Source organism: Bradyrhizobium stylosanthis, from assembly GCF_001641335.1.
Lineage (GTDB): Bacteria > Pseudomonadota > Alphaproteobacteria > Rhizobiales > Xanthobacteraceae > Bradyrhizobium > Bradyrhizobium stylosanthis.
Map to the genome: position 1 here is coordinate 57,163 of NZ_LVEM01000005.1, position 226,948 is coordinate 284,110.

Here is a 226,948-nt window from a genome sequence, read left to right on the forward strand (position 1 = left end):
ACAGTTCGTTCAGGCTTTCGGCGTCGCCGGACGGTGAGACCTTCACGCTCTTCGGCAAGGTCTTCATCACCGGCAGGTCGTAGATCTTCTTGGTGGCGTCGCCGAGCGCGGCGGAGCCGACGAGGTCGGCTGCGACGGTGGCCTGCCGTTCGCGGTCGTAGCGGTTGATGCTGGTCGGACCCTGGTCGAGCTTGACGTCGGCGATGACCGAGAGCGGCACGCCGCCCTTCTCGCCGCGCTCGCCGAGCGGCACCCGCAACTGCTCCAGCGTCTTCAGGTTGGCGCGCGCGGCGTCCTCGAGCTGCACGCGGATCGGCACCAGGCGGTCGCCGACGTCGAACTTGGCGAGCGCGGGCCCGACGTCGCCGATGGTGGCGACGCGAATGGTCTGCGACAGGCTTTCGGTCGAGACGCCGAGACGTGCGGCGAGATCGGCGCGCGGCTCGATGCGCAGCTCCGGCCGCTCCAGCGTGGTTTCCGAGATCACGTTGGAGATGGTCGGAATCCGCTTCATCTGCGTCGCGAGCTCGCTGGCGACGTTGTTGACGATGTTGGCGTCGACACCGGTCACGACCAGCGAGATGGCGCGCAGGCCGTTCTCGTCGAGGAACCAGAAGCGGATGTCCGGAATGTTCTCCAGCTCCTGGCTGATCGAGAATTCCAACTCGCGCTGGGTGATGTCGCGATCGGCCTTGGGCGTGTAGTTGATGATCAGGGCGGCGCGGCGGACTTCCTGGGTGCCCGGCGGGACGCGGCCGCCATCGACGAAGATGCTCTTCACCTCGGGCCGCTTGCGCAGCCGGGCGACGATGTCCTCGGTGACCTTCTCGGTGTAGGCGAGCTGGGTGCCCGGCGGCAGCTCGAGCGCCAGCAGCGAGCGCGCGCTGTCCTGCGCGGGCAGGAAGCCCTGCGGCAGCAGCGTGATGCTCCAGATCGAGGCGGCGAAGATACCGAAGCCGATCAGCACCGTGATGAAATAATGCTTCACCGACCAGGCCACGATCCCGTGGTAGGACCGCAGGATGCGGCCGGGCGGCGGTTCTTCGTGATTGCCGTGCTTGAGAAAATAGGCGGCCAGCACCGGTGTCACGAAGCGCGCTGCGAGCAGCGAGAAGAACACCTGCACCGAGACGGTGATGCCGAACTGCTTGAAGAACTGTCCGGCAATGCCGGACATGAAGCTCGCCGGCGCGAAGATCGCGATGATGGTGAGCGAGATCGCGATCACCGCGAGGCCGATTTCGTCGGCGGCCTCCAGCGCGGCACGGTAGGGCGACTTGCCCATGTTCATGTGCCGGACGATGTTCTCGATCTCGACGATGGCATCGTCGACGAGGATACCCGTCGACAGCGTGATGGCGAGGAAGCTGACGAGGTTCAGCGAGAAGCCGAGCAGGTCCATCGCCCAGAACGCCGGGAAGATCGATAGCGGCAGCGAGATCGCGGCGATGATGGTGGCGCGCAGGTCGCGCAGGAACAAGAGCACGATGACCACGGCGAGGATGGCGCCCTCGAACAGGGTGGAGATCGCCGCTTCGTAATTGCCGTTGGTGTATTCGACCGAGCTGTCGATCAGCTTGAGGTCGACGTCGGGATAGGCGGCCTTGAGTGCGTCGATGCGCTTCTGCACGGCGGCGGCGACCTTCACGTCGCTGGCGCCCTTGGAGCGCTTGATGCCGAGCGCGACCACCGGCTCACCGTTGAAGCGGGCGAAGGTGCGGCGGTCGGCGATGGTGTCGGTGACGGTGCCGAGATCGTCGAGCCTGACCTCGCCGCCGCCGAACAGCGGGACCATGGTGCCGGCAAGATCGCCCAGCGTCTTGGCGCCGGCCAGCGTGCGGATCGCCTGGTCGTTCTTGCCGATCTCGGCGCGGCCGCCGGCGACGTCGACATTGGTGCCGCGCAGGCTCTGGCTGACATTGACGGCGGTGAGCCCCATCGCCTGCAGGCGGTCGGGATCAAGCGACACCAGAATCTCGCGCTCGACACCGCCGATGCGCTCGACCTGGGCGACGCCGCGCACGCCCTGCAGCGCGCGCTTGACCACGTCGTCGACGAAATAGGAGAGCTGCTCCGGCGTCTTGCCGGGCGAGATCGCGGCATAGGTGACGATCGGCAGGCCGATCACGTCGACGCGCTGGATCAGCGGCTCGGTGACGTTCTGCGGCAGGTTCGAGCGCACGCGCGTCACCGCGTCCTTGACGTCGTTGAGCGCGCGGTCGGTGTTGGTCTCCAGCGCGAACTGGATCGTGGTCAGCGACAGGCCGTCGGTGATCTGCGAGGTGATGTGCCTGACGCCCTCGACGCCGGACACCGCGTCTTCAATGGTCTTGGTGACCTGGGATTCGAGCTCGGCGGGCGCAGCTCCAAACTGCGACACTGCGACCGAGATCACGGGGATGTCCGCCGAAGGCAGCCGCGTCACCGCGAGCTTCACGAAGGAGGTCCAGCCGAGCACCAGCAGGATGATCGAAAAGACGACCGACGGCAGCGGATGACGAATAGACCATGCCGAAATATTGAGAGCCATCAGCGTACCCGCGTGCGATCGAGTTCATCGGCGAACATGGTCTTGATCTGGTCGCCGTCATGCAGCGAAGAGCCGGCGTCGGCCACGACGATTTCGCCGACGTCGAGGCCCTCCAGGATTTCCGTCGCGGTGTCGGACGACAGTCCGACCCGCACCTTGCGCGTCTCGACAATGTTGCCTTTGACGACCTGCACGGTGAGGTGGTCGATGGCGGTCTTGGGGACCGCCACGCCGCAGCTTCGCTTGGCGTCGATCGAGGCGCGCGCGAACACGCCGACCTTCAGCGAGGGATTGTTGGTGACGCTGATGCGGACGCGGCCGAGCTGCGTGGTTCGGTCGATCTCGGGCGAGACCAGCCGCACGCGTCCGATCAGATCGGGCGCGTCGTCGCGGCTGATGCGCACGGTCGCGCCGGCACTGAGCTTGGGCATGTGGACCGCCGGAACCTGGGCGTCGAGTTCGATCTCGTTGTTGACGGCGATGCGGAACATCGGGCCGGCCTGCGGCGAAGCGGGCGCGCCGACGATGGTGCGGACCTCGGTGACGAGACCCGGCGCGGGCGCCTTCAGCGAGATCGGGCCTTGCGGTCCGGGCCGCTGCGGCTGGCCGGGGATCTGCGGCGGCGGGGTCAGTCGCGCCAGCTCCTGATTGTCGGTGACCATGGTGCCTTCGGTGACGAAGAGGTCGGTGACCCTTGAGCCTTCCTGGTCGGCGACGACCACGGCCTCGCGGCGCGGTACGAAGAAGCCGGTCACGCGCACGAGGTCGGAGAAGCAGGCATTGGTCGACTTCGTCACGATGACGAGCGCCTCGCTCGGCGTCTCCTTCACCTCGGGACGGCGCCGGTGCTCGAACAGATAATAGCCGAGGCCGAGCGCAACGACGAAGGCCACGGTTCCGGCCGGCTTGAGATATTCGGAAAGGTTCATCGCCGGATCATCCTGGCCTGGCTCACGGCCGTCCGTACGAGGCCCATGCAGAGCGTTTCCCTGAAATAAAGCGGCGTCCCGCAAGGCTGCGGGACGCGCTTCGCAAGCGAGACTTTACACCACATCACGACGGGTCACTGCAAAGGATTGCGTCGTGCTTACTTCGATGCGGTGGTCTTGTTTTCCATGTTGACGACCTGCACCCGGCGATTGACCTCGGCCATGGGCTGGCCCGGGTCCTTCAGCTTGCTCTTGCCGTAGCCGACGGTGACGAGATCGGTCGCGGAAATGCTGTACTTCTCCACGAGGTAGCGCTTGATCGAATCCGCGCGGCGCTCCGACAGGTCCTGGTTGTAGGACTCGCCGCCGGCGGCGTCGGTGTGGCCGGCGACCACGAAGGTCGAGCCTTTCAGATCGGGGCTGGTCAGCGCGCGGCCGAGCGCCTGCACGGAAGCCATCGACTTGGCGCTGATATTGGCCGAGTTGTAGTCGAAGGTGATCTCGAGATCGATATTCGGCTTGTCCTTCGCGACCGAGGCGATCTCCTCGCGCTCGGTCGAGGACAGCGAGCGGGTCGAGCGGCCACGCACGGACTGGATCAGCTTGGTCTCGGCCGCGTTCGGCGCGGGGTCGGCCTGCGGAGCGCCGATCGAGAGGCCGCGGGTCAGCGGCTTCTTCGCCGGCGGCGCCAGCGCGCGGACGATCTCGTCTTCGGTGACGTTCTTGCTGTTGCCGTCATCGCCGGCGAACGCGGGGGCGGCTTGCAACGACAGCGCGGCGCCGATGGCCATGACCGAGAGGATGGCGGTAAGTCCCTTTGCAGCCAATTTCATAGCTCGTCCCTCCTGCGCGCCGAAGCTCGCGTGGTTCCAAATTCCTGCCATTGGCCCCCCCGGGAAAGGCCGCCTGCGGCATCCGACGGTTAGTCTTCCGAGGGCCGTCCAGGGTTCGAGGCGTCGATCGCCTCAGCTCAAAAAAATACTAGCGTACTCCGTAGCTTGCGAATTCCTGAACGATGTTCGGATCCATCGCTTTGGCGTTCGCAATATCCAGCGCCCCTTCCTGGGCGGAGCCGTTCCGCTGCTTGGCGATGCCCCGTCCGTAGAGCGAGGAGGTCAGGCGCGGGTTGATCCGCAGGGCCGCGTCGAAATCGGCGATCGCGTTCTTGACCGCTCCGGACTTCAGATTGACGAGCCCGCGGCTGTCCAGCGCATCGACGAAGTTCGGCCGCAGCCGCAGCGCCTCGTTGCAATCCTTCAGCGCGCCCTGGAGATCACCGACCACGGTGCGGGTCCAGCAGCGGTTGTTCAGCGCCTCGACGTCCTTCGAATTGATCCGGAGCGTGTCGTCGAAATCCTTGATGGCGAGGCTGTAGGCGCCCTTGCTGGCATAGACCTGGCCGCGCCGGTACAGCGCATTCACGTCGTCAGGATTGGCCGCGATCTTGGCCGTCAGGCCCTTGATGGTGGGGTCTTCGGCCAGCGCCGCCGCGCTCGGCCCGCTATCCATGCTCGGTGCGGGCGCGGGATCGGCGGGTTTCGCAGCCGGTGGCGGCGGCGGCAAGGCGGCCTCGACCTGCGGCTTCGGCGCTGGCGCCGGGGCCGGTGCGGGCGGAGGGGGAGGCGCTGGAGCGGCGGCCGTGTCGGCCGGCTTCGGCGGTGGAGGTGGTGAGGGCGGCGCAGGCGGTGCCGGCGGCGGATTGTTCGCGACCACCGGCGGCGCGGGTGGTGGTGGGGTCGTCGTCGTCGCGGTCGGACGCGACCCGGCGGCCCCCGGAATGAAGGAGAAATCCTCGGCGAGCGACGAGGAGATCCACGGCACCTGCTCGCCGCGCGAGGCGCGGGTGACGCCCATCTTGGTGCGGTTCAACGTCTCCTCGGCCATCAGGTCGGGGACGCGAATTTCCTTGAGCAGTTCCTGGACGAACAGGCTGTGGTCGCCGCCGGCATCGGAGACCACCGAGGCCAGCGCCGCCGAATACATCACCAGCGTGCCGTTCGGAGCGATGACGGGCGTAAGCCCGGCCGAGAAGCTGCGGAACCGGCGTTCGAACGGGTTGCGCCGGGAGGCATCGATCAATGCGATCTTGACGCCGGCACCGCGGGTGTTGAGCTCGCCGAGCACGGTCTCGAGGCTGAAACCGTCGCGACGCACGTCGGATTCGGTCCAGATCTGCGCATCGACCGGTAGCATGTAGCTCTGGCGCGCCGACTGGATGCCGAAGCCGCTGTAGAACACCAGCGCCACCGAGCCCGGCTTGATCTTGCCATAGAGCTTGTCGAAGGCGCGGCGCATGCCGTCGCCGGTCAGGTTCTCGCCGATCTCGACCGAGAAGCCGTCACGCTTGAGCTCGTCGGCGATGTCGCGCGCATCGTTGATCGGTTCCTTCAGTGGGGCATCGGCATCCGGATATTTGGCGTTGCCGATGACCAGCGCGTAGCGGTCGCCGGCCGCCAGCGATGGGGCCGTCGGTACGAGCGAAACGAGCAACGGGAGAAGGAGAAGAAAGCGAATTTTCATAATGAGCGCGGTCCAGCCAAAAAGGCGCCGTTCCAGCTTGCGCCGCGGCGACCTTAACTTACGCAATGTGCATTATCAAACCGGGGGAGGGGGGCGTCAACCGCTTGGAGATTCGGCATTATCGCGACGATTGATCGCAACGGAGCGGCGTACCGGCGAGGGGCTGGTGACGAAGATGAACCGGCCGTCATGATCGAGCTCGACGCGACGTGGTGGGGCATTGCGGCGGCCATGCTAGGGGATTCATGGCGACAAAAATGTGATTGGTCTCACATTGCAGCCTTGCGGTCGCAGCAGCCCCGGCTGTTTGACCTTTGCGGCGGACGATGGCTTGCTGCGTCCGGTCGTTCAGCTCCCCTTACAAAAAAGCAAGAGTAGAAAAGCAAGAGCCATGGGAAACGTCTACGAAATCTACGCTTTGCGCTATGCGACGATGTCGCCGCGTACCCCCAGCATGAACTTCCTGGCGCCCGATCCGCATGACAGCGCGGCGCAGGATCTCGACTACTTCGTTTGGCTGATCCGCGGTGGTGGCCGCGAGATTCTGGTCGACACCGGCTTCAATGCCGAGGAGGCGAGCGCGCGGGCGCGCAAGCTGACGCTCAATCCGGTCGATGCGCTGGAGCGCTTTGGCGTTGCGGCTTCGAGCATTCGCGACGTCATCGTGACGCATCTGCATTACGACCATGCCGGCAATCTCGACCGCTTCCCGAGCGCGCGCTTCCATCTGCAGGAGCGCGAGATGGCTTACGCGACGGGGCGCTGCATGTGCAACGGACTGCTGCGACATCCGTTCTCGGTCGAGCACGTCACGCAGATGGTGCGTCATGTCTATGGCGAGCGCGTCACGTTCTATTCGGGCGACGGCGAGGTCGCCCCCGGCGTCACCGTGCACCGCGTCGGCGGCCACTCCGATGGCTTGCAGGTGGTCAAGGTCGAGACCGCGCGCGGATCGGTGGTGCTCGCATCCGATGCCGCGCATTACTACGCCAATCTGCAGCGCCGCAGTCCGTTCCCGATCGTCTACAATGTCGGCGACATGGCCGTAGGCTGGGAGACGATCGAGCGCCTTGCCGGCCACCCCGATCGATTCATCCCCGGCCACGATCCGATCGTGACCGAGATCTATCCGCGTGCCAGCGACAAGGTCGATGCCTGGGCGCTGCACCTGCCGCCGTCGCGGTCGTTTGCGAAGTAGCGCGATGCCGCCCCTCATTCCGAGGAGCGCGCTCTTGTGCGCGTTTCGTGCACGCGGCCCCACGCCGTGGGCGTTGCTTCGTGACCCCGAGCAGACGTACACCTTGCGCTTCAGGCGGCTCGGACGTCCGACATCGCCCGCCGATCCCGGAAAATGATCACTGGTACGGCGATGCAGCCACTTACGAGGAGCAGCCAGTCTTGCGGCACCTTGAGAAGAATGGCGGCACTGCCGCCGATCAGTGACCAAACGAACGGGACAACCAAGAGCCAGCGAGGAACGGGGCGCACAGTCAACAGAAGCAGCCCGAACGTAAATATGGTCACCGGGCATGGCGTGACACCAAACATTGGTGTCTCGGGATATTGATGGCCGGTGGCCATGCCGATCAGTGGATAGATGATTGCCGCGTAAATGACGAGCGCCACGCCAATCCAAGCCGGCGTGGCGAATTCAAGGCCGAAACACAGGCGATTCTGATACGTGCCGGAATACATCAGACAAGCGCCTTGAAGAATGAACAACGTGCCGAAGAGGTACGCTGCCTTGTTGATCGGTGAGAAGAAAATACCGTGATAGGCGAACCCGGTCCAAAGCCACATGGCAGCCAAGACGCCCGCGATCACGCGATCGGCGTGTGATACTTTCCAAAAGAGAAGGGAGATGGCCAAGCCCCCCAGTAAGTAGGCGACAACCTGCACCGGCCAGATCGCGGTGTTGTAGTTCACGAATACGGACAGGAATTGCTCGGGACTAAACGGAAGCATGGCCTGCCCCTCAATCCCGACATGAAGTAGCCAAATGAGTGTCGGGCTTCTTGACCCTGATCAATCTCTCAAACGGCAATGCCACCTTTTGGCTCTCGGCGGTCCTTTGGCGTATGCTTCGGCGATGTCCGCCCCGTAGATGCGCGCCCTAATACGCCTGCTTCGCGTCCGCCTCTGCGCTGGTCTGGATCAGGTCGAGGCTCTCCTCGATCTTGCCGAGCAGCGCTGACAATTGCTTGCGTTCCTGCGCGGAGAGGCAGGCGAGGATCTCGTCCTCACGCCGCAGCAATTGCGGGAACAGCTCTTCATAGAGCGCGCGGCCCTTTCTGGTCAGTTGCAGGCGGAATTCGCGGCGGTCGGCTTCGTTCTCGACGCGCTCGATCAATCCTTCATTCAGCAGCGTGGTCACCGCGCGGCTGATGGTGGATTTGTGGGTGCGGGTGCATTGGGAGATGTACTGCGCGCTGCAGGCATCGTTGCGGAAGCCGAGCGTGGCGATCACGCGCCAGGCCGGAATGTCGAGGCCGTGGCGTTCCTGATATTCGACCGACAGCGCGGCGCTGACCTCCGCAGCCAGCCGGTTGAGGCGGAAAGGAACGAACTTGAACAGATCGAGCCGCGCCTTTGGCCGCGGCGAGGCCTCGCCGCCCTCCCGTGTCTTCAGCGCGATGTCGCTGGATGTCCTTGCCAAGGCAGCGCTCCGAATTCCAGTTGACGGCCGGCCGGCTCCGGTCCAAAATAGTTGCACGTGAGACTATCTAGCAGATCAGTCCCCTCCTGACCAGAGCCGAGGTTAGTGTATGGCGCCGGCCAATACGCATCAGGCCAAAACCCAGTTCGGCTATCGCCGCCACCCCGATCAGGATCGCCCCGGCCCAAGCCCGGCGGAGCATCCGGTCGTGATCGTCGGCGCCGGCCCGGTCGGCCTGTCGCTGGCGATCGATCTTGCCCAGCGCGGCCAGCGCGTCGTCCTCCTGGACGACGCCGACCGCATCGGCGAGGGCTCGCGCGCGATCTGCTTCTCGAAGCGGTCGCTGGAATATTGGGACCGCCTCGGCGTCGGCGACCGCATGGTCGACAAGGGCGTGGTGTGGAGCGTCGGCCGCATTTTCCACGGCGAACAGCAGCTCTACCAGTTCAACCTGTTGCCGGAAGACGGGCACAAGCGGCCGGCCTTCATCAACCTCCAGCAATATTACGCCGAGGCCTATCTGGTCGATCGCATCGGCGATCTGCCCGGGATCGACCTGCGCTGGCGCAACAAGGTGACGGCGCTCGAGCAGCGCAACGATTCCGCCCTGCTGACGATCGAGACGCCGGAGGGCGCCTATCGCCTGCAGGCGCAATATGTCGTCGCCTGCGACGGTGCGCGCTCCTCGCTGCGGCAGATGGTCGGCGCCGAGTTCGCGGGACAGGTGTTCGAGGACCAGTTCCTGATCGCCGACGTCAAGATGACCGCGGAATTCCCGACCGAGCGCTGGTTCTGGTTCGATCCGCCGTTCCATGCCGGACGCTCGGCGCTGCTGCACCGGCAGCCCGACGACGTCTGGCGCATCGACCTCCAGCTCAACCGCTATGCCGATCCCGTCGTCGAGAAGAAGCCGGAAAACGTGCGTCCGCGCATCGCGCGCATGCTCGGCCACGACAAGTTCGAGTTCGAGTGGATCTCTCTCTACAAATTCCAGTGCCGCCGGATGGATCGCTTCATCCACGGCCGCGTGATCTTTGCCGGCGATTCCGCGCATCAGGTCTCGCCCTTCGGCGCGCGCGGCGCCAATTCCGGACTCGAGGACGCGGAGAACCTGTCCTGGAAGATCGATCGCGTGCTGCGCGGCACCTCGCCCGCGAGCCTGCTCGAAAGCTATCATGTCGAGCGCAGCATGGCGGCGGACGAGAATATCCGCGAATCCACCCGCTCGACCGATTTCATGGCGCCGAACTCGCATCAGGAGGCGCGGCTGCGCAAGGCGGTGCTGTCGCTTGCGAAGGAAACCGAATTCGGCAAGCGCATGGTCAATGGCGGCAGGCTCTCGGTGCCGTGCAGCTACGATACGCCGCTGTCGTCACGCGACACGGACGCCTGGCGCGGCGGGCCGTCGCCCGGCTGTTCCATGCTCGATGCGCCCGTCGCCGGGCAGGGCTATCTGACGGATGCCTTCAGCAAGGGTGGAACGGACTTCACCTTGCTGTCGTTCAGCAATGGCGCGGTCTTTGAGGCGCCCGACGGCGTCAGGGATATCCGCATCGGCGGCGAGGGCGGGCTCGCCGATCCCTCCGGCCTTGTCGCCAAACGCTACGACGCAGAGCCGGGTGCAGCCTATTTGCTCAGGCCCGACGGCTATGTCGCGGCGCGCTTCCGTCATCCGACGCGCGAGGCGATCGCCTCGGCCCTGTCGCGGGCCGCAGGCCTGAATTGAGGTTTGGCAATGGCGCTTTCCACCAGCTCCAACTTCGCACGTCCCGACGATGCCTTCCGCGCCATCGTCGAGGCGCATCGTGGTCTCACCGAGGAGCAGAGTGCCGATTTCGACGCGGCGCTGGTGCTGATCCTCGCCAACCATATCGGCGACATCGGCGTGCTGCGCGAGGCGATTGGGCTCGCGAAACGCCGCATGATCGACGGCCAGCAGCAACAACAGCAACAACAGTAACCCCGTAAGGATGAATTGATGGCGAAGAACTTCGCGTCCACCGGCGATCTCTCCGAGAAGAAGATCACCTTCTCCGAGATCGGCACCGATCTCTATGCCTTCACCGCCGAGGGCGATCCGAACACGGCCGTGATCGTCGGCGACGACGGCTGCCTCGTGTTCGACGCGCAGGCGACACCGGCGATGGCGAACAAGGTGATCGAGCGCGTCAAGGCCGTGACCGACAAGCCGATCAAATACGTCGTGCTGTCGCATTATCACGCCGTGCGCGTGCTGGGCGCCTCCGCCTACAAGGCGCAAGGCATCGTCGCCTCGCAGGAGACCTATCGTCTCATCGAGGAGCGCGGCAAGCAGGATTGGGATTCCGAATACGGCCGCTTCCCGCGCCTGTTCCAGGACGCGCAGAGCATTCCCGGCCTGACCTGGCCGACGCTGACCTTCGAAGGCGAGATGTCGGTCTATCTCGGCAAGCGCGAGGTGCGGCTGATGCAGCTCGGCGCGGGCCACACCTCCGGCGACATCGTCGCCTGGGTGCCGGATGCGGAGGTGATGTTCTCCGGCGATCTCATCGAATATCACTCGGCCTGCTATTGCGGCGATGCGCATTTGCGCGAATGGCCGATGACCCTGAACGAGATCCGCAACTTCAATCCCAAGGCGATCGCGCCAGGTCGCGGCGATGCGCTCAAGGGCACCGCCACGGTGCGCGAGGCCATCGCCATGACGCGCGACTTTGTCACCTCGCTTTATGGCGCCGCCGAAATCTCGGTCGCGAAGGGCCGCACGCTGAAGGAATCCATGGCGGCGACGCGCGAGGTGATGGATCCGAAATTCCACAGCTTCGCCATCTACGAGCACTGCCTGCCGTTCAACGTGTCGCGCGCCTATGACGAAGCGTCGGGGATCGACGATCCCGTGATCTGGACCGACAAGCGCGACCAGGAAATGTGGGCCGCCCTGCAAGGAGGAGGATAGTCATGAACATCAACACCTCGCCTGATCAGATCATCCGCAGCTCGGCGCAGGTGACGCCGGGCTACATGTCCGGCTTCGGCAACAGTTTCGAGACCGAGGCGCTGCCGGGCGCACTGCCGATCGGGCGCAACTCGCCGCAGCGCTGCGCTTACGGGCTCTATGCCGAGCAGCTCTCGGGTTCGCCCTTCACCGCGCCGCGCGGCACCAATGAGCGCTCCTGGCTCTACCGCATCCGCCCCTCCGTGAAGCATTCCGGCCGCTTCGAGAAGGTCGATGCCGGGCTCTGGCGCTCGGCGCCATGCCATGAATACGATCTGCCGATCGCGCAGCTGCGCTGGGATCCGACGCCGCTGCCGAAGGGGGACGTGACCTTCGTCGAGGGCGTGCAGACCATGACGACGGCCGGTGACGTGAACACGCAGGCCGGCATGGCCGCGCATGTCTACCTCATCACCAAGTCGATGGTGGACCAGCACTTCTACAATGCCGACGGCGAGCTGATGTTCGTGCTGCAGCAGGGCAATCTTCGCCTCGTCACCGAATTCGGCCGCATCGATGCCGAGCCGGGCGAGATCGTGGTGATCCCGCGCGGCGTCAAGTTCCGCGTCGAGATTCCGAACGGGCCGGCGCGCGGCTATCTCTGCGAGAATTACGGCGGCGCCTTCACGCTGCCGGAGCGCGGCCCGATCGGGGCCAATTGCCTCGCCAATGCGCGCGACTTCCTGACCCCGGTCGCGAATTACGAGGACAAGGACACGCCGACCGAGCTGTTCGTGAAGTGGGGCGGCTCGCTGTTCAAGACGACCTTGCCGCATTCGCCGATCGACGTGGTCGCCTGGCACGGCAATTACGCGCCGTACAAGTACGACTTGCGCACGTTCTCGCCGGTCGGCGCGATTGGCTTCGACCATCCCGATCCCTCGATCTTCACGGTGCTGACCTCGCCGTCGGAGACCGCGGGCACCGCGAATATCGACTTCGTCATCTTCCCCGAGCGGTGGATGGTTGCCGACAACACCTTCCGTCCGCCCTGGTACCACATGAACATCATGAGCGAGTTCATGGGCCTGATCTACGGCGTCTACGATGCGAAGCCGCAGGGCTTCGTGCCCGGCGGCATCTCGCTGCACAATTGCATGCTGCCGCACGGCCCCGACCGCGACGCCTTCGAGCACGCCAGCAATGGCGAGCTGAAGCCGGTGAAGCTCACGGGCACGATGGCCTTCATGTTCGAGACCCGCTACCCGCAACGCGTCACCGCGCATGCCGCGAATGCGTCGACGCTGCAGGACGATTACGCGGATTGCTGGAAGGGCCTCGAGAAGCGGTTCGATCCGAGCAAGCCGTAGCTTTCTTCCCCTCTCCCCTTGTGGGAGAGGGTGGCTCGCCGCGCAGCGGCGGGACGGGTGAGGGGTCTCTCTCCGCGGCCTCTCTTCAATTGAGTTCGCCGATAGAGACCCCTCATCCGGCGCTTCGCGCCACCTTCTCCCACAAGGGGAGAAGGAATAAGGAATCGAGCCAGAAGTGACAATCCACCCCAACGACCCCAGCCTCCGCTCCTTCATCGAGGTCGACGCCGCCTCCGACTTCCCGATCCAGAACCTGCCCTATGGCGTGTTCTCGACCACGGCCAACCCGACGCCGCGGGTCGGTGTCGCCATCGGCAGTTACGTGCTCGATCTCTGGGAGCTCGAACAGGACTCGCGTCTCGATGTCGGTCCGCTCGGCGTATTGTCGGGACCTTCGCTCAATCCCTTCATGGCGCTGGGGCCGAAAGTCTGGACGAAGACGCGGGCGCGCATCAGCGAGCTGCTGCGGCACGACCATCCGGAGCTCCGCGACAACGAGGAGCTGCGCAAGCAGGCGCTGGTGCCGATGCGGGATGCGCGGCTGCATCTGCCCTTCGCGGTCTCCGGCTACACCGATTTCTACTCGTCGAAAGAGCACGCCACCAATGTCGGCGCGATGTTCCGCGGCAAGGACAACGCGCTGCAGCCGAACTGGCTGCATATGCCGATCGCCTATAACGGCCGCGCCTCCACCGTCGTGGTGTCAGGCGCCAGGGTGAAGCGCCCGCGCGGACAGCTCAAGCCGCCGAATGTCGAGGTGCCGAGTTTTGGTCCCTGCAAGCGGCTCGATTTCGAGCTGGAGATGGGCGTCGTGATCGGCCAGCCGTCGCCGATGGGCGGCATGCTGAGCGAGCAACAGGCGGAGGAGATGATCTTCGGCTTCGTCCTGCTCAACGACTGGAGCGCGCGCGACATCCAGCAATGGGAGTATGTGCCGCTCGGCCCGTTCCTCGCAAAAGCGTTCGCGACCTCGATCAGCCCGTGGGTGGTGACGCGCGAGGCGCTGGAGCCGTTCCGCCTGAAAGGACCCGAGCAGGAGCCGGTGCCGTTGGATTATCTCAGGCAGGGCAAGCCGCAGAACTACGATGTCGAGCTCGACGTCTCCTTGCGAGCCGCCGGCGCCAACGCGCCCGCCGGCATCAGCCGCACCAATTTCAAATACATGTACTGGTCCTCGGTGCAGCAGCTGATGCACCACGCTTCCTCGGGCTGCGCCATGAATGTCGGCGATCTCCTTGGAAGCGGCACGATCTCCGGCCCCGAGAAGAACCAGCGCGGCAGCCTGCTCGAGATCAGCTGGAACGGCGCCGAGCCGGTCGAGCTTCCCGGCGGCGTCAAGCGCTCGTTCCTGGAGGACGGCGACAGCCTCGTGATGCGCGGCTGGTGCCAGGGCAAGGGCTATCGCGTCGGGTTCGGCGAGGTCGAGGGGACGATTTTGGCGGCGGAGTAGCCGCACGCTCGGGTGCCGTAGGGTGGGCAACGCGAAGCGTGCCCACCATTCGTTGCGAGAAAGGACGTGGGCACGGCGCTAACGCGCCTTTGCCCACCCTACAAAACTACGAAACCTATCGCTTCTCCGGCGGCACATCGCGCACCCGCGCGCAATGCGCCGCGACATCCTCCACGCTGTACTTCAAATGCACCCGCTTGTCCGACGGCGCCTGCTTCGTCGTGCACACGCCGGCCCGCCATTCCTGTGTCGGCCTGATCGGGCGCGGGGCAAAGCCGCCGCCGCAGTTCGGGCAGACGTTGGAGAGTTTGGTCTCGACGCAATCCGCACAGAACGTGCACTCGTAGGAGCAGATCCGCGCATCCGTCGCGTCGGGCGGCAGGTCGCGGTCGCAATATTCGCAGTTCGGTCGAAGCTGGAGGGCCATGGCGGTATCTCCGAAGACTGCCTGGATCATCGCAGATCGCGGGGCGAGCGCGAATGCCGTAGTTCCCTCGATTTCAGCCGGGCTTGATCTCCTTGAGCGGCAGCCGCGAGCTTTCCTTCAGCCGGTCCAGCACGATGGAGGAGCGCACATGCGCCACGCTCTGATGCGGCATCAGCACGTCGTTGACGAGGTTCGACAGGCCCTTGAGATCGCGCAGCACGGCCTTGAGCACATAGTCGGCGTCGCCCGTCAGCGAATAGGCCTCCTGGATTTCGTCGATCCGGTTCACCAGCGCGCGGAAGCGCTTCGAATTGTCCGGCGAGTGGGTCGCCAGGCCCACCTGGATGAAGGCGATCACCCCGAAGCCGAGCGCTTCGCTGGAGAGATCGGCGTGATAGCCCGCGATCACCTTCTCCTCTTCCAGCCGCATCCGCCGGCGCGAGCATTGCGAGGCCGACAGGCCCGCGAGGTCGGCCAGCTCCTGGTTGGTGAGGCGGCCGTCGTCCTGCAGCGCGCCGAGGATCTTGAGGTCGAAGGCATCCACCGAAATCATGCGTGATTTGTCCATCTCATGCACATATCGTGTATATCGTAGCCAAAACGCGGCCCGTTTGCACGCTCTTTGCGCGTCCTATGAAGGATAGTTCCTTCCAGCAGCAAACTGGGAGAACACCATGGGTCCGTTTCCGCACGATGCACCGCCGGCCACCATCACCGCCGACAATCCGATGGGCACCGACGGGTTCGAGTTCGTCGAATACGCCCATCCCAATCCGCAAGAACTGCACGCGCTGTTCAAGCTGATGGGCTATGCGCCCGTCGCGCGCCACAAGAGCAAGAAGATCACGGTCTACCGGCAGGGCGACATCAACTATCTCGTCAACGAGGAGCCCGGCACCCACGGCTACGAGTTCGTCGCCGCCCACGGTCCCTGCGCGCCGTCGATGGCGTTCCGCGTCGTCGATGCCAAAGCGGCCTACGACCGCGCAATCGCGCTCGGTGCTGAGCCTGCGGATGCATCATCGGCGCAGAAGACGCTCGATGTGCCCGCGATCAAGGGCATCGGCGGCAGCCTGCTCTATTTCGTCGATCGCTACGGCGCCAAGGGCTCGGCCTACGATGCCGAGTTCGAATGGCTGGGCGCACGCGATCCGCGGCCGGTCGGCGCCGGCCTGTTCTATCTCGACCATCTCACCCACAACGTCCATCGCGGCCGCATGGATGTCTGGACAGGCTTCTACGAAAAGCTGTTCAACTTCCGCCAGATCCGTTTCTTCGACATCGAGGGCCGCGCCTCCGGCCTGTTCTCGCGCGCGCTGACGAGCCCCGACGGCAAGATCCGGATTCCGATCAACGAGGACGCCGGCGATTCCGGTCAGATCGAGGAGTATCTGAAGGTCTATCGCGGCGAGGGCATCCAGCACATCGCCTGCGGCTGCCGCGAGATCCACGGCACCATCGAAGGCCTGCGCGAGGCCGGTCTGCCGTTCATGCCGCCGCCGCCCGACACCTATTTCGAGAAGGTCGATTCGCGGCTGCCCAAGCACGGCGAGGACGTCGCGCGCCTGCAACGGAACGGCATCCTGATCGACGGCGAGGGCGTGGTCGACGGCGGCCAGACCAAGGTGCTGCTGCAGATCTTCTCGGCCAACGCGATCGGCCCGATCTTCTTCGAGTTCATCCAGCGCAAGGGCGACGACGGCTTTGGCGAGGGCAATTTCAAGGCCCTGTTCGAATCGATCGAGGAAGACCAGATCCGGCGCGGGGTGCTGAAGGTGGATACGGCGGCGTAAGCCGCCAGGCACACTGCCGTAGGGTGGGCAAAGCGAAGCGTGCCCACCACCTTCATCGAATCGCGGGGAGAACGTGGGCACGGCGCTATGCGCCTTTGCCCACCCTACGCGATCTCCATCCCCGTCGTCGTCCCGGCGAAGGCCGGGACCCATACCGCGTGATCTATCGGTCGTGATAGGCGGGAGTACCGAATGCCGAGTCTTAGCCAAACCACTCCCTGTGGTTATGGGTCCCGGCCTTCGCCGGGACGACAGCGGAGTTTGGAGTGTCTACCTCTTCCACGCGGCGGTCACGGCGCCGATCTCGGCGCCTTCGGGCTCGCGCACCGCTGATGGTGTCCGCGAAAAACGCGGCGCCGGCGCGGGCTGCTTGACGCCGTGGCGCTCGAGGAAGACGTTGCGGGCGACCATGTGCGGATGTTGCGTGGCCTCCGACATGGTCAGCACCGGCGCGAAGCAGATGTCGGTGCCTTCCATGATCTTGCACCAGTCCTCGCGCGTCTTGCTCTTGAACACGGCCTTCAGCTTCTCCTTCAGTGCCGGCCAGGCCTTGGGATTCATCTGCGCGTCGAAATCGGCGTCGGTCAGCCCTGCGTGCTCGCGCAGCAGCTTGTAGAACTGCGGCTCGATCGAGCCGATCGAGACGAAATGGCCGCAGGCGCATTCATAGACGCCGTAGAAATGCGCGCCGCCGTCGAGGAAATTGCGGTCGCGGCCTTCGGTCCAGCGGCCGAGCGTGGTCATGTCGAAGAAGAACGACATCAGCGACGCGGCGCCGTCGCACATCGCGGCATCGACAACCTGTCCCTTGCCGGACTTCTGCGCCTCAAGCAGCGCTGCGAGCACGCCGACCACGAGATAGAGCGCGCCGCCGCCGAAATCGCCGACCAGATTGAGCGGCGGCACCGGCGCTTCCTTCGTGCCGATCGCGGCGAGCGCACCGGTGATGGAGATGTAGTTGATGTCGTGGCCGGCGGCGTTGGCGAGCGGGCCTTCCTGGCCCCAGCCGGTCATGCGGCCGTAGACGAGCTTCGGGTTGCGCGCGAGCACGACGTCAGGGCCGAGCCCGAGCCGCTCCATCACGCCGGGACGAAAGCCTTCGACCAGCGCGTCGGCGTTGGCGAGCAGGTCGAGCACCTCCGCGATCGCCGCCTTGTCCTTGAGATCCAGCTCGATGACCTTGCGGCCGCGGCCCGCCACCGACTTCATGCTCTTCTTCGCGCCGACACGGTCGAGCGTGACGACGTCGGCGCCCATGTCGGCCAGCATCATGCAGGCGAACGGGCCAGGCCCGATGCCGGCGAATTCGACGATGCGGAAGCCCGAGAGCGGACCGGAGGTGCGAACGGACGAGGTGGGGGCTGATTTGTCGAGCACGTTGTTGTTTCCTCTGGTCGCGGGCAAGTGCCGGTGATCCGGCAAACGCCTCTGACCTTGCTCTTGGGGGCGAGTTAATTGGCTGATTAACTTTTCTCGCCTTCCCGCCAACGAGGCAAGCGGTTTTCATGCCGCATGGGCAAAATAAAACGGCGCGCACCGAGGTGCGCGCCGCGGAAAATTTGTGTCGAGGCGCTGGAGCGGAAGAGTCAGCCCGCTGCAGCCACCGCGCGCTGCGCCATCACCTTGACGAGGTTCGCGCGATAGTCCGCCGTGCCGTGAATGTCGGCCAGCAGCCCGCTCGCGGGAATGTTGACGCTGTCGATCGCCGACGGCGACCAGTTCGCCTTCAGTGCGGCTTCGATGGCGCCGACCCGCATCACGCCGCTCTGCGACGCCCCGGTTGCAGCGACGCGGATCTCGCCGGACTTCGTCTGCGCGACGAACACGGCGGTGAGCGCGAAGCGCGAGGCGGGGTGCCGCATCTTGGCATAGCCCGCCTTTGCCGGAACCGGGAACGAGACGGCGGTGATGATCTCACCGTCTTCCAGCGCCGTCGTGAACAGGCCTTTGAAGAAATCGCCGGCCGCGATCGATCGCTTGTTGGTCTTCACGGTGGCGTCGAGCGCGAGCAGCGCGGCGGGATAGTCCGCGGCGGGATCGTTGTTGGCGATCGAGCCGCCGATCGTGCCGCGATAGCGCACGGCAGGATCGCCGATCAGCGACGCCAGATAGGCGAGCGCGGGAATCGCCTTCTTGGCGGCGTCACTGGTTGCGACGTCGTAGTGAGTCGTCGCAGCCTTGATCGTCAGCGTGTCGCCGGAAGCCTCGACGCCGATCATGTCCTTGATCTTGGCGAGGTCGATGACATCGGAGGGACTGGCGAGCCGCTGCTTCATCACCGGAAGCAGCGTCTGGCCGCCGGCGAGGAACTTTGCTTCGCTGCTCTTGCCGAACAGGCTGGCGGCCTCGTCGACCGAGGAGGCGCGATGATAGGTGGTCTGGTACATCTTCGTTCCTCCCTCTTAAGCCGCGTTGATCGTGCGCCACACCCGGTCCGGGGTTGCGGGCATTTCCAGATTGTTCTTGCCGATCGCATCCGTGATCGCGTTGATCACGGCCGCGGAGGCGCCGATCGCGCCGGCCTCACCGCAACCCTTGATGCCCAGGGGATTTCCCGGGCACAGCGTCGTGGTGTGGGAGAGGTTGAAGGAGGGCACATCGTCGGCGCGCGGCATGGCGTAGTCCATGAACGAGGCCGTGACCGGCTGGCCGTTGGCATCGTAGATCGCATGCTCGAGCAGTGCCTGCCCGATGCCTTGAACGAGGCCGCCATGGACCTGGCCCTCGACGATCATCGGGTTGATCAGCCGGCCGAAATCGTCAGCCGCGACGAAGTTGACGAAGGAGGTCTTGCCCGTGCCGGGATCGACCTCGAGCTCGCAGATATAGGTGCCGGCCGGGAAGGTGAAGTTGGTGGGGTCGTAGAAGGCGCTTTCCTTCAGGCCCGGCTCCATCCCGTCAGGCAGATTGTGCGCGGTGTAGGCCGCGAGCGCGACCATCGGGAAGGCGATCGCCTTGTCGGTGCCCGTCACCTTGAACTCGCCGTTCTCGATGACGATGTCGGCCTCCGAGGCTTCCAGCGCATGCGCGGCGATCTTCTTGGCCTTGGATTCCATCTTCTCCATGGCCTTCAGGATCGCAGTGAGACCAACGGCCGCGGAGCGCGAGCCGTAGGTGCCCATGCCGAACTGCACCTTGTCGGTGTCGCCATGGACGATCGAGACCTGGCTGATGGGAACGCCCAGGCGATCGGCGACGAGCTGGCAGAACGTCGTCTCGTGACCCTGGCCGTGGCTGTGCGAGCCCGTCAGGATCTCGATGGTGCCGACCGGGTTGACGCGTACCTCTGCCGACTCCCACAAGCCGACGCCGGCGCCGAGGCTGCCGACCGCCTTCGACGGCGCGATGCCGCAGGCCTCAATGTAGCAGGAGACGCCGATGCCGCGCAGCTTGCCTTGCGATTTCGCCTGCGCCTTGCGGTTCGCAAAGCCGGCATAGTCGATCGCCTTCATCGCGGCGTCGAGCGAGGCGTTAAAGTCGCCGGTGTCATAGGCCATGATCACCGGCGTCTGGTGCGGGAACTGGGTGATGAAGTTGGTCCGGCGCAGCGCGGCCGGATCGACCTTGAGCTGGCGCGCCGCCGTCTCCATCAGCCGCTCGATCAGATAGCTCGCCTCGGGGCGGCCCGCGCCGCGATAGGCGTCGACCGGCGTCGTGTTGGTGTAGACGCCGATCACCTCGGCATGGATCGCCGGGATGTTGTACTGGCCCGACAGCAGCGTCGCGTAGAGATAGGTCGGCACCGATGACGAGAACAGCGACATGTAGGCGCCGAAATTGGCGTAGGTCTTCACCTTCAGGCCGATGATCTTGTTGTTGGCGTCGAACGCCATCTCGGCATGGGTGACATGGTCGCGGCCATGCGCGTCGGTGAGGAAGGCCTCGGTGCGGTCGCCGGTCCATTTCACGGGACGACCGACCTTCTTGGAAGCCCACAGCGCCACCATCTCCTCGGGATAGATGAAGATCTTGGAGCCGAAGCCGCCGCCGACGTCGGGGGCGATCACGCGCAGCTTGTGCTCGGGCGCGATGTTGTAGAACGCCGACAGCACCAGGCGAGCGACGTGCGGGTTCTGTGACGTCGTATAAAGAGTGAAATGCTCTTCGGCTGCGTCATAGTCGGCGATCGCCGCGCGCGGCTCCATCGCGTTGGGGGCGAGGCGGTTGTTGGTGACGTCGAGCTTCACCACGTTGGCGGCCTTCGAGAAGGCGGCGCTCACCGCGCCGTCGTCGCCGATCACCCAGTCATAGACCTGGTTGCCGGGAGCCTCGGGGTGGAGCTGCGGCGCGCCGGCCTTGATGGCCGATTGCATGTCGGCGACGGCCGGAAGCTCTTCATAGTCCACGACCACGGCTTCGGCCGCGTCACGCGCCAGATTCTTGCTGTCGGCGATCACGACCGCGACGGCCTGGCCGACGAAGCGCACCGTTTCCGGCGCCATTGCCGGCCATGCGCCCATCTTCATCGGACTGCCGTCCTTGGAGGTGATGGCCCAGCCGCAGATGAGATTGCCGACCTTGTCGTCGACCAGCTGCTGTCCCGTGAGCACCGCGACCACGCCCGGCATCTTCAGCGCGGCGGACGAATCGATCTTCTTGACCTTGGCGTGCGCGTGCGGGCTGCGGATGAAATGAGCATGGGTCATGCCCGTCAATTTGATATCGTCGACGTAGCGGCCCTTGCCGGTAATGAAACGCTTGTCTTCCTTGCGCACGACGCGCGCGCCGATGCCTTCAACACCCATGTCTGGTCCTCCCGACCGGAAATTTCTTTGACCGCGCTGTCCATCGACGGCTGCGGCGGTGGTTGTTCTTTCGAGGCGAGCCGCTTACTCGGCCGCCTGCGAGACCTTCATGCGTCCGGCTGCATCCAGCACGGCCTTGACGATGTTGTGGTAGCCGGTGCAGCGGCAGATATTGCCTTCGAGCTCATGACGGACCGTGGTCTCGTCGAGCTGGCCACCATGTCGCTGCACGATGTCGATCGCCGACATGATCATGCCCGGGGTGCAATAGCCGCACTGCAGGCCGTGATTGTCGCGGAAGGCGGCCTGCATCGGGTGCAGCTCGTCGCCCTTGGCAATGCCCTCGATGGTGGTGACGTTGGCGCCGTCGGCCTGGCCGGCCAGCATGGTGCAGGATTTCACCGCCTTGCCGTCCATGTGGACGACGCAGGCGCCGCACTGGCTGGTGTCGCAGCCGACATGGGTTCCGGTGAGGTTGAGGTGATCGCGCAGCAGATGGACCAGCAGAGTGCGGTCCTCGACGTCGACAGCAACGGCCTTGCCGTTCACTGTCAGTTTGACTGTAGACACGGTGTCGTCCTCCCGGGATGATTTTGATTGTTTCTAATTAGAGACAGCGACCCGGAACTTTGCAACTAGGATTTTGGACGCCCGCGTCATGGAAAAGTCATTGATTCAGATGGCCTGCGGTTGATTTGCCGCTGCGGCGGCCGAGCCGGACGGGGAGCGGTCGGGCCGCCGTGGGATGCCAGCCATCATCGGTCTTGCGGATCGGCCGTTGGCCGAGCCCACCCCAGCATGGTCGGCCGTGCCAAATTTACCGCCCCTTATCGAATCTGCCTTAGTTTTGCGCATCCAGATCAGGGGGCGGGGCGCCTCCGGATCGCGGCTGAAGAGAATAAATGGGGGTTGGGAATGTCCGGGCGTGTCACGTCGCCGTCGAAGCGTAATCTGATTCCGACCCTCCGGTTCCGTGCAAAGATCATCCTGGGCTTCGCCGCGGTGCTGGTGATCTCCGCCGGCAGCATGGCTTTCGCCTATTTCGGCTTCGAGCGGGTCTCGGCAGGGGTCGGGTCCTACCGCACCAGCGTCACCGAGGCCGACCTCGCGCGCAACATCGACCGCGAGCTGCTCGCCTACCGTTCGGCCGTCAAATATTTCGTCACCACCGGCAAGGAAGATGACGCCAAGGCGGCGCTCGACGCCGAGGCCAGCCTGAAGAGCGCCATCGACCAGGCCGTCAAGAGCGCCAAGAAGCCGGCGCGGCAGGAGGGCCTTAACAAGCTCGCCAAGGAGTTCTCCAACTTCTCCGCGACCTTCGCAAAGGTTCTCCAGGCCAAGCGTGACAGCGCCCTGCTGGTGCAGAACCAGCTGACGCGCCAGGCCAATCTGCTGAAATACAAGCTCGACGACATCGGCAACAACGCCTCCGATTCCGAGGCGCAGTCGATCGAGTTCGGTACCAAGCAGGTCAACGCCCAGTTCCAGACGGCGAGCGCCGCGGCCACCAATTTCGTACTGACGTCCGACCAGTCGATCGCCACCAGCGCGCTGGCGCGGCTGAAATTCGTCGAGAACTCGCTCGGCGCGGTCTATTCCATGGACGAAAAGATCGTCGCCGGCCTGAAGGACGCCAAGACCATTCTGACCGCCTATCGCGAAGCGCTGGAGAAGCTGATCGCCAACGCCAAGCTGGTGGATGAGCTCGTCACGGAGATGAGCGGTTCGGCAGGAGCCATCCTCCAGGGCGCGACCACCATGAAGGCGGATCTCGTCGCCGAGCAGCAGCGGCTGGATTTGGAATCCGAAGCGACCATCGGCAAGACCGAGCAATTGGTGCTGATGCTGGCCGTCGGCGGCACGCTGCTGGGTGCGGTTCTCGCCTTCCTGCTCGGCACCGGCATCTCGCGTCCGATGATCGCGATGTGCAAGGCGATGCGCGAGCTGGCTTCGGGCAATTTCGACGTCGTGCTGCCCGGCCTCGGCCGCAAGGACGAGATCGGCGAGATGGCCGGCGCCGTCGAGGAGTTCAAGGTTCAGGCGGTGGCCAAGGCCGAGCGCGATGCCGCCGCGAGCGAGGCCCAGAACCGGGAGCAGGCCGCAGGCCGCCGCGCCGAGCTGATCCGCTTTGCCGACGATTTCGAGAGCGCGGTCGGCGCCATCGTCTCCAACGTCTCATCCTCCGCCGTGCAGCTCGAATCGGCGGCGTCCACGCTGACCCGTACCGCCGAGACCACGCAGAGCCTGTCGAGCCAGGTTGCCGGCGTCTCCGAGCAGGCGTCCTCCAACATGCAGTCGGTCGCGACCGCCACCGAAGAGCTCTCGGCCTCGGTCGAGGAGATCGGCCGCCAGGTGCGCGATTCCAGCCGCATCGCCGAAGCCGCCGTGGGACAGGCCAAGGAGACCGACGGCCGCATCGGAAAACTCTCGCATGCCGCCCAGCAGATCGGCGAGGTGGTCAAGCTGATCACGGCGATCGCCGAGCAGACCAATTTGCTGGCGCTCAACGCCACCATCGAGGCGGCCCGCGCCGGCGAAGCCGGCCGCGGCTTTGCGGTGGTTGCGAGCGAAGTGAAGTCGCTGGCGAGCCAGACCGCGAAGGCGACGGACGAGATTTCCTCGCACATCGCGGGCATGCAGGGCGCCACCGCCGAATCGGTTGCCGCGATCAAGGAGATCGGCGCGACCATCGGCCAGATCTCGTCGATCTCGACCTCGATCGCGAGCGCTGTCGAGCAGCAGGGCGCGGCAACCCAGGAGATCGCGCGCAGCGTCCAGACCGTGGCGCAGGGTACCCAGACCGCGGCCACCGACATCGGCCAGGTCAACCGCGGCGCCGCCGAGACCGGCTCGGCCTCGGAAGAGGTGCTGAATTCGGCGAAGTCGCTGTCGTCCGAAAGCACCCGCCTGCGCGCCGAGCTCGATCGCTTCATGGCGAACATCCGCGCGGCGTAGCAGACTGGCTCTTGCTCCAATCTCCGCCGTCGTCCCGGCCTTCGCCGGGACGACGGCGGAGATTGATGCTCGCGCTCTGCCCTTGATCCGCCGCGCCTCTGCCTGCGTCACCTAACCGCCAGTTGCGGCGCCACAAATTTACCACAGCTTATCCTTTGCGCCGTACCGTGCCAGGGAGTCGGGGAGCGGGCTGCTCTCGGGCTGCGCCTGGTTTTCCGCGAATGGAATGGGGTGGGGAATGCCCGTCAAGTCGAAGCCGAACACATCGAAGCTGCTCACCTTGCGTTTTCGCGCAAAAATCATCCTCGGCTTCGTGGCGGTGCTGGCCATCCTCGCCGTCAGCATGGCTTTCGCCTATTTCGGCTTCGAGCGGATCCAGGGCGCCGTGACTGCCTACCGCACCAGCGTGGCGGAAGCCGACCTCGCCCGGACCGTCGATCGCGACCTGATCGCCTATCAGGGGCTGGCGCGGGCCTATACCCTGACCGGCGCGGCCGATGACGAGACCGCGGCCAAGGCGGCGGAAGAGAATTTGCGGAGTGCGATCGGGAAGTCCATGGCCGCCACGACCGGCGCCGCCCGCCGCGAGCAGGTCGGCAAGCTCGAGGCCGAGTTTCAGCGCTTCACCAAGGTGTTCGGTGAGATCATCACCCTGACCCGCGAGAACAACAAGATCGCGGCCGACGAGCTCAACAGCGTCGGCAACAAGATCCGCTTCAAGTTCGACGACCTCGCCGACACCGCGGCGCTCGCCGGCCTCTCCTCGGTCCAGACCACGGCCAAGGACGTCACCTCGCAATATCTCGCGGTCTCCACCTCGGTCAGCGCCTTCGTCGCCAAGCCCGAGCCGAAGACCGCCGACGGCGTGATCGCGCGCATCAAGTTCCTGGAGACCCTGCTGGTCTCGATCTATGCCAACGACCAGAAAATCACCGATCGCGTCACCGAGATCGGCAATCTCCTGAAGCAGTACCGCACCTCGTTCTCGAAGCTGACCGAGAACGTGAAGATCATCGTCAAGTCGAACGGCGACATGACCAAATCGGCCGCCTCGATCCTCAAGCTCTCGGCCGATCTGCGCTCGGACCTGACGGCCGATCAGCAGCGCATCGAGGCGAGCGCGAACGCCACGATCGGCGAGACCGAGCAGCTGATGCTGATGATGGCGCTGGGCGGCCTTGCCGTCGGCGCCGCGCTGGCGCTGATGCTCGGCAACGGCATCTCGCGGCCGATGATCGCGATGTGCAAGGCGATGCGCGAGCTCGCTTCGGGCAATTTCGACGTCGTGCTGCCCGGCCTCGGCCGCAAGGACGAGATCGGCGAGATGGCCGGCGCCGTCGAGGAGTTCAAGGTTCAGGCGGTGGCCAAGGCCGAGCGCGACGCCGCGGCGAGCGAAGTGCAGAACCGGGAGCAGGCGGCCAGCCGCCGCGCCGAGCTGATTCGTTTTGCCGACGATTTCGAGAGCGCGGTTGGCGCCATCGTCTCCAACGTCTCTTCTTCGGCCGTGCAGCTCGAATCGGCGGCGTCCACGCTGACCCGGACCGCCGAGACCACGCAGAGCCTGTCGAGCCAGGTTGCCGGCGTCTCCGAGCAGGCGTCCTCCAACATGCAGTCGGTCGCAACCGCGACCGAAGAGCTCTCGGCCTCGGTCGAGGAGATCGGCCGCCAGGTGCGCGATTCCAGCCGCATCGCCGAAGCCGCCGTGGGACAGGCCAAGGAGACCGACGGCCGGATCGGAAAACTCTCGCACGCCGCCCAGCAGATTGGCGAGGTCGTCAAGCTGATCACGGCAATCGCCGAGCAGACCAATTTGCTGGCGCTCAACGCCACCATCGAAGCGGCGCGCGCCGGTGAAGCCGGCCGCGGCTTTGCGGTGGTCGCGAGCGAGGTGAAATCGCTGGCGAGCCAGACCGCGAAGGCGACGGATGAGATTTCCTCGCACATCGCGGGCATGCAGGGCGCGACCGCCGAATCGGTTGCCGCGATCAAGGAGATCGGCGCGACCATCGGCCAGATCTCGTCGATCTCGACCTCGATCGCGAGCGCCGTCGAGCAGCAGGGCGCGGCAACCCAGGAGATTGCCCGCAGCGTCCAGACCGTGGCGCAGGGCACCCAGACCGCGGCTACCGACATCGGCCAGGTCAACCGGGGCGCCGCGGAGACCGGCTCGGCTTCGGAGGAGGTGCTGAATTCGGCGAAGTCGCTGTCGTCCGAAAGCACCCGCCTCCGCGCCGAGCTCGACCGCTTCATGGCGAACATCCGCGCGGCGTAGAGGTCGCTGCGCCTGAAGTCCTTGCTATAGCTCCGCCATCCACCGTCGTCCCGGCCTAGTGCGCAATTGCGCACGGGGGCCGGGACCCATACCCACAGGATTGGGTTTGGCGAAGACTCGGAGTTGTCAGCTCGCGCTATAACCTCTCCCCGGGGTTATGGGTCCCGGCCTTCGCCGGGACGACAGCGGAATGCGGATCGGCTTCTGAACTTCACTCCCTTCCGAACGCCCGCTTCAGCTCGACCTTCGCGCGCTCCAGCCGGGTGCGCTGCGTCTTCGGCAGCGTCTTGCCGGCGCGGTTGATGTAGAAAGTCAGCATCGACAGCGCCGAGCGGTAGGCGCCGGTCTTGCGGCGCGCGCTGTGCTCGGCCGAGCGCTTCAGCGACGCCGCGATCTTCTTCGCGCTGGTCAGCTTGAACACGCCTTGCTTGAGATCGAGCGCATCGCTCTCTTTGGTCACGCGCTGTGACCAGCGCCTCGGTGCGGCGCGCTTCGTGCTCTTGCGCGCGGTGCTGCGCCTCGCGCTGGTCTTCCTGCCTGCGGCAGTCTTCCGCGAATGTGTCGTCTTTCTGACATGAGCCATGCGTCAACTCCTTGCGGCTCCATCGGAAACGGGCCGCATTCGGCGCCGTTCCAAAGGGAACCTGCCTCTGCCGCAGACGTTGTCGCAGGTGGCAGGCGGAATGCCGCACCCCCATGATCGGATCGCCCCAGTCCACATGATATGAACCGGGGCTGCTTCCATTGATCAAACGCAACAACGCGATGGAATTGCAGCAAAGCCCAGCGCTGAATTATGGACCTGCGGTCTCGGCGGCCGCGACCGACCGTATCGTCGAAACCAGCATCCCCTCGCGTCTCGATGCGCTGCCGTGGAGCGGGTTTCACACCCGCGTCGTGGCGGCGCTCGGCATCACCTGGATTCTCGACGGGCTCGAGGTCACGCTGGCCGGCGCGCTCTCCGGCGCGCTGAAGCAGAGTCCGACGCTGCATTTCTCCAACCTCGATCTCGGCATCGCCAATTCCGCCTATCTCGCCGGCGCCGTACTCGGCGCGCTCGGCTTCGGCTGGCTCACCGACCGCATCGGCCGCAAGAAGCTGTTCTTCATCACGCTCGCACTCTATCTGTCGGCGACTGCCGCAACCGCTTTGTCCTGGAACATCGCGAGCTACGCGCTGTTCCGCTTCCTCACCGGCGCCGGCATCGGCGGTGAATACACCGCGATCAATTCGACCATCCAGGAACTGGTGCCGGCGCGCTATCGCGGATGGACCGACCTCGTCATCAACGGCAGCTTCTGGATCGGCGCCGCCATGGGCGCGGTCGCGGCCATCGTGCTGCTCGATCCCGCATTCATCGGCCCCGACCTCGGCTGGCGCGTTGCCTATCTCATTGGCGCGACCATCGGCCTCGTCGTGCTGTTCATGCGGATGTGGATACCGGAAAGCCCGCGCTGGCTGATGATCCACGGCCGGCCGGATCAGGCGCACGCGATCGTCGACGACATCGAGCGCTCGGTGATCGGCCACGACCAGGATGCGAGCGAAGGACGCTTCACCAAGATCCGGCTGAAGATGCGCGACCACACGCCGATCCGCGAGGTCGTGCACACGCTGTTCACGGCCTATCGCCAGCGCGCGGTGGTCGGCCTCGTGCTGATGAGCGCGCAGGCGTTCTTCTACAACGCCATCTTCTTCACCTTCGCGCTGGTGCTGACCGATTTCTACGGCATCAGCGCCGATCACGTCGGCTGGTACTTGCTGCCGTTCGCCGCCGGCAATTTCCTCGGCCCGCTTCTGCTCGGCCGCCTGTTCGACACGCTCGGGCGGCGCACCATGATCATGTTCACCTATGGCATCTCCGGCCTGCTGCTGGCGCTGTCGGGTTATCTGTTCACGATCGGCGCGCTCAGCGCGCAGGGGCAGACCATCGCCTGGATGGTAATATTCTTCTTTGCATCGCCCGCCGCCAGCGCGGCCTATCTCACCGTCAGCGAGACGTTCCCGCTCGAAGTGCGGGCCCTCGCGATCGCAGTGTTCTACGCGGTCGGAACCGGCATCGGCGGGGTGATCGGGCCCGCGCTGTTCGGCGTGCTGATCGACACGGGGTCACGCACCAGCGTGTTCGCGGGCTATCTGCTGGGGGCATTCCTGATGATCGCGGCCGCGATCGTGGCGTGGCGCTATGCCATCTCCGCGGAACGGAAACCGCTCGAACAAATCGCGCGGCCGCTCGCCTATATGGAGTAGACTGATGAAATCGGAACTGGCTGATATGCCGATGGTCGACGAACGCGTTGCGCTTAACGACGACGAGAAGCCGGATGCGGTGCCGGTGCCGCACGCCCTCGTTCCGCATCTCGGCGAAACCGCGATTCTGCTCGACATCGACGGCACGCTGCTCGACCTGATGCCGACGCCACGCGAGGTGTGGGTGCCGCCGGGCCTCTCGGAGACGCTGAACCGGCTGACGGAACGTACGTCGGGTGCGCTCGCGATGGTCAGCGGACGCTCGCTCAACGACATCGACCTGATCTTCGCGCCCGACGTGTTTCGCGCGGTCGCGGGTCACGGCGCGGAAATGCGCCTGTCGCTCGGCAACGAAGCCGACGACGTGCATGCGCCGCCGATGGACAAGGAGCTGAAGCGGCGCCTGGCGGCGATCGCAAAGCTCAGCCCCGGCATTCTGCTCGAGGACAAGGGCTATTCGCTGGCGCTGCATTATCGCCTCGCGCCGCACGCCGAGAAGGCGATCTACGAATCCGTCTCGCTGATCCGCGCCGATCTGCCCAATGCGCCGATCGAGGTGCTGCCCGGAAAGTTCGTCTGCGAGATCAAGCATTCCGGCTTCACCAAGGCGACCGGCGTTCGCGAATTGATGAAGCACGAGCCGTTCAGGGGACGTCGGCCGATCTTCATCGGCGACGACGTCACGGACGAAACCGTGTTCGCGATCATGCCCGACATGAACGGTCTCTCCTTCTCGGTCGGCCGCCGCGCCATCGGCGTCGATGGCCATTTCGACACGCCGACCGACGTGCGCGCGTTCCTGGCGCGGCTGCTCGACGACACAAGGTTGGAATAAGGCACCGACACGCCCGGGCCACATTATCGCTGACGCAACTGCCCGGGGCGCATCACGCTCCAAGGCGTCGGCGCGCGGCAGAAACCATCTTTGTTGAACGATATCGGCGGGTTCCCTTGAGGGAAACCAGTTCCAACGCGCACGCCCGATTTTGGTTTCAATCCGAAGAAATGATGACAGGAACCATATTGATGAACGGCAGTTAAACGGGGTGGAATGAACAGGAGGGGACGACCTGTGAACTTGGTTGTCGTTTCAAATCGTGTTGCCCGCGGCAAGCCCAACGAGCCCATGACGGGCGGTCTCGCTGCCGCATTGCTTCCCGTCGTCGAGCATTCCGGTGCCATCTGGGTGGGTTCCTCGGGCCGTGTTCGTGGCGGTCATCAGAAGGAACCGTTTGCCGAGATCGAGGCGCTGGGTTCCGGCGCGATCGCGACGCTGGATCTGCCGGCGGCGCATTATGGCGGCTATTACGAAGGCTTTGCCAATTCGGCGTTGTGGCCGGCGCTGCATTCGCGCAGCGATCTGATCCGCGTCTCGCGCGAAGACTATGTCAGCTATCGCGAGGTCAACGCCTTCATGGCGCGCGCCCTGATGCGCTTCCGCAAGGCGCGGACCGCGTTCTGGGTGCAGGATTATCATTTCCTCGCGCTCGGTGCGGAGCTGCGCGACCTCGGCGTCGATGATCCGATCGGCTTCTTCCTGCATACGCCGTGGCCGGTGGCCGCGGTGATGCAGGGCGTGCCCAATCATCGCGAGCTGATCACGGCGATGCTCGCCTACGATCTGCTCGGCTTCCAGACCGAGGAAGATCGCCAGAATTTCCTGTCCTATGTCGGCGGCGAGCTCGGGCTCACCATCGAGGACGGCGTTGCGATCTCGCAGCATGGCCGCACGCGCTGTGAAGTCTTCCCCATCGGGATCGATGCGGAGAAATTCGCAGCCTATGCCGCGAAGTCCGCTTCGCATCCGGACGTCTCCCGGCTGCGCCGCAGCCTCAACGGCGAACGGCTTGCGATCGGCGTCGACCGGCTCGACTATTCCAAGGGTCTCGTCAACCGCATCAGCGCGTTCGACCGGCTCTGGACCGAGCAGCCGCAGTTTTCGCGCAGCATCTCGCTGCTTCAGATCGCCAATCCCTCGCGCGGCGCGATCGAGGCCTATGGCAATCTCCAGAACGAGGTCGCGCGCCTGGTCACCGACGTCAACGGCCGCCACGGCGAGGTGGACTGGACGCCGATCCGCTATCTCAACAAGGGCTTTAGCCAGGCCGTGCTCGCGGGCCTCTATCGTACTGCGCAGATCGGCGTGGTGACGCCGCTGCATGACGGCATGAACCTCGTCGCCAAGGAATATGTCGCCGCGCAGAATCCGGCCGATCCCGGCGTGCTGGTGCTGTCGAAATTCGCCGGCGCCGCGAACGAGCTCGAGGCCGCGCTGCTGGTCAATCCGCACGACATCGATGGCATGGCCCGCGCCATCGCTGTTGCAGCCGCGATGCCGCTCACCGAGCGCAAGATGCGCTGGGATGCGATGATGAAGAAGCTGCGCGGCCACACCATCCAGCAATGGTCGGCGGATTTCGTCGCCGAGCTTGAGAAGTGCCGGCCGGAGAAGGCCGCGGTCACGCCGCTCGCAGCCCAGCCCCCGCAGGCCCTGCGTTGGCTGAAGTCGGCGATCTCGGGCGTGCGGTTGATTTGAGAGCTGGCGTCATGGCCGGGCTTGTCCCGGCCATCCACGTCTTATCTATCGGCGCCAAGAACGTGGATGCCCGGGACAAGCCCGGGCATGACGGCGTTGGGTTGAGTGAGCGCCCTCAATAGCAATACGACACGCCCTCGAGAATCGCGCATTGCCGCTTGTTCGGCGCGTTGGGATCGTCCATCGGCACCATGCCCTTGCCCTGGCCGACGAACACGCCGGGCCCGACATGGATCGAGCTCTTGTTGCCGATGATCACGCTCTGGTGCGGCGTTGAGCTGGAGCGCGTCCCGTCAGGCCAGAGGATGGCATCGCCCGACAGCACCCCGCGTCGTCCGTCGTCGCAGCTGACGTCGACGCCCTGCCGGGTGCAGACTTGAGCCATGGCCGGTGCGGCAAGTGCGGAGCCGAGGGCCGAAATCAGGCTCAGCAAGGCGATGGTGTTACGGATGGTCATGGCAGCCCCGGACGTGTTTGCGGTTCTCATGTGAATCGTCGCGCCAAAGCCACCTCCGGTTCAGCCCAACGGCGGTTCCGTAGCGCCTCTTGTCGCCTGATATTCTTGTTTAAATACAATATCTTACGGAAAATTCACCGGATTTCCCCGCGATCCCTTGCAAAATCACCGCCGCCCCTTCAAGAGAGGGCGCTCCGGAGAGATGGCCGAGTGGCTTAAGGCGCACGCTTGGAAAGCGTGTGTGCGGGAAACCGTACCGTGGGTTCGAATCCCACTCTCTCCGCCATTGGCTCGCGTAAGTAGCTGAAGCTCCGCGTTTACCTACAAAATGAGGCTTTCCGAAAAATCCCGGTGGTACACAGGAGTGGTACACCGTGAGTTTTCGCATGATTCAGCCGTGGGAAAATCCCCGCTCGAAATTCTATTGGTTCAGGCGCCGCGTTCCCAAGCAGTTTCGGCATTTTGGAATGCCGGCCGAGATCAAGTTCTCGCTCGAGACGACCGATTGGGAGGAGGCCGTCCTCCGCTGTCAGGACGAGAATCTCCGGCTCGAGCGCGAATGGCGCAGCAACCTTTCGGCACGCCCCCCACCGAGCTTTCCCATCTCCAGATCACCGCTCTCGCGGGCGAGTTCTACAAGGAAACGGTGGCTGCCCGCCGCGACGAGCCTGGTCCTCCGGCCGAGGTTGAACGGTCGTTGAGGGAGCACGCCAAGCGCAGACGGCCTCCGATCGGTGGGCTCGAACCGCATCTACCGTGACGTTCGGACCGGAAGCGAAGGCCTTCCTGTAGCGGAAGGGTATCCATCTCGTCGGCGACAGGCTTCATTCCTTCCTGCGCTCCTATGTCGAGGCCAAAGAGCTCGCCGGGCAGGAGCTGTTGCAGAACGCGAGGAAGGACTACACGCCCGACGACAAGGTCGCCGCGCGCTTCCCGGAATACAAGCCGCCGAAGCCCGCCAAGAGGTTCGACGTGCTCTGGGCCGAGTTCGTCGACGCGAAGGAGCTCGCGGCGTCGCCCAAGAAGAAGTGGGAGCCGTATTTCCGCCAACTGATCAAACGCATCGGCACCGACGACATGAGCCGCGTGACCGAACAGCATCTGCTCGATTGGCGCGACGCGCTGCTGGCATCGAAAGCGTCGCGGCGGAACGTCCAGTTCGGCTACCTCGCCGCGGTCCGAGCCTTCTTCCGATGGGCCAAGCGCGAGAAGAAGCTTCCGACCAATCCCGGCGCCGAAGTCACGAACTCAGCGATTATGCGTGGTCCGCACAAACCTATGCTGCCGGGCAAACCGGGACGTGTTCGGCGTGTAAATGACCGTTGCGTGCTCAATGGCATCTTTTGGGTCCTGCGTTCAGTTGCGCCATGGCGCGACCTGCCGGAGAACTACGGCCCTCGCACCACCTGTTACAATCGCTTCGTTCGGTGGCGACGGGCTGGCGTCTGGGGCCACATCATGGACGCACTGGCTGCCGGTCATGACGCGGCGGTGCAAATGATCGATACCTCCATCGTGCGCGTGCATCAGCACGGAGCCTGTACAGTTAACAACAATCAGGAAAAGATGGGGCGCTCACGAGGTGGCCTGAGAAGCAAGATTCACGCGGTGGTGGACACCAATGGCCTGCCGGTCCATCTCGCCCTCACGCCCGGTGAGGCGCATGATAACCGGCTGTGTTCGGCTCTGCTCAGCGCATTGCTTCCCAAGACGATGTTGCTCGCGGGTCGCGGTCACGAGGCCGACTGGATCAGGAAGCTTGCCCGCCTGCAAGGAGCATGGGCGAACATTCCGCCGAAACGAAATCGCAAAGACCCGACCTGCTTCAGTCCGTATCTGTATCGCGCGTGTAACCTAATCGAACGGTCCTTCAACAAGATCAAGCAATGTCGGCGTGTCGCGACACGATACGACAAACTCGCAGCCAACTATCTTGCGTTCGTCAAACTTGCATCAATCCGAATTTGGCTGCGCGCTAATGGGTCCACACCCTAAGGATCTTGCTGGCTTACCTGCCGAGACGTTTCTCAACCCGCTCGCGGCTGTTGCCGACTTTCTTGACGGCCTTCGTCACCGCCGGCCGGTCTTCTTAGTTTCGCAGTCCTCTCCCTTGGCCGAGCGTGTCCGATCCTGTGCGTCCACGGGTTTCGTCTTCTTCGCTTCAGCCGCGAGCCTCTTCTCCCGCGATTTTGATGCCAGTGCGACGCCGCAAGGATTCGTTCTCGGCACGGTGTCCGTCGTTGGCGAAGCCGAAGCAGCGAACGTCGGCCGCGTTCGTGAGCGCCGTTGCGGCGGCAGGCAGTTTCGTATGCATGAGGTTGCTCCTTCGTCGATGAACGAAGCAATGCCTCCGTGCGTCACGCGTTACCGCCCAGACCGCTTTTGGCACAAACTGCATATCGCCATCGCTGATAAGATTGTAGGGGTTTCCCTGAATGACTGCGACAAAGCCGGTCTTCGAATCCGCTTGCCACCATTGACCGGCGGCACTAGCCTTTCGGTTGCCAGGATTTCGGAACACAGCTTGGCCGACACCGATGACGAGGCCGGCTCTCGAGGCGGAAAACGCGTCAACGCATCTTAAGAGAGGTGCGCGGCACTTATGACATGATGGCAGTGGGGCCGCAGAACGCGGTACCTCATCTCGGTTCGCTCGCTCGGCGCGCGCGACGACCGGCGAGCCGCAACGCTGCGGCATGCGATCTTCCCGTTCGTGTCGGGCAGTTCGAGGCGCGTCTCTTTTCGGCAGCGGAACCGGAAGGAGGCGGCGAGAAAAGACAGGGGCAACCTGATGTCGGACGAACGCCGGATGGATATCGGACGGGCCTCGTCGGCGGGCAATGCGGATCTTCTTCTGCGCGCCCAGCACGCGATCGAGGAGAACACGGCGAACTCGCTCAGAACACAGATCGTCTCGTCTCGGGGGCGCATCGCCATGACCGGCCTTCGGGACAGCCTCGAGCGGCTCCGTGCGGACGTTGAAGTGCTCGGTTTGAACATCCCACCGTTCACCGGCCCTTTCGGTTCGGGAGCGGCCGCCCCCCGGGCGGCCTCGAACCCTTCGCCCGCGTCGAGGCCCCTGGAGGATCCGGAAATCGTCGTATTGGACCTCGAAGGCCGCATCGTGATGGGCAACGAGTCGTGGCGGTGCCGCTTGCGGTCCGATGGACCGGATATCCGTGACGGTGGAATAGGACAGGTCTACTTGTCTTTTGAATTCCTTCGGCCGGTGCTCGGCGATCTGCCGGCCTACCGCAGCGGTTTGGCGGCGGTCTTAGGCGGAGTGAAGCACGATCTGGATCTGACGGTGCGGATCGGACGCGGCGTCGACAGACGTCGTTTCCGCCTGAACGCAGTGCGACTTCGGGGCGCGACCGCCGACCGCGTGGTGATCAGGCGCGAGGACGTCACCGACCTCCATGAATCACGGATGGATCTCGCTTCGCTTACAGGCCGCCTGGTCGACGCTCAGGAGCGCGAGCGCGCCCGCTACGCGGAGGAACTTCACGATTCCACGGCTCAGCATCTGACGGCCGCCGCGTTGAACCTCATGGCCTTGAAGGCGACCGAGGGCATCGGCGTAAAAGCCGCCGGCATCATCGCGGAGGCGGAGCGCTCGCTGGGCGAAGCCCTCGGCGAGATTCGCTCCATCAGCTACCTTCTGCATCCCCGCAACCTTGACCGCGACGGGCTGCGCGCGACGATGAGGCGGTTCGTTTCGGGCTTCGCCGAGAGGACCAAGCTGGAAGTCCGCGCCGAGATATCCGGCGCGGTAGATGCACTTTCACCTGCGGTTCAGCGGGCCGCGCTGAGGATCGTGCAGGAGGCGTTCACGAACGTACACCGTCACGCCGCCGCCAGTACCGTCGCTCTGAGCGCGACAGTCGAGGACTCCAACCTGAAGCTCGCGATCGTGGACGACGGCTGCGGCTTCGGGGACGGCGGCGCGGGCGCCGGCGTCGGCATCGCCGGGATGGAGGCGCGCGCCAACCGCTTCGGAGGCGATTTGCATATCAGGTCCAACGGATCCGGAACCAGGATACTCGTTCGCATCCCGTGCAGACGCCGATCCAAGGACCGCCGGCGTTGCGACGCAGGCTCAAGGCCGGGGCCGCAGGGCGCTCGACGGGGATTCAGGGTCTCGTCCTGCTTTTCTAGGGAAAGACCTTAGTTCGCGAAAACGACGTCCTTGCTAGACTTGGGGAACGCGAGATCGCGGCGGGGGTCGCTAGTCGATGGTCAGGATCGTCATTGCCGATGATCATGAGGTCGTTCGTTCCGGACTGCGCACGATCATCTCGACGCGCGCGGACTGGGAAGTCGTGGCCGAGGCCGCCGACGGCAAGGACGCGCTCGCCAAGATACTCGCGGCCAAGCCGGACATCGCGATCCTCGACTATGGCCTGCCGACCATCAACGGTGTGGAATTAACGCGGCAGGTTCGGTCGCGCTGTCCCGATACCGAAGTTCTGATGTTCACGATGAGGGACGAGGACAGCATCGTCGAGCGGGCGCTCGAGGCCGGTGCCAGGGCGTATCTGCTAAAGTCGGAAGCCTCGCAGTTCCTACTCTCGGCGATCGAATCGCTCGCTCAGCACAAGGCGTTCTTCACGGGCCACAGTTCGGAGAAGCTGCTCCATGCGTTCCTCAATCCCGAGAGGCGGCGCGACAAGTCGCTGCTGAGCCCGAGGGAAAGGCTCGTCGTCCAGCTGATCGCGGAAGGCCGCAGCAACAAGGAAATGAGCGACATCCTCAACGTCAGCGTCAAGACGATCGAGGCGCAGCGGTCCGCCGCGATGAAAAAGCTCGATCTGACCACGACCGCGGCGATCGTGCGTTACGCGATCAGGGAAAAGCTCATCGAGCCGTAACGCGCCTCGGCAGGCCGCGCGAACATTAAGGGACTTCTCGATCATCTTTAGGGTTTGCCCTAATCGACTGTCCGCCCCGCGGTACGCCAATCTTCCGACGACGCGTGATCTTGGCAGAGACCGCTACGGACTTCGGGAGGTACGACAATGACGCTATCGTCCATCCGGCCATCCAGGGCTTGCCTCGTTGCGGCCGGTCTGACGTCCTTCCTTGTCGCGCCGGCGCAGTCGGCTCCGCTTCATCCAGCATCCATCGCGACCGGGGCGACGGCATCGGAACTCGAGCAGGTCCGTTTCGCGGGCGGCCGCCGCAGGGTCGTCGTCGGCCCGCGGGGCGGGGCCATCGCGCATCGTGGCGGCGTCGTCGTGGGGCCGCGGGGCGCAGCCTATCGCGGCCGCACCGCCGTGGTCGGTCCTCGCGGCAACGTCGCGGTACGCCGGTCAACCGTGGTTGCCGGCCGCGGAGGATGGGCTCGGCCTGGCTGGTACGGCTGGCCGGTCGGCGGCGCAATTGCGGCAGGAGCGGCGATCGGCGTCGTCAGCGCTGCCACCGCAGCGGCATGGGCCGGGCCGGCCCCCGCTGCGGGGATGTGCTGGTACTACACGGACCCGTCGCGCACGCAGGGCTTCTGGGACTACTGCCGCTGAAGGTGCGCCATGTTGCAGATGCGGATCGATAGGCATCAGGAGCGCCCGTTGGACGACGGCATGATCCTGATCGAGGGCGGCCTCTTCCGGATGGGGTCGGACCACCACTATCCGGAGGAGGCGCCTTCGCACCGGGTTCACGTCGATGCCTTCCGCATCGATGCGACGCCGGTGACGAACCGGCTGTTCAAGAATTTCGTCAACGCGACCGGCTACGTCACCACGGCCGAGAAGGTCCCGGATCCAAAGGACTACCCTGGCGCACTGCCGAGTATGCTGTACGCGGGTTCGCTCGTCTTCGTGCCACCGGCTCAGGTGAGGAATCTGTCCGACTGGGGCCAATGGTGGAGCTTCATGAAGGGCGCGTGCTGGCGGCGCCCCTACGGACCGAAGAGCAACATCAAGAATCTCGACGACCATCCGGTCGTGCACGTTTCCTACGACGATGCGCTCGCCTACGCTCGGTGGGCAGGTAAGGACCTGCCCACCGAAGCGGAGTGGGAGTTCGCCGCGCGTGGCGGCCTGGACGGCTCCGAATTCCCCTGGGGCGATGAGATGACGCCCGACGGGCGCCACATGGCCAACACCTGGCAGGGCACCTTTCCAACTCAAAATGTCGGCGAGGATGGGTTCGAGCGTACCTCGCCGGTCCGGGCCTTCCCGCCGAACGGTTACGGTATCCACGACATGATCGGCAACGTCTGGGAGTGGACCTCGGACTGGTGGTCGTCGAAGCACCAGCCCGACGCCGCGAAATCGTGCTGCATCCCGAAGAACCCGCGCGGCGGCGCGGAAGAGGCGAGCATCGATCCGAACCAGCCGAACATCCGGATCGGACGCAAAGTGCTGAAGGGCGGCTCGCACCTCTGCGCGCCCAACTATTGCCGCCGCTATCGGCCCGCGGCGCGGCACGTCGAACCGGTCGACACGTCGACATCCCACGTCGGCTTCCGCTGCGTCCTGCGCAAGCCCGTACGCGCAGATCCGCCGCCACCCTGATGGCACTGGAGCCACCGCGAACAACGACAGACTGCCGAACGACATGAAGCGAGGAATCTTTCGTTCAACCGAGGAGCGTCGAATGAGTAGTGAAACGAACTCGAAGACTGAAACCCGCGAACGGGGGACCGCAAAAGGAAGAGGCAGGATCCTAGGCGCCTTGTTCGCCACAGCTCTCGTCGCGACGAGCCTCTCGCCTTTCGTGAAGTCGCCAGCCACGGCTCAGCAGAACAACGCCGCGAAGCCCAACATCCTGGTGATCTTCGGCGACGACATCGGTCAATCCAATCTCAGCGCATATACGCGCGGGCTGGTCGGCTATGAGACGCCGAACATCGATCGCATCGCCAACGAAGGCATGATCTTCACCGACTATTACGCCGAGAACAGCTGCACCGCGGGGCGTTCGACCTTCATCACGGGGCAGGTCTGCCTCCGGACGGGCCTCTGCAAGGTCGGCATCCCGGGCGCGACCGTCGGCCTTCAGAAGGGCGACATGACCATCGCGCAGGCTTTGAAGCCGCTCGGCTACGCCACAGGCCAGTTCGGCAAGAACCATCTCGGCGATCGGGATGAATATCTGCCGACGGCCCACGGCTTCGACGAGTTCTTCGGCAATCTCTACCACCTCAATGCAGAGGAGGAGCCCGAGCGGCCTTATTGGCCGAAGGACAACGAGGCCTTCGTCAAGGCCTACTCGCCGCGCGGCGTCATCAAATCGGCCGCGGACGGCAAGATCGAGGATACCGGGCCGCTCAACCGAAAGCGGATGGAGACGGTCGACGACGAGACGACAGGTAGCGCCATCGACTTCATCACGCGGCAGGCGCGGGCGAACAAGCCGTTCTTCACATGGATGAACTTCACCCGAATGCACATCTTCACCCACGTCCGCCCATCCATGCGCGGCCAGAGCGGCATGCCCGGCAACGAATACGCCGACGGCATGGTCGAGATGGACATGAACGTCGGCAAGCTGCTCAAAGCGCTCGACGACCTCAAGATCGCGGACAATACGATCGTCGTCTTCAGCACCGACAACGGCCCCAACGCCTTCACCTGGCCGGACGCGGCGACCACGCCGTTCCGGTCCGAGAAGGACACCAATTGGGAGGGCGCCTTCCGCGTGCCAGCGATGGTCAGATGGCCGGGGAAAGTGAAGGCCGGATCGGTCTCGAGAGGCATCGTGTCGGGGCTGGACTGGTTTCCGACGCTGGTGGCCGCCGCAGGCGACCCGGGCGTGAAGGACCGGCTGCTCGCCGGCTGGCAGCCTCAGGGCAGCACGACGACGTTCCGCAATCATCTCGACGGCTTCAACCAGCTCGACTACATCACGGGCAAGACCAACAAGAGCGCGCGTAACGAGTTCTACTACTTCAACGACGACGGCGACCTCGTCGCGATGCGCGACGGCGATTGGAAGCACACCTTCGAACGGCAGGACCAGCCCGGTCAGTTCGACGTCTGGGCGCACCCGTTCACGCCGCTGCGCGTGCCGAAAATCTTCAATCTGCGCATGGACCCGTACGAACATGCGGAGATATCGGGCAGCATGTACGATCAATGGCGGGTGGAGAACGCCTACATGATCGCGCTGGCGCAGATACAGGCCGCCAAGTTCTTGCAGACCTTCGTCGAGTATCCGCCAAGCCAGCGGATCGCGAGCTTCAGCATCGACCAGATACGACGCGGGGTCGACAAGAAGATCGACGAATCCTTCAAGAAGCGGGGTCTCGAATAAGACTCGCGCGCCAAGGGCGGAGGCGGCCTGGGCCGCCTCCGCCGGCCTATTTGAGGATCGACGATGGACGCCCGCACGAATGCAGCCTCGCTATCCTTGAGAGACACCGGCAAGCGCACCGCGTCGCGCGGGGGACCGGTCACTGCGGCCTGCGGCCTCCTCTTCATCTCCGGCGGAGCCGCGCTGATCTATCAGGTGCTCTGGATCAAGCAGCTTTCGCTGGTCGTCGGCGCCGAGGTCCATGCCATTTCGATCGCGATCAGCGGATTCTTCGGCGGTCTCGCGCTCGGAAGCTGGCTGTTCGGACGCCTGGCCGATCGCAGTAGCCGCCCCGTGCGGCTGTACGGATTGATGGAGCTGGCGACGGCGGCCAGCGGGATCGCTGCGACGTTGGTCCTGGCCGATGCGGCTTCGCCCTTCGTCCGCCTGGAATCCATCAATCCCGCTATCGCCTGGACGTCGGTGTTCGCGCTGATCGCGGTACCCGCCTTCATGATGGGCGGAACGCTGCCCGTGCTCGTCCGGGCCCTGACGAGGGACGATCGCGATGTCGGCAGCTTCGGCGGAGGTCTCTATGCCGCTAACACGGCGGGAGCCATCTTCGGCGCGCTTCTGCCCGCTTTCCTTCTCCTCTCCCTGTTTGGCGTTCGCGGGACCGCGTTCTTCGCGGCGGTCCTCAACGTCGCAGCGGCGCTAGGCGCATTCCTCATCGACAGATCCGCCGAGCGACGGATCGTGGGCGCTCCGGCTTTGTCGGCACCGCGGTCCTCGAAGGCCCGATGGACCATCGCCCTGTACGCGGCGGCAGGAGGCATCGCGCTCGGCTACGAAATCGTGTGGTCGCAGGCGGTCATTCCGTTCATGAGTACGCGCAGCTTCGCCTTCTCGATCGTACTGGCGACCTATCTGACCGGGATCGCCTTGGGCGCCGCGCTGTTCGCGAGGTTCGGCGATCGCGTGAAGGACCCCGGCGCCGCGTTCGGCTCCCTCATCGCGATCGCGGGCTGGCTCGCGCTGGTCGAGATCGCCGCTTTCGGGCCATGGCTCATCTACGCGCAGACGATCTTCGAGACGGCCACCTACCGCCTGACCGGAAGCGATCTCGCTGGCATGTGCGCCCGGTTCGCGGCGACCGCACTCGGCATCGTGCTGGGACCGACCCTGCTGCTCGGGGCGGCCTTTCCGGCGGTGCTGAGGCTCGCCGTCGGCGACGGGAAGGTGGGCCGCGACGTCGGAGCCGTGATCGCCGCCAACACGATCGGGGGCATCGCTGGCACGCTCCTTACCGGTTTCGTTCTGATCCCTCGTTTCGGCCTCGTCCGGACGCTCGGCGTCTTGGCGGTGGCCGCGGCTCTCGTCGGCGCGATCGCAGCGATCCGCTTCGTCGCTGGAACCAGGAGCAGGTGGGCGATCTTCGCCGTCGGTGTCGCCAGCCTCGTCGTCGCGGTGCTCACGCCGCCGGAACAGATTATCCGGCTGGCAGCGCGGGGAGGGGACATCACGTTCTACGACGAGAGCGCCGCGGGAACGGTGTCCGTCGTGGAAACCGCAAGCGCGGGCCGCAGCTTCCACCGGCTCTACATCCAAGGCGTCTCCAATTCCGGCGATGCGATGCCTTCGCTTCGCTACATGCGCCTGCAGGCGCTTCTGCCGCTGATCGTCCACAACGGAGATCCGACGTCGGCATTGGTGATCGGCTACGGCACCGGCATCACCGCCGGCGCGCTGTCGCAATTCCCTGGGCTGGAACGGCGCGTCGTGAGCGAGCTGTTGCCCGCCGTCCTTCGGGCGGCCCCGAACTTCAAGGGCACGTTCGATGCGGCGACCGATCCTGGCCTCGAAAAGCGGCTCCGGGACGGCCGCCGTGAGCTCCAGCGCGGTACCGAGCGCTACGACGTGATCACCCTCGAGCCGCCGCCGCCCTCGGCCGCCGGCGTGGTCAATCTCTACTCCAGCGACTTCTATCGGCTGGCGGCCTCCCGGCTCAACGGCAAGGGCATCCTCGCTCAATGGCTGCCCTTGCCGACGCAGAACGAGGAGGACACCCGGGCCCTGGTCCGCAGCTTCATCGACGTCTTCCCCTACGCCTCCCTTTGGAGCACCGAACTCCACGAAGCCATGCTCATCGGCAGCCTCGAGCCGATCGGACTCGACCTGGCTCGCATCTCAGAAAGGCTCGGCCGCGATCCGACGTCGAAGGCTCTCGCGGAGGTCGGCGTGGGCTCGCCAGCGGCGCTGCTCGCGACCTGGATCACGGATCGTGAAGGATTGATCCGGTTCGCCGGCGATGCTGCGCCAGTGACGGACGACAGGCCTTCGATCGAATACGCCACATGGGTTCGCCGCGGGGAATTCGCGCGGACTTTCGCCCGCCTGAAACAGCTACGGAACGAACCGCCGGTGACGGGCATCCCTTCCGATCTCGGCCAGCGGATCGCCGCGGAGCGCGACGAGCTGGACGCTTTCTATCGCCTCGGTCTGAGCGCCTTGGCAGGCGACCGGGCAAGCTACGCTCGCGATGTCGAGCGGACGCGGGAGGCCGCCAAGACAAATCCCTACTACCGCTGGTTCGTCGGCGCCAAGGCGCCGCCGTGACGGGATGTCGCGATGTTTCTCGATTACGTCTCGTTGGCGATCCTGATCGCCGTCCTGATCATCGTGTTCTACGGCGTCATCGCCGTTCACGACATTCCGCACGCCATCGCCAAAGCCCGAAATCACCCGCACCAGGACGCCATCGGAGCAGCAGGATGGGTCAGCCTGTTCATGCTCGGCGCGCTTTGGCCATTCCTCTGGATCTGGGCGATGGCTTACCGTCCCGACCGCGGCTGGGGCTTCGGCGGCACCGAGACGCGGGCACGCCTGGCGGAGTTCGACGAACGGCTGGCCCGGCTCGAAAAGCGCGTGCCGCCATGATCACGCTGATGTTCCGGACCTATGCGGCGATCTGCATCGTGGTGTTCAAGCTCTTCCGCGTGAGGGCCAGCACCTGGACGATCTCGACGGCCGTATTGGGCGGTCTCTTCGGAGTGGGCGGGCTCCTGATCGCCCTGAATTACAACCAACCGTTCACGCCGGACGCCCGTATCCTGTTCTACACCACGCCGATCTTCTCGACGGTGATCGGGCGTGTTGTCGAGGTGCCGATCACGCCGAACGTGCCGATCAAGAAGGACGACGTGCTGCTGCAGCTCGATCCCGCCCTCTTTCAGGACACCGTCGATCAGAAGAAGGCCCAGCTCGCGCAATCCAGGCAGAACGTCCGGATGCTGAAGGCCGCCGTCGGCCAGGCGGAAGGAGAGGAACGGGAGGCGCAGGCCGCGCGCGATCGCGCCAAGCAGGCCTACGACCGGTACGCCATCGCCGACGAGGAGGCGCGCCGGCGACAACAGCCGCCGCCGTTCTCCGACCTGCAGGAAGCGAACGAGAGGGCGACTGATCAGGAGAGCGTCGCAAAGCTGTCGGCGGCAAAGGCGGCGACCGAGCGAGCGAGGTTCGCCTTCGAATCCGCCATCAACGGCGTCAACACCGACGTGGCCCGGGTGGGGGCCGAACTCCGTCACGCCGAATTCGAACTGACCCAGGCGACGATCCGCGCGCCGACCGACGGCTTCGCCACCCAACTCTTCCTCCGGCCCGGCATGGCCGCGGTGCCGATGCCGATCCGTCCCATCATGGTGTTCGTACACACGGACCAGACCGTCTTCGCGTCATCGTTTCCGCAGAACGTCGTGCAGAGGATCGAGCCGAACAACGAAGTCGAAATCGCGTTCGACGGCGTCCCCGGGCGAATCTTCCGCGGCAAGGTCGCTCGCCTGGTCGACAGCGTCGCGCAGGGACAGCTCCAGCCGTCCGGCGATCTCGTCCTACCCGAGCAGCGCAGCCAGAGCCCCGGGAAGATCGTCGCGATCATCCAGGTCCTCGACGACTACTCGTCCTACCGGCTGCCGCCCGGCTCGACCGCGCAGGTCGCCGTCTACACCGATCACTGGTCCGAACTCGCGTTGGTGCGGCGGATCCTGCTGCGGATGAAAAGCTGGATGAACTACGTCACGGCGATGAACTGAGGCAACGAGCACATGACCGACCCGCATGCGACGACCACGTCGAAAATATCGAGGGCGGGCGGACTTCCGTCCGCCCGCGACGCCGTGCTTGAGCTCAAGTCGCGGATCGGCAGGTCCGTGCTCGGCCAGGAACGCATGGTCGAGAGCATGCTGATCGGGCTGCTCGCCAACGGCAATCTGCTGATCGAAAGCCTGCCGGGTCTCGCCAAGACCCGCGCCGTCAAGACGTTGGCGAAGCACCTCGCGGCCGATCTTTCCCGCGTACAGTTCACGCCGGACCTTCTGCCGTCGGACGTCACCGGCGCCGAAATCTACGTCCAGACCGACAAGGGCGGGCAGTTCCAGTTCCAGAAAGGGCCCATCTTCGCCAACCTTGTCTTGGCCGACGAGATCAATCGAGCGCCGGCGAAGGTGCAGTCCGCGCTGCTCGAGGCGATGGAAGAGCGCCAGGTGACCGTCGCCGGCAAGACCTACAAAATGCCGGATCTGTTCATGGTGCTCGCCACGGAGAATCCGATCGAGCAGGAAGGGACCTATCCGCTACCCGAAGCCCAGCTCGACCGCTTCCTGATGCATGTCGTCATCGGCTACCCGGACGAGGCGACGGAAGGCGAGATCATCAAGCTCAACCGGGCGGAGAGCGCGCAGAAGTCGAAGGACCGCCCGCCCGAACCGGCGCCCATCCCGCAACTGGCGATCTTCGACGCTCGCGGCGAGATCGACGACATCTTCGTCTCGGACCTCGCTCAGAAGTACATCGTCGACTTGGTCTTCGCGACGCGATTTCCCGCCACTTACGGCAAGCCCTTGAGCGGCTGGATCCAGGTCGGGGCCAGTCCCCGAGGCAGCCTTGCGCTCGACCGCTGTGCCCGAGCCCGCGCCTGGCTCGACGAGTCCGCGTTCGTGACGCCGGACCACGTTCGCGCGGTGATGCACGACTGCCTCCGCCACCGCCTGATCCTGACCTATGAGGCGCTCTCGGAAGGCGTGACGGCGGATCAAGTGATCGACAAGATCGCCGAACTCGTCTCCGTGGCGTGAGGGCACCATGACCGAGCCGACGAAATCCGCGCAAGGCGTCTACGTCGGCTTCGACGATCTGCTGGCACTCGAATATCGCGGCCGTCAGGTCTCGTTCCTCCCGCGCCAGCCGGTCCACAGCCTGCTCTCGGGCCGCTTCGCTTCGCGCATGAGAGGACGCGGACTGAATTTCGAGGAGATCCGCGACTATCGTCCAGGCGACGACGTCCGCTCGATCGACTGGAAGGTGACCGCACGGCTGCGCAAGCCACACGTGCGGGTGTTCGACGAGGAGCGCGATCGGCAGACGCTGCTCGTGGTCGACCAGCGTCTATCCATGTTCTTCGGCAGCCGGCGCGCCATGAAGTCCGTCACGGCGGCCGAAGCCGCGGCCATCGGCGCCTGGCGCGTTCTCGGATCCGGCGACCGGATCGGTGCCGTCGTGTTCAACGACCGCGAACTCGCCGAATTCCGGGCGAAGCGGAGCCGCTCGACGGTACTGCAGATCCTTGCGGCCATCGCGACCTACAACCGGGCGCTCTCGGTCGGTAACGGCGCCACCGCCACGCCGGCCATGCTGAACAGATCGATCGAGCAGGTTCGGCGCCGCGCGCTCCACGACGCGGTCGTGATCGTGATCAGCGACTTCGACGGCGCGGACGACCAGACGCGGAGCATGATGGGCGAGATGGCCCGCCACAACGACGTCGTCGCGCTTCTGGTGCACGATCCGCTGCAGAGCGACCTGCCGCCCTCGGCCAGCATGACCGTGACGGACGGCGACCTCCAGATCAGGCTCGACGTCGGTCGCGACAGCGTCCGGAAGGATATCGAACGCGCGACCCGCGAGCGCGTCGGTGGCGTACTGGCATGGAGCCACCAGATCGGCGTTCCCGTGTTGCCGCTCAGCGCGGCGGAAGAGACCGCGCCGCAATTGCGCAAGCTGCTCGGTGCGATGCCCGCGCGTCAGGGCCGGGGCGGGCAAGTTTCGTCGGGGGCGCACCTTGGCTGATACCTCACCCACCGCCGATCCCGTCGCCGGCCTGATCGACATTCCGCTGCCGCGGGAAACGAGCCTGTGGCCTGCGACCTGGCCGGCGCGGATTGCGGCGGTCGCGCTCCTTGCCGCAACCATCGTTGTGCTCTGTCAATTCGTGCACCATCGCCGTGCCAACCGTTACCGGCGGGAGGCACTGGCGGAACTGGGCCGGATCGGGCGTCTCCCTCAGGGGTCGAAACAAGGGTTTCTGACGGAACTGACTTTGCTGGTCAGGCGGACCGCGCTCGCCGCTTTTCCCCGGGAGCAGGTGGCGCCGCTGTTCGGCCCGGCGTGGCTGGCTTTCCTCGACCGGAGCTACGGCGGCCAGGAATTCTCGCGAGGTGTGGGAAGCCTACTGGTCACTGGACCCTACCAGCAGACCTCGCCGACCGACGCCGAAGTAAAGTCTCTGGCCGCGCTCGTTCGCCGCTGGATAAGGAGGCACCATGCTTGAATTGGCATGGCCATGGATTTTCCTGCTGCTGCCGTTGCCGCTCCTGGTATGGTGGCTGCTGCCGCCTTACCGCGCCCGCCAGGTCTCGATCCAGGTGCCGTTTTTCGAGCGCCTGGCGGCCGCGACGGGACAAACGCCGCAGCGGGGGGCGGTGGTGCTGGAACGGCGCGCAGTTCAGATGATCGTGGCGGCCGCGATGTGGATCCTGCTCGTCTCCGCGATGGCGCGACCGCAATGGGTCGGCGATCCCGTGACGCGAGAGGTCTCCGCGCGCGATCTCATCCTGGCCATCGACATCTCCGGATCGATGGATCAGCGGGACTTCAATACGCCGGACGGCACGACGCTGACGCGGCTTGACGGCGTCAAGCGCGTGATCCGGGATTTCATCGCCCGCCGCAAGGGCGATCGTGTCGCGCTCATTCTGTTCGGCACCAGGGCGTATGTGCAGGTCCCGTTCACCCAGGATCTCGAGACCGCCCAGCAGTTGCTCGACCAGACCGAGGTCGGCATGGCGGGCCAGCAGACGGCGATCGGCGATACGATCGGTCTTGCCATCAAGACCTTCGCGGCCAGCACCGCGAAGCAGAAGCTCCTGATCCTTCTGACGGACGGCAACGACACCGCGAGCCGGGTGCCGCCCGAGCACGCCGCCGACATCGCCCGTCAGAACGAGGTCGCGGTCTACACGGTCGGGGTCGGAGATCCGGCGGCGTCCGGAGAAAACCGCGTCGACCTCGGTGTGCTTCGGGCGGTCGCGTCAACGACCGGCGGCCACTTCTTCCGGGCCGAGGACGGCGCGCAACTCGAGGCGATCTACGCCGACATCGATCGGCTCGCACCGGCCAGGCTGCAGACGCTGTCGTGGCGACCGAAGCTGCCGCTGTTCCAGTGGCCGCTCGGCGCTGCAGTGGTTCTCGGCCTGGTGCTGTGGGTCGCCCTCCTCGCAGGGAGTGAATGGCGCCGGTCAAGGGAGCTGCACCATGCATGATGGGGCCACTCTGTACTTTCATCTGCTGCGGCCGCTGTGGCTACTCGCCCTGATACCCGTGATCGGGATCTCGGGACTGCTGCTCTGGCGTCAGCACGTGCACGCGCAGTGGGGCGGCGTGATCGCCCCGCATCTGCTCGATCATCTGATCGTAAGGCCTGGCCGGGGACGAACCATCAATCCGCTCTACCTTGTCGCGACGGGCATGGTGCTCGGCATCGTCGCCCTCTCCGGGCCCACATGGCGGCGCGAACTGCCACCCTTCGTCGAGGACAAAGCGCCGCTGATGATCGCGCTCTCTGTCTCGTCATCCATGAACGAGACCGACGTGGCGCCGTCGCGGCTCGAACGGGCCAAGCAGAAGATCAGAGACCTGCTCGTCGCCCGCGCAGGAGCGCGCACCGGGCTCGTCGCCTATGCCGGGACGGCGCATCTGGTGATGCCACTGACCGACGACCGCAGCGTGATCGAGCCGTTCCTGGCTGCTCTCTCGCCCGGACTGATGCCTAGCGACGGCAGCAATGCCGCCGCCGCAGTCAGCTTGGCCGCAGCGGCGCTGCGACCCGAGCCCGTCGCCGGCACGATCCTGCTGGTCGGCGACAATGCCGATCCCGCCGGCGAGGAGGCGGTCCGCCGGTCCGCCGAGCGCAACGGCCTGGCAATTCTCGCCGTAGGCCCAGTTCCGCCGACGTGGGAGGCCGCGGCCGTGCCGGTGAGCATCGACGGCACGGACATCGCGCGGCTGGAGCGCAGGATCGAGACGCACTTCCAGGCAGCCCAGGGCGACAGGTTCGGCACCCGATGGCTGGACGAGGGCTTTTGGCTGCTCTTGCCGCTGGCGCTGCTCAGCCTGCTTTGGTTCCGGCGGGGCACCACAGTCGCCTGGGGGCTCTCCCTCTTCTTCGTGCTGCAGGCCGCGCCCTCCCAGGCGGAGGACCGCCGTTTCGCAGATCTCTGGCTGACGCCGGACCAGCAAGGGCGGATCGCCTTCGACCGCGGCGACTACCACGCGGCCGCGGAGCTGTTCGCCGACCCCATGTGGCGAGGCATCGCGGCGTACCGCGCCTATGATTTCCTCATCGCCGCGCAGGAATTCGCGAAGGTCGACACGATCGAAGGCAAGTTCGCGCTCGGCAACGCGCAGGCGCAGAACCACGCCTACGAAAAGTCGCTTGCCGCCTACGACGCAGTCCTGAAGGCGCAGCCCGGCAACGTTCCGGCCAAGACCAATCGCGCGATCGTGCAGGCGGCGTTCGACGCCCAGGAGGCGAAGCGCCGCAAACAGGAGCAGGACGACAGTGCCCCGCCGGACTTCAAGGCGGACGAGACCAAGGTCGACCCGAAGCAGAAGGGCGGCAAGACCATCAAAGTCACGCCGCAGGACCTGACCACCCCGGGTGCCGCCGAGGCCTGGATGCGCCAGGTCCAGACCTCCCCCGCCGACTTCCTCAAGCTCAAATTCGCGATCCAGGCGGCCGCGCCGGTGCCGGCGGGGGGGAAGCCATGATGCGTCCGATCATGCTTTGCGCCTTGGCGGCGACCGTTGCACTGCCGACGTTCCGGGCGAGTGCGCAACAGGCCGGCCCGCCAGAGCCGATCGTGCGCGCCGCGATCGATCCGCCCCGCGTGGTGGTGGGACAGCCGACGACGCTGCGCATCGAAGTCCTGGCGCCGAACTACCTGACGTCGCCGCCTGCGATGCCGAGCTTCCAGATCAGCAACGCGGCGACGAGGCAGTTGCGCAGCGTCAACATCAACGAGCAACACGACGGCGCGACCTATGCCGGCGTCCGTTTCGAATATGCCATCTATCCGCAGGAGGCGGGCCTCTACGCTCTCCCGGAACAGAGCGTCGGCATCAGGTACGCAGCCGAACCACCGGCCGTGCGCGATGTTTCAGTCCCGCTGCAGCGCCTTCCGTTCGAAGCCTACGTTCCGGATGCCGCCGCGGCAATGCGGCCGTTCCTCTCGGCCCGCAAACTGACGGCGGAGCAGTCGGTGAAGCGCTCTTCCGATAAGCTCAAGCCGGGTGACGCCGTGACCCGTACAGTGAGGGTCGAAGCGGAGGGCACGCAGGCCATGCTGCTGCCGCCGCAGACGTTTGCCGCCGTCGACGGCTTGCGGCTCTATCCGGCTCAGCCCGTCTTGAACGACACGACCGACGGTCGGGCCGATGTCACGACGTCGACACGCACGGATTCCGCCATCTACATGCTGGAGAGGAACGGCAGCTACGCCTTGCCGGAGATCGTCATAGCCTGGTGGAATACCGAGAGCGCCAGGATCGAACAGATCCGTCTGGAGGCCATGCCCCTCGAAGTCGAAGGCGGGCCCACTGCGGGTGGCTTGCCCTCGGGCGCATGGACGTGGGAAGCCGTGCGTGACGCGGTTATCGACCATTGGGCGCTGGTGTCTCTGCTGTTCATTGGGATCATCGGCCTGGCATGGGGCGCACCCGCGGCGGCACGGCGGCTCATGCGTATATTCCAACGGCGGCATGCGGCCTATCTGAATTCGGAAGCCTGGTCCTTCCGGCATCTGCGACGCGCTGCGGGTAAGCGCGACGCCGCCGATGTCTATTTCGGATTGCTCGCCTGGCTGCAGCGCTTCGAACCGGTCGCAAAGGTCGGCACGATCGATGCTCTGACGTCCGCGGCGCAGGATCCCTTGCTCGATCGGCAGATTGCGGCCTTGCGCGCCGAGCTGTTCGCTCCGCAGCGGACGTCCGCCGGCTGGTCGCCTCGCAAGCTCATCGGACGTCTGCGCTCCGCCCGACGAAGGCTGCGCCGCCGATCCCATCGCCATGGACTGCCGCGGGTTCTCCCGGATCGGATCAACCCGATGGGCGAGCCGACCGCACATTTCAGCAATCGGAGAGTGGCCCGATGAATACCCAAGCGAGTTGGATGCCTTCGAGGCGCGGCGCGATTGGCGTCTTGATCGGACTTTCGGTGTCGCTGTGTGCGCCATTCGCCTGGGCGCAGGACGACCTGTTGCTGTCGCGCCGACGCCCGTAGGGCGAAGGTGGACTCCAGCTTCCTTCTGAGCCCTCCACCTCATCCCACGAGTTTCCACTTCCCATCCGCCGCCCGCTTCAGCGCGGGATCGCTCACGCGCACATGCTCCGCGAGGAAATCGATGAACGCGCGCACGCGGGCGGGCAGGGGCGCGGTGTGGCCGACATAGACGGCGTGGATGTCTTCGCGGTCGCCGGGATTGTAGCCTTGCAGCACGGGGACCAGGCGGCCGGCTTCGATGTCGGGGCCGATGTGGAAGAGCGCGAGGCGGGCGAGGCCGACGCCGCCGAGGCAGAGACGGCGGGCGGCTTCGCCGTCGCTGGCGCGGGCGATCGGCGGCGGCACGGCTTCCTCCGTGCGATCGCCGCGCTTGAATGGCCAGCCGCCGCGGATCCGCGAAAACGTCCAGCCGATGCCGCGGTGATCGGCGAGATCGGCCGGCGTCTTCGGCGTGCCCGCGCGTGCCAGATAGTCTGGAGCGCCGACGACCACCATGCGGCTGGTGCCGAGCTTGCGTGCGATCAGGCGCGAGGCTTTCAGGGGGCCGACACGGATGGCGACGTCGGCGCGCTCCTGCATCAGGTCGATCAGCGTGTCGGTCAGCACGAGGTCGAGCGTGATCTCGGGGTGCTCTTGGAGGAAGCGGGGGATCAGCGGCATCATATGCATCATGCCGAACGGGATATTGCTGTTGACGGTCAATCGGCCGCGCGGCGCCGCGCCCGAGGCCGCCTCGCGCTCGGCCTCCTCCATCTCGGCAAGAATGCGCAACGCGCGCTGGTAGAAGGCCTGGCCTTCCTCGGTCAGCGTGAGTTTGCGCGTCGTGCGGTTGATCAGCCGCGCGCCGAGCCGGGCCTCCAGCCGCGAGATCAGCTTGCTTACCCCTGACGGCGTCAGGCGCAGTTTTCGCGCGGCTGGGGTGAACCCGCCGAGGTCCACGACACGGACGAAGACCTCCATCTCGGCGGAGCGGTTGGTGTCGAAACGGGCCATGTTGAATTCACGTCATAAATGATTGGATTGCGGACACCCTAATGGTTTTGCCGGCGCGCGGCTATCTGCACGGCTCGTCTTATCCATTGGAGCACTGCATGCCTCCCGCCGTCCTCGCGCTCACCGCCGGTGCCTTCGGCATCGGCACCACCGAATTCATCATCATGGGCCTGCTGCTGCAGGTCGCCGCCGACATGCACGTCTCCGTGCCGGTCGCGGGCCTGCTGATCTCAGGTTATGCGCTCGGCGTGTTCGTCGGCGCGCCGGTCCTGACCCTTGCGACGCGCAAGATGCCGCGGAAGACCGTGCTGCTGGCGCTGATGGCGATCTTCACGCTCGGCAATGCCGCCTGTGCGCTGGCGCCGAACTACGAACTGCTGATGGCGGCGCGCGTGCTGACCTCGCTCGCCCACGGCACGTTCTTCGGCGTCGGCTCGGTGGTCGCGACCAGCCTCGTCGCCGAGGACAAGCGGGCCTCCGCGATCTCCACCATGTTCATCGGCCTGACGGTCGCAACGTTGCTGGGCGTGCCCTTCGGCGCCTGGTTCGGCCTGATGCTCGGCTGGCGCGCGGCGTTCTGGGCGGTGACCGTCATCGGCGTGATCGCCTTCGCGGTGGTTGCGGCGCTCGTGCCGGGCAATGTCGGCAATGGTGACAAGCCGGTCTCGCTGTCCGAGGAAGTTGCGGTGCTCAGCCGTCCGCAGGTGCTGCTCGGCCTCGCCATGACCGTGTTCGGCTTCGCCGGCCTGTTCGTCGTCTTCACCTATATCCAGCCGATCCTGACGCGCTTCACCGGCTTCTCGGAGGAAGCGGTCTCTCCGATCCTGCTGGTGTTCGGCGTGGGTCTTGCGATCGGCAATGTCGCCGGCGGCAAGCTCGCCGACCGCGGCCTCGCCCGCGCCCTGACCAGCACGCTCGCCGCGCTCGCCATCGTGCTGCTCGGCCTTGCCGCCGTGCTGTCGGTCAAGATCGCCGCCGTCGCGCTGATCCTGCTGCTTGGCATCGCCGCCTTCGCAACCGTCGCGCCGCTTCAGCTTCGCGTGCTGGAGGCGGCCGGTCCCAGTGGCCGCACGCTCGCCTCCAGCCTCAACATCGCCGCGTTCAATCTCGGCAACGCCCTTGGCGCCTGGGCCGGCGGCGTCACCATCGCTCGCGGGCTGGGCCTTTCCGCGCTGCCGCTGGTTGCGGCCGGCATCACGGCAGTCGGCCTCGTGCTGGCGCTGTGGAGCCTGCAACTCGACCGCCGGCAGGCCGTCGTCGCGGCGTGTCCGGCGGAATAGGAGAGCGATCATGGAATACCGCAATCTCGGTGCGTCCGGGCTCAAGGTCCCCGTCCTCAGCTTCGGCACCGGCACTTTTGGCGGCCAGGGCCCGCTGTTCTCGGCCTGGGGCCGCAGCAGTGCGGACGAAGCGCGCAGGCTGGTCGACATCTGCCTCGACGCCGGCGTCAATCTGTTCGACAGCGCCGACGTCTATTCGAACGGTGCCTCCGAGGAGATCCTTGGCGCCGCGATCAAGGGTCGTCGCGACAAGGTGCTGATCTCGACCAAGATGAGCCTGCCGATGGGCGACGGTCCGCTCGACGCCGGTTCGTCGCGGCAGCGACTGCTTGCCTCGGTCGATGCGGCGCTGCGTCGGCTTGGCACCGATAGCATCGATTTGCTCCAGCTCCACGCCTTCGACGCGTTCACGCCGATCGAGGAGGTGCTGTCCACGCTCGACGTGCTCGTACGCGCCGGGAAGCTGCGCTATGTCGGCGTTTCGAACTTCGCGGGCTGGCAGTTGATGAAGTCGCTCGCCGTCGCCGACCGGCATGGCTGGCCACGCTATGTCGCGCACCAGGTCTATTACTCGCTGCTCGGCCGCGACTATGAGTGGGAGCTGATGCCGCTAGCGCGCGACCAGGGTGTCGGCGCGCTGGTCTGGAGCCCACTGGGCTGGGGCCGGCTGACCGGAAAGATCCGGCGCGGCGAGCCGCTGCCGCAAGGCAGCCGCCTGCACGCCACCGCACAATTCGGCCCGCCCGTGGACGATGCGCGCCTTTACGCCGTCGTCGACGTGCTCGATGCAATCGCCGCAGAGACCGGCCGCACCGTGCCGCAGGTTGCGATCGCCTGGCTGCTGGCGCGCCCCACGGTCTCCTCCGTGATCATCGGCGCCCGCGACGAGGCGCAACTGCGCGACAATCTCGGCGCGGTCGGCTGGTCGCTGAGCGCGGATCAGATCAAGCGTCTCGACGAGGTCAGCGCGGTGATGCCGCCTTATCCGTACTATCCCTATCGCATCCAGGAGGGCTTTGCGCGGTTGAACCCGCCGATGGTGTGAACGCCGACGACGTAGAATTCGGCGAACCGCACGCGGCTAATAGAACGCAGCGATCGCCGTCGCGATTCCCGGCGGAAGATTCGCTTCGTTCTTGAGCGTGTCCAGGAAGACGGGATCGCCCGCCACGGTGAGGCCGTCCAACTTGATCGGGTGCAGCGGCTCGTCGGCCACGGCCGTTGCCGCCAGATCTGGACCGGTGCGGACGCCGTTATATTCGAGCCGCGGGCGCAGTTGGACGTTGTTGCCGAACTGCTCGTCCAGCGCGAGGCGCCACCCGGTGCGCGACACGGTACCGCGGGCGATCGCATCGCCCATGGCGAGACTACGTGGTTGCAGCGTGCCGAGATTGCCGAGCGCGGCCTTCAGGCGGGTCGTCGCCTCCGCCAGCGTCACTTTCTCGATCCCCGGATCCTGGTCTGGCGAGGAGAAGTCGATCACCCGCGCGCTGCTTCCGATCTTGAGGGCCTCGCCGCTTCCGCCCGCCTTTTGCATGATCGTCTTGGTACCGTAGCGCGGCCGTCCGCCGATCGTGACGAGGGCGACGTCCTGCTCGCGCGACTTGATCAGATGGCCGTAGGGATCGCCGGTGACGCCCTTCACGACCAGGAGATCGGCGAACTTGCCCGCGGCGATGGTTCCGAGCTTTCCATCCCACTTCAGGATCGCGGCGGGATTGCGCGTCGTCATCGAGACGATGTCGTAGTCGCTGAATCCGAGATTGAAATGCGCGGACACGACCTTCGCCGCCTTCAGCTCGCCGAGCAGGTTCTTGCTGCCGGACGGCGACCAGTCCGAGCCGAGCGCGATGGTGAGGCCGGCCGTGCGCGCGGCTGCGATGTCGGTGGTCTTGCCGTAGAGCAGCAGATTGCTCAGGGGCGACCACACGACCTTGGCATGGTTCTCGGCCATCGTTCCGAAGTCGGTTGCATCGAGCGCCGTGCAATGAATGCCTGCCAGCGATGGTTCGATCGCCCAGTCGCCTGAGGGATTGCGCAAGGCGAGGAAGTGGCTGTGAGCCTTGATGTCGATGCCTTCGCTGAGGTGCAGCAGGAAACACGACGACGATTTCAGCTCCTTGTCGAACTTCGCCCAGTCCTGGGCGTCGATGTCGGGAATCTTGGAATGGGCGCGCGGCAGGTCCGGCGGGCTGCCGATTTCCGCGGCGCGCAAGGCGCCCTTGTAGTATTTGTGGATCGTGCCGCTCCAGTTCGACAGCGTGATCCCCTGGCTGGTCGTCGTTCCCGCGAGCATGCATTTGGCCTCGACGTAGCGGACGAGGGCCGGCAGCAGCGAGCCGTCGTCGGCAAGCGCGATCGCGCTCATCGGGCCGGTCACGGAGGTCTTGTAGGATTTGGCGTTCTGCCACTGGTCGCGATTGCCGTAGGGCTGCGGGACCTGCCAGAGCGGCAGGATGTTGTAGCTGAGGTGATTGTGCAGCTCGATCAGGCCGGGATAGATGGTCCCGCCGGTCGCCACGGGAGCGACGGCTTCGAAGCCCGCCGGCGCCGGTTGTCCTTTCGGGACCACCGCGGCGATGCGGTTATCCTCGATGAAGATCGTCCCGCTCGTGATGAAATCGCCTTCGGCGGCCATCGTCACGATCCGCCCGCTCAGCGCCCATCGCGAGCTCACGGGATCACTCCGTCAGGGACAGTGATGGTGATGTTGCGCCGCTTGGCGGCGGCGTCGGCGCCCTGGCGCACCGCCCATGCCCTGTCTCCGCGCATCCAGGCGGGCAGGCCCGCCGGAAGGTCCTTGGCGATGATGTCGACGAGCTCGGCCGGCTTGAACGTATCGCCATAGGGCACCAGCGCAGTCTGGACGTCGGGATTCTTGACCGCAGGTGCAAGCGCGGCGAGCGCGGCATTCCATTTGGTCAGCATGATCTTGGTGTTGGCGGCCTGCGTCGCGGCATCGTGGGCGGAGCTTTCCGGCCAGGTCGGATGCGGGATGTGCTGATAGGCGAGAGTCTTGTAGGTCGCGCCATCGGCGGTCTTCAGCCACGCTTTCCAGGCCTCGTCCGCAAGGCCGCCAAGCGAGACGACGACTTCGATGTTGGCCGTGCCGAGCACGGCCTTGAACCATTTGTTGCGATAATCGACGATGCCGGGCTCGTTCTTGTGCTTGGAGCCGCCGCTCTGCCCGTACACGCTGTACAGGAACGTGTTGACCATCACGTAGCTTCGCGTGATGCCGAGCTTGGCCAGGAAGCCCTGCGTGCGGCGCCCAGCGGTGCCGACCAGGATCCGGCGCACGATCGTCTCGTGCTGGGCGGGATCCTGTCCGACGACGAGCACACGCGCCGATCCGTCGAGCCGGCCACGATGGAAGATCGGCCCCCATTCAATGCGGAAATCGTGGGGATCGTAGGCCTCAGGGCCGGGATAGTCGGTGCACAGATCGCGAAAGGGTTGTTCGCAATATCCGCCGTCGAACTCCGTGAGCATGGCAATGCTCCAATCTGTCGAGGTCAAAATAGCTGCGTCAGTAATCCCAGTCGTTTCATGCGGCAATCTTGGCGGTCATGTCATAAACGACTCAACCAATATGTGGGTCGGGACAGGCCGCCCAAAGGTTCACGCTCCCACGCAGCTTCGTGACGGGGCGTGACAGAGCGTCGCGACAGCGCGCCATGCAGAAACGCGCCTGTACACGGTCGCGTGACCTCCATAACCTCCGCGGCGCAATTTTTTGGAGATGCGACGTGGCGAAGAAGGCGGCGACCAAGAAGAAGACGGCACCGAAGACATCAGCGAAGACCTCGCGCAAAACAGGCGGCGGACGAAAGGCTGCCGCAGCCAAGACGGCCAGGAAGACCGCCAAGAAGGCCGTGAAGAAGGCCGCGCCGCGCAAATCGGCCATCGCGCGCCGTCCCAAGGGGGCGGTCTGGCAATGGTCCGCGGTCGAGACCGCGGCCGCGATCCGCTCCGGCGCGATTTCTGCTGTCGAGACGGTCGAGGCGCATCTGGACCGGATGCGCGCGGTCAATCCGAAGCTGAATGCGGTCGTCGTCGATCTCGGCGAGGAGGCGCTGAAGGCGGCGCACGCTGCCGACAAGCAGCGCGCCAAGAGCGGCGAGCTCGGTCTCCTGCACGGCGTGCCCGTCACCATCAAGGAGAACGTCGACTATGAGGGCCGGCCGAACTTCAACGGCGTTCCCGCCAACAAGGACCTGATAGCGCCCTCGGACGCACCCGTCGTCCGCAACCTGAAGAAGGCGGGTGCGATCGTCATCGGCCTCACCAACACGCCGGAATTCTCCTTCCGCGGCTTCACCGACAATCCCCTGCACGGGCTGACGCTCAATCCCTGGAATCCCGATATCACCTGCGGCGGCTCCTCGGGCGGCGCGGGTTCGGCGGTTGCCGCCGGCATCGGCACGATCGCCCACGGCAACGATATCGGCGGCTCGCTGCGCTGGCCGGCGCATTGCAACGGCGTTGCCACCATCAAGCCGACGCAGGGCCGCATCCCCGCCTTCAACGGCAGCGCCACGGCCGAGCGCCCGATGCTGGCGCATCTGATGTCGGCGCAGGGCCCGCTCGCCCGTCACGTCGCCGACGTCCGTCTCGCGCTGGAGGTGATGAGCCAGCGCGATCCGCGCGATCCCTGGTGGGTGCCGGCGCCGCTGGTCGGGGCCAGGCCGAAGGGGCCGATCAAGGTTGCCCTGGCGAAGATTCCCGACGACATGGCCGTCGATCCTTCGGTCGCTGCGGCGCTGCGCCAGGCCGCCGATCATCTCGAACGTTCCGGCTATCGCGTCACCGAGGTCGAAGTGCCCGACATCAACGGCGTCTGGCAGACCTGGTGCGACATCATCACCAACGAGACGGTGGTGATGCAGGAGGCCGCCATGCTCAAGGTCACGTCCGAGGACTTCCACAAGGCCTGGGGCGGCATGAAGACCAAGGCCAACGTGCTCGACCTCAAGGCCTGGATGCAGGCGACGGCTGCGCGCAACGGCCATATCCGCGCCTGGCAGCTGTTCTTCGAGGAATATCCGGTCGTGCTGGCGCCGACCACGGTGAAGCCGACGCCGGGCCCGCGTGAAGACACCGTCAGCGCCGAGCGCGTGAAGGAGATCTTCTGGGGCGAGATCCGCTTCATCTCCGCGATCAACGTGCTGGGCCTGCCCGGCGCGGTGGTGCCGGTCGCCGTCCACGACGGCAAGCCGATCGGCGTGCAGCTGATCGCGGGGCGCTATCGCGAGGATCTCGCGCTCGACGCCGCAGCCGCGATCGAGAAGCGCGCCGGCGTGCTGGTCCATCGTCTCTGGGAGACGATGGCCTGAGGCCGTGCGCAAGGGCTCCGCGTCACGCGCGGGGCCCGCGGCGGCGGATCAATTGGTCAGATGCGCGGCGGCGATCGCCTTCTGGAACAGCGCGTTCAGCGCGTCGGTGATGCTCGAGTCGCTCGAGACCTCGTAGTAATAGCCCGACGTCGCGCAGGCCTGCATCTTGGTCGCGATCGAGCTGCGCCATGGCGCGATGTAGGTGTTGTACCAGCTGTTGTTGGTGATCGCGAGATAGGTGGTGTAGAGCACGGCGATCTTGACGCCGCGCGCCTTGATGGTGTCGCAGATCGTCGTCGTCAGCGGCTCCTGGCATCGGCCCGACGAGGTGATCACGGTCTTGCTGCAGCTCGAAGGATAATAATAGTCGGCGACGCCGTCCGAGACGAAGAACAGCCATTTCTGTGGCGAGGACGAGGAACCGTCGCCCGGCGTCGGGATCGCGCCGTTGATCGACGACAGGATGCCGTCGAAATCCGTGCACATGTCGTTGTTGTAGTTTGTGTAGGGGATCGTCATCAGGTCGACGCCGGAAACCGCCGTCTTCACCGAAGACAGGCTCGACGTCAGCGCCGAGATCGTGGTCAGGCCGATCGAGGCGCAATCGCTGCCCATGGTGTAGACCGCCATCCGGTACTGGTTGCTGACGAGCTGGCTCGCGGTCGCCGTGTCCGTCAGCGATTGCGTCGCGTCGCGGACCAGGTCGATCCGCATCTTGACCCCGAGGTTCTTCGCGATCGCGTAATAGCTGCTCGTCTGCTTGGTCTTCTTCGTGCTCGACGTGTAGATGTCGTGGCAGGCGAAAGCGCAGCTGTCGGATGTCGCGTTCTGCAGCGCGGTCATGTCGGCCGTGGTGGCGCCTAGCCCCTGCGACGGGGAATTGTCCAGCAGCACGTAGAAGTCGATGTAGGACGGCAGCGAGGCCGCCGCGCCGGATGTGGCCGAGAACTCCAGAGTCTTGTAGCCCAGGATGCCCATGAAATAGGTCGTCACCGACGACGACGCCGTCCCGGTGGCGGTGCGCGTGGTGACGGTGTCGGTCACGGTGATGGTCACCGAGCTCGTCGCAAGGCCGAACGCGGACATCTGTCCGGCGAAGGTGTTCAGGGCGTCGCTCTGCGCGGCCGACGCGCTCTTGGTGATTTCGCTCTTGGCCGTGGCGACCACCACGGCGGTGTCGAGCGCGGCGATCAGCTTGGTTCGCGCCCGTGCGGCGAGCGAATAGTCGACGGCTGCGCCGACAAAGGACAGCAGCGGCGCCAGGGAGAGCGCGAAGATGACGGCGATGTTGCCGCGCCGGTCGGCGGCAAATCGCGAGAGCAGATTGTTGACGTACGCCAAGCCGGCACATCCCAAAGCAAGCAACGATGCGCCAGCGTAGAGGCGGTAAAATTACGCAACGATTGAGCGCCGCGTGATCGTTGATGTCCTGTGATTGCGGATCGTTTCGATGGAGCTTTGAGAGACGTCGTGAAATGGATGTTGGAGAGGCGGCTTTCAAACGCGGCAGAGCCCGCGCCGCGAAGGCGAGGCGGGAGCGCCGAGGCCCCTCAATTGATTAATCCAATTTAACTCGAATTTGAGCCAATTCACCAACAAGCGTTAGGGTTACTTCCTCGATGTCTAAGCGAATTATTGTCCGCTTTACCACCCGCCTCTAACAGAGGGAGAGCGGACAACGCACATGCCTCATACAGGCCAATAAGTGCGGCCCGCTCCACGCGGAGGTGGCACGATGCGCAACGAGACGATCGCTATTCACGCCGGCTACGAACCCGAGGCGACCACGCACGCGGTTGCCGTGCCGATCTACCAGACCGCGGCCTACGCCTTCGATAGCGCCGATCACGGCGCGGCGCTCTTCAATCTTGAGGCGGAAGGTTTCCGCTACAGCCGTATCGCCAATCCGACCAGCGCGGTGCTGGAGAAGCGCATCGCCCAGCTCGAGGGCGGCGTCGGCGCGCTCGCGGTCGCGACCGGGCAGGCGGCGCTGCATTTCGCCTTCGTCAACGTCGCCGATCATGGCGGCAACATCGTTTCCGTGCCGCAGCTCTACGGCACCACGCACACGCTGCTTTCGCACATCCTGCCGCGCCAGGGCATCACCGGCCGCTTCGCCGAGAGCGACGCGCCCGATGCGATCGCCAGGCTGATCGACGAGAACACCCGCGCCGTGTTCGCCGAGACCATCGGCAATCCCGCCGGCAATGTCTGCGATATCGAGGCGCTGGCGAAAATCGCGCATGCGCATGGCGTGCCGCTGATCGTCGACAACACTGTCGCGACCCCGATCCTGCTCAAGCCGTTCGACTACGGCGCCGACATTGCCGTGCACTCCCTGACCAAGTTCCTGGGCGGCCACGGCACGACGCTCGGCGGCGCCATCGTCGATTCCGGCAATTTCCCCTGGGCGAAACACGCCGACCGCTTCCCGGCCTACAACAAGCCGGACGCGTCCTATCATGGCCTCGTCTATGCCGAGCGCTTCGGCCGCACCGCCTATATCGAGCGCGCACGCAGCGTCTATCAGCGCACCATGGGTTCGGTGCTGTCGCCGTTCAACGCCTTCCTGTTGCTGCAGGGCATCGAGACGGTGGCGCTGCGCATGGAGCGCCACGTCGAGAACGCGCGCAAGGTCGCCGAATTTTTGCGCGGCGATCCGCGCGTGGCGTGGGTCAATTACACCGGTTTTCCGGACAGCCCCTATTATCCGCTCGTCCAGAAGTATCTCGACGGCAACGCCTCCTCGCTGTTCACCTTCGGCATCAAGGGCGGCATGGAAGCCGGCAAGACCTTCTATGACGCGCTGAAGTTGATCACGCGCCTCGTCAATATCGGCGACGCCAAGTCGCTGGCCTGCCATCCGGCCTCGACCACGCACCGTCAGATGTCGGCGGAGCAACAGCGCGTCGCCGGCGTGCTGCCGGAGACGATCCGGCTCTCGATCGGCATCGAGCATTCCTCGGATATCATCGAGGACATCGACCAGGCGTTGGAGAAGGCCTGTCCGTCGTCGCGGCTTCAGGCGGCGGAGTAGGCGGACGGCCCGATGACGATCTTGATCGACAGGGATCAAGGCATATCGAGCCCGGCGCTGGTGCCGGCCGAGGGCGACCTCGCGCATGATCACGCCGGCGCCGATCTCACGATCGGGCTGATCAACAACATGCCGGATCCGGCGCTGAAAGCGACCGAGCGGCAGTTCATGAAGCTGCTTCAGGCCGCCGCAGGTCCGCGCCGCATCCGCTTCCACTGCTTTTCGCTGCCCTCGGTCAAGCGCTCGCCGGAAGCGAAATGGCATGTCGAGAGCGAATATTCCGATCTCGCAGATCTCAAGCGTCAGAAATTCGACGGGCTGATCGTGACCGGCGCCGAGCCGGTTGCGCCCGAGCTCCACCAGGAGCCATATTGGCGCGACCTCACCGACCTCATCGATTGGGCCAAGGCCAACACGCGCTCGACGATCTGGTCGTGCCTCGCCGCGCATGCCGCAGTGCTGCATCTCGACGGCATCGAACGGCGCCGGCTGCCGGCCAAATGCCATGGCGTCTTCGACTGCGAAGCGCTGGTGGACGATTCCCTCACGCAGGCTGCTCCCGCGCCGCTCAAGGTTTCGCATTCACGCCTGAACGAGCTTGCCGAGAACGACCTCGCGCAGGCCGGCTATCAGGTGCTGACCCGCTCGGCGCAGGCCGGCGTCGACGTGTTCGTGCGCCAATATCTCAGCCGATTCGTGTTCTTCCAGGGCCACCCGGAATATGACGCGCTGTCGCTCCAGCGCGAATATCTCCGTGACATCGGCCGCTACCTCGCGCGGGAACGCGAGAACTACCCGCATCTGCCCGTGAGCTATTTTGACGCAGCGACGGAAGAGAAGCTCGCCCGTTTCGAGAAACGGGCGCGGCACCAGCGCCATCCGGCGTTGACCAACGACCTGCCGGCGCTGAATTTGCGCGCCGATATCGCCGCCGGCAGCGCTGCGGCCGCGCTATTCCGCAATTGGTTGCACTATCTCGGTTCGCCAGCCGATGCGCCGCTCCTGGCGCGCTAGCCGGTTCGTTCGGCGTTAGGATTACCAAAGCGTTAGGCTTGCCTCGATCGGCGCCTGAATGTTTCAGTAGAGAAATACGGAATCACGGGAACGCAGTCGTGTGGTCGGCACTCCAGGGACGCGTGAGCAATCGGCTAGCCCGGCATTTCCGTGCCGCGCCGCACCGTTTGCCTGCGCATGCGCCGCTGGTGAGCTTCACCTTCGACGATGCGCCCGATAGCGCGGCCGGCGAGGGCGCCTCGCTGCTCGAGGCGCATGGCGGCCGCGGCACGTATTACATCGCGGGCAGCCTGATCGGCCAGCCGTCGGATCATTGGCATGGCCTGTCGAACGACGCGATCGTGCGGCTGCACCGGACAGGCCACGAGATCGCCTGCCACACCTTCTCGCACCAGAGCTCGGCCAATCTCGACGAAGCCGCCATGGCCCGCGAGATCGAGCGGAACCGCGCTCATTTCCGCGCCATCGATTCCTCGATCACGCTGGAGAACTTCGCCTATCCCTATGGGATCGCCTCGGTGTGGCGCAAGCCGCAGCTGGCAAAGACCTTCCGCTCGGCGCGCGGCATCCTTCCCGGCGTCAACAGCGATGTCATCGACCTCCAGTTCCTGCGCGCATCGCCGCTGGTCGAATGCGAGATCGACGAGGCAGGCGTCGATCGCTATTTCGACGAAGCGGTCGCGAGCGGCGGCTGGCTGATCTTCTACGGCCACGACGTCGCCGAGGCGCCAAGCCCCTATGGCTGCACGCCGCGCCTGATGCGCCACGCGCTCGAGGCGGCCCAGCGACGTGGCATGCCCATCGTGACGGTCGCGGAAGCGCTGCGGCGAATCGGGGTGTGAGACGCCTCTTCCTTCTCCCCTTGCGGGAGAAGGTGGCGCGAAGCGCCGGATGAGGGGTATGCCTCCGCAGTTTTCAATGCCTGGTCTGATCCGCGGATAGATACCCCTCACTCGCCGAGCTTCGCTCGGCACCCTCTCCCACAAGGGGAGAGGGAAGACCGGTGCAAGCCCCGCAAACGGCCTTGCCACGGCCGCCCCAGCATGCGACTGGCCTTGTGACGAATCCCGCGGCCTCGCTCGACTCACCCATGAACGCTCCTTCCACCGCTCCGCTGCCCGCGCCGGCCAACGGCCGCGATGCATTGTCGGTGCTGCATTCGGTGTTCGGCCTGCCGGGGTTCCGCGGCGCGCAGGGCGACATCGTCCGGCACGTCACCGACGGCGGTAATTGCCTCGTGCTGATGCCGACCGGCGGCGGCAAGTCGCTGTGCTACCAGCTGCCGTCGCTGCTGCGCGAGGGCTGCGGCATCGTGGTTTCGCCACTGATCGCGCTGATGCGCGACCAGGTCGCCGGTCTGATCGAGGCCGGTGTCAACGCCGCCGCGCTGAACTCGTCCCTGACATTCCAGGAGGCCTCCGAGATCGAACGCCGCCTGATCGCTGGTGATCTCGACCTGCTCTATGTCGCGCCGGAACGGCTGGTGACGCCGCGCTGCCTGTCGATGCTGGCGCAGGCCAAGGTGGCGCTGTTCGCGATCGACGAGGCGCATTGCGTCTCGCAATGGGGGCACGACTTCCGGCCCGAATATGTCGGCCTCTCCATCATCGCCGAGCGTTTCCCCGACGTGCCGCGCATCGCGCTCACCGCGACCGCCGACGAGCTGACGCGCAAGGAGATCGTCGAGCGGCTTCAGCTTGCCGGTTCGCCACAATTCGTCTCCAGCTTCGACCGGCCCAACATCCGCTACGAGATCGTCGACAAGCGCAATGCGGTGTCGCAGCTCAAGGAGTTCATCAGGGAGCGCCACGCGGGTGACGCCGGCGTGGTCTATTGCCTGTCGCGCAACCGGGTCGAGGAGGTCGCCGCCGCGCTCGAGGAGGCCGGCATCGCCGCGCTGCCCTATCATGCCGGTCTCGACGGCAGTGTGCGCTCGCGCAACCAGGACCGTTTCCTCAACGAGGGCGGCATCGTCATCGTCGCGACCATCGCCTTCGGCATGGGCATCGACAAGCCCGACGTGCGCTTCGTCGCCCATCTCGATCTGCCCAAGAGCATCGAGGCCTACTACCAGGAGACGGGGCGTGCGGGGCGCGACGGCAAGCCGTCGGCGGCCTGGATGGCCTATGGTCTCTCCGACATCGTGCAGCAGCGCCGCATGATCGACGAGTCCGCCGGGTCCGAGGATTTCAAGCGCGTCTCGATCCGCAAGCTCGACGCGCTGGTCGGCCTTGCCGAGACCGCGCATTGCCGCCGCAAGCGGCTGCTCGGCTATTTCGGCGAGGACGTGCATGGCGAGACCTGCGGCAATTGCGACAACTGCCTGACGCCGCCGAAGATGCGCGACGGCAAGGTGCTGGCGCAGAAGCTGCTGTCCTGCACCTACCGCACCGGCCAGCGTTTCGGCGCGATGCACCTGATCGACGTGCTGGTCGGTCGCCTGACCGAGAAGGTCACGCAGTTCGGCCACGACAAGCTCTCGGTGTTCGGCATCGGGCGCGAGCTCAACGAGAAGCAATGGCGCACGGTGCTGCGGCAGCTCGTGGCGATGGGACATCTGCAGGCCGACAGCGAGGCTTATGGCGCGCTGAGGCTGACGGAGTCCGCGCGCGGCGTGCTGCGCGGCGAAACGGAAGTCTGGCTGCGCGAGGAGGCGCCGAGCACCCGCGTCCGCTCCAGCCGCGCGAAATCCCGCCGCGGCGAGCTCGCCCCCGCCGCGAGCGCGCCGCAGGGCGATGTCGATCCTGAACTGCGCGCGCGGCTACGTTCCTGGCGTTCGGAGGTCGCGCGCGAGCGCGGCGTGCCGGCCTATGTCGTGCTGCACGATGCGACGATCGACGGCATCGTGCGGGCCTGGCCGACCACGCTGGACGAGCTGCGCAACGTGCCTGGCATCGGCGACAAGAAGCTCGAGCATTACGGCGACGAGTTGCTGCAGATCGTCAGGACGCGGTAGGGGGAGCAGCCTTTATTTCCGGTGTCGTCCCGGCGGAGGCCGGGACCCGTACCGCGTGATCTGTCGGCGGCGATCGGTAGGAGTACCGAACTCCGAGTCTTCGCCAAACTGCTCCCTGGGGGTATGGGTCCCGGCTTTCGCCGGGACGACAGCGGAGAGTAAGGCGAGAGCTAAGCCCTCGCTCAGCCGTTCCGGAACGCGTAGCCGTAGCCGTTCAGCGCCGGTGCGCCGCCGAGATGGGCGTAGAGGATCTTCGCGCCCTTCTCGAAATAGCCCTTCTGCGCGAGGTCGATCAGGCCCTGCATCGACTTGCCCTCGTAGACGGGGTCGGTGATCATGGCTTCGAGACGGGCGGTGAGGCGGATCGCCTCCTTGGTCTCTTCCGACGGCACGCCATAGGCGGGATAGGCGTAGTCCTCGATCAGCACGACGTCGTCGGCGACGATGTCCTTACCGAGTTCGACGAGCTTTGCGGTGTTCTGCGCGATCGAGAGCACCTGTGATTTCGTCTGCGCCGGAGTGAAGGAAGCGTCGATGCCGATCACCTTGCGGGCGCGACCGTCGGCGGCGAAGCCCACCAGCATGCCGGCATGGGTCGAGCCGGTGACGGTGCAGACGATGACGTAGTCGAACTTGAAGCCGAGCTCGGCTTCCTGCTTGCGCACTTCCTCGGCGAAGCCGACATAGCCGAGCCCCCCATATTTGTGCACAGAGGCGCCGGCGGGAATGGCGTAGGGCTTGCCGCCCGCGGCCTTCACTTCCTCGACCGCCTGCTCCCAGCTCTTGCGGATGCCGATGTCGAAACCGTCGTCGACGAGGCGCACGTCGGCGCCCATGATGCGCGACAGCATGATGTTGCCGACGCGGTCATAGACGGCGTCCTCGTGCGGCACCCAGGCTTCTTGCACCAGGCGGCACTTCATGCCGATCTTGGCGGCGACGGCGGCGATCATGCGGGTGTGGTTGGACTGCACGCCGCCGATCGACACCAGCGTGTCGGCGTTCGAGGCGATCGCGTCGGGGATGATGTATTCGAGTTTGCGCAGCTTGTTGCCGCCATAGGCGAGGCCGGAATTGCAGTCCTCGCGCTTGGCATAGATCTCGACATTGCCGCCGAGATGTTTTGACAGCCGCTCCAGCTTCTCGATCGGCGTCGGGCCGAAGGTCAGCGGATAGCGCGGAAATTGGTCGAGCTTCATGGGTCATCCCGATTGGTGTTGGTGCTGGCCTCTGCCTAGCACCGCCCCGGAAAAATGTGCTCTCAATTATTGCGCCGTTATTGCGCATTTTCTTGCGCTGCTGGAGCGAATAGCTAATATTCCTTCCAGAAATATATCACCAGATGGAAGATTTTTCCATGGCCTCTAGGCTTGATCGAACCGACCTTAAGATCCTGAGATTGCTGCAGAATAACGGCCGGCTGAGCAATGCCGAGCTGGCCGAAACCGTCGCGATCAGCCCCGCCACCTGCCATCGCCGCACCCAGCGCCTGTTCGAGGACGGGTTCATCCCCGCCGTGCGGGCCATGGTCGCGCCGAAGAAGGTGGCGAAGGGCACGCTGGTGATGGTCGGCGTCGTGCTCGACCGCTCGACCCCGGAGAGCTTTGCCACCTTCGAGCAGGCGGTCGCCAGGCTGAAATTCGTGCTCGACTGCCACCTCGTCGCCGGCGATTTCGATTACTTCCTCAAGATCCGGGTCGGCGACATGGAGGACTTCAACCGCATCCATGGCGAGCAGCTCATCGCGCTGCCCGGCGTGCGCCAGACCCGCACCTTCTTCGTGATGAAGGAGGTCGTCGACAATGCGCCGCTGGAGTTTTGAGCAGGAGCATTCCCCGGCGCACTTGATGCGCGATCCCCATCATGAGAGATTCGCGTGATGCAGACATTCCCCTTCCGCCAGCACAATCCGGCCGGGCCGGCCTATCGGCGCGGTTGGGTCGACGAGGCCGTGGCCGCGATCGAGGCCGACCAGTGCCGCACGGCCGACACGCATCTGATCCGGCTGATCGTGCCGGCGCTGTCGGGCATCGACATCTATCTGAAGGATGAGTCCACGCATCCGACCGGCAGCCTGAAGCATCGTCTCGCGCGCTCGCTGTTCCTCTACGCGCTCTGCAACGGCCACATCCGCGAAGGCACGCCCGTGGTCGAGGCCTCGTCGGGATCGACTGCGGTGTCGGAAGCCTACTTCGCTGAGATGATCGGCGTGCCCTTCTACGCCGTGATGCCGCGCACGACTTCGGCGGAGAAGATCGCCGCGATCGAGCATTATGGCGGCAACTGCCATCTGATCGACGACGGCCGCGCGCTCTATGCGGAAGCCGCCGCGCTCGCCGACCGGCTGAATGGCCATTACATGGACCAGTTCACCTTCGCCGAACGTGCTACCGACTGGCGGGGCAACAACAACATCGCCGAATCGATCTTCACCCAATTGCAGGGCGAGCCGCGGCCGCTGCCGGACTGGATCGTGATGGGCGCGGGCACCGGCGGCACCTCGGCCACCATCGGGCGATATCTGCGCTATCGCCAATATCCGACGCGGCTGTGCGTCGCCGACGTCGAGCACTCCGCCTTCTTCGACTGTTTCCGTACGCAGGATCGTTCCCATGTCTGCGATCGTCCGTCGCTGATCGAGGGCGTCGGCCGTCCCCGCTGCGAGCCGTCCTTCGTGCCCGGCGTGGTCGATCGCATGATGAAGATCCCGGATGCGGCAACGATCGCGGCGATGAACGTACTGTCGCGCCGGCTGCGCCGCGCGGTCGGCGGCTCCACCGGCACCAATTTCCTGGCGCTGTGCCGTCTCGCCGCGGAGATGCGCAAGACGAACGCGACAGGATCGCTCGTGACGCTGATCTGCGATTCCGGCGAGCGCTACCGGCAGACCTATTACGAGCCGAAATGGCTGAAAACGCGCGGCCTCGATCCGGCGCCGTTCGAGGCGGCGTTGTCGTCGTTCCTTGAGACCGGCGAGCCCTTGAGGCTCGACGTCGACGACGTCGTCAATCTGCAGGGCGCACGAAGTCCCGCCGCCTCGTAGTCGCCATCTCGCTGCGATTTGCCAAAAGGCACGCCCGTCACGGCAACTTCACTTGCCTTGCCCGCGCATGCAGGTGACGGTTGCGTCTTCTCAACGAGGAGATCCCATCGTGCGCCTCCCCATTCTCGATCCCAAGGATCTGACCGCCGAACAGAAGCCGCTCTATGACGACATGCGAGCCGGCATCACGGACCACTTCAAGGGCTTCGTGAACATGCGCGAGGACGGTGCGCTGCTCGGTCCCTGGAATCCCTGGATCCGTGAGCCGCGCTTCGGCAAGCCGGTGTGGGATCTGGTCAAGGCGATCGCGTCGAACCCGCTGCTGCCTGCCCCGGTGCGCGAGGTCGCGATCCTCGTCACCGGCTCGCATTTCCGTTCCGGCTACGAGCTTTATGCCCATGTGCTGGTCGCCGAGCAGCGCGGCCTTTCCGACGAGAAGCTCGCGACCATCGTCGCGGGCCAGCGGCCGGTCGATCTCACCAAGGAGGAGGCGGTCGCCTACGACATGGCCTCGGCGCTGGTGAGCGGCGGCGTGCTGCCGGAGCTGACCTATCGTGCGGCCGTGAAGCAGTTCGGCGAGCACGGCGCGGCCGAGCTGTCCTATCTCGTCGGCGTCTATTGCATGGTCTCGGTCACGCTCAACACCTTCGACGTGCCGGTGCCGGACTAGTCACCGCCTGCTTCGATCACTCCGCCGCCTTGTCTGCAGGCGGAGAAGGTGCCCAGCCGATGCAGCGATTGCGGCCTTCGGCCTTGGCCTGGTAGAGCGCATGATCGGCCGCGCCCATCAGCGCGTCGATGCCCGACATGCTGGCGGTGGCCTCCGCGATGCCGATGCTCACGGTGAGGCCGAATTGAACCTGCTCGGCGAGGACCTGCGTGCCCATCACGCGCTTGCGGATGCGCTCGGCCACCGTCCTTGCCCGGGTCAGGCTGGTCTCGGGCAGCAGAATGGCGAACTCCTCGCCGCCGAGGCGGCCGACGATGTCCGATTTGCGCTTGCCGTCGAGGCACGCGGCCGCAACCGCCTTGATCGCGGCATCGCCCACGGCATGGCCGTAGCGATCGTTGACCGATTTGAAGTGGTCGATGTCGAGCATCAGCACCGAGACGGAGCGGTAGTAGCGCTGGAAGCGGCTCCATTCCGCCTCGAGGGTCTCGAGGAAGTGGCGGCGGTTGAAGAGCCCGGTGAGCGGATCGGTGGTGGCGAGCGTCTCCAGCATCGCCGCTTTTTGCGTCAGATCGGTGATGTCGACATAGGTCAGCATGCGCCCGCCATTCGACATCGTGGTGCAATGGGCCCTGATGCGCCGTCCATCCGGCGTCTGCAGGTCGCGCACGTGATCGCCGGCCTTGACCTCCTCGACGCGCCGCGCCGGAAACTTGGCGAGCTCGTTGTTCGGAAGGTTGGGCGCGCTGGCGCGATGCAGGCGCCGCACCAGTGACGAATAGGCCGGCCGCGCAGCCGCCTCGTCTTCGCTGACCTCCCAGAATCGCCGCATCCGCCGGTTCATGAAGGCGGCGTGCAGCTCGGAATCGAGCAGCAGGACGCCGTCCTGAACGTTCTCAAGCGCATCCCGCAGCAGCTTCAGCTCGTCCGAGGCGCGCACGATGTCGGTGACGGGCGTATAGGTCAGCATGCGGCCACCGTCGGGCAGCGGCGTAACCTGCACGCGCACGACGTCGCCATTGGTCCGGCGCAGGTCGATCGGTGTCGGATCTCCCGCCTCGATCGTGCGCACGCGGTCCGCCACCAGGGCATCGAGCTCGGGATCGGGCACCTCATAGGCGCCAGTGTCGCGTCCGTGGTGAAGCAGCGTGAAGATGGAGGGATTGCTGTCGGCGACCTGGTCGGGCAGGCGCCACATCTGGCGGAACGACCGGTTGATCAGGCGCGCCCTGAGGTGAGCGTCGAGCAGCACGATGCCGGTCGGCACATGATCGAGCGCGGCGCGCAGCGCCAGCATCTGGCTGCGCATCAGCGCATCGGACGAGCGTTCCCGCTCTTCGCCCGCCGCGTGCTCGCTGCCCGGCTGCTCGAAGGCGACGCCGACCTGGCGGTCGGACCGCCAGATCACGCGGCAGGGCAGGATCTCGCGGCCCGTGAGCCTGAGCTGGAAGCGCTCGGGCACGCCGAGGCCGCTCTCCATCTCCAGCGTCGCGGCCTCCTCGGTCAGGCGGCGGACGACGCAATCGATCGAGGACTGGCCGAAATTGAAGAAGATCTTCCCAGCAAGGAACGTCCGTTCCGAAACCAAGCGGGACATTCGTAGCCTCCAACACGCAAAGCCGGCGTAGTGTGGCGCAAGGTTCCTTGCGCCGGCGTAACGAGATCGAGGTTTTGGCAAGAGGATTAACGATCTGTTGACGCGCAGGACGGGACAGCCCGTTTTGGGCCGGTCGCAGCCGCGGCCTATCGAAGTTCCACCGCGAATCCGGTCAGTTGCGCACCGCATAGAGCGGCGTGCGCAAAGTGAGCTGGTAGGACGGCTTCGGCATCCACGCGATCTGGGCCGTGATGCCGAACAGGCGGTTGTCGTTGTCGTCCATGCGGTCGAGGTCGAGGCGCAGCAGCGGCTGGGTGAAGGACTCCGCCAGCGTCCGTCCGGCGAACTGCGCGCCGCCGAACGACTGTATGCCGAGCCGTCCCGTGAACTTCCAGTTGCTCGGCCATTGATAATAGCCGCCGGCATAGAGGATCGTGTTCGGCCTGATACTGGCGAACGGGCTGGCGATGGTGGTGTAAGTATATTGCATCCCGGCCAGCCAGCCCCGCGTCTCGTCCTCGTCGAGCGCGTAGTCGAACTCCAGGATGTTGTTGAAGGAGTTCGTCATGCCCTGCTCGTTCGGCACCGACTGAGTCAGGGTCGATTGCAGCCTGATGGTCGGGATCCTGCCGCCATTCTGCTGATAGAGATCGGCCTGCACGCCGATGTTCCAGCTCGTGACGTCGAACGTGGACCAGCCGCCGCCGATGTCGATCGTCGAGCCCGACACGCCGCCATAGAGCGAGACACGGTCGCTGACGTCCACGGTCAGCGGCAGGTCGACGGCGATCGATTTGGCCGCCGGCAGGCCGTTCGGCAACGTCGAGCCGCGCCGTACTGCCAAGGCTTCGAAGGCGGCCGACAGCGAGGTGTTGCCGAAGCCGAGCCCTAGCGTGCCCGCCGGGATCGTCGCATAGATGGTGCGAAGGTCGAGATAGATGTTGGGCACATCGGGCTTTGCCGGCTCGTCCTCCTCGTCATCGGCGGCGAAGGCGGCGCCTGCCGACAAGGCCAGGCAAAGCAATCCCATCGCGGCAGCGCGCGAGGCCGAACGACGGGACTGGCTGCGATAGGGCACGTGACGATCCGACGCGTGGCGATTTGATGGCGAAATCGTTGTTAGATGGAACGTGATCGCGCGTGTGGTCAAGCGCTATCCGCAAGCGATGGACGGCATCGATGCGTGCGGCTACCCTGCCGTGATCGCACTGACACACTCGCCGGCGAGAGTGCAGCCGGACCATGGAAGGACGACAGAAATGAATACGTCACGCCGCATCCTGCTCACTGGTCTGGCAGGGCTCGCTGTTGCTCCGACCGCTGCCGCCGCCTCCGTGCCGTCGGCTGAACCCGGCGAGGTGACCGTCGCGGAAGAACGCTTCGCACGCACCATCGCAGCCGCCCATGCGCCCGACGTCACCTGCGCGCGGCAGGCCGAACATTACGCCGACGCGCACTGGCTGGAATATGTCGTTGCAGCCAGGGCCGTGCTCGGCGCGCGTGTGTGATTCGCGCCTCTACTTCTCCACCGCCCGGCGCACCTGCTCGCCGATCTGCGACAGCACGAGCTGTGCCTGGGGCAGGATCGCGCCCATCGCATGGAAATTGTGGACCATGCCGTCATGGCAGACGTGCTCGACGGCAACGCCTGCGGTGAGCAGCTTGCGCGCATAGGCGTTGCCCTCGTCGCGCATCGGGTCGAACTCGGCGGTGTGGATGATCGCCGTTGGCAGGCCGGCGAGGCGCGTCGCACGCAGCGGTGAGATGCGGGGATCGGCCGCATCGATGTCGCCGGGCAGGTAGTCGGCGAGATCGGCTTCGATCGTGACGCGATCGATCAGATGCCCTTCCGCGAATTCCTCGCGCGACGGCGAGGTCTCCTCGAAATCCAGCACCGGACAGATCAGGCATTGCGCCACGATGGAGAGGCCAGCGTTCTGCGCCGCTTCCTGGCACACGATCGCCGCCAACGTGGCACCGGCGGAATCGCCGCCGACCACCAGCCGTTCCGCATCGATGCCGAGCGAAGACGCCTCGCGCGCGACCCATTCGGTCGCGGCGATCGCATCGTCCACGGCGGCCGGGAATTTATGTTCGGGCGCGAGGCGGTAGTCGACCGAGACGAGGCGGCAGCCGGTCGCATGCGCAAGTGCGGCGGCGATGCGGTCATGCGTGGCAATGCTGCCGGCGACGAGGCCGCCGCCGTGAAAGAACACGAAGCCCGGCGTGTGCTCGCCGGCAGAGGCGGGTGAATAGAGCCGGTAGGGAAGCTCTCCGCCGGGGCCGGGCAGCATGCCGTCGGACGCCGTCACGTCGGGCGCATCAGTGCGTGCGAACTGCATCAGCTTGGCCAGCGATTGCCGGCGTGCCTCGACGCTCGGCCGGCTGCGCGCTTGCGGCCCAGCCGCCGCCATCATGGTCAACAAACGCTTTGCAAGCGGATCGAGCGGCATCTGCTTCCTTCTCCCTTAAGGGAAAAGGTAGTCTACCTCTTCTGCGCAGGGAATCATTTAGAAGTTCCACCAATAGTGGCGCTATAATGCGACATCGTGCCAAGGGAGACCGGTCATGGCCGAGATCAGAAAGCCGATCGAATATTCACCGAGCTGGACCTTCTTCGAGGGCAAATGGCATGACGGCAATGTGCCGATCATGGGGCCGCGCACGCATGCGGCCTGGCTCGGCTCGGTCGTGTTCGACGGCGCCCGTGCGTTCGAGGGCGTCGCGCCCGATCTCGACCGTCACGTTGCCCGCACCAATCAATCGGCGATCAGCTTTGGCCTGAAGCCGGTGGTCGATGCCGGCACCTGGCTCGCGCTCGCAAACGAAGGCATCGCGCGTTTCGCCGCGAATGCCGAGCTCTATATCCGCCCGATGTACTGGGCGCAGAGCGGGTTGGGCGGCGGCGTGCTGTTCGATCCTGACTCGACCAATTGGTGTCTGTGCATCTACGAGGCGCCGATACCGAAACCCGTCGGCAACGCCATCACGCTGTCGCCGTTCCGCCGGCCGACGACCGAATGTGCGCCGGTCGAAGCGAAGGCCGCCTGTCTTTATCCGAACAATTCGCGGGCGCTCGCAGAAGCAGCTTCCCGCGGTTTCCAGAACGCGCTGATGCTCGACATGCTCGGCAACGTCGCCGAGTTCGGCAATTCCAACGTGTTCATGGCCAAGGACGGCGTGGTGTTCACGCCGGTGCCGAACGGCACCTTCCTCAACGGCATCACGCGGCAGCGCGTCATCAGCCTGCTTCGCGGCGACGGCGTCACCGTGGTCGAGAAGACGCTGCGCTATGCCGACTTCCTCGCCGCCGACGAGATTTTCTCGTCCGGCAATTTCGCCAAGGTCGCGCCGGTGATCCGCATCGACGAGCGCGAGTTGAAGCCCGGCCCGTTCTACACCAGGGCACGCAAGCTCTATTGGGACTTCGCGCATGCGGTGAAGCTGGCGGCTTGATCGGCACTTTCCGTCGTCATGCCCGGGCTTGTCCCGGGCATCCACGTTTGTCCTTGTGCGCGGTGGCGCGTCGATGGCCGGGACAAGCCCGGCCATGACGAGAGCTACTTCTGTCTCCTAAACCGGCTGAACTGAAACGCCTGCGTCGAATCCCACGGCGTGCGATGTATCTCGCTCCGCGTCTCGACCAGTTCGAAATCCGGCCCGAGCTCCGCGGTCAGGCTCGCGCTGTCATTGCGCTGCACCGGCAGGCCGCTGCATTTCTCCGGACCGTCAGGTGCAAACGTCGCGATGATGATTTGGCCGCCGCGGGCGAGCGCCGACCGCAGGCGCTCGACGTAAGCTGCCCTGTCCTGCGGATCGGTCAGGAAGTGAAACGCCGCGCGGTCGTGCCAGACATCATAGGTTTTCGCCGGCCGCCATGTCGTGGCGTCGGCGACGATCCAGTCGACCTTTGAAGCGGCCGGGCCGATTCGTTTCCTTGCCGCCTCGAGCGCGTTGGCGGAGAGATCCAGCACCGCGACATCGCGGTAGCCGTCCTGCAGCAGCGCATCGACCAGCCGCGAGGCGCCGCCGCCGATATCGATGATGGCAGCGCCATGATCGGGTGCGGCTGCGCGGATCAGGTCGAGCGAGATGGTCGGACTGTCCTGAAACCAGCTGACCTCTGCTTCGCCCTTGGTGGCGTAGACGTTCTGCCAGTGCGTGGTGCGGTCGGACATGGCGGCTCCGGCTCCGGCCGGAAACGGCAGCGCGCAGGCGGCGCGCCGCCGGGATCAAGTGGCAATTCGCGCGCCCGCAGGTACGGACGCGCCGGCGCGAACGGAGGACTACTCCTCCTTCTTCGACATGCGCTCGAGGCGCTCCTGCATGTCTTTCATCTGCTGGCGCAGGTCGTCGATGTTGCTGTCCTTCGGTGCCTCGGCGCTGGCATCGGGCTCCGGCTCGGGGCCTGCCGTCGGGCGGGGCGCGGCGAACGGCTTGAACATCGAGAAGGTCTGCTGGAACAGCTCCATGTTGCGGCGGACCTGCTCCTCCAGCGGCGCGAAGGGCGTGCCGGACAGCGTGTTGGCGATCTGCTTGCGGAACTTCTCCTGCTCCTGGGTCAGCGTCGCGATCGACTGCTCCAGATACTTCGGCACCACCATCTGCATGCTGTCGCCGTAGAAGCGGATCAGCTGGCGCAGGAAGGTGGTCGGGAGCAGGTTCTGGCCGGCCTTGTTCTCCTGCTCGAAGATGATCTGGGCCAGCACGGAGCGGGTAATGTCGTCGCCGGTCTTGGCGTCGTAGACCAGGAAGTCTTCGCCGTCCTTGACCATGGCGGCGAGGTCTTCCAGCGTCACATATGTACTCGTTCCGGTGTTATAGAGCCGGCGGTTCGCGTATTTCTTGATCGTGGTGGGTTGGTCTGATTTCGCCATGGGCTCTCACTTGCAAACGCTGAGAACGGGAACCCGGCGGGCTATGCCGCAGGGCGGGAAGAGTACGCAACGCAACAAAATAAGCATTTTCAAAGGGCTTACGCTACCGTTTTGTGCGCCACGGTTAATTGCACAGCAAAAACGTGCTTGCGAAAGCGCCAAGAACACTATTTTGAATGCGCTGCGGCATTGACATGGTTCAATGACGTTAACAGGATGCCGGACGAGACTGACGGGCCATTTGAAGTGCCCGCCTGCCCCTTTTCTTCAGAACCTCAAGCCCCAGGAGATGCCCATGTCAGACGATGTCGTCATCGTCAGCGCCGCCCGCACCCCGGTCGGAAGCTTCAACGGAGCGTTCGCGACCCTTCCCGCCCATGACCTCGGCGCCGTCGCCATCAAGGCTGCGCTGGAGCGCGGTGGCATCGAGCCCGGCCGGGTTTCGGAAGTCATCATGGGTCAGATCCTGACCGCCGCCCAGGGTCAGAACCCCGCCCGCCAGGCTTCGATCATGGCCGGCATCCCGGTGGAGAGCCCGGCCTGGGGCGTGAACCAGCTTTGCGGCTCGGGTCTGCGCACGGTCGCACTCGGCTACCAGGCGCTGCTCAACGGCGATTCCGAGATCGTGGTCGCCGGCGGCCAGGAATCCATGAGCATGGCCCCGCACGCCCAGTATCTGCGCGGCGGCGTCAAGATGGGCGCGCTCGAATTCGTCGACACCATGATCAAGGACGGCCTGTGGGATGCCTTCAACGGCTACCACATGGGCAACACCGCCGAGAACGTCGCGCGGCAGTGGCAGATCACCCGCGCGCAGCAGGACGAATTCGCGGTCGCCTCGCAGCAGAAGGCCGAAGCCGCGCAGAAGGCCGGCAAGTTCAACGACGAGATCGTGCCCGTCACCATCAAGACCCGCAAGGGTGACGTCGTTGTCAGCGCCGACGAATATCCGCGTCATGGTGCGACCCTCGACGCGATGGCCAAGCTCCGTCCCGCCTTCGAGAAGGACGGCACGGTCACCGCCGGCTCGGCCTCCGGCATCAACGACGGCGCTGCCGCCGTGGTGCTGATGACCGCCAAGCAGGCCGCCAAGGAAGGCAAGAAGCCGCTCGCGCGCATCGTGTCCTGGGCGCAGGCCGGCGTCGATCCGAAGATCATGGGCTCGGGCCCGATCCCGGCCTCGCGTGCCGCGCTGAAGAAGGCCGGCTGGAACGTCGGCGATCTCGATCTCATCGAGGCCAACGAGGCCTTCGCGGCGCAGGCCTGCGCCGTCAACAAGGACCTCGGCTGGGATACCTCGAAGGTCAACGTCAACGGCGGCGCGATCGCGATCGGCCATCCGGTCGGCGCCTCCGGCGCGCGCGTGCTGGTGACGCTGCTGCACGAGATGCAGAAGCGCGATGCGAAGAAGGGCCTGGCCACGCTGTGCATCGGCGGCGGCATGGGTATCGCGATGTGTCTGGCGCGCGACTGAAGGTCGCTGACATGAAGCTGACGCGTGCGCCGCACACCTGATTGAGTGCGTTGCACGCGACTAAAAAGGCGGCGGTTGCAAATCAAATATTCTTCGCAACCGCGCAACGCTCGATTAAAGACAAACGCCCGGCTCACGCCGGGCGTTTTGTTCTTGATGTCCGTCAAACGTCCCGCATAATCCACGACTAAAAACGATCACTCAGAAACGTCCGAAGAGTCCAAGGAAGAGTCCAAGGGAAGGAATACGATATGGCACGTGTTGCACTGGTGACGGGTGGTACGCGGGGCATCGGAGCTGCGATCAGCAAGGCGCTGAAGGCGTCAGGCTACAAGGTCGCGGCAAGCTATGCCGGCAACGATGCGGCGGCGGAGAAGTTCAAGGCCGAGACCGGCATCGCCGTCTTCAAATGGGACGTCAGCAATTTCGACGCCTGCGCCGAAGGCGTGAAGAAGGTCGAGGCCGAGGTCGGCCCGGTCGACGTGCTCGTCAACAATGCCGGCATCACCAAGGACGGTGCCTTCCACAAGATGAGTCTCGAGCAATGGAATGCCGTGATCGGCACCAATCTCGGCTCGCTCTTCAACATGTCGCGCCAGGTCATCGAAGGCATGCGCGGGCGCAAGTTCGGCCGCATCATCAACATCTCCTCGATCAACGGCCAGAAGGGACAGTTCGGCCAGGTGAACTATTCTGCGGCGAAGGCCGGCGAGATCGGGTTCACCAAGGCCCTGGCGCTGGAGAACGCCAAGGGCGGCGTCACCGTGAACGCGATCTGCCCGGGCTACATCAACACCGAGATGGTGCAGGCGGTGCCGAAGGACGTGCTGGAAAAGGCCATCCTGCCGCTGATCCCGATCGGCCGTCTCGGCGAGCCCGAAGAGATCGCGCGCGCGGTCGTGTTCCTCGCCGCCGATGAGGCCGGCGCCATCACCGGCTCGACGCTGACGGTCAACGGCGGCCAGTACATGGTGTGATGCGCAGGCATCAGGTGCGCCGATATCGGTAAAGTCGTCATGCCCGGGCTTGTCCCGGGCATCCACGGCCTTAAAACAACCGTCGCCACGGAAGAACGTGGATGGCCGGGACAAGCCCGGCCATGACGGAAATTGGCCGATGACTCCCCGCACCGCGACGCTGATCGGATTGACCGCAATCCTGATGTGGTCGCTGCTCTCAGTGATGACGGTTGCGACCGGAAAGATCCCGGCGTTCCAGCTCGCCGCGATGACGTTCGCGATCGGTGGTCTCGTCGGCCTGCTCACCTGGATCGGCCGCGGCGACGCGGCGAAGAGCCTGCGCCAGCCGCTCGTCGTCTGGCTCGTCGGCGTCGGCGGCCTGTTCGGCTATCACGCGCTGTATTTCCTCGCGCTGCGCTTCGCGCCGCCGGCCGAAGCAGGCCTTCTGAACTACATGTGGCCGCTCTTGATCGTGCTGTTCTCGTCCTTCCTGCCGGGGGAGCGGCTCGCCATCCATCATATCGTCGGTGCCGTGCTCGGCCTCGTCGGCACGGTGCTGCTGTTCGCCGGCAACACCAGCGGCTTTGAGCCCGGCGCCGTGCCGGGATTGATCGCGGCCTTCGTCGCTGCCTTCGTGTGGGCGGCCTATTCGGTGCTGTCGCGCCGGCTGAAGGCGGTGCCGACCGATGCGGTCGCGGGCTTCTGCCTCGCCACCTCGGCGCTCGCGGCGCTGATGCATGGCCTGCTGGAGACCACCGTGTGGCCGGAGACCACGCTGCAATGGCTCTCCGTGATCGCGCTCGGCATCGGGCCCGTCGGGGCCGCCTTCTACGCCTGGGACATCGGCATGAAGCGCGGCGACATCCGCGTGCTCGGCGCCGCCTCCTACGCGACGCCGCTGCTGTCGACCGGCTTCCTCATCGCCGCGGGCTTTGCCAAGGCCAGCGCCAACATCGCCATCGCCGCGATCCTGATCGCAGGCGGCGGCCTGATCGCGGCGAAGGACATGGTGCTGAGGAAACGATGATTCGCTCATTGGCCATGGCGCTGATGTTGACCGTGATGGTCGCGGGGCCGGACGTCGTCGCGCAAACCGGCGCGAATCCCGGGACGTTCAAGGGCACGCATCGGAACGAGAGGGTGAATGGCCGGCCCGAGACGGTCACGGTCACCGATGGACAATCCTACGTCCAGCTGACGGAGGAGGAATACCGGGCCGGCGGGTACCGGCCGGCCTACGATGCGCTTCCGACGAGGATCGCTCGTCGCGTACCCGTGCGGAAGTCCATCCCGGCCGACCAGGATTGAGCCGCCGCTAGAGCGCCGGCTGCCAGCCCGGCGGCCGGTACATCGCTTCGGGAATCTGTCCGAGCTCGGAGCGCTGCAGGCGCTGCGGCGTCAGGCCGTAGAATTCCTGGAAGCTGAGAATCAGCGGGCGCCATTTGTCGGGATCGATCCGATTGGGTGCGCCCTCCATCATGATGTGAGGGTGCGCATGCACGCGAGTGATGCGGACCTCGATCGCAGCGAGATTGCCGCGCCAGACCTTATCGTCCTGTGCCATCTCATGCACATGGGCGACCTTCGCTTCCATCTGCACCGCGCACTCGGCCGCGCGCGGAGCGTTGACCGTCTCGGCCGGCAGTGCCGTGAGGCCGCTGAGTTCGAACTTGTCCTTCTCGTGCCGGTAGCCACGATAAAGTTTTCCGGGTGGCACCGGATCCGATCCCGTCGTGCGGGCGAGGCGGTCGACCGCCGCGACGAGGTCGGCCGGCGGCAGATTGAGCACGCATTCGCCGGTGCGAATCATGTTCTCGGTGGTCTTGGAATTGCGGGCGAGCCCAAGCATGCAGCGCCACCCCACCCACCACGCCGAGGACATCGGCGCGAGATTGTGCGAGCCGTCCTCATTGGTCGATCCGATCAGGACGACGGGCGTTCCGAAATACAGGATGGCGGGGTCGATCTGGACCGTCGGGTCGAATGTTCCGTGCATAGTGCGCTCCTCTTGATTGGGAGCGTTGTCCTAGAGCGGGAAGCAGATCGGACCCACCCGCTTCCGGATTGCGATTTCAGGGCTCCCAGCCGTTCGGTGCGAGCTCGAACTTCGCGAACTCGAACGCCGGCGCCACCGTGCAGCCGACCAGCGTCCACTCGCCGGTGGTCTCGGCCATCTGCCAGGCATTCGCCGGCACGATGGCCTGGGGCCGCTCGCCGCCGATGAGGTCGGTGCCGAGCCGTACCTCGTGCTGCGAGCAGCCGTCATGGGCGATGCGCAGCGTCAGGGGACTGCCGGCGTAATAGTGCCAGCTCTCGACCGCATCGATGCGATGCCAGTGCGAGCGTTCGCCGCGCGCGAGCAGAAAGTAGATCAGCGTCGAACGCGAGCGCCCGTTGGTATCAGTGGTCTGGTCGCGAAACGTCTCGCGATAGTGCCCGCCTTCGGGATGCGGGCGGAGTTCGAGGCGCGCGATGATCTCGGCGGCGGTCGGCATCGATCCTCGTCAGGTTTTTCTTCAGGATTTATTTTTGCGCTCGCGGAGTTCGCCGAACACCGCGGCGGCATCCGCGCCCTTCATGTGCAGCCTGGCTGCAATCGAGGGCTCATCGGCGCGCAGGAACACGTTCGCCCGCTTCTCGTCGCCAAGCAGCACGGGAATGGTCGGCTTGTTCTCCGCCCGCAGCCTCGTCACCTCCGCCGCGCGCGCCTGCAGCGCGGCATTGTCGGGGTCGATGGTAAGGGCGAATTTGACGTTGGACGCGGTATATTCGTGACCGCAATAGAGATTGAAGTCGTCGGGCAGGGCGCGCAGCTTCAGCAGCGAATCCCACATCATCGGATAGGTGCCCTCGAACACGCGGCCGCAGCCGATCGAGAACAGCGTGTCGGCGGCGAACACGGTCTTCTCATTGTCGAACACGTAGGAGATGTGGTCGAGCGTATGGCCGGGCGTCTCCACGACGCGCGCCAGCAGATTGCCGATCTTGACCACGTCGGCATTGGCGACGCGCAAATCGACATTGGCGATCTTCGCCGACTTGTCGTGCGGCGCGACGACGCGGCAATTGTATTTCTGCTTGAGCTCGGCGACGCCGCCGACATGATCGCCGTGATGATGGGTGATCAGGATATCGGTGAGCTGCCAGCCCTCGCGCTCCAGCGCCTTCAGGATGGGACCAGCCTCCGGCGCGTCGACCGACGCCGTCGCCTTGGTTTCCACATCGTGGATCAGATAACCGAAATTGTCGTTTAAACAGCTGAAAGTACGAATTTCGGCGGCCATGTCATCTCCATCGGGCTCAGCCCCGCCAGACAAATATGGCGTTAACGTTGCGCAGGCAATGCAATATTCCGCGCGCAGGCGTGCCCTCGCGCATGTTACATTGCCGTCATGACCATCGACGTCGTCGACCTCCGCGAGTTCTATTCCCGCCGCCTCGGCATTGTGGCGCGGCAGATGATCAACCGCGGCATCCGGGAACGCTGGCCGGGTGCCGAGGGCCAGCGCGTGCTCGGCATCGGCTATCCCACGCCCTATCTGGGGTTGTTCCGCGAGGATGCCGAGCGCTGCATCGCCTTCATGCCGGCGGCCCAGGGCGTGCTGAAATGGCCGACGGGGCGGCCGGCGCTGGCCTCGCTGGTGGACGAGTTCTCGCTGCCGCTTCCGGACGCCGCGGTCGACCGCATCCTGCTGGTCCACGCGCTGGAGATGTCGGACGATCCGGCCGCGCTGCTGCGCGAGGTGTGGCGGGTGCTGTCCGCCTCCGGCCGCGTCATGGCGGTGATTCCGAACAGGCGCGGCGTATGGACCCGCACCGACAGCACGCCGTTCGGTCACGGCCGGCCCTATTCGCGCTCGCAGATCACCGACCTGTTGCGCCAGACCTGGTTCACACCGACCGCCTGGGGCGAGGCGCTGTTCATGCCGCCTTATGCCGGCGGCTGGGTGCTGAAATCGGCGCAGATGTGGGAGCGTGCCGGTGCGGCGCTGTCGCTGCCGTTTGCCGGCGTCCATATCGTCGAGGCCACCAAGCAGGTCTATCGCGCGATCCCCGCCAAGCGCGAGCGGGCGCGGCTGATTCCCTCGCTGGCCAAGCCCGTGCTGGTGCCGTCCTCGACGACGGCGACGCGCGGCTGAAAACAAATCGTCCCGGCGCGAGGCCGGGACGATACAGCTCGGAAAATCGAAAAGAGGCTTACTCGCTCGGCGCGAGATCGTCGCCGGACGCCGCCGGAGCGGCCTCGCGTTCGGGGCGCGGGCCATGCGGCCGGCGCCGCCGGCGCGGAAAGCGCTCGCCGCCACCGCCGCCCTCGAAGTTGCCCTGGGCGCCATTCGTGCCGACATTCACTTGCGGCTGCGCGCCGGTGATGAAGGAGGGCAGGCGATCGACGCCGCCGGCCTCGGCGATGACGGGCTGCGGCTGGTTCGCGGGTTGCGGTTGCGGTTGCGGCTGGTATTGCGGCTGAGCGCGGTGATCGCGTTCGCGATGCTCGCGCGGCTGCTGGTTGTCGCGCTGATAGGGCTGCTGATTGTCGCGCGGCTGGTGATCACGCTGGTGATGATCGCGCTGGCCGTCGCGGTCGCGCATGAAGGGCTGCTGTTGCTGCGGCGGCTGCGGCACGAAGCCCGGCTCCTGGCCGAATGCCGAGAAATTCTCGCCGTCGTCCTCGCTGTCGTCGCCGCTGGTGTTGCTGATCGGCTCGTCGCCGCGCGGCTGCTGGTTCTGGCGGAACTGCTCCTGGGCGGCCGCGATCAGGCGGAAATAGTGCTCGGCATGCTGGTAGTAGTTCTCGGCCGCAACGGGGTCGCCGGAGGAGCGTGCATCGCGCGCGAGCTGAAGATACTTTTCGGCGATATGCGAAGCCGTGCCGCGGATCTTGATATCGGGACCGTTGGACTCGTAGACCCGGGTCATCGGGTTCTGGCCGCGCCGGTTATTGTTGTTGTTATTATTGTTGCGGTTGCGCATCCGCTGCTTGTTCTGACCGTTTCTCATGTCCTGCCTTTAATTCCAGCCCTAAAGGTTGCACGCATTACTGATTGCTGAGACTGACCTGATGACAACGGTTCACAGTGCTCGCACGCACCGCGCGTGAGAGCGGGTTGAACCCTGCCAATGTTCGTCGACCGTCGCGTTCAACAAAGACGCGTTCCCCACCCGCCAGCATTGATTGCCAGCGAACCCATTCATATCGCCTGCCGAAACAAGCCCAGCTTTCTTGCGTAAGTGTTCAAGCGCAATATCAGGCTTTCGTTCACTTTGCGGTCGGAGAGCAGCGCAGCTCACTGGGCCATCGCGCTCAACAGGACCTGCGGCTTGGAACCTTTAAATCAGTAAAGCTCTCGCCCGAGAGCCCGGCTTTCGCCCGTAGGTCTACGGGGCCGGCACCGATGTGTTGACCGGAACGTAGTCGTTCCCAAGGGATATTCCAAGAGCTTTTTACAAGCCAATCCGGCTTTTATGGGGGCATTTTTCGGGCCGACACGGCCCTCGGGATGCCCGCCAAATCGGCCTTGGGTGGCCTGTCCACTACCAACGCGGCAGCGGCCATCAAGGTTTCAATATTTCTGGCCTGGCCCTGTCCGGCCTCGACGATCAGCGCGCCGCCGGGAGCGAGGCGCTCGGCCGCCTGCGGGATCAGGGCGCGGTAGGCATCATACCCGTCATTGCCGCCGTCGAGCGCCAGATGCGGGTCGTGCTCGCGCACCTCGACGCTCAATTTCGGAATTTCGGCCGACGGGATATAGGGCGGATTCGACACGATCAGGTCAAACGGGCCCGAGAGCGCCGCCAGATAGGAGCAGGCGACGAAGCCGGACCGGTTGCCGAGGCCGAGAGCAGCGGCATTGCCGCGCGCGGTGCCGAGTGCGGTGAGGCTGAGATCGGTGCCGACACCGAAGGCATCGGGAATCTCGTGCAGCAGCGCGAGCAGGATCGCGCCGGAGCCGGTGCCGATGTCGGCGATGCGGGGCTGGTCGGTCTTCCGTTCACGAAACAGCTCGAGCGCGCGCTCGACCACGGTCTCGGTGTCGGGACGCGGGACCAGTGTCGCGTCCGAGAGGCGAAGCGGCAGGCCCCAGAATTCGCGCGTCCCGAGGATGCGCGCGACCGGCTCGCCCGCGATCCGGCGTTCGGCATATTGCGCGAGCTGCGACGCTTCGGATGCCGTGAGGAGCCGCGCGCCCTGCGCGATCAGGCCGGTGAGATCGAGGCCGAGCGCCGCGCCGATCAGGATGCGGGCGTCGAGCTCGGCTTCGTCGGGCCGAGCCGATCTCAATTGCGCCGCCAGCGCGCGGCGCGCGCGCTCGATGGATTGCCCGGTGAAGGGGTTGCTCACGCGCCCGTCACGCCGCCGCGCCTTGCGCGGCGAGCTGCGCGGCCTGGTGCTCGGTGGTCAGCGCGTCGATCAGCTCGCCCAGCGCTTCGCCCGCGATCACCTGCGGCAGCTTGTAGAGCGTCAGGTTGATGCGGTGGTCGGTGACGCGGCCTTGCGGAAAATTGTAGGTGCGGATGCGCTCGGAGCGGTCGCCGGAGCCGACCTTCTCCTTGCGCTCGGCCGAGCGTGCGGCCTCGACGCGCTGGCGCTCGGCATCGTAGATGCGCGAACGCAGGATGTTCATCGCGGAGGCGCGATTCTTGTGCTGCGAGCGGCTGTCCTGCATCATCACCACGATGCCGGTCGGGATGTGGGTGATGCGGATCGCCGATTCCGTCTTGTTGACGTGCTGGCCGCCGGCGCCGCCCGCGCGCATGGTCTCGATCCGGAGGTCGTCGTTCTTGATGTCGACGTCGACCTCCTCGACCTCGGGCAGCACCGCAACGGTGGCGGCCGAGGTGTGGATCCGCCCTTGCGTTTCGGTGTCGGGCACGCGCTGCACGCGGTGCACGCCGGATTCGAATTTCAGCTTCGAGAACGCACCGCGGCCCTGCACCTCCGCGATGATTTCCTTGTAGCCGCCGACGGTGCCTTCGCTCGCCGAGATCACCTCGACCTTCCAGCCCTGCAGGGCCGCGAAGCGCTCGTACATCCGGAACAGATCGCCGGCGAACAGCGAGGCCTCGTCGCCGCCGGTGCCGGCGCGGATTTCCAGCATCACGTTGCGGTCGTCCATGGCGTCCTTGGGCAGCAACGCGACGCGGATATTCTGGACGAGCTCCTCGATCTTCGGCGTCAGCTCGCCGCGCTCGGCCTCCGCCATGCCGCGCATCTCCGCATCGGTCGCGGGATCGGCGATCAGCGCCTCGGTGTCGGCGAGCTCTTTCACGGCCGAGCGATATTCCTTCACCGCCTCGATCAGCGGCGTGATCTCGGCGAGCTCGCGCGTGATCTGCACGTAGCGCTCCGAGGCGAGCTGCCCCAGCGATTCGGCCTCGAGCGAGGCATGATGGGCGAGCAGGAGGTCCAGTTTGGCTTCGGGGAGTGACGACATCGGTTCAGTCTCAAGGGCGGAAGAAGGCGAGGGCGGTGGGGAGCGGGCGACAGGCCCGCTACAACGCAAGGCCCTCGGCCTCGGCAAACTCCGTCAGCTTCTGCCGGATCGAGACGCTGCCCGCGGGCGCGTCCAGCAGCGGGCCCAGCATCGCTTCGGCCTTCCTGGCGTCGAGATCGAGCACCATGGCCTTGACCGGGCCGAGCGCGGTCGCCGAGAGCGACAGCGAGCGGTAGCCGAGCGCGATCAGCGCCAGCGCGCCGATCGGCTTGGAGGCCATCTCGCCGCAGAGCGAGAGCGATTTCTGCGCGCCCTGCGCCTTGCGCGCGATGTCGCGCAGCGCGCGCAGGATCGGCGCCGACATGGTGTCGAAGCGCTCGGAGACTTTTGCGTTGCCGCGGTCGACCGCGAACAGGAACTGGAACAGATCGTTGGAGCCGACCGAGATGAAGTCGACCTTCTTCAGGAGCTCGTCGAGCTGGTAGAGCAGGGCGGGCACCTCGACCATGGTGCCGATGTCGATTCGTTCAGGCAGCGTGTGGCCGTGCTGGCGCAGGTAAGTGAGCTCGCGCTCGACCAGCGCCTTCGCCGAATCGAATTCGGCGACCTCCGAGATCATCGGGAACATGATCTTCAGCGATCGGCCGCCGCCGGCGCGGAGCAGCGCGCGGATCTGGCCGCGCAGCAGGCCGGGACGATCGAGGCCGAGCCGGATCGCGCGCCAGCCCAGCGCGGGATTCTCCTCGATCACGGCTTCCATATAGGGCAGCGCCTTGTCGCCGCCGATGTCGAGGGTGCGGAAGGTCACGGGCTTGTCGCCCGCGGCGTCCAGCACGGTGCGATACAGCGCAAGCTGGTCGCTGGTGCGCGGCAGGCTCTGTCCCACCATGAACTGCAGCTCGGTGCGGAACAGGCCGATGCCGGCGCTGCCGGTGTCCTCGATATGCGGCAGGTCGATGGCCAACCCCGCATTGATCATCAGCTCGACCTTCTGGCCGTCTCTGGTCATGCAGGGCCGGTCGCGCAGCGCCAGATATTGCGCCTGGCGGCGGGCGCGGAAGCGCACGCGCTCGGCGAACGCGGCCTCGATCTCCTGCGACGGGCGCACATAGATCGAGCCCGAGGTGCCGTCGACGATGATGGCATCGCCGGGATCGGCAATGCCGGGCGCGTTCGGCACCTCGCCGACGGCGGGAATGCCCAGCGCGCGCGCCACGATCGAGACGTGCGAGTTGGCGGTGCCTTCCTCCAGCACGATGCCGCGCAGGCGCTTGCGGTCGTAGTCGAGCAGCGCCGCCGGGCCCATCGCGCGGGCGATGACGATGGCGTTGTCGGGCAATTGCTCGCGTGACGGCGCATGATCCTGGCCGACCAGCTGCCGCATCAGGCGATAGCCGAGGTCCTCGAGGTCGTGCAGCCGGTCGCGCAAATAGGGATCGGTCGAGCGCAGCATGCGCGCGCGGGTGTCGGACTGCACGCGCTCGACGGCGGCTTCCGCGGTGAGGCCGGTGGCGACCGCCTCGTGCAGCTTGTGCGACCAGCCCTGGTCGTTGGCGAACATGCGGTAGGCTTCCAGCACCTCGCGGTGCTCGCCGCCCTCGGCGACGTCGCCGCGCTCCAGCATGCGGTCGAGATCGGCGCGCAGCTTGGCGAGCGCGGTGTCGAGCCGCTTGATCTCCTTCGGCAGGTCCTCCGCGATGTAGTCCTTGATGACGACGCGCGGCTCGTGCAGCACGACATGGCCGAGCGCGATGCCTTCCGACAGGATGGCGCCGACCTTCTGCGCCGAATGGCGCGCGGCCGGCTCCTGGCCGGGCTGCGCCAGCGCGGACAGCTCGCCGGAGGCGATCAGCTCGGCCAGCACCATGGCGGTGGTCTGCAGCGCCTCGAGCTCCTCCTCGACATAATTGCGCTTGGCGCGGTTCTGCACCACCAGCACGCCGAGCGTGTTGCCGGCGCGCAGGATCGGCACGCCGAGGAAGGAGTGATAGATTTCTTCGCCGGTCTCGGGGCGGAACGAGAAGGCCGGGTGGCTCTGGGCATCGCTGAGGTTGAGCGGCGTCGCCTCGCTGGCAACGAGGCCGACCAGGCCCTCATGGGCGCTCAGCACGGTATGGTGCACTGCCTCGCGGTTGAGGCCTTCGGTGGCGTAGAGCTCGAGCGTGTTGTCGATGCGCAGCACGTAGACCGAGCACACCTCGGCCACCATGTTGGCGGCGATCAGCACCACGATCTTGTCCAGCCGCTCCTGGGCCGAGACCTGCTCCGCCATGGTTTCGCGGAGCCGTCTCAACAAGACGCGGGGACCTCCCGACGCGCTCCGCATGAACCCTCAATCTCCTCCGTCTGCCCGGCCCGGCGGTATCGGCCGGCGGCTGGACCAAAACTCCAGAAAAACAACCAAATTGTTTGTCCGGCGCAGGCGCAAACTCTCGCTTGCACCGAATCAGCGCCGCCCGAACCGGGATACAGTCTGCGGCAGCCCACCCTCTTCGCCGTATAGCGAACTGGGGCTTGTTTTGCCAAGCAAAACGCCTGCCAAACGCGAAGGTGTGTACACCTTCGCGTTTGCTGCGACCGCTAAGAGAAAATTAGCCTAGGCGTGGTCCGGAACGTGCGAAGCGGCTTTCCGGAAAGACCATGCTCAGATAACCACGTGAAGCGCGACCAGGGTCGCGCTTCAGGCCTGATCGAGGCCGTAGAGCGTGTGCAGGGTCCGCACCGCAAGCTCGGTGTAAGCCGTGTCGATCAAAACCGAGAATTTGATCTCGGAGGTTGTAATGGCCCGGATGTTGATATTCCGTCCCGCGAGGGCGGAGAACGCCTGGGCGGCGACGCCGGCATGGCTGCGCATGCCGCTGCCGATCACCGAGATCTTGGCGACGTCGGTGGCTGTATCCAGCCGTGCATAACCGATCTTGGCCTTGGCGGCGGTAATCGTGTCCTTGGCGCGGGTGTAGTCGGCGGCCGGCACCGTGAAGGTGAGGTCGGTGGTCTTGCCGTCCTCGGAGACGTTCTGCACGATCATATCGACGTTGATGTTGGCCTCGGCCAGCGGGCCGAAGATCGAGGCCGCAACGCCCGGCTTGTCCTCGATCTGGCGTACCGAGATCTGGGCCTCGTCCTTCGAGAAGGCGATACCGGTGACGACGTGGTTTTCCATGATCTCCTCCTCGCCGCAGATCAGCGTGCCGGGCGGTTGGTTGGCATGCGGGTCGATGTCCTCGGGCTTGTCGAAGCTCGATCGGACGAAGATCGGCATGTTGTGGACCATGCCGAGTTCCACCGAACGAACCTGGAGCACCTTGGCGCCCTGCGAGGCCAGTTCCAGCATGTCTTCGAACGCGATCTTGTCGAGCCTCTTGGCCTTTGGCACGATTCGCGGGTCGGTGGTGTAGACGCCATCGACGTCGGTGTAGATGTCGCAGCGGTCGGCCTTGACGGCTGCGGCGACGGCCACGGCCGAGGTGTCGGAGCCGCCGCGGCCGAGCGTGGTGATGCGGCCCGTCTCGGCGTTGATGCCCTGGAAGCCGGCGATGACGGCGACCTCCTTGCGCTCCTGGAAGCGCTTGATGATCTCGCTGCCGTCGATGTCCTCGATCCGGGCCGAGGCATGGGCGTCGCTGGTCTTGATCGGGATCTGCCAGCCCTGCCAGGAGCGGGCCTGGATGCCCATGCCCTGCAGCACGATGGCAAGCAGGCCTGACGTCACCTGCTCGCCCGAGGCGACGACGGCGTCGTATTCGCGCGCGTCGTGCATGGGCGAGGCCTCGGTGCACCAGGCCACCAGCTCGTTGGTCTTGCCCGACATCGCCGAGACGACCACGGCCACTTCATGGCCGGCGTCGACCTCACGCTTCACATGGCGTGCGACGTTGCGGATGCGTTCGATGTTGGCGACGGATGTGCCGCCGAATTTCATCACGAGGCGGCTCATGACGACGCGTGCATTCCCTCATAAGGATCAGTATGGTGACCCGCACCGGACGTGCCTGTGGACACCGACCGCGCGTATACAGAGCGGCGGGGCCGGGGGCAAGCGGGTTCCTGCGGGGGCAGGGTGCGGTCGGGCTTGAGGGTCGGACCTAACGTCGGGCTTGGGGTATGGGTTAACCGAGATCATGGCGCGTTATATCGACGAGATCCTGCAGCCCGGCGAGCGGGTGCTGTATTCGACCAATGCGCACTGGATCTTCTATTTCCCGGCCATTGTGGCCTGGATCGTGGCCCTGGCCTTTCTCGTCCTGGCGCGTCAGAGCACGGTCGATGGGCTCATGATGCTGTCCCTGGCTGCCGCCGGCGCCGCCGCCCTGGCCGGCCTGTTCTGGACCATCAAGGGCTGGTTCCATCGCTTCACCACCGAGACCGACGTCACCAATTTGCGGGTTGTGCACAAGACCGGGTTCATCAAGCGCCGGACCTTTGAAATGGCGCTGGACAAGGTCGAGAGTGTCGACGTCGACCAGTCGATTCTTGGACGTATTCTCAACTACGGCGATGTGACGATTCGCGGCGTCGGCGAGGGGATCGAGAAGATCACCACCATCGCCTCGCCGCTCGCCTTCCGTAGTTCGATCACCACGCGGTAGGACCGCGCCTAACCATGAGCATGCAGCAAAACACTTCCCTCTCCGCCGCCGCCCAGCCGGGCTCGACCGTCGACGCCGCCGAGATCGCGAAATTCTCAAAACTCTCGGCCGAGTGGTGGGATCCCAAGGGCAAGATGGCGCCGCTGCACCGGATCAACCCGCTGCGGCTCGGCTATATCCGTGACGCCGCCTGCCGCAAGTTCGAGCGCAACGTGCGCAGCCTCAACTGCCTCGGCGGCCTCCGCGTGCTGGACATCGGCTGCGGCGCCGGCCTGTTGTGCGAGCCGCTGTCACGCCTCGGCGCGCAGGTGATCGGCGTCGATCCCTCGCAGAGCAACATCGCCGCGGCAAAGCTGCATGCCGACAAGAGCCATCTGTCGATCGACTATCGCTGCACCACGGTGGAGGAGATCGACCCGCGCGAGCGCTTCGACATCGTGCTGGCGATGGAAGTGGTCGAGCACGTCGTTGATGTCGGCGTTTTCCTCAAGCGCTGCGCCTCGATGCTGAAGCCGAACGGGCTCATGGTGGTCTCGACGCTGAACCGGAACTGGAAGAGCTTCGCGCTCGCCATCGTCGGTGCCGAATACGTGCTGCGCTGGCTGCCGCGCGGCACCCACGAGTGGAACAAGTTCGTCACCCCCGACGAGCTGACCAAATACCTGCTCGACAACCGCCTCGTCATCACCGAGCAGACCGGCGTCGTTTACAGCCCCTTCGCCGACAGATGGTCGCTCTCGTCCGACATGGACGTGAACTACATGGTGGTGGCCGAAGGGATGGTGTGAGGCTCCGGCGCGACACGCGAGCCGTCACATCCCGGGGCGCCGTCCTTCCCGCGAACGCGCCAAGACAAACACCAAGGCACGCGCCGATCCGGCGCGGCGATCGCTTCAGATTGAATGGAAAGGTTGCGGCGTGCCGGTTGCCCCGCTCCGGTGCGCGATTGCGCACGAGGCGGGGCACGGCGTCATAAGCTAGCCGCTAGGCGTACCGCCCGTGGCAGTGCTTGTACTTCTTGCCCGAGCCGCAGGGGCAGTCCTCGTTGCGACCGATCTTGCCCCAGCTCGCCGGGTTCTTGGGATCGCGCAGCGTCGCATCGGTGGGCTGCGCCCCCAGCGAGACGCTGGCGACCGCCATCTCGTCCTCGCCGGTGTTCGGGTCGAACTTGTGCGCCTCCATCGGCGGCAGCACGGGGGCTTCCTGCTCCGGCGGAACGATCTCGACGCGCATCAGCTGCGCCGTGACGGCCTCGCGCAGATGCGCGCTCATCTCCTGGAAGAGATTGAAGGCCTCGGTCTTGTACTCCTGCAACGGATCGCGCTGGCCGTAGCCGCGCAGGCCGATGACCTGGCGCAGATGGTCGAGCATGATCAGATGCTCGCGCCAGAGATGGTCGAGCGTCTGCAGCAGGATGGTCTTCTCGACGTAACGCATCACGTCGGGACCCCATTGCGCGACCTTGGCCGCCATGTGCTCGTCGGCCTTGGTCTCGATGCGCGTGAGCAGCTCCTCGTCGGCGATGCCCTCTTCCTTGGCCCAGTCCTCGACCGGCAGGTCGAGGTCGAGCACGCGCTTCAGCTCTTCCTTCAGGCCGGCGACGTCCCACTGCTCGGCATAGGCATGCTCGGGCACGTGCTTGGCGACGAGGTCGTCGATGAAGGCGTGGCGCATGTCGGTGACGGTCTCGGCGACGCTCTCGTCCTTCATCAGGTCGACGCGCTGGTCGAAGATCACCTTGCGCTGGTCGTTCTGGACGTTGTCGAACTTGAGGAGGTTCTTGCGGATGTCGAAGTTGCGCGCCTCGACCTTCTGCTGCGCCTTCTCGAGCGCCTTGTTGATCCAGGGATGGATGATCGCCTCGCCTTCCTGCAGGCCGAGACGCTGGAGCATGCTGTCGAGACGGTCCGAGCCGAAGATGCGCATCAGATCGTCTTCCAGCGACAGGAAGAACTTCGAGCGGCCGGGGTCGCCCTGACGGCCTGAACGGCCGCGCAGCTGGTTGTCGATGCGGCGGGATTCGTGGCGCTCGGAGCCCATGATGTAGAGGCCGCCGGGCTTCTTCACGGTCTTGGCGGGCTTGCTACCCTTCGCCGGCTCGATTTCGACCTCTTCCTCGGCCTTCAGCACGATGTCGCGGAAATGCGCGATGTCGGCCTTGATCTGCTCGATCTTCTTGGCCTTCTCGGCCTCGTCCTCGATGCCGGCGGTCTCCTGCTGGATGCGCATCTCGAGCGAGCCGCCGAGCTTGATGTCGGTGCCGCGGCCGGCCATGTTGGTCGCGATCGTGATCGCGCCGGGGACGCCGGCTTCGGCGACGATATAGGCTTCCTGCTCGTGGAAGCGCGCGTTCAGCACCGCGAACAGCTTTGCCGGCTTGCCGGCGCGGGCCGCGGCGTACAGCTTCTGCATCGAATTCTCGTTGCCGAAATCGATCTGCCGGTAGCCGTGCTTCTTGAGATATTCGGCGATCACTTCCGACTTCTCGATCGAGGCGGTGCCGACCAGCACCGGCTGGAGCCGCGCATTGGCGCGTTCGATCTCAGCGAGGATCGCGGCGTATTTCTCGTTCTGGGTGCGATAGACCTCGTCGTCCTCGTCGAGACGCGCGATCGACAGATTGGTCGGGATCTCCACGACCTCGAGCTTGTAGATGTCGAACAGTTCGTCCGCTTCCGTCAGCGCCGTACCGGTCATGCCGGCGAGCTTTTCGTACATGCGGAAATAGTTCTGGAAGGTGATCGAGGCCAGCGTCTGGTTCTCGGGCTGAACCGTCACGTGCTCCTTGGCTTCCAGCGCCTGGTGCAGGCCTTCCGAATAGCGCCGGCCGGCCATCATGCGGCCGGTGAACTCGTCGATGATCACGACCTCGTCGTCGCGGACGATGTAGTCCTTGTCGCGCGTGAACAGCGTGTGGGCGCGCAGCGCCTGGTTGATGTGGTGCACGACGGAGACGTTCTCGACGTCGTAGAGCGACTCACCCTTGAGCTGGCCGGCATCGCGCAGCAGCCCCTCGATCTTTTCCATGCCGCCTTCGGTGAGCGTCACCGTGCGCTGCTTCTCGTCGACGTCGTAGTCGGTCTTGTCGAGCTTGGGCAGGAACGAGTCGATGGTGTTGTAGAAATCCGAGCGGTCGTCGAGCGGGCCGGAGATGATCAGCGGCGTGCGCGCTTCGTCGATCAGGATCGAGTCGACCTCGTCGACGATGGCGTAGAAGTGCGGCCGCTGGACCATGTCCTCGAGCCGATACTTCATGTTGTCGCGAAGATAGTCGAAGCCGTATTCGTTGTTGGTGCCGTAGGTGATGTCGCAGGCATAGGCCGCCTTGCGCTCGGCATCGTCCAGGCCATGCACGATCACGCCGGTGGTCAGGCCGAGGAAGCCGTAGATCTGGCCCATCCAGCCGGAGTCGCGGCGGGCGAGGTAGTCGTTGACGGTGACGACGTGGACGCCCTTGCCGGCGAGCGCATTGAGATAGACCGCCAGCGTCGCGACCAGCGTCTTGCCTTCACCGGTCTTCATCTCGGCGATGTCGCCCTCGTGCAGCACGATGCCGCCGATCAGCTGGACGTCGAAATGACGCTGGCCGAGCGTGCGCTTGGCGGCCTCGCGCACCGTGGCGAAGGCGGGGACCAGGAGGTCGTCGAGCGTCTTGCCCTCGGCGAGCTGTTTCTTGAACTCGACGGTGCGGGCCTTGAGCGCCTCGTCGGAGAGCTTCGAGACCTCTGCCTCCAGCGCGTTGATCGCGTTGACGCGGGACTGATATCCCTTCACCCGCCGGTCGTTGGCGGAGCCGAAAAACTTGCGGGCGAGCGCGCCGATCATGCCTAGTTCCTGTGTTCGCGAATTAACCGCGTTGCAGCCAAGAAGTTGTCACCCCCCTGCCTATCAACTCACCGTGACGCCTGATGGCGCCAGAGCCCGGACTGCGGGGGTCGTCCGCCATATGGGTGGGAATTGGGCAAGTCTGGGTTCAACGGCCAAAAACGCAGCAAAATAAACGCCATCGCCATGGTCGCGACCGGGCAGAGATATGGCCCGGTCAGGGCCTTGTCAACGGCGGGCGCATTGCGGCTAATTCATCATTTTGACAGACTTTTCGCGTTGCCAAGCCCCCCTGAATTGGGCGAGTGTCCGCCCCGCTCGAGCAGCCCCCTGCTTCAACAAAAGGATTTTCCATGACCACCTCGTTCCCGGTAACCAAAACCGGCCTGCGCTTCGGCCTCGCCACCGCCCTCGTGGGCTGCCTTGCGCTGGCGCTGATCGCGGGTCCCGGCCGGGCTGCGGACGATCCGATCCTGGCGAAGGTCAATGGCGCCGAGATCAAGAAGAGCGATGTGGCCCTGGCCGAGGAGGAACTCGGACCGAGCCTCGCCCAGATGGACCCCGCGACCAAGGATGAGAACGTCCTGTCGTTCCTGATCGACATGAAGATCGTCGGCAAGGCCGCCGAGGACAAGAAGGTCGCCGACAGCGAGGAGTTCAAGAAGCGCCTGGCGTTCGCCCGTACCCGCCTGCTGATGGACAGCCTGCTGGCCCAGGAAGGCAAGGCCGCCACCACCCCGGACGCCATGAAGAAGGTCTACGAGGAGGCCTCCAAGCAGATCACCGGCGAGCAGGAAGTGCGCGCCCGCCACATCCTGGTCGAGACCGAGGACGAGGCCAAGGCGGTGAAGGCCGAGCTCGACAAGGGCGCCGATTTCGCCGAACTCGCCAAGAAGAAGTCCAAGGATCCGGGCTCCGCGGACGGCGGCGACCTCGGCTTCTTCACCAAGGAGCAGATGGTGCCGGAGTTCTCGGCCGTGGCGTTCGCGCTGGAGCCGGGCAAGATCTCCGACCCCGTGAAGTCGCAGTTCGGCTGGCACATCATCAAGGTCGAGGAAAAGCGCAGCCGCAAGGCGCCGGACTTCGAGCAGGTCAAGGCCCAGATCGAGAACTACGTCACCCGCAAGGCCCAGGCCGACTATGTCGCCAAGCTGCGCGCCGAGGCCAAGGTCGAGCGGCTGGACCAGCCGGCGGCGGATGCCAAGTCGGATGCTAAGCCGGCCGACGCGGCGAAGCCCTCCGACAGCAAGATGGCGCCTCCCGCCAAGAAGTAAGACCGCGAAGACATTTCGATGTTGCGATGGCCGGGCATGTCCCGGCCATTTGCGTTTTGGCGTGGACGGGCGCTGCAAATGCAGCCGTCGTCCTGGCGAAAGCCAGGACCCATTACCACCGTCATCAATTGTTCACGAAGGCAATCGCCACCCGCGCAAACCAACTCTTGCTGCGGCGTATGGGTCCTGGCTTTCGCCAGGACGACGGGGTGTATGCGGTGCGCCTCTCCCAATCCACCGAGTGAGATGATAGGAAGCGCCTCCCGCCCCCGTTACCGGAAGCCCCGCGATGTCCTCAACCGTCTCCCCGCTCGCCCCAAAGAACGTTCCCGACATGCCCGTCATCGCGGGCATCCGTCTTGCGACCGCCGAGGCCGGCATCCGCTACAAGAACCGCACCGACGTGCTGCTGGCGGTGATGGACAAGGGCACCGCGGTCGCCGGTGTCTTCACCAAGTCGAAGTGCCCGTCCGCTCCGGTCGAATGGTGCCGTGCAAAACTGAAGGGCGGCAAGGCGCGCGCGCTGGTGGTCAATTCCGGCAATGCCAACGCCTTCACCGGCAAGACCGGGCGCGCGTCCACGGCGCTGACCGCCAAGATCGCGGCCAAGGCCGTCGGCTGCAGCGAGAGCGAGATCTTCCTGGCCTCGACCGGCGTGATCGGCGAGCCGCTGGACGCGACCAAGTTCGACGGCGTGCTGGGCCGCCTCGCCGAGACCGCGGAAGCAGGCGACTACCTTGCCGCCGCCAAGGCGATCATGACCACCGACACCTTCCCGAAGGTCGCGACCGCGACCGTCAAGCTCGGCAAGGCCAAGGTCACCATCAACGGCATGGCCAAGGGCGCGGGCATGATCGCGCCTGATATGGCGACGATGCTGTCCTTCATCTTCACCGATGCCCCGATCGCGCCGGCCGCGCTGCAGGCGCTGCTCAAGGCCGGCGTCGAGGACACCTTCAATGCGGTGACGATCGACGGCGACACCTCGACCTCGGACACGCTGCTGGCCTTCGCCACCGGCGCCGCCGCCGCGCACGGCGCTCCGAAGATCAGCCGGGCCAGCGATCCCCGCCTGAAGGCTTTCGTAAAGGCCTTCAACCAGGTGCTCGCCAACCTCGCCGAGCAGGTCGCCCGCGACGGCGAAGGCGCGCGCAAGCTGGTCGAGATCACCGTCGAAGGCGCCAAGACCAAGGCCTCGGCGCGCAAGATCGCGATGTCGATTGCCAACTCGCCGCTGGTCAAGACCGCGATCGCCGGCGAGGACGCCAATTGGGGCCGCGTGGTGATGGCCGTCGGCAAGGCCGGCGAGCCGGCCGATCGCGACAAGCTCTCGATCTCCTTCAACGGCATCCGCGTCGCCAAGAGCGGCGCGCGCGACCCGTCCTATGACGAGGCGCAGGTGTCGGAAGCAATGAAGGCGCCGGAGATCGCGATCAAGGTCTCGCTCGGCCTCGGCAAGGGCCGCGACCGCGTCATGACCTGCGACCTCACCAAGGAGTATGTCGCGATCAACGGGGATTACAGGTCCTGAGTCTTCTCCCTCGCCCCGTTCTTACGGGGCCGCGACGAGCTTCGCTCGCGCTGATAGGGTTGGGGTGAGGGGCCTCTCTACGGATGAGATCGCCGTGAGACCTGTACCCCCTCACCCGGATTGTTTCGGACGATGCTTCGCATCGCCGGGCGCAATCCGACCTCTCCCCGCAAGCGGGGAGAGGTGAACACTCACCCCGAAATCCTTGCGTCGGCCACCGCCTTCTTGAACAGCGCGTTCATGGCGTCCGAGATGCCCTGCGTCGGGCTCACCTCGAAATACAGCCCCGACGAGGCGCAGCTCTGCATGTTCTGCGCGATCTCGCTGTTCGGCGAGGGGCCGAACGGTCCCTTGTTGAAGGGATCGATGTAGCTCATGTACCAGGAATTGGTCGGCAGCTGCAGATAGGTGGTGTAGAGCACCGCGATCTTGATGCCGCGGTTCTTGATGGTGGTGCAGAGCGAGACGTCGATCGGCGACTGGCAGCGTCCACCGCTGACGAGCGGCTTGGCGCAGCCGGTGTTGTACTCGTCGGCGACGCCGTCGGAGACGAAGAACAGATATTTCATCGGCGCGGCCGAGGTGCCTGCACCCGGCGCGGTGATCGCGCTGTTGATCGCGGGGAAGACCGTGCTGAACTGGGTGTCCTTGTCGGCGGTGTAGGAATCGTTGTTGCCGTAGACGCCCATCAGGTCGATGCCGCCCGCCGCCGTCTTGGCGCTCGACAGGCTGGCCGACAGCGAGAACAGCGCGCGCAGGCCGATGGTCTTCGACGAGGCGCCGAAATCGTAGATCGCCATGCGGAACTGGTTCGAATAGGTCTCGGTGGCGCTCGCCGTGTCCATCAGCGACTGGGTCGCGCTGCGCAGCACGTCGATCCGCGTCGTCACGCCGAGCGTCTTGGCGAGATTGTAGTAGTTGTTCGAGTCGTTGTAGTCGTGACAGGCGAAGGCGCATTTGTCGGACGTGTTGTTGACCATCTTGGTGACGTCCGCCGGCGTCGCAGCGACGCCCATCGACGGAGAATTGTCCAGCAGCAGGTAGAAGTCGATGTAGAGCGGCATGGTCGCCGTCGCGGTCGAGGTCCCGCTCATGTTCAGCGCGGTCCTGCCGATCACGCCGAGGAACATGGTGTTGATGCTGGCGCTGAACGTCACCGTCGAGGTCACGGCCGAACCGCTCTTGACCACGGTCGGCGTGATGGCCGTGAGCGTATAGCCGGTCAGGTTGGCGATGTTGGCATTGAAGATGTTCTTGGCGTCGGTGACGCCGGCCGGGATCGCACCGTCCGCGGTCATCGAGCCCGCGGCGATAAAGGCCGGCGATGCCTTGGCGACCGAGCCGACGCTAGCCGCATCGGCGGCGGCCTGGAGCTTGGACCGGACCTGCGTCGCCCGGGAGTAATCGACCGCGCAGCCGACCACCGTGATCAGGGGGACGCAGCACAATGCGAAGATCACGGCGACGTTGCCGCGCTTCTCGCGGACAAAGCGGCGCATCGTGGCGTAAATCGCGGCGTGCATGGATCGAGCCCGGAATGGTTGAATCGTTTCCACTCTAGGAACCTTCGATTAAATATGACTTATGGGGGTATCGAAACGCGGGCTGCCACGGGGTTAACAAACCGTTGCGGTCCAGCCTCAGCGAGCGAACTATTCACGCATGGCCGATCTCAAACTGACACTGGTGGTGGCCTGCGCCCTGATCGACGCCGACAAGCGCGTCCTGATCGCGCAGCGTCCCGAAGGCAAGTCGCTGGCGGGCCTCTGGGAATTTCCCGGCGGCAAGCTCGAGCCGGGCGAGCGGCCTGAGCAGAGCCTGATCCGCGAGCTGCATGAGGAGCTCGGCATCACCGTCGCCGAGCCCTGCCTGGCGCCGCTGACCTTCGCCAGCTACGGCTACGAGACGTTTCACCTCCTGATGCCGCTCTACATCTGCCGGCGCTGGGAGGGCACGGTCACGCCGCGCGAAGGCCAGACCCTCGCCTGGGTCCGCGCCAACAAGCTGCGCGACTACCCGATGCCGCCCGCGGACATCCCGCTGATCCCGCATCTGATCGATTTGCTGATGTGAGGCCCGAGGGGGCCACAGCACTCTCGGCGTCATGCCCGGGCTTGTCCCGGGCATCCACGATCTTCGTGCCGAGTCTGAAAGACGTGGATGGCCGGGACAAGCCCGGCCATGACGGAGGAGAGAACTTACGCCTCTCCCGCCTTCTTCACCGCCTCCGCCAGGCTTGCTTTCGCCGACCCCGGCTTGAGCGGCTGCTGCTGGCTCGCATGCGGCGCCCAGCCGGACAGCCAGATGATGTCGAAGGTCGCACGGATGCGGCCGTCGGCATCGGCAAAGCGTTCGGCATAGATCTCGGCCATGCGCAGCATCGTCGCGCGACGCGTCGGCGTGCGGCGCCGCTCGATCAGCATGTTGGACGCGCCCATGCGGCGGAGATCCTGCATCAGCGCGAACGCATTGCCATAGCGCACCACGACGCGGTCGACGTCGGTCACCGGCAGCGCGAATCCCGCCCGCTGCAGCAGCGCGCCGATGTCGCGCAAATCGGCGAACGGCGCCACGCGCGGCGATACGCCGCCTTCGCATTCGGCTTCCGCCGCGGCAAAGGCCTGTCGTAGCTCGGTCAGGCTGTCGCCGCCGATCATCGCGGCCAGCAGCAGGCCGTCCGGCTTCAGCGCCCGCCGGATTTGCGCGAACACGCCCGGCAAATCGTTGACGAACTGCAGCGCCAGCGCCGAGACGACGAGATCGAGGCTCTCGGGCGCGAGGGGCAGTGTTTCCGCACCGGCCGCATCGAGTGCGATGTGCGAGATGGAAGGAAGCCGCGCGCGCAATCCCGCCAGCCCATCGCCGGGCGTCCAGAGATCGGCCGGCGCGTGAAACTCGCGCATCACCGCAGCCAGCCGGTCGGACATGTCCTCGGCGACCCGGTCGAGCAGGAAGCTCACGGCACCCTGCACCAGCGCACGCCGCTGCCGCGCATGCAGCAAGGCGCGATCGAACAGGGCAGGCGGGATCTGCGGGGTCTGAGCCATGCCGCTGGTTACGCTGATCATGGCTGTCATTGCAATCTCCTCTCGCGTGTCCCGGACGCGCTGCAGCGCTCTTAGCGCTGCTGCGCAGAGCCGGGACCCAGAAGGCGGCACGGTACAATGCGGCGACATGAGCCCCGGCTCTGCAGCGCATCGCCGGGGGCGCTGCGCTGCGTCCGGGGCACGAGAGCGTGGCTTGAGCCCTCGTAAGCGGACCGCTAGCCTGCCCTCATGGAAGCCGACGCCGCCCCGACCCGCTCGATCGCCGCACCGCTGCGCGCGGCGTGGACGGCCGGCCGCCATGTGCTGGCGCGCGCGGCGCGGCTGGCGCTCGACGTCGCGCTGCCGACGCTGTGCGTGTCGTGCCGCGATCCGGTGGACGGGGAGGGCGTTTGCGCTTCGTGCTGGGCGCGGCTGTCGTTCATCGAGCGGCCCTATTGCCCGCGGCTCGGCATTCCCTTTGTCTATGACCCCGGCCCCGACATGCTGTCGATGGAGGCGATCGCGAGCCCGCCGGCCTACCAGCGCGCACGGGCGGCGGTGCGTTACGACGATGTCGCGCGCACGCTGGTGCATGCGCTGAAATACCAGGACCGCACCGATCTCGCGCCCGCCATGGGCCGCTGGATGGCGCGGGCGGGCGGCGAGCTGCTCAATGGGGCCGACATGCTGGTGCCGGTGCCGCTGCATTGGCGGCGGGCCTGGCGCCGCCGCTACAACCAGTCCGGCGCACTGGCGCGCGTGATCGAGCGGCAGAGCGGCGTGAGGGTCCGGGGCGAGGTGCTGCGGCGGGTGCGCGCCACCGAGCAGCAGATCGGCCTGTCGCGGGCGCAGCGCGCCACCAATGTGCAGGGCGCATTCCAGGTATCCCCCGACCGTCAGGCTGAGGTCCAGGGCCGCCGCATCGTCCTCGTCGACGACGTCCTGACCTCGGGCGCGACGCTGGATGCCTGCGCGCGGGCCCTGCTGCGCGCCAAGGCGGCCCAGGTCGACGTGCTGGTCTTCGCCCGGGTTGTGGAGGTCAGGTGAAGTCCCATATAATTCAATGAATTCATGACATGAGAGCGTTGGACGACATGACCACTGCCGTCGAAATCTACACCAGGCCCGGGTGCGGCTATTGTTCCGCCGCCAAATCGCTGCTGACCCGCAAGAAGGCGACCTTCACCGAGTTCGACGTCGCCAAGGACCCGTCCTGGCGCGACGAAATGTATGACCGCGCCGGCGAAGGCTCGACCTTCCCGCAGATCTGGATCGGCGGAACCCATATCGGCGGCTGCGACGATCTCTACGCGCTCGATCGCGAAGGCAAGCTCGACGGCCTACTCGAAAGCGTCAAGGCAGTCTCATGAGCGAGAACAGGACCTTCACCGCCGCCATGGTGCAGATGCGCACCGGCCTGCTGCCGGAGCCGAGCCTTGCGCAGGCCACCAGGCTGATCCGCCAGGCCGCCGCCAACGGCGCCGACTACGTGCAGACGCCCGAAGTCAGCAACATGATGCAGCTGAACCGCAAGGCGCTGTTCGAGCATCTGCAGAGCGAAGAGGACGACGCCTCGCTGAAGGCGTATCGCGCGCTCGCCGCGGAGCTGAAGATCCACATCCATGTCGGCTCGCTGGCGCTGCGCTTCTCCGAGGAGAAGGCGGTCAACCGCTCCTTCCTGATCGGGCCCGAGGGCAATGTGCTCGCGAGCTACGACAAGATCCACATGTTCGACATCGAGCTGCCGGACGGCGAGAGCTATCGCGAATCCGCGAATTACCAGCCGGGCGAGACCGCCGTGATCTCCGACCTGCCCTGGGGCCGGGTGGGCCTCACGATCTGCTACGACGTGCGCTTCCCCGCGCTGTACCGCGCGCTGGCCGAGAGCGGCGCCTATTTCATCACCGTGCCCTCCGCCTTCACCCGCAAGACCGGCGAAGCGCATTGGCACGTGCTGCTGCGCGCGCGCGCGATCGAGACCGGCTGCTTCATCTTCGCCGCTGCCCAGGCCGGCACCCACGAGAACAAGCGCGAGACCTATGGCCATTCGCTGATCATCGACCCCTGGGGCGAAATCCTCGCCGAGGGTGACGTCGAGCCCGGCATCATCATGGCGAAGATCGATCCGGCCAAGGTCGAGACGGCGCGCCGCGCTATCCCCTCGCTCCAGCACGGCCGCCGCTTCGGCGTCGCCGACCCCAAGGCGGGGCCGGACCATCTGCATCTCGTGCGGGGCTCGGCATGATCCGCTACGCACTTCACTGCGACCGCAGCCACGAGTTCGAAAGCTGGTTCCAGAGCTCGTCGGCCTATGAGTCGCAGGTGAAGCGCAAGCTGGTGACCTGCCCGATCTGCGGCTCGGCCAAGGTCGACAAGGCGATCATGGCCCCGCGCATCGTCGGCAAGAAGGGGCGCGGCCGCGCGACGCCGCCCCCGGAACCGGCTTCGACGCCGGCGCCCGAGGCTGCGCCGTCAGGACCGACCTCGCTCTTGATGGCGCAGGAGCGCGAGCTCCGCACCAAGCTCAAGGAGCTGCGCGATCACATCGTCAAGAACGCCGACAATGTCGGCGAGCGCTTCGCCAACGAAGCCCGCGCCATGCATTACGGCGACAAGGAGCACCGTCCGATCTACGGCGAGGCCTCGCCGGAAGAGGCGAAGTCGCTGATCGACGAAGGCATCGAGGTCTCGCCGCTGCCGACCCTGCCGGAAGACCGGAATTAAGAGCCGATCAGCCGCGAACGGCGGCACCCCGTTCGACTGCCGACTGACCTGAAAGTTTCACTTGCTTCACTCTTCGCGCTGCAGTCGAATGGCTGCGACGGAGGGGGCTTTGCTGGTCAGTCTGGGCAGGAAATCGGTTTGTGCTGTCTTCAGCATCTGTGTGATTGGCGCCGCGAGCCATGCACAGACAACTTCGCAAAAATGGCTGTGGTGCTCCGGGAAGCAATCCACGACAATCGATCGACGCATCGAATCTTGCAACAGCCTGATAGATACGCTTGACGTAGCACCCGCGCATAAATCGCTCGCATATTGTAACCGGGCAATCGCCTACCGGGAGCTAGGTGACGTGCCTCGAGCAATATCCGATCTCGAAGAATCCGTCCGTCTGGATACGGAAAAATACCCTTCTTTGATTTGCCGTGCACACCACCACTACTTTACAGGCAATGCGGAACGGGCGATCGCCGGCTATAGCGAAGCCATCGCTTCCAATCCGAGGCGGCCCGAGGCATTCATTGCTCGCGGCGCCGTATATAGGTCAATCAAAGAGTTCGACAGGGCGATCGCAGATTACGATGAGTCTATCAGACTTGCGCCTGATGACGCCTTGGCCTATGCGAATCGCGCCGAAGCGCATTTGCAGGCACAGCGCTACGACCAATCAATGAAGGACTTCAACGAAGCAATTCGGCGCGACCCGAACATGACGCCAGCCTATGCAGGTCGAGCCAAGGCGCGCGCCGCTCTGGGCAGCGAACCGCGCTCTTTAGACTCCCACTAAGACCGCCACGCCGACCACGATCAGCGCGATGCCAAGAATCTCGCGCGGCGCGATCGGCTGCTTGAACGAGTAGTAGGCAACGCCTTGCGCGAACAGCACCTCGATCAGCGCGAGTGTGCGGACATTGGCGGCCGCCGTCAGCGCGAACGCCAGAAACCAGAACTGCGAGGCGAAGGCACCGGTGAAGCCCGCCAGCATCGAGGGCCGCCACATCCCGAGGATGCCGCGCAGCACGTCCGGCGCACGCAGCAGCAGGTAGATCGTCAGCACCAGCGTCTGCACGAACAGGCCGAGCACCAGCGTGAACGACGACGCCGTCACGAACGAGACATCAGGCACCGTGATGATGGCGCCGCGGAAGCCGACGGCAGACAGCGCGAAGGCCGCGGCCGCGACGAGGCCGGTGATGGTCGGCTTCAATTCGGCAAAGCTCTTCTCGCCGCCGGGCCGCAGCGCCGTGATGACGACGCCGACGGTCGCGATCACGATCGCCAGCACCTTCAGCCAGGTCAGGTGATCGCCGAGGAAGACGAAGCCGAAGATCGCGGTCTGGATCGCCTCGGTCTTCAGATACGCCGTCGTCACCACGAAGGAGCGGTCGTTCATCGCCAGCAGCATCAGGCCGGTCGCGACGATCTGGCTGAGCGCGCCCAGCAGCAGCCACGGCCAGAACACGGACGGCGGCATGCCGATATGATCGCCGGTCGCGACCAGCACCACCCCTAGGAACAGCAGCGAGAACGGGAAGCCGAACAGGAAGCGGATATTGGTCGCGCCCCAGGTCCCCAGCGGCTTCGTCAGGGAGCGCTGCATCGCATTGCGCGCGACCTGCCCGAGCGCGGCAACGATCGTGAAGGGAATCCAGAGGCTGGTGACGCTGAGCATGGGTGGGGTGTCGGCGGGATGAGGTCGGTCCAACCTGCAAGCTGCGGTGCGCGCGGTCAACCGCACGGACGTCATGGGAGCGATGCCCGCACAACAAGCTGCAGGGCCCCCCGGCAACGGCGGGGCCCATGCCGTAAAATCTATCGAGAATCTGCGAGGGCGCGCGCCGGACCGCCGCTCAATTCGAGCTGTCGATCAGGCTCTCCAGCAGCCGCTTCAGCTCGCTCGTCGACTTGTCGCCGTAGCTTTCCAGGATGTGCTCCTCCTGGTCCACCGCGAGCGAGTTGAGCCTCTTGCACAGCACCTTGCCGCGGTCGGAGATGAACATCAAAACCTTGCGGCGGTCGTTGGGGTCCTGCACGCGATAGACCAGCGTGTCCGAGACCATGCGGTCGATCATCTTGGTCAGCGTCGGATGGTTGAGCAGCACCGCGTCCGCAAGCTCGCCCATCGAATGGCCGTCGCCGTCCGACAGCACTTTCAGGATGCGCCATTGCTCGACCGGAACGCCCTCCTTGCTCAACCGGAGTTCCAGCTGCCGGTTGATCTCCCGGTTGGCTTGCGCGAGCAGATAAGCGAGGTGTTCGGTGATTGGAGCGTTGGATTTTGCCACGGCTAAGACTTCGTCTTGACCCAAATGAGTGAATGTCTTGCAATCAATGCTGCATCTATATGCACTTCAATTGTTGAATATTCAATATTTTCAAAATAGGATGATTGCCCAACAAAAGGGCGGAAGCCGCGGCCGCCTGCTCAATAGGCTTTCAAGTCTGGCACCAGACAGGAGTTGGCGTGCGCGCGACGGTAAACTTCCCGGCTCACGGCGGTCCGGCGTTGCCGCCGTCCTTGCTGTTCAGGAATCTGTCGTCATCGGCGGCTGACGGCGCGCTGTCGCCGAGCGACCACGCCTTGTTCAGGCGGCGCGGCACCAACAGGCTCCGCGTCGGCGGATTCATCTGCTGCACCGGATCGCCAGGGGTATGGGGCCCCTGCGCCACCAACAGCGCGCAGCTCGCCGTTGCCGAGATCAACAAGCGCGGCGGCATCCTCGGCCGCGAGATCGAGCTGTCGATCTACGACGCCGGCGGGCCGCTCGACGAGGTTCTGAACCGCGCCGAGCAGGCCATCGCCTTCGACGAGGTCGATCTCATCGTGGGCCTCCACACCAGCGCGGTCCGTGTCGGTCTCCGCGACGTCACCAGGCGTCATCGCATCCCCTACATCTACACGCCGGTCTACGAGGGCGGCGAGCGCACGCCCGGCGTGATGGCGATCGGCGAGACGCCGCGCTGGCAGAGCCGGCCGGCGATCCACTGGCTGGCCGACGTCAAGAAGGCGCAGCGCTGGTACCTGATCGGCAGCGACTATGTCTGGCCCTGGCAGTCGCACCGCGCGGTGAAGAACTACATCAGGGAAACCGGCGGTCATGTCGTCGGCGAGGAGTTCGTTCCGCTCGGCGAGGACAATCACGAACCGCATCTGGCGCGCATCCGCGCCGCGCGGCCCGACGTCGTGCTGATCTCGCTGATCGGCACCGACAGCAGCACCTTCAATCGCGCCTTCGGCGAATGGGGCCTCGGCGCCACCACGCTGCGGCTGGCCGGCGCGATGGACGACACCGTGCTGCTCGGCATCGGTGCCGACAACAGCGAGAACATGTACTGCGCTTCGGGCTATTTCACCGGCACCGGCGCGCGCGCCAATGACGATTTCCAGAGCCGTTATCGTGCGATGTTCGGACCGAATGCGCCGCCGATCGGCTCGGTCGGGCAGTCCAGCTACGAAGGCATGCGCTTTCTCGAAGCTGTCGCGAACAAGGCCGGTTCGCTCGCGATGGGGCCGATGCTCGCGGCCGGCCGCAACATTTCCTATAGCGGCGCCCGCGGTCAGGTCACCGTCCGCAACGGGCACGCGCGCATGCCGATGCATCTCGCCGTGGCCGACGGTCTCGACTTCAAGCTGATCAAGCCGATCTGACGCGCCCGCGACGATCCGCGCGCGCCCTCGATTCAAAATAATACTTGAAAAGGAAAATATTTCCGTTTTGAATGTTTCAGCGAGGCCGATCGTGCGCGTCGTGCACGGGCGGCTGCGCCCAATGCTTGTCTCAAGAAACTTCAGGAGAGCGCCGTGACAGTTGTCCTTCCCACGACCGCCCAGCTTCGCAGCGTCGCCGAGCAGTGCGGCCTTTCGCTCACTGACGACGATGTCGCCTCGTTTCGCGGCCTGATGCAGGGCTCGATCGAGGCCTACAATCTCGTCGGCGCGATGCCGGACGAGGTGCCCGAAGTGAAATATCCGCGCACGCCGGGCTATCGGCCCTCGGCCGAAGAGAACCCGCGCAACGCCTGGTATCGCAAGTCCACCGTGAAGGGGGCGGCGAGCGGCAAGCTCAAGGGCAAGACCGTCGCGCTGAAGGACAACATCATGCTCGCCGGCGTGCCCATGACCAACGGCTCGTCGACGCTGGAAGGCTATGTGCCCGATTTCGACGCCACCATCGTCACGCGCATGCTGGATGCCGGCGCCGAGATCAAAGGCAAGGTGCATTGCGAGCATTTCTGCCTGTCCGGCGGCAGCCATACCGGCTCCTTCGGGGCGGTGCACAATCCGCACAAGATGGGGTACTCCGCCGGCGGCTCGTCGTCGGGCTCGGGCGTCGTGGTCGCGCTCGGCGAGGTCGACATGGCAATCGGCGGCGATCAGGGCGGCTCGATCCGCATGCCGTCCTCGTTCTGCGGCATCTACGGCATGAAGCCGACCTGGGGACTCGTGCCCTATACCGGGATCATGCCGATCGAGATCTATGTCGATCATACCGGCCCGATGACCGCAACGGTTGCCGACAACGCGCTGCTGCTCGAAGTGCTCGCCGGCGACGACGGCTACGATCCACGTATCAAGGCTCCGAAGGTCGAGGAGTACACCAAGGCGCTCGGCCAGGGCGTCAAGGGCATGAGGATCGGCATCGTCAAGGAGGGTTTCGAGCAGCCGACCGCAGAGGCGGCGGTGAATGAAAGCGTGCGCGAGGCGGCAAAGCGCTTCAAGGATCTTGGAGCCAGCGTCGAGACGGTGTCGATCCCGATGCATCTGCTGGGCGGCGCGATCTGGACCCCCATCGGCACCGAAGGCCTGACCCAGACCATGATGTTCGGCGACGGTTACGGCCTCAGCCGTGGCGATCTCTATTCGACCTCGCTGATGGATTTCCATCGCGGCTGGCGCCGGCAGGCCGACTCGCTGTCCGAGACCACGAAGCTGTTCATGATGCTCGGCACCTACATCAACAACAATTTCGGTCCACGCTTCTACGGAAAGGCGCTCAACATCTCCCGTCGGTTGACTGCGGCCTACGACAAGGCGTTCGGCGACTACGACCTGCTGCTGATGCCGACCACGCCGATGAAGGCGACCAAGCTGCCTGAGCCCAATGCCAGCCGCGAGGAATACGTCGCCCGAGCACTCGAGATGATCTCCAACACCGCGCCGTTCGACATCACCCACCATCCCGCGATGTCGCTGCCCTGCGGCATGGTCGACGGCCTGCCGGTCGGCCTGATGCTGGTCGGGCGCATGTTCGAGGAATCCACCATCTACCGCGCCGCCCATGCGTTCGAGCAGATCGGCGACTGGAAGAAGATGTGAGCGGGATATCGATAAAGACGGACGGAACGGCAAATGGCTAATGCGTTCGTCGCGGCGTTCGAGATCCTGAGCTTCGGCGCGATCATCGTCCTGATCGTGCTGGGGCTCGGGATCATCGCCAGCATGATGGGCATCTTCAACTTCGCGCAGGGCGAGTTCGTCCTGCTCGGGGCCTACATCACCTATCTCGCCTACGCCAAGGGCCTGCCGATCTGGGCGGGCATGGTCGCCGCGCCCTTCGTGGTCGGCGCGCTTGGCTTCGTGCTCGAGGCGCTGATCATCCGCCGCTTCTATGCGGCGCCGATCGTCGCCATGCTCGGCACCTACGCGCTCGGTCTCATCATTCGCGAGGCCGTGCGCGGGCTGATCGGCGGCTTCTATCTCACCGTGCCCGAGCCGATCGGCGGCTCCATCGATTTCGGCACCATCCACATCTCGGCCTGGCGCTTCACCATCATCGTCATCACGCTGCTGGTGATGGCCGGCTGCTATCTGCTGCTGTCGCGCACGAGCTTCGGCCTGCGCATGCGCGCCACGCTGGAAAATCCCGCGCTGGCGCGCGCCTCGGGCATCTCGACGCCCCTGATGTACGGCGCCACTTTCGCATTCGGCTCTGCGCTCGCCGGCCTTGCCGGTGCGCTGATCGTGCCGGTGTTCAGCCTCTATGCCGATCTCGGCCTGCGCTTCCTCATCCAGGGTTTCGTCGCGGTCATGGTCGGCGGGGTCGGCTCCTTCATCGGGCCGGTCGCGGGCGCCGGCGTCATCGGCACGCTCAGCGCCGCTTTACCCTGGGTCATGGCGCCTGTCGTCGCCGACGTCCTCGTCTTCGTGCTCGCCATTGTCTTCATCAAATTCCGCCCGCAGGGCCTCATCGCTGGAAAAGGGGTTTAGTCACATGTTCGATCGCACTCAGCTTTCACGCCGCCGCTTTCTCTCCAATCTGGCCTTCGCGTCCGGCGCGGTCGCAACCGGCGTCGGAAGCTGGGTCGTCCCGGCACCCTGGGCGAATGCGGCTGAGGGGCCGATCAAGGTCGGCATCGCCACCGACCTCACCGGCCCGATCGCCTATGCCGGCAATGCCGATGCCAATGTCGCCAAGATGGTGATCAAGGAGATCAACAATTCCGGCGGCCTGCTCGGCCGTCCGCTCGAGCTCTATATCGAGGACACCGCGTCGAACGAATCGGTCGCGGTCGGCAACGTGCGCAAGCTGATCCAGCGCGACAAGGTGGACATGGTGCTGGGCGGCATCACCTCCTCGATGCGCAACGCGATCAAGGACCCGATCGTGGCGCGCGGTAAGACGCTCTACATCTATCCGCAGCTCTACGAGGGCAAGGAGTGCACGCCCTATCTGTTCTGCACCGGCCCGACGCCGGCGCAGCAATGCGACGAATTCATCCCCTGGCTGATCAAGAACGGCGGCAAGAAGTTCGCGCTGCCGAGCGCCAACTATGTCTGGCCGCACACGCTCAACGTCTATGCGCGCAAGGTGATCGAGGCGAACGGCGGCGAGGTCGTGTTCGAGGAATACTATCCGCTCGACCAGGTCGACTTCTCCGCGACCGTCAACCGCATCATCTCCAACAAGGTCGACGTCGTTTTCAACACCGTCATCCCGCCCGGTGTCGGCCCGTTCTTCAAGCAGCTTTATGAAGCCGGCTTCCTCAAGAATGGCGGCCGTCTCGCCTGCGTCTACTATGACGAGAACACGCTCAACATCAACCAGGCCGCCGAGATCGAGGGGCTCGCGAGCTGCCTCGACTATTTCAAGGTGCTGACCAAGGAGAGCCCGTTCGACGCAAAAATCCAGGCGGCCTATGAGAAGGACTTTCCGGGCAACTTCCTGTTCGCCGCCGGCAGCGCCGCCACCGGCACCTATCGCGGCCTGAAGCTGTGGGAAGCCGCGGTCAAGGAAGCCGGCAAGATCGACCGCGAGTCGGTCGCGGCCGCGCTCGACCATGCCAAGATCGCCGAAGGTCCCGGGGGACCGGCCGAGATGGTGCCGGGTAAGCGGCACTGCAAGATGAAGATGTACACCGCCGTCGCCAAGGGCGGGAATTACGAGATCGTCGCCCGCAGCAATGGCCTCGTCGATCCCAAGGAATGCTGAGGCAGAATGCCGAAGTCGATGAGTGTGGTAAGAGAGGCCATCGCCGGCGACGAAGCGGACGACGCGATGGCTGAACGCGTGGCAACGGGGCAGGCCAGGGACCAAGTCAAGGCAGGGCGAAAGGTCCTGCCGATCGTTGAGGGCGTGGTGCTCATCGCCGCGCTCGTCGCGCCGCTGGTGCTGCAGGATTATCTCACCGTGTTCGCGACGCGCGTGATCATCCTCGCGCTGTTCGCGCTGTCGTTCGATCTGGTCTGGGGTTACGCCGGCATCATGAGCTTCGGCCAGGCCCTGTTCTTCGGCTCGGCCGGCTACGGCGTCGCGCTGCTCGCACGTGACCTCGACATCACCAACATCTTCCTGGTGCTGCCGGCGGGCACGCTGATCGGCCTCGCCTTCGCGCTTCTGCTCGGCGGCTTCCTGCTGCTGGGGCGGCATCCCTCCAGCGTGATCTTCGTCTCGCTCGGCACGCTCACCGGCTCCTACGCCGCCGATCGGCTCGCGCGCGGCTGGTATTATCTCGGCGGCCAGAACGGCATTCCCTCGATCGCGCCGATGTCGCTCGGTGGCTACGAGTTCACGGAAGGGCCGGCGTTCTACTATCTCGTGCTCGGCATCCTCGTCGTGGTCTATCTGCTCTGCCGCTTCCTGGTGCGGTCGCAATTCGGCCTTGCGCTCGCGGGCCTTCGCGAGAACGAGCAGCGCATCGCCTTCTTCGGCTACAAGGCGCAGCATCTCAAGGCGATCATCTTCGCGATCGGCGGCGCCATCGCAGGTCTCGCCGGCAGCCTCTATGCCTTCCACGAAGGTTTTGTGTGGCCCAACATGGTGGGCGTCGTGGTCTCCACCCAGGTGGTGCTCTACGTTTTGTTTGGTGGTTCCGGCACGCTGATCGGCGCCGTCATCGGCACCGTCATCGTCGAGGGCGTCAGCTTCTGGCTCTCGGACAATTACCGCGACATCTGGCCGATCATTCTGGGATTGCTGTTGTTGCTGGTGATCCTGTTCCGGCCGCTGGGCCTCATCAGCTTCGTGCTCGGCGAGCGCGAACGGGTCGGCAGCTTCGGTGCGGCCCGCAAGGAGAAGCGCAATGCTCCTTGAAGCCGCCGGCATCAAGAAGGTCTTCGGCAAGCTCACCGCGCTCGACGGCGCTGCGCTTACCGTCGGCGAGAACGAGTTTCACGGCCTGATCGGCCCGAACGGCTCCGGCAAGAGCACCTTGATGAAGTGCATTGCCGGCGCCGAGGTACCGACGCAGGGCAGGGTGAGCTTCGTCAACGCCGACATCACCGCGTTCACGCCGACCGAGCGGGCGCGCGCCGGCATGAGCCTGAAATTCCAGATCACGTCGGTGCTACCGTCGCTGACGCTCTACGACAACATCCTGCTCGCGCTGCAGGCGCAGTCCTCGCTGTTCGACCTGGTGTTCTCGCGCACCCGCGGCGCGTTGCACGACCAGGTCATGGCCATGCTGACGCAATTCCGCCTCGCCGACCGCGCCTTCGATGCCGCCGCCGCGCTGTCGCACGGCCAGCAGCAATGGCTGGAGATCGCGATGGCGCTGGCGGGCAAGCCGAAGCTGCTGCTGCTCGACGAGCCCACCGGCGGCATGAGCCTCGAGGAACGCCGCGTCACCGGCGAACTGCTGCAGCCGATCAAAAAGCATTGCTCGCTCGTGATCGTCGAGCACGATCTCGATTTCATCCGTGACATCTGCGACCGCCTCACCGTGCTCGACCAGGGCAAGGTGCTGGCCTCCGGCACGGTGTCGGAGATCCAGGCCAACACATCCGTCCAGGAGATCTATCTGCGCCGTGCCTGAATTTTTGGACATCAAGCATCTCGACGCCGGCTATGGCCGCAGCCAGGTCCTGTTCGACGTCACGCTCGGCATCCCCTGGCGCGGCGGCGTCGCCGTGCTCGGCCGCAACGGCGCCGGCAAGACCACGCTGATGAAGACCATCGTCGGCGAGCTGCCGGCGTGGAAGGGCGAGCTCGCCTTCGACGGCCGCGACATCAGCCGCCGCGCCACCCAGGAGCGCGTCCGCGCCGGCATCGGCTACGTCCCGCAGGAGCATTCGGTGTTCGCGCGCCTGTCGGTGCGCGACAATCTCGCGGTCGGCTCGCTCGCGAACAAGGATGCCAATGCCGTCGACCGCGTGCTGGCGATCTTCCCAAAGCTCGGCCAGCGCCTCGACCAGCCCGCCGGCACGCTCTCCGGCGGCGAGCGCAAGATGCTCGCCATCGGCCGCGCCATGCTGGGGGATCCAAAACTGCTGCTGCTGGACGAGCCGACCGAAGGCGTCTGGATCGGCGTCATCGAGGAGATCACCGAGCGCCTGATCGAGCTCGCCAAGAGCATTGCGGTGATCATCGTCGAGCAGCACCTCGACCTCGCCCTGCGCGTCGCCGACTACGCCTACGTACTTGATCGAGGTCGCGTCGCGCTGCAGGGACAGGCGAATGACGTGCGCGGCAATCCGGAGCTGCTGCGGTACCTGGCGCCGTAACTTCAACTGTCGTGGCCCGCATGAGCGAAGCGATATGCGGGGACTGCTCGCAATCTTCCCGGATGTCGCTACGCTCATCTGGGCTACGCGCTTTAGGGAGGTCCTGCCAATCCCGTCATCCCCGCGCAATGACGAAGCCATCGTCGCTGGAGGTGCGAGGCTTGCGATGCCAAGGCATCGCGGGTCGAGCCTCGAAGGATGCACGGCCGAGCGGGCAGCCGGGCCGTCGCCCTTCGAGGGCCGCTGAAGAAGCGGCCACCTCAGGGTGACGGTTCCAATTTTCGTACCGGCGATTGGGGCGGGCCGGTGACCCGTCACCACGACGCAGGATTCAGAACGAGCGCTATCTCGGCTCTGCGAAATACGTCGCTGGTGCCATGAGAAGTGCACCGTCGAGTGGTGGAGCTATCTCGAACATCTGCGCGCGATTGTGAAAGTGAAAGACTCGTCGGATTCGATACTTGTCGCTACGTTCCGCGGCGACATCGACCTCGCGCCTTGTGAGCCAAAACGCTGTCCGCTCATGCCCGCATGTCGTCTTGACCTCTAACAGTCGTTCTTGGCCGTCAGCTTCAAATGAGCGGACGTCATAACCGTAGCCGTCTCCGTCCAAATCGGAGACCCAGCGAACGCTGTTGGCAAGGTCTTCTCGCCCCGCGCGTCGTAAACGGTCTTGCTCGAACGTCACGACGAATCTCTCGCCGGCTTTCCCCAATTGACGATTCCTGGCATCTCGCTCCGCTGGGTCGAACTTCCCCACCAAACGGCGGACGGCAGGCGTCAACGTCTTGTCGAGGTCTTCGATCGGTGGCGGGGCAACGAAAACCGCATCATCGTTGAGCGCCAGCGGTTGAGTGTCGGTATTCGCTGGGTAAAGGACATCCGGCGTCTGGCCGACGTTGCGCTCGACTGCGGCGACCAAGGCGTCCTGATAATGCGCTAGGGGCTTGTAGCCATTGATCCACGGCGCTCCCAGCCTATCGAGAACTGCGGAGATGTTTTGAAGCTTACGCTCGATTGACCCTTCGGAGCGATGGACGGTGGTCAAGAGCAGTCGCCTATTTTGCGCCTTGCTGTAAGCCGCGCCCGCCCTTTCAAGGGCTAACATCCGAAAATAGCTTTCGACCACGGCGGAGATCTCGCTCTCCGTCCAAGGTGTTCCAGCGATGCCCTTAGCGCGCTCCCAATCCAAGTCTTAGCCCCTTGGAGCTAGAGAGTATCAGGGAGGGCACGAGACGCAATCTAGGTGCTTGAAATGCGGGGAGGGCGGCCGAGACTTCTCGTCGGAGACTATGATGCCCGCCTACTTCACCGCCCCGAAGCGGCTGTCGAAAGAGTTCGACGACACCACAGGCGCGGCACCCGACATCTGGCCGCTGTCAGCCGCGCCATCGCCCACCGACGGCTTCAGCGCCGGGCGCGTCTGGGCGAGGCGAGTGTCGGGCTTCGCCGGCTCTGCCGGCTTGGCGGCGGCCACCGCCGGCTTCGGCGTGTCCTTTGCTGCATCCTTGGACTTGTCGTGGCCCGGCACGAAGCGGGTGACGGCGGCCTTCAGCCTCGACGCTGCGGTCGGCGGCGTAGTGGATGTCGGGGCAGGTGCCACGGACGCGGTCGCTTGCGGCGGAGGCGTGGTCGCCGTCGTATCGGCGGTGCCCATGCCCATCTTGCGGCCGAGGTTGGAGAAGAAGCCGCCGCCTTGCGATTTCTCGGCGGGTGCGGCTGTCGCGACGCGGGTGCCCGCGGCGGGCGCGCTGACGGCGACGACAGGCTCTTCCTGCGGCGCAGGCGCGGCGGCGACCGCATCGAGATTCGGCTTGGGCGGATTGACGTGTCCGGGGATCGTGCCCGGCGCCTTCGCCATCGCCAGCATCTGCAGCGTGGTGCCTTCGGCGCCTTCCGACAGGCCGGTCGAGCCTTCCGGAATCTTCGCCGCGAAGATCTTGTTCATGCCGCCGTCGATGCCGGTGTTCATGCGCGCGACCGGCGTGCCCCTGGCGACGAGCTTGGCGTATTCCGCCTCGTCGCGGCCCTGCTTCTCGCGCACGGCGCTGGCGACGTCCTCGGGGATCACATAGGCCGGGCACTTCGCGGACGCGTCGAACACCGGATCGCGCTTGGCGTCGGCCGGCTTCGCCGCGTCGAAGACGTATTTCTTCTCGCAGAAATCGACCTTCGGCTCCTGCCGCGTCACCTCGAAATGATCGTAGCCTTCCTTGATCATCTTCCAGAAGGCCATGTTCGGATTGTTCCGATGCTTGGCCATGTTCGCCGGCGTCATCTTGAACGGATAGGCCTGCAGCTGGAACGCCTTCTGGCCGCCGAAGAAGGACTCGCGGCCGAGCGAATAGATCTCCGCGATCTGCTCGTCGGTCATGGCGTAACAGCCGCGCGAAGAACAGTCGCCGTGCACCATCAGCTGCGAGCCGGTGCGGCCCAGCGCCTTGTCGAACGCGTTCGGATAGCCGGTGTTGAAGGAGAGGTAGTACGCCGACTGCGGATTCATCTGGCTCGGATTGATCGAGTAGAATCCTTCCGGCGCCTGGCGATCGCCTTCGCGCACCTTCGGACCGAGATCACCGGACCAGCGGCAGATCGGATAGGTCTTGAGCAGCACGAACTGGCCGTTGCGCGCCTGCTTCCAGACCTCGAGCTCGGCCTCCTGCTTGAACAGGCGCACCAGGATCGGCGACTGCAGGTCCATGTCCTTCTCGACCATCGCGGCGAGAAGTTTCGGCGGCACCGGCTGGTTGGCCTTGGCGTTGGTCGCGAGCGAGACCTGGTCGGTATCGCAGCCGGACAGCAGGACGCCGGCCGTCATCAGCGCAACCGAAGCCAAGAGCGCGCGAGCAAGCGAACGAGAAATCAAGATGGACCCCACACCGTGCCGGGCAGAGAGCGCGAACCCCAATTCGTTCAGAGCATGATCTGCCCCCGTCGCGACGGGCTCTCTCAGACCACGCTCCAGCGCTTATGCCCTGAAGCCATTGATTAAAATTCTAACCTCTGGGTCATGTGGTCGCAACCCGAGCGGGGATCACGAGGGCGTTGGCCCAGTGGCATGGTCAACGAAGCCTAAATGGACGCGACTTTGGGCCTTACTTGGGCCTTCCGGCCCAATTGGGACTCAGATCGCTGATTTGGGCAAAAAAAGGGTTAACGGGGGGTTACCGGGGGGCGGCTGGGGGAGGTCTCGTAGGGTGGGCAAAGCGCAGCGTGCCCACCATTTCGCGCAATCCGACCTGTCCGTGGGCACGGCGCTTCGCGCCTTTGCCCACCCTACGGCACCGAAACCGGTCCGAATCAGCCCAGTTTCCGGCCGATATCGAGGAATTTCTGCCGCCGCTGCTTGCGGATGCCGTCGCCGTCCAGGCCCTTGAGCTCGTCGAAGGCCTTGGCGATGGCATCGCCCGTGGTGGCGATCATGGCGGCGGGGTCGCGATGGGCGCCGCCGACCGGCTCCTTCAGGATCTGGTCGATCACCCCGAAGCGGAGCATGTCCTGGGCGGTGATCTTCATGTTGTTGGCGGCTTCCTGCGCCTTGGTGCCGTCGCGCCAGAGGATGGAGGAGGCGGCTTCCGGCGAGATCACGCTGTAGATGGCGTGCTCCAGCATCAGGACCTTGTTGGCGGTGGTGATGGCGATGGCGCCGCCCGACATGCCCTCGCCGGTGATGATGGCGACGTTCGGCACGGTGAGCGCGAGGCACGCATCGGTCGAGCGCGCGATCGCCTCGGCCTGGCCGCGCTCCTCGGCGCCGATGCCGGGATAGGCGCCGGCGGAATCGGCGAGCGACAGCACGGGAAGGCCGAACCGCTCGGCCATCTCCATCAGCCGCACGCATTTGCGATAGCCTTCGGGCCGCGCCATGCCGAAATTGTGCCGGATCCGGCTCTCGGTGGAATCGCCCTTTTCCTGGCCCATCACGCAGATCGGCTCGCCGCGGAAGCGGCCGAAGCCGGCGACCAGCGCCTCGTCCTCGCCGAACTTGCGGTCGCCGGCGAGCGGGGTGAATTCGGTGACCAGGCCCTTGATGAAGTCGTTGAAATGCGGCCGCTGCGGATGCCGCGCCACCAGCGTCTTCTGCCAGGGCGTCAGGTTCGTATAGAGGTCGGCCAGCGCCTGCGCCGCCTTGTCCTCGATCCGGCCGATCTCGTCGCTGATGTCGGTGCCGGTGGCGGCGAGCGCGCGCAATTCGTCGACCTTGGAGTCGAGCTCGGCGACGGGCTTTTCGAAGTCGAGATAGCTGCGCATCTGGTCTTGCATCAACTCAGTATAGGGGGACGGGGCGAAAGAAGCGAAGCGAGGTTCGGGTCGCGGAAAGAAGTTTAGCTTCTTCAACGGGTTGGCTTGTGTGCTCGTGGCAGCCGGCCAAATCAGTCGAAAGGCCACGGCTCTTTCTGCGGAGATGTGGCCGAAGTCAAGGCGGAGTTTGTCGTCCCGGCGAAGGCCGGGACCCATACCGCGAGGTCTTTCGATTGCAGGCGGCATGAGTACGGAACGACGGATCTTCGCCAAACTGCTCCCTGTGGTTATGGGTCCCGGCCTTCGCCGGGACGACGTTGAAAAGAGAGCCGGACCTACTTCTCCGCCAGCGGGTGCAGGTCGCGGACCAGGCTCTTCAGCCGCTCCTCGACCACGTGGGTGTAGATCTGGGTCGTGGAGATGTCGGTGTGTCCCAGCAGCGTCTGCACGATGCGCAAGTCGGCGCCGTTGTGCAGCAGATGGCTGGCGAAGGCGTGGCGCAGCACGTGCGGCGAGACCAGCCGGGCCTGCAGGCCGGAGGCCACCGCGAGCTCCTTCAGATCGCGGGCAAAGTGCTGCCGCGTCAGATGTCCGCTCTCGCCGAAGGAGGGGAACAGCCATTTCGCCGCAGCGAGGCTGTCTTTCTTCTTCTCCGTCTTCGCGGCCTCCGTCGCGGCGAGATAATCCGCCATCGCCTGGCGCGAAGCGTCGTTGAGCGGCACCAGGCGTTCCTTGTTGCCCTTGCCGCGCACCACGATCATGCGCGCGTCGCGCTTGGCCGCCGAGCGCGGCAGCGCCACCAGCTCGGAGACGCGCAGGCCCGTGGCGTAGAGCACCTCGAGCAGGCAGTAGAGCCTTAAAGCCCGCAGCCGTTTCGACGGCGAGGCCTCTTCCGCCTCGCTCAATTCCTTGGCGCGGCGGAGCATGCGGTCGACATCGGCGATCGACAGCACTTTCGGCAGGCCGCGGCCGCGCTTCGGGCCGGACAGGATCGCCGCGGGATCGTCGGTACGAATGCGCTCGTTCAGCAGGAAGCGGTAGAGATGCCGCATCGCCGACAGCCGCCGCGCCACGCTGGTGGATTTGAAGCCGCGCGTGTCGAGATCGGCGAGATAGTCGCGCAGGATTTGCGTTTCCGCGTCGGCAAAACTGTGGCCGACGCGGCCCAAAAATTCCGAGAAATCGGTGAGGTCGCGGCGATAGGCGTCGAGCGTGTTGGGGCCGGCGCCCTGTTCCGCCGCGAGCATGTCGAGGAACAGGCCGGTGAGCTTGGTGTCTGAGGGCTTTGCACGCATGCCCCGGAGCCTAGCTGCTATTTCTTGAGAAACTTATCCGGCGGGATCGTCACCGTCATGTCCCGCGGCTTCGGACTCACGAAGTTCGCCAGCGCGAAAATCACGCCATAGACGATGCCGGCGAGCACGGCGACGACCGTCAGGAAGCGGAACAGGCTGGGCATCGGTCTTGGGTCTCTATACGGACTTGGTAGGGGGCCGGGCGGGCGAATTAACCAATGAAATCATCCAACATGTTCGCCGTTTCGTGGCAAGAGTCCTCTGGCGAGGGCCCCTGCGGGGTCGTATAGGTGGCCAAACCATGCCGCCTTTGGCGGCAGATCGAGCGAGATTGATGTCCGACGCCGCGTTGCCGATTCCCGCTTCGACTGAGGCCGACATCCTGTCGGCGCTCGGCGCGCGCTCGATCGTGCTCGTCGGCATGATGGGGGTGGGCAAATCCACCATCGGCCGCCGCATGGCGGCGCGGCTCAAGCTGCCTTTCGTCGATGCCGACACCGAGATCGAGGCGGCGGCCGGCATGACCATACCGGAAATCTTCGAGCGCCACGGCGAGGCGCATTTCCGCGACGGCGAGGCCCGCGTGATCGCCCGCCTGCTCGAGGGCGGTCCGCTGGTGCTGGCGACCGGCGGCGGCGCCTTCATGCGCGAGGAGACGCGGACCCGCATCGCGGCCAAGGCGATCTCGATCTGGCTCAGGGCGGACCACGACGTCATCATGCGCCGCGTCCGCCGCCGTGCCGACCGTCCGCTGCTGCAGACCGCGGATCCCGAGGGAACCGTCACGCGCCTGCTCACCGAGCGCGAGCCGATCTACGGCAAGGCCGACCTCACCATCGCCTCGCGCGACGTGCCGCACGACAAGATCGTCGAGGAGACCATCGAGACGCTGCGCGCCCATCTCTGCGGCGAGCAGGCCGCGCCCCCACCACCTGCCGACGTTGCGAGTGCCGGACGATGACTGCGCCGTTGAAACATTCCGATCCCGTCAACGTCGACGTCGCGCTCGGCGACCGCGCCTATGACATCGTCATCGGCCGCGGCGTGCTGTCCTCGCTCGGCGAGCGCGTCGCCGCTTTGCGCCCCGGCGTGCGCACGGCGATCGTGACGGATCGCACCGTTGCAAAGCACTGGCTGGAGCCGGCCGAGGCCTCGCTCGCAGCCAGCGGCATCCCGACCTCGCGCATCGTCGTCGAGGAAGGCGAGATCTCAAAGACCTATGCCGGCCTCGAAAAGGTCAGCGAGGCCCTGATCGCCGCGAAGATCGAACGCAACGATCTCGTCATCGCGCTCGGCGGCGGCGTGGTCGGCGATCTCGCCGGCTTTGCGGCGGCGATCCTGCGCCGCGGCGTCGATTTCGTGCAGGTGCCGACCTCGCTGCTGGCGCAGGTCGATTCATCCGTCGGCGGCAAGACCGGCATCAACTCGCCGCAGGGCAAGAATCTGCTCGGCGCCTTCCACCAGCCGGTGCTGGTCATCGCCGACACCGCCGTGCTCGACACGCTGTCGCCGCGGCAGTTCCGCGCCGGCTACGCCGAAGTCGCCAAATACGGCGTGCTCGGGGACGAAGCCTTCTTCACCTGGCTCGAGAAGAACCATTCCGACATCTTCAGTGGCGGTGCCGCGCGTGAGCACGCGATCGCGACCTCCTGCCGCGCCAAGGCCGGCGTCGTCACCCGCGACGAGCGCGAGACCGGCGAGCGCGCGCTGCTCAACCTCGGCCACACCTTCGGCCACGCACTGGAAGCCGCAACCGGTTTCTCCGATCGCCTGTTCCACGGCGAGGGCGTTTCGATCGGCATGACGCTGGCGGCGCAGTTCTCGGCGAAGCTCGGCATGATCGGCGAGGCCGATGCCGTACGCGTCGAGCGGCACCTCATCGAGGCTGGTCTGCCGACGCGCTTGCAGGATATCGCGGGTTTTGCGCAGGAAGGGCTTGCGGATGCCGACGCGCTGATGGCGCTGATGGCGCAGGACAAGAAGGTCAAGCGCGGCAAGCTCACCTTTATCCTGCTGGAAGCCGTCGGTCGCGCGGTGATCGCGAAGGACGTCGAGCCCGCCCCGGTGCGCGATTTCCTGAAAGAGAAGCTCGCGCAGAAGGTTTGAGGCGCGACGCGCGACGTGGATGCCGGTTCGCGTCGGGAAAACGCGTTAGAAGTAACTAGAGTGGTGCATGGACTGGCTCGGATTCACCATCGTCGTCCTCTGCCTCCTGGTCTCGGCGTTCTTCGCCGCGAGCGAGACCGCGCTGACCGGCGCCTCGCGCGCCAGCATGCTGCGGCTGTCGAAGCAGGGTAATCGCGACGCCGACGTCGTCTCCGATCTGCTGGACATGCGCGAGCGCCTGATCGGCGCGCTGCTGCTCGGCAACAACATCGCCAATATCGGCGCGTCCGCGCTGGCGACCGCCATCTTCACGTCCTGGTTCGGCGATGTCGGCGTGCTCTATGCCACCGGCGTGATGACCGCTCTGGTCGTGATCTTCGCCGAGGTGCTGCCGAAGACCATCGCCATCAACGCGCCGGATCGCATGGCGCTCGCGGTCGCGCGCCCGATGCGGCTGACGATGTACGTGCTGGGGCCGCTGCTGCGGATCGTCGAGGTCATCGTGCGCCTGCTGATGCGCCTGTTCGGCCTTGCCGGCGAGCATCAGGCGATCCTGTCGCCGACCGAGCGCCTGCGCGGCGCGGTCGACCTGTTGCACCACGAGGGCAAGGTCGAGAAGCAGGATCGCGACATGCTCGGCGGCCTGCTCGATCTGCGCGAGCTGCAGGTCTCCGACGTCATGATCCATCGCACCGAGATGATGATGATCAACGCCGACATGCCGCCGGACGATCTGGTGCGCGAGGTGCTGGCGACCGAATACACCCGCATCCCGCTGTGGCGCGAGAAGCCGGAAAACATCATCGGCGTGCTTCACGCCAAGGATCTGCTGCGCGCGATCCGCGCCTCCGACGGCGATACCTCGCGCATCGACGTCTCCACCATTGCGCTGCCGCCCTGGTTCGTGCCGGAGATGCGGCCGCTCGCCGAGCAGCTCAAGGCGTTCCGGCGGCGAAAAACCCATTTCGCGCTCGTCGTCGACGAGTACGGCGAAGTTGAAGGTCTCGTGACGCTGGAAGACATTCTGGAAGAAATCGTCGGCGACATCTCCGACGAGCACGACGTCGTGGTCGCCGGCGTGCGCGCCCAGCCGGACGGCTCGGTCGTGGTCGACGGCTCGGTCCCGATCCGCGACCTCAACCGCGCCATGGACTGGCACCTGCCCGATGAAGAGGCAACCACGGTCGCCGGCCTCGTCATTCACGAGGCGCGTTCGATCCCCGACCGCGGCCAGAGTTTTACGTTCCACGGCTTCCGCTTCCGCGTCCTGCGTAGGGAACGCAACCGCATCACCGCGCTCCGTATTTCACCGGTGCCGCGCGAGGCCGAGATGGATGAGCCCAAGCGGAGGCGGGCGGGGACGTCGTTTTAGACCTAGTGGTCTTGCGCCCCGATCGTTCCGCACCGTCATGGCCGGGCATAGCCGTCCGAAGGACGGCGTCGCTTCCTCTCGCCTATGACCCGGCCATCCACGTCTCATCGGCTGCACCAAGAAAGTGGATGCCCGGGACAAGCCCGGGCATGACGACCAATTGTGATCATGTTCAAGGCCACCAAGGGGAAGAGAGCTAACCTTCCCCCGGCGCCTGCGCGTGGATCGCCAGTGCGTGCACGCTGCCGGAGAGTTCCGCCGCCAGCGCCGAATTTATCATGCGATGGCGTTCGACCCGGGTCTTCCCTTTGAAGGCTTGAGACACGATATAAACGCGGAAGTGCGTCTCACCGCTGGGCCGATGGCCGGCGTGGCCCTCATGCAAATGTGACTCGTCGACGACCTCGAGGCTTTCCGGGGTGAAAGCTTCCCGCAACTTGTTGCTGATAGTGTCTTTCATAACCATGAGTGCCATTAAAGCGCGTCACCAAGCCCCGTCAATTGCCGGGGTGGTCAGCTAATTGCAATGTCAAGACTTGAAGGTTTTTGCATTGCGTAGTCAAAGTCAGCCATGCCGATCGATTCATCAAAGTTCTTCGACTCCATCCGCGTGAAGCCGCGGGGCAAGCAGCCGGAAGTGAAGCCGCGCGACACCGTGGTCGGCTGCGAGTGGGCAGGCTGCCAGAACAAGGGTGCGCACCGCGCGCCGAAGGGCCGCGAGAACCAGCGCGAGTACTGGCACTTCTGCCTCGACCACGTGCGCGAGTACAACCAGAACTACAATTTCTTCTCCGGCATGAATGCTGACGCTGTCGCGCGCTACCAGAAGGACGCGCTGACCGGCCATCGTCCGACCTGGAAGATGGGTGCCAATGGCGGCAAGAAGGGTACGGAAGCCGACATCGACATGGCGTCCGATCCGTTCAGCATGTTCTCCGAGATCAACGGCCGCGCCAACTGGCGCAAGGGCCCGGACGCCCAGCCCAAGGCCGAGACGCGCAAGGTGATGAACGCCGAGCGCAAGGCACTCCAGGTCATGGGTCTCGGCCCCGACGCCACGCTCGCCGACGTCAAGACCAAGTACAAGGCGCTGGTCAAGCAGCACCACCCCGACGCCAACGGCGGCGACCGCTCCACCGAGGATCGCCTGATCGAGATCATCAAGGCGTATAATTATCTGAAGACGGTGGTGCGGGAAGCCTGAGGCCTTCGCGCGCCCTAGCTGTCTCCAAACTCTCGGTGTCGTCCCGGCCTAGCGCGCAATTGCGAGCGGGGCGCCGGGACCCATAACCCCAGGGAGTGGTTTGGCGAAGACTCGCAGTGAAGCAGTCTTTCCGCGTTATCAACCCGCATCTCATCGATAAATCACGCGGTATGGGTCCCGGCCTTCGCCGGGACGACAGTGCCGTAGGGTGGGCAAAGCGAAGCGTGCCCACGCATTTTTCGCGATCGAGAGAGATGGTGGGCACGGCGCAAGTGCGCCTTTGCCCACCCTACGGGTTCTGACTGCTGGGCTACGTATTCCCTACCCCTCCGGCATCGCCCCCACATAGGACGAGCTCGGCCGGATCAGCCGGCCCGTGCGCTGCTGCTCGCGCGCGTGTGCAGTCCAGCCTGCGCTGCGGGCCACCGCGAAGATCGGCGTGAAGGCCTGCCGCGGAATCGCCAGCGCATCGAGCAGGATCGCGGTGAAGAACTCGACATTCGTCTCCAGCGGCCGGTCCGGATTCTTCTTGCGCAGCGCGCTGCGGATATAGGCCTCGACCTCGCCGGCGAATGGCAGGTCGGTGCCGTTGGAGGCGAGCGCCTCGACCGCGGTTTTCAGCACGTCGGCGCGCGGATCGCGCACGCGATAGACGCGGTGGCCAAAGCCCATCATCCGCTCGCCGCGCGCCAGCGCCGCATCCACCCAGGGCTGGATGCGCTCGCGCGATCCGATGGCGTCGAGCATTTCCAGCACCGGCTCCGGCGCGCCGCCGTGCAAGGGGCCGGTCAGCGCGCAATAGCCGGCGGTGACGGCGGCGAACAGGTCGGCCTGCGTCGAGGCGACCACGCGCGCGGTGAAGGTCGAGGCATTCATGCCGTGGTCGCTGGCGGTGACGAGATAGGCGTCCAGCGCCGTGACCTCGCGCGCGGCCGGGACGCGCCCGTGCAGCATGCGCAGCGTATCGGCGGCGTGGCTGACATTCGGATCGGGTGCGATCGGCTCCAGCCCTTTGGCGCGCCGGACCAGCGCACCCGCGATCACCGGAAACGCGCCGACGATGGTCGCTTCATGTGCGAGCCCGTGCTCGGCGCGAAGGCCCGCGACTGCCGCACGAAACCCGTCAACGACGCCCATGCCGTTCGTCGCCGGCAAAAGCTCCGGCAGGCGGGCAAACGCACGTTCGCGGCCCGCGCCCAGGCTCGCCCGCACATTGGCTTCGGTGAGGGTGGTCTTGCTGGCGCCGTTCCAGAGCCGGGCGGTGACGCCCTCGAAGCTCGATTGTGCAGCGAGGCGGCCGACATGCTCGCCGGCGATGATCAGCTCGCCGCGCTCGCCGTCGACATGGCTCAGCACGGTCTCGGCCGCGGGAACTCCGTCCAGTCCGATCTGGCTTTTGGTGAGGTGGATGTTCATGACCTGATCTCCTTTTGCACTGCACGCAGGGATAAGGTCAGGCCTCTCGACAGATTGATCAATCTTGATTACATAAATCAATATGAATAATTCTGGCGAGCTCTACCTCTCCGCTCGGGAAGCCGCCGCCGAGCTCGCGATCTCGCCGGCCACCCTCTACGCCTATGTCAGCCGCGGCCTGATCCGCTCCGAGCCGACGCCGGACTCGCGGAAAAACCGCTACCGCGCCGAGGACGTCCGCGCTCTCAAGGAGCGCCGCGTCCCGTCGCCGGAGCCCCGCGGCCTGCGCAGCTTCGATGCCGACCTGCCCGTCATGGACACGGAGATCTCGACCATCACCGAGGAGGGCGCGATCTATCGCGGGGTCAATTGCGTCGATCTCGCCGAGAACGACACGCTGGAGCACGCCGCCACGCTGCTTTGGGACGTCTCGGATGTCGATCCGTTCGCACCCGACAATCAGCCCGCACTATCCGACGAGATGCACGTGATCGCAGACGCCGCGCGCCGCGCGGCACCAATCGACCGTGCGATTGCGGTACTGGCGCTCGCCGCGAGTGCCGATCCCCGTGCCTTCACCCGCGCTCCCGATGGCCGCGCCATGGTCGGCGCGCGCATTGTGCGGCTGCTGGTCGCGACCATGCTCAATGCCGAGCCATCAGCCGAGCCGCTGCATCACCAGGTCGCAAAGGCGTGGGCGCCCGATAACAAGCATGCGCCCGACCTGATCCGCCGCGCGCTCGTCCTGCTGGCCGATCACGAGCTCAACGCGTCGACCTTCACGGCGCGCTGCGCGGCCTCCACCGGCCTCAATCTCTATGACGCCGTCATCGCCGGCCTCGCCGCGCTGAAAGGTCCAAAGCACGGCGGCGCCGGCGTGCTGGCCTCGCAGCTCGTCAAGACGCTGGTGGACCGCGATGTCGCGCCCATGGTGCGCGAGCGCGTCGCGCTCGGCGAGCGCTTTGCCGGCTTCGGCCACGGCGTCTACAAGCGCGGCGATCCCCGCGCGCAATCGCTGCTGAATGCCCTGTCGCGCGCCGGCGCGCCGCGAAAATTCACGCGCGAGGTGCCGGAGCGGATTGCGGAAGCGACCGGCGAATTCGTCAATATCGACTACGCGCTCGCGGTGCTGGTGCATGCCCTGCGCCTGCCGGCCGGCAGCGAGCTCGCTCTGTTCGCCATGGCCCGCAGCGTCGGCTGGATCGCCCATGCCAGCGAGCAATTGCAGTTCGGGAAGTTGATCAGGCCGAGGGCAAGGTATGTGGGGCCGGCGCCGGGGCGGAGGTCGGTCGTCGTCCCGGCGAAGGCCGGGACCCATACCGCGTGATCTATCGATAGCGGACAGTAGTACTGGACGGCGAGCCTTCGCCAAACCAAGTTCAGTGGTTATGGGTCCCGGCCCCCCGCGCGCAATTGCGCGCTAGGCCGGGACGACAGCGGAGGTGTGGCGACAGCTACCCCTGCGGCTTCACCGCGACACCGCCGGCATTCCGCCGGCGATAGATCCACACTGCGACGCCGCCGACGATCGCAACCGCGACCACGGTCAAGATCCAGATGTGCTTGAACGGATGCCCATGGTGCGGCACGCCGAAATATTCGTGGAAGGCGGACACCGCCAGCACGCCCGGCAGCACATGGGCGGGCGCCCAGACCAGGATCGCCGGGATGTTCACGGTGTAGAATTTTGCCGGCGCCATCCCCAGTGCGCCGGCGGTCACGGGCACGAAGGCGCGGATCGGGGGCACGAAGCGGGCGAAGAACACGGCCCAGGTGCCGAAACGCTTGAAGAAGCTTTCGCTCTCGGCGACCACGCGCGGATAGTTGGTCAGCGGCCAGGCGGTGAGGATCTCGCGCTGGCGCCGGTGGCCGATCCAGTAGGCCGAGCCGTCGCCGAGCACCGCGCCGAGCGCGGCGGCCACCAGCACCCATTGCAGCTTCAGCTCGCCGCCCGGAACCAGGGCGCTCAGCGCCAGGATGATGGTCGAGCCTGGGATGACCGAGCCCACCACCGGCACGGCTTCCAGCAGCGCCGCCAGGAACAGGGTCAGATAGGCCAGCCACGCATGGGCGGAGACGAAGGATATGAGGGGATCGAGAAAGGACGTCACGTCGTCTCTGTGGCGGGCAGGGGATTTCGGGTTCAGACCCTACATATGTAAGGTCGGCGCGGGAAAGTGCCATTCGCTTGGGCAGGCAGCCCATCCCGCCCGAAATTCGAGCGTGATTCGCAAGGCAGCCCTCCCAAAACTGCGTTCCTCACCTATCTAAATGAAAAGACAACGGAACTTTGATTGAGGGGCGGGCTTCTGCCGGCACGTTGTCTCTGATAGGTTCGCACGCGCACCCAGCCGCAGCCAACGTGCAATAACTGGTCTCGGGATCGCCCGGGGCCTCGGAGGATTGATGACGACCGCCGCCATGTCCAAAGTTGAGGAAGTTTCCGGTCTGCCCGACATGAAGGTGTCGGTCCGCCAGGTGTTCGGGATCGACAGCGATCTCGAAGTGCCGGCCTATTCCGAAGTCGATCCTCATGTGCCCGAAGTCGATTCCGATTACCGCTTCGACCGCGCCACCACGCTCGCCATTCTCGCCGGCTTTGCCCGCAACCGCCGCGTGATGGTGACCGGCTATCACGGCACCGGTAAATCCACCCATATCGAGCAGGTCGCCGCCCGCCTGAACTGGCCCTGCGTGCGCGTCAACCTCGACAGCCACATCAGCCGTATCGACCTCGTCGGCAAGGACTCCATCGTGGTCCGCGACGGCAAGCAGGTCACCGAATTCCGTGACGGCATCCTGCCCTGGGCACTGCAGAACAACGTCGCGCTGGTGTTCGACGAATACGACGCCGGCCGCCCGGACGTGATGTTCGTGATCCAGCGCGTGCTGGAAGTCTCGGGCCGCCTGACGCTGCTCGACCAGAACAAGGTGATCAAGCCGCACCCGGCGTTCCGCCTGTTTGCGACCGCCAACACCGTCGGCCTCGGCGACACCTCGGGCCTCTATCACGGCACCCAGCAGATCAACCAGGGCCAGATGGACCGCTGGTCGATCGTCACCACGCTGAACTATCTCAGCCACGACGAGGAAGTGGAGATCGTGCTGGCCAAGGCCAAGCACTATCGCACGCAGGAAGGCCGCGACATCGTCAACAAGATGGTGCGCCTCGCCGATCTCACCCGTAACGCTTTCGCCAACGGCGATCTGTCGACGGTGATGAGCCCGCGCACGGTGATCACCTGGGCCGAAAACTCCGACATCTTCGGCGATATCGGCTTTGCGTTCCGCGTCACCTTCCTCAACAAGTGCGACGAGCTCGAGCGTCCGCTGGTCGCCGAGTTCTACCAGCGCTGCTTCAACGCGGAGCTGCCGGAATCGGCAGTCAACGTGGCGCTCAGCTAGGCCAAATGACCTGACAATGCCAACCATCACCGTCGAGCGCACCATTGGTACTACCAAGAAGGCTGTGCTCGCCGGGCTCGGCGCCTACAACGACGAGCAGTTCGGGAAGCAGAAGGTCAAGAGCATCGCGGTCTCGTTGAAGGACGGCCGCAAGATCGTCGGCGGCATCGTCGGGCACCTCTGGGCCACGGTTCTGTTCATCCAGTATTTCTGGATCGACCAGAAACAGCGCAGCAAGGGCTTTGGCACGAAGCTGATCGCGGCGATCGAAGACGAAGCAAGACAATTGGGCGCGGTCCAGGCCCATGTTGACACGATGAGTTTCCAGGCGCCGGGGTTCTATCGTTCCCAAGGGTACGAGGAGTTCGGCACCCTCAAGGGCTATCCCGGCGGCGTGACGCGCCATTCGTTTACGAAGTCGCTATGAGCACATCATCATCCAATTCCAAATTCCGTAACACCAAGGAAGCGCCGACCGAGCCGTTCAAGCGCTCGGTCGCCTCATGCCTGAAGGCGATCGCCAAGGCGCCCGAGCTCGACGTCTCCTTCGCCGCCGAGCGCCCGGGCCTTGCGCCCGGCAAGGCGCGGCTGCCGGAGCCGGCGCGCAAGATGACCAAGCGCGACGCCGCGATCGTGCGCGGCCATGCCGACTCCATCGCGCTCAAGCTCGCCTGTCACGATCCCAAGGTTCACCGCAAGCTGATGCCCGGCAATCCGCAGGCGCGCGGCGTGTTCGAGGCGGTGGAGCAGGCTCGCGTCGAGGCGATCGGCGCGCGCCGCATGGCGGGCGTTGCGAAAAACCTCACCGCGATGCTCGACGACCATTTCCATCGCGGCAAGTTCGACGAGATCACCGACCGCGCCGACGCGCCGCTGGCCGATGCGCTGGCGATGCTGGTGCGCGAGCGCCTGACCGGCATGGCGCCGCCGGCGGCCGCCAAGAAGATGGTCGATCTCTGGCGCCCCATTCTCGAAGACAAGATCGGTAGGCGGCTCGACCGGCTCGACGGCGTGGTCGAGGACCAGACCAAGTTCGCCGACGCCGTGCACGACCTGCTCTCCGCGCTCGAGCTCGGCGACGAGCGCAACGCCGACAGCGAGGATAACGACGACAACGACGAGAACCAGGACGGCGACAACGATCAGTCCGGCGCCGAGGGCTCGCCCGATTCCGACGCCGCGCAGGAAATGAGCGCCGACCAGGCGCAGGCCTCCAGCGAGGAGATGAGCGAGAGCGCGATGGAAAGCGCGCAGGCCTCGACCTCCGACACTTTCGACGACGGCGAGCTCGGCGACGACGAGACGCCGGGCGAGGCGACGCGCCCGAACTCGCACGGCAAGAACGAGCCACGCGGGCCGGAATATCACGCCTTCGCGCCGAAGTTCGACGAGGTCATCGCCGCCGAGGATCTCTGCGACCACGACGAGCTGGAGCGCCTGCGCGCCTATCTCGACAAGCAGCTCGCGCATCTGCAGGGCATCGTCGCGCGCCTGGCCAACCGCCTGCAGCGCCGCCTGATGGCGCAGCAGAACCGCGCCTGGGAGTTCGACCTCGAAGAGGGCATTCTCGACCCCGCGCGCCTGTCGCGCGTCGTCACCGATCCCTATCACCCGCTGTCCTTCATGCACGAGAAGGAGGCGACGTTCCGCGACACGGTCGTCACGCTGCTGCTCGACAATTCCGGCTCGATGCGCGGGCGCCCGATCACGGTCGCGGCGACCTGCGCCGACATCCTCGCCCGCACGCTGGAGCGTTGCGGCGTCAAGGTCGAGATCCTCGGCTTCACCACGCGCGCCTGGAAGGGCGGGCAATCGCGCGAGGCGTGGCTTGCCGCCGGCAAGCCGGCCAATCCCGGCCGCCTCAACGATCTCCGCCACATCATCTACAAGTCGGCCGACGCCCCCTGGCGTCGTGCGCGCAAGAATCTCGGCCTGATGATGCGCGAGGGTCTGCTGAAGGAGAACATCGACGGCGAGGCGCTCGACTGGGCGCACAAGCGCCTGCTCGGCCGGCCCGAGCAGCGCAAGATCCTGATGATGATCTCGGACGGTGCGCCGGTCGACGATTCCACGCTGTCGGTCAATCCCGGCAACTATCTCGAGCGGCATCTGCGCCACATCATCGAGGAGATCGAGACCCGCTCGCCGGTCGAGCTGATCGCGATCGGCATCGGCCACGACGTGACGCGCTACTACCGCCGCGCGGTGACGATCGTGGACGCCGAAGAGCTCGGCGGCGCCATCACCGAGAAGCTCGCCGAACTCTTCAGCGAGACCAACACAGCGCCAACCCAGCCGGCCGGTCGCCCGCGACGCAAACTGCATTCGTGAGCACCCAATCGTCCCGCCGCAGCTTTCTTGGCCACGCGGCGGCGGGATTTTCCACTCTCGCTCTGCCGCGCCTCGTGCAGGCGCAAGGAACGGCCGAGCCGCCGGCGCGCCCGCTGCAGATCGAGCGCGCCGTTGCCGAGCCCGTCAACATCGAGGTCAACGCGCGGCCGATCCCGAATTTCGAGCCGCGTGACCGCGCGCGCACGCGCTTCGGCTCGCTGGAGTATCGCAGCGGCCTGGTGCTGACCTCGGCCTATCGCGGCTTCGGCGGCCTCTCCGGCATCAGGCTCGACGCCAAGGGCGAGCGCTTCCTCGCGATCTCCGACCAGGGCGGCTGGTTCACCGGGCGCATCCGCTATGCCGGCACCAAGATGGCCGGGCTCGACGAGGTCGAGGCCGCGCCGATGCTCAATGCCGAGGGCCGGCCGATCACCGAGAAGCGGCTCTGGTACGATACCGAGGCGCTCGCGCGCGACGGCAGCCTCGTCTATGTCGGCCTCGAGCGCGTCAACCAGATCCTGCGCTACGACTTTTCGAAAGGCGGCACGCGCGCCCGCGGCGAGGTGATCCCCGTTCCGCCCGGCATGCGCAAGCTGCCCTACAACAAGGGGCTCGAGGCGCTCGTGCTGGTGCCGAAGGGCATGCCGCTCGCCGGCACCCTGATCGCGATGTCCGAGGGCGGCTTCGATGCCGACGGCAATCTCATGGCGTTCCTGATCGGCGGCGCCACGCCGGGCCAGTTCAGCATCAAGCGCACCGACAAGCAGTTCATCAGCGACGCCGTGCTGCTGCCCTCGGGCGAGCTGCTCATCCTCGAACGCAAATTCTCCTGGTTCACCGGCATCAACATCCGCATCCGCTCGATCCCGCTGAAGTCGATCGCGCCGGGCGCGCTGGTCGACGGCCCCGTGCTGTTCAACGCCGATCTCGGCCACGACGTCGACAACATGGAAGGCATCGACGCCCACGTCACCGCCGAGGGCGAGACCGTGCTGACGATGGTGTCGGACGACAATTTCTCGATGCTGCAGCGGACCCTGCTGCTGCAGTTCACGCTGGTGGAGTAGCGCGCGCTCGCCGGGCGATGACGTTTCGGCTTGACGCCTTCGCGCTCGCCGATACATGATGCGCGTGTATTTAAGTTATTCCTATCGCAATGATTGAGGCAGCCCATGAGCCGCGTGCTCAAAGGGATAGGACTGCTCGTTGTCCTGATCCTGTTCTGCGGATTGCGTTATCTGGACTTCGGGACAGCCGGCGATATCGATCGCACCTACCGCCAGGATCACAAGATCCTCGTGGTCTACGCACCGCCACTGGGCGGCCGCACCTCGCGACCCGAGCTCGAAACGCTCGTTCGCGCGACCTATCCGACGGCAGACATCCTGGTCCCGACCTACAGCCATGAATGGCTGTCCAATATCGATCCCTATGAGATCACACGCCGGATCGAGGAGGCGATCGACGCGGAGCATACCAAGCATCACTACGAGAAGATCGTCCTGTTCGGCTACAGCACCGGGGGACTGCTGCTGCGAAAGGCGCTGCTGTGGGGATATGGTCGCGAGGACCGGCCACAGCAGTTGACTCGTGGTTCACATGACTGGGCCAAGCGCGTCGAGCGCTTCGTATCGCTCGCGGCTCCCAACCGCGGCTGGCCCAATCACAAGCCGGAAAATCTCGATCGCGTCAGGTACGCCATCGGTTACGTTGCGCAGGAGATGGGACGGCTGACCGGCACGGGCCGGTTCATCGCCAGCCTGATGCAGGGTTCGCCGTTCGTCGCCAACATGCGCGTCCAGTGGATCGATCTGTTCCGTTCGCTTCCGGAAGGCCAGCGGCCGCTGATCGTGCATCTCATCGGCGGCAAGGACGAGTTGGTCGACCGCGAGGACAGCATCGATCTCGAGGCCGGTTCTCCCGAAGGCGTCATGTACAAATCGCTTTCGGATTTCTCCCACGCCGAGATCGCCTCGCGGATGTATCAGGACGGCGGCAAGGAGCTGACGATCGCGGGCGAAGCCATCCAGGAGGCGCTGACCAGGACGCGCGGCAGCTTTCCCGCCACCTGGGCCGACAAGATCGGGGAGCTGAAGACCGAACCGGAGGTCACGCGGCTGGTTTTCGTCATGCACGGCATCCGCGACGAAGACACCTGGCCGGCCGCCGTCGGCCGATCGATCGGACAGCAGATGGGCAAGGAGGCGAAGAGCGTCAAGGTGCTGCCCCCGCTCTACAGCAGGTTCACGATGCTGCCGTTCCTGTTCTACTGGGATCGCCAGAGCAACGTGCGCTGGTTCATGGACCAGTACACCGAGGCGAGGGCGCGATATCCCAATCTCAGCGAGACCGAGGTGGATTACATCGGTCACAGCAACGGGACCTATATCCTCGCAAGCGCGCTGCAGAACTATCAGGTCCTGAAAGTGAAGAACGTCTTCTTCGCCGGCAGCGTCGTGCCGACGCATTATCCCTGGGAGAAGATGATGCGCGACAAACGTGTGACGGGACGGGTCTGGAATATCTGTGCTTCCGGCGATTGGGTCGTCGCGCTTCTTCCGCAGCTGTTTCAGCAGATTTCGGACCAGATGAAGATCACGGAATCGACGCCCGGGCTGCTCGACATCGGATCGGGCGGCTTTCATGGCTTTCGCCACGGGGGCGACGGTCGCGTGATGAACCTGCAATACATTCCGGGTCCCCATGGCGCGGCCTTCGAGCCCGACAGGATCGAGGCCATCGGGCGCTATGCCGCGCTGGATCCGAACCTGGACTTCGAGGCGCTGTGGGGCGGTCCCAGGAAATCGAAGCCCGGCCATCTCGAGGATGCGTCCAATATGAGCTGGCTGATCTGGATCGTCGGTCTTGGCCTGATCGGCTCGATCGGCTTCGCCTGCTACCGGTTCGGCTGGATTCCGCTCGGCATCTATTGCGTCCTGCTGCTGGGCTTCTTCAACACGTTCTGACGCGCCTGTCGGCTGAACATATGCTCAACCCGCTGCGACACACCCTCATGCCCCGCCTTCGCGCCATCCTCGCCGTCGTCCTTACGCTCGCTGCGGCCTCGCAGGCCCTGGCCACGGCCGAGCATCGCTACGGCAAGAACGAATACGCCATCATCCTGGGCGGCCGCGCGCCGAGCGGGAAGGTCTCGGTCGCCGCCCATGGCGGCGGCGAAGCCGGCAGCGAGGGCTTTCGCCTCTATCTGATGGCCGAGCCCGGCCATCGCCGGCTGATGACGCTCGACAACGTCAACGACGACAACATCCTGGACAGCGCGCCGGACGCCTTCCACGCCGCGTGGTCGGCCGACTCGCGCTACGTCGCGGTCACCTTCCGCAGCGAGCGCCACATCGTGACGCTGAACCTCTACGCCGTCGAAGGCGGCCGCGCCCGGCTGGTCGAGGCGCCGGACCTTTTTCGCGAGGTCACCGGCCACGGCATCGACGTCAAGACCGACGGCGACATGCGGACATCAGTGCCGGCGCTGACCTGGCAGGCGCCACGCCGCTTCCACCTCACCGACTACCGCGTGTTCGTGCTCGACGACACCGCGCTCGCCGACAAGCTCGGTCCGCTCGGCAAGCTGAGCAAGCGGGACGGCGGCGGCAACACCATCCAGTTCTCGGCCGAGGCCGACGGCGAGCTCCTGCCCGACGGCCGCGTGCGCATGGGGACGCCCAAGGCGGGGCGGTTCGAGGAGCTGGAGTAGGGGACTGTCGCCTCATCTCCGCTGTGCGCGTCACACCCTCCGCCGTCGTCCCGGCCTAGTGCGCAATTGCGCACGGGGGGCCGGGACGACGGCTGAAATCGCCGCACGACCCCGTGATCCCACGACGCACAAAATGCATGGCCCGGCAGGCGGGCATGTCTGCCACGCCGGTGGAAATCCGCCCGCCCGGCACTACACTTCATGCAACTGCTTCCATCCCTCTCATCTTCCGGAACCTTCCCGCATGAGCGCCCTGTTTTCCCCGATCAAGCTGCGCGGCCTGACATTGAAGAACCGTCTCGTGGTGTCGCCGATGTGCCAGTATTCGGCCGACGACGGCGTCGCCACCGACTGGCACTTCACCCACATCAACAATCTCAGCCTGTCGGGCGCGGCGATGTTCTGCATCGAGGCGACCCATGTCGAGGCGATCGGCCGCATCACGCCGGGCTGTCTCGGGCTCTATAGCGACGCCTGCGAGGCCGCGCTGAAGCAGATTCTCACCTCCGTGCGCAAGCATTCCTCGACCGCGATCGCGATGCAGCTCGCCCATGCGGGCCGGAAAGCCTCGAGCGCGCGGCCCTGGGACGGCGGCCAGCTCATTCCGCAAAGCGAGGGCGGCTGGCAGACGGTGGCGCCTAGCGCGCTGCCGCACAAGGAGGGCGAAGCCGCGCCGCTCGCGCTCGATGCCGCGGGGTTGAAGCGCATCCGCGAGGCCTTCGTCGACAGCGCGAAGCGCGCGGCACGCCTCGGCATCGACGCCATCGAGCTGCACGGCGCGCACGGCTATCTCATGCACCAATTCCTCTCGCCGATCTCCAACAAGCGTACCGACGAGTACGGCGGCTCGCTCGAGAACCGCATGCGCTTCCCGCTCGAGATCTACGACGCGGTGCGCGCCGTCTTCCCGCACGACAGACCGGTGGGCATGCGGGTATCGTCCACCGACTGGGTCGAGGGCGGCTGGGACCTCGCGCAGACCATCGCATTCGCCAACGTGCTGAAGGCGCGCGGCGTCGACTGGATCGACGCCTCCTCCGGCGGCGTCTCGCCGCTGCAGAAGATTCCGCTCGGGCCGGGCTATCAGGTGCAGTTCGCCGAAGCCATCAAGCGCGAGACCGGCCTTCCCACCATCGCCGTCGGCCTCATCACCGAAGGCAAGCACGCCGAGGAGATCGTGACGTCAGGCAAGGCCGACATGGTCGCGCTCGCCCGCGGCATGCTCTACGACCCGCGCTGGGGCTGGCACGCCGCGGCCGAGGTCGGCGGCGAAGTCGAGGCCCCGCCGCAATACTGGCGCTCGCAGCCTTCCACGCAAAAGGCGCTGTTCGGCAAGACCACGTTCGGCGCGCGGTGAGGGTGTGTGTGCGGCGCGATGACCGCGCCGCACACATGTCATTGCGACGAAGCAATCCAGTGTCCTTCCACGGAGACAGTCTGGATTGCTTCGCGGAGCCCGTCATCGGGCCGCGCTTCGCGCGGGACCCGTTGGCTCGCAATGACGATGCGGAGGCAGGGCTCACCCAGCGGTGAATGCCGCGCGCGCGAAGCTCGTTGCGCGCCCGTGAGAATGGAGAAAGGGAGTTACCCATCACGCATCCGTAAATCTCCTCTCCTTCCACCCCCCACAAAACTGGCCTAACCTCTCCGCGCACTCAACGCCTCACGGAGGCCGGCATGCGGTTTGGAGTTCGCAAGACTGCTCATGTGTTCGAGCGCGTAGGTCTCGCGATGGCGGGGGCTGCGTGCGGGCTGTTCGTCGGCGCCTATGTCGGCTCGGCGATCGCGCCGCTGACCACGCAGGGATTCCTGCTGCTGATGATGCTGCTCGGCGCGGTCGGCTTCTATCTCGGCATCGACACGCCGCAGCTGCCCTTCGACGAGGCGCACAGTGCGATCGACGCCGCGGAATTCCTGAGCTCGGCCGGCACGCTCTTCGCCACCCTCACCGCGCTCGCCTCCGTCGCCGTCATCGTGCTCCGCCTCGAGCCGCATATCGGCTGGACCTGGCTTGCGCTGCTCGGCTGGATCGCCGGCGTCGCCATGCAGATCGTCGCCGGCGCCAAGGCGCGAATGCGGAAGTAGGGGGTGTTAGGGTGGTGAGGGGCGGAGCAAGGCGCGCCCAGCATTCCGCCGTCGTCCTGGCGAAGGCCAGGACCCATACGCCGCAGCAGCAGTCGTTGCGTGAGATCGTCATTGCCTGTCTTCGCCAAACCCCTCCCTGGGGTAATGGGTCCTGGCTTTCGCCAGGACGACAGTGGAGCTAGTGGCGCGCAGCTCCCCTAAAACACCACGCCCACCCGCGTGCCGCGCTTCCACGCGATGCGGCAGCGCTTCTTGGTGTTGACGTGCAGCAGCTCGAAGCGGTCGGGGATCTGCACCTGGCCGCCGAGATCGACGCAGGCGCCGCCCGGCGAATAGTCGATCAGCGTGCAGTTGATGACGGGCGCGCGCGGGTCGGTGATGATCTTGGCCTGTCGTGACACCAGGCCTGCGGGTTTGACGCGGGTATATTTACGCGGATGCATTGGCACATCTCCTCCAACTCCGCGGATAGCGGCGGGCTCTGTGCAGGATGATGCGGGGGAGTTGATGCGATCCGGCTAAGGTCCGGCTGAGAATTTTAATGAAAAGTAGCGGCGATCGGGGAAAGCGGCGGTAGTGGGGTGGGGGGAGCCTCCGCCGTCGTCCTGGCGAAAGCCAGGACCCATTACCCCAGGGAGTGGTTTGGCGAAGACAGGCAATGACCATCTCACGCAATAACTGCTGCTGCGGCGTATGGGTCCTGGCCTTCGCCAGGACGACACCTGTAGCCCGACCCTGCCTCCACCGTCATTGCGAGCGCAGCGAAGCAATCCAGAATCCCTCCGCGACATCAGTCCGGATTGTTTCGTCGCAAGGGCTCCTCGCAATGACGCGCCGCGAAACCCAGCCCCACCCTCACACCCCCTCCATCTCCCCCGCCGCCACATCCGTCCCCGGCGGCACCGGCATCGGCACGGTCACGTACTCCTTCGGCAGGTTCACCGGCCGGTAGTCCGGCTCCACCGCCATGCGCTTGAGCACGCTTTCATGCACATGCGCGCCTTCGGGGATGAGGCGCGGCTCGCAGTCGGGGATGTAGAAGCCGAAATAGACCTTCCGCTCCGGCCATTCCCGATACTTCGCGCTCTTCGGCAGATACTCCAGCACCCGCCAGGCCGCCGTCATCGAATTGTGCAGCTCGCCGACCTTGCCGGTGTATTCGGGCGGAACGTATTTGAACGGCGAGTTCTTGCGCTGGATGCCCCAGGCGAGCTGGTTCACCGTGCGCGGGTTGAAGTTCAGCCCCGCCTTCGCCGCCTCCTCGATCATCCAGATCAGCGGATATTTGGACTCCCCGCTCTCGGCCTCCGGATAGCCGCCGCCGACATCGCAATGCACGCCGGCGAACCACACCTGCAGAATGTCCTGCGGCACCTTCTTCTCGTCGGGCACGTAGCGGTTGCTCCAGAAGTCCTGCGGCTCCTCGTATTTGTTGAGGCGGAACATGCGGCGCCGCTCGTCCATCGCGATCGCCTGCCGGAAGATGTTGACGCTCGGATTGCGCCGCGTGAAGGCGAGTTCCTCCAGGCTGAACACGAAGAAGAAATTGTCGCGCCGCGGCACGATCACGCTCGCCACCGTGTCCCAGACGCCGATGAAGTGGATGGTCGGCCAGCGCGTCGAGGTGATGCGCGCGAATTGGGCGGCGAGGTCGAACTCGTCCTTCGGCAGCGGCCCTTGGTCGTCGACGGCGACATCGCTGAGGTCCTCGACGTCGTTGCCGCGCCCGGTGCCGGAATATTGCTTGTAGGCGACCATGCCGGAGCCTGCGAGGTTCACCTGCTCCGGCGAGATCAGGCCGATCTTGTGGATCAGCCCCGCCAGGACCCGCACCGTGTAGGCGCCGCGCGAAAAGCCGAACAGGTAGATCCTGTCGCCCGGCGCGTAGTGCTCGACCAGGAAGCAATAGGCCGAGAGCACGTTGTCATCGAGCCCGTAGCCGGTGGCGAGCCCCAGCACCAGATTGATATCGGCCTTGATCCGGTGCCACGTCGTCGGCTCCGTCACCGTGCCGACCCCGGGATCGTAAAACACCATCTGCCGCGGCTTCGTCTTGTCGGTCTTGCGCAGGCAGCGATAGAGCTTCAGGACGTTGGAGATGTTCTCCGAAATCTCGTTGCCGGTCCCGTCACAGCAGATGACGAGGTTTTTCGGTTCGGGTTTGGCCGAGTGGTCCACGGGGTGTGCCTCCGGGTGATGCTACCGGGGCGAGTATAGCGGAAAATGGGAGACGTGGTGGCTCAACGTGAGCGTTTTGAGGTGCTAAGCGAACGCGAAGGCTTGCGGAGCGTTTGGCGAGATAGAATGAACGCCTTAAGTTTGCGAGCTATCCGCTTCGGCTCTTTCAAGTCGCATTCCCATACGGTGAGGACTCGCCATCCCATGCCTTCTAGCAATCGCACGTTGGCTGCGTCGCGTTCGACGTTCCGTGCCAGCTTCGGTAGCCAATACTCTGTGCGAGTTCGAGGAATACTGGAAAGTGAGCATCCATGCTGATGCCAAAAGCATCCGTGCACCTGAATAATTGCCTTGTGGCAGCGCAGCACTATATCGGGTCGGCTCGGCAGATTGCGATCGTGTAGCCGAAACCGAAAACCCATGGCATGGATCGTCTTTCTGACCAGCACTTCCGGCTTCGTGTCCTTTTGGGGGATGCTGCGCATGATGCGCGAACGAGCCGCTCCGACCGCCTCAGGATCGAAAATCGGCCTTCGGGGCCCTACGGCGTTTCGCCGCGCGTCTTTGGCCTTCTTGGGCATTTAAGACCCGAACATACAAGAACTTTCCTTTCGGCCTTTCGCGCCGGCCCATACTTTGGATCAACATCCGCTATTTGGTGCGATGGGTAGGTTGCTACCAGACGTTTCTTTATCTACCCTACGCCATTGGGATTGCATAACTTTACGATCCTCGCCAATACTTTATTCGGCCATGATTTGGTTGATGGCCTGAGGGGAAAATGCGCCAACCCAAGGAAGACGACTGGCACTTCGATGTCAGCACAGGGCTAAAAAATGTTCTTGGTAGCGAGCTCATAACCGACGATGAAGTCGCGATCTTTGAGCTCGTAAAGAACTCATTTGATGCCTCCGCAAGCCGTGTAGATCTCTTCTTTGGCATTGATCAGATCATCGTTTCGGATAATGGCACCGGGATGTCGTATGATGACATCAGGAATAAGTGGCTGTTCGTTGCCTATTCGTCCAAGCGCCAGCGCAATTCGGATGACTTTCGAGAAGAGATAGCCGAGCGACGGCATTATGCGGGGAGTAAAGGTATTGGCCGCTTCTCGTCTGACCGTCTTGGCCAGCTGATTCGTCTCCAAACTCGCCCGTCAATGGATTCTGGCGGGATGGTGCACTCGCTTAGAATTGATTGGTCAAACTTTGATCGCGACCATCGCGAGCACTTCGAGGACGTTGAACTGAATTATTCGGAGCTTGGTAGTTTTGAAGTTCCACTAAGCCTGCCAAAATTGAAGCATGGCACGGTTATCACAATAGAGCAGCTTCGACGAGAATGGGATCGAGAGAAACTGTTGCGACTAAAGTCCGCTCTGTCGAAGCTAATCAACCCTTTCGGGGCATCGACCGACGGATTTCGCATTTTTCTGAGCGCGCCTGCAGAGGCAAAAGAAGATGCGCGCCTGAAGGATGAGGCCAAGAAGAAGCCAGAAGAAGAGCTGCCCTCTAATGCTATCGTAAACGGCGCGATCGGGAATTTTATCTTCACCACCCTGCGAGAGAAGACCACTTATCTCAGTGTTCGGATTTCGAAGGACGGCGCTCATATTGAGAGCGTGCTTACCGATCGTGGAGAGCTTATCTACCGGATTCGAGAGCCGAACAACTATGCATTGTTGGCAAAGTCCGGCTTTCGATGTGAAATATATTTTCTGAACACTTCCGCGAAGCTTACATTTGCGCGCCGCATGGGTGTGCCATCCATCCGCTTCGGGTCGGTGTTTCTGTTCAGGAATGGATTCAGGGTCTTTCCGGTTGGAGAGTTTAGTGATGATTGGTTCGGGATGGATGCACGTAAGCTCCAGGGCTTCAGCAGATTTCTCGGAACTCGCGATATTATTGGACGCATAGATGTTTCGGGTTCGGATACGCATTTTCAGGAGGCTTCGAGCAGAAATACAGGGCTGATTGAGACGCCAGCAGTCGTTCAACTCAAAGAGTTTTTTGTCGAGCAATGTCTGAAACGGCTCGAGCGTTACGTTGTGCCCGTCACCTTTCCTGATCTCGAAGATCGTAAGACGAGCGATATAACTCGATTAATGACCGAGCCGGGCCGTGCACGGGTGGCGGCGGCCGTGGCTAAGCTAACCGACAGTGATGCGATTGAACTCTTGGAATATAGCACGAAACTTATCGGCATTCTGAGTGAGCGATCGTCTCAATTTGAAGGTTCTCTAGTTAGCCTTAGGGCAATTGCAGAGAAGACAAATGATCGCAACCTTCTTGACGAGGTTGATGGGGCAGCTAAGCGGTACCAGGAGCTAAAGCGATCCGAAGAGGTCGCTCGCAAGCAAGCGGACGATGAGCGAAAAGCCAAGGAAGCCGCAGAGGCGCGGGCAACGCGTGCCGAGGCAGTCGCTTCGAAAGTTTCAGTCGAGCTCGATGAGGAAAAGAAGCGCAATCTCTTTCTTGCTTCTATTGCGACGCTCGACGCTGACAATCTGCTGAGCATGCATCATCAAGTAACGCAATATGCTGTTGCGGTTCAGCAGGCCATTGAGAATTTTCTGGTGCGCGTCGCAGAGCAATCATCGGTCGATGTGGCCGATGCTGTTAATACAATGGATCGGATCTCCCTCCTCAACAAGAAGATACTCGGAGTAGCAAAGTTCGCGACGAAAGCGAATTTTCGGCTTGAGTCCGAACGTATCGAGGCAGATCTCGCAGAGTACGTCGAGCAGTATGTAAATGATGTCGCGAGGGACTTTCTCCATGGCCCTATGACCATCAAGGTGACAAATGACGGAAAAGGACTTCCGCAACGGTTTAAGCCGATAGACGTCTCCGTCGTGATAGACAATTTGATTGCAAATTCGCGAAAGGCAAAAGCCAGCGAAATCACTATTGAAATTAGTCATCCGGACAAAAAATCAGTCTATATCCGCTTTCTCGATAATGGCCGCGGCTTTGATCCCCGGTTTGACGACCTTGAGCGCGTCTTCGAGAAGGGCTTCACGACCACAGATGGTTCAGGCCTTGGTTTATATCATGTGAGGCATGTACTGGGTGAGATGAACGGGACAATTGAGGCGCATCGGCTCTCTGCCGCACGTGGGGCCGAGTTTTTAATCAGGGTGTCAAGATGAGGCTCGATTTCAATGTTCTCTGGGTTGAAGACTCACAAGATCTAGTTCGAGAGCAGAAAGATAAACTGGAGCGGACGATTAGGTCCGAGGGGTTTCGTCTCCGCGTCAAGTTCGTTTCCTCTGTGCAGGAAGCGACCAAATCCATTTCAGAGGATGTTTATGGAGATCACATCGATCTAATTCTCATGGACTATCATCTCGGTGCGGGGCCGAACGGTGACCAAGGTCTTGTCGAGATCAGAAAGTTGCTGCCTTACAAGGATATCATCTTCTATTCGGCTCAAGCTAACAATCTACGAGAAATTCTCTCGAAGCTCCCGGTTGAAGGGGTCTTCTTATCGAACAGGGCCGAGCTTCCAGACACAGCCGATGGTTTGTTTCAGACCTTGGTCAAAAAGGTGCTGGATATCGATCACTCTCGCGGGCTCGTTATGGGGGCGACCAGCGATATCGATCATCACGTCAACGATTGCCTCACCGCAATTTTTACTGGGAGCGGCGATCGCATTAAGAAGGATGTCTTGAAGATAATTTTGGATCGGATGAGGGAAATTAGGGATCGCTTTGAGAAGGCCGCCGCAGAGGTCGAAGCGATAGCCGATCTTTCTGAGATATTTGACAAGCACGCCGTTTATACCAGCATTGATAGGTTGAATCTGCTGAGGAAGGTTCTGAAGCTGCTAAAGCTACACTCGGATAAAGATGCTGGTCTCGTAGAGTACGCCACGAAAACGATGCCGAAGCGCAACGATTTGGCGCACGTTCGTGTCCAAATCGATGGCTTTTCTCGAAAACTCCTCAACCGCAAGGGTGAAGAACTAACTAGCGTAGAGATGAGGGATTTGCGCGTGAGCTTGTTGAAGCATCAGGAGCTTTTCGAGGAATTGTCCTCTGCGCTGAAGCAAGCCGAGAAATCAAAGGCTTAATGAGCAGGTGAGTTTTTAGCGATAGCCCGATGGCTTCGGCGGCAAGCGGTGGTACTGCATTAGCCACTTGGGTGTAGCGAGGGACGTCCACGCGCCTGCGTTTGCCGCCTGTCGTGTACTTTCCTTTGAACTCGAACCAATCTGGAAAGCTCTGCAGCCGAGCGGTTTCGCGTACGGTGAGCGTTCGAGGTTCGTTGTAGTGAAGGAGGTCGTCTGGCATGCTTGTGATTGTTGGCGAGGGGGCATCTGGATCCAGCACTCTCAGCGCACACTTGCGTAAGCCGAAACTCGCTCGTGCCTCCGGTGATAGGGAGATGTTCAGCCTGCCTTCCGCTTTGCAAAGGCTGATAATCTTCTTAAATCGTGCGGCTATCTCACGTGCGTGGCGTGGCAGGCGTGTGCTGCTTGGTGCTCCGACGCATCCGCTATTCATTAGCCGCTGATATGTAGTCCTTGGCCTTGAGTAATCAATGTCCTCAAAACCCATGGTGTCTCTACTGGGTAGACTTCCATTTGTTTTCAGTTCTAGATCCGATATCGCGATCTTCGCGCTGACTGGGGCAACACTAATGCCTTTGCCGTAGAGGAAGGAGTGGCGATCATTATCGATCGCGGAGAATGGGTCTAGTTCACGAAGTGAGGCCGGTTGGTTCTTCCGAATGGCGACGACGAAATATCGATGACGCTTCTGTGGTACCCCAAATGCGGAAGTATCGAGCATTCTAGAGTGAACCACATACTCGTCGCTTAGGGCGTCGATGATCCAGTCCGCATAGTTTCGTTTTCCGCTGGCGGCCGTAGGGTCGGCGAAGCTTGCGGTTATCCCGCGAACGTTCTCCATAAGGACAAGGCGAGGTTGGAGAATCTTGACGAGCTTCAGATAGCTCCGCACCAGTTTATTTCTGGGGTCAGCAGGATCGCGGCGACCCGCGCTAGAAAAGCCCTGACAGGGAGGGCCCCCAACCAGCATGTCGATTTTACCCGCTAGCTTGACTAACTGACTTTGATAATCCCGTAGGCAGGCATCAACGGAAATTGGTTCCTTTGGGAGCCAACGAGGCCAATCAAAGGAGCAGCGTGAATCCTCCCGTGCGAGGTTAAAGGATAGCGTTTCGAACGCATCCTTGTTCTGTTCGATGGCGAACAGCCCTCGCCATCCGGCTTGCATTAGGCCCAAACTCAAGCCGCCGCATCCGGCGAAAACGTCTATGAATGTGGGACCAGCTGAGCCAACTTTACGCCGTTTGACAGAGCTTGCGCTTGTTGCCCCAGTCATTTCGATCCCCTGCCCAGCCGGCTCGAAAATCCCACAGAAACTATAATCAAACCTTGCGTCTGAGTGATGGGGCTAACCGGCCCAGCCGTGAGGTTCACGAGCTTATCGGATACCTCACACAAACAAAAACGGCCGGATCTTCCGATCCGGCCGTTGACGCAAAACTCTACTGGCTAAGCCTACGCCACGCGACGCAACCTAGCCCCCGCCCAACTCTGAAAAATCTTTAGCTGGCCTTCTTCGCCGGCGCGGTGGTCGGGCCGACCTTCTTCTGGATGGCGCGCTTCAGCTCGAGGGCGCGCGGCGACAGGGCGTCGGCGTTGGCCTTGAGCAGGAAGGCGTCCAGGCCGCCATTGTGGTCCACGCTCTTGACCGCGTTGGTCGAGACGCGCAGGCGCACGTTGCGCTCCAGGGCTTCCGAGATGAACGTCACGTTGACGAGGTTCGGCAGGAAGCGGCGCTTGGTCTTGATGTTGGAGTGGCTGACCTTGTGGCCGACGAGGGGGCCCTTGGCCGTCAGTTCGCAGCGGCGAGACATGGTATCAATCCTTTAGTTCGAACCCCCAACGAGTGCGGCCGCCATTTTGGGCGCCACGGGGGCAAATTCTGTGTCCTTGCAGGGAGCGGGCGGACGTATAGGGGGGAAGGGGCGGGCAGTCAAGGTTTTGGGGCGGATTTCGTGGTTCGGTCGTGCCCCGCAATCGGTGTCATCGCCCGGGCGCGACCGGGCGATCCAGTAGTCCAGCAGCCGGGCTTGAGTCGAGGGGCCGCGGCGTACTGGATGCCCCGGTCGAGCCGGGGCATGACAGCGGCGCTGGGGGTAGCCAGGTGCGCGCTCCTGACACGCCCCCGATCACCAAAACGGCAATGATTGTCGCGCCTTACCATCACATAAAGGGCGCATTCACCGCCGAAATATCAGGTGGAGTTCCGCTGCCTTGCGGCCCGGACACATTGTTTGCTGCGGTTTTTGGCTTAAGTAACAACCGTTCGCGCCCCGATTGGACCGTTTCGTGCTCAAAACCTCCCGACGACTGCCCCGGCTGCGCGCCGGCCGGCTGGCCTTCGCCGCCTGTTGCGGCCTGGCGCTGGCGTGGGGGGCCGATCCCGTGGCGGCGCAGGGCAAGCTCGAGGCGCAGTACGAGGCGACGCTGGCGGGCATTCCCGTCGGCCGCGGCGCCTGGAACATCGACATTCAGGACGATGTGTTCGCCGCGGCGGCCTCCGGCGGCACCACGGGGCTGCTGAAATCGTTTGCGGGCGGGTCCGGCACCGGCGCCTCGCAGGGCCGCGTCGTCAACGGCGCGCTGGTTGCGACCGGCTACCAGGCCTCCACCACCACCTCGAAGAAGACGGAAAACATCCACATCACCCTCGACAAGGGCAATGTGAAGGAGTTCGGCATCGAGCCGGAGCCGCCGGTCGATCCTGACCGCATCGTCGTCACCGACGCGCATCGCCGCGGCGTGTTCGACCCGATGACGGCCTCGCTGCTGCGCGTGCCCGGCACCGGCGATCCTCTCACGGCGGACGCCTGCCACGCCAGCGCGCCGGTGTTCGACGGCCGCATGCGCTACGAGCTCAAGCTCGATTTCAAGCGCATGGAGACGGTGAAGGCCGAGAAGGGCTATCACGGCCCCGTCGTGGTCTGCGCGCTCTATTTCGTGCCGGTGGCCGGCTACATCCCCGACCGCCCCGTGATCAAATACCTCGCCGCCCAGCGCAACATCGAGATCGCCTTCGCGCCGGTGGCGGGTACGCGCATCCTGGTTCCGTTCTGGCTGAAGGTCCCGACGCCGCTCGGCCCGGCCATGCTGGAAGCCACCAGCTTCATCACCGCCCCCCAGCCGCCACGCGTGGCGAAGACGCAGTAGATCTTTCTTGCCCTCGTAAGAAAATCGTGCATTTTCAGTTGCTTAGGCTGCGCGACGCTGACCGCTGCGGCTCACCCGCCCCTACTGTGCATGGGGTTGTTTTCGCACTTTTTGTTTTGGCTCCCCCAATCCGGGAATCCATTTGACTCCTCCCCGATTCTGATTCGACTCCGCGCCGTCCCCAATTTTAAGGAACCCGCCATCGAAACGTCGCTTGTGCGGCAGTCCAAAACTCCATCTAGTGCGAGTGAAAACAGACTCCCGCGACATGTTGCGTGAACGTAACAGGACTCAACGGGGAGTCAGCGATTCGGCCGCGATTCGTTCTAGAGTCGTTCCGAAGCTTAAAGAGAACGGGAAAAGCGTCGCAAAGTGAGACAGTTGCGCGAAGTTTGGGGGAGCGTCCGGACACATGGCCGACACATGAGCGCCCCATCGCCGCTGCTTGGTCCCCTCACCCTGAGGAGGCCGCGCAAGCGGCCGTCTCGAAGGGCGAGGGGCCCGGCTCCCTCAACGGCGCCAGCCGGGCCTTCATCCTTCGAGACGCGCTGACGCGCTCCTCAGGATGACGGGCACGCCCCCCATTCGGCACTGACATTCGCCCAAATCGCCATTACCTAATTGCCCAGACATGGCCTTCTCTTCCTCCCCCTTCGCTTCCGAGCGCGCCGTCCACGACCGAGTGCCCGGCGTCGGCGTCACTGCGGTGCTCGGGCCGACCAACACCGGCAAGACCCATCTCGCCATCGAGCGGATGCTGGCGCATCCCTCGGGCATGATCGGTCTGCCGCTGCGCCTGCTCGCGCGCGAGGTCTACAACAAGATCGCCGCGCGGGTCGGCAGCGACGCCGTCGCGCTCGTGACCGGCGAGGAGAAGATCAAGCCGAAGAACCCGCGCTACTGGGTCTCCACCGTCGAGGCGATGCCGAGGGATCTCGACGTCTCCTTCCTCGCCGTGGACGAGATCCAGATCGCCAGCGATCTCGAGCGCGGCCACGTCTTCACCGACCGCATCCTCAACCGCCGCGGCCGCGACGAGACGCTGCTCTTGGGCGCAGCCACGATGCGCCCGATCATCGAGCGCCTGTTGCCGGGCGTATCCATGATCACGCGGCCGCGGCTGTCGCAGCTCGAATTCGCCGGTGACCGCAAGATCACGCGCCAGCCGCGCCGCACCGCCATCGTCGCGTTCTCCGCCGACGAGGTCTACGCCATCGCCGAGCTGATCCGCCGCCAGCATGGCGGCGCCGCCGTCGTGCTCGGCTCGCTGTCGCCGCGCACGCGCAATGCGCAAGTGGCGATGTTCCAGAACGGCGACGTTGATTACCTCGTCGCCACCGATGCCGTCGGCATGGGCCTCAATCTCGACGTCGACCACGTCGCCTTCGCCTCCGACCGCAAGTTCGACGGCTACCAGTTCCGCCGGCTGACGCCGGCCGAATTCGCGCAGGTCGCGGGCCGCGCCGGCCGTGCCACGCGCAACGGCACCTTCGGCACCACGGGCCGCTGCGCGCCGTTCGAGCCCGAGCTCGTCAACGCGCTGCAGAACCACACCTTCGATCCCGTGAAGATGCTGCAATGGCGCAACACGAAGCTGGATTTCTCCTCGCTCGGCGCGCTCCAGGTGTCCCTGAACCTCGCCCCCGGCCATGAGGCGCTGACGCGCGCACCCGTTGCCGAGGACATGCGCGTGCTGGACCACGCCGCCCGCGACGGCGAGGTGCGCGATATCGCGCATGGCAAGGCCGCCGTGGAACGGCTCTGGGAGGCCTGCCAGGTCCCGGATTACCGAAAGCTGTCGCCGGCCGCCCATGCCGAGCTGGTGACCACGCTGTACGGCTTCCTGATGCAGAAGGGCTGCATCCCCGATTCCTGGTTCGAGGCCCAGATCACACAGGCCGACCGCATCGACGGCGATATCGACACGCTGTCGGCCCGGATCGCGCAGATCCGCACCTGGACCTTCGTCGCCAACCGCCCGGACTGGCTGAGAGACCCGGAACGCTGGCAGGGGATCGCGCGGGAGGTCGAAAATAAATTATCGGATGCGCTCCACGAACGCTTGACTGAGCGTTTCGTTGATCGCCGGACCAGTGTATTGATGCGCCGCCTGCGGGAGAACACGAGCTTGAATACTGAAATCGGCAAGACCGGCGAAGTCATCGTCGAAGGCCATGTCATCGGCCGCCTCGACGGCTTCACCTTTGCACCGGATGCGGCGGAGGCCGGCTCCGATGCGAAAGCCTTGCAGGCTGCAGCGCAAGCGGTGCTCGCCGGCGAGATCAACGCGCGCGCCGAAAAGCTGGGCAATGCGCCGGACGACCAGTTCGTGCTGACCTCGGAAGGCATCATCCGCTGGACCGGCGATGCCGTGGCGCGGCTGTCTGCCGCAGACGACGCGCTGCATCCGCGCATCCGCATCATCTCCGACGAGCGCCTGACCGGGGCGCCGCGCGAGAAGGTGCAGGCGCGGCTCGAGCTCTGGCTCAAGACCCATATCGAAAAGCTGCTCGGGCCGATGTTCGAGCTGTCGAAGGCCGAGGACGTCACCGGCATTGCCCGCGGCATCGCCTATCAGCTGGTCGAGGCGCTCGGCGTGCTGGAGCGGCCGAAGATCGCCAACGAGCTGAAGGATCTCGACCAGCCCTCGCGCGCGACGCTGCGCAAATACGGCGTCCGCTTCGGCGCCTACCACATCTATTTCCCCGGCCTGCTCAAGCCAGCCGCACGCGCGCTCGCCGCGCTGCTCTGGGCGCTGAAGCAGGACAATGTCGATCTGTCCTCGCTCTCGGGCGCGCAGCATCTGGCATCGTCCGGCCGCACCTCGTTCCCGGTCGACAAGGCGCTGCCGCGCGATGCCTATCGCGTGCTCGGCTACAAGCAGGCCGGCGAGCGCGCCGTGCGCGTCGACATCCTGGAGCGCCTGGCCGATCTGATCCGCCCGGCGCTGGCCTGGCGCGAGAACTCGCCCGGCGAAAAGCCCGCCGGCGCCTTCGACGGCCGCAGCTTCGTGGTGACGCAGGCGATGACCTCGCTGACCGGCTCGGCCGGCGAGGACTTTGCCTCCGTGCTGCGCGCGCTCGGCTATCGCATGGAGAAGCGTCCGCCGCGTCCGGCGAAGCCCGCCGCGCCTGCCGCCGAGACGCCGGCCGCTGAGGCTTCCGCCGAAACGCCCGCGTCCGACGAGGCTGTTGCCTCCGCAGAGACGGCCATCGAAGCCGTCGGCGAGCCTGTCACCGTCGAAGACGCGCCCGGCATGGAACAGCACGACGAGGCAGCGCAGGAAGAGCCGGCGCTCGAAGCCTCGCCCGAAGCGCCAGTTACGCCCGAGGATGCTCCCGGCATCGCGCCGCCGGCCGAAGAGCCCGTTGCGCCCGCCGAGGCTGCTGTTGAAGAGCCTGCTGTTGAAGCTGCTCCCGCCGAGACCGCTGCGACAGAAGCTGCTGCATCGCCTGATGCGGCTGCACCTGTCGAGGCTGCAGCAGCGCCCGCCGAGCCGGAACTCGTCGAGGTCTGGCGCCCCGGCGGCCGTCACGAGGACCGCAAACCGCGCCACGAGCGCCATCGTCACCAGCGTCACAACAACCAGCCGCGCCCGCAGGCCGGTGCTGAAGCGGGCGCTGCGCCCGCCGAGGGCGAGGCCGCGCAGTCCGCCGACGGCGAGAAGCGCGGTGAGCGTCAGCGTCATGGCGGCCATCGCCGCGACGGCGGCCGCGACTTCCGCAAGCCGCGTGAAGGCGGCGAGGGCGGCGAGCGCCGCGACGACCGCAATCGCAGCTTCCAGGGCAAGGGAGACCGCGACAAGGATCGCGATCGTAGCCGCGACAACAAGAAGTTCGGCGGAGATCGCGACAAGGGCCGCGACAATCGTGGCCGCGACCGCCAGGGCGGTCCGTCGCTGCGTCCGTACGCATCGAGCGCGAACCCGCGCGAGCGCGATCGTCCCGCCGATCCGAACTCGCCCTTCGCCAAGCTCGCGGCGCTGAAGGAACAGCTGTCCGGTCGGAAGGAGTGATCCCACGACCGAGCGGCAGCGCATCGACAAATGGCTGTGGCACGCGCGGGTGGTGAAGGCGCGCACCTCCGCGGCCGAGCTCGTCGAGTCCGGCCATGTCCGCGTCAACGGCACGCGTGAGAAATCACCGGGCCATGCGATCAAGATCGGCGACGTCATCACCGTCGCACTCGATCGCACCGTGCGGGTGCTGAAAGTGACCGCCTTCAACGAGCGCCGCGGCGATGCCGCCTCGGCCCGCGTGCTCTACGAGGAGCTCAGCGAAGCAAATCGCAATTAATTGCGCTTCGTATTCATTTCTTGGTCGATCAAACACATAAAGCCGTCATGATCGCCCCTTCCCGACCTTGCGGCGCCGGGCCATCCGCGCTACGCAAGCCGCGACTTCTAAAAGAGCTTTTCGGAGCGTTGGATGACTTACGTCGTCACTGAAAACTGCATCAAGTGCAAGTACACCGACTGCGTCGAGGTCTGCCCGGTCGACTGCTTCTACGAGGGCGACAACATGCTCGTCATTCATCCTGACGAGTGCATCGACTGCGGCGTGTGCGAGCCGGAATGCCCCGCCGACGCCATCAAGCCGGACACGGAACCGGGCCTCGAAAAGTGGCTCCAGGTCAACGCCGACTACGCCAAGAGCTGGCCGAACATCACCCAGAAGAAAGAATCACCCCCCGACGCGAAGGAATTCGATGGTCAGGAAGGCAAGTTCGAGAAATATTTTTCTCCGAACCCCGGCTCCGGTGACTAAATTCTGGCGCAAACTTAACCCTAATATCTTCGTCAGCGCCGAAAACCAGCCCTGAAGACCCCTAAATCATTGATTTTTGCGGGAAATGTGCTATATTGGGCACATTAAGCTGAACCCCCGTCAGCCCAGTTGGCCCCGTTGGGTTCCCGTGAAACCAAATGTCGAAACAGGGGCGTGGCAGTTTCCGCGCGCAGGCTGTGTCACAGAAAACGCGTAAAAAGAGTACTTCAGCGAGGGCTTCCCATAAGGAGGCCAAAAAAGTCGCCGCGGCCAGCCGTAGCGCATCCAAGGGTCGGACCACGACTAAGGCACCGGCTGCAAAGTCCTCGAAGAACAAAAGAAGCGCAATGCCTAACAAGACTGCCAAACCGGCCGCGAAAGCGACCGTTGCCAAGCCTGCTGCTGCCAAAGCTCCTGCTGCCAAGCCCGCCGCGCCGAAGGCTCCTGTTGCTGCTGCGCCCGCCAAGACCCCTGTCGCTGCCAAGCCGGCCGCCAAGCCCGCTGCTGCGCCCAAGGTCGAGGAAAAGAAGGTCGTGACCCAGCGCCAGGGCTTCAAGGCCAACGAATTCGTCGTCTATCCCGCTCACGGCGTCGGCCAGATCCTGGCCATCGAGGAGCAGGAAATCGCCGGCGCGAAGCTCGAGCTGTTCGTCATCAACTTCATCAAGGACAAGATGACGCTGCGCGTTCCGACCGCCAAGGTCGCCAACGTCGGCATGCGCAAGCTGTCCGAGCCCGCCCTCGTCAAGAAGGCGCTCGAGACGCTGAAGGGCCGCGCCCGCGTCAAGCGCACCATGTGGTCGCGCCGCGCCCAGGAATACGAAGCGAAGATCAATTCGGGCGACATCGTCGCGATCGCCGAGGTCGTGCGCGACCTCTATCGCTCGGAGTCGCAGCCGGAGCAGTCCTACAGCGAACGCCAGCTCTATGAAGCGGCGCTCGACCGTCTGTCCCGCGAGATCGCAGTGGTGCAGCACTCGACCGAGACCGAAGCGGTCAAGGAGATCGAGGCCCAGCTCGCCAAGAGCCCGCGCCGCGCCAACGCCAAGGCGGAAGCCGCCGACGGCGAGGCCGATAGCGATGCCGACGGCGATACCGATGATACCGATGGCGACGACACCACCGTCGCCGACGAGGCCGCCTAAGCGTCTCGCCTCGATCGCAAGAGATCAAAAGCCCGGCCGTTCGGCCGGGCTTTTTGTTTGCGTGGGGAGGCGAAGCTCGGGGCTCCCGTCCCATCGTTATCCCGGCAGCGTCAGGGGCTTTCGGCTGTAGAGCGATGTCCAGCCACTGATGTCGGCAGCCATGATGCGGGCGCTTTCGAACAGAACGCCGGCGCTCAGATCGAAGTCGAGGCGCTCCAGAGCGATGTCGTAGGTCTCCTGCAGCAAATCGAGCTGGGCCCCTGTTCTCGCCGATCGCTCAGCCGCCCCCTCGAACTCGCCGGTAAACCGGATGCCGGTCACCGCGGCACCCAGCGAAGGGAGAAAGGCCGTGGCCGCGGCGACCCAGCGGGCCGCACACGTGAGGAATGCCGTCCACACCGTAAATTGCTTGCCGATCGACAGAGCGACGAGAAATCCGAGGAGCAGGGCGAGCGCGACTGCGAAGCAGACGTTGCCCGACCGGTGCAGGATGTGTTCCCAAACTCTGTGCATCCTGAGATTGGTCGCATGATACCTGATCTGCGGCTCCAGCTCGGCAGCGACGGTCGCGCTCAAGATCTTGCGCTGATATTCCGGACCAAGAGTGCCTGACGGCAGGCCGAGCTCGCGCATGGTCGCGCGGAAGTACCAGAGCAGCCAGTCGGCACCCGGTCGTGCCGCAGCCTCGACGTAGGAGCTTTTCTCGTACTGACCAACTAGGCTGAGAAAACGCAGGTGCCGAAGTATTTCCGCCAGCGCGCGATAGTCGAGCCAGCGATCGTGCCAGCGTCGCGCTTGTCCCCGCCAGACGATCGCGACGATCGAGGCGACGATCAGGAACTCGATGCCAACGAGACAGAGCTCGCTCCACGGAATGTGGTTATGTGCGTTGTCGTGCAGCAGGAAGCCGGACAGTGCGACGGCGACGGCCAGCGACGACAGCAGATAGACCGACACATAGGCGAGGCGATAGCGCCGGCCGTACCGGCGTGCCAGCGCGTCGGTCGCAAGGCAGCGCGGCAAGAGCACGTCGACCAGCCGCGACTTGAATTTGTTCTCGGGGAGCTCCGACAAAAAGCGATCCCAGGACTGTCTCTTCCCCTTGTCGATCGCTGGGATTGATTCCGACAGGAATTCGTTGAGCCTGTCGGCTGCATCCGAGGCGTGATGCTTGATGTCCCAGGGTTCGCGTGCGCGATGGGAACTCTTGCTGATCGCGAGGGCCTGGCGGACGAGATCCGCGATGGGCCCGGAGGTTGCGTCTGCCATGGGTGTGTCGCGCTCGACATCGCCGACCCGGCTGATGACCCAGGGCCGTTGCAGTCGATCGGCCGCAATCCAGATCACCGGGATACCGGTCTCGGTCGCATGCTCCACGGTATCGGCGGTGCCGCCCGGAAGGCCGACATGCGGGCTGCCGTCCCACACTGCGACCAGCACATCAATCTGGCGCAACAGAACATCGCGCGAGCGAACCAATCCCTTGTCGTCGTCCAAGGGCGGTCGCGGCAGGATCGTAACCCCGCCGCAACGCCGTAACGCCTTCGCAAATTCGCCGGCCGCACGCTCCCCGCACCCCGCGGGCGCCGTGGTCTTCAGCGCATGTTCGTACTCGTCTTGGGGGGAGGGCAGCAAACCCGCGATCGCCCAGGTTTCGGAGCACTGCTCCACCGCCAGCGCGTCGGTGCCGTCGGCAAGGCTCGACAACAGCACCATTTGCGGCCGGGTCGGTGCATAGAGATCAGGCTGCTGTTCAAGTTGCTTGCGGCACTCGTCCTCGATGGCACGAAAGACATCCGCGAGCTGATCCTGGAGGCGCTTCTTGTGCTCCTCCTTCAGGCGCGCAGAGCGATGACCAGTCACGCCGACAACGAAGGTCAGGGCCGGTCTCGCAACCGTCATGGTGCACTCTTCCCCCAAATATGCGCGCCGCGCGTCAGTAAAGCGGCCGTACCCTGGATGTGCAATCGAAATCCGACACGCCGGGGTGGTGGCGGGGCCGCGGGCCCGTGGGCAGTCAAATCGGCCTCGGTGCCAGCCTGTCGCAGGCGCCGATACAGCTTGACGTTGTGGCGCGTCCGCAGCTAACCTGACCACTGCCGGCCGCCTGCGGGTTACCGCGGAGATTAGCGGAGATTAATTGGCATGACGGATAATCGCGTCCAATTTTTTATGTCTTACGCCTGGAATGACAACCGGCTGCCGCCGGGTGAGCATCCGGACAAGCAGCCATTTGTGTCGGCTCTGGCTCGGCAAATCGAATGGCACTTCAATTACGCAAAACCAAATAGCCCTTTGCTCTGGTGGGATCGCGACAACATCGATGATGGCACCCAATTCCGTCCCGCGATCCGCGCCGCCATCGAGGCGTCTTCGTTCCTCGTCATCGTCCTGTCAGAGCATTGGCTCGCAAGCGAATACTGCCAACTTGAGCTCAAGATGTTTCGCGAGCGCTGGCAGCACGAGAGCGACTTTGATTTCAAACATCGCATCATCCTGGCGCACAAAAGTCACGTGCCGAAGGAGCGCTGTCCTGAGCTGCTGCCGGAACAGCGCGGATTCCAGTTTTTCTCGAAAGCGGGTCCTCACTACACGCTCTGGCGGCCGAGCGAAGAATTCTATTCGGTGGCCAACGATCTCGCCCAGATTCTGATCAAACGTGCCAAATTTGAGTATCCGCCTCCGCCTCCACCGCCACCACCACCTCCCCCGGGGATTAAGGTATATCTGGCGAAGCCAGCTCCTGACATGCGTGATCAATATTTGCGCGTGCATCGGGAATTGCTGCGCGATGGATTCCACGTTGTGCCGGCTGTTGCCGACGACATTCCGCTCGACACTGGCGCGATCGACTTCATCGATAATGAGCTGAAGGACGCCAAGGTATCGATCCATCTCCTGGGTCGCAGCGCGGGCCCGGCGCCAGCGGATCTCGAACACATCGTGAAGCTGCAGCTCAACAAGGCTGGGGACCGAATCCCCGCCACCGGCGCAGACGATAGCGCAGCCTTTCATCGCCTGATTTGGGCGCCGAAGACCTTCGATGATCCGTCGGGTCACCCAGCCGTGCGCGACCCAATCGACACTCTCAAGAGCTTTAGTGCTCAACGACCCGGGGATCGCACGGAAGGAGCCAGCCTCAGCCCCTTTATCGACTTCGTGATAGAGCATCTCAGGAAGATCAGTCCACCACCGCCGCCCCCTCGGCCACAGGTCGACTTCGATCACATCTACCTGTGCCACGACGAGTCGGACACCGATTACGCAGCAGAGGTGGCGTCGTTACTCGAAGAGCACGAGATCAACTACGTCATGCCGGCATACTACAACACGACCGATCTCGAGCGGCGGCAATTTCATCGTGAGCGACTGTTTGAATGCACGGCGGTGGTCATGTGCTGGGCAAAGGCCTCGGAGACCTGGGCTAGAGCGCAGTCGAAGGAGCTGCGGAGCTGGCAGACGCTTGGCCGTACGCAACAGTTCGCGTGCCGAGGCCTCATCGCAGGACCGCCACCGGACCGCCGCAAGGACGAGAAAATGCTCCGGAAACTTTTCCCGTCGAAGGAAATCGATCTCGTCCTGAGCTGGGCTCAGACCGAGAATCCCAGCATCGAGGTACTGAAACACATCTTGCGCTCGAACACCGAACAGCGCGCCCATGAGTGAAGTCACGAACGATCTGATTGCTGCCACTCCCAACCAGTTGGCCGTTGTGACAGCACCTTTTCCGGGTCTGAGACCCTTCGCCAAGCGGGATCACAAATATTTCTTCGGACGTGAAGACCAGACGTTCGCCCTCTACCGGCTGCTGCGGACCAACCATTTCATCGCGGTGGTCGGCAGCTCGGGAAGCGGCAAGTCGTCGATCGTGCGTGCCGGGTTGCTGCCGCTTCTCGAGCAGGAGAATGACGAATCAAGCCGGAAGGTGTGGCAGTACGCGGCAATGAGGCCCGGGCGGGCGCCCATCGATCGACTGGCGATCGGGCTCGCCAAGGTCGTCGGCGCCAACGACGAATTCTTTGAGGCCCGGCGCGATCGCATCGCGGCCCTGCTGTTCGCCTCCAGCCACGGCCTGACGGACGCGCTGCCTTACGTTGCCGCCGATCCCGATACGCAGCTCGTCGTGCTGGTCGACCAGTTCGAGGAGCTGTTCCGCTACATGTCGGCCGGTGCCCAGACCGACACGCGCCTCGAGCTGTCCCGGCGACGCGAAGAGGCGATCAATTTCATTCAGCTCCTGCTCGCCGCGACCCGCAGTCACGATAGCAGGATACGCGTCGTGATCACGATGCGCTCCGATTTCATCGGCGATTGCGCCCGCTTTCAGGGGCTGCCTGAGGCCGTGTCGTCGGCGCAATTTCTCGTGCCGTCGCTATCCCGCGACCAGCGCGAGGAGGCGATCCGTGGGCCGGTCGAATTGTCGGGCGCGACCATCTCGTCCGAACTGGTGGAACGGCTGCTCAACGACAGCAGCGAAGAGCTCGATCAGCTGCCGATCCTTCAGCATTGCCTGGCCCGGCTTTGGATCAAGGCCAGCGCAACCGCGGGGGAAGCCGTCGATGGCGGCGCCATTCCGGGACCCGCCACGCGGCATTTGACCGAGCAGGACTACAGGGACATCGGCGGGCTCTCGGGCGCCATCTCCAATCATGCGGAGGAGATATTCTCGTCCCTGCCCGGCCGGGAGAAGATCGTCGAACAGGTCTTCCGTGCGCTCGCCGAGATCGACAGCGAAGGGCGGGCCGTGCGCCGCGCGCGATCGCTCGGTCAGCTCATTGCGGAGACCGGCGCTACGCGCGAAGATATCTGCGCGGTGCTTGACCAGTTTCGAGCGGACGAATGCTCGTTCCTGGTTCCACCCCTGTCGTCGTCACCGACCGCTGGCCTGCCGGATGAAACCATCATCGACGTCGGTCACGAGGCGCTGCTGCGCCGCTGGACCCGCGTTTCAGGCGACCCGGACGCAACCGGCGAACGCGGCGACAAGCGCGAAGTCGGCTGGCTGCGGCAGGAGCAGCGGGATGGCGAGCGATATCGCTTCCTCCATTCCTGCGTGGATTCCCGGAGCCTCAACGAATCCCGGCTGTCCGACGATCAGGCAAGGCGCTACTGGGGTTGGTGGGACAAGTGGAAGCCCAACGCGGCGTGGGCGGCCCGGTATGGCGGCGGCTACAACGAAGTCGAGCGTCTTGTGCGCGACTCCTATGCCGCGAGCGGTCGCAGCCGAAAGCTCAAGAACGCGACATATGCGGTCGTGGGCGTCGCGTTGATCCTGCTGGCGGTCGGCGGCACGGCGCTGTACCGGGCAAGCGAGACCTTCAACCACGTGGCGCGATCGACCAGAAGTCTCTCGAGTGCGGTGCTCGAATCCTTCAACTCCGGCCAGACATCGCTCGATTCGGCGATGAAGTACCGCGACATCGTGAAGGAACTGTACGATCGTTTCGACGACCTTCCCAATACGGCGCAAGTGGCACAGCTGAAGACGTCCTGGTTGCTGACGTCGTCTGATCTGAACCTCGCGCTCGATGACAAGGCAACCGCGAGACGGGACGCGACGAGAGCCGAGGAGATTGCGCGTTCCTATCTGAACAGCAGCGCCGACGACAAGGGATGGCTGCGCCTGCGCTATGGAGCACTCTTCAGGCTTGGCGACCTCGATCTCGAGGACTCCGCCGTTTACGATGGCGCGGGGAATGTGGTTGCACGTCGTGAGGGGCCAATCGCCGCGGCGCTGGCCAACTACAAGGAAAGCGAGCGAATTGCCGCCAGATTGCTGGACTTCGACGTTGCGAACCCGACGAGCATCAACGAGGTGAGCGTAGATCACCTCGCGCTACAGCGGTTCGAGCTGGCGTTCGCAATCAACAAGACCGGCGAGGCGCTTCAGGTCAAGAAGGACTTTGCCGGCGCTACCTCGAAGTTCACGCAAGCTTTCGAGTACGCGACCATGATCCAGGGGGCTTCGCGGATGGAATGGAAGCTCCAGGCCGCCGCTACCCAGGTCAAGATCGGGCGCGTGCTCAAGGATTCGGTCGATATCGACGGCGCGTTGCTGCGTTACTCGGATGCCGTCGATCGTCAGGAACTTCTATTCCGGGCCTATCCCAGCGACAAGATCCTCCGCGCCAACCTCGCGGCTTCCTATGAAGACCGTGGGGTGCTCTACGGCACGAAGAAGGATCACGATGCTGCGCGTCGGGAGCTCGACAAGGCCGCCCAGATCTTGACCGCGCTCAACGAGGAGGATCCACGCAACGTGAGGATTCTGGACAGCCTCGGCAGAGTCTATGGGAGGGCCGGAGCGGTCGAGCAGGACAGGGCGGCGTCGCAAGGCCTGTCCATGGATCCGGCCATCGCGCAATACCGCAAGGAGGTGGGCGCCCGCGAGAGGCTTGCGCAGCGCCGTGCAGGCGACAAGGCCTATCAGGATCGCCTGCTTCAGAGCCAGGACAGGCTCAAGCGGGTCGAGGCGCAGGCGACAGGGTCCTTCAAGGAGGCGACCGAAAAATCGACCGAGGCGAAGTGAGGCGCCAGCCTATTTCACCGGCCGTTTCTCGAGCTTCCGCGCCAACGTGCGCCGGTGCATCCCCAGCCGCCTTGCTGCTTCGGAGATGTTGAAGTCCGTCTCGATAAGGGTCTGGTGAATACGCTCCCATTCCAGCGTCTTGATCGAGGTCGGCCGCGCATCGAGCGCGACGTCGGCGTTGCCGTCGGCCTTTTGGAAGGCGGCTTCGATGTCGTCGGTGTTCGACGGTTTCGCGAGGTAGTGGCAGGCGCCGAGCTTGATCGCCTCGACGGCGGTGGAGATGCTGGCAAAGCCGGTGAGCACCACGATCAGCATATCGGGGTCGTGCGTGTGCAGCAGTTCGACGCAGGCGAGCCCCGAGGCGCCGCCGAGCTTGAGGTCGACCACGGCGTGGCCGAAGGAGCGCCCCTCCAGGACCTGCCGGACCTCCTCGATCGAGGCGGCGAGCACGACCTCGTAGCCGCGGCGCTCGAAGGAACGCTTCAGCGTGCGTGCGAAGCCGGCATCGTCCTCGACGACGATGAGCGAACGGTCAGGCGTCAAAGCTGCCTCCGATCGCGAGCGTGGCGAGCGGCAGCGTCAGGCGCACCGTGGCGCCGCGCTTCCTGTGGTTCTCTGCGGTCACGGTGCCCCCGAGTTTTCGCACCACATTCACCACCAGGAACAGGCCGAGCCCGCCGCCGGCGCGGCCCTTGCTGGAATGATAGGGTTTTCCGAGCTGCGCCAGCATTTCCGGCGCGAAGCCCGGGCCGCGGTCGCTGATCGACAGCACGAGATTGTCGCCCTCGCGTTCGGCCAGCAGCTCGACCCATTCGCGAGAGACTTCATAGGCGTTGTCGAGCACGTTGAAGATCACCTGCTTCAGCGCGATGTCCGAGACGATCGCGACATCCTCGCCAAACGTGTTGACGAAATAGAGCGTGCGCGCCGAACGGGCGTTGCGCCATTCGTCGACCAGGTCTGTGACGAAAGCCGTCACGGTGGTCGGCGAGGAGCCTTCGCCGCGGGCTTCGCCGGCCGACACCAGGATGCCTGTCACGATCGACTTGCAGCGCTGCAGCGAGGTCTCCATCTCCGCCAGGTCCTCGGCGAGCTCCTGATCGGCGGCGAGGTCCGGCATGCGGCGCCAGTCGCTGAGGATGACCGAGAGCGAGGCCAGCGGCGTGCCGAGCTCATGCGCTGCGCCGGAGGCGAGCAGGCCCATGCGGACGATGTGGTCCTGCTCGGCCGCATGCTGGCGCAGCGCGGCCAGATGCGCGTCGCGATCGCGCAAATTCCTGTTGATGCGGGTGACGAACACGACCAGCAGCACGGCGTTGAGCGCGAAGCCGAGCAGCATGCCAGCGACGGTGAGCGTGTAGGTCTCGCTGAGCGGATTCGGCGGCAGCTCGAGCGGCCGGTAGGCCAGCGTCAGCCAGACGAAGCAGGCGCAGGTCAGTGCCACCAGCGACCAGGTCGAGCGGGCATCGAGCAGCACAGCGGCCAGCGTCACCTGGAGCAGGAACAGCGAGGTGAAGGGATTGGTGGCGCCGCCGCTGAGATAGAGCTGCGCGGTCAGCGCGGCGACGTCGAGCATCAGGGCGACCAGCAGCTCGTTGCTGGAGATCGCGGCGCGATGGCGTACCCAGACCAGGCTGGAGACGTTGAGCAACACCAGCGCGCCGATCACCGCGCCCATCCGCTCCAGCGGCAAGGGGATGCCGAGCCAGAAATGCACACCGCCGATGGTCACGATCTGGCCGACCACCGCGGTCCAGCGCAGCTGGATCAGCAGCGCCATGTTCTTGCGGTTGGTCTCGTCGTCGGTGGGCGCAGCGCCAATCAGCTCGCTGCGCGTATCCGCCTGCGATTGCAGAGTGACGGCCAGCCCGCCGCCATGGGCGAGCGTCTGTGGTCTTCCGTCGTCAGGCCTGTTCGACGATCGTTCCAGCATCTGATCCCGTCCTGCGCGCGGCGGCATCGGGGCCGCCAGCCGGTTCGTGGACGAAGCCCTTCCGGGCTTTCTTGCGGCGGAACAGCCCGCCGCCGAACGTGACGAAAAATTTACCGGCCAGCATGAAAGCCAGGGCAAACCACGTCAGCGCATAGATCAGGTGGTTATTGGGAAAGCGGATCACGGTCAATCCGCCGATAGGCCCCTGGACGGGGCCTTGGGCGCTTTGTGATCCGGCATCGGCATCGACGAAAAAGGGCGCGACATCGTGCAGGCCGCGTGCCGTTGCGATCGCGGCGATGTCCCGCGAGTACCAGCGGTTGTGCTGGGGCACGTTGTTGCGGAGGAATCCGCCCTTCGGCTCGGTGATGCGCAGGAGGCCGGTGATTTCGACCTCGCCCTCGGGATTGCCGCCCTGGCGCGTCGATGCGTCGCGCCGCTCGGTCGGCACGAAGCCGCGGTTGACCAGGACCTGCGTCCCGTCATGGCGCTGGAGCGGCGTCAGCACCCAATAGCCGGGGCCTTCCTCGGTGACGGCCTGAACCAGCGTTTCCCGGTCATGCAGGAAGCGGCCTGCGAGGCTGACATGCCTGTATTCATCGTTCGCGGCAGTGACCGCGGGCCAGGCCGCCGGTGCTGGGATCGGCTGGGCCGGGGCATGGACGCGCTGCTCGACGCGGTCGATCAGCGCCAGCTTCCAGGCGCGGCGCTCGATCTGCCAGACGCCGAGCGCGATCAGAATTGCAAAGGCGGCGAGCGAGAGGACCGTGACCCACAGGCGCGGACGCGCAGCCTTGCCGCGCGTCCGGTCTGCCTTGCTGGTCACGGTCCCGCTATCGCTCACTTCATTCCGCTCATCTGGTGGATGGGCATCATGTTGCTGTTGAGGTGGTTCATCACCCACAGCGAACCGGACAGCGCGATCACCACCATGACGATGGTGAAGATAAGCGCCATCATGCTCCAGCCGTTCTCGGACTTGGGGCTCATGTGCAGGAAGTAGATCATGTGCACGACGATCTGCACGACCGCGAAGGCCATAATGACCAGTGCGGTGATCTGCTTGCTCGGCAGCGTGCCGCTCATCACCAGCCAGAACGGGATCGCGGTGAGCACGACCGAGAGCACGAAGCCGAGCATGTAGCCCGAGAAGGTGCTGTGGGCGTGGCCGTCGTCGTGATGATGGTCGTGCGCGCCGGCTGCGTGCGTATTGGTGCTCATCGCAGAACTCCCAGGAGATAGACGAAGGTGAAGACGCCGATCCAGACCACGTCGAGGAAGTGCCAGAACATCGACAGGCACATCAGGCGGCGGCGGTTGGCCTCGATCAGGCCGAATTTCCCGACCTGCACCATCAGGGTCACCAGCCAGATCAGGCCGCAGGAGACGTGCAGACCGTGGGTGCCGACCAGGGTGAAGAAGGCGGACAGGAAGGCGCTGCGCTGCGGCGTGGCGCCTTCATGGATCATGTGGGCGAACTCGGTGAGCTCGATGCCGATGAAGGCGAGGCCGAACAGGCCGGTGATCGCCAGCCAGATCTGCGTCTGCGCGACCTTGTTCTGCTGCATGGTCAGCATCGCAAAGCCGTAGGTGATCGACGACAGCAGCAGCATCGAGGTGTTCACCGCGACCAGATTCAGGTCGAACAGGTCCTTCGGCGCGGGACCGGCGGCGTAATTGGCGCCGAGCACGCCGAAGGTGGCGAACAGGATCGCGAAGATGAGGCAGTCGCTCATCAGATAGATCCAGAAGCCGAGCGAGGTGCTGTAGCCTTCCGGATGCGGGTGTTCGTCGGCGAGGTAGAACAGCGGCTCGCCGGTTTGCGTGGGATTGACAGCGACAGTCATTTACTTGGCTCCGGCGAGCAGTTTGGTACGCGCGTCCTCGGTCCGGATGACGTCCTCAGCCGGAATGTCGAAGTCGCGGTGATAGTTGAAGGTGTGACCGATACCGACGACGAGCATCGCAACGAAGCTCACGGCCGCCAGCCACCAGATGTACCAGATCAGGCCGAAACCCATCGCGGTGGCGAGGCCGGCGAGGATGACGCCGGTGCCGGTGCTGCTGGGCATGTGGATCGGCCTGAACCCGGTGAGCGGACGCTGGTAGCCGCGCTTCTTCATGTCCCACCACGCGTCATTGTCGTGAACGACGGGGGTGAAGGCGAAGTTGTAGTCCGGCGGGGGCGAGGAGGTCGCCCATTCCAGCGTGCGCGCGTCCCAGGGATCGCCGGTGACGTCCTTGAGCTGCTCGCGCTTGAGCAGGCTCACCGCGAACTGCATCAGCATCGAGAGAATGCCGATGAAGACGAACAGCGCACCGATCGCGGCGATGACGAACCAGATCTGCAGGGACGGATCGTCGAACACGCGCAGGCGGCGGGTCACGCCCATCAGGCCGAGCACGTAGAGCGGCATGAAGGCCAGGTAGAAGCCGGTGACCCAGAACCAGAACGACATCTTGCCCCAGAACGGATCGAGCTTGAAGCCGAACGCCTTCGGGAACCAGTAGTTGATGCCGGCGAACGCGCCGAACACCACGCCGCCGATGATCACGTTGTGGAAGTGCGCGATCAGGAACAGGCTGTTGTGCAGGACGAAGTCGGCCGGTGGCACCGCGAGCAGCACGCCGGTCATGCCGCCGACCACGAAGGTCAGCATGAAGGCGATCGTCCACATCATCGGCAGCTCGTAGCGGATGCGGCCGCGATACATCGTGAACAGCCAGTTGAACATCTTCGCGCCCGTCGGGATCGAGATGATCATCGTGGTGATGCCGAAGAACGAGTTGACGCTGGCGCCCGAGCCCATCGTGAAGAAGTGGTGCAGCCACACCAGGTACGACAGGATGGTGATGACGACCGTGGCGTAGACCATCGAGGTGTAGCCGAACAGCCGCTTGCCGGAGAAGGTCGAGGTGACTTCCGAGAAGATGCCGAAGGCGGGGAGAACCAGGATGTAGACCTCGGGATGGCCCCAGATCCAGATCAGGTTCACGTACATCATCGGGCTGCCGCCGAAATCGTTCGTGAAGAAGTTGGTGCCGACGTAGCGGTCGAGCGAGAGCAGCGCGAGCACGACGGTCAAGACGGGGAAGGACGCCACGATCAGGATGTTGGTGCAGAGCGAGGTCCAGGTGAACACCGGCATCTTCATCATGGTCATGCCGGGGCAGCGCAGCTTGACGATGGTACAGATCAGGTTGATGCCGGATAACGTCGTTCCGACGCCGGCGACCTGCAGCGCCCAGATGTAATAGTCGACGCCGACGTCGGGACTGTAGCCGATGTTGGACAGCGGCGGATAAGCCAGCCAGCCGGTGCGGGCGAACTCGCCGATGAACAGCGAGGCCATCACCAGCACCGCGCCGCCGACCGTCATCCAGAAGCTGAAATTGTTCAGGAACGGGAACGACACGTCGCGGGCGCCGATCTGCAGCGGCACGACGTAGTTCATCAGGCCGGTCACCAGCGGCATCGCCACGAAGAAGATCATGATCACGCCGTGGGCGGTGAAGACCTGGTCGTAGTGATGGGCGTTGAGATAGCCTTCGGACCCACCAAACGCGAGCATCTGCTGGCCACGCATCATCAGTGCGTCGGCAAAGCCCCGCAGCAGCATCACGATGCCGAGGATCATGTACATGATGCCGATGCGCTTGTGGTCCACCGTGGTGAACCATTCGCGCCAGAGGTAGCCCCAGAGGCGGAAATAGGTGAGGCCGCCGAGCAGCGCGGCGCCGCCGAGCGCCACCACCGCGAAGGTGCCGACGACGATCGGCTCGTGCAGCGGCAGCGATTCGAAGCCGAGCCGGCCGAAGATGAGCTTGAGAAGATCAGGAGACATGCGCGTTCTCTTTAGGAGTCTGACTTCGGACGCTGTCCGAGGAAGAAGGACGAGGACTTCAGCGGCGTGAAGGTCGGCCGCTTCAGGCCGGCGCCGGTGAGCGGCGCGATGTCGATCGGGGCCTTGATCGACGCGGTGGTCTGGCCCTGCGGCGCATCCGGCGTGCAGGTGCCGGCGACGAAGGTCGGCTCCGGCCCGAGCGGGGTGCCGCGGCGGGCGTACTTGTCGTAGGTGAGCGGCAGGGTGTTGTTCAGGCCTTCATGGCCGCGGCCGCCCTTGGCGTCGATCGCCATCATCTCGCTCTGGCACATCTTGCCGGTCTCGACGCACATGTTGAGGATCAGGCGGTAGAGATCGGAATCGACCGTGCCGTAGCGGCGCACCGGCTCGTTCTCGCTGGGCTTCTCCAGCTGGAGATATTCGGTGCGGCCGAGCGAGCCGCCGGCGGATTTGGCCTGCGCGACCCAGGCGTCAAAGCCCTTGTCGTCGAGGCCCTGGAAGTTGAAGCGCATGCCGGAGAAGCCGGCGCCGCTGTAGTTGGCCGAGAAGCCCTTGTAGGTGCCGGCGTGGTTCACGACGGCGTGGAGCTTGGTCTCCATGCCCGGCATCGCATAGATCTGGCCGGCGAGCGCGGGGATGTAGAACGAGTTCATCACCGAGGAGGCGGTGATGCGGAAAGTGATCGGACGATCGACCGGCGCAGCGAGATCGTTGACGGTGGCAATGCCGTAGTCCGGATAGATAAAGAGCCATTTCCAGTCGAGCGCCACGACGTCGACCTCGAGTGGGGCCCTGGACTGGTCCACGGCATGCTCCGCCTTGATGCGGCCGAGCGTGCGGTAGGGGTCGAGCAGATGCGTGCCCATCCAGGTCAGCGCGCCCAGGCAGACGATGATGAGCAGCGGCGCCGACCAGATCACCAGCTCGAGCTTGGTCGAGTGGTCCCATTCCGGCTCGTAGCGGGCCGAGGTGTTGGACTGGCGGTAGCGCCAGGCGAACAGCACCGTCAGGGCCATCACGGGGACGACGATCAGGAGCATCAGGACGGTGGAGATGATGACGAGGTCGCGCTGCTGGGCAGCGATGTCGCCGGCTGGCGCCAGCACGACGTAGTCGCAACCGCTGAGTGCGGCAGCCAGAGGTAGTAGCGCCAGGATCTTGAGACGAGACACGGGCCGAGCCTTTGAGAATGAGTTTCCTTTGCGGGGCCAAGGGGTAGCTGCGGCGCAACAATCCGGACATTGGACAATTTGTCCAATGTTGCAGTGCGAGATGTTGGGTCAGACAGGGGCAGATTGCCTGGCGCCCCGCCGGGCGGTCGGCTTTGGTTTTCAGGACGTTAAGGGCGCACGAATGGCGACGGCACAGACCCCTGCAATGGCAGACCTCCACTCGGGCGAGCACGGCCACGACCAGGCCAGTCCCGGCGAGATCGCCATCGGCGTCATCATCGGCCGCACCTCGGAATTCTTCGACTTTTTCGTCTACGCGATCGCCTCGGTGATCGTATTCCCGCGCCTGGTGTTCCCGTTCACGAGCGAACTGACCGGCACGCTCTATTCCTTCATGATCTTCGCGCTGGCGTTCCTGGCGCGGCCGATCGGCACCGTCATCTTCATGACGGTCGACCGAGAGTACGGCAAGACGGCCAAGCTGGTCTCGGCGCTGTTCCTGCTCGGCACCGCCACCGTCGCGCTCGCCTTCCTGCCCAGCTATCACGAGATCGGCGTTGCCGCGATCTGGCTGCTGGCGCTGGCGCGCATCGCGCAGGGTCTGGCCTGGGGCGGCGCCTGGGACGGCATGGCCTCGCTGCTGGCGCTGAATGCGCCGGCCTCGCAGCGCGGCTGGTACGCGATGGTGCCGCAACTCGGCGCCCCGCTCGGCCTGATCGTGGCGAGCGCGCTGTTCGCCTATTTCGCCGGCAATTTGTCGGCCGAGGACTTCTTCGACTGGGGCTGGCGCTATCCGTTCTTCGTCGCGTTCGCCATCAACGTCGTGGCGCTGTTCGCCCGCCTGCGCATGGTGACGACGGAAGAATATGCCTCGCTGTTCGAGACCCGCGAATTGCAGCCCTCGCGCATCTCCGACACCGTCGCGCGCGAAGGCCACAACATCATGCTCGGCGCGTTCGCGCCGCTGGCCAGCTTCGCACTGTTCCACATGGTCACGGTGTTCCCGCTGTCCTGGGTGTTCCTGTTCACCCGCGAAAGCCCGGTGCGCTTCCTGATCATCGAGATCGTCGCCGCCGTGTTCGGCGTCGCCGCGATCGTGGCCTCCGGCGTCATCGCCGACCGCGTCGGCCGCAAATCGCTTCTGATGGGATCGGCGATTGCGATCGCGATCTACAGCGGCTTTGCTCCGCAGCTGCTCGATGCCGGCGCATTCGGCGAAACCATCTACATGGTGATCGGTTTCATCCTGCTCGGACTCTCGTTCGGCCAGTCCTCCGGCGCGATCGCCTCGAACTTCAAGCAGATGTACCGCTACACCGCGTCCGCGCTGACCTCCGACATGGCCTGGCTGTTCGGCGCCGGCTTTGCGCCGCTGGTCGCGCTGCTGCTCGCGACCAATCTCGGCGTCATCGCCTCGGGTGCGTATCTGCTGTCCGGCGCGTTCTGGACCCTGCTCGCACTCTGGCTCAGCGGCCAGCGCGAGGCCGGCGACCTGGACGCGGGCTCCTCCGCGAACTGAGGCGATCGATCAGTTGCGTGGAATGCGGCTCTGCGGCGAGGTCTCCTCGCCGTTGAGCTTGGCAAGGAGAGTGGACAGTCGCTTTGCCAGCTGTTTGACGTCGGCATCGACGAGCCCGTCACGGACGCAAACGACGGCGCGCGATGGCGGCAGTTTCGGCAGATAATAGTCCCTGGATTTGACGACATCCGATCCGGCGAGGACGCTCGGCATGGCGGCGACGCCGAGGCCCGCCCGTACAGCTCTGATGCGCACGGCGGAATCCGAGCTTCGCAGCACGATCCGGTAGGCAATGCCGCTGCGATCCAGCGGCCCGATCATCCAATTGTCCTCGGGCAGCGTAATGATCGGGATCGGCGCGCCGGGCCGCGCGACGAAATCCCTCGACTTGACCCAGCTCGTCTCGAACTGGAATTCACCGACGATCAGATCCTCGAGGTCCTGCCCGAAATTGTCGCGTACGAACAGGCAGGCAACATCGATAAATCCCTCGAGAAGGCCGCGTCGAATCTCGGTGGAGAGCTCGGCTGAGACGAAGATGTTGGAGAGGCTTTCCTTGCTGAACTCGTTGAGCAGCTGCTCTGCCAGAAGCTGGCTCACGCCCAGCCGGCGTACGGCGGATTTATCCGACCCTCCCAGCCTGAGAAGCTGGTCATTCGCGTCGACGATGCGGCGAGCCTGTTGAAGCGCGAGCTTGCCAAGCTCGGTCAGAACGGTGCCATTCGCGGTCCGCGAGAACAGCTCCCCGCCGATGAGACCCTGCAGGCGCTTGATCTGCGCACTGATCGCCGGCTGGCTAAGGTTGAGCCGCTCGGCCGCTTTTGACATGCTGCCCGTCTCGGCGATCGCCACGACGGTTCGCATGGTCTCCATGGGAATATTTTGAATCTGCGGTCGAAGCACTCAGCTCCTCCGGGCAGGTGGCATCAATGAAACTTATCTCCCTATAGAATCAGTGTTCTTGTGATTCGGGCGCAGCCGGCCGACGCTCTACGGTTGTGCGTCAGAAGTTCGACCGCAATTGGCCTTTGGTGTCGATCACGTTACAAAAATCTATATGGCTATTTGCGTGCATAAGCACTTCAACTGCTGCGTGTGTGACTATCCATACCTTGTAAATGCGCATTCCTCAAGCTCCGTAGAAACTCGGGGCATTGAGGTTCTTGTCATATGCGTTTTGGAAAAGATCAGAGCGGAGCAACGGCGGTCGAATTCGCCATCATGCTCCCGATGTTTCTCGCGCTGATATTCGGCATAGTAGTCTTCGGATCCTATCTCACCATGGTTCACGGCGTTCAGCAGCTTGCGGCCGAAGCTGCCCGGACGTCGGTTGCGGGCCTCAGCGATAGCGAACGCAACAGTCTTGCCACGTCCTACGTGACGTCCAGTGTCGGAAGCTATCCTCTGCTGGATGCGGCAAAGATCAACGTCGTGGCTGCGCCATCCAGCTCCGATCCGAATGCCTATATCGTGAAGGTCAACTACGACGCTTCCGCCAGCTTCATCTTCGCGCTTCCGTTCGTCCCTCCGCTGCCGCAGTCGATCTCGAGATCGGCGGTCATTCCCAATGGAGGATTCTGAGATGAGGCTGGCGACACTCATCTCCCGTTTCGCGGCGGATCGCTCGGGCAATTTTACCATCATGAGTGCTTGTCTGATGACGCTCGTCATCGGCTGCACCGCGCTCGGCGTCGATGTCGGCGCGATCTTCACGGACAGGCGTAAAGCCCAGGGCGCTGCCGACCTCGCTGCCATCGTCGCTGCGAGCAATCTGTCCAACGCCTACAATGCCGCCTCGGCAACTGTCGTGAAAAACAACTACCCGGCGGCGTCGCTGGTCTCCGTCGACGTCGGCACCTACACGCCCAATCCCGCGGCGGCACCGCAGGCGCGGTTCGTCACGCCGTCTCCCGGTACCGCCAATGCCGCGCGCGTGACGTTGAAGACCGAAACGCCGCTGTATTTCGCCCGCTACATCACCGGCAAGGACAAGTTCGCGATCAGCACGCAGGCGACGGCGTCGAGCACGGCATTCGCCTCGTTCGCCATCGGATCGCGACTGGTGTCTCTCAACGGAGGCCTGCTCAACGCGATACTCGGCGGCATGCTCGGGACGACCGTCTCGCTGTCGGCCATGGACTACCAGGCGCTGGTCAATGCGCGGATCGACGCATTCGACTTCCTGTCGGCCCTGGCGACGCGCCTGAGTCTCACCGGCGTGACATACAACGACCTGCTGTCGGGCAACGTCAAATTGCCGGACGCGGTTGCTGCAGCGCTCGCCGCCCAGCAGGCGACCAACGGTGCGAGCTCGGCAACCACCGCTCTGTCGGGCATATCGCAGGCGCTGTCCGGTCTCTCGACCAAGGTCAGCGTCGGCTCGGTGATCGATCTGGGGCCCTATGGCGGCATGATCGCCGGCCAGAAGCCGAAGGTCGGCGTCAGCGTCTCGGTCTTCAGCCTGCTTTCGGCGATCGCGGAGGTGGCCAACGGCACGCACCAGATCACGGCGCCCGTGAGCCTGGGGTTGCCGGGCATCACCGCCGCGAGCCTCGTCGTGACCGTCGGCGAACGGCCCGTGGGCTCGAGCTGGGTCGCGGTCGGCACGCAGGGCGCGAGCGTCCATACCGCCCAGACGCGGATCCTCCTGATGGTCCAGATCGGCGGCAGCGGAATCGTTCCGGCCATCAATCTGCCGCTCTATGTCGAGATCGCGCAAGGCACGGCCACGCTCGACGCCATTTCGTGCAGCCGCGCGAATATCACCAACTCGACGGTGACGCTGGGCGTGACGCCGGGCCTCGTGGATGCCTGGATCGGCAACGTCTCGACGGCGGACATGACGAATTTCACCAGCAAGCCAAATCCGCCGCCGGCCGTGCTCGTCAATGTCGGCGGCTTCAACATCTCCGGCCGCGCGCATGCGGCAATCGGGAATACCTCGCCGACCTCGGTCGAGTTCACCTATGTCGACATCCAGTCGCAGCTGGCGAAGACGGTCAGCACGCGAAACTTCACCTCGTCTCTGACGTCGAGCCTGCTCGGCGATCTCTCGCTCACCGTCAGCGGCGTCGGCATTCCGATCCCGGGGCTAACGTCGTCCGTCAGCGGCATCCTGTCGGGATCGACCAGCTCGATCGACCTGCTCGTGGCGTCGGTGCTGTCGACGCTCGGGGTCGGCGTCGGTCAGGCGGATGTGTGGGTGTCGGGTGTCCGTTGCGACGGCGCGGTGCTGGTCAACTAGCGTGCAGGAGGGGACGACGGCGGAATTTGCCGAGCGATCGAAGTCTCAATCGGCAACGATCTTCACGCGGTCGCGCACCTTCACCTGCGCGGTGCGGTCGAGGCCGTTGAGCACGCGGAAGCGCTCGGCGGGGTGGTCGACGCCGGCCATGCGGTGGGACAGCGATTCCACGGTGTCGCCGGGCTGCACGGTGATGACCTTGATGCGCAGCGGGCGAGCGGCCTGGATCTCGTCGAGGGTCAGGCGGCGGAATGAGTTGACGGTCTCGCGCGCGTTGCGCTCGCTCTCGGTTGACTTCTGCCGCGTCGCGAAGATGAAGCGGTAGACGTCGCTGCCGAAGCGCAGCGCGTAGACCTTGAACTGCCACTGGTCGCCCTTGGCGGTGGCTGACGCCGCCGGGAAACCGTTGATGGTGATGTCCTCGGTGGAGGCCTTCTCGACGCCTTCCATCCAGCCGGAATTGAGGTAATCGCCGAGCGACTGCTCGGCCGGCACGCGCACGACGTCGAAGCGCATCGCCTGCGAGCCGCCGTCACGCACGCCGATCACGGCCTGTGCGGTGTTGTCGAGCGTGAAATTGTCCGGCGCCTGGAAGGTGAAGCCGAGCTTCGGATGCAGGAAACGGCGGCCGCGGACGAAGCCTTCGCTGGGGTCTTCGCCGTAGACGAGATTGTCGATCGCGGCGAGATAGGTCTCGCGGTCGCGCTCGGCGCCCTCAGGCGCAGCGTATTGCCGGGCGATGGTCTGCGCGTTCTGCACGCGCTCCGGGGTTGCCGGATGCGACGAGGTGAAATCCTGCGCGCGCGGATCGAGCGAAGACTTGCCGGCCTTCAGCTCGGCATTGCGTTCCATCGCTGAAAGGAATCGCGCGGCCCCATAGGGGTCGAAATGCGCCTTGGCGGAGATACCGACGCCGATGCCGTCCGCCTCGAACTCCTGGTTGCGAGAGAAGCTTGCCATGGTGAGCTTGGTCTTGGCGAGCGCCAGCGCCGTGAGGTCGGGATCGTTGCTCATGTCGGTGACGACACGGGTCACGATCGCGGCCTGGCGCGCCTGGTCCTCGCGCATCGCGGCGTGCTTGGACAGGACATGCGCCATCTCGTGGCTGAGCACGGAGGACAATTCGGAGGTGTCGCTCGCCAGCGCGAGCAGGCCGCGCGTGACATAGAGCTGGCCGTTCGGGAGCGCGAAGGCGTTCACCGCGCCGGAATTGAGAATGGTGACCTTGTAGCCCTGGTCGGGCCGGTCGGACGCGGCGACCAGCCGGTCCACGGTCTTGCTGACCAGCGATTCGAGCCTGGGGTCGTCATATGTGCCGCCATAGCTCGCCAGGATGCGCTCGTGCTCCTTCTCGGTGGCGGGAGTCTGCGCCACGGCCGGCTTCGGCTTGGGCATGGCCACGGTCGGCGGGGCGGCCGCGGTCTGGAACCGGCCCATGTCGCCGCAGCCCGCGAGAAGGCTGCCCAGCGCAAGGCAAAGCGCGGCCGGCGCTGCCCGCAGGCGGCGGCAATCACCCAATCCGTGCCGTTCTAGCACCCCATTCACGTCGCTTAACCCGTGCCTGGCCCTTAAGGCCCTACCCCAGTAGGCTCGTTTGCGCCCAGCAATTCAACCTGTCCCAAGAGACGCAATTCAATACGCGGCCCCGCATTCCCCTCAACCCAGCCTCGGACTCGAACTCGTCGATTTTCCAAGGACTTAAGAGGGATCCCGGCGCCTTCGAAGGTCGCACTCACGCGCCTTGAAATAATCACGGCAAAGCCGCGTGTCCAGTTCCGTCCGAAGTTGAGGTAGGTCATTGCCCCAGCTTGCCGGACCGACAGGACTTTGCCCTCGACCACCATAAAGCGCCCGATCCCCGCCAAAATATCGTCCGCACTTTCCGCGTTTTTTATGGCCGACGGGTCAGCCCAGCTGCCCATTTTTTGGTGCCGGGCCTCGGCCTCCGACGCCATCAGGGCGGCCGCGCAGTCCTTGTCGGTGACCTCCGCAGAGACGATCGCGTCGCCCTTGGCCAGGAGCTTGGCCTGCACCGAGGTGTCGTCTTCGCCGGTGAAGATGAAGGCGCCCTGGCGGCCGTAGCGATCGGGTGTGTCGTCCGCGCTTCGCAGCGTCACGCCGCGCCCGGTGAGCAGCGACGCCAGCGCCTGCTTGGTCGTCGCCGTCGGCTCGATCCCGGTGAGGCGGATTTCGCGGCCGTCGTCGAGACGCACGCTGCGCGCATCGACGACAGCGGCGACGCGGCCCTCGCCTTGCGACTCGAACAGGCACGGCGTCGCGAACGCGGTGTGATCCGCGATGAAAAGGAATGCGACGGTGAGATGAAGCAGTCGCGTCACGTTGCCCGGAGAGGTTGCGTTACGCTCCAGTTCTAACGCAAACGTGGCGAGCCGCGAAGACTCTCGTAGGGTGGGCAAAGCGAAGCGTGCCCACGTCTTTGGCTCATCGCACCGGTTCGTGGGCACGGCGCGAAGAGCGCGCCTTTGCCCACCCTACGACAGTTCGCGTGTTGCTGCGTCGCTGCCTCACACCGTCATTGGTTCGCTTCCGCGGTCGAACCGACGATGCAGAAAATCTTGCGTCTTCCAACCATTCCGCTTTGCGGAAATCGCGCGGCGCAACATGCGGCCTCTTCGCACCTGCGCTTGCTGCGCACTTGCGCATGCGGCATGATTGCGGCAACAGCTTTTGCCAAGAGCAATAACCAAGCCGCCATCAGAGACAGGCGATAAAGGGAGGTCTTTTCCATGAAGCATATTATGTCAGGCATTTTTGCCGCCGCGTTCGCCCTCAGTGCGAGCGCTGCCGCGCAGGCCCAGGACAAGCCGCCGCTGAAGATCGGCGGCATCCTCGACATGTCGAGCCTGTATGCCGACATCACCGGCCCCGGCAGCGAGACCGCGGCGAAGATGGCCGTGGAGGATTTCGGCGGCGAAGTGCTCGGCCGCAAGATCCAGGTGCTGGCGGCAGACCATCTCAACAAGGCGGACCTGTCCGCCAACATCGCGCGCGACATGCTCGACAATCAGGGCGTCGAGATGATCTACGATGTCGCGGCCTCCGCCACCGCGCTTGCCGCCGGCGAGATCGCGAAGGCGCGCAACAAGATCATCATGTTCAACGGCCCGGGCTCGATCCGGCTCACCAACGAGGCCTGCGGTCCCTACACCATCCACTACGTGTTCGACACCTACGGCCAGGCCAACGTCACCGGCCTTGCGGCCGTGAAGTCGGGCCTCGACACTTGGTTCTTCCTCACCGCCGATTATGCCTTCGGCCAGGATCTGGAGAAGGACACCAGCGCCGTCGTCACCAAGACCGGCGGCAAGGTGCTCGGCGCCGTGCGCCATCCGCTCAACACGTCGGATTTTTCGTCGTTCCTGCTCCAGGCCCAGGCCTCAAAAGCGAAGGTGATCGGGCTCGCGAATGCCGGCGGCGACACCGTCAACGCCATCAAGCAGGCGGCCGAGTTCGGTATCACCAAGGGTGGCCAGAAGGTCTCGCCGCTGCTCGCCTTCGTCACCGACATCGACTCGATCGGGCTGGAGACCGCGCAGGGCCTGCTGCTGGCCGAGGCATTCTATTGGGATATGAACGACGAGACGCGCGCGTTCTCGAAGCGCTTCATGGAGCGGGTGAAGCGGCCGCCGACCTCGGCGCAGGCCGGCGTCTACTCGTCCGTGACGCATTACCTGAAAGCCGTGAAGGCGGCCGGCACCACTGATGCCGCGGCGGTGATGAAGGTGATGAAGGAGACGCCGATCAACGACTTCTTCGCCAAGAACGGCAAGATCCGCGAGGACGGCCGCATGATCCACGACATGTACCTGTTCGAGGTGAAGAAGCCGTCGGAGTCCAAGGGCCGCTGGGACGACTACAAGCTGCTCGCCACCGTCCCCGGCAGCGAGGCGTTCCAGTCGCTGGAGCAATCGCGCTGCCCGCTGGTGAAGAAGTGACGGCGTGACGTAAGTCACGGCGTCATCCCGGGGCGCGAAGCTGCGCACCTGAGGATCTCGAGGTTCCGGGTTCTCGCTTCGCGAGCCCCGGAACGACGGAGCCAAACAACAACAAGGGAGACGCCCGTGAACGACATGGTCCTGCAAAAGCTCGAAGGCGGCCTGCTCACCATCACAATGAACCGCCCCGAGCGGAAGAATGCGCTCAATCCCGACATGGTGCGCGGGCTGGTCGAGGCGGCGCGGCGCGCCGCTGACGATCCCGAGGTGCGCGCGGTGCTGTTCAAGGGCGCCGGCGGCTCGTTCTGCGTCGGCGGCGACGTCAAGTCGATGGCGGAGGGCCGGGCACCGCTGCCGTTCGAGCAGAAGCTTGCGAATTTGCGCCGCGGCATGGAGGTCTCGCGCATCCTGCATCAGATGCCGAAACCCGTGGTGGCGCAGCTCGACGGCGCCGCGGCCGGTGCCGGGCTGTCGATGGCGCTGTCCTGCGACCTGCGTATCGCCAGCGAGTCCTGCAAGATCACGACGGCCTTCGCCAAGGTCGGCTTCTCCGGCGATTACGGCGGGACTTATTTCCTGACCCAGCTGCTCGGCAGCGCGCGGGCGCGCGAGCTCTATCTGATGTCGCCGGTGCTGACCGCGAAGGAAGCGCATGCGATCGGCATGGTGACCAAGGTGGTGCCCGATGCCGAGATCGACGCGGCCGCGCACGACGTCGCGCTGTCGCTGGCGCAAGGCCCCTCGATCGCGCTCGGCTTCATCAAGCGCAACATCAACAACGCCGAGCATCTGGCGCTGGAAGACTGCTTCGACGGCGAAGCCATCCACCACACCCGCTGCGGCGACACCGCCGATCACAAGGAGGCCGCGAAAGCCTTCGTCGAGAAACGCAAGCCCGCCTTCAGGGGCGAGTGACAATGACATCCTATATGCGCCTGCGGCAGATCTGCCTGGTCGCGCCGCAGCTCGAGCCGGTGATCTCCGACATCGCGGGGATCATGGGCCTTTCCGTCTGCTACCGCGACGGCAACGTCGCGAAATACGGCCTGGAGAATGCGCTGCTCCCGGTCGACACGATCCTGCTGGAGGTGGTGGCGCCGTTCAAGGACGGCACCACGGCCGGCCGCTTCATCGAGAAGACCGGCGGCCGCGGCGGCTACATGGCGATCTTCTGCTGCGGTGATCCGGACGAGCGCGGCCGCAATGCCAACGCCATGGGCGTACGCACGGCCAACGTCATCGACCACGCGCCCTATCACGGCGTGCAGCTCCACCCACGCGACTGCCGTGCCGCCTTCATCGAGTTCAACCACACCGAAGGCAGCGACGACATTCTGGGCCCGTATCCGCCGGCAGGGCCGGACTGGCAAAAGTTCATTCGCAAGGACGTGACGCAGGCCCTGACGGTCGTGGAGATGCAGAGCCCGGATCCGCAAGCGCTGGCGGAGCATTGGGGCAGGATCATCGGTGTTGCGAGCCGCGATGCCGAACTGAAGCTGCCCAACGCGACCTTCCGCTTCGTGAAGGGCGCGAGCGAGATCATGAGCGCGCTGGAATTTCGGGTGGCCGATCCCGCGAGCGTGCTGCATGCCGCCAAAGCCAAGGGCCTCGCGGTCGCGGGGAATGAGTTTTTGCTGGGTGGCGTGACGTTTCGCGTGAGCTCAGCGCTCTAAACCCTCTCCCCTTGTGGGAGAGGGTGGCTCGCCGCATAGCGGCGAGACGGGTGAGGGGTTTTTGTCCTCTCGAGTGGTCTTGCAAGCGGGGAGATACCCCTCATCCGGCGCTTCGCGCCACCTTCTCCCGCAAGGGGAGAAGGAAGAAAGAAGCGACCGTTTTGTAAGACGCTACCGTCCCTTGAAATTCGCTGCGCGGCGCTCTTCGGTGGCCTTCACGCCCTCCTTGAAATCCTCAGTCGCGCGCAGGCGGGTCTGCTCGGCGAGCTCGTGGTTGGTCGCGGCCATCACGCGGTCGGCGAGACCATTACGCATCGTGGCCCGGGTGGAGAGCAGACCGAGCGGGGAGCATTCGGCGATCTCGCCGGCGAGCTTCATTGCTTCCGCCTTCACCTGGTCCTGCGGCACCAGCACGTTGGCGAGGCCCCATTTGACCGCCTCTTCGCCGGTGACGCGGCGGCTGGTGTAGAACATCAGCTCGGCGTTGTTCTTGCCGATCAGCTCCGGCAGCGTCACGGTGAGGCCGAAGCCGGGATGGAAGCCGAGCTTGGTGAAGTTCGCGGAGAAACGCGCTTCGGGGCAGGTGACGCGGAAATCCGCGGAGACCGCGAGGCCGAGGCCGCCGCCGATGGCCGCACCCTGCACCGCCGCGACGATCGGCTTCTTGGCGCGGAAGATGCGCACGGCCTGGATGTAGAGATGGTTGATCGGCCCGAGATTGTCGGCCGGATCGCCCTTCTTCTCGGCTTCGCGCGCTTCCTGCGCCTGCCGGGCCGGGTCGCCGAAATTCGCGCCGGCGCAGAACGCCTTGCCCTGCGCCGAGAGGACCGAGGCGCGGATCTCGATGTCGCGGTCGAACTCGTCGAGCGCATCCGCGATCTGGTTGATTAGCGATATGTCGAAGAAGTTGAGCGGAGGACGGCGGATCTCGATGGTGCCGACGTGGCCGACCTTCTCAACGGCGATATCTTTATAGGTGCTCATGATGTCCTCGAAGCGTTAGCGCAAACCAAGTCCGCGCGCGATGATGCCGCGCAGCACCTCGGTGGTGCCGCCCTGGATGGTGAGTTTCGGTGCGGTCTTGATGGCGAAGTCGAGCTGCCGCTCCAGCGTCTCGCGATTGGTCGCGGTCTCCTCGACGAAGGCGGCGAGATCGCGGACGCGGTGCGGAAGCTGCTGCTCCCAGACCGTGCCGATGTCCTTGACGATGGATGCCTCCACCACCGGCTCCTTGCCGGCCTGCAGCATTCCGGCCACGGAGACCGACATGCGCCGCATGGTGTGAAGCTGGGCGACGAGCCGGCCGATGCCCTCGGCGCTGCGCGTGTCCGGGTTCGGACCGACCGCGCGGACCAGCTCGGTCAGCACGTAGTAGGTCTCGAGGAAGCGCTCGGGGCCCGAGCGCTCATAGGCGAGCTCGCTGGTCGCCTGCTTCCAGGCGCCGTCGACTTCGCCGAGCACGTGATCATCAGGGACGAAGAAGTCGGTGAACACGACCTCGTTGAACTCGTACTGGCCGGTGATCTGGCCGATCGGGTTCACCTTGATGCCCGGCTGCTTCATCTTGACCAGGAACTGGGTCAGGCCGTGACGGCGGTTTTCCTTGGTCGGCTGTGACGTGCGGAAGATCGCGATCATGTAGTCGGCGATATGCGCCGACGAGGTCCAGATCTTGGTGCCGTTGATGAGATAGCCGCCGTCGGTCTTGGTCGCGCGCGTCTTGGCCGCGAACAGGTCCGAGCCCGAGTTCGGCTCGCTCATGCCGATGGCGAAGCAGATCTCGCCGCGGCAGATACGCGGCAGGATGTCCATCTTGATGTGCTCGGGCGCGTATTTCAGCAGCACCGGCCCGCTCTGGCGGTCGGCGACGAAGAAGCGCCGCGTCGGCGCGTTGGCGACGCGCATCTCCTCAGTGACGACGTAGCGCTCGAGGAACGAGCGCTCCTGGCCGCCATATTTCTTCGGCCAGGTCATGCCCAGCCAGCCCTTGGCGCCGACCCGGCGGGAAAACTCCGGCGCGTCGGTGTCCTCGCGGTTGGGCTTGTGCGGATCGAAGGTGCCGGCGGCGATCTCCTCGGCGAGGAACGCGCGCACTTCCTTGCGCAATTGCTCGCACTTTTCGGGCAGGCGGATCGGGTCGAAACGAAGGGCTGCGGTCATCTGTTCTCTCCCCGATCAGCGCGACGCCACGAGCGGCCACAATTCGTCGGCGCCGCGTTTCGCGACGAGCTTGCCGAGCTCGACGGCCCAGTGGCTTTCCGAACCGAAATCGTCGCGCCAGGCCAGCGCGCGCAGCGAATAGCGGTGCAGGATGTGCTCCATGGTGAAGCCGATCGCGCCATGGACCTGGTGCGCGATGCTGCCGCCTTTTTCGGCGGCTTCCGCGCAGCGGATCTTGGCTGAGGCAGCTTCGAGATAGACCTCGTCGTCGAAGGCTTTTGCATTCGCGATGGCATCGGCGGCCGAGGTGGCGGCCGCGAGCGCTGCGGCGGATTCGCCGGCGAGGCGCGCGAGATTGTGCTGCACCGCCTGGAATTTCGAGATCTTCTTCTCGAAGGCGACGCGCTCGTTGGAATAGCGCACGGAGATGTCGAGCATCGATTCCAGCGCGCCGGCGATCTGGAGGCTGCGCGCGACGCCGCCCATCAGCATCAAATGGGTCTGCTCGAAGCCCTTCGGCGCGGGCTTGACGGTGACCGGCTGAATCTTGTCGAGCGTCACGGTGTCGCTGTGGTCGTAGCCGACATTGAGCCCGGATTCGATCCGCGCCTTGCCCGCATCGACCAGCGCAACGACCGCGCCGTCCTTGCCCTGCGCCAGCACTGCAAAATGCTTTGCCGCCTTGGCAAAGGGCACGCCGCGGGCGCGGCCCGAAAGCGCGCCGTCGGCATCGAGGGTGATGCGATCCTTCGGCGACGCCGGCAGGACCGTCATCTCGCCTTCGGGCGAGGCGATCTTGGCCTGCGCGAGCAGCCAGCCCGCCAGCATGGTTTCTGCGAGGGGAACCGCGACGGCGAAGCGGCCGGCGGCATTGAGCAGGGCAAAGCCATCGGCGAGGCTCGCGCCGGAGCCGCCGAGATCGTCCGGCACCCAGGCCAGCGGCAAGCCGGCCTCGCTCAGCGCCTGCCACAGCGGCGCCTGCCACGAGTCCTTCTTGTCGTTGTTGATGGTTTGCGGATCGGCGAGATCGGCGAAGATTTTTTCCGCGGTCTCGACGACGATATTGTCACTCTCCGCCACAGCGTTCCCCGTGTTTTGCCATTGGCGCGTCCGGTCTGACCGGCCGGCGCGCAGGTTCTTCTTGCGCCCGATGATCGGAAAAAGCCATGGCCCTGACAAGCGTTGATCGCAAGCCCATCTGCGGCGGCGGCATGGGGGCGCAAGCCGGTCTGGATTAATTCCGCTTAGCGGAGTTTGCTCGATTTGCAGGGCGCGGCAAACTCGCTAAACAGGGCGCCTGTAATTTACAAAGGGAAGGAAATACCGGATGGCAAAGGACGGCTTGTGCGCAATCGTGACGGGGTCCGCATCCGGCCTCGGTGCAGCCACCGCGGAAATTCTCGCGCGGAGCGGGGCGCGCCTCGTCATCAACTACTCGTCGAGCAAGACCGAGGCCGAGGCCACGGCAGAGCTCTGCCGCAAGGCCGGCGCGCCGGAGGTGCTGGTCGCGCAGGGCGACGTTTCCAAGGATGAGGATTGCCGCAAGATCGTCGCGGCGGCGAGCGGCTGGGGCCGGCTCGACGTTCTCGTCAACAATGCCGGCACCACCAAGCATGTCGCCCATGCCGATCTCGACGGATTGTCGGCGGAAGATTTCCAGCGCCTCTACGGCGTCAACACCATCGGCCCGTTCCAGATGGTGCGCGCAGCGCGCAGCCTACTCGAAGCCGGAGCGAAGGCTTCGGGGCGTCCGTCAGCCGTGGTGAACGTGTCGTCGGTCGCCGGCATCAGCGGCGTCGGTTCGTCGATCGCCTATGCCGCGAGCAAGGGCGCGCTGAACACGATGACCCTGTCGCTGTCGCGCGCGCTGGCGCCGCTGATCCGCGTCAACACGGTGTGCCCCGGCTATATCGACACGCCCTGGTTCACCAAGGGCCGCGGCGAGGCCGGTGCCAAGCAGGTGCGCGACAGCGTGATAGCGAAGGTACCGCTCAAGGTCGCCTCATCCGCGGAAGACATCGCGCAGCTCGTCTGCTTCCTCGCGATGCCGGCGTCCAGCAACATGACCGGCGAGGTCGTGCGCATGGATGCGGGGATGCATTTGATTACGTGAGACGCCCCGCGAGTGCGGCAAATACAAGTGTCGTCCCGGCGCAGGCCGGGACCCATAACCACAGTCCGTGGTCGTAGCGCAAACTGGTAACTCCAAGTCTTCGCCAAACCAAATTCGGTGGCTATGGGTCCCGGCCTGCGCCGGGACGACACCGAATTTGTTGATAGGGCGCGCCGTAACGCGACGACGCGCTACCCTTTTATCACGCCGCTCGCCACCAGCCGGTGCCAGATGAACAGCACCACCACCGCGCCGATCGTAGCCATGATGAAACCGGCGCCCTGGTCGGGGCTGTAATGGCCGATGGCCTGGCCGATGAAGGTCGCCAGAAACGCGCCGGCAATGCCGAGGATGGTGGTGAGGATGAACCCGCTCGGATTGTTCGGCCCCGGCGCGAGCCAGCGCGCGATGAGGCCGGCGATGAAGCCGACGATGATGATCCACAACAGGCCGCCGAAACTCATGACAGTGCTCCCCTTGCCTCGAAGATGTCGATCGGACTTTGACTAAATCCTGTCGGATAGCTCGTTCTCGGTCGGCAGCCGCCCGTCCGGCGTCAGGTGGTCGATCACCTGCGGCAGATACTGGCTGAGGCCGGAGAGCAGCTCTTGCTGCGACAGCCCGCTTTGGGCGGACAGGCTCTCGATCTGGTCGGCGCCGAGCGCATTGGCGAGATCGCCGGGCGCGATCGGCTTGTTCTCACCCTTGCCGACCCAGGAATTCGCGGCATCGCCGTGGCCGCCCTGCTGGAGCTGGTTGAGGAGATCGCCGAGCCCGCCGCTGAGCACGGTACCGGCCGCGCCGCCCGCGAGCAGGCCGCCGAGGCCGCCCTTGAGCAGATCGCTGAGACCGCCACTGCCACCGGGGCCGCCGGCAAGCACGTTGCCGCCCGTGTTCGCAGGTGTCGGAGGCGGCAGCGGTGAGCGCTGCTGCGGGGCCGGAGCTGCGTCAGGCTGTCCGGCGGTCAGATGCTTGAATGCCTTCCAGGCGAGCAGGCCGAGCAGTGCCATGGTCATCGGCGACATGCCGCCGGAGGATTGCTCGGAGCTCGGCGTGCTTGAGCCGCGGGGGCCATTCTGCATGCCGTTGAGGACGTCGAGTAGACCCATGGTGCTCTCCTTTGGCGTCTCGTTCGGCGAATTCTCGCCGCTGACTGCCCCCGGGGCGAAAACATATGGGGCTCTCATGACGGTTACAAGGCGGATGCGGCGCAGCCAATGGGCAGGCGGCGCTGCCTCTGCTATCGAAGGCGGGACGTTAAGGAGAACATGGTGGTTACGGATCGACCCATCGTGGTGGCCGGCGCAGGCGCCATCGGCTGTTTCGTCGGCGGCATGCTGGCATCCGCCGGCCGCCGCGTCGCGCTGCTGGTGCGGCCGCGGGTGAAGACCGAGATCGAGCGGTTCGGCCTGCTTCTGACCGATTTCGACGGCTCCGAGACGAAGCTCGGCGCCGGCCGGCTCGCCCTCTCGGAAGACCCTTCGATCTTCCACAGCGCCGGCATCGTGCTTGTGACGGTGAAGAGCGCCGACACCGCCGCCGTCGCGGACCAGATCGCGCAGCATGCGCCCGAGGATGCCGTCATCGTCTCGCTTCAGAACGGGATCGGCAATGTCGCCGTCCTGCGCGAACGCCTCGGCGGCCGGCGCGTGCTCGCCGGCATGGTGCCGTTCAACGTGGTGGCGATGGGCGAGGGGCGCTTCCACCGCTCGAGCTCCGGCGACATCCATGTCGGGCAAGACGAGGCGAACACAGCCGCGGCGCTTTCGGTGCCCGGGCTGAACGTGCGCGCAAGCGCGGACATCACCGGCGTGCAATGGGGCAAGCTGATCATCAATCTGAATAACGCGCTCAGCGCGCTGTCCGATATGCCGCTCGCCGCGCAACTTGCCAATCGCGACTGGCGCAGGCTGTTCGCCGACCAGATGGCGGAAGGACTGGCAGCGCTGCAGGCCGCCGGCATCGCGCCGGTCTCCTCGACGCCGATCCCGATGAACTGGTCGCCGACCCTGCTGCGGCTGCCCGACATGATCTTCAACGCGATCCTCGGACGCACGATGAAGATCGACCCAGAGGCGCGCTCCTCGATGTGGCAGGATCTGAAGCAGCGCCGCAAGACCGAGATCGACTATCTGCAGGGCGCGGTCATTGCGCTGGCCGAGCAGAACGATGTCGCCGTGCCGCTGATGCGCCGCATTGTTGCGCTGATCAGGGAGGCCGAGATTGCCGGCGAGGGCCCGCCCGGGCTCACGCCGCAGCAGATTCGCGGGACGGTCTGACTGCAAGGAGGAGCGCGATGAAGCGTTGTTTGATGATCGGGCTCGCACTTGCCGCCCTCTGCGGCGCATCGACGCTCGCCTATGCGAGGCCCCCGACGGTCATGAACTCGCCCGGCTATGACAGGCGATTGCAGGAGAGCAGGTCGCAATTGGGTGGTTCGACGGTGACGGCGCCTGCGATCGCGCCGGTGACGAAGCCGAAGCGGAGCAAGAAGAAGCGGTAGAACTGAAGCCACATTCTCCGCCGTCGTTCCGGCGAAGGCAGGGACCCATACCGCGTGATTTATCGATAGGACGCGGTGTTCGTTCCGACGAAGAGATCATTGCTAGTCTTCGCCAAACTCCTCCTTGTGGTTATGGGTCCCGGCCTTCGCCGGGACGACAGCGGAGTGTGTGGCGGTAGCGGGACGTGAATTACACGCCTCAGCCCTTCTTCGCCGGCTTGCTCGGCGTCGGGTTGAACAGCTTCTTCAGATCGTTCAAGCTTTCCGAGAGGCGCGGCCATTCGCAGGAGAACGAGCCCTTGGTGCATGCGCCCTTTGGTCGCTGGCCGACGCTCTGCTGCACCTTCGGCCGCTCGACCGGCACCGGTACGCGCGCGGTCTCGGTTCGCAGTGCGACCTGCTGCAGCTGCTGGACCTGTTGTTCCTGCTGCTCGCGCTGCTGACGCGCGGTGGCCTGGGCCGCTTCATTGCTGCGGCGCTGGTTGGCGAGATACGCCGTGTAGGTTTCGTCGATCTTCCTCTGCTCTTCCGGCGTCGGGTTGGGACCTGCGATGTCAAAGGTGCGGTCCTGGAGGAAGTCGTAATAGGTGTAGCCGCCGCCCGGCTTGCGGCGGCCGGCGAACTTGGCGTTGCAATCGGCGAGCGCGGATGTCTTCTCGGCCTTGGTTGCGGCCTTCTCGGCGGCATCGGCGCATTCCTCGAAGTCGACCGGGGCGCGCTTCCACCATTGGGCCTGGGCATGCGACGGCGTCAGCAGAAAAAATCCTGCTGCGGCAACGAGAAGCGCCGCACGACGCGATGCAACGACGACAGACATTCTACGAGAGCATTCCTTACGAGACTCAACTCGAACTGAGTCGAGCCGGATTTTTGCCCCTTTATCGCCGGCTTGTCACCCATGGAACCCGGGATTTTCATGGCTGGGATGCTGACATTTTTTGCTTGACGTGGCCCGGGAGTCACAGCCGCGCGGCACATGTTGCGCTTAGACTTTTATCGATCTGAATCCGAGGGGGAATCTCCGTCATGCGCGCGCTGGCCCGACTTGCCGCACTCGCCCTGGTGCTGAGTTGCGGCCATGCCTTCGCAGCGGACGAGGATGCACCCAACCGCAAGCCGGTGAAGGCCATCGGCGATGCGCGGCTCTCGGTCGGCGGGCGGGGCATTTTGCCGCTCTACCTCTCCCGCGACTGGTCGATGCCGCTGCCGGCGGTCCTGCGCGCGGTCATCGTGCTGCATGGACGCCTGCGCAATGCCGACGAATATTACATATCGGCCAACAACGCGCAGGCTGCGGCGGGCGACGACGGCAAGAGCGCACTCATGATCGTTCCCCAATTCCTGGCGGAGGTCGACATCGAGGCGCACAAGCCGCCCGCGGACACGCTGCGCTGGTCGCTGGAGGGATGGGAGGGCGGCGATGCCGCGCTCGCTCCGAATCCGGTGTCGTCCTTCGAGGCGCTGGATGCGATCCTGGCAAAGCTCTCGGACCGGCGCGTCTTCCCGAACCTGAAGCAGGTCGTGGTCGCCGGGCATTCCGGCGGCGGCCAGGTCGTGCAGCGCTATGCGATCGCGAGCAAGGGCGAGGCGCCCCTGCTGCGCCAGCACATCGACATCCGCTACGTCGTCGCCAATCCCTCGTCCTACGCCTATTTCAGCGGTGAGCGGCCCCTGCCGAAGGTTGCGGCATCCTGTCCCGGCTACGACAACTGGAAATACGGCATGGGTGGCCGTCCGCCTTATCTTGCGGACGCGACACCGGCGGCCCTCGAGCAGCGCTATGTCGAGCGCGAGGTGATCTACCTGCTCGGCACGCTCGACACCAATCCGAAGCACTCCGCATTGGACAAGAGCTGCATGGCCGAGGCGCAAGGCGCCACGCGCTATGCGCGCGGCCATGCCTATGCCGATGCGATGGCGAAGCGCGATCAAGGCACGCCCAATCACCGGGTCTGGGATGTCGCCGGCGTCGGCCATGATGGCGACAGGATGCTGACCTCAAAATGCGGCCTTGCCGCGCTGTTCGACAGTCCGGGCTGCGGCGCCGAGCGCTGACGTCTTGAAGGCGCAGCTCTCGCTGTTACACTTCGTCCCGCGAGCGCCTCGCACCGGGGCGCCGCCAAAAAGACGAAGTGGAAACGCCTGATGCTGCTGCCCCTGTCCGACGTGCCGCGCTGGTACGCTCAACGCAAACCGCAAGGCACGATCGCCGTCCGCCACGGACAGGACACACTCACATGGGACGAGCTCGAGCGCGGCGCCAACCGGCGCGCGCGGGCGTTCGCGGCCAAGGGCGTCAAGCCCGGCGATTTCGTCGCGATCGGATTGCCCAACGGCAACGCCTTCTTCGAGACATCCTTTGCAGTGTGGAAGTGCGGGGCGACGCCGACCTCGCTGTCGTGGCGGCTGCCGCGCGGCGAGGCCGCCGCGGTGCTCGACATCCTCAAGCCTGCGCTCGTCGTCGGCGGCGAAGCCGACTGGAACGCGCCCAATCGTCTGCCAGCGGATTTCGTGCCGGAAGGCTTTTCGGACGAGCCGCTCAATCCGCCGGTGGCACGCTACTGGAAGGCCATGACCTCGGGCGGCTCGACCGGCCGTCCCAAGGTGATCCTCGATCACCAGCCGGCGGTCACCGACACGGTCGCAACGCCGCCGCTCAACATCCCCTTCGGCGTCTCGCTGCTCAATCCCGGTCCGCTCTACCACAATGCGCCGTTCATCGTGTCGCATTATGCGCTGTTCACCGGCGGTCAGCTCACCGGCCTCGTCAAGTTCGATGCCGAGGAAACGCTGCGGCAGATCGAACGCGAGCGCGTGCAATGGGTCAATTTCGTGCCGACCATGATGCACCGGATCTGGGCACTGCCCGAGCACGTGCGTAGCGCCTATGACGTATCGAGCCTGCAGACGGTGTTTCACATGGCGGCACCCATGCCGCCCTGGCTGAAGGAGAACTGGATTTCCTGGCTCGGGCCCGAACGCGTCTGGGAGCTCTATGGCGGCACCGAGCGGCAAGGCTCCTGCATCATATCAGGGACGGAATGGCTGGCGCACAAGGGGTCGGTCGGCAAGATCGGCGAGATGGCGAAGCTTCGCATTGTCGGCGAGGACGGGAACGACGTCGCGCCGGGCGAGACCGGCGAGATCTATTTCCTTAACAATGACGGCAAGGACGCCACCTATCATTATCTCGGCGCCGAGCCGAAGCGCCGCGCGGACGGCTGGGAATCGCTCGGCGATATCGGCCGGCTCGATGCCGAAGGCTATCTCTATCTCGGCGACCGTCTCGCCGACATGGTCTTGCGCGGCGGCGCCAACATCTATCCGGCGGAGGTGGAGGCCGCGGTCTCCGAGGCGCCCGGCGTGCGGTCCTGCGTGGTGGTGGGATTGCCCGATCCGGAATTGGGCCAGCGCGTGCACGCCATCATCGAGCCGGAGAGCCATGCGGATGGCCAGGAGATCGCCGACGGCATGGCGGATTTCCTCAAGGACCGGCTCAGCCGCTACAAGCACCCTGAGAGCTTCGAGTTCGTCAGCGCCCCGCCGCGCGATGATTCCGGAAAAGTCCGCCGCACCCTGTTGCGCGACGAGCGCGCGGCGTGGATGAAGGAAGGGCGCGCCTTCCGGATCATGCCGGCGAAGGCGCGGGCGCACGCTGAATAAGAAAATCCACGAAAGGACTGTCTTGACATGACCATCACCATCGCAGCGAACAGCGTGCCCAAACCGCCGGCCGAGATCATCGAGGGATTTCGCGGTGCGCCGACGTCGGTCATCTCCGACAATCTCGCCCGCCTGCCCGGCGCGGTCGGTCTGAAGCCCTATCACCGCGGCGGCAAGCTGGTGGGCACGGCCTTCACGGTGCGCACGCGGCCCGGCGACAATCTCGCCATCCACCGCGCACTGGAGCTGGTTGGGCCCGGCGACGTCATCGTGGTCGACGGCGGCGGCGACGAGACGCGAGCGCTGGTCGGCGAGATCATGAAGAACATCGCGCAATGGCGCAAAGCCGAAGGCTATGTCATCGACGGCGCGATCCGCGATGTCGCGGCGTTCGCGGCCGACGACTTCCCTTGCTACGCCCGCGCGGTGATCCATCGCGGCCCCTACAAGAACGGCCCCGGCGAGATCAACGTGCCGGTCTCCGTCGGCGGCAGCGTGATCTCGCCCGGCGACGTCGTCGTTGGCGACGAGGACGGCGTGGTGTCGTTCCCAGCCGCGGGTGCGGCGGCGTTGCTGGAAGCGGTGCGTGCCCAGGTCGCGCGCGAGGAGGAGACCATGAAGGCGATCCGCGAGGGCCGCTATCAGGGCTCGTATGGGAAGTCCTGATCAAACGACAACAAAAGGGGAGAATGGCGTGAGCCAGAAGGACGAATTTCACAACATCGACAATCCCGACGATGGGCTGTTCCGCGAGCTCGCGGCGGGGGTGACCACGCGTATCTTCTCCGGCGAGCAGGCGATGCTGTCCGTGGTGACGCTGGCGCCGCATGCGCAGGGCACGCTGCATCATCATCCCGAGGAGCAATGGGGCGTGCTGCTCGACGGCTCCGCCATCCGCGTGCAGGGCGACGAGGAGATCCCGGTGAAGAAGGGCGATTTCTGGCGCACGCCCGGCAACGTGCCGCACACCATGCGCGCGGGCCCCGACGGCGCCCGCGTGCTGGACATCTTCAGTCCGCCTCGGCCAGAATACAAAAAAGCAGGGTCGGGCTTCGGGACGACCTAAAGCGCTCAAAAGCAAAAAAGCAAAGCGCAAGAAACAAAAGGGAGGGGACCATGACGATCACACGACGGGCGCTGCTGGCCGCGCCCGCCATCCTGGGGATGGCACCGGCGAGCGCGCAGGCTTCGAAAATCACGCTCGTCGTGCCGTTTCCACCGGGCGGCTCGACCGACGCGATGGCGCGGCTGCTCCAGAGCAACCTGCAGACCAAGCTCAACCGCATCGTGGTGGTCGAGAACAAGTCGGGTGCGGCCGGCGCGCTCGGGGCGGCGCAGGTCGCCAAGAGCCCGGCCGACGGCTCGACCTTCCTGGTCACCTTCGATTCCCACGCGGTGATCCCCTCGATCCTCGACAAGCCGCCGGTCGACGTCGAGCGCGAGCTGATGCCGGTGCTGCTGATCGGCACGGCGCCTTACGTGATCGCGGCCGGCGCCGGCCGTCCCTACAAGACCTTTGCCGACGTGGTCGCCGCCTGCAAGGCGACGCCCGGCGCGGTGAAATACGCCTCCGTCGGCATCGGCACGCTCGGCCATCTCGCCATGACCGTGCTCGGCAGCAAGGCCGGCGTCGAGATCATGCACGTGCCCTATCGCGGCGGCGGCCCGGCCATGAACGACGTGCTCGGCGGCCATGTCGATCTCATCGCGGGATCGGCGGCGCTGGTCGCGGCCCAGCTCGGCACCAACATGCTGCACCCGATCCTGCAGCTCGGCCGCGAGCGGCTGCCGAACCTGCCGGACACGCCGACCGCGATCGAGGCCGGCTTTCCCGATTTCGAGACGCTGGCCTGGTGGGGCGTGTTTGCGCCTGCGGGCACGCCGCCCGATATCGTCTCGGCCATGGCGACGGCCTCGAAGGAGATCCTGAGCGAGCCCGCGACCGCCGCCCAGCTCAAGGAAACGCAGCAGATGACGCTGCTGCTCCAGGACGGCCCCGCCTTCAAGACCTTCTTCGACAAGCAGGTCGCCTATTGGGGCAAGGTGGTGAAGGACAACAATATCAAGGCGTAAGGCTGCCGGCGGACGCCTGTATTGGCCGCGGCGAGGGCTTCCGATTTGGCTCTCGCTTTGATATGTACAGCTCCAGGCAACCCGCCTCGCGGCGGGTTCCGCGGTCCCGTAGCTCAGCCGGATAGAGCGGCGGTTTCCTAAACCGTAGGTCGCATGTTCGAGTCATGCCGGGATCGCCAGCCTCTCCCCATCGCAGCGTCGAATTCAGCGACGGACCCTTGCCACGATGACGTCGCGCCGCTTGATCACGCGGTCGACGCGATGCGCAAGATTGTCGTAGGGCGGGGTCTGGACGACGTCGAAAGGCGCGGTGTCCTGGACGAATGCCACCATGTCTTCGCGCGTGAAGCGCGTCGAATCCCAGGAAAAGGCCATGCAGCCGCCCGGCAGCAGCAGCTTGGCCCAGGCGGGTAGACAACCGCTCAAAAGGTCCTGCAGCGGGGCGTTGTGCTGAATGCCGTAAGGCAAGTCTGCGACGATGAGGTGGGGTTGACCGAAGCCGGATGTCAGCTCCTTCGCCGCGGCACCGCCTCCGCTCACCAGCATGCAGCGAAGAGGATCGTTCCTTCCGATCTGAAAGGTCCAGCGGTGCGCATTCCCCAACTTTCGGAGGCGCTCCTGCGTCTTCGACAGCGATATTCGGTTCTCGCGACAATATTGCATGAGGAAGGTGGCTGTGGACTCGATGTCGCTCTGCTCGAGTTCGACACCGGCAACACTGGCACCGAGCGACAGCCCGACGAAGAGACTCGTTCCGCCGCCGCATAGCGGATCGAGCAACTTCAGTTCACGCCAATCCAGGTCGCGGAAGTCGGAAGCGTTCTTGGCGATGTTGCAGACGAATTGCGTGAAAAACTCGCTCGTCTTTCCCTTGTAGCGTCTGATGGAAGGCAGGTCCCGGGAGATGGCAAAGGGATAGCTGACCGCGACCGGCCGCAGCAACGGGCCCTGCACGGCGTCGATGGAGTCGAAAAGCTCGAAGACGTTCCCGATCATCGCCATGCTGGCGAGCTGTCTGCGATGCTGCTCCGTCAGTTCGCCGCCCGATTTTGTGAACCTGACGTAGTCCTGCCCGGCGATCTGCTCCAGCGACACGTCCGAGAGCGTCTGCCCCAGCGGCGACGCCAGCAGTTCGGCGGCAGCGAGGTCGCGGGCCAGATTGGAGTATTGACTGCTTCTCTGTGGCGCGACCTGCGCGACGAAGGTGTTCGTAGAGGTCATGGTCGGTACGTAAGCCACTCTTCTGCTGGATTCGAGGCTAGAGCGGCTGTCGGCAGCCCCCGTAGGGGCGTCAGCCTCAGTCTTGCTCAGTCTGCCTCGGAGATACAAAGAGCGGGCAAATTGCCGATAAATCGGTCGAGAGCGCAAGCGCCGTTCCGGCATTTCTCCCAAAAATGCGCCGGCCGGAGCGAGTATCTACCTCTCGCTAGGATCGCCATTTCGTCCTTCCTTAGATCGCCGAGCCCGAGATCCGCGCGAAGCGCTTGCGGTATTCGGCGGGCGTCACGCCGACATGGCGGGCGAAGGCGCGGCGCAATGTGTCGGCGTCGGCAAAGCCGCAATGCAGGGCGACCTGCTTGGGCGCCTCGTTGCCGAGTTCCAGCAGGCGCCTTGCCGCATTGACGCGGGCCTCCTCCACCCAGGTCGCGGGCGTGATGCCGACTTCGGCACGGAACAGTCGCGCAAAATGCCTCGGGCTGATGTCCATGCGCGCCGCAAGGCTGGCGACGCTGTGATCCAGTCCGGGATTGGCGGCGACCCAGCGCTGCAGCTCCTGCAGCGCGGCGCGGCCGGCGGGCACGGTCTCGCCCTTGCGGGTGAACTGCATCTGCCCGCCCGGGCGCTTGAAGAACATCACGAGCTGGCTTGCGACCCTCATCGCAATCTCGCGTCCGAGATCTTCCTCGACGAGAGCGAGCGCCAGATCCAGCCCCGCGGTCACGCCGGCGGCGGTGCGGAGCTTGCCGTCGGTGACATAGATCGCGTCCTTGTCGATGGTGACCGACGGGAATTTTTCGGCGAGCCGGTCCGCGACCGCCCAATGTGTCGTGACTCGCTTGCCATCGAGAAGGCCCGCTGCCGCAAGAAAGAACGCGCCCGAGCAGACCGAGCCGAAACGCCGCGTCCTTCCCGCACGCCGGCGGAGCCAGTCGATCACCAGTCCGTCCGGCGGCACGTCGGCGGCGTTCGGGCATCCCGCGATCAGCAAGGTGTCGATGCTCTCCTGGAAGCCGCGATCGAGGATGCGGTCGGGCATCAGGCGCACGCCTGAGGAGCTGCGGATCGGACCCGGCTCCGCGCCCGCCACGAACAGCACATAGGCCTGATGTCCGGCCTGCAGATTAGCCTCGGCGAAAACGTCGAGCGGGCCGGCGACGTCGAGAAGCTGCACGCCGGGCAGCGCAACGATCACAACGGTCCTCGATTTCGGCTTCGCGCCCATGTCCGGCTCCCGTGTCCGCCTTGGCAGGTATTTGTCCGTTTTAGACGTATTACGTCAATTGAGGACAATCTAGCCTGGACTTACCTTCGCCGCCACCATAGAAATTCAGGAGACCATCATGGAAGAGATCACCGGAGCCGCCGCCATTCCCGACAGCAAGCTGGCGCGCACCATCACCGACTACATCCGCGACACCGAGACGGATCTGCTCTTCAACCATTCCAGCCGCGTCTATCATTTCGGCGCGCTGGCCGGCATCCGCCGCGGGCTGACGTTCGACCGCGAGCTGCTCTACGCCGGCGCCATGTTTCACGACATCGGTCTGATGCCGGGCCATGGCAGCCGGCACGAACGGTTCGAGGTCGACGGCGCGCATGCCGCGCGCGATTTCCTGCGCAGCCACGGCGTCTCCGAAGCCGACGCCTATACGGTCTGGACCGCGATCGCGCTGCACACCACGCCCGGCGTGCCGCAGCACATGCATCCCGTCGTCGCGCTGGTGACCGCCGGCGTCGAGATGGACGTGCTCGGGCTTACCTACAAGGAATATCCCGACGCGGAGCGCGAGGCGGTCGTGAAGGCGTTTCCGCGCACGCCGCACTTCAAGGAAGACATCATCCAGGCGTTCTACGACGGCATCAAGCACAGGCCGGAGACGACCTTCGGCAACGTCAAGGCCGATGTCATCGCCGACAAGGAGCCGCATTTCCATCGCGGCAATTTCTGCAGCGTCATCCGCAACTCGCATTGGCACGGCTGAGCGGCGTTCGCGCAAGGACAGTGCGATCTCGAAATCGACTGCCGAGGACACGTGCGAGCCTGCGATTTCGCGCGCGGGCAGCGAATACCCGATAACCCCACATTCAGGAGCATCCCATGGCCGATGAGCCGAAACGTTTGACCCATGCGACGGGCGCGCCCGTCAGCGACAACCTCAACATCATGACCGCGGGGCGCCGCGGGCCAGCGCTGCTGCAGGACGTCTGGCTGATCGAGAAGCTGGCGCATTTCGATCGCGAGGTGATTCCGGAGCGACGCATGCACGCCAAGGGCTCCGGCGCCTTCGGCACCTTTACGGTGACCCACGACATCACCCGCTACACCAAGGCGAAGATCTTCTCAGGAATAGGCAAGCAGACGCCGATGTTCGCGCGGTTCTCGACCGTCGCCGGCGAGCGCGGCGCGGCCGACGCCGAGCGCGACATCCGCGGCTTTGCGCTGAAGTTCTACACCGAGGAGGGCAACTGGGACATGGTGGGCAACAACACCCCGGTGTTCTTTTTCCGCGATCCCCTGCGTTTCCCCGATCTCAATCACGCGATCAAGCGCGATCCGCGCACCGGCATGCGCAGCGCCGACAACAATTGGGATTTCTGGACGCTGCTGCCCGAGGCGCTGCATCAGGTCACCATCGTCATGAGCGAGCGCGGCATTCCCAGAAGCTACCGCCACATGCACGGCTTCAGCAGCCACACCTACAGCTTCATCAACGCAGCCAACGAGCGGACCTGGGTCAAGTTTCACTTCCGCACCCAGCAGGGTATCGAGAACCTCTCGGACGCCGAGGCCGAGACGCTGGTCGGCAAGGACCGCGAATCCCATCAACGCGATCTGTTCGGCAGCATCGAGCGGGGCGAATTCCCGCGCTGGACCCTGTTCGTGCAGGTCATGACCGACGAACAAGCCAGGGCGTTTGCGTTCAACCCGTTCGATCTGACCAAGGTCTGGCCCAAGGCGAGCTTCCCGTTGATCGAGGTCGGCTATTTCGAGCTGAACCGCAATCCCGAGAACGTCTTCGCCGAGGTCGAGCAGGCGTCCTTCTCGCCCGCCCATATCGTGCCCGGCATCGGCTTCTCGCCCGACAAGATGCTGCAGGCGCGCCTGTTCTCCTATGGCGACGCGGCGCGCTATCGCCTCGGCGTCAACCATCATCTGATTCCGGTCAACGCTTCGAAATGTCCGTATCACAGCTACCATCGCGACGGTGCGATGCGGACGGACGGCAATCTCGGCCGGACGCCGACCTATTTCCCGAACAGCCACGGCGAGTGGACCGACCAGCCGGATCTCAACGAGCCGCCGCTGGAGATCGACGGCGCGGCCGCCCATTGGGATCATCGCGTCGATGATGACCATTATCAGCAGCCCGGCGATCTGTTCCGCAAGATGAACGCGGCGCAGCGGCAGATCCTGTTCGACAACACGGCGCGCAGCGTCGGCGGCGCGGCGGTCCATATCCAGGAGCGGCACATCGCGAACTGCACGAAGGCCGACCCGGCCTATGGCGCCGGTGTCCGCAAGGCGTTGGAGCGCCTTGCCACGGTCCGCCCCGCATAGACCGCTTCGAGAGGGATCCCGGGAAGAGACGGGTTTCAGGCCCAAGGGCCCGAAGCACGTCCCTCCCGGGATCGCCATTTTGTCATGGGTCATCGTCTCGGTTTGCCCGGGACTCCGGCGCAAAAATTGCTAGAAGTGTGAGGCTTCCTTCCTTTGGCTGGCCCATCGTCAGGCCGCCTCATCGCGACATCCGGAGACCAGAATGCCTTTCGATTTGATCCTGCGTGGCGGGCGGGTCGTTGACCCCTCGCAGAAGCTCGATGCCGTGACGGATGTCGCCTTTTCGGGCGGCAAGGTCGCGGCGATCGGCACCGGGCTCAAGGCCGATCCCGGCACCGATGTGCGCGACGTTTCCAAATACATCGTGACGCCGGGGCTGATCGATCTGCACACCCATGTCTATTGGGGCGGCACGTCGCTCGGCATCGATGCCGAGGAATTCTGCCGCCTGTCCGGCGTCACCACCGCGGTCGACACCGGCAGCGCCGGCCCCGGAAATTTCGCGGGCTTCCGCAAGCACGTGATCGAGCCGAGCCAGGTCCGCATCCTGGCTTATCTGCACGTCTCGCATGCCGGCATCTTCGGCTTCTCGCACCGGATCATGGTCGGCGAGAGCGAGGAGCTCAGGCTGATGAATCCGATCGAGGCGGCCAAGGTGGCCGATGAAAACCGCGATCTCATCGTCGGCATCAAGGTGCGCGTCGGCCTGCATTCTTCGGGCACGTCAGGCGCCGTGCCGCTCGACATCGCGCTTGAGGTCGCGAACGAGGTCGGCATGCCCTTGATGGCGCATATCGACCATCCGCCGCCGAGCTACGAGGACGTGCTGGCGCGCCTGCGTCCCGGCGACGTGCTGACCCATGCGTTCCGTCCCTTCCCCAACACGCCGGCGACGGCGCAGGGCACGGTGAAGAAGGCGGTGCTGGACGCACGCGAGCGTGGCGTGCTGTTCGATATCGGCCACGGCAAGGGCTCGTTCGCGTTCAAGACCGCGCGCGCGATGCTCGCCAACGGATTCTATCCGGACACCATCTCGTCCGACATCCATCAGCTCTGTATCGACGGCCCCGCTTTCGACCAGGTGACGACCATGTCGAAGTTCCTGTGCATGGGCATGGAGCTGTCGGACGTGATCGCGGCTTCGACCGTGAACGCGGCGATGGCGCTGCGCCGGCCCGAACTCGGCAGTCTCAAGCCCGGCAGCGTCGGCGACGCCACGCTGATCAGCATCAAGCAGGGCCAGTTCGACTATGAGGATGTCGTCGGCGAGCACCTGATCGGCGATCGCAAGATCGCGTCCGAAGGCGTCGTCATCGGCGGCCGCTGGTGGCACCCGAATTGACGCAGCGCTAAGCCTGCTCGCGATAGAACTGCAGCAGGCGCGCGCCCGCCGGTGAGAGCCAATCGGGCGCGCCCATGATGTAGCCCTCGACGCGACCGCTGGCGCCGACCAGATAGGTGATGGGCATGCCGAGGATGGAAAACATCGCCTTGGATGCCTCAGCCGCGGCGCCATAGGCGTCGGCATAGCAGGCGAGGTCTTTCACGGCGAGCCCGCCGAGAAAGCTGCGGATCTTGCCCAGGTCCTTCGTGTCCGTGCAGATCGCGACGATGTCGAGCCGGTCGGGGCGCGAGGCTTTGAGGCTTGCGAGCGTCGGCAGATCAAGCTTGCAGGCCGCGCACCAGGTCGCCCAGAAGTTCACCAGCGTGATGCGGCCCGGCTTCGCCTCCACGACCGCATCGCGGCCGTGGAGGTCCTGAAGCCTGAGCTGCGGCATCGATGCGTGCGGCCGCACCAGCGTGAACTGGCTGCGGCCGGCCTCGAACACCGGCGGCCAGCTCTCCTGCGCGCGGGCGGCGTGCGGGACAGCGAGAGAGGCTGCCGCGGCCATCAGGATCGATCGCCGCGACATCGCAATACCTTCGCGCGCGTCGTCACGCATGGATATAGGCCCAGCCCTTCAGTTGCAGATCGACGACGCGACCGATCCCGAACGGGACGAGGTTCGCGCCCGATATCAGCGGGATCGAGATCTGCTCCTTGGCTTCGGCGATGGTCTTCGACGAGGCGCACATGCTGTAGGTGAGGTTGGGCACCGACTGCCGCAGCGTCGCCAGCGGTTCGACCAGCGGCGTCTTGTCTGCGCGGAAGACGTCGATGCCCTTGCCGTTGGCGACGACCTCGATCAGCAATCGCGCGCCCCGCTCGGCAAAATGCTTTGAGAGGTTGGCCGAGTAGCTGATCGCATGACCCATGACATAGGGCTCGTTGCTGTCGATCAGGATCACGACACCGTCGGCGAGACGATCCTCTTTGGCGGCGGCAGCGCCGCCGGCGGTGAGGATCGCGGTTCCGGCGAGCAGTCCCCTGCGGGACCATCCGTTGGCTGAGATCATGGCGGCGAGGCTCCAGCCGGGTCAGAACTGCCGCGCTGCGATCGGTGCCTTGCTGTTGCGTCCCCACAGCACGAACAGGCTGAGCGCGAGCAGGACGATGTTGAGCGGTGTCGTCGCCGCTTCGCCGCGCGAGAGATGGAAGGCGAATGCGAACACCTGCAGCACGGAGCAGCCCAGCGCGGCCAACACCGTCAGTCGCGGCAGGATCCGCGTCAGCGACGGCAGAAGAATGCCGATGCCACCGGCGAGATCGACCAGGGCGACGGAACGGACGAATGTTTCGGAATACTCCCCGGCAAATGGCATCATCGCGGCCAGCTGCGGAATCGGCGTGGTCAGCTTGACGAACCCGGCCGAGATGAAGACGAAGGCGAGGACGACCTGGGCGGCCCAGAGGCCGATGCGGAGGGCGCGGCCGGGGGTGGCGGTCTCGAAGGTGGTGGTGGACATGGTGGTTCTCCGGGATGTGAGGGTTGCCACCATTTGATGGTTTCTCCATTTTTGATCATTATATGTTCTGGGATAGGTTCATTTCCTGGGTGTTGATGATTTCATGGATTCTCTGGTCAGCATGAGGGTGTTTTGCCTGGTCGCCGAGCTGAAGAGCTTTGCGGCTGCGGCGCAGCGCCTGCGCATTTCGCCCGCCATGGCGAGCAAGCACGTGATGCAGCTCGAGAAGCGGCTGGGCACGCGGCTGCTCAACCGGACCAGCCGGCGCGTCAGCCTGAGCGAGAGCGGCACGCTCTATTTCGAGCAGACGCGGCAGATGCTGGATTCGCTCGACGAGGTCGAGGCCGCCGTCAGCCATGCGACGGTCGTTCCGCGCGGCACGCTGCGGCTGACCGCGCCGGTGTGGATGGCGAACACGATCTTCGCAAGCGTGCTGGCGGATTATCAGGCGCGATATCCGGATGTGCGCCTCGACGTCGATCTCAGCGGGCGGCTGGTCAACCTCGTGGAGGAGGGATTCGATCTCGCTTTGCGCGCGACCGCCGCGCCGGACGAAGCGCTGATCGCGCGCCCCATCACCAACGTTCCCTTCTACATGGTCGCCGCGCCGGCCTACCTCAAACGCGCGGGGCGCCCGGCCAGGATCGCCGACATCGCCGGCCATGCGCTGTTGCACTACGCGCTTTATCCCGGCGAGAGCTTTTCCTTCGAAGGCGAGAACGGCCCCGAGACGATCAAGCTCGACCCGGTGCTTCGCAGCGCCAACGAGACGCTGCTGCACATGGCCGCGCTCGAAGGCATGGGCCTCGCCTTCCTGCCGAAATGGCTGGTCGCCGCCGACATCGCCGCCGGGCGTCTCGAACACCTCATGCCGGACCACGTCGTCTTCGTCGGCAAGCTGTTCGCGGTCTATCCGAGCCGCAAATACCTCTCCGCGAAGGTCAGGACCTTCATCGACTTCGTCGCCGCCGACAAGCGGATGAGGTAGCGCCTGCGGACCGGGGCCCGTCAGTCGCGGCCCGCCTCCATGATCGCGTTGGCGATACGCGCCGGGTCGGTGAAGCAGAGTTCGTGGCTTCCCGGCAGCTGCACGAGTCGGAACAGGCCGAGCTTCTCCGACAGCCGCGGGTGCCAGGGATGGCTATGCGGCATCGCGATGTCCTCGGTGCAGTTGATGTAGGACTTGGCCAGCGGCATCTCCGCCGGATTGGTCTTGAGCGTGATTTTTTCGGTGATGGTCGCCAGCGGATGAGGGTTGAGCACGTCATAGGCGCGCTGCGCCGTCTCAAGATCGGCATCGTTGATGAAGGCTTCACGCCAGATCGGGAAGGGCAGCACCACCGAGCCGTCGCCGCGTTCGGCCGCGATCGCCTCGAACAGTCCGATAAAGTGCGGCGGCACCATGTCGGTGATGCCTTCGCCATTGTTGGGCACGAAGGCGTTCCAGTAGACGAGACGGCGGATGCGCTCGGGCGCGAGGTCGGCAACCCCGGTGATGACCATGCCGGCATAGGAATGACCGAGCAGGATGACGTCGTTGAGATTATTTTCGGCGAGGTAGTCGACGATCGACTGGATTGCCTCCTTTAGCCCGGTCGTCTTGGCATCACCCGGGCGGTTGCCTTTGATCGTCGGCAGGTAGACCTGATGGCCGGCGGCGCGGATCGGAGCCGCGACAGGCTCGAGCTCGGCACCGGTGTGCCAGGCGGCATGGACGAGAACGTAGGTCGACATTTTGTGGCTCCCCCGCGGGATGCGGTTCGGCCGACATGAATTGGGTCCTTTGCGGCGCTCGGAAGGCGCGTCGGGACAACTCTCGTTGTGCGAGATGTGAACGGGCACGCCGTCTTTTTTGGCCAGCCCCGCGCGCAATTGCGCACGAGGCCGCAACGACAGCTATTCCTGAGGAGGCCATGTCGCCTTGATCGTCGTTGCCCGACGCAGGACCAGCCCTGCAGCGAGCTGATCACAAGGATCTGGCGATCAACAGCTTCATGATCTCGTTGGTGCCGCCATAGATCTTCTGGATGCGGGAATCGATGAAGATGCGGGAGATCGGGTATTCCTGCATGTAGCCGTAGCCGCCGAACAACTGGAGGCATTCGTCGGCGGTCTGCACCTGCTTGTCCGAGCACCAGTATTTCGCCATTGACGCCGTGACGGTGTCGAGGTCCCCGGCGACCAGCCGCTCGATGCACCAGTCGACGAAGACGCGTGCGATCATCGCCTCGGTCTTGCGCTCGGCGAGCGTGAAGGCGGTGTTCTGAAAATCCAGCAGCGGCTTGCCGAACGCCTTGCGCTCCTTGGTGTAATCGACGGTGAGCTTGACCGCGCGCTCCATCGCGGCAACGGCGCCGACCGCGAGCGCGAGGCGTTCCTGCGGCAATTGCTGCATCAGCTGGACGAAGCCTTGGCCTTCCTCCTTGCCGAGCAGGTTTTCTGGCGGCACCGTGACGTTGTCGAAGAACAGCTCCGACGTATCGGAGGCGTGCAGGCCGATCTTGTCGAGGTTGCGCCCGCGCTTGTAACCGTCGGCACCTTCAGTTTCGACCACGATCAACGAAATGCCTTTTGCCCCGGCCTCTCCGGTGCGCGCGACCACGATGACGAGGTCGGCAGCCTGGCCGTTGGTAATGAAGGTCTTCTGGCCGTTGATGACGTAGGAATTGCCCTGCTTCTTGGCCGTGGTCTTGACGGCCTGCAGGTCCGAGCCGGTGCCGGGCTCGGTCATGGCGATGGCGCCGACCATCTCGCCCGAGGCCATCTTCGGCAGCCAGCGCTTCTTCTGCTCCTCCGAGCCGTAATTGAGGATGTAGTGTGCGACGATGGCGCTGTGCACGGAGACGCCGGTGGTCAGCTCCGGCACGGTGCTTTCGAGATCGTCCAGCACCGCGGCGTCATAGGCGAACGTGGCGCCGAGCCCGCCATATTCCTCCGGCACGCTCGCCAGCAGCGCGCCCATCTCGCCGAGCCCACGCCAGGCGAAGCGGTCGACCATCTTCTGCTCGCGCCATTTCTCGGCATGCGGCGCCAGGTCCTTGGCAAGATACTTCCGGAACTGGTCGCGGAAGACGTCGAGCTCTTCGGTCATCCAGGAGGAGCGGTAGGACATGGTTACCTCGGTTGATGCGCAGTTCCGGCTTGGTAAGCCAGGGCGGCGCGGCAATTATTGTGTTTTCAGGCTGCGCCGGTGACGCTACCAAGGCGGCCGTAACAGCATCTGTCGGGATGGCTGATTGTGACAACCAAAACTCAAGAGCTCAAGCTCGACATCGAGCGCATCGGCACGGTCTCGGCGATCCTGACGCAGCCGGACGGCGCGCGGGCCTGTTGCGTCCTGGCACATGGCGCCGGCGCCGACATGCGGCATGCGTTCATGGCGAAGACCGCAGAAGGTCTCGCGGATCGCGGCATCGCGACGTTCCGCTTCAATTTCCCCTACATGGAAGAGAAGAAGGGGCGCCCCGACCAACCCGCCGTCGCGCACGCTACCGTCCGCGCGGCCGTGGCGGAGGCAGCAAAGCTCTGTCCCGGCGTGCTGCTCGTCGCGGGCGGAAAATCGTTCGGCGGGCGCATGACCTCGCAGGCGCAGTCGAAGGCGCCGCTTCCGGGCGTGAAGGGATTAGCCTTCCTCGGCTTCCCCCTGCACGCCGCCAAGAAGCCGTCGTCCGAGCGCGCCGAGCACCTCGCCGGCATCGCCATCCCCATGCTGTTCCTGCAGGGAACGCGCGACGAGCTCGCCGATCTCGGCCATCTCAAGCCTGTGATCACCTCGCTCGGGGCCAAGGCAAGGCTGCATGAGGTCGAAGGCGGGGACCATTCGTTCGCGGTGCTGAAGAAGTCGGGTCGGACGAATGAAGAGGCTCTCACCGAAGTGCTCGATACGCTCGCGGCCTGGATCGACCAAATCGCCTGAGGCTCAGGCGGAATAGAGCCCCTTGTCGCGCGCCTTCTGGATCGCAAGCGCGGCGATCAGGTCGAGCGTCGGCGTGGACAGGCCGGCGGTGCGCGCGAAGGCGGCGGGCGCCTTTACCAGCACGTCGATCTCCATGGCTCGGCCAAGCTCGTAATCCTGCAGCAGCGACGGCTTGTGGTTGGGGGCGGGGCCGCTGCGCGTCACGCGTTTGACCTCGGGGATGAAGTGCTGGGCGATGTCGTTGGCCTCGTTCAGCATGCGCGGAATGACGTCGGCAAAGGCGGGGTCGTCGCGTACCCCGCGCGCGGTCTGGCCGGTGAGCAGGCACAGCACCGACAGCGACATGTTGGTCAGCAGCTTTGACCAGATCGCCTCACGGATCTCGGCCACCGGCGGCGATTCCAGCCGCGCGTCGTTGAGGGCATTGCGAAGCTTCGTGATGCGCTCGCAATTGCGGTCGTCGCATTCGCCGATCAGGAGGCGGTTGCGGTCCGGGGTGAGATTGTGAACCACGCCGGGCGCGGTCACTTCGTTGGACGAGAAGATGACGCCGCCGATGATGCGCTCCTTCGGAATGCAGGCGCGCAGACGTCCGCCGGGGTCGAGGAAGGAGATATCAGGCGGGGTCGGATGCCGCGGCGGCAGGCCGATGCCGTACCACCAGGGAATGCCGTTCTGGGCGAAGACGATGGCGGTATCGTCCTGCAGCAGCGGCTTGATGCTGGAGACCAGCCCGGTCAGCGCGGTCGCCTTCAGCGTGGAGATCACGACGTCCTGCGGGCCGAGCTGGGCCGGGTCGCCCGATGCGTTCACCTTGGCGGACACCTCGGAATCGCCGACGCGCAGCTTAAGGCCATTGGCGCGGACTGCCTCGAGATGCGCCCCCCGCATCACGCACGAGACGTCGTGGCCGGCGCGCGCCAGCCGTACCGCAATGTGGCTGCCGACGGCGCCCGCGCCGAAAATGCAGATGCGCATGTTGATCCCGTCCCTGTCCCTTGAATGCCGCCCGGCGGCAGCATGACACAAGCCGCCATGCGATGGGCGCGGCCGCCCCACGCTGGAAAGATATGGATCGGTATGCGTTCCCTCGGTCATAGTGCGCGGCAAGCAAGATGACCGGAGGATCGCCGATGACTGCCAGCCCCGTCCTGTGGACCCTCGATGAGCGTGGGGTTGCGACCGTCACGTTGAACCGGCCGGAGGTGAACAACGCTTATGACGGCGCCTTGATCGCGGGCGTGCTGGCGGCGATGGACGATCTCGGCAGCAAGCCGAACCTGCGCGTAGTCGTGCTCAGGGGCAACGGCAAGCATTTCCAGGCCGGCGCCGACCTCAAATGGATCAACGGCGTGCGGCCGCAATCGCCCGAGGCCAACGAGGCCGCCTCGCGCGCCACCTTCGAGGCCGTGCAGCGGCTCAACACGCTGCCGATCCCGACGGTTGCCCTGGTGCAGGGCGGCTGCTTCGGCGGCGGCACCGGCGTGATCGCGGCCTGCGATGTCGTGATTGCCGCGGACAATGCGCTGTTCTCCATCACCGAGGTGCGCTGGGGCCTGACCGCTGCGATCATCATCCCGCAGCTCTGCGACGCCATCGGCGTCCGGCAGGTCCGCCGCTACGCGCTGACAGGCGAGCGCTTCGGCGCCGAGGACGCCCGCCGCATCGGCCTTGTCCACGAGGTGGTGCCGCTGGCCGATCTCGAAGCCGCCGGCGCCAAGGTGGTCGCGCAGCTGCTGGCCAACGGGCCGGAGGCGATGGCCGAGACTAAGAAGCTCGCGCTGGAAAGCTCGTTCGGCGGCATGGCGGTGGACGATGCCGCCTACACGCGGCTCGTGCAGCTGCACTCGCTCAAGCGCCAGAGCGCGGAGGCGGCGGAGGGGCTGGCCTCGTTCGCCGAGAAACGGGCCGGGAATTGGGGCGGCGGCAGCTAGGCTGCTCGCTATTTCGACCGCAGCGATTGGCGGGTCTTCATGAGGGCAAAACCCAACAGGTTGAGCCCTGGCCAATAGTGCGGATCCCCGGCTCGCTTGTCGTCGGCGGCAAGACCGATGCCCCAGATGCTATCGACGGGGCTGGCTTCCACAATCACGCTATCGCCCGTCGCGAGCAACCAGTCTCCAAGCTCAGGGTTTTGGCCGAACTTCGCCAGATTGCCGCGCAGCACCACATCGAAGCGATGAGCGACCCAACGCTTATCGTCGTAGTTTTTCACCAACCGGCCGAGCTTCTTCGCCTGAGATGGACCAGGTGCAGCAAGGATGGCGTCGAGGGTGTCTCGATCCCCGAAGAGTTCGGCCTTCTGGGCCATCATGTAGTGCTCGGCGGTTGCATAAGCCCTGCCGTCTATGACGAAAGTCGCTGGCCACCACTGGCTGAGCACGTGCTTGTCGATTCTCTGATCACTCGGGGTGTGTCCCCAAAAGAAGAGAAACTCCGGAACCCACCCGGAGCTGATTGCGCTTTTCAGGGCATCGATCCCGTCGATTTGCATCCGGCCGGTCCTTCCGTCACCGCGGACTGTCAGCAGCCGCGGCAGATGTTGTTGATGCTGCGATAGACGGCGTCGTCGTCCTGCCGCATCTGACGCAGCGTTTCGAGCGTGTTGGTCTCGGCGGCCGGTGCAGCGGGCTTGCGCTTCGCCGCGAGCTCTTCTTCCTGCCGCCTGTAGCAGGCCTCGCGATCGGGCTTGGCCTGGATGAAGCGGCAGTTTTGCTCCACAGCTGCGGCGGGCGTGGCCGATATCGCGAGAGCGGCGAGGGCAGGCAGGGCAAATTTCATAAATTGAGAATCCATGGCGGCCCTTCTCTCAGGTTCGTCATTCCCGGGCAACCGTCTTGTGGCGGGCGTATCGCCCGGATGAGCGAAAGCGACATCGGGGGATGCCGCGGGCGGTCCCGCATATCGCTTCGCTCATGCGGGCTACGGCGCCGCACGGGGCGCTGCTTACAGCGACGACGCGAGTGACGTTTTCAGCAAGGTGAGGAGCGCCTGCACCGCCGCCGCGTTGCGTCGCCGCTCGGGGATTGCCGCCTTCACCCACAATTCCGGAATCGGAAAGTCGCGCAGCACGGGCTTCAGCCTGCCGTCGCGCAAGGCGTCCGCCACGAGGTAATGCGAGATCAGCGTGATGCCGTTGCCGGCGATGGCGCTGCGCGCCAGCACGAGGCCCTCGTTGGAGGAGAGCAGCGGGCTGACCTGGATGCTGATGCGGCCGCGCGGCCCGTCGAACACCCATTCCGGGCCAGTCGGCATGAAGCTGAGGCAGCGATGCTCGACGAGGTCGCGCGGATGCTTTGGGGTGCCGTGCTTTTTCAAGTAAGCGGGCGAAGCGCACAGCAGCCGCTTCAATGGACACAGCGGCTCGTCGACCACGCCGCCGAAGGAATGCGGGAAGGCGCCGATGGCGATGTCGAAGCCCTCCGCGACGGGATCGACCGGGCGATCGATCAGCACGATCTCCAGCTTCAGCCGCGGGTTCTGGGTCTGGAACGCGCTGAAGGCGTCGGCGAGCCGTGCCACCGTCAGCGAGGTCGGCGCCTTGATGCGCAGGTGATCGACGAGATCGTGGCCCTTCTCGCCCATGCGCGAGAGCAAATCGGTGGCATCGGTGACGACGCCGCGGGCGCGATGCACATAGCGCTGGCCGGCTTCGGTCAACCGCAATTGCCGGGTCGAGCGATGAAACAGCGGCGTGCCGATCCGTGCCTCCAGCTGCGTGACGCGTTTTGCCACCACCGAGGTCGAGACATTGAGTTTTCGTGCGGCCGCGGAGAACCCGGCCGCATCCGCCGTGGCGAGGAAGGCCTGGAGGTTCACGAGGATGTCCATTTTGACCTTTCTCGATTCGCGAAAGCTGATCGCGTATTTTGGTGGATTGTAGCCCGCCCCGCGTTAATTCATAGTCGCCTGCAAGCAAAGGAATTCCGGGAAGGGACGCGCCATGCGGGCCACGACGATCGACGAACCGGCACGGAAGGTGCCGCTCTACGGCGAGTATGAAGTCGTCGTCCTCGGCGGCGGTCCCGCCGGCATCATCGCGGCGGCATCGGCTGCGCGGGCGGGGCGGAAGACGCTGCTGATCGAACGCTACGGCTTTCTCGGCGGCATGGGCACCGCGGCCGGCGTCACCAATTTCTGCGGCCTGCACGGCAATGTCTACGGCAAGGCGCACCGGCTGGTGCAGGGCATGGCGTCCGAGCTCCTGGCGCGCATCGACCTGCTCAATGGTCTCAACACGCCGCACCTTATCCTCGGCAAGGTCTTCGCGCAGGCCTACGACACCGCGGCCTACAAGATCGCGGCCGATCAGCTGCTCGCCAGCCACAAGGTGCACATCCTCTTCCACGCCCTCGGCGCCGGCGTGGTGATGGCCGATGACAGCCGCATCGACGCGCTGCTGGTCGAGACCAAGGCCGGCCGGCAGGCGGTGCGCGCAGACATCTTCATCGATTGCTCCGGCGATGGCGATCTCGCCGTCTGGGCCGGCGCGCCCTTTGAGGTCGGCGACGAGCACGGCCATCCGCTTTACCCATCCATGATGCTTCGTCTCAACGGCATCGATCCGGAGAAGGCCGGCGATGCCTGGCGCACCATCCCGCAATTGATGGAGAAGGCCGCGGCCGCCGGCACCCACACCTTCCCGCGCAAGAGCGCGATCGTGCGGCCGCAGAAATCCGGCATCGAATGGCGGGTGAACTTCACGCAGGTGGCGCGCGAGGACGGCCATGCCATCAACGGCATCGAGCCCGACGACCTCACCCGCGGCGAGATCGAGGGCCGCAAGCAGGCGCTTGCCGCGTACGAGTTTTTGCGCAGCAGCGTGCCGGGCTTTGAGAAGTCCTACATCGTCGACCTGCCGCCGCAGCTCGGCATCCGCGAGACCCGCCGCATCAAGGGCGGCTACCAGCTCAGCGGCGAGGACGTGCTGGGCTGCGCCTCGTTCGAGGATTCCATCGGCGTCAATGGCTGGCCGATCGAGGCCCATGTTCCCGGCGATGTCGTCTTCACCTTCCCGCCGATCCCGGAATCGCGCGGCTATAACGAGCTGCCTTACCGGATGCTGGTGCCCGAGGGGGTCGACAATCTCCTCGTCGCCGGCCGCTGCGCCTCGATGACCCATGAGGGCCAGTCGGCGGCGCGGGTCTCCGGTGCCTGTTTCGTGATGGGCGAGGCGGCCGGTTCCGCCGCCGCATTGGCGCTCTCCGGAAACCACATTCCGCGTGAAATCCCCATTGAAAAATTGCAGGAAACGTTGAAACAACAGGGCGCCTTCATCGGGCGGGACCAGGCGGTGCCCGAGGGCCTGTAACGGACTGCAAAGAGAACGACGGCGGAGGAAACGGGATGATCGGGATGGTGCGGCTCGCACTTGCGGGCCTGGTGGCGATCATGGCGATGGGCACGGCGCGCGCCGAGGACGCGCTGAAGGCCAAGGTCGGCGTGCTCCGCCTGTCGTCCTCTGCGCCTGTTTTCATCGCGCAGGACAAGGGCTACTTCCGCGAGGCCGGCCTGGAGGTCGAGCTGAAATTCTTTGACGCGGCGCAGCCGATCGCGGTCGCGACGACCTCGGGCGACGTCGATTTCGGCGTCACCGCCTTCACCGCGGGGCTCTACAATCTCGCCGGCAAGGGCACGCTGAAGGTGATCGGCGGCATGAGCCGCGAAAAGCCCGGCTATCCCCTGATCGGCTATTTCGCCAGCAACAACGCCTATGCCGCCGGCCTGAAGACGCCGAAGGACCTTGCGGGCAAGCGCGTGGCGATGACGCAGGTCGGGTCGAGCTTTCACTATTCGCTCGGCCTGCTCGCCGACAAATACGGCTTCAAGCTCGCGGACGTGAAGATCGTGCCGCTGCAATCGCTGTCGAACGCGGCTGCCGCGCTCAAGGGCGAGACCGTCGATGCCGCGCTTCTCCCCATCTCCACCGCGCGAAAGCTGATGGACGAGGGCGGCGCGAAATTCCTGGGCTGGGTCGGCGACGAGACGCCGTGGCAGCTCGGCGCGGTGTTCGCCTCGCCGAAGACGCTGACCAACAAGGCGCTGGTGACGAAATTCCTCGGCGTCCTCGCCAAAGCCGACCGCGAATATCACGACGTCATCCTGGCCTCCATGAAGGATGGCGTCGCCCCGATCAACGACAAGACAAAGCCGCTGCTGGAGATCATCGCGAAGTACACCAATCTGCCGGTCGAGCAGGTGGTCGGCAACTGCGCCTATATCGATCCCGACGGCAAGCTCGACGTGAAGAACGTCGACAACCAGATCAAATGGCTGCAGGAGCAGGGCTTCGCCGACAAGGGTTTTGATGCGGAGGCGATCATCGCCAAGGATTATGTGAAGGCGGATTGATTGATGTTGCGCGCTTCGCTCTCTCTCCGTCATCCCCGCGCAACGGCGAAGCCGTTGTCGCTGGAGGTGCGAGTAGCGCAGTGCATCCGCATTGCGCTGCGAGCCTCGAAGGATGTGCGGCCCGGATGCAGCGAGGCTGTCGCTGCTGCCAGGCCCTCAGCGTCGTCCCGGCGAAGGCCGGGACCCATAACCACCGAATTGAATTTGGCGAAGACAGGCAATGACAACTTTGCGCCACAACTGCCACTCGGCGTATGGGTCCCGGCCCCCCGTGCGCAATTGCGCACTAGGCCGGGACGACACTGAGGCCGTGAGATGGACCTGATCGCCAGCCACATCACCCACCGCTTCGGCGATCTCGCCGTGCTCGACGACGTCTCCTTCACCGTCGGCGCGGGCGAGGTGGTGGCGATCGTCGGTCCCTCCGGCTGCGGCAAGAGCACGCTGCTGTCCATACTGGGTGGCCTGTTGCAGCCCACCTCGGGCGCGCCCGAGCTGCGCGGGGCGCCGCCGGCGGACAGCCTCAATCCGCTCACCTTCGTGTTCCAGGATTTTGCACTGCTGCCCTGGGCCACGGTGGAGGAGAATGTCGAATTCCCGCTGCTGCACACCCAGCTCTCGGCCGCGCAGCGCCGCGCGCTGGTCGACGATGCCCTGCGCCGCACCGGCCTGACCGACTTCCGCAAGACCTATCCGAAGCAGCTCTCCGGCGGCATGCGCCAGCGCGTCGGCATTTCGCGCGCGCTTGCAGTGAAGCCCGCGATCCTGCTGATGGATGAGCCGCTCTCGGCGCTGGATTCGCAGACGCGCGAGCTGCTGATGGAGGATTTCGTCCGCCTGCTCGCCGATGGCGGCATGGGCGCGGTTTATGTCACGCATAATCTCGAAGAGGCCGCGCGGCTCGCCGATCGCATCGTGGTGCTGTCGCGGCGGCCCGGGCGCATCCGCGAGGTCGTGACCGTGCCGATGACGCGCGCGGCGCGCGGCGAGGCGGCAGCGCGCGAAAAGCTGCTCGCGCTGCAGAACCAGATCTGGTCGCTGATCCGCAACGAGGCGATCGACGCCGAGCGCGAGGTCCAGCATGCTTGATCGCGCGCCAGGCGATGTGACGTCGAAGGACGACACCACCCGCCGCGTCCGCTTTCGCGGCGCCGGCTTCGTGCCGGCCTCGAGCCGTTTCGGCGGCTGGATCGCGCTCGCCCTCGTCATCGCGATCTGGCAGGCGGCAGGAAGCGCCGGCCTCGTCAATGCGTTGTTCCTGCCGACGCCGTCGGCGATCGCGCGCGCGCTCTACGAGCTCGCGATCTCGGGCGCGCTGTGGCAGCATCTGTCCGCTTCGCTGCTGCGCATCGGTGTCGGCTGGATCCTCGGAACCGCGGCCGGGGTCACGGTCGGTTTCGCGATCGGCCTGTCCAGGCTGGCGCGCAGCGTCGGCATCACCTTCATTTCGGCGCTGTTTCCGATCCCGAAGATCGCGCTGCTGCCGCTCTTGATCCTCTGGCTCGGGATCGGCGAGGAGCCGAAGATCGCGACCATTGCGCTCGGCGTGTTCTTCTCGACCGCGATCTCGGTCTATAGCGGCGTCGATGCGGTGCCGCGGAATCTCATCCGCATGGCGCAGAGCTTCAACGTTCCCTTCGCCACCATCGTGCGCAAGGTGATCTGGCCCGGCGCGCTGCCCGCAATCCTCGCCGGCTTCCGCATTACGGCGTCGGTGGCTCTGCTGCTCGTCGTCAGCGCCGAGATGATCGGCGCCCAATACGGCATCGGCGCCTTCGTGCTCCAGGCCGGCAATCTGATGCAGACCGATCAGCTGCTCGCGGGCGTCGTGATCCTGTCGGTGTTTGGCCTCGCGGTCGGCAAGGTGATCGGCTGGCTGGAGACGCGGCTGCTGCACTGGCGGTAGCCACGACCCAAGTCGTCATGCCCGGGCTTGTCCCGGGCATCCACGTTCTTGGTGCGGTAGGTGAGGCGTGGATGGCCGGGTCAAGCCCGGCCATGACGAAGGATAGACCGGTGCCTCACGCGTTCCCGCGATCCTCGCGAAACAAATCCAGCTTCTGCTGCACCGGCCGGTCCGAGAAGCTGAACAGCACGGCATCGTCGTCCGCCTCGTGCGTCACCCAGTGCCAGCTCGGCACCACGAACAGGTCGCGCGGGCCCCATTCGAACACGGCCTCGCCAATGCGGCTGCGGCCGCGGCCTTCGATCGGGCAAAACACCGTCGCATCGGTCGAACGGTAACGCGCGGTCTTGAAACCCTTCGGCAGGAGCTGGATGAAGGTGCCGATGGTCGGCATGGCGAAATCGCCGGTCTCGGGGTTGCTGAACTTCAGCTTCAGCCCGTGGCAGGCGTCCCACTCCTGGCTCGTGCGCGCCTTCTCCAGCGCTTCGCGGGTGTAGGCATAGGGATAGCTGAAGATCGGCGAGGTCTTCGACGATCGCTTCACGTCGACCGGCAGAAGATTGTGCCCGTAGCGCGCAAAGCTGTCGCCGGCGGGCCTCGTGATCTTCTGCTGGTCCTCTTTCGAGCCTTCCGCGAAGGAGCAGTCGAAGAACTGCACCAGGGGAATGTCGAGGCCGTCGAGCCAGAACATCGGCTGGTCGGTCTCGTTGGAATGATCGTGCCAGGTCATCGACGGCGTGATGATGAAATCGCCAGGCTCCATCGCGGTGCGCTCGCCGTCGACAGCGGTATGGGCACCCTTGCCCTCGAGCACGAAGCGCAGCGCCGACTGGCTGTGCCGGTGTGCGGGCGCGACGTCGCCGGGCACCACCATCTGCACGCCGGCATAGAGCGAGGTCGTGATTTTCGATTGTCCGCGCAGGCCGGGGTTCTCCAGCACCAGCACGCGGCGCTCGGCCTCCTTGGCCGTGATCAGCTTGCCGGCCTCCGTCATGTAGTCGCGGATGATGTCGAACTTCCAGAGGTGCGGCCGGCAGGCGCTCCGCGGCTCCGGCGTGATCAGATCGCTCATCACCGTCCACAGCGCGGTGAGATTCTCGCCGTCGATCTTCTTGTAGAAGGCCTCGCGTTCCGGCGTCTTGGTCACGGCTTCCATGGCGGCGCTCCCGTTCGTTTTGTTGATTGACAGTATACTGACGATCTAGGTAGCGTCAACATTCGCAGCCGCTGGTTGCCGTCATTCCGGGGCGATGCGATAGCATCGAACCCGAGGTTCCGGGTTCTTGCTTCGCGAGCCCCGGAACGACAGAACAATGGGAGGGTCTCGATGAAGCTGCACGGCTATTTCCGCTCCAGCGCCGCCTACCGCGTGCGGATCGCGCTGAACCTCAAGGGTCTCGGTGCCGAGCACCTGCCGCATCACCTGCGCAAGGGCGAGCAATGCGCGCCCGCCTATCTCGCCATCAATCCGCAGGGCCTGGTGCCGGCGCTGGAGGACGGGGAAACGGTTCTGACCCAATCGGTCGCCATCATCGAATGGCTCGACGAGACCCATCCCAATCCGCCATTGCTGCCCAGGGATCCGCTGCGCCGCGCCAAGGTGCGCGCATTCGCGCTCGCGATCGCCTGCGACACCCATCCGGTGCAGAATCTGAAGGTGCTGGCGCGGCTGCGCGAGCTCGGCCTCGCCGAGGAGAAGGTCCAGGACTGGGCCGCCTGGGTCAACCGCGAGGGCCTGTCGGCCTGCGAGACGCTGATCAGGGGCGAGCCGGGTCCGTTCTGTTTCGGCGATGCGCCGACGCTCGCCGATCTCTGCCTGGTGCCGCAGCTTGCCAATGCGCGCCGCTTCGGGGTCGATGTGTCGGCCTATCCGCGCCTGCTCAAGGCGGAGGCGGCCGCCAAGGCGCTGCCGGCCTTTGCCAATGCCGCACCGGAGAAGCAGCCCGATGCCGAGTAAGCCTGCCGCTCCGATCACGATCGACGCGGTCTATGCCGCGCCGGGCTATCTGTTCCGGCGCATGCAGCAGATCGCCGTCTCGATCTTCATGGAGGAGTGCAAGGCGTTCGACCTCACGCCGGTGCAATATGCCGCGCTGATCGCGATCCACACCCATCCCGGCATCGATGCGACGCGGCTCTCGGCCGTGATCGCCTTCGACCGCTCCACGCTCGGCAGCGTGATCGAGCGTCTCCAGGCCAAGGACTATATCGAGCGCAAGCCGGCACCCGAGGACAAGCGGATCAAGCTGCTCTATCTGACGAAATCAGGCGCGGCGATCCTGCGCGAGATCATCCCCGCCGTCGAGCACGCCCAGGCCCGCATGCTGGAGCCGCTCAAGCCCGCCGACCGCAAGGCGCTGATGGGACTGCTGACGCAGCTCGTCGACCTCAACAACGAGGCCTCGCGCGTGCCGCTGCGCGCCGAGGATGCGCTGGAGCATCTGGGGAAGGGCGGGTGAGGGGGAGTGGGGCGTTGCGCGCGCCACATTCTCAGTGTCGTCCCGGCGAAGGCCGGGACCCATAACCACTGGGAGTAGTTTTGCGAAGACAGGCAATGACCATCCTGCGCAACAACGACTGCCGCGGCGTATGGGTCCCGGCTTTCGCCGGGACGACAGTAAGGGGGCCGCACCTCATCGCCTCAGCAGCGGTCTCGTAGGGTGGGCAAAGGCGCGAAGCGCCGTGCCCACGATCTCTCTCCCAATAGGCAATGGTGGGCACGCTTCGCTTTGCCCACCCTACGACTTCCGAACGTGTGGTGCGGCCTCGGGCTACATCCTTAGCAGCGCCTGCCTGTCGATCTTCCCCGTGCCGGTCTTCGGCAGCTCGTCGATGAAGATTACCTCGCGCGGGTATTTGTACGGCAGCAGCTTGCCCTTGACGTAGTCCTGCAAGCGCCGGGTCGCCTCGCTTTGGTCGGCCGCGCGGTTGTTCATCACCACCACCGCCTTCAGCGTCATGCGGCGGTCCGGCAACTCGGCGGCGAACACGGCGCATTCGCGGATATCGGGGTGGTCGGCGAGGCAGAGCTCGACCTCGAGCGGGTAGACCCACTGGCCGGAGATCTTGATGAGATCGTCGGCGCGGCCGCGGAAGAAGTGGAAGCCTTCGGCATCGCGGACGAAGCGGTCGCCGGTGTAGATCCAGCCGCCCTCGCGAATGGTCTCGGCCGATTTGTCCGGCCGGTTCCAGTACAGCGGCGTGTTGGAATCACCGCGCACCCACAAGATGCCTTCCTCGTTGTCGCCGACGTCGCGTCCGTCCTTGTCGCGCAGCGCGACCTCGTAGCCGGGCACGCGCAGGCCCGCGGCGCCGAGCTTCTTCCGCTCGGGACGGTTGGAGAGATAGATGTGCAGCACCTCGGTCGAGCCGAGGCCTTCGACGATCTCCAGGCCCGTGAGCGTCTTCCAGCCGTTGAAGACTTCGGCCGAAAGCACTTCGGCCGCGGAAAGCGCCATGCGCAGCGAGGAGAAATTCGTCCTGTCCGCGCCCTCCGCCTTGGTCAGCGACGTGTAGAGCGTCGGCAGGCCGAAGAACACCGTCGGCTTGTATTGCTCGATCGCGGCGAAGATCGTGGCCGGCTTCGGCTGGCCCGGCAGCAGCAGCGTGGTTGCACCGGCCGAGAACGGGAAGGTGACGGAATTGCCGAAGCCATAGGCGAAGAAGATCTTCGGCACCGAGAAGCAGATGTCGCCGGGCGCCAGCTTCAGGATGTTCTGCGCAAAGGCGATCTCGCTATAGGCCATGTCGTGCTGGAGATGCACGATGCCCTTGGGCCGGCCGGTCGAGCCGGACGAATACATCCAGAACGCCATCTCGTTGCGGTTGGTGGGCGCTTCAGCGAGTTCGGCCGAAAATTGCGCGAGCCAGCTCGCCGCCGCGACCGCGGCAGGCGCGGCGTGCTGGCCGACCGCGCCATTGACGACGACCAGCGTCTGCAGCTGCGTGTCCTTGCACGCCTCCGCGTTGAAGCGCGCGCAGAATTCGGCCTCGGCGACCGCGACGGCAGCGCCGGAATCGGCGAGATAGAATTGCAGCAGGTCCGGCGGCGTCAGCGTGTTGATCAGCAGCGGCACGAAGCCGGCGCGCACCGCGCCGAAGAACGCGGCGGGGTAGGCCGGGGTGTCGTCGAGGAACAGCAGCACGCGGTCGCCGCGCTTCAGCCCCAGCGAGGTGAAGGCATTGCCCCAGCGGCAGGCGTCCGCGCAGAGCTCCGCATAGGTGCGCGTGCCCGCGGGGCCGATGAGCGCGAGCTTGTCGCCGCGGCCCTGCGCCAGATTGTCGAACAGTACGCGGCTGGCATTGTAGGCTTGCGGAACGGCAAAGCCGATCTCACGCGCGCCCGTGCTGTCGGCGGGCACCTGGTCACGAATCTCGTTGCTCATGCGGTGGCCTCGTCGGCCGCATCCCCGCCGTCGCCTGCACCGTTCTTGGCGGCCTCGTAGCGCGCCATGAAGGCCGGTGACATGTGGCGCAGCCGTGAATCGTCGATGCGGCCGGAGCGCGTGATGTAGCTGTAGGCGAAATCGAGCAAATTCATCTGCATGTGCTGGGCGAAGTGCTCGTACCAGAACGCGCTGGTGCGGGCCGCATTGATGAGCTTTTGCACCACCGGCTTTCGCTCGGCCTGGTAGCGAAGCAGTGCAGTGGTCAGATGTGCGTCCGATTCCAGCGCCTTGACCAGCGCGATCGCGTCCTCGATTGCAAGCCGCGTGCCGGAGCCGATCGAGAAATGTGCCGAGTGCAGGGCATCGCCGATCAACACCATGTTCTTGAACGACCAGTGCTCGTTCCAGACCCAGGGGAAATTGCGCCAGACCGATTTGTTGGAGACGAGGCAATGGCCGCCGAGCGTGTCGGCAAACACTTCCTCGCAGACGCCCTTGGACTGCTCGACGTCCTTGTAGGCGAAGCCATAGGCCTGCCAGGTCGCGTGATCGCATTCGACCAGGAAAGTGCTCATGGTCGGCGAGTAGCGGTAGTGGTGGGCGTTGAAGGCGCCGCGGTCGGTCTTCACGAAGGTCTGCGACAGCGTGTCGAAGCGCTTCGACGTACCGTACCAGACGAACTTGTTGGAGGAATAGGACAGCGAGGTGCCGAAATCGCCCTCATAGGCGCGGCGCACCAGCGAGTTCAGACCGTCGGCGGCGACGATCAGGTCGTGACCATTGAGCTGGTCGATGGCGTGGATCGGCGTATCGAAGCGCGGCGTGACGCCGGCGTCGAGCGCGCGCTGCTGCAGGAATCTCAACAGCTCGAGCCGTCCGATCGAGGAGAAGCCGACGCCGTCGATGGCGACGCTGTCGCCGCCGAGGTTCAGCGTGATGTTCTCCCAGCTCTCCATATGCGGGGCGATCGCATCGACCGTCTCGGGGTCGTCGGTGCGCAGGAATTCCAGGGCCTGGTCGGAGAACACAACGCCAAAGCCCCAGGTCGCGTCGGCCGGGTTCTGTTCGAACAGGTCGACTTGATCCTCGGGGTGACGCTTCTTCCAGAGATAGGCGAAGTAGAGCCCACCGGGCCCCCCGCCAATCACGGCGATCCGCAACGTCTGCCTCCCTAATTGACAGTATACTTACTATCTAGGGGTAGACTAATGTGCTCCGGCCTGCCGCGCCAGCGGAATTATCGCTAGGGCACGGCACGCCAAAGCTCACTCTCCGGACACGCGTTCGAGGCGTGCCCGAAATCGTCAGGCGTGAATCATAGCCAAACCGCGCCGGATTGACCACCCACCGGTCAGACGCAGCGCTTCACGTAGACGCCGTTCACCAGCACCCTGGTGCAGCGGACCATTGGAACCGGCTTGCGGACGACGACGGCTGCGTTCGGCCCGGCGCAACCGGCGCGATAGACGCCGCGGGCGCACACAACCGCATTGGCGTCGGTGGCCTCGAACGTCATGGTCGCGGCGAAGGCGAGGAGAGCGGAAGCGATAAGCAGCAGTGAACGCATGTAGTCCTCCCGGTCTTGTGGTGATTGAAATCGGCTTTGTAAAAGGTTTGTCGCTGCAGGCGCGCGAAAATTCATTCGCGCGCCTCGTCATGGCCACGCGTCCGGGCGCGTGATGGTGCCCCGCCTTATTGCGCCGCGAACGGAGCGAGCACGTCCTTGCACGCCGGCGACAGCGACGCGGCGTTGTTGGAGATGCATTGGATGATGCGGCCGCCGCCGGGCGCGACACCGGCGCAGAGCGAGCGGACGTCGGCGCCGCAGGCGGAGCGGACGATGAACAGCTCTTCGCGCGGCCGCAACGGGCGCAGCACGATGACCGCCGGCGCCGCGGCGGGCGCCGCCGCTGCAGCCGGTGCGGCACCAGCAGCAGCAGGCGCGGCGGCTGCCGCACCGCCGCCCATTGCCGCAGTCACGGCCTTGGCGCAGCCCGCCGACACCTTCGCCTTGTTCTTCTCAAGGCATTCGAGCGCGGGCGCGCCGCCCGGCGGCACACCGGCGCAGACCTTGGGATAGTCGCCGCGGCAGGCGCTCTTGATCGCGGAGACCTGGGCAGAGCTCGGCGGCCTGGGTGCTGCAGCTTTCGGAGCGGCGGCAGCCGCCGGTTTGGCTGCGGGTTCGGCGGCGGGCGCCGCTTCCGTTTTTGCAGGCTCAGATTTGGCAGGCTCGGATTTGGCCGGCGCCGCTTCGGTCTTCGGTGCAGAGGCCGGCTCGACCGCGCGAACCGCGGCCTGGCATCCCGACGACAGGCTGGACATGTTCTTGGCGAGGCATTGGAACGCCTCGACGCCGCCGGGCGTCACGCTCGAGCAATGCGCCATGAAGTCCGAACGGCACGCGGACCGGATGGCGCTCTTCTGGGCTTCGGTCGGCGATTGCGCCAAGGCTCCTGTTGCAGTTGCGAAGAGTGCTGCCGCGAGCAACGCCGTGCGCGTTGATGCATGTTTCAACGTGTTGAACATTGGGGTGAATTCCTGCCCTGTCGGTAACGCCGACGATTTATTAAAAGTGATGCAAACAATCGTCGCGGGTGATGCCGCGTGCGGCATCATTGGCCGCTTCAGCCTCTACCGCAAGTAGATATTGCCGCTTCAATTGCGACGTAACTGAGAGCACGGCCCGGATCCGGAGAGCCGCGTGAGCGGAAAGTGCGCAGCGGCTTTCCCTCGCGACAAACGCGAAACGCGTTGGCGCGGAAGTCATGCTCGAACAAGCGATATGCGCTAGAGCTTCACCATGCGCTTGCCGCGGTTCTCGCCGGCGAGCAATCCGATCAGCGCTTTCGGCGTGTTCTCGAGACCGTCGATGATGTCTTCCTGCACCTTCAGCTTGCCGGATTTCACCCAGCCTTGCAGATCGGCGAGCGCGCGCTGGCTGTCCTTCATGTAGTCCATCACGATGAAGCCCTGCATCACGAGCCGCTTCACCACGATCAGCCCGGGCACGCCGCGCGGGCCGTGCGCGGAGGGCGCGCCGTCATATTGCGAGATCGCACCGCAGCAGGCGATGCGGCCGTAATTGTTCATCTGTGGCAGGCAGGCTTCCAGAATGTCGCCGCCGACATTGTCGAAATAGACGTCGATCCCCTTGGGCGCCGCCGCGCGCAGCGCCTTGAACACGGCGCCGTCCTTGTAGTCGACGGCGGCATCGAAGCCGAGCTCGGAGGTCAGCCAGTTGCACTTGTCGGCGCCGCCGGCGATGCCGATGACGCGGCATCCCTTGATCTTGGCGATCTGGCCGACGATCGAGCCGACCGATCCCGCGGCCGCCGAGACCACGACGGTCTCGCCCTCCTTGGGCTTGCCGACCTCCAGCAAGCCGAAATAGGCGGTGAGGCCGGCGATGCCGAACACGCTGAGCAGGTGCGTCATCGGCTCGAGCTTCGGCATCTTGGTCAGATGCTTTGCCGGCACCGCGGCAAACTCCTGCCAGCCGGTGTCGCCGAACACGATGTCGCCAGCAGCCAGGCCCGGTGCCTTTGAGCTCACGACCTCGGCAATGGCGCCGCCGGCCATCACGCTGTTCGCCTCGACGGCCGAACGGTAGGTCGCGCCGTGCATCCACGCCCGGTTGGCGGCATCGAGCGAGATGTAACGCACGCGCAGCAAGGCCTCGCCGTCCTTCGGCTCCGGCATCGCGCCCTCGACCATTCCAAAATGTTCAGGACCGAGCTTGCCGCTGGGCTTTTCCACCAGCAGAATCTGGCGATTGGTACTGCTGCTCATGGCGTTCCCCTCTTCGCTAATTTGACGATTATTGATGCAGCTGCCGCAAAGGAAGCGTGCAAGCCGCATTCGTTGTGCGCTGCATGAAGGCTAGATCGCGCGTCCTCGTTTCGCAACGGGAACATTGCGCCGTCGCAAGCGCACGCAAAGCGTGTTGCGTGATCGTCATATCTGCGACATCATGAAGCGGCCGGTGTAGTGGGGGTCTTTCAATGTCGAACAGGTTTACACAATACATCCTGGCCGCGATGGTGCTGGGCATCATCATGGGCTCGGCGATCTACAACTTCCTGCCCGATACCCGCGGTGAGTGGGCCTCCGCCATCAACCTGATCGCCATGATGTTCCTGCGCCTGATCAAGATGATCATCGCGCCCCTGGTGTTCGCGACCCTGGTCGGCGGCATCGCCCATATGGGATCGGGCTCCAAGCTCGGACGCATCTTCGCCAAGACCATGGGCTGGTTCATCAGCGCCTCCTTCGTCTCGCTGCTGCTCGGCCTCGTGATGGTGAACCTGCTGCAGCCCGGCGCGAACTTCCCGGGTACGCTGCCCCAGGCGGGACAATCGACCGGCCTGCCGGTGTCGGCGTTCTCGATCGAGAAATTCCTCACCCATCTGATCCCGACCTCGATCGCGGACGCGATGGCGCAGAACGAGATCCTGCAGATCGTGATCTTCGCGGTGTTCTTCTCGGTCGCGATGGGCTCCATGCCCGAACGTTCGAAGCCGATCCTGGCGATGATCGACGACGTCGGCCACATCATGCTCAAGGTCACGAGCTACGTGATGCTGTTCGCGCCGCTCGCGGTCTGGGCCGCCATCACCGCGACGGTCGCCAAGAACGGTCTCGCCGTGCTCTGGAAGCTCATCGTCTTCATGGGCGGCTTCTATCTCTCGCTGGCGATCCTGTGGGGGATACTGGTGATCGTCGGCTTCGTCGTCATCGGGCCGCGCTATAGCCATCTGCTGAAGCTGGTCCGCGAACCCCTGATGATCGCGTTCTCGACCGCGAGCTCGGAGGCGGCCTATCCGAAGACGCTCGAGGCGCTCAACCGCTTCGGCGCCTCGTCGCGGATCTCGAGCTTCGTGCTGCCGCTCGGCTATTCCTTCAACCTCGACGGCACGATGATGTACTGCACCTTCGCGGCCATCTTCATCGCGCAGAGCTATCACATCGACATGTCGCTCGGCACCCAGCTCGCGATGCTGGCGACCTTGATGATCACCTCGAAGGGCGTCGCCGGCGTGCCGCGCGCCTCCCTCGTCGTGATCGCCTCGACGCTGGCGCAGTTCAACATCCCCGAGGCCGGACTGCTCATGATCATGGGCATCGACACCTTCCTCGACATGGGCCGCAGCGCCACCAACGTGATCGGCAACACGCTGGCGACCTCGGTCGTGGCGAAGTGGGAAGGCGAGCTCGGGCCCGAGCATGAGATGGGACCGGGCGACGCCGTGCCCGGCGACTTGGTGCCGGGCGAAGTGCCTGCCATGGCCGGCCATGGTTAGGAGCGAACCATGGGCCAGACACTGGCGAGGTCAGTGATCGGCGGCCTGCTCTGGCTCGCGGCAGCATCGCTGCTCGCGACCACGGCGTCCGCCCAGACTGCCGGCGAAGGGCTCAGCCCGACGCTGTCGGCGATCAAGAAAGCGCACACCGTGCGGCTCGGCTATCGCGAGAGCTCGCCGCCGTTCTCCTTCCTCGATCAGGCCAATCGTCCGATCGGCTACAGCCTCGAACTGTGCGAGGCCATCGTCGAGGAGATCGGCGTCGAGGTCGACGACCCCAATCTCAAGATCGACTACGTCAAGGTGACCTCGGACGACCGCATCGACGCCGTGCTCCAGAACAAGATCGACCTGGAATGCGGTTCGACCACGGCCAACGCCGAGCGCGGCAAGCGCGTTGCGTTCTCGCCGTTGATGTTCGTCGCCGGCACCAAGCTGATGGTGCCGAAGGCCGCGAGCGTCCAGCAGCTGACCGACCTGAAGGGCAAGGCCATCGTGGTGACGAAAGGCACCACCAACGAGCAGGCGATCCAGGCGGCGGACAAGAAGTACGCGCTCGGCCTCAACATCATCACCTCGCCCGACCACGAGCAGTCGTATCAGATGCTCGTCGACGGCAAGGCCGATGCGTTCGCGACCGACGACATCCTGCTGTTCGGCCTGATCGCGCGCCACAAGGCGCAGGACAAGTTCCGCGTCACCGGCGACTATTTGTCCTACGATCCCTACGGCATCATGTTCAAGAAGGGCGAGCCGCAACTCGCCGCCGTGGTCGAGCGCGCCTTCCGCAAGCTCGGCTCCAACCGCGACCTCGTCCCGCTCTACAACAAATGGTTCATCGCAAGGCTGCCCACGGGCGAACGGCTCAACGTGCCGATCTCGCTGCAGCTCGAGGAAGCCTTCAAGGCGATGGACGATTCGGCCAGCGCGAATAATTGAGTTCGTTGCGCTCGCGCCGCGATCTCGGTGCACCCTCTCCCCTTGCGGGAGAGGGTGGCTCGCCGCATAGCGGCGAGACGGGTGAGGGGTATCTCTCCGCGAGAGAAACTCTCATTGAATTCGCGGAGAGATACCCCTCATCCGGCGCTTCGCGCCACCTTCTCCCACAAGGGGAGAAGGATTGCACCGCGTGCTCGGTACTCAGTGTGTCTCCCCAAACACCCGGTCCAACGCCGCGTCATACGCCGCCTGCACCAGCTCCGGATGCAGCTTGCTCAGCGCTTCCATCATCACGCCGGAGTTGATCTCGAGCACGCGCCAGCCGCCGTCGACGCGGACCACGTCGATGGACGCGAAGACGATGCCGATGGCGTTCGCGGCATCGATCGCGAGCTTGACGCAAGCGGTGCGAACCTCGCCTTCCTCCAGCAGCACCGGCTTTGCGCCGGCATCGAGATTGTGCCGCCAGTCCGCGCCGCGCTGCTTGCTGTAGACGACGAGCGGCGCGCCATCGAGCAGCACCACGCGGACCTCCTCCTCGATCGCGACATAGGGCGAGATCACGAGCCCCGTGCTCATCGCAAAGACCTCGCCAACCGCGTGGTCGAGCTCCGCCTCCGTCGTCACCTTGAACACCGAGCGCCCCGATGTCCCCTCGTTCGGCTTCACCACCACGCCTTGCGGGTGATCATGGAGCAGCCCGAGCATGGCCTCGCGCCAGGAGGCGCCGACGACGTTCGGGCCCAGCCTAGGATTGAGGAAAAGGTGATGCGGAATGGACGGCACGTCCGCCAGCGTCAGCGCCTCGGCAGTTGCCGATTTGTCATTGGCAAGGCGGTGCGCGATGGCGCTGTTGAGGCCGATGTCGTAGCCGAAGGCGAAGCGGCGTGTCTCACCCCGGCGCATCGCGATCAGCCAGCCGCCGGCGCGGACGTCGATCGCGATGTCGTGGCCCGCGCAATAGCGCCTGATCGCCTGGACGAAGGTCCGCTCGCTGCCTGCCATCTGCCTTGGTCGCTCTGGTATCGGTGTCGCTCGTTTCAGTCGTTCTGGCGCCAAAAGCCGCAAAAATGCGGGGAATGGCGCCGAACCGGGATGAAAATCAGAGCTATTCTTAATGAAATTCTCGCGAGCGCGACGGAAATTAAGTGCTGCAATCACGCTCCCAAGGGAAAAGAAATTGCCCACTTGGCGTGCCCGGCAGCAGATTCATTAATGATGTGGCCAGTTCTGCCGCAAATGCCGCTTTGACCCGCATCAATTGCATCCGAAACGAGGTTGATTATTGGTCTCAATGGCGTAGATCACACACGCGAAATCCTCCGCCATGGCAATGGTGACCGCCCCGATTTCAGGGCCGGGCAACGCTTTTGCCCTAAAACCGCAAATATTCGGAATATCGAAAATCATGAGCGCGTTTTACCGAGAGAAGGTTCTTTCCGTCCACCACTGGACCGACACGCTGTTCAGCTTCCGCGCCACGCGCGATACCGGCTTCCGGTTCCAGAACGGCCAGTTCGCCATGATCGGCCTCGAGGTCGACGGCCGTCCGCTGCTGCGCGCCTACAGCATGGCGAGCGCCAATCACGAGGAAGAGCTCGAGTTCTTCTCGATCAAGGTGCAGGACGGCCCGCTCACCTCGCGCCTCCAGAAGATCAAGGAAGGCGACACCATCCTGGTCGGCCGCAAGGCGACCGGCACGCTGATCACCGACAACCTCATCCCCGGCAAGCGGCTGATGCTGCTGTCGACCGGCACCGGCCTTGCGCCCTTCGCCAGCCTGATCAAGGACCCCGAGGTCTACGAGCAGTTCGAGTCCATCGTGCTCGTGCATGGCTGCCGCCAGGTCTCCGAGCTCGCCTATGGCGAGAAGCTCGTCGCGAACCTGCGCGAGGACGAGCTGTTCGGCGAACTGCTCGCCGACAAGCTGATCTACTACCCGACCGTGACCCGCGAGCCCTTCAAGAACCGCGGCCGCATCACCGACCTCATCAACTCCGAGCAGATCTTCAACGACATCGGCCAGGGCCCGCTCAACATCGAGACCGACCGCGTCATGATGTGCGGCAGCCCGGCGATGCTGGAAGAGCTGAAGGTGATGTTCGAGGGCCGCGACTTCATCGAAGGCAGCGGCAACAAGCCCGGCCATTTCGTGATCGAGAAAGCCTTCGTCGAGCGCTGATTGCCGTCTCCCCTCGGTGTCGTCCTGGCGAAAGCCAGGACCCATACCCACCGAGTCCAGCTTGGCGAAGGCTGGTCGTTGTCAGTCTTCGCACAGCTCCCTTCAGGGGTAATGGGTCCTGGCTTTCGCCAGGACGACGGCGGTGGGTAAAGCGCCTTACCCAATTATTTGCCCTTCCCACCCCACCCCTCTGCTGCACTGCAAAAGCCCATCCTCTCGGCGGATTGATCTGCGCCGGCCGATTTCGCTAGCCTGAAACAAGGGCCGCGTCATATCCGTATGATAGGCGCGGGCGTATCTTACCGCCTTATGCCTGCGGGAGGGTGGATCGTGGCCGACAACGAAAATCTGGAATCGCCAAAACGTCTGCCTCTGGCGCAGGAGGGGATCATCGAGACCCTGCTGCTGCCGTTCTCGCCGCGCTTCATCGTGCTGACGATCTGCGCGGTGGTCACGGCCCTGCTGGTCGGCATCGGCATCGCCGACCGCAAGATCTTCGACATCCTGCTGATCCCGATCCTGATCTTCGGCGCCCTGACGCTGCTCGGCGTCCGCGACCTCCTGCAGAAGGGGCACGCGGTGCTGCGCAACTACCCGATCTCGGCGCATATGCGCTTCCTGCTCGAAGAGATCCGCCCCGAGATGCGGCAGTATTTCTTCGAGAGCGAGAAGGACGGCATGCCGTTCTCGCGCGACACCCGTTCGCTGGTCTATCAGCGCGCCAAGATGCAGCTCGACAAGCGTCCGTTCGGTACCCAGGAGGACGTCTATCGCGAGGGCTACGAGTGGATGCATCACTCGGTGTCGCCGAAGTCGCATGCCACGGAGAGATTCCGCATCACCATCGGCGGTCCCGACTGCACGAAGCCCTATTCGGCCTCGGTGTTCAACATTTCCGCGATGAGCTTCGGCGCGCTCAGCCCCAACGCCGTGCGGGCGCTGAACGCCGGCGCAAAGAAGGGCGGCTTCGCACACGACACCGGCGAGGGCGGCTTCAGTCCCTATCATCAGGAGATGGGCGGCGACATCATCTGGGAGATAGGCTCCGGCTATTTCGGCTGCCGCCATCTCGACGGCACCTTCGATCCCGAGGCGTTTGCGCGCGTCGCCGGCCAGGACCAGATCAAGATGGTCGAGCTCAAGATCAGCCAGGGCGCCAAGCCCGGCCATGGCGGCGTGCTGCCGGCGGCGAAGGTCTCGGAGGAGATCTCGAAAATCCGCGGCGTCGCGATGGGCGAGGACTGCATCTCGCCGGCCTCGCACCGCGCTTTCTCCACGCCTGTCGGAATGATGCAGTTCATCGCCGAGATGCGGCGCCTGTCCGGCGGCAAGCCGGCCGGCTTCAAGCTGTGCATCGGCCATCGCTGGGAATTCCTGGCGATCTGCAAGGCGATGCTGGAAACCGGCATCTATCCCGATTTCATCGTCGTCGACGGCAACGAAGGCGGCACCGGCGCCGCGCCGCTGGAGTTCATGGATCATCTGGGCATGCCGATGCGCGAGGGCGTCAATTTCGTCCACAACGCGCTGGTCGGCATCAATGCGCGCGACCGCATCAAGGTCGGGGCGTCCGGCAAGATCGCCACCGCCTTCGACATGGCGCGCGCGATGGCGATCGGCGCCGACTGGTGCAATTCGGCGCGCGGCTTCATGTTCTCGCTCGGCTGCATCCAGTCGCTGAGCTGCCACACCGACCGCTGCCCGACCGGCGTCGCGACGCAGGACCCGACGCGTGCACGCGCGCTCTACGTGCCGCTCAAGATCGACCGCGTGCACAATTATCATCATGCGACGCTGCATTCGCTGACCGAGCTGATCGCCGCGGCCGGCCTCGAGCATCCTCAGCAGCTGCGCCCGATCCATTTCAACCAGCGGACGTCGACGACCCAGGTCAGATCCTTCGCCCAGCTCTATCCGGCGCTGCGCCCGGGCGAGCTGCTCGAAGGCACCGAAGACCCCCGTTTCCGCGACGCCTGGCAGATGGCGCGCGCCGACACGTTCCAGCCGGCGCTGTGAGCGGCCGGCCGCGGTCCGCGGGCCGCGCGCTGGGGGCCGAAAATTTTGCTGCGAGCGGAGGGTGGGTGTAACGTCTTGTTCAACTTTGGGTGTAGATTAGCCCCCATGGACGAACGACGCGACAAGGCCCGACATCGGGTGCTGAAAGCCGGAACGATCGAGTTCGGCGGCGGCGCCATCGATTGCACCGTTCGCAATTTCTCCGACAGCGGCGCCGCGCTCGACGTCACCAGCCCGGTCGGCATCCCCGAGCACTTTACCCTGTTCATTGCTGCCGATGGAAAGCACCTGTCCTGCACCGTGGTCTGGCGTAAGGAAAAGCGGATCGGGGTGAGGTTCGGGTAGGGGCGGGCTCGCGCCACAAATTCCACCGTCGTCCCGGCGTAAGCCGGGACCCATACGCCGAGGGTTGAGTTTGGCGAAGACAGCCAACTCAGATCTCGCGCTACAACGACTTCCTGTGGTTATGGGTCCCGGCCTTCGCCGGGACGACGACTAACGCGGCGGAATGCGCCCCACCATCGCGCCCCCCTCACGCCGCAGCCTGCTCCCCGCGCCGGCTCGCCAGGATCTTGTCGATCCGCCTGCCGTCGAGATCGACCACCTCGATGTGCCAGTCGCCGAGGTCGAAGGCATCGCCGACGTTTGGCAGCACGCTGAACTGCTGCAGCACGAGGCCGGCCACCGTGTTGAAGCGATGCGGCGGCAGCTCGATGCCGAGCAGCTCGCCGAATTCGTCGACCGGCATCCAGCCGGCGACCAGCAGCGATTCATCCGCGCGCTTGACGTAGGCCGGCTCCGGCGGGCCCTCCTCGGAATGGAACGCGCCGACGATCGATTCCAGGATGTCGGCCGCGGTGACCACGCCTTCGAAGGCGCCGTATTCGTCGTAGACGAAGCCGACATGGACCGGAGCGGCCTTCAGGATCGTGAGCACGTCGCGCGCATCCGCCGAGGCCGGAATGCTCGGCGCTTCGCGCACCAGCGCGCGCAGGTCGGGCGCGCGTTCGTTCATATAGGCGACCAGCAGGTCCTTGGCCTGCAGCACGCCGATCGGCTTGTCGCGATCACCGTCGGATGCCGGAAAGCGCGAATGCGGGCTCTTCGCGATGATCGCCTGAATGGCCTCCGGGGCGTCGTTCAGATCGATCTCGTCGACCTCCGTGCGCGGCGTCATGACGGCGCCGACCGGCCGGTCGCCGAGCCGCATCACGCCGGCGATCATCTCCTTCTCGCCGGGCTCGAGCACGCCGGCGCTCTCGGCCTCGCTGACGAGGTGATGGATCTCGTCTTCCGAGACCTTCTCCTCGGCCTTGCCGCCGCGGCCGAGCAGCGTGAGGATCAGCTTGCCGGAGAGGTCGAGCAGGAACACCAGCGGCAGCGATATCTTCGCAAGCAGGTGCATCGCGGGCGCGACGCGGACCGCGATGCTCTCGGGGTCGCGCAGCGCCACCTGCTTCGGCACCAGCTCGCCGACGATCAGCGTCGCGTAGGTGATGAGCGTGACGACGATGCCGACGCCGACGATGTCGGCGATCCCTGAGGACATGCCGAGCTCGACCAGCCATTGCGTCAGCCGCTGCCCGAGCGTTGCGCCGGAGAACGCGCCCGAGAGCACGCCGACCAGCGTGATGCCGATCTGCACCGTCGAGAGGAATTTTCCGGGATCGGCCGCCAGCGTCAGCGCCCGCTCGGCGCCGCGCACGCCCCTGGCGGCGAGCAGCGAAAGGCGCGCCGGGCGAGACGAGACCACGGCCAGCTCCGACATGGATAACAGGCCGTTAATGACAATCAGGACGACGACGATAATGAGTTCGACGGATAACATTTCGCGCAAGGAGAAGGGACACCTGACCCGGCGGACGCCGGACCAAGTCCCTTATATATGAACTCCATAAGCGATTGGCCCGGTTCCGGCCCAAATTGTCGCACCGGAACCGCCGCAGTTGCTCAGAACTCTCCGTGCAGCCGCCCTGAGAACACCGACACAGGGCCGCGATCCGCATTGTAGGCGGGATTGACGATGAGCTGGTAGTCGGCGGTGAAGGTCAGCGCCTTGTTCAGTGCGTAGGCGTAATAGGTTTCCAGCACGCGTTCGTGGCGGTAGTTGAGCTGGCCGTCGCCGATCAGCGGACCGAGACCGCCGGCGGCGATGAAGTCGCGATGGTCCCGCGAGAGGCCGTTGACGGCGCCGGCAATGGCGACGACGTCGTCGGGTCGGCCCCATTTCGCTCCCTTCACCGAGACGCCGCCCGAGAGGCTGCGATCGATGTCGGTGAAGGCCATGATCTCGTTGCGACCGTCGTTCCAGCTCCAGCGGCCGAACACGCCGAGGTCGTCGGTGATGGCCTGTTCGAGGTTGAACGCGTAGCCGTATTTCAGGCGGCCACGGCGGGTCTGGCTGATGTCCACGCCGAAGGCGGGATTGTCCAGCGTCTCGCGGTAGCTGCCCGAGAAGGCGCTGTTGACGAAACCGAGCGTGCGCAGCTTGCCGGGCTGGCCGAACAGCGAATAGCGCAGCTCGAGCTCGCCGACATATTCGCCGCGGCGCCCGACGTTCATGTCGAAATTGTTCGAGTTGGACTGGGCGTCGATCAGGAAGTAGCCGCCGCGGATCGCCCACTGCTTCTGGTTCAATTCGGCCGTGGCGCCGTAGCCGAGGCCGAGCTTGTCCGCGGCGTAGTCGAAGGCGCCGGAGGCCCAGATCGACCAGTTCATGAAGTCCTTGCGCGGATCATGCGCATAGGAGTTGCCGTCGAACACGTCGACGACGGAGAACTTGCCGACCTGCAAGGTCAGGCGCGAGATGTCGGCCTTGCCTGCAAGCTGGAACTGGCCGCTGGCAAGCTCCTCCTGCTCGCCGCCGAAGCCGAAGGTATGGCGCACGAACAGCCGTGAAGCATTGAAGTGCGGGTAGGGGAAGCCGGACTTCTGCGCTTCGCCATTGGGGAAGCCCGCGGCGCCCGTCGTGTTGTTGAAGCCGAAGCCCTGCAGCAGCTCGGGATTGAAGTAGACTTCGCCGCCGTCCCACAGCCGCGCATTCAGATAGAGCGAATTGCTCCAGGTCTGCTGAAAATCAGGCGACGGGAGCAGGCTGTTCGTTCCGGTATAGGGCGCGTGGAAGGCGGGGTAGCCTTGCCCGAGCACCGTCGACTGGCCGTGAATCTCCCAGCGGCTGGACTCGGTGTCGGTGACGTCGGATTTCGGATTGTAGGTCGGCACGCCCGGCCAGTCGATCTTGCGATTGAGGCCGATGCGCAGGCTCTGGAAATCCATCGACGACGAATATTGCGCGCCGGAGGGGAAGGTGACGCTGGCGTTGTCGAACTTGCTGTAGAGATATTCGAGCCGCGCGCTCCAATGCGGCGCGAAGGCGTATTCGACGCCGCCGCCGGCGGTCCAGCCGAACCGCGTGTGCAGCACCTTCTCTTCGATACCGCCCGTGGGCGTCGACAGAAAACGCTCGCCGGCAAAGGCGGCGCCGCCGGTCGCATAAAACAGCCAGTTGCCGCTGGTGTAGCCGAGCCGGGCGCGCAGGCTCGCGACGTAGTCCCAGCGCTCCTCTGTGCCCGACAGTGCGGTCGCTGCCGATGAGACGACGTGATTGGAAGGCAGGTAGTTCGGAAACGAGATGTCGCCCTCGACGCCGAGCAGGAGCCCCGAGTTGAGGCGCCAGTTGTAGCCGGCCTGCACGCCGCCGGTCGCGCCGGTGAATACGTGGTTGTCGGTTGCGACGGTGGGATCGGTCAGTGTCGCCGAGGACGTGCCGTAGGTCACGCCGGCATGCGCGCCGATGTAGAGACCGGTCCAATCATAGACGGCTCTCAAAGCCGGGGCCTTCAGCGGCAGATCGGCCGCGCGGCTCGCGCTGGGCAAAACCATTACGCCCGAGGCAATCGCCGCGGCCGTTCGCAGATATTTGTAACGATGCCCTCTCAACGTCAAAACGCACGCCCCCAAACGCGAATGTGTCCCACTCGCCGCGATATCCCTGCAGATTCGCGGCGGCCCTGTCATCAGGTTCCGGTCGTCCACGACGTCGGCCGAGATGATCTCGATTCGACGCGATTTCTTCCCAGGCTACTGAACTTGCTGCGAACCTTATTGCGATTAATTCGCAATAGCAACTGGTGCGCATTGCCGCAGTTGATGGTTCGCACTGCTGTGTGACGGGGCTGCAACAAATTTTCTGGGTCCAAAAATGGTTGACCCGCCCGGGGGGACAACCGGGCGGGTCGGGGGCACGACACGGGGTGGATGAGGCGCCCGTGTCGGACGCAGGATCCACGAGAGATCGGCCTCAGGTACTCAAATCAGTAGCAGGAGCGAACGCGGCCGACGTACTGGCCGAAGGCGTTGTACTGGGCGACCCAGCCGCAGCGGTGATAGCCGTAGTAATAGGGGTCGTTGCTGGCGGCGATCGCGGAGCCGACGACGGCGGCGGTGGCGATGCCGGCACCCACACCCCAGACCCAGCCGGGCTGCTTGGCTTCGGCCGCGGAGGTGGTGGACACGATGCTGCCGGTGACGGCGAGGGCAGCGAGAGCGACGGCGGCAATCTTGGTCTTGATCGACATGTGAAACTCCATCCGGGTTGAGGCGGTCCGCTGTGGCCCGCGTGCCCAGTTGGACGGAGGCATGGCAAAACCGGTTCGAAGGCGCCTCGAACGCGCCCCGAGTCCTGCTATTTTGCCAGCGAATTCAGAAGGATACGGGCTAGCCGAGGGGGCCTTTGGCGAGCCTGTTCACGTCGAAGTTATCGACCTCGCCCAGCAGCTCGCAAAAGGCGCGGGCGCCCTGGTCGACGAGCTGCTCGCCCTTCTCAGGCACCGCCTGCGTCGCGTTGCCGACGGCGCCGCTGGCGTTGAGATCCTGCGCCTGCCAGGCGAACGGCGCGGGCCGCTGCGTCGAAAGCCAGCGATATTGCTGCTCCATCGCGATGCTGCTCGCGGGAAAATCCGCGATCGCATCTGTCCGCACCTGATCGGGATAGCGCGCCAGCATGATCGAGGTCTCGACCGCGCCGCCGTGGATGCCGTGGCGCACTTCTTCAGGCGAGAACAGCTTGTCCGCGCCTGACAGCCGCGACCATGACGTCGTCACCACGAACATCTTGTGATGCGCGCGCAGATCCTGCGCGACCAGCATCATCGCCGCGCTGTTGCCGCCATGGCTGGTGATGATGACGAGCTTCCTCACGCCGCGTCGCGCGACCTCCGCGCCAATTCCG

At 64.9% G+C, this 226,948-nt stretch carries 209 protein-coding genes and 2 tRNA genes (2 of these 211 running past the window's edge); 119 read left to right on the forward strand and 92 right to left on the reverse strand.

Annotation, left to right across the window (positions count from 1 at the left end; translation table 11 throughout):
* From A7X65_RS31590 to A7X65_RS31605, 4 genes are all read right to left on the reverse strand, one after another.
* Positions 1-2,530: the 5' portion of an efflux RND transporter permease subunit gene (locus A7X65_RS31590; protein WP_063692721.1), read on the reverse strand. The gene continues 620 nt to the left of window position 1, outside the view; only the first 2,530 of its 3,150 coding nucleotides appear in the window; it begins with the start codon at positions 2,528-2,530; its stop codon lies beyond the left edge, outside the window.
* On the reverse strand, positions 2,530-3,459 hold the full coding sequence (locus tag A7X65_RS31595; protein ID WP_063692723.1) for an RND family efflux transporter: 930 nt from the start codon (positions 3,457-3,459) through the stop codon (positions 2,530-2,532). Before A7X65_RS31595 ends, A7X65_RS31590 begins: the two co-directional genes overlap by 1 nt.
* A gap of 158 nt (positions 3,460-3,617) precedes the next feature.
* A complete protein-coding gene (locus tag A7X65_RS31600; RefSeq protein WP_063692724.1) occupies positions 3,618-4,292 on the reverse strand; it encodes an OmpA family protein in 675 nt (224 codons plus the stop codon).
* Between the two features lie 148 nt (positions 4,293-4,440).
* Positions 4,441-5,979: a caspase family protein gene (locus A7X65_RS31605; protein WP_063692726.1), complete on the reverse strand. Its 1,539-nt coding sequence runs from the start codon at positions 5,977-5,979 to the stop codon at positions 4,441-4,443.
* 391 nt (positions 5,980-6,370) lie between these two features.
* On the opposite strand from A7X65_RS31605, the gene A7X65_RS31610 reads away from it, so the two are divergent.
* Complete coding sequence (locus A7X65_RS31610; RefSeq protein WP_063692728.1) at positions 6,371-7,177, forward strand: N-acyl homoserine lactonase family protein; 807 nt, start codon at positions 6,371-6,373, stop codon at positions 7,175-7,177.
* A 110-nt stretch (positions 7,178-7,287) separates the two neighbouring features.
* Here the strand turns inward: A7X65_RS31610 and A7X65_RS31615 are convergent, their stop codons facing one another.
* Both A7X65_RS31615 and A7X65_RS31620 read right to left on the reverse strand, forming a co-directional pair.
* Positions 7,288-7,944, reverse strand: a complete 657-nt coding sequence (locus A7X65_RS31615; protein ID WP_063692729.1) for a DUF6064 family protein — start codon at positions 7,942-7,944, stop codon at positions 7,288-7,290.
* Positions 7,945-8,092: 148 nt separating this feature from the next.
* The gene (locus A7X65_RS31620; protein WP_063692730.1) at positions 8,093-8,635 is read right to left on the reverse strand and encodes a MarR family winged helix-turn-helix transcriptional regulator; all 543 of its coding nucleotides are present in this window, start codon (positions 8,633-8,635) and stop codon (positions 8,093-8,095) included.
* 109 nt (positions 8,636-8,744) lie between these two features.
* Here A7X65_RS31620 and A7X65_RS31625 point away from each other — a divergent pair, with 109 nt between their 5' ends.
* The 5 genes from A7X65_RS31625 (at position 8,745) to fahA (ending at position 14,369) form a co-directional block, all read left to right on the forward strand.
* On the forward strand, positions 8,745-10,361 hold the full coding sequence (locus A7X65_RS31625) for an FAD-dependent oxidoreductase (RefSeq protein WP_063692731.1): 1,617 nt from the start codon (positions 8,745-8,747) through the stop codon (positions 10,359-10,361).
* 9 nt (positions 10,362-10,370) lie between these two features.
* Positions 10,371-10,595, forward strand: a complete 225-nt coding sequence (locus tag A7X65_RS31630) for a DUF2783 domain-containing protein (protein ID WP_063692733.1) — start codon at positions 10,371-10,373, stop codon at positions 10,593-10,595.
* Positions 10,596-10,613: 18 nt separating this feature from the next.
* Positions 10,614-11,570 (forward strand): MBL fold metallo-hydrolase, encoded by a 957-nt coding sequence (locus A7X65_RS31635; protein WP_063692735.1) that lies wholly within the window; start codon positions 10,614-10,616, stop codon positions 11,568-11,570.
* Between the two features lie 2 nt (positions 11,571-11,572).
* Positions 11,573-12,919, forward strand: a complete 1,347-nt coding sequence (gene hmgA, locus A7X65_RS31640; protein ID WP_063692737.1) for a homogentisate 1,2-dioxygenase — start codon at positions 11,573-11,575, stop codon at positions 12,917-12,919.
* A 175-nt stretch (positions 12,920-13,094) separates the two neighbouring features.
* On the forward strand, positions 13,095-14,369 hold the full coding sequence (fahA, locus tag A7X65_RS31645; RefSeq protein WP_063692739.1) for a fumarylacetoacetase: 1,275 nt from the start codon (positions 13,095-13,097) through the stop codon (positions 14,367-14,369).
* Positions 14,370-14,484: 115 nt separating this feature from the next.
* Here fahA and A7X65_RS31650 read toward each other — a convergent pair whose 3' ends face one another.
* Together A7X65_RS31650 and A7X65_RS31655 are read right to left on the reverse strand one after the other, a co-directional pair.
* On the reverse strand, positions 14,485-14,796 hold the full coding sequence (locus tag A7X65_RS31650; protein ID WP_063693822.1) for a DUF1272 domain-containing protein: 312 nt from the start codon (positions 14,794-14,796) through the stop codon (positions 14,485-14,487).
* A 73-nt stretch (positions 14,797-14,869) separates the two neighbouring features.
* Positions 14,870-15,349, reverse strand: coding sequence for an Lrp/AsnC family transcriptional regulator (locus tag A7X65_RS31655; protein ID WP_063692740.1), 480 nt, complete (start codon positions 15,347-15,349; stop codon positions 14,870-14,872).
* Positions 15,350-15,470: 121 nt separating this feature from the next.
* Between A7X65_RS31655 and hppD the strand changes: the two genes are divergently transcribed.
* Positions 15,471-16,589 (forward strand): 4-hydroxyphenylpyruvate dioxygenase, encoded by a 1,119-nt coding sequence (gene hppD / locus A7X65_RS31660; RefSeq protein WP_063692742.1) that lies wholly within the window; start codon positions 15,471-15,473, stop codon positions 16,587-16,589.
* 270 nt (positions 16,590-16,859) lie between these two features.
* Here the strand turns inward: hppD and A7X65_RS31665 are convergent, their stop codons facing one another.
* The 4 genes from A7X65_RS31665 to A7X65_RS31680 all read right to left on the reverse strand — a co-directional run bounded on the left by A7X65_RS31665 (position 16,860) and on the right by A7X65_RS31680 (position 21,904).
* Positions 16,860-17,966: a CaiB/BaiF CoA transferase family protein gene (locus tag A7X65_RS31665; RefSeq protein ID WP_063692744.1), complete on the reverse strand. Its 1,107-nt coding sequence runs from the start codon at positions 17,964-17,966 to the stop codon at positions 16,860-16,862.
* Positions 17,967-18,175: 209 nt separating this feature from the next.
* Positions 18,176-18,976, reverse strand: a complete 801-nt coding sequence (locus A7X65_RS31670) for an FAD binding domain-containing protein (protein ID WP_063692746.1) — start codon at positions 18,974-18,976, stop codon at positions 18,176-18,178.
* Between the two features lie 15 nt (positions 18,977-18,991).
* A complete protein-coding gene (locus tag A7X65_RS31675) occupies positions 18,992-21,334 on the reverse strand; it encodes a xanthine dehydrogenase family protein molybdopterin-binding subunit (protein WP_063692747.1) in 2,343 nt (780 codons plus the stop codon).
* A gap of 84 nt (positions 21,335-21,418) precedes the next feature.
* Positions 21,419-21,904: a (2Fe-2S)-binding protein gene (locus A7X65_RS31680; RefSeq protein WP_063692749.1), complete on the reverse strand. Its 486-nt coding sequence runs from the start codon at positions 21,902-21,904 to the stop codon at positions 21,419-21,421.
* Between the two features lie 345 nt (positions 21,905-22,249).
* Between A7X65_RS31680 and A7X65_RS31685 the strand changes: the two genes are divergently transcribed.
* Together A7X65_RS31685 and A7X65_RS31690 are read left to right on the forward strand one after the other, a co-directional pair.
* Positions 22,250-24,289, forward strand: coding sequence for a methyl-accepting chemotaxis protein (locus tag A7X65_RS31685; RefSeq protein WP_063692751.1), 2,040 nt, complete (start codon positions 22,250-22,252; stop codon positions 24,287-24,289).
* A gap of 238 nt (positions 24,290-24,527) precedes the next feature.
* The gene (locus tag A7X65_RS31690) at positions 24,528-26,561 is read left to right on the forward strand and encodes a methyl-accepting chemotaxis protein (protein ID WP_063692756.1); all 2,034 of its coding nucleotides are present in this window, start codon (positions 24,528-24,530) and stop codon (positions 26,559-26,561) included.
* Between the two features lie 211 nt (positions 26,562-26,772).
* On the opposite strand, the gene A7X65_RS31695 is transcribed toward A7X65_RS31690, so the two are convergent.
* Positions 26,773-27,144 carry a DUF3175 domain-containing protein gene (locus A7X65_RS31695; RefSeq protein ID WP_063692758.1) on the reverse strand — a complete coding sequence of 124 codons (372 nt, stop codon included), beginning with the start codon at positions 27,142-27,144 and terminating at the stop codon, positions 26,773-26,775.
* Positions 27,145-27,326: 182 nt separating this feature from the next.
* Here A7X65_RS31695 and A7X65_RS31700 point away from each other — a divergent pair, with 182 nt between their 5' ends.
* From A7X65_RS31700 to A7X65_RS31710, 3 genes are all read left to right on the forward strand, one after another.
* On the forward strand, positions 27,327-28,811 hold the full coding sequence (locus tag A7X65_RS31700) for an MFS transporter (RefSeq protein ID WP_063693823.1): 1,485 nt from the start codon (positions 27,327-27,329) through the stop codon (positions 28,809-28,811).
* A gap of 4 nt (positions 28,812-28,815) precedes the next feature.
* Positions 28,816-29,646, forward strand: coding sequence for a trehalose-phosphatase (otsB, locus tag A7X65_RS31705; RefSeq protein ID WP_063692760.1), 831 nt, complete (start codon positions 28,816-28,818; stop codon positions 29,644-29,646).
* 237 nt (positions 29,647-29,883) lie between these two features.
* Positions 29,884-31,347, forward strand: coding sequence for a trehalose-6-phosphate synthase (locus A7X65_RS31710; RefSeq protein ID WP_063692762.1), 1,464 nt, complete (start codon positions 29,884-29,886; stop codon positions 31,345-31,347).
* 115 nt (positions 31,348-31,462) lie between these two features.
* Here A7X65_RS31710 and A7X65_RS31715 read toward each other — a convergent pair whose 3' ends face one another.
* Positions 31,463-31,804: a hypothetical protein gene (locus A7X65_RS31715; protein WP_063692764.1), complete on the reverse strand. Its 342-nt coding sequence runs from the start codon at positions 31,802-31,804 to the stop codon at positions 31,463-31,465.
* 196 nt (positions 31,805-32,000) lie between these two features.
* Between A7X65_RS31715 and A7X65_RS31720 the strand changes: the two genes are divergently transcribed.
* From A7X65_RS31720 to A7X65_RS41040, 3 genes are all read left to right on the forward strand, one after another.
* Positions 32,001-32,090, forward strand: a tRNA-Ser gene (locus A7X65_RS31720).
* Between the two features lie 100 nt (positions 32,091-32,190).
* The gene (locus A7X65_RS43925) at positions 32,191-32,505 is read left to right on the forward strand and encodes a DUF6538 domain-containing protein (RefSeq protein WP_430643781.1); all 315 of its coding nucleotides are present in this window, start codon (positions 32,191-32,193) and stop codon (positions 32,503-32,505) included.
* 492 nt (positions 32,506-32,997) lie between these two features.
* Positions 32,998-33,799, forward strand: a protein-coding gene (locus A7X65_RS41040) for an IS5 family transposase (protein WP_208608634.1) whose coding sequence is annotated in 2 segments (ribosomal slippage) — positions 32,998-33,077 and positions 33,076-33,799 — 804 coding nt in all. Because the reading frame shifts where the segments join, the coding sequence is not laid out codon by codon here.
* Between the two features lie 13 nt (positions 33,800-33,812).
* On the opposite strand, the gene A7X65_RS43930 is transcribed toward A7X65_RS41040, so the two are convergent.
* Positions 33,813-33,878: a DUF3606 domain-containing protein gene (locus tag A7X65_RS43930; protein WP_082885166.1), complete on the reverse strand. Its 66-nt coding sequence runs from the start codon at positions 33,876-33,878 to the stop codon at positions 33,813-33,815.
* A 36-nt stretch (positions 33,879-33,914) separates the two neighbouring features.
* On the opposite strand from A7X65_RS43930, the gene A7X65_RS42900 reads away from it, so the two are divergent.
* The 15 genes from A7X65_RS42900 (at position 33,915) to A7X65_RS31800 (ending at position 50,523) form a co-directional block, all read left to right on the forward strand.
* Positions 33,915-34,388 (forward strand): hypothetical protein, encoded by a 474-nt coding sequence (locus A7X65_RS42900; RefSeq protein WP_167358313.1) that lies wholly within the window; start codon positions 33,915-33,917, stop codon positions 34,386-34,388.
* Positions 34,389-34,595: 207 nt separating this feature from the next.
* A complete protein-coding gene (locus tag A7X65_RS31740; protein WP_063692767.1) occupies positions 34,596-35,975 on the forward strand; it encodes a sensor histidine kinase in 1,380 nt (459 codons plus the stop codon).
* A 64-nt stretch (positions 35,976-36,039) separates the two neighbouring features.
* Positions 36,040-36,675, forward strand: coding sequence for a response regulator (locus A7X65_RS31745; protein ID WP_063692769.1), 636 nt, complete (start codon positions 36,040-36,042; stop codon positions 36,673-36,675).
* A gap of 147 nt (positions 36,676-36,822) precedes the next feature.
* Positions 36,823-37,323 carry a hypothetical protein gene (locus A7X65_RS43370; protein ID WP_245323995.1) on the forward strand — a complete coding sequence of 167 codons (501 nt, stop codon included), beginning with the start codon at positions 36,823-36,825 and terminating at the stop codon, positions 37,321-37,323.
* 9 nt (positions 37,324-37,332) lie between these two features.
* Positions 37,333-38,322: a formylglycine-generating enzyme family protein gene (locus A7X65_RS31750; protein ID WP_063692771.1), complete on the forward strand. Its 990-nt coding sequence runs from the start codon at positions 37,333-37,335 to the stop codon at positions 38,320-38,322.
* A gap of 82 nt (positions 38,323-38,404) precedes the next feature.
* Positions 38,405-40,063, forward strand: a complete 1,659-nt coding sequence (locus A7X65_RS31755) for an arylsulfatase (protein WP_082885128.1) — start codon at positions 38,405-38,407, stop codon at positions 40,061-40,063.
* Between the two features lie 96 nt (positions 40,064-40,159).
* Positions 40,160-42,658, forward strand: coding sequence for a fused MFS/spermidine synthase (locus tag A7X65_RS31760; protein WP_156528362.1), 2,499 nt, complete (start codon positions 40,160-40,162; stop codon positions 42,656-42,658).
* A 12-nt stretch (positions 42,659-42,670) separates the two neighbouring features.
* On the forward strand, positions 42,671-42,979 hold the full coding sequence (locus tag A7X65_RS31765) for a DUF3302 domain-containing protein (protein ID WP_063692774.1): 309 nt from the start codon (positions 42,671-42,673) through the stop codon (positions 42,977-42,979).
* Positions 42,976-44,130 (forward strand): HlyD family secretion protein, encoded by a 1,155-nt coding sequence (locus A7X65_RS31770; protein WP_063692775.1) that lies wholly within the window; start codon positions 42,976-42,978, stop codon positions 44,128-44,130. Before A7X65_RS31765 ends, A7X65_RS31770 begins: the two co-directional genes overlap by 4 nt.
* Before the next feature lie 12 nt (positions 44,131-44,142).
* Entirely contained in the window at positions 44,143-45,171 is a 1,029-nt protein-coding gene (locus A7X65_RS31775) for an AAA family ATPase (RefSeq protein ID WP_063692776.1), read from the forward strand.
* A gap of 7 nt (positions 45,172-45,178) precedes the next feature.
* On the forward strand, positions 45,179-46,162 hold the full coding sequence (locus A7X65_RS31780; protein ID WP_063692777.1) for a DUF58 domain-containing protein: 984 nt from the start codon (positions 45,179-45,181) through the stop codon (positions 46,160-46,162).
* Positions 46,155-46,643 carry a DUF4381 domain-containing protein gene (locus tag A7X65_RS31785; protein ID WP_063692778.1) on the forward strand — a complete coding sequence of 163 codons (489 nt, stop codon included), beginning with the start codon at positions 46,155-46,157 and terminating at the stop codon, positions 46,641-46,643. Before A7X65_RS31780 ends, A7X65_RS31785 begins: the two co-directional genes overlap by 8 nt.
* Positions 46,636-47,634, forward strand: a complete 999-nt coding sequence (locus A7X65_RS31790) for a vWA domain-containing protein (protein WP_063692779.1) — start codon at positions 46,636-46,638, stop codon at positions 47,632-47,634. The genes A7X65_RS31785 and A7X65_RS31790 overlap by 8 nt, the downstream gene beginning before the upstream one ends.
* The gene (locus tag A7X65_RS31795) at positions 47,627-49,141 is read left to right on the forward strand and encodes a VWA domain-containing protein (protein WP_063692781.1); all 1,515 of its coding nucleotides are present in this window, start codon (positions 47,627-47,629) and stop codon (positions 49,139-49,141) included. Before A7X65_RS31790 ends, A7X65_RS31795 begins: the two co-directional genes overlap by 8 nt.
* Positions 49,138-50,523: a BatD family protein gene (locus A7X65_RS31800; RefSeq protein WP_063692783.1), complete on the forward strand. Its 1,386-nt coding sequence runs from the start codon at positions 49,138-49,140 to the stop codon at positions 50,521-50,523. The genes A7X65_RS31795 and A7X65_RS31800 overlap by 4 nt, the downstream gene beginning before the upstream one ends.
* Before the next feature lie 167 nt (positions 50,524-50,690).
* Here the strand turns inward: A7X65_RS31800 and A7X65_RS31805 are convergent, their stop codons facing one another.
* Complete coding sequence (locus A7X65_RS31805; protein ID WP_063692785.1) at positions 50,691-51,644, reverse strand: LysR family transcriptional regulator; 954 nt, start codon at positions 51,642-51,644, stop codon at positions 50,691-50,693.
* Between the two features lie 98 nt (positions 51,645-51,742).
* Between A7X65_RS31805 and A7X65_RS31810 the strand changes: the two genes are divergently transcribed.
* The gene (locus tag A7X65_RS31810; protein ID WP_063693826.1) at positions 51,743-52,924 is read left to right on the forward strand and encodes an MFS transporter; all 1,182 of its coding nucleotides are present in this window, start codon (positions 51,743-51,745) and stop codon (positions 52,922-52,924) included.
* Positions 52,925-52,934: 10 nt separating this feature from the next.
* Positions 52,935-53,969 (forward strand): aldo/keto reductase, encoded by a 1,035-nt coding sequence (locus A7X65_RS31815; RefSeq protein WP_063692787.1) that lies wholly within the window; start codon positions 52,935-52,937, stop codon positions 53,967-53,969.
* 36 nt (positions 53,970-54,005) lie between these two features.
* Here A7X65_RS31815 and A7X65_RS31820 read toward each other — a convergent pair whose 3' ends face one another.
* Together A7X65_RS31820 and A7X65_RS31825 are read right to left on the reverse strand one after the other, a co-directional pair.
* Positions 54,006-55,601, reverse strand: coding sequence for an amidohydrolase family protein (locus A7X65_RS31820; protein WP_245324000.1), 1,596 nt, complete (start codon positions 55,599-55,601; stop codon positions 54,006-54,008).
* Positions 55,598-56,416 (reverse strand): uracil-DNA glycosylase family protein, encoded by an 819-nt coding sequence (locus A7X65_RS31825; RefSeq protein ID WP_063692789.1) that lies wholly within the window; start codon positions 56,414-56,416, stop codon positions 55,598-55,600. The genes A7X65_RS31820 and A7X65_RS31825 overlap by 4 nt, the downstream gene beginning before the upstream one ends.
* 257 nt (positions 56,417-56,673) lie before the next feature.
* On the opposite strand from A7X65_RS31825, the gene A7X65_RS31830 reads away from it, so the two are divergent.
* A complete protein-coding gene (locus A7X65_RS31830; protein WP_063692791.1) occupies positions 56,674-58,260 on the forward strand; it encodes an amidase family protein in 1,587 nt (528 codons plus the stop codon).
* Positions 58,261-58,308: 48 nt separating this feature from the next.
* Here the strand turns inward: A7X65_RS31830 and A7X65_RS31835 are convergent, their stop codons facing one another.
* A complete protein-coding gene (locus tag A7X65_RS31835; RefSeq protein WP_245324003.1) occupies positions 58,309-59,601 on the reverse strand; it encodes a TadE/TadG family type IV pilus assembly protein in 1,293 nt (430 codons plus the stop codon).
* A 394-nt stretch (positions 59,602-59,995) separates the two neighbouring features.
* Between A7X65_RS31835 and A7X65_RS31840 the strand changes: the two genes are divergently transcribed.
* From A7X65_RS31840 to recQ, 4 genes are all read left to right on the forward strand, one after another.
* The gene (locus A7X65_RS31840; protein ID WP_063692795.1) at positions 59,996-61,297 is read left to right on the forward strand and encodes an O-acetylhomoserine aminocarboxypropyltransferase/cysteine synthase family protein; all 1,302 of its coding nucleotides are present in this window, start codon (positions 59,996-59,998) and stop codon (positions 61,295-61,297) included.
* Between the two features lie 12 nt (positions 61,298-61,309).
* Positions 61,310-62,311, forward strand: coding sequence for a homoserine O-succinyltransferase MetA (gene metA, locus A7X65_RS31845; protein WP_063692797.1), 1,002 nt, complete (start codon positions 61,310-61,312; stop codon positions 62,309-62,311).
* A 98-nt stretch (positions 62,312-62,409) separates the two neighbouring features.
* Positions 62,410-63,153 (forward strand): polysaccharide deacetylase family protein, encoded by a 744-nt coding sequence (locus A7X65_RS31850; protein ID WP_063692799.1) that lies wholly within the window; start codon positions 62,410-62,412, stop codon positions 63,151-63,153.
* A 248-nt stretch (positions 63,154-63,401) separates the two neighbouring features.
* Positions 63,402-65,267, forward strand: a complete 1,866-nt coding sequence (recQ, locus tag A7X65_RS31855) for a DNA helicase RecQ (RefSeq protein WP_063692801.1) — start codon at positions 63,402-63,404, stop codon at positions 65,265-65,267.
* A gap of 182 nt (positions 65,268-65,449) precedes the next feature.
* Here recQ and A7X65_RS31860 read toward each other — a convergent pair whose 3' ends face one another.
* Positions 65,450-66,466, reverse strand: a complete 1,017-nt coding sequence (locus A7X65_RS31860) for a 1-aminocyclopropane-1-carboxylate deaminase (protein ID WP_063692803.1) — start codon at positions 66,464-66,466, stop codon at positions 65,450-65,452.
* A 158-nt stretch (positions 66,467-66,624) separates the two neighbouring features.
* On the opposite strand from A7X65_RS31860, the gene A7X65_RS31865 reads away from it, so the two are divergent.
* From A7X65_RS31865 to A7X65_RS31875, 3 genes are all read left to right on the forward strand, one after another.
* Positions 66,625-67,089, forward strand: a complete 465-nt coding sequence (locus A7X65_RS31865) for an Lrp/AsnC family transcriptional regulator (protein WP_063693828.1) — start codon at positions 66,625-66,627, stop codon at positions 67,087-67,089.
* 57 nt (positions 67,090-67,146) lie between these two features.
* Entirely contained in the window at positions 67,147-68,310 is a 1,164-nt protein-coding gene (locus A7X65_RS31870; RefSeq protein WP_063692804.1) for a PLP-dependent cysteine synthase family protein, read from the forward strand.
* Positions 68,311-68,419: 109 nt separating this feature from the next.
* The gene (locus A7X65_RS31875) at positions 68,420-68,980 is read left to right on the forward strand and encodes a carboxymuconolactone decarboxylase family protein (RefSeq protein WP_063692806.1); all 561 of its coding nucleotides are present in this window, start codon (positions 68,420-68,422) and stop codon (positions 68,978-68,980) included.
* A gap of 16 nt (positions 68,981-68,996) precedes the next feature.
* Here A7X65_RS31875 and A7X65_RS31880 read toward each other — a convergent pair whose 3' ends face one another.
* Together A7X65_RS31880 and A7X65_RS31885 are read right to left on the reverse strand one after the other, a co-directional pair.
* Positions 68,997-70,577 carry a sensor domain-containing diguanylate cyclase gene (locus tag A7X65_RS31880; RefSeq protein WP_063692808.1) on the reverse strand — a complete coding sequence of 527 codons (1,581 nt, stop codon included), beginning with the start codon at positions 70,575-70,577 and terminating at the stop codon, positions 68,997-68,999.
* Between the two features lie 172 nt (positions 70,578-70,749).
* Positions 70,750-71,607 carry a hypothetical protein gene (locus A7X65_RS31885; RefSeq protein WP_063693829.1) on the reverse strand — a complete coding sequence of 286 codons (858 nt, stop codon included), beginning with the start codon at positions 71,605-71,607 and terminating at the stop codon, positions 70,750-70,752.
* A 229-nt stretch (positions 71,608-71,836) separates the two neighbouring features.
* Between A7X65_RS31885 and A7X65_RS31890 the strand changes: the two genes are divergently transcribed.
* Complete coding sequence (locus A7X65_RS31890; RefSeq protein ID WP_063693830.1) at positions 71,837-72,085, forward strand: hypothetical protein; 249 nt, start codon at positions 71,837-71,839, stop codon at positions 72,083-72,085.
* A 9-nt stretch (positions 72,086-72,094) separates the two neighbouring features.
* Here the strand turns inward: A7X65_RS31890 and A7X65_RS31895 are convergent, their stop codons facing one another.
* The gene (locus tag A7X65_RS31895) at positions 72,095-73,030 is read right to left on the reverse strand and encodes an alpha/beta hydrolase (protein ID WP_063692810.1); all 936 of its coding nucleotides are present in this window, start codon (positions 73,028-73,030) and stop codon (positions 72,095-72,097) included.
* A 115-nt stretch (positions 73,031-73,145) separates the two neighbouring features.
* Here A7X65_RS31895 and A7X65_RS31900 point away from each other — a divergent pair, with 115 nt between their 5' ends.
* A complete protein-coding gene (locus A7X65_RS31900) occupies positions 73,146-74,033 on the forward strand; it encodes a branched-chain amino acid aminotransferase (protein WP_063692812.1) in 888 nt (295 codons plus the stop codon).
* 104 nt (positions 74,034-74,137) lie between these two features.
* Here A7X65_RS31900 and A7X65_RS31905 read toward each other — a convergent pair whose 3' ends face one another.
* Positions 74,138-74,755, reverse strand: coding sequence for a class I SAM-dependent methyltransferase (locus A7X65_RS31905; RefSeq protein WP_063692814.1), 618 nt, complete (start codon positions 74,753-74,755; stop codon positions 74,138-74,140).
* A 108-nt stretch (positions 74,756-74,863) separates the two neighbouring features.
* Entirely contained in the window at positions 74,864-75,454 is a 591-nt protein-coding gene (gene phaR / locus A7X65_RS31910; RefSeq protein ID WP_063692815.1) for a polyhydroxyalkanoate synthesis repressor PhaR, read from the reverse strand.
* A 295-nt stretch (positions 75,455-75,749) separates the two neighbouring features.
* On the opposite strand from phaR, the gene A7X65_RS31915 reads away from it, so the two are divergent.
* The 4 genes from A7X65_RS31915 (at position 75,750) to A7X65_RS31930 (ending at position 79,195) form a co-directional block, all read left to right on the forward strand.
* The gene (locus tag A7X65_RS31915) at positions 75,750-76,928 is read left to right on the forward strand and encodes an acetyl-CoA C-acetyltransferase (protein WP_063692816.1); all 1,179 of its coding nucleotides are present in this window, start codon (positions 75,750-75,752) and stop codon (positions 76,926-76,928) included.
* 251 nt (positions 76,929-77,179) lie between these two features.
* Positions 77,180-77,905 (forward strand): acetoacetyl-CoA reductase, encoded by a 726-nt coding sequence (gene phbB, locus A7X65_RS31920; RefSeq protein ID WP_063692817.1) that lies wholly within the window; start codon positions 77,180-77,182, stop codon positions 77,903-77,905.
* A gap of 139 nt (positions 77,906-78,044) precedes the next feature.
* A complete protein-coding gene (gene yddG, locus A7X65_RS31925; RefSeq protein WP_063692818.1) occupies positions 78,045-78,914 on the forward strand; it encodes an aromatic amino acid exporter YddG in 870 nt (289 codons plus the stop codon).
* Positions 78,911-79,195, forward strand: coding sequence for a hypothetical protein (locus A7X65_RS31930; RefSeq protein WP_063692820.1), 285 nt, complete (start codon positions 78,911-78,913; stop codon positions 79,193-79,195). The genes yddG and A7X65_RS31930 overlap by 4 nt, the downstream gene beginning before the upstream one ends.
* 7 nt (positions 79,196-79,202) lie before the next feature.
* Here the strand turns inward: A7X65_RS31930 and A7X65_RS31935 are convergent, their stop codons facing one another.
* The 3 genes from A7X65_RS31935 to gloB form a co-directional block, all read right to left on the reverse strand.
* Positions 79,203-79,883 carry a flavin reductase family protein gene (locus tag A7X65_RS31935; protein WP_063692822.1) on the reverse strand — a complete coding sequence of 227 codons (681 nt, stop codon included), beginning with the start codon at positions 79,881-79,883 and terminating at the stop codon, positions 79,203-79,205.
* Between the two features lie 76 nt (positions 79,884-79,959).
* Entirely contained in the window at positions 79,960-80,382 is a 423-nt protein-coding gene (locus A7X65_RS31940) for a cupin domain-containing protein (RefSeq protein WP_063692824.1), read from the reverse strand.
* Between the two features lie 21 nt (positions 80,383-80,403).
* Complete coding sequence (gene gloB / locus A7X65_RS31945; protein WP_063692826.1) at positions 80,404-81,171, reverse strand: hydroxyacylglutathione hydrolase; 768 nt, start codon at positions 81,169-81,171, stop codon at positions 80,404-80,406.
* A 108-nt stretch (positions 81,172-81,279) separates the two neighbouring features.
* Between gloB and A7X65_RS31950 the strand changes: the two genes are divergently transcribed.
* The gene (locus A7X65_RS31950; protein WP_063692828.1) at positions 81,280-82,026 is read left to right on the forward strand and encodes a methyltransferase domain-containing protein; all 747 of its coding nucleotides are present in this window, start codon (positions 81,280-81,282) and stop codon (positions 82,024-82,026) included.
* A 58-nt stretch (positions 82,027-82,084) separates the two neighbouring features.
* Here A7X65_RS31950 and A7X65_RS31955 read toward each other — a convergent pair whose 3' ends face one another.
* From A7X65_RS31955 to A7X65_RS31975, 5 genes are all read right to left on the reverse strand, one after another.
* A complete protein-coding gene (locus tag A7X65_RS31955; RefSeq protein ID WP_063692830.1) occupies positions 82,085-82,885 on the reverse strand; it encodes a DUF4167 domain-containing protein in 801 nt (266 codons plus the stop codon).
* 463 nt (positions 82,886-83,348) lie between these two features.
* Positions 83,349-84,227 carry a peptide chain release factor N(5)-glutamine methyltransferase gene (gene prmC, locus A7X65_RS31960; RefSeq protein WP_063692832.1) on the reverse strand — a complete coding sequence of 293 codons (879 nt, stop codon included), beginning with the start codon at positions 84,225-84,227 and terminating at the stop codon, positions 83,349-83,351.
* A 7-nt stretch (positions 84,228-84,234) separates the two neighbouring features.
* Positions 84,235-85,320 carry a peptide chain release factor 1 gene (gene prfA / locus A7X65_RS31965; protein ID WP_063692834.1) on the reverse strand — a complete coding sequence of 362 codons (1,086 nt, stop codon included), beginning with the start codon at positions 85,318-85,320 and terminating at the stop codon, positions 84,235-84,237.
* 58 nt (positions 85,321-85,378) lie between these two features.
* Positions 85,379-87,646 (reverse strand): phosphoenolpyruvate--protein phosphotransferase, encoded by a 2,268-nt coding sequence (gene ptsP, locus A7X65_RS31970; RefSeq protein ID WP_063692836.1) that lies wholly within the window; start codon positions 87,644-87,646, stop codon positions 85,379-85,381.
* Between the two features lie 354 nt (positions 87,647-88,000).
* A complete protein-coding gene (locus tag A7X65_RS31975) occupies positions 88,001-89,257 on the reverse strand; it encodes an aspartate kinase (protein ID WP_063692838.1) in 1,257 nt (418 codons plus the stop codon).
* 184 nt (positions 89,258-89,441) lie between these two features.
* On the opposite strand from A7X65_RS31975, the gene A7X65_RS31980 reads away from it, so the two are divergent.
* Positions 89,442-89,909: a PH domain-containing protein gene (locus A7X65_RS31980; protein ID WP_063692841.1), complete on the forward strand. Its 468-nt coding sequence runs from the start codon at positions 89,442-89,444 to the stop codon at positions 89,907-89,909.
* Positions 89,910-89,923: 14 nt separating this feature from the next.
* On the forward strand, positions 89,924-90,697 hold the full coding sequence (ubiG, locus tag A7X65_RS31985) for a bifunctional 2-polyprenyl-6-hydroxyphenol methylase/3-demethylubiquinol 3-O-methyltransferase UbiG (protein ID WP_063692843.1): 774 nt from the start codon (positions 89,924-89,926) through the stop codon (positions 90,695-90,697).
* Between the two features lie 196 nt (positions 90,698-90,893).
* Here the strand turns inward: ubiG and secA are convergent, their stop codons facing one another.
* On the reverse strand, positions 90,894-93,734 hold the full coding sequence (gene secA, locus A7X65_RS31990; RefSeq protein ID WP_063692845.1) for a preprotein translocase subunit SecA: 2,841 nt from the start codon (positions 93,732-93,734) through the stop codon (positions 90,894-90,896).
* Positions 93,735-94,087: 353 nt separating this feature from the next.
* Here secA and A7X65_RS31995 point away from each other — a divergent pair, with 353 nt between their 5' ends.
* Positions 94,088-95,008, forward strand: coding sequence for a peptidylprolyl isomerase (locus A7X65_RS31995; RefSeq protein ID WP_063692847.1), 921 nt, complete (start codon positions 94,088-94,090; stop codon positions 95,006-95,008).
* Between the two features lie 289 nt (positions 95,009-95,297).
* Positions 95,298-96,539: a bifunctional glutamate N-acetyltransferase/amino-acid acetyltransferase ArgJ gene (gene argJ / locus A7X65_RS32005; protein WP_063692850.1), complete on the forward strand. Its 1,242-nt coding sequence runs from the start codon at positions 95,298-95,300 to the stop codon at positions 96,537-96,539.
* A 191-nt stretch (positions 96,540-96,730) separates the two neighbouring features.
* On the opposite strand, the gene A7X65_RS32010 is transcribed toward argJ, so the two are convergent.
* Entirely contained in the window at positions 96,731-98,062 is a 1,332-nt protein-coding gene (locus tag A7X65_RS32010) for a TadE/TadG family type IV pilus assembly protein (protein ID WP_063692851.1), read from the reverse strand.
* A gap of 139 nt (positions 98,063-98,201) precedes the next feature.
* Between A7X65_RS32010 and mutT the strand changes: the two genes are divergently transcribed.
* Positions 98,202-98,612 (forward strand): 8-oxo-dGTP diphosphatase MutT, encoded by a 411-nt coding sequence (gene mutT / locus A7X65_RS32015; RefSeq protein ID WP_063692852.1) that lies wholly within the window; start codon positions 98,202-98,204, stop codon positions 98,610-98,612.
* 125 nt (positions 98,613-98,737) lie between these two features.
* Here the strand turns inward: mutT and A7X65_RS32020 are convergent, their stop codons facing one another.
* Positions 98,738-99,607 (reverse strand): methyltransferase domain-containing protein, encoded by an 870-nt coding sequence (locus tag A7X65_RS32020; protein ID WP_208608638.1) that lies wholly within the window; start codon positions 99,605-99,607, stop codon positions 98,738-98,740.
* 207 nt (positions 99,608-99,814) lie between these two features.
* Here A7X65_RS32020 and A7X65_RS32025 point away from each other — a divergent pair, with 207 nt between their 5' ends.
* The 5 genes from A7X65_RS32025 (at position 99,815) to A7X65_RS41055 (ending at position 103,073) form a co-directional block, all read left to right on the forward strand.
* Complete coding sequence (locus A7X65_RS32025; protein ID WP_063692854.1) at positions 99,815-100,612, forward strand: ComF family protein; 798 nt, start codon at positions 99,815-99,817, stop codon at positions 100,610-100,612.
* Between the two features lie 47 nt (positions 100,613-100,659).
* Positions 100,660-100,935: a glutaredoxin 3 gene (gene grxC / locus A7X65_RS32030; protein ID WP_063693832.1), complete on the forward strand. Its 276-nt coding sequence runs from the start codon at positions 100,660-100,662 to the stop codon at positions 100,933-100,935.
* Positions 100,932-101,810: a carbon-nitrogen hydrolase family protein gene (locus A7X65_RS32035; protein WP_063692856.1), complete on the forward strand. Its 879-nt coding sequence runs from the start codon at positions 100,932-100,934 to the stop codon at positions 101,808-101,810. Before grxC ends, A7X65_RS32035 begins: the two co-directional genes overlap by 4 nt.
* On the forward strand, positions 101,807-102,289 hold the full coding sequence (locus tag A7X65_RS32040; RefSeq protein WP_063692857.1) for a DUF1178 family protein: 483 nt from the start codon (positions 101,807-101,809) through the stop codon (positions 102,287-102,289). The genes A7X65_RS32035 and A7X65_RS32040 overlap by 4 nt, the downstream gene beginning before the upstream one ends.
* Before the next feature lie 109 nt (positions 102,290-102,398).
* Entirely contained in the window at positions 102,399-103,073 is a 675-nt protein-coding gene (locus A7X65_RS41055; protein ID WP_167358315.1) for a tetratricopeptide repeat protein, read from the forward strand.
* Here A7X65_RS41055 and A7X65_RS32050 read toward each other — a convergent pair.
* Complete coding sequence (locus A7X65_RS32050; RefSeq protein WP_063692861.1) at positions 103,059-103,958, reverse strand: EamA family transporter; 900 nt, start codon at positions 103,956-103,958, stop codon at positions 103,059-103,061. The genes A7X65_RS41055 and A7X65_RS32050 overlap by 15 nt on opposite strands.
* Before the next feature lie 178 nt (positions 103,959-104,136).
* Positions 104,137-104,571: a MarR family winged helix-turn-helix transcriptional regulator gene (locus A7X65_RS32055; protein WP_063692863.1), complete on the reverse strand. Its 435-nt coding sequence runs from the start codon at positions 104,569-104,571 to the stop codon at positions 104,137-104,139.
* Between the two features lie 179 nt (positions 104,572-104,750).
* Here A7X65_RS32055 and A7X65_RS32060 point away from each other — a divergent pair, with 179 nt between their 5' ends.
* The 7 genes from A7X65_RS32060 to A7X65_RS32090 all read left to right on the forward strand — a co-directional run bounded on the left by A7X65_RS32060 (position 104,751) and on the right by A7X65_RS32090 (position 112,226).
* Positions 104,751-105,935: a substrate-binding domain-containing protein gene (locus tag A7X65_RS32060; RefSeq protein WP_063692864.1), complete on the forward strand. Its 1,185-nt coding sequence runs from the start codon at positions 104,751-104,753 to the stop codon at positions 105,933-105,935.
* 153 nt (positions 105,936-106,088) lie between these two features.
* On the forward strand, positions 106,089-107,603 hold the full coding sequence (locus A7X65_RS32065) for an amidase (RefSeq protein ID WP_063692865.1): 1,515 nt from the start codon (positions 106,089-106,091) through the stop codon (positions 107,601-107,603).
* A gap of 33 nt (positions 107,604-107,636) precedes the next feature.
* Positions 107,637-108,494 carry a branched-chain amino acid ABC transporter permease gene (locus A7X65_RS32070; protein ID WP_063692866.1) on the forward strand — a complete coding sequence of 286 codons (858 nt, stop codon included), beginning with the start codon at positions 107,637-107,639 and terminating at the stop codon, positions 108,492-108,494.
* A 4-nt stretch (positions 108,495-108,498) separates the two neighbouring features.
* Positions 108,499-109,716, forward strand: coding sequence for a substrate-binding protein (locus A7X65_RS32075; protein ID WP_063692867.1), 1,218 nt, complete (start codon positions 108,499-108,501; stop codon positions 109,714-109,716).
* A 6-nt stretch (positions 109,717-109,722) separates the two neighbouring features.
* Complete coding sequence (locus A7X65_RS32080) at positions 109,723-110,817, forward strand: branched-chain amino acid ABC transporter permease (protein WP_063692869.1); 1,095 nt, start codon at positions 109,723-109,725, stop codon at positions 110,815-110,817.
* The gene (locus A7X65_RS32085) at positions 110,807-111,538 is read left to right on the forward strand and encodes an ABC transporter ATP-binding protein (protein WP_063692871.1); all 732 of its coding nucleotides are present in this window, start codon (positions 110,807-110,809) and stop codon (positions 111,536-111,538) included. The genes A7X65_RS32080 and A7X65_RS32085 overlap by 11 nt, the downstream gene beginning before the upstream one ends.
* The gene (locus tag A7X65_RS32090) at positions 111,531-112,226 is read left to right on the forward strand and encodes a branched-chain amino acid ABC transporter ATP-binding protein (RefSeq protein WP_063692873.1); all 696 of its coding nucleotides are present in this window, start codon (positions 111,531-111,533) and stop codon (positions 112,224-112,226) included. Before A7X65_RS32085 ends, A7X65_RS32090 begins: the two co-directional genes overlap by 8 nt.
* Before the next feature lie 343 nt (positions 112,227-112,569).
* On the opposite strand, the gene A7X65_RS32095 is transcribed toward A7X65_RS32090, so the two are convergent.
* The 5 genes from A7X65_RS32095 to A7X65_RS32115 form a co-directional block, all read right to left on the reverse strand.
* Positions 112,570-113,418, reverse strand: coding sequence for a protein NO VEIN domain-containing protein (locus tag A7X65_RS32095; RefSeq protein ID WP_082885131.1), 849 nt, complete (start codon positions 113,416-113,418; stop codon positions 112,570-112,572).
* A gap of 111 nt (positions 113,419-113,529) precedes the next feature.
* Positions 113,530-115,044: a L,D-transpeptidase family protein gene (locus A7X65_RS32100; protein WP_063693834.1), complete on the reverse strand. Its 1,515-nt coding sequence runs from the start codon at positions 115,042-115,044 to the stop codon at positions 113,530-113,532.
* A 482-nt stretch (positions 115,045-115,526) separates the two neighbouring features.
* Positions 115,527-116,489, reverse strand: coding sequence for an acetyl-CoA carboxylase carboxyltransferase subunit alpha (locus A7X65_RS32105; RefSeq protein ID WP_063692875.1), 963 nt, complete (start codon positions 116,487-116,489; stop codon positions 115,527-115,529).
* A gap of 314 nt (positions 116,490-116,803) precedes the next feature.
* The gene (gene xerD / locus A7X65_RS32110; RefSeq protein ID WP_063692877.1) at positions 116,804-117,763 is read right to left on the reverse strand and encodes a site-specific tyrosine recombinase XerD; all 960 of its coding nucleotides are present in this window, start codon (positions 117,761-117,763) and stop codon (positions 116,804-116,806) included.
* Positions 117,764-117,780: 17 nt separating this feature from the next.
* A complete protein-coding gene (locus A7X65_RS32115) occupies positions 117,781-117,927 on the reverse strand; it encodes a hypothetical protein (RefSeq protein ID WP_063692878.1) in 147 nt (48 codons plus the stop codon).
* A 170-nt stretch (positions 117,928-118,097) separates the two neighbouring features.
* On the opposite strand from A7X65_RS32115, the gene A7X65_RS32120 reads away from it, so the two are divergent.
* The 3 genes from A7X65_RS32120 (at position 118,098) to A7X65_RS32130 (ending at position 121,241) form a co-directional block, all read left to right on the forward strand.
* The gene (locus tag A7X65_RS32120) at positions 118,098-118,724 is read left to right on the forward strand and encodes a shikimate kinase (RefSeq protein WP_063692880.1); all 627 of its coding nucleotides are present in this window, start codon (positions 118,098-118,100) and stop codon (positions 118,722-118,724) included.
* Positions 118,721-119,869 (forward strand): 3-dehydroquinate synthase, encoded by a 1,149-nt coding sequence (gene aroB, locus A7X65_RS32125; protein WP_063692882.1) that lies wholly within the window; start codon positions 118,721-118,723, stop codon positions 119,867-119,869. Before A7X65_RS32120 ends, aroB begins: the two co-directional genes overlap by 4 nt.
* Before the next feature lie 67 nt (positions 119,870-119,936).
* Positions 119,937-121,241, forward strand: a complete 1,305-nt coding sequence (locus tag A7X65_RS32130; RefSeq protein WP_063692884.1) for an HlyC/CorC family transporter — start codon at positions 119,937-119,939, stop codon at positions 121,239-121,241.
* 196 nt (positions 121,242-121,437) lie between these two features.
* On the opposite strand, the gene A7X65_RS32135 is transcribed toward A7X65_RS32130, so the two are convergent.
* Positions 121,438-121,707: a BolA family protein gene (locus A7X65_RS32135; RefSeq protein ID WP_063693835.1), complete on the reverse strand. Its 270-nt coding sequence runs from the start codon at positions 121,705-121,707 to the stop codon at positions 121,438-121,440.
* Positions 121,708-121,812: 105 nt separating this feature from the next.
* On the opposite strand from A7X65_RS32135, the gene A7X65_RS32140 reads away from it, so the two are divergent.
* Positions 121,813-122,445, forward strand: a complete 633-nt coding sequence (locus tag A7X65_RS32140; RefSeq protein ID WP_063692886.1) for a J domain-containing protein — start codon at positions 121,813-121,815, stop codon at positions 122,443-122,445.
* 321 nt (positions 122,446-122,766) lie between these two features.
* On the opposite strand, the gene A7X65_RS32145 is transcribed toward A7X65_RS32140, so the two are convergent.
* Positions 122,767-123,861 (reverse strand): citrate synthase/methylcitrate synthase, encoded by a 1,095-nt coding sequence (locus A7X65_RS32145; protein WP_063692888.1) that lies wholly within the window; start codon positions 123,859-123,861, stop codon positions 122,767-122,769.
* An 82-nt stretch (positions 123,862-123,943) separates the two neighbouring features.
* Here A7X65_RS32145 and A7X65_RS32150 point away from each other — a divergent pair, with 82 nt between their 5' ends.
* Positions 123,944-125,188: a citrate/2-methylcitrate synthase gene (locus tag A7X65_RS32150; protein WP_063692890.1), complete on the forward strand. Its 1,245-nt coding sequence runs from the start codon at positions 123,944-123,946 to the stop codon at positions 125,186-125,188.
* Positions 125,189-125,315: 127 nt separating this feature from the next.
* Here A7X65_RS32150 and A7X65_RS32155 read toward each other — a convergent pair whose 3' ends face one another.
* Positions 125,316-125,972: a DedA family protein gene (locus A7X65_RS32155; protein ID WP_063692892.1), complete on the reverse strand. Its 657-nt coding sequence runs from the start codon at positions 125,970-125,972 to the stop codon at positions 125,316-125,318.
* Positions 125,973-126,267: 295 nt separating this feature from the next.
* On the opposite strand from A7X65_RS32155, the gene cobS reads away from it, so the two are divergent.
* From cobS to A7X65_RS32195, 8 genes are all read left to right on the forward strand, one after another.
* A complete protein-coding gene (gene cobS, locus A7X65_RS32160; RefSeq protein ID WP_018643488.1) occupies positions 126,268-127,266 on the forward strand; it encodes a cobaltochelatase subunit CobS in 999 nt (332 codons plus the stop codon).
* 16 nt (positions 127,267-127,282) lie between these two features.
* Entirely contained in the window at positions 127,283-127,693 is a 411-nt protein-coding gene (locus tag A7X65_RS32165) for a GNAT family N-acetyltransferase (protein WP_063692894.1), read from the forward strand.
* Positions 127,690-129,597 carry a cobaltochelatase subunit CobT gene (gene cobT / locus A7X65_RS32170; protein ID WP_063692896.1) on the forward strand — a complete coding sequence of 636 codons (1,908 nt, stop codon included), beginning with the start codon at positions 127,690-127,692 and terminating at the stop codon, positions 129,595-129,597. The genes A7X65_RS32165 and cobT overlap by 4 nt, the downstream gene beginning before the upstream one ends.
* Positions 129,594-130,664: an esterase-like activity of phytase family protein gene (locus A7X65_RS32175; RefSeq protein ID WP_063692898.1), complete on the forward strand. Its 1,071-nt coding sequence runs from the start codon at positions 129,594-129,596 to the stop codon at positions 130,662-130,664. The genes cobT and A7X65_RS32175 overlap by 4 nt, the downstream gene beginning before the upstream one ends.
* A gap of 105 nt (positions 130,665-130,769) precedes the next feature.
* Positions 130,770-132,563: a hypothetical protein gene (locus tag A7X65_RS32180; protein WP_063692899.1), complete on the forward strand. Its 1,794-nt coding sequence runs from the start codon at positions 130,770-130,772 to the stop codon at positions 132,561-132,563.
* A gap of 47 nt (positions 132,564-132,610) precedes the next feature.
* Complete coding sequence (locus A7X65_RS32185; RefSeq protein ID WP_063693836.1) at positions 132,611-133,309, forward strand: hypothetical protein; 699 nt, start codon at positions 132,611-132,613, stop codon at positions 133,307-133,309.
* Between the two features lie 244 nt (positions 133,310-133,553).
* Complete coding sequence (locus tag A7X65_RS32190) at positions 133,554-134,666, forward strand: NADH:flavin oxidoreductase/NADH oxidase (RefSeq protein ID WP_063692900.1); 1,113 nt, start codon at positions 133,554-133,556, stop codon at positions 134,664-134,666.
* Positions 134,667-134,986: 320 nt separating this feature from the next.
* A complete protein-coding gene (locus A7X65_RS32195) occupies positions 134,987-135,394 on the forward strand; it encodes a hypothetical protein (RefSeq protein ID WP_063692901.1) in 408 nt (135 codons plus the stop codon).
* A 197-nt stretch (positions 135,395-135,591) separates the two neighbouring features.
* Here the strand turns inward: A7X65_RS32195 and A7X65_RS32200 are convergent, their stop codons facing one another.
* From A7X65_RS32200 to A7X65_RS41060, 3 genes are all read right to left on the reverse strand, one after another.
* On the reverse strand, positions 135,592-135,837 hold the full coding sequence (locus tag A7X65_RS32200; RefSeq protein ID WP_063692902.1) for a PilZ domain-containing protein: 246 nt from the start codon (positions 135,835-135,837) through the stop codon (positions 135,592-135,594).
* Between the two features lie 412 nt (positions 135,838-136,249).
* Complete coding sequence (locus A7X65_RS32205) at positions 136,250-137,572, reverse strand: T6SS phospholipase effector Tle1-like catalytic domain-containing protein (protein ID WP_063692903.1); 1,323 nt, start codon at positions 137,570-137,572, stop codon at positions 136,250-136,252.
* Positions 137,573-137,634: 62 nt separating this feature from the next.
* Positions 137,635-138,153 carry a very short patch repair endonuclease gene (locus tag A7X65_RS41060; protein ID WP_082885133.1) on the reverse strand — a complete coding sequence of 173 codons (519 nt, stop codon included), beginning with the start codon at positions 138,151-138,153 and terminating at the stop codon, positions 137,635-137,637.
* 200 nt (positions 138,154-138,353) lie between these two features.
* Between A7X65_RS41060 and A7X65_RS32210 the strand changes: the two genes are divergently transcribed.
* Positions 138,354-140,723, forward strand: a complete 2,370-nt coding sequence (locus A7X65_RS32210) for an ATP-binding protein (protein ID WP_063692905.1) — start codon at positions 138,354-138,356, stop codon at positions 140,721-140,723.
* Positions 140,720-141,649, forward strand: coding sequence for a response regulator (locus A7X65_RS32215; protein ID WP_063692907.1), 930 nt, complete (start codon positions 140,720-140,722; stop codon positions 141,647-141,649). The genes A7X65_RS32210 and A7X65_RS32215 overlap by 4 nt, the downstream gene beginning before the upstream one ends.
* On the opposite strand, the gene A7X65_RS41065 is transcribed toward A7X65_RS32215, so the two are convergent.
* On the reverse strand, positions 141,546-142,925 hold the full coding sequence (locus A7X65_RS41065) for a DNA cytosine methyltransferase (RefSeq protein WP_082885134.1): 1,380 nt from the start codon (positions 142,923-142,925) through the stop codon (positions 141,546-141,548). The genes A7X65_RS32215 and A7X65_RS41065 overlap by 104 nt on opposite strands.
* 226 nt (positions 142,926-143,151) lie before the next feature.
* A complete protein-coding gene (gene rpmB / locus A7X65_RS32220; RefSeq protein ID WP_063692908.1) occupies positions 143,152-143,463 on the reverse strand; it encodes a 50S ribosomal protein L28 in 312 nt (103 codons plus the stop codon).
* A 475-nt stretch (positions 143,464-143,938) separates the two neighbouring features.
* Between rpmB and A7X65_RS32225 the strand changes: the two genes are divergently transcribed.
* The 5 genes from A7X65_RS32225 (at position 143,939) to A7X65_RS32245 (ending at position 150,710) form a co-directional block, all read left to right on the forward strand.
* A complete protein-coding gene (locus tag A7X65_RS32225; protein ID WP_430643687.1) occupies positions 143,939-144,799 on the forward strand; it encodes a DUF3108 domain-containing protein in 861 nt (286 codons plus the stop codon).
* A 631-nt stretch (positions 144,800-145,430) separates the two neighbouring features.
* Entirely contained in the window at positions 145,431-148,814 is a 3,384-nt protein-coding gene (locus A7X65_RS32230) for a helicase-related protein (RefSeq protein ID WP_063692911.1), read from the forward strand.
* Between the two features lie 22 nt (positions 148,815-148,836).
* A complete protein-coding gene (locus A7X65_RS32235) occupies positions 148,837-149,094 on the forward strand; it encodes an RNA-binding S4 domain-containing protein (RefSeq protein WP_082885135.1) in 258 nt (85 codons plus the stop codon).
* A gap of 132 nt (positions 149,095-149,226) precedes the next feature.
* Positions 149,227-149,565 carry a ferredoxin FdxA gene (fdxA, locus tag A7X65_RS32240; RefSeq protein ID WP_014490375.1) on the forward strand — a complete coding sequence of 113 codons (339 nt, stop codon included), beginning with the start codon at positions 149,227-149,229 and terminating at the stop codon, positions 149,563-149,565.
* Positions 149,566-149,912: 347 nt separating this feature from the next.
* A complete protein-coding gene (locus A7X65_RS32245; RefSeq protein WP_082885136.1) occupies positions 149,913-150,710 on the forward strand; it encodes a CarD family transcriptional regulator in 798 nt (265 codons plus the stop codon).
* 96 nt (positions 150,711-150,806) lie between these two features.
* Here A7X65_RS32245 and A7X65_RS32250 read toward each other — a convergent pair whose 3' ends face one another.
* Positions 150,807-152,807 (reverse strand): DUF4231 domain-containing protein, encoded by a 2,001-nt coding sequence (locus A7X65_RS32250; RefSeq protein ID WP_156528309.1) that lies wholly within the window; start codon positions 152,805-152,807, stop codon positions 150,807-150,809.
* 48 nt (positions 152,808-152,855) lie between these two features.
* Here A7X65_RS32250 and A7X65_RS32255 point away from each other — a divergent pair, with 48 nt between their 5' ends.
* Together A7X65_RS32255 and A7X65_RS32260 are read left to right on the forward strand one after the other, a co-directional pair.
* The gene (locus A7X65_RS32255) at positions 152,856-154,376 is read left to right on the forward strand and encodes a toll/interleukin-1 receptor domain-containing protein (protein WP_063692917.1); all 1,521 of its coding nucleotides are present in this window, start codon (positions 152,856-152,858) and stop codon (positions 154,374-154,376) included.
* Positions 154,369-157,239: an nSTAND1 domain-containing NTPase gene (locus tag A7X65_RS32260; RefSeq protein WP_063692919.1), complete on the forward strand. Its 2,871-nt coding sequence runs from the start codon at positions 154,369-154,371 to the stop codon at positions 157,237-157,239. Before A7X65_RS32255 ends, A7X65_RS32260 begins: the two co-directional genes overlap by 8 nt.
* Before the next feature lie 9 nt (positions 157,240-157,248).
* Here the strand turns inward: A7X65_RS32260 and A7X65_RS32265 are convergent, their stop codons facing one another.
* From A7X65_RS32265 to cyoA, 7 genes are read right to left on the reverse strand one after another with little or no spacing between them, the layout of a single operon-like run.
* Complete coding sequence (locus A7X65_RS32265; RefSeq protein ID WP_063692920.1) at positions 157,249-157,782, reverse strand: response regulator transcription factor; 534 nt, start codon at positions 157,780-157,782, stop codon at positions 157,249-157,251.
* Positions 157,772-159,172 (reverse strand): ATP-binding protein, encoded by a 1,401-nt coding sequence (locus A7X65_RS32270; protein WP_063692922.1) that lies wholly within the window; start codon positions 159,170-159,172, stop codon positions 157,772-157,774. The genes A7X65_RS32265 and A7X65_RS32270 overlap by 11 nt, the downstream gene beginning before the upstream one ends.
* Complete coding sequence (locus tag A7X65_RS32275) at positions 159,144-160,016, reverse strand: SURF1 family protein (RefSeq protein ID WP_063692924.1); 873 nt, start codon at positions 160,014-160,016, stop codon at positions 159,144-159,146. The genes A7X65_RS32270 and A7X65_RS32275 overlap by 29 nt, the downstream gene beginning before the upstream one ends.
* Positions 160,013-160,393 carry a cytochrome o ubiquinol oxidase subunit IV gene (gene cyoD, locus A7X65_RS32280; RefSeq protein WP_063692926.1) on the reverse strand — a complete coding sequence of 127 codons (381 nt, stop codon included), beginning with the start codon at positions 160,391-160,393 and terminating at the stop codon, positions 160,013-160,015. The genes A7X65_RS32275 and cyoD overlap by 4 nt, the downstream gene beginning before the upstream one ends.
* Complete coding sequence (cyoC, locus tag A7X65_RS32285) at positions 160,390-161,019, reverse strand: cytochrome o ubiquinol oxidase subunit III (protein WP_063692927.1); 630 nt, start codon at positions 161,017-161,019, stop codon at positions 160,390-160,392. The genes cyoD and cyoC overlap by 4 nt, the downstream gene beginning before the upstream one ends.
* Positions 161,020-163,017, reverse strand: a complete 1,998-nt coding sequence (gene cyoB, locus A7X65_RS32290) for a cytochrome o ubiquinol oxidase subunit I (protein WP_063692929.1) — start codon at positions 163,015-163,017, stop codon at positions 161,020-161,022.
* A gap of 11 nt (positions 163,018-163,028) precedes the next feature.
* Entirely contained in the window at positions 163,029-164,189 is a 1,161-nt protein-coding gene (cyoA, locus tag A7X65_RS32295; protein ID WP_063692931.1) for a ubiquinol oxidase subunit II, read from the reverse strand.
* Between the two features lie 181 nt (positions 164,190-164,370).
* Here cyoA and A7X65_RS32300 point away from each other — a divergent pair, with 181 nt between their 5' ends.
* Complete coding sequence (locus A7X65_RS32300; RefSeq protein ID WP_063692933.1) at positions 164,371-165,708, forward strand: MFS transporter; 1,338 nt, start codon at positions 164,371-164,373, stop codon at positions 165,706-165,708.
* A 9-nt stretch (positions 165,709-165,717) separates the two neighbouring features.
* On the opposite strand, the gene A7X65_RS32305 is transcribed toward A7X65_RS32300, so the two are convergent.
* Positions 165,718-166,581, reverse strand: a complete 864-nt coding sequence (locus A7X65_RS32305) for a LysR family transcriptional regulator (RefSeq protein WP_063692935.1) — start codon at positions 166,579-166,581, stop codon at positions 165,718-165,720.
* 297 nt (positions 166,582-166,878) lie between these two features.
* Between A7X65_RS32305 and A7X65_RS32310 the strand changes: the two genes are divergently transcribed.
* Both A7X65_RS32310 and A7X65_RS32315 read left to right on the forward strand, forming a co-directional pair.
* The gene (locus tag A7X65_RS32310; protein ID WP_063692937.1) at positions 166,879-167,289 is read left to right on the forward strand and encodes a TadE/TadG family type IV pilus assembly protein; all 411 of its coding nucleotides are present in this window, start codon (positions 166,879-166,881) and stop codon (positions 167,287-167,289) included.
* Between the two features lies 1 nt (position 167,290).
* Positions 167,291-168,952 carry a pilus assembly protein TadG-related protein gene (locus A7X65_RS32315; RefSeq protein ID WP_063692938.1) on the forward strand — a complete coding sequence of 554 codons (1,662 nt, stop codon included), beginning with the start codon at positions 167,291-167,293 and terminating at the stop codon, positions 168,950-168,952.
* A gap of 45 nt (positions 168,953-168,997) precedes the next feature.
* Here the strand turns inward: A7X65_RS32315 and A7X65_RS32320 are convergent, their stop codons facing one another.
* The 3 genes from A7X65_RS32320 to A7X65_RS42200 all read right to left on the reverse strand — a co-directional run bounded on the left by A7X65_RS32320 (position 168,998) and on the right by A7X65_RS42200 (position 171,701).
* Positions 168,998-170,488, reverse strand: coding sequence for a M48 family metalloprotease (locus A7X65_RS32320; RefSeq protein WP_063692940.1), 1,491 nt, complete (start codon positions 170,486-170,488; stop codon positions 168,998-169,000).
* Positions 170,489-170,520: 32 nt separating this feature from the next.
* The gene (locus tag A7X65_RS32325) at positions 170,521-171,291 is read right to left on the reverse strand and encodes a thermonuclease family protein (protein WP_430643690.1); all 771 of its coding nucleotides are present in this window, start codon (positions 171,289-171,291) and stop codon (positions 170,521-170,523) included.
* 194 nt (positions 171,292-171,485) lie between these two features.
* Positions 171,486-171,701 carry a hypothetical protein gene (locus tag A7X65_RS42200; RefSeq protein WP_145669214.1) on the reverse strand — a complete coding sequence of 72 codons (216 nt, stop codon included), beginning with the start codon at positions 171,699-171,701 and terminating at the stop codon, positions 171,486-171,488.
* On the opposite strand from A7X65_RS42200, the gene A7X65_RS32330 reads away from it, so the two are divergent.
* From A7X65_RS32330 to A7X65_RS32340, 3 genes are all read left to right on the forward strand, one after another.
* A complete protein-coding gene (locus A7X65_RS32330; RefSeq protein WP_063692941.1) occupies positions 171,700-172,908 on the forward strand; it encodes an ABC transporter substrate-binding protein in 1,209 nt (402 codons plus the stop codon). The two genes, A7X65_RS42200 and A7X65_RS32330, sit on opposite strands and share 2 nt — an antisense overlap.
* Before the next feature lie 135 nt (positions 172,909-173,043).
* The gene (locus tag A7X65_RS32335; protein ID WP_145669419.1) at positions 173,044-173,823 is read left to right on the forward strand and encodes an enoyl-CoA hydratase; all 780 of its coding nucleotides are present in this window, start codon (positions 173,044-173,046) and stop codon (positions 173,821-173,823) included.
* 2 nt (positions 173,824-173,825) lie between these two features.
* Positions 173,826-174,581, forward strand: a complete 756-nt coding sequence (locus A7X65_RS32340; RefSeq protein WP_063692944.1) for a VOC family protein — start codon at positions 173,826-173,828, stop codon at positions 174,579-174,581.
* Between the two features lie 171 nt (positions 174,582-174,752).
* Here A7X65_RS32340 and A7X65_RS32345 read toward each other — a convergent pair whose 3' ends face one another.
* The 3 genes from A7X65_RS32345 to A7X65_RS32355 are packed head-to-tail and all read right to left on the reverse strand — an operon-like array spanning position 174,753 to position 177,821.
* Positions 174,753-175,565, reverse strand: coding sequence for an enoyl-CoA hydratase/isomerase family protein (locus A7X65_RS32345; RefSeq protein WP_063692946.1), 813 nt, complete (start codon positions 175,563-175,565; stop codon positions 174,753-174,755).
* 15 nt (positions 175,566-175,580) lie between these two features.
* Positions 175,581-176,741, reverse strand: a complete 1,161-nt coding sequence (locus tag A7X65_RS32350; protein WP_018316466.1) for an acyl-CoA dehydrogenase family protein — start codon at positions 176,739-176,741, stop codon at positions 175,581-175,583.
* A 15-nt stretch (positions 176,742-176,756) separates the two neighbouring features.
* Positions 176,757-177,821, reverse strand: a complete 1,065-nt coding sequence (locus A7X65_RS32355; protein ID WP_063692949.1) for an acyl-CoA dehydrogenase family protein — start codon at positions 177,819-177,821, stop codon at positions 176,757-176,759.
* Between the two features lie 247 nt (positions 177,822-178,068).
* Here A7X65_RS32355 and A7X65_RS32360 point away from each other — a divergent pair, with 247 nt between their 5' ends.
* Positions 178,069-178,854, forward strand: coding sequence for an SDR family NAD(P)-dependent oxidoreductase (locus A7X65_RS32360; protein WP_063692951.1), 786 nt, complete (start codon positions 178,069-178,071; stop codon positions 178,852-178,854).
* Between the two features lie 191 nt (positions 178,855-179,045).
* Here the strand turns inward: A7X65_RS32360 and A7X65_RS32365 are convergent, their stop codons facing one another.
* Both A7X65_RS32365 and A7X65_RS32370 read right to left on the reverse strand, forming a co-directional pair.
* Positions 179,046-179,318, reverse strand: coding sequence for a GlsB/YeaQ/YmgE family stress response membrane protein (locus A7X65_RS32365; RefSeq protein WP_063692953.1), 273 nt, complete (start codon positions 179,316-179,318; stop codon positions 179,046-179,048).
* 42 nt (positions 179,319-179,360) lie between these two features.
* Positions 179,361-179,963 (reverse strand): YidB family protein, encoded by a 603-nt coding sequence (locus tag A7X65_RS32370; protein WP_063692955.1) that lies wholly within the window; start codon positions 179,961-179,963, stop codon positions 179,361-179,363.
* Between the two features lie 162 nt (positions 179,964-180,125).
* Between A7X65_RS32370 and A7X65_RS32375 the strand changes: the two genes are divergently transcribed.
* Both A7X65_RS32375 and A7X65_RS41070 read left to right on the forward strand, forming a co-directional pair.
* Complete coding sequence (locus A7X65_RS32375; RefSeq protein ID WP_063693840.1) at positions 180,126-181,133, forward strand: 2-dehydropantoate 2-reductase; 1,008 nt, start codon at positions 180,126-180,128, stop codon at positions 181,131-181,133.
* 17 nt (positions 181,134-181,150) lie between these two features.
* On the forward strand, positions 181,151-181,357 hold the full coding sequence (locus tag A7X65_RS41070; RefSeq protein WP_082885138.1) for a hypothetical protein: 207 nt from the start codon (positions 181,151-181,153) through the stop codon (positions 181,355-181,357).
* Between the two features lie 199 nt (positions 181,358-181,556).
* Here A7X65_RS41070 and A7X65_RS42905 read toward each other — a convergent pair whose 3' ends face one another.
* Positions 181,557-182,174, reverse strand: coding sequence for a hypothetical protein (locus A7X65_RS42905; RefSeq protein WP_063692957.1), 618 nt, complete (start codon positions 182,172-182,174; stop codon positions 181,557-181,559).
* Positions 182,175-182,383: 209 nt separating this feature from the next.
* Between A7X65_RS42905 and A7X65_RS32385 the strand changes: the two genes are divergently transcribed.
* The 6 genes from A7X65_RS32385 (at position 182,384) to A7X65_RS32410 (ending at position 187,272) form a co-directional block, all read left to right on the forward strand.
* Entirely contained in the window at positions 182,384-183,412 is a 1,029-nt protein-coding gene (locus A7X65_RS32385) for an alpha/beta hydrolase (RefSeq protein WP_063692963.1), read from the forward strand.
* Between the two features lie 90 nt (positions 183,413-183,502).
* Positions 183,503-185,020, forward strand: coding sequence for an AMP-binding protein (locus A7X65_RS32390; RefSeq protein WP_063692965.1), 1,518 nt, complete (start codon positions 183,503-183,505; stop codon positions 185,018-185,020).
* Between the two features lie 27 nt (positions 185,021-185,047).
* On the forward strand, positions 185,048-185,686 hold the full coding sequence (locus A7X65_RS32395) for an RraA family protein (RefSeq protein WP_063692967.1): 639 nt from the start codon (positions 185,048-185,050) through the stop codon (positions 185,684-185,686).
* 28 nt (positions 185,687-185,714) lie between these two features.
* A complete protein-coding gene (locus A7X65_RS32400; protein ID WP_063692969.1) occupies positions 185,715-186,086 on the forward strand; it encodes a dimethylsulfonioproprionate lyase family protein in 372 nt (123 codons plus the stop codon).
* 50 nt (positions 186,087-186,136) lie between these two features.
* Positions 186,137-187,093, forward strand: coding sequence for a tripartite tricarboxylate transporter substrate-binding protein (locus A7X65_RS32405; RefSeq protein ID WP_063692970.1), 957 nt, complete (start codon positions 186,137-186,139; stop codon positions 187,091-187,093).
* Positions 187,094-187,195: 102 nt separating this feature from the next.
* Positions 187,196-187,272: transfer RNA gene (locus tag A7X65_RS32410), tRNA-Arg, on the forward strand.
* A 25-nt stretch (positions 187,273-187,297) separates the two neighbouring features.
* On the opposite strand, the gene A7X65_RS32415 is transcribed toward A7X65_RS32410, so the two are convergent.
* Together A7X65_RS32415 and A7X65_RS32420 are read right to left on the reverse strand one after the other, a co-directional pair.
* The gene (locus A7X65_RS32415; RefSeq protein WP_156528315.1) at positions 187,298-188,332 is read right to left on the reverse strand and encodes a TRM11 family methyltransferase; all 1,035 of its coding nucleotides are present in this window, start codon (positions 188,330-188,332) and stop codon (positions 187,298-187,300) included.
* Positions 188,333-188,543: 211 nt separating this feature from the next.
* Positions 188,544-189,536: a GlxA family transcriptional regulator gene (locus A7X65_RS32420; protein WP_063692973.1), complete on the reverse strand. Its 993-nt coding sequence runs from the start codon at positions 189,534-189,536 to the stop codon at positions 188,544-188,546.
* Between the two features lie 118 nt (positions 189,537-189,654).
* Here A7X65_RS32420 and A7X65_RS32425 point away from each other — a divergent pair, with 118 nt between their 5' ends.
* From A7X65_RS32425 to A7X65_RS32435, 3 genes are all read left to right on the forward strand, one after another.
* On the forward strand, positions 189,655-190,296 hold the full coding sequence (locus A7X65_RS32425; RefSeq protein ID WP_063692974.1) for an HD domain-containing protein: 642 nt from the start codon (positions 189,655-189,657) through the stop codon (positions 190,294-190,296).
* Between the two features lie 116 nt (positions 190,297-190,412).
* Entirely contained in the window at positions 190,413-191,873 is a 1,461-nt protein-coding gene (locus A7X65_RS32430; protein ID WP_063692976.1) for a catalase, read from the forward strand.
* 202 nt (positions 191,874-192,075) lie between these two features.
* The gene (locus A7X65_RS32435) at positions 192,076-193,215 is read left to right on the forward strand and encodes an amidohydrolase/deacetylase family metallohydrolase (RefSeq protein ID WP_063692978.1); all 1,140 of its coding nucleotides are present in this window, start codon (positions 192,076-192,078) and stop codon (positions 193,213-193,215) included.
* A 7-nt stretch (positions 193,216-193,222) separates the two neighbouring features.
* On the opposite strand, the gene A7X65_RS32440 is transcribed toward A7X65_RS32435, so the two are convergent.
* Genes A7X65_RS32440 through A7X65_RS32450 form a run of 3 tightly spaced genes read right to left on the reverse strand, consistent with a single transcriptional unit; the run spans position 193,223 to position 194,720 of the window.
* A complete protein-coding gene (locus tag A7X65_RS32440) occupies positions 193,223-193,816 on the reverse strand; it encodes a TlpA family protein disulfide reductase (protein WP_063692980.1) in 594 nt (197 codons plus the stop codon).
* Positions 193,809-194,270, reverse strand: coding sequence for a DsrE family protein (locus A7X65_RS32445; protein ID WP_063692982.1), 462 nt, complete (start codon positions 194,268-194,270; stop codon positions 193,809-193,811). The genes A7X65_RS32440 and A7X65_RS32445 overlap by 8 nt, the downstream gene beginning before the upstream one ends.
* 21 nt (positions 194,271-194,291) lie before the next feature.
* The gene (locus A7X65_RS32450; RefSeq protein WP_063692988.1) at positions 194,292-194,720 is read right to left on the reverse strand and encodes a DoxX family protein; all 429 of its coding nucleotides are present in this window, start codon (positions 194,718-194,720) and stop codon (positions 194,292-194,294) included.
* A gap of 103 nt (positions 194,721-194,823) precedes the next feature.
* Between A7X65_RS32450 and A7X65_RS32455 the strand changes: the two genes are divergently transcribed.
* The gene (locus tag A7X65_RS32455; RefSeq protein WP_063692990.1) at positions 194,824-195,708 is read left to right on the forward strand and encodes a LysR family transcriptional regulator; all 885 of its coding nucleotides are present in this window, start codon (positions 194,824-194,826) and stop codon (positions 195,706-195,708) included.
* A gap of 20 nt (positions 195,709-195,728) precedes the next feature.
* Here the strand turns inward: A7X65_RS32455 and A7X65_RS32460 are convergent, their stop codons facing one another.
* The gene (locus tag A7X65_RS32460) at positions 195,729-196,454 is read right to left on the reverse strand and encodes an alpha/beta fold hydrolase (protein ID WP_063692991.1); all 726 of its coding nucleotides are present in this window, start codon (positions 196,452-196,454) and stop codon (positions 195,729-195,731) included.
* Between the two features lie 232 nt (positions 196,455-196,686).
* Positions 196,687-197,832 (reverse strand): acyl-CoA dehydrogenase family protein, encoded by a 1,146-nt coding sequence (locus A7X65_RS32465; protein ID WP_063692993.1) that lies wholly within the window; start codon positions 197,830-197,832, stop codon positions 196,687-196,689.
* Between the two features lie 126 nt (positions 197,833-197,958).
* Between A7X65_RS32465 and A7X65_RS32470 the strand changes: the two genes are divergently transcribed.
* A complete protein-coding gene (locus A7X65_RS32470; protein ID WP_063692995.1) occupies positions 197,959-198,636 on the forward strand; it encodes an alpha/beta hydrolase family protein in 678 nt (225 codons plus the stop codon).
* 3 nt (positions 198,637-198,639) lie between these two features.
* On the opposite strand, the gene A7X65_RS32475 is transcribed toward A7X65_RS32470, so the two are convergent.
* Positions 198,640-199,614, reverse strand: coding sequence for a ketopantoate reductase family protein (locus A7X65_RS32475; RefSeq protein ID WP_063692997.1), 975 nt, complete (start codon positions 199,612-199,614; stop codon positions 198,640-198,642).
* A 155-nt stretch (positions 199,615-199,769) separates the two neighbouring features.
* Between A7X65_RS32475 and A7X65_RS32480 the strand changes: the two genes are divergently transcribed.
* Positions 199,770-200,570 (forward strand): enoyl-CoA hydratase-related protein, encoded by an 801-nt coding sequence (locus tag A7X65_RS32480; protein ID WP_063692999.1) that lies wholly within the window; start codon positions 199,770-199,772, stop codon positions 200,568-200,570.
* Positions 200,571-200,578: 8 nt separating this feature from the next.
* Here A7X65_RS32480 and ybiA read toward each other — a convergent pair whose 3' ends face one another.
* The 3 genes from ybiA to A7X65_RS32495 form a co-directional block, all read right to left on the reverse strand.
* Entirely contained in the window at positions 200,579-201,130 is a 552-nt protein-coding gene (gene ybiA, locus A7X65_RS32485) for a riboflavin biosynthesis intermediates N-glycosidase (protein ID WP_063693001.1), read from the reverse strand.
* A 29-nt stretch (positions 201,131-201,159) separates the two neighbouring features.
* Entirely contained in the window at positions 201,160-201,417 is a 258-nt protein-coding gene (locus tag A7X65_RS32490; protein ID WP_063693003.1) for a hypothetical protein, read from the reverse strand.
* A gap of 165 nt (positions 201,418-201,582) precedes the next feature.
* The gene (locus A7X65_RS32495) at positions 201,583-202,467 is read right to left on the reverse strand and encodes a LysR family transcriptional regulator (protein ID WP_063693006.1); all 885 of its coding nucleotides are present in this window, start codon (positions 202,465-202,467) and stop codon (positions 201,583-201,585) included.
* Between the two features lie 112 nt (positions 202,468-202,579).
* On the opposite strand from A7X65_RS32495, the gene A7X65_RS32500 reads away from it, so the two are divergent.
* From A7X65_RS32500 to A7X65_RS32515, 4 genes are all read left to right on the forward strand, one after another.
* Positions 202,580-203,947, forward strand: a complete 1,368-nt coding sequence (locus tag A7X65_RS32500; RefSeq protein ID WP_063693008.1) for an FAD-dependent oxidoreductase — start codon at positions 202,580-202,582, stop codon at positions 203,945-203,947.
* A 35-nt stretch (positions 203,948-203,982) separates the two neighbouring features.
* Positions 203,983-204,987, forward strand: a complete 1,005-nt coding sequence (locus A7X65_RS32505) for an ABC transporter substrate-binding protein (protein ID WP_063693010.1) — start codon at positions 203,983-203,985, stop codon at positions 204,985-204,987.
* A 315-nt stretch (positions 204,988-205,302) separates the two neighbouring features.
* The gene (locus A7X65_RS32510; RefSeq protein WP_063693012.1) at positions 205,303-206,076 is read left to right on the forward strand and encodes an ABC transporter ATP-binding protein; all 774 of its coding nucleotides are present in this window, start codon (positions 205,303-205,305) and stop codon (positions 206,074-206,076) included.
* Positions 206,069-206,893 (forward strand): ABC transporter permease, encoded by an 825-nt coding sequence (locus A7X65_RS32515; protein WP_063693014.1) that lies wholly within the window; start codon positions 206,069-206,071, stop codon positions 206,891-206,893. Before A7X65_RS32510 ends, A7X65_RS32515 begins: the two co-directional genes overlap by 8 nt.
* A 115-nt stretch (positions 206,894-207,008) precedes the next feature.
* On the opposite strand, the gene gtdA is transcribed toward A7X65_RS32515, so the two are convergent.
* On the reverse strand, positions 207,009-208,049 hold the full coding sequence (gtdA, locus tag A7X65_RS32520; protein WP_063693016.1) for a gentisate 1,2-dioxygenase: 1,041 nt from the start codon (positions 208,047-208,049) through the stop codon (positions 207,009-207,011).
* A 171-nt stretch (positions 208,050-208,220) separates the two neighbouring features.
* Between gtdA and maiA the strand changes: the two genes are divergently transcribed.
* On the forward strand, positions 208,221-208,850 hold the full coding sequence (gene maiA / locus A7X65_RS32525) for a maleylacetoacetate isomerase (RefSeq protein ID WP_063693018.1): 630 nt from the start codon (positions 208,221-208,223) through the stop codon (positions 208,848-208,850).
* The gene (locus A7X65_RS32530; protein WP_063693020.1) at positions 208,840-209,352 is read left to right on the forward strand and encodes a MarR family winged helix-turn-helix transcriptional regulator; all 513 of its coding nucleotides are present in this window, start codon (positions 208,840-208,842) and stop codon (positions 209,350-209,352) included. Before maiA ends, A7X65_RS32530 begins: the two co-directional genes overlap by 11 nt.
* A gap of 312 nt (positions 209,353-209,664) precedes the next feature.
* Here the strand turns inward: A7X65_RS32530 and A7X65_RS32535 are convergent, their stop codons facing one another.
* The 4 genes from A7X65_RS32535 to A7X65_RS32550 all read right to left on the reverse strand — a co-directional run bounded on the left by A7X65_RS32535 (position 209,665) and on the right by A7X65_RS32550 (position 213,666).
* A complete protein-coding gene (locus tag A7X65_RS32535; RefSeq protein WP_063693022.1) occupies positions 209,665-211,278 on the reverse strand; it encodes a benzoate-CoA ligase family protein in 1,614 nt (537 codons plus the stop codon).
* On the reverse strand, positions 211,275-212,441 hold the full coding sequence (locus A7X65_RS32540) for an FAD-dependent monooxygenase (RefSeq protein WP_063693023.1): 1,167 nt from the start codon (positions 212,439-212,441) through the stop codon (positions 211,275-211,277). The genes A7X65_RS32535 and A7X65_RS32540 overlap by 4 nt, the downstream gene beginning before the upstream one ends.
* Positions 212,442-212,632: 191 nt before the next feature.
* A complete protein-coding gene (locus A7X65_RS32545) occupies positions 212,633-212,848 on the reverse strand; it encodes a hypothetical protein (protein WP_063693025.1) in 216 nt (71 codons plus the stop codon).
* Between the two features lie 125 nt (positions 212,849-212,973).
* Entirely contained in the window at positions 212,974-213,666 is a 693-nt protein-coding gene (locus A7X65_RS32550) for a cysteine rich repeat-containing protein (RefSeq protein ID WP_245324007.1), read from the reverse strand.
* Here A7X65_RS32550 and A7X65_RS43375 point away from each other — a divergent pair.
* Positions 213,665-213,925, forward strand: a complete 261-nt coding sequence (locus tag A7X65_RS43375; RefSeq protein ID WP_245324009.1) for a hypothetical protein — start codon at positions 213,665-213,667, stop codon at positions 213,923-213,925. The genes A7X65_RS32550 and A7X65_RS43375 overlap by 2 nt on opposite strands.
* Positions 213,926-214,068: 143 nt before the next feature.
* Here A7X65_RS43375 and A7X65_RS32555 read toward each other — a convergent pair whose 3' ends face one another.
* A complete protein-coding gene (locus A7X65_RS32555; protein ID WP_063693030.1) occupies positions 214,069-215,070 on the reverse strand; it encodes an NADP-dependent oxidoreductase in 1,002 nt (333 codons plus the stop codon).
* A gap of 212 nt (positions 215,071-215,282) precedes the next feature.
* On the opposite strand from A7X65_RS32555, the gene A7X65_RS32560 reads away from it, so the two are divergent.
* Both A7X65_RS32560 and A7X65_RS32565 read left to right on the forward strand, forming a co-directional pair.
* Positions 215,283-216,581, forward strand: a complete 1,299-nt coding sequence (locus A7X65_RS32560) for a dicarboxylate/amino acid:cation symporter (RefSeq protein WP_063693032.1) — start codon at positions 215,283-215,285, stop codon at positions 216,579-216,581.
* Between the two features lie 9 nt (positions 216,582-216,590).
* Complete coding sequence (locus A7X65_RS32565) at positions 216,591-217,520, forward strand: amino acid ABC transporter substrate-binding protein (RefSeq protein WP_063693034.1); 930 nt, start codon at positions 216,591-216,593, stop codon at positions 217,518-217,520.
* 201 nt (positions 217,521-217,721) lie between these two features.
* On the opposite strand, the gene A7X65_RS32570 is transcribed toward A7X65_RS32565, so the two are convergent.
* Both A7X65_RS32570 and A7X65_RS42210 read right to left on the reverse strand, forming a co-directional pair.
* Positions 217,722-218,525 (reverse strand): ATP-grasp domain-containing protein, encoded by an 804-nt coding sequence (locus A7X65_RS32570; RefSeq protein ID WP_063693036.1) that lies wholly within the window; start codon positions 218,523-218,525, stop codon positions 217,722-217,724.
* 252 nt (positions 218,526-218,777) lie between these two features.
* A complete protein-coding gene (locus tag A7X65_RS42210) occupies positions 218,778-218,930 on the reverse strand; it encodes a hypothetical protein (RefSeq protein WP_156528319.1) in 153 nt (50 codons plus the stop codon).
* On the opposite strand from A7X65_RS42210, the gene A7X65_RS32575 reads away from it, so the two are divergent.
* The 3 genes from A7X65_RS32575 (at position 218,929) to A7X65_RS32585 (ending at position 222,063) form a co-directional block, all read left to right on the forward strand.
* A complete protein-coding gene (locus A7X65_RS32575) occupies positions 218,929-219,702 on the forward strand; it encodes a ferredoxin--NADP reductase (protein ID WP_063693042.1) in 774 nt (257 codons plus the stop codon). The two genes, A7X65_RS42210 and A7X65_RS32575, sit on opposite strands and share 2 nt — an antisense overlap.
* 309 nt (positions 219,703-220,011) lie before the next feature.
* Entirely contained in the window at positions 220,012-221,718 is a 1,707-nt protein-coding gene (locus tag A7X65_RS32580) for an FMN-binding glutamate synthase family protein (RefSeq protein ID WP_245324012.1), read from the forward strand.
* Between the two features lie 105 nt (positions 221,719-221,823).
* Positions 221,824-222,063: a PilZ domain-containing protein gene (locus tag A7X65_RS32585; protein ID WP_063693044.1), complete on the forward strand. Its 240-nt coding sequence runs from the start codon at positions 221,824-221,826 to the stop codon at positions 222,061-222,063.
* 187 nt (positions 222,064-222,250) lie between these two features.
* On the opposite strand, the gene A7X65_RS32590 is transcribed toward A7X65_RS32585, so the two are convergent.
* From A7X65_RS32590 to A7X65_RS32605, 4 genes are all read right to left on the reverse strand, one after another.
* Positions 222,251-223,546, reverse strand: coding sequence for a hemolysin family protein (locus tag A7X65_RS32590; RefSeq protein WP_063693842.1), 1,296 nt, complete (start codon positions 223,544-223,546; stop codon positions 222,251-222,253).
* A gap of 122 nt (positions 223,547-223,668) precedes the next feature.
* On the reverse strand, positions 223,669-225,600 hold the full coding sequence (locus A7X65_RS32595; RefSeq protein WP_063693046.1) for a carbohydrate porin: 1,932 nt from the start codon (positions 225,598-225,600) through the stop codon (positions 223,669-223,671).
* A 431-nt stretch (positions 225,601-226,031) separates the two neighbouring features.
* Positions 226,032-226,295: a hypothetical protein gene (locus tag A7X65_RS32600; protein WP_063693843.1), complete on the reverse strand. Its 264-nt coding sequence runs from the start codon at positions 226,293-226,295 to the stop codon at positions 226,032-226,034.
* 139 nt (positions 226,296-226,434) lie between these two features.
* Positions 226,435-226,948: the 3' portion of a creatininase family protein gene (locus A7X65_RS32605; RefSeq protein ID WP_063693048.1), read on the reverse strand. The gene runs 293 nt beyond the window's last position; only the last 514 of its 807 coding nucleotides appear in the window; its start codon lies off the right edge, out of view; it ends in the stop codon at positions 226,435-226,437.

Bases quoted from the DNA above. Each gene is read 5' to 3' on its own strand.
- A7X65_RS41060 (WP_082885133.1), bottom strand. From the start codon at position 138,153: ATGCCCAAGAAGGCCAAAGACGCGCGGCGAAACGCCGTAGGGCCCCGA.
- A7X65_RS31890 (WP_063693830.1), top strand. From the start codon at position 71,837: ATGAATACGTCACGCCGCATCCTGCTCACTGGTCTGGCAGGGCTCGCT.
- A7X65_RS31795 (WP_063692781.1), top strand. From the start codon at position 47,627: ATGCATGATGGGGCCACTCTGTACTTTCATCTGCTGCGGCCGCTGTGG.
- argJ (WP_063692850.1), top strand. From the start codon at position 95,298: ATGTCCTCAACCGTCTCCCCGCTCGCCCCAAAGAACGTTCCCGACATG.
- A7X65_RS32085 (WP_063692871.1), top strand. From the start codon at position 110,807: ATGCTCCTTGAAGCCGCCGGCATCAAGAAGGTCTTCGGCAAGCTCACC.
- A7X65_RS32335 (WP_145669419.1), top strand. From the start codon at position 173,044: ATGGTCCTGCAAAAGCTCGAAGGCGGCCTGCTCACCATCACAATGAAC.
- rpmB (WP_063692908.1), bottom strand. From the start codon at position 143,463: ATGTCTCGCCGCTGCGAACTGACGGCCAAGGGCCCCCTCGTCGGCCAC.
- A7X65_RS31810 (WP_063693826.1), top strand. From the start codon at position 51,743: ATGCCTCCCGCCGTCCTCGCGCTCACCGCCGGTGCCTTCGGCATCGGC.
- maiA (WP_063693018.1), top strand. From the start codon at position 208,221: ATGAAGCTGCACGGCTATTTCCGCTCCAGCGCCGCCTACCGCGTGCGG.
- A7X65_RS32405 (WP_063692970.1), top strand. From the start codon at position 186,137: ATGACGATCACACGACGGGCGCTGCTGGCCGCGCCCGCCATCCTGGGG.
- A7X65_RS31900 (WP_063692812.1), top strand. From the start codon at position 73,146: ATGGCCGAGATCAGAAAGCCGATCGAATATTCACCGAGCTGGACCTTC.
- A7X65_RS32395 (WP_063692967.1), top strand. From the start codon at position 185,048: ATGACCATCACCATCGCAGCGAACAGCGTGCCCAAACCGCCGGCCGAG.
- A7X65_RS31840 (WP_063692795.1), top strand. From the start codon at position 59,996: ATGCGCAACGAGACGATCGCTATTCACGCCGGCTACGAACCCGAGGCG.
- A7X65_RS42200 (WP_145669214.1), bottom strand. From the start codon at position 171,701: ATGGAAAAGACCTCCCTTTATCGCCTGTCTCTGATGGCGGCTTGGTTA.
- cyoC (WP_063692927.1), bottom strand. From the start codon at position 161,019: ATGACTGTCGCTGTCAATCCCACGCAAACCGGCGAGCCGCTGTTCTAC.
- A7X65_RS32245 (WP_082885136.1), top strand. From the start codon at position 149,913: ATGCCTAACAAGACTGCCAAACCGGCCGCGAAAGCGACCGTTGCCAAG.
- A7X65_RS32495 (WP_063693006.1), bottom strand. From the start codon at position 202,467: ATGGACATCCTCGTGAACCTCCAGGCCTTCCTCGCCACGGCGGATGCG.
- A7X65_RS32595 (WP_063693046.1), bottom strand. From the start codon at position 225,600: ATGGTTTTGCCCAGCGCGAGCCGCGCGGCCGATCTGCCGCTGAAGGCC.
- A7X65_RS31975 (WP_063692838.1), bottom strand. From the start codon at position 89,257: ATGAGCCGCCTCGTGATGAAATTCGGCGGCACATCCGTCGCCAACATC.
- A7X65_RS31930 (WP_063692820.1), top strand. From the start codon at position 78,911: ATGATTCGCTCATTGGCCATGGCGCTGATGTTGACCGTGATGGTCGCG.
- A7X65_RS32420 (WP_063692973.1), bottom strand. From the start codon at position 189,536: ATGGGCGCGAAGCCGAAATCGAGGACCGTTGTGATCGTTGCGCTGCCC.
- A7X65_RS32020 (WP_208608638.1), bottom strand. From the start codon at position 99,607: ATGATCAGCGTAACCAGCGGCATGGCTCAGACCCCGCAGATCCCGCCT.
- A7X65_RS32435 (WP_063692978.1), top strand. From the start codon at position 192,076: ATGCCTTTCGATTTGATCCTGCGTGGCGGGCGGGTCGTTGACCCCTCG.
- A7X65_RS31870 (WP_063692804.1), top strand. From the start codon at position 67,147: ATGCAGACATTCCCCTTCCGCCAGCACAATCCGGCCGGGCCGGCCTAT.
- A7X65_RS31805 (WP_063692785.1), bottom strand. From the start codon at position 51,644: ATGGCCCGTTTCGACACCAACCGCTCCGCCGAGATGGAGGTCTTCGTC.
- A7X65_RS31860 (WP_063692803.1), bottom strand. From the start codon at position 66,466: ATGAAGCTCGACCAATTTCCGCGCTATCCGCTGACCTTCGGCCCGACG.
- A7X65_RS32230 (WP_063692911.1), top strand. From the start codon at position 145,431: ATGGCCTTCTCTTCCTCCCCCTTCGCTTCCGAGCGCGCCGTCCACGAC.
- A7X65_RS32585 (WP_063693044.1), top strand. From the start codon at position 221,824: ATGGACGAACGACGCGACAAGGCCCGACATCGGGTGCTGAAAGCCGGA.
- grxC (WP_063693832.1), top strand. From the start codon at position 100,660: ATGACCACTGCCGTCGAAATCTACACCAGGCCCGGGTGCGGCTATTGT.
- A7X65_RS31740 (WP_063692767.1), top strand. From the start codon at position 34,596: ATGTCGGACGAACGCCGGATGGATATCGGACGGGCCTCGTCGGCGGGC.
- A7X65_RS31955 (WP_063692830.1), bottom strand. From the start codon at position 82,885: ATGAGAAACGGTCAGAACAAGCAGCGGATGCGCAACCGCAACAATAAT.
- A7X65_RS31700 (WP_063693823.1), top strand. From the start codon at position 27,327: ATGGAATTGCAGCAAAGCCCAGCGCTGAATTATGGACCTGCGGTCTCG.
- A7X65_RS32590 (WP_063693842.1), bottom strand. From the start codon at position 223,546: ATGTTATCCGTCGAACTCATTATCGTCGTCGTCCTGATTGTCATTAAC.
- A7X65_RS31940 (WP_063692824.1), bottom strand. From the start codon at position 80,382: ATGCCGACCGCCGCCGAGATCATCGCGCGCCTCGAACTCCGCCCGCAT.
- A7X65_RS31825 (WP_063692789.1), bottom strand. From the start codon at position 56,416: ATGCTCACGGAGTTCGACGGCGGATATTGCGAACAACCCTTTCGCGAT.
- A7X65_RS32425 (WP_063692974.1), top strand. From the start codon at position 189,655: ATGGAAGAGATCACCGGAGCCGCCGCCATTCCCGACAGCAAGCTGGCG.
- A7X65_RS31615 (WP_063692729.1), bottom strand. From the start codon at position 7,944: ATGCTTCCGTTTAGTCCCGAGCAATTCCTGTCCGTATTCGTGAACTAC.
- A7X65_RS32140 (WP_063692886.1), top strand. From the start codon at position 121,813: ATGCCGATCGATTCATCAAAGTTCTTCGACTCCATCCGCGTGAAGCCG.
- A7X65_RS31745 (WP_063692769.1), top strand. From the start codon at position 36,040: ATGGTCAGGATCGTCATTGCCGATGATCATGAGGTCGTTCGTTCCGGA.
- A7X65_RS32385 (WP_063692963.1), top strand. From the start codon at position 182,384: ATGCGCGCGCTGGCCCGACTTGCCGCACTCGCCCTGGTGCTGAGTTGC.
- A7X65_RS31780 (WP_063692777.1), top strand. From the start codon at position 45,179: ATGACCGAGCCGACGAAATCCGCGCAAGGCGTCTACGTCGGCTTCGAC.
- A7X65_RS31635 (WP_063692735.1), top strand. From the start codon at position 10,614: ATGGCGAAGAACTTCGCGTCCACCGGCGATCTCTCCGAGAAGAAGATC.
- cobS (WP_018643488.1), top strand. From the start codon at position 126,268: ATGACGACCGCCGCCATGTCCAAAGTTGAGGAAGTTTCCGGTCTGCCC.
- A7X65_RS31765 (WP_063692774.1), top strand. From the start codon at position 42,671: ATGTTTCTCGATTACGTCTCGTTGGCGATCCTGATCGCCGTCCTGATC.
- A7X65_RS32350 (WP_018316466.1), bottom strand. From the start codon at position 176,741: ATGACCGCAGCCCTTCGTTTCGACCCGATCCGCCTGCCCGAAAAGTGC.
- A7X65_RS32135 (WP_063693835.1), bottom strand. From the start codon at position 121,707: ATGGTTATGAAAGACACTATCAGCAACAAGTTGCGGGAAGCTTTCACC.
- A7X65_RS32440 (WP_063692980.1), bottom strand. From the start codon at position 193,816: ATGCGTGACGACGCGCGCGAAGGTATTGCGATGTCGCGGCGATCGATC.
- ubiG (WP_063692843.1), top strand. From the start codon at position 89,924: ATGAGCATGCAGCAAAACACTTCCCTCTCCGCCGCCGCCCAGCCGGGC.
- A7X65_RS31750 (WP_063692771.1), top strand. From the start codon at position 37,333: ATGTTGCAGATGCGGATCGATAGGCATCAGGAGCGCCCGTTGGACGAC.
- hmgA (WP_063692737.1), top strand. From the start codon at position 11,573: ATGAACATCAACACCTCGCCTGATCAGATCATCCGCAGCTCGGCGCAG.
- A7X65_RS32480 (WP_063692999.1), top strand. From the start codon at position 199,770: ATGACTGCCAGCCCCGTCCTGTGGACCCTCGATGAGCGTGGGGTTGCG.
- A7X65_RS32165 (WP_063692894.1), top strand. From the start codon at position 127,283: ATGCCAACCATCACCGTCGAGCGCACCATTGGTACTACCAAGAAGGCT.
- A7X65_RS32100 (WP_063693834.1), bottom strand. From the start codon at position 115,044: ATGACGGCCGGCGTCCTGCTGTCCGGCTGCGATACCGACCAGGTCTCG.
- A7X65_RS31605 (WP_063692726.1), bottom strand. From the start codon at position 5,979: ATGAAAATTCGCTTTCTTCTCCTTCTCCCGTTGCTCGTTTCGCTCGTA.
- A7X65_RS32040 (WP_063692857.1), top strand. From the start codon at position 101,807: ATGATCCGCTACGCACTTCACTGCGACCGCAGCCACGAGTTCGAAAGC.
- A7X65_RS32185 (WP_063693836.1), top strand. From the start codon at position 132,611: ATGCCCCGCCTTCGCGCCATCCTCGCCGTCGTCCTTACGCTCGCTGCG.
- A7X65_RS32200 (WP_063692902.1), bottom strand. From the start codon at position 135,837: ATGCATCCGCGTAAATATACCCGCGTCAAACCCGCAGGCCTGGTGTCA.
- hppD (WP_063692742.1), top strand. From the start codon at position 15,471: ATGGGTCCGTTTCCGCACGATGCACCGCCGGCCACCATCACCGCCGAC.
- A7X65_RS32035 (WP_063692856.1), top strand. From the start codon at position 100,932: ATGAGCGAGAACAGGACCTTCACCGCCGCCATGGTGCAGATGCGCACC.
- A7X65_RS31885 (WP_063693829.1), bottom strand. From the start codon at position 71,607: ATGGGATTGCTTTGCCTGGCCTTGTCGGCAGGCGCCGCCTTCGCCGCC.
- A7X65_RS42905 (WP_063692957.1), bottom strand. From the start codon at position 182,174: ATGTCTGTCGTCGTTGCATCGCGTCGTGCGGCGCTTCTCGTTGCCGCA.
- A7X65_RS32530 (WP_063693020.1), top strand. From the start codon at position 208,840: ATGCCGAGTAAGCCTGCCGCTCCGATCACGATCGACGCGGTCTATGCC.
- A7X65_RS31770 (WP_063692775.1), top strand. From the start codon at position 42,976: ATGATCACGCTGATGTTCCGGACCTATGCGGCGATCTGCATCGTGGTG.
- phaR (WP_063692815.1), bottom strand. From the start codon at position 75,454: ATGGCGAAATCAGACCAACCCACCACGATCAAGAAATACGCGAACCGC.
- A7X65_RS31600 (WP_063692724.1), bottom strand. From the start codon at position 4,292: ATGAAATTGGCTGCAAAGGGACTTACCGCCATCCTCTCGGTCATGGCC.
- A7X65_RS31630 (WP_063692733.1), top strand. From the start codon at position 10,371: ATGGCGCTTTCCACCAGCTCCAACTTCGCACGTCCCGACGATGCCTTC.
- A7X65_RS32330 (WP_063692941.1), top strand. From the start codon at position 171,700: ATGAAGCATATTATGTCAGGCATTTTTGCCGCCGCGTTCGCCCTCAGT.
- A7X65_RS31650 (WP_063693822.1), bottom strand. From the start codon at position 14,796: ATGGCCCTCCAGCTTCGACCGAACTGCGAATATTGCGACCGCGACCTG.
- A7X65_RS31755 (WP_082885128.1), top strand. From the start codon at position 38,405: ATGAGTAGTGAAACGAACTCGAAGACTGAAACCCGCGAACGGGGGACC.
- A7X65_RS32145 (WP_063692888.1), bottom strand. From the start codon at position 123,861: ATGAACATCCACCTCACCAAAAGCCAGATCGGACTGGACGGAGTTCCC.
- A7X65_RS32340 (WP_063692944.1), top strand. From the start codon at position 173,826: ATGACATCCTATATGCGCCTGCGGCAGATCTGCCTGGTCGCGCCGCAG.
- A7X65_RS32300 (WP_063692933.1), top strand. From the start codon at position 164,371: ATGGCGACGGCACAGACCCCTGCAATGGCAGACCTCCACTCGGGCGAG.
- A7X65_RS32600 (WP_063693843.1), bottom strand. From the start codon at position 226,295: ATGTCGATCAAGACCAAGATTGCCGCCGTCGCTCTCGCTGCCCTCGCC.
- A7X65_RS32500 (WP_063693008.1), top strand. From the start codon at position 202,580: ATGCGGGCCACGACGATCGACGAACCGGCACGGAAGGTGCCGCTCTAC.
- ptsP (WP_063692836.1), bottom strand. From the start codon at position 87,646: ATGCGGAGCGCGTCGGGAGGTCCCCGCGTCTTGTTGAGACGGCTCCGC.
- A7X65_RS31935 (WP_063692822.1), bottom strand. From the start codon at position 79,883: ATGCACGGAACATTCGACCCGACGGTCCAGATCGACCCCGCCATCCTG.
- A7X65_RS32575 (WP_063693042.1), top strand. From the start codon at position 218,929: ATGAGCGCGTTTTACCGAGAGAAGGTTCTTTCCGTCCACCACTGGACC.
- A7X65_RS31895 (WP_063692810.1), bottom strand. From the start codon at position 73,030: ATGCCGCTCGATCCGCTTGCAAAGCGTTTGTTGACCATGATGGCGGCG.
- A7X65_RS32025 (WP_063692854.1), top strand. From the start codon at position 99,815: ATGGAAGCCGACGCCGCCCCGACCCGCTCGATCGCCGCACCGCTGCGC.
- A7X65_RS32535 (WP_063693022.1), bottom strand. From the start codon at position 211,278: ATGAGCAACGAGATTCGTGACCAGGTGCCCGCCGACAGCACGGGCGCG.
- A7X65_RS32195 (WP_063692901.1), top strand. From the start codon at position 134,987: ATGCGGTTTGGAGTTCGCAAGACTGCTCATGTGTTCGAGCGCGTAGGT.
- A7X65_RS32490 (WP_063693003.1), bottom strand. From the start codon at position 201,417: ATGAAATTTGCCCTGCCTGCCCTCGCCGCTCTCGCGATATCGGCCACG.
- A7X65_RS32260 (WP_063692919.1), top strand. From the start codon at position 154,369: ATGAGTGAAGTCACGAACGATCTGATTGCTGCCACTCCCAACCAGTTG.
- A7X65_RS32305 (WP_063692935.1), bottom strand. From the start codon at position 166,581: ATGGAGACCATGCGAACCGTCGTGGCGATCGCCGAGACGGGCAGCATG.
- A7X65_RS32130 (WP_063692884.1), top strand. From the start codon at position 119,937: ATGGACTGGCTCGGATTCACCATCGTCGTCCTCTGCCTCCTGGTCTCG.
- A7X65_RS31675 (WP_063692747.1), bottom strand. From the start codon at position 21,334: ATGGGTGTTGAAGGCATCGGCGCGCGCGTCGTGCGCAAGGAAGACAAG.
- gtdA (WP_063693016.1), bottom strand. From the start codon at position 208,049: ATGGAAGCCGTGACCAAGACGCCGGAACGCGAGGCCTTCTACAAGAAG.
- A7X65_RS31800 (WP_063692783.1), top strand. From the start codon at position 49,138: ATGATGCGTCCGATCATGCTTTGCGCCTTGGCGGCGACCGTTGCACTG.
- ybiA (WP_063693001.1), bottom strand. From the start codon at position 201,130: ATGCAAATCGACGGGATCGATGCCCTGAAAAGCGCAATCAGCTCCGGG.
- A7X65_RS32115 (WP_063692878.1), bottom strand. From the start codon at position 117,927: ATGCCCAGCCTGTTCCGCTTCCTGACGGTCGTCGCCGTGCTCGCCGGC.
- A7X65_RS32560 (WP_063693032.1), top strand. From the start codon at position 215,283: ATGTCGAACAGGTTTACACAATACATCCTGGCCGCGATGGTGCTGGGC.
- A7X65_RS32445 (WP_063692982.1), bottom strand. From the start codon at position 194,270: ATGATCTCAGCCAACGGATGGTCCCGCAGGGGACTGCTCGCCGGAACC.
- A7X65_RS31950 (WP_063692828.1), top strand. From the start codon at position 81,280: ATGACCATCGACGTCGTCGACCTCCGCGAGTTCTATTCCCGCCGCCTC.
- A7X65_RS32270 (WP_063692922.1), bottom strand. From the start codon at position 159,172: ATGCTGGAACGATCGTCGAACAGGCCTGACGACGGAAGACCACAGACG.
- A7X65_RS31815 (WP_063692787.1), top strand. From the start codon at position 52,935: ATGGAATACCGCAATCTCGGTGCGTCCGGGCTCAAGGTCCCCGTCCTC.
- A7X65_RS32510 (WP_063693012.1), top strand. From the start codon at position 205,303: ATGGACCTGATCGCCAGCCACATCACCCACCGCTTCGGCGATCTCGCC.
- A7X65_RS43370 (WP_245323995.1), top strand. From the start codon at position 36,823: ATGACGCTATCGTCCATCCGGCCATCCAGGGCTTGCCTCGTTGCGGCC.
- A7X65_RS41070 (WP_082885138.1), top strand. From the start codon at position 181,151: ATGAAGCGTTGTTTGATGATCGGGCTCGCACTTGCCGCCCTCTGCGGC.
- A7X65_RS31695 (WP_063692758.1), bottom strand. From the start codon at position 27,144: ATGGCTCATGTCAGAAAGACGACACATTCGCGGAAGACTGCCGCAGGC.
- aroB (WP_063692882.1), top strand. From the start codon at position 118,721: ATGACTGCGCCGTTGAAACATTCCGATCCCGTCAACGTCGACGTCGCG.
- phbB (WP_063692817.1), top strand. From the start codon at position 77,180: ATGGCACGTGTTGCACTGGTGACGGGTGGTACGCGGGGCATCGGAGCT.
- A7X65_RS32565 (WP_063693034.1), top strand. From the start codon at position 216,591: ATGGGCCAGACACTGGCGAGGTCAGTGATCGGCGGCCTGCTCTGGCTC.
- cyoD (WP_063692926.1), bottom strand. From the start codon at position 160,393: ATGAGCACCAATACGCACGCAGCCGGCGCGCACGACCATCATCACGAC.
- A7X65_RS32365 (WP_063692953.1), bottom strand. From the start codon at position 179,318: ATGAGTTTCGGCGGCCTGTTGTGGATCATCATCGTCGGCTTCATCGCC.
- recQ (WP_063692801.1), top strand. From the start codon at position 63,402: ATGAACGCTCCTTCCACCGCTCCGCTGCCCGCGCCGGCCAACGGCCGC.
- A7X65_RS32255 (WP_063692917.1), top strand. From the start codon at position 152,856: ATGACGGATAATCGCGTCCAATTTTTTATGTCTTACGCCTGGAATGAC.
- A7X65_RS32550 (WP_245324007.1), bottom strand. From the start codon at position 213,666: ATGGCGCATTGCTCGAGCGTGACGCCCGGCGGCGTCGAGGCGTTCCAA.
- A7X65_RS43375 (WP_245324009.1), top strand. From the start codon at position 213,665: ATGAAGTCCGAACGGCACGCGGACCGGATGGCGCTCTTCTGGGCTTCG.
- A7X65_RS31670 (WP_063692746.1), bottom strand. From the start codon at position 18,976: ATGTACCAGACCACCTATCATCGCGCCTCCTCGGTCGACGAGGCCGCC.
- mutT (WP_063692852.1), top strand. From the start codon at position 98,202: ATGGCCGATCTCAAACTGACACTGGTGGTGGCCTGCGCCCTGATCGAC.
- A7X65_RS32180 (WP_063692899.1), top strand. From the start codon at position 130,770: ATGAGCCGCGTGCTCAAAGGGATAGGACTGCTCGTTGTCCTGATCCTG.
- A7X65_RS32360 (WP_063692951.1), top strand. From the start codon at position 178,069: ATGGCAAAGGACGGCTTGTGCGCAATCGTGACGGGGTCCGCATCCGGC.
- A7X65_RS32370 (WP_063692955.1), bottom strand. From the start codon at position 179,963: ATGGGTCTACTCGACGTCCTCAACGGCATGCAGAATGGCCCCCGCGGC.
- A7X65_RS32210 (WP_063692905.1), top strand. From the start codon at position 138,354: ATGCGCCAACCCAAGGAAGACGACTGGCACTTCGATGTCAGCACAGGG.
- A7X65_RS31880 (WP_063692808.1), bottom strand. From the start codon at position 70,577: ATGTCCCGCTTGGTTTCGGAACGGACGTTCCTTGCTGGGAAGATCTTC.
- secA (WP_063692845.1), bottom strand. From the start codon at position 93,734: ATGATCGGCGCGCTCGCCCGCAAGTTTTTCGGCTCCGCCAACGACCGG.
- cyoB (WP_063692929.1), bottom strand. From the start codon at position 163,017: ATGTCTCCTGATCTTCTCAAGCTCATCTTCGGCCGGCTCGGCTTCGAA.
- yddG (WP_063692818.1), top strand. From the start codon at position 78,045: ATGACTCCCCGCACCGCGACGCTGATCGGATTGACCGCAATCCTGATG.
- A7X65_RS43925 (WP_430643781.1), top strand. From the start codon at position 32,191: ATGATTCAGCCGTGGGAAAATCCCCGCTCGAAATTCTATTGGTTCAGG.
- A7X65_RS32580 (WP_245324012.1), top strand. From the start codon at position 220,012: ATGCCTGCGGGAGGGTGGATCGTGGCCGACAACGAAAATCTGGAATCG.
- xerD (WP_063692877.1), bottom strand. From the start codon at position 117,763: ATGCGTGCAAAGCCCTCAGACACCAAGCTCACCGGCCTGTTCCTCGAC.
- fdxA (WP_014490375.1), top strand. From the start codon at position 149,227: ATGACTTACGTCGTCACTGAAAACTGCATCAAGTGCAAGTACACCGAC.
- A7X65_RS32555 (WP_063693030.1), bottom strand. From the start codon at position 215,070: ATGAGCAGCAGTACCAATCGCCAGATTCTGCTGGTGGAAAAGCCCAGC.
- A7X65_RS31685 (WP_063692751.1), top strand. From the start codon at position 22,250: ATGTCCGGGCGTGTCACGTCGCCGTCGAAGCGTAATCTGATTCCGACC.
- A7X65_RS32010 (WP_063692851.1), bottom strand. From the start codon at position 98,062: ATGCACGCCGCGATTTACGCCACGATGCGCCGCTTTGTCCGCGAGAAG.
- A7X65_RS32390 (WP_063692965.1), top strand. From the start codon at position 183,503: ATGCTGCTGCCCCTGTCCGACGTGCCGCGCTGGTACGCTCAACGCAAA.
- A7X65_RS32050 (WP_063692861.1), bottom strand. From the start codon at position 103,958: ATGCTCAGCGTCACCAGCCTCTGGATTCCCTTCACGATCGTTGCCGCG.
- A7X65_RS31690 (WP_063692756.1), top strand. From the start codon at position 24,528: ATGCCCGTCAAGTCGAAGCCGAACACATCGAAGCTGCTCACCTTGCGT.
- A7X65_RS32450 (WP_063692988.1), bottom strand. From the start codon at position 194,720: ATGTCCACCACCACCTTCGAGACCGCCACCCCCGGCCGCGCCCTCCGC.
- A7X65_RS31625 (WP_063692731.1), top strand. From the start codon at position 8,745: ATGGCGCCGGCCAATACGCATCAGGCCAAAACCCAGTTCGGCTATCGC.
- metA (WP_063692797.1), top strand. From the start codon at position 61,310: ATGACGATCTTGATCGACAGGGATCAAGGCATATCGAGCCCGGCGCTG.
- A7X65_RS31995 (WP_063692847.1), top strand. From the start codon at position 94,088: ATGACCACCTCGTTCCCGGTAACCAAAACCGGCCTGCGCTTCGGCCTC.
- A7X65_RS32190 (WP_063692900.1), top strand. From the start codon at position 133,554: ATGAGCGCCCTGTTTTCCCCGATCAAGCTGCGCGGCCTGACATTGAAG.
- A7X65_RS31905 (WP_063692814.1), bottom strand. From the start codon at position 74,755: ATGTCCGACCGCACCACGCACTGGCAGAACGTCTACGCCACCAAGGGC.
- A7X65_RS31915 (WP_063692816.1), top strand. From the start codon at position 75,750: ATGTCAGACGATGTCGTCATCGTCAGCGCCGCCCGCACCCCGGTCGGA.
- otsB (WP_063692760.1), top strand. From the start codon at position 28,816: ATGAAATCGGAACTGGCTGATATGCCGATGGTCGACGAACGCGTTGCG.
- A7X65_RS31595 (WP_063692723.1), bottom strand. From the start codon at position 3,459: ATGAACCTTTCCGAATATCTCAAGCCGGCCGGAACCGTGGCCTTCGTC.
- gloB (WP_063692826.1), bottom strand. From the start codon at position 81,171: ATGGCCGCCGAAATTCGTACTTTCAGCTGTTTAAACGACAATTTCGGT.
- A7X65_RS32315 (WP_063692938.1), top strand. From the start codon at position 167,291: ATGAGGCTGGCGACACTCATCTCCCGTTTCGCGGCGGATCGCTCGGGC.
- A7X65_RS31790 (WP_063692779.1), top strand. From the start codon at position 46,636: ATGCTTGAATTGGCATGGCCATGGATTTTCCTGCTGCTGCCGTTGCCG.
- A7X65_RS31655 (WP_063692740.1), bottom strand. From the start codon at position 15,349: ATGATTTCGGTGGATGCCTTCGACCTCAAGATCCTCGGCGCGCTGCAG.
- A7X65_RS32515 (WP_063693014.1), top strand. From the start codon at position 206,069: ATGCTTGATCGCGCGCCAGGCGATGTGACGTCGAAGGACGACACCACC.
- A7X65_RS32465 (WP_063692993.1), bottom strand. From the start codon at position 197,832: ATGTCCTACCGCTCCTCCTGGATGACCGAAGAGCTCGACGTCTTCCGC.
- A7X65_RS32070 (WP_063692866.1), top strand. From the start codon at position 107,637: ATGGCTAATGCGTTCGTCGCGGCGTTCGAGATCCTGAGCTTCGGCGCG.
- A7X65_RS32120 (WP_063692880.1), top strand. From the start codon at position 118,098: ATGTCCGACGCCGCGTTGCCGATTCCCGCTTCGACTGAGGCCGACATC.
- A7X65_RS32150 (WP_063692890.1), top strand. From the start codon at position 123,944: ATGAATAATTCTGGCGAGCTCTACCTCTCCGCTCGGGAAGCCGCCGCC.
- A7X65_RS32430 (WP_063692976.1), top strand. From the start codon at position 190,413: ATGGCCGATGAGCCGAAACGTTTGACCCATGCGACGGGCGCGCCCGTC.
- A7X65_RS32475 (WP_063692997.1), bottom strand. From the start codon at position 199,614: ATGCGCATCTGCATTTTCGGCGCGGGCGCCGTCGGCAGCCACATTGCG.
- A7X65_RS32455 (WP_063692990.1), top strand. From the start codon at position 194,824: ATGGATTCTCTGGTCAGCATGAGGGTGTTTTGCCTGGTCGCCGAGCTG.
- A7X65_RS32345 (WP_063692946.1), bottom strand. From the start codon at position 175,565: ATGAGCACCTATAAAGATATCGCCGTTGAGAAGGTCGGCCACGTCGGC.
- A7X65_RS31715 (WP_063692764.1), bottom strand. From the start codon at position 31,804: ATGACCATCCGTAACACCATCGCCTTGCTGAGCCTGATTTCGGCCCTC.
- A7X65_RS32105 (WP_063692875.1), bottom strand. From the start codon at position 116,489: ATGCAAGACCAGATGCGCAGCTATCTCGACTTCGAAAAGCCCGTCGCC.
- prfA (WP_063692834.1), bottom strand. From the start codon at position 85,320: ATGTCGTCACTCCCCGAAGCCAAACTGGACCTCCTGCTCGCCCATCAT.
- A7X65_RS32215 (WP_063692907.1), top strand. From the start codon at position 140,720: ATGAGGCTCGATTTCAATGTTCTCTGGGTTGAAGACTCACAAGATCTA.
- A7X65_RS32080 (WP_063692869.1), top strand. From the start codon at position 109,723: ATGCCGAAGTCGATGAGTGTGGTAAGAGAGGCCATCGCCGGCGACGAA.
- A7X65_RS32570 (WP_063693036.1), bottom strand. From the start codon at position 218,525: ATGGCAGGCAGCGAGCGGACCTTCGTCCAGGCGATCAGGCGCTATTGC.
- A7X65_RS32310 (WP_063692937.1), top strand. From the start codon at position 166,879: ATGCGTTTTGGAAAAGATCAGAGCGGAGCAACGGCGGTCGAATTCGCC.
- A7X65_RS32505 (WP_063693010.1), top strand. From the start codon at position 203,983: ATGATCGGGATGGTGCGGCTCGCACTTGCGGGCCTGGTGGCGATCATG.
- cobT (WP_063692896.1), top strand. From the start codon at position 127,690: ATGAGCACATCATCATCCAATTCCAAATTCCGTAACACCAAGGAAGCG.
- A7X65_RS42210 (WP_156528319.1), bottom strand. From the start codon at position 218,930: ATGATTTTCGATATTCCGAATATTTGCGGTTTTAGGGCAAAAGCGTTG.
- A7X65_RS32545 (WP_063693025.1), bottom strand. From the start codon at position 212,848: ATGCGTTCACTGCTGCTTATCGCTTCCGCTCTCCTCGCCTTCGCCGCG.
- A7X65_RS32460 (WP_063692991.1), bottom strand. From the start codon at position 196,454: ATGTCGACCTACGTTCTCGTCCATGCCGCCTGGCACACCGGTGCCGAG.
- A7X65_RS31865 (WP_063693828.1), top strand. From the start codon at position 66,625: ATGGCCTCTAGGCTTGATCGAACCGACCTTAAGATCCTGAGATTGCTG.
- A7X65_RS31775 (WP_063692776.1), top strand. From the start codon at position 44,143: ATGACCGACCCGCATGCGACGACCACGTCGAAAATATCGAGGGCGGGC.
- A7X65_RS31610 (WP_063692728.1), top strand. From the start codon at position 6,371: ATGGGAAACGTCTACGAAATCTACGCTTTGCGCTATGCGACGATGTCG.
- A7X65_RS41065 (WP_082885134.1), bottom strand. From the start codon at position 142,925: ATGACTGGGGCAACAAGCGCAAGCTCTGTCAAACGGCGTAAAGTTGGC.
- A7X65_RS31980 (WP_063692841.1), top strand. From the start codon at position 89,442: ATGGCGCGTTATATCGACGAGATCCTGCAGCCCGGCGAGCGGGTGCTG.
- A7X65_RS32075 (WP_063692867.1), top strand. From the start codon at position 108,499: ATGTTCGATCGCACTCAGCTTTCACGCCGCCGCTTTCTCTCCAATCTG.